Source organism: Halorhabdus rudnickae (genome assembly GCF_900880625.1).
In the GTDB taxonomy this organism is placed as follows: Archaea; Halobacteriota; Halobacteria; order Halobacteriales; family Haloarculaceae; genus Halorhabdus; species Halorhabdus rudnickae.
This window is the reverse complement of sequence record NZ_CAAHFB010000001.1, coordinates 1685152-1910942: the sequence shown is the minus strand read 5'-3', so window position 1 is coordinate 1910942 and position 225791 is coordinate 1685152. Positions and strand designations below refer to the sequence as shown.

Here is a 225791-nt window from a genome sequence, read left to right as displayed (position 1 = left end):
ACCTGGACCGCGATTTCCGCGGGAAGCCCCGCTCGCGCCATCGCCACCGTCCGGCGCATCGTTTCGAGACTCGGCGGGTCCCGGTTCCAGCGTTCGTTCGGCGAGACCGGCTGGACGATCACTTCCTGGACGTGACCGTATCGGTCGTGAAGGTCACGGATCGCGAGAATGCTCTCAGCGCGGTCCTCGAAGTCCTCGCCGATGCCGACGAGGATCCCCGTCGTGAAAGGAACGCCGAGTTCGCCGGCCGTCCGGATCGTCGCCAGTCGCTGGCCCGGTTCTTTCCGGCGTGATCCCGAGTGAGCGACCACGTCGGCGGTCGTTTCGAGCATCACGCCCATGCTGGCGTTGACGTCTGCCACCGCGGCCATCTGCTCGCGGGTCTGATCGCCCGGGTTCGCGTGCGGGAGCAGCCCCTCCTCTAAGGCGATCTCACAGACTTCACGGAGGTAGGTGTGAATCGAATCGTGGCCCCACGCGGCGAGTTGGGCGTCGATCCCGTCGTAGCGATCGTCCGGATCGTCGCCGAAGGTGAACAGCGCCTCGGTACACCCGGCCGCCGCACCGTCCTGGCAGATCTCACGGACGGATTCGGGCGAGAGTAACGAGGCCTCTCCCGGCGGATCGTAGTAGGTGCAGTACGTACAGGTATACCGGCAGGCGGTCGTCAGCGGCACGAAGACGTTACGGGAAAATGACAGATCCGTCGGCTCGGGAACGTCGGCCGGCGTGACCGAGAGCAGTCGCTCGCGCTCGACGGGATCGATTTCGATCTCGACGTCATACGCCTCCGCGCCGGGAATCACGCTCGGCACTCGGCCCAGCCGGAACAAAAGCGTTCTGACGACGGCAGTGACCCGAGTGGGGCGGACTCGTCTACTGCCGCTCAGCGTTCGACGCCGACCCGGCCGTCCCCGACCGCGAGTTCGAACCCATGCTCGCGGAGCCACGCGAGTGCCCGCCCCTCACCGTGTAACAGTACTTCGGCGAGGTCCGCCGGCTCGTCGACGTCGGTCCCCAACCGATAGGAGTCCATCTCGACCAGGTCCACACCGATCTCCGCTGCAATCGCCCGGTGGTCCCGGATCGAGGCGTCGTGGTAGTCGACACGGAAGTCGGGATGGCGGGTCACGAGCGCGTTCGTCCCACCACCCCGTCCCGGGGCGAGGACGACATCGCTCTCGACACTGAACAGTCGATCTATCGTTTCGGGCGTGACCAGCGGCAGGTCGGACATGACGACGGCTGTCGGGACGGTTGTGTCCGCGATGCGATCGTTCACGGCGTCTTCGAGCGGACGCTCGTCGATAGTTACCGGCACCTGCACGTCGATCGGTCCGGTCGCCACGACCGTCGGGTCGCCGCCGCCGCGTTCGATCGCCGTGAGAACGTCCGTCAGCATCGACCGGGCGAACGCCGCCCGCTCGTCCGTCGTGAGAATGGGATCGAGTCGCGTCTTGGGCTCGCTCGCGTCGAACGGGACGAAAACCCGCATCCTGGAGAGTCAGCCCAGTTTGTCGTAGTCGTCTTGCTGGGAGCGGTAGTAGTAGAACCCGCCACCGATCAGCGCCAGCACGACGATGGCACCGACGCCGTAGAGGACGTACTGTATCGTCTGGGCGGATGACTCGGCGGATTCAGCCGTGTTCTTGGCGTCCTTGGCACCCGTCTGGGCCGCGTCGAAACTCCCGTCCTCGAACGCCGAGATCGCGGTGTCCAGTCGGTTCTGCGCCTCGTCGCTGTCGGCGTTTTCGACCGCCGTCCGGGCGTCGTCGAGCGTGCTTCGGGCGTCGGCGCTATCGGACGTGTAGTGGTGGATCGAGGCGGTCTCGATCTCCGCGACGTCGCCCCCTCCCTCGCGGGTGAGCGTCACTGCATCGAAGGTCTGTGGCGGATCGTAGGAGAACGACTCGACTTCCGGGACCGTCCCGGTGATGGTCACGCTGATGCGATCGAGGTTCTCCCCGGATTCGATCGGGACCTCGAAGGTTTTACCGTCGAACGTGCTCGTCTCTGCTTCCCCGCTGGGCGTGACCTTCGTCACTTCCCAGCCCTGAACGTCGACGAGACCCGTTGAGCCGGTCAGCGTCCACTGATCGGCATCCTCGTAGACGTCCGAGACAGTGACCGTGACCGACGTCACGTCGCCAGCCTGTGCTTCCGATGGCGCATCCGTGTCGATCGTGACCGCTGCACCGGTCCCGACCGCCACGACCGTCAGCGCCAGTACCGCCAGCAGGGTGATGCCCTTAGAAAAGCGGATCCAACTCATCTTCCTCATCTTCCACTAATTCCGCTAAGTTCTCTTCGCTTTCGCTTCGGAGATCGTCGATGTTGTCCTGGGCCTCGATGGCGACCTGTTGTAGTTCTTTGACACGTGGGACGTTGTGGACGCCTGATACGAGGATCGAGGCGGCGACGTATTTGGAGTCGCTGGCGGGGTAGTCCCCGCCCCGAACCTCCATACTTCCTGTCTGCTCTTCGAGCCACTTGCGGCCGCGTTCGATGCCTTTCCGGTTGAGTTCCCGTGGCGGTCCACTGATCACCAGCAGGACGCGTTCGGCCCCTTCGATTTCACACGGCAACGTCAGTCGGCCCAGCGCTGCTTTCCGGACCAGCGACGTGATACGGTTGGTCGTATTGGCCGTCTCGAGGCCGTCGTCGTCCCGGTCGTTGCCGCGGAACCGCGAGAGGAGACCACCACTCGATCCCTCGAGATTCACCTCCTCGGCGGCGTATCCGACCGTCGAGACGCCGCCGCCGTCCAGGGTGTTGATGATCTCGCTGGAGTCGACGACGCTTTCTGCGACTTCGCCGTGCTGTTCGACCTCGCCCGCACCGAACAGAATCCCGAAGCGCTTGACGATCTCGTCGTTGATCTCGGCGTAGCCTGCTTCCATCGACTCGCCCGTCTTGCGCCAGGCGTCGTTGTCGAAGACCAGGAGATTGTCCACCTCGCGGACGAACGTCTGGAACGACCGGGCGGCGTTGAGCGTATAGATGCCGCCCTCGTCGCTCCCGGGCAGGATGCCGAGGCCGTAGACAGGTTCCGTGTAGATTCGCTTGAGATGTTTCGCCACGACCGGCGAACCGCCGGACCCGGTCCCGCCGCCGAGACCGGCGACGATGAGGAACGCGTCGACCTCGTGGACGGGGATGTTGTCGATCGCACCCTGGATCTCGTCGATGTCCTCCTCGGCAATCTCTGCGCCGAGTTCGTTGTCGGCACCGACGCCGTGGCCTTTCACTCGGGCCTGGCCGATCAGTACTCGATTTCCTTTCGGGATCCGGTCTAGCCCCAGCAGGTCTGCCTTGGCAGTGTTGACCGCGACCGCCGAACGGACGATCCCGCTGTCGGTCCGTTCGTCGTACTCCAAGAACTTATCGACGATCTTCCCGCCGGCCTGCCCGAAGCCGATCATGGCGAGTTTCATGTTTGGGTTTCTCTCGACGTGAAAACACTCGGAATGCGGGTATAAGCTTTTTGCCAGCGATATTCGCCCGCGTGACTGTCTCCCGTCCGTCACTCTCTTCGATCAGATCGGATAGTGGTGATCTGTCGGCTGCATGTCCGAACTGGCTGTTTACTCATCTCTCCCTGCAGGACGGGGAGGTCTTTTGGGGCGCGTTACTGCCCGAGTCGGTCACGGACCGACCCAAGAGCGGGCAGCGTCGCGTGTTCGGCGACGCGATACCCGGCCAGGCCTACGAGGAGGAACGTCCCCCACATGCCTGGCTGGAGATACGGTCCGAAGTCGTACAAAAGCGCCGCCCCGGGGAAGTTCCCCTCCGGCTTGGTGAGGAACTCCAGGGCGTACCGATGGACGTGTACGAGCAACACCGAGAGCACCGGGATCCAGGCGTATCCGTCCGGGCGATCGAGTTCGTGTGCGAGGAGGATCACGGCGGGCACCACGAGCACGACGAGGTCGTGGCTGTCGGCTTTCGGGGCGAACAGCGGGACGGCGGCGATACCCAGCGCGAACGTCGTGTGCCGTGCCGCCCGGGAGTCACTGGTCCGTGCCGCCAGCGTCAGTCCGATCACCGTGAGGATGCCGAATATCTTAAGATAGAGTCCGAGTCCGCCGAAGGCATACAGCGGCCGGTAGGCCGCGGCGGTGTCCCAGGCGTACATCGCCTTCGCCTCGCCCCAGCCTTTCCCCCACGTGAGCACGTCGAGGTACTGTAGATTCGTTTCGAGGCCGAAGATCGCCAGCGACGCCACAGCCAGGCCGGCTGCGGCCGCCATCGCGCCCGCGAAGCGTTTGCGATCCCGAAGCAAGTGTGCGCCCGAAGTGGCGTAGAACAGCTTGAAGCTACTGCCGAGGGTCGTACAGGCTCCACTCGCGTACCGGTACAGCGAGCGGGTGCGATCGCTCACCGCGCCGTTGCTGTACGGTGACGTTTCGCTCTCGGCACGTTCCTGGAAGTAGAACGCAAAGGCGAGTGAGGCGGTGAGCAGGGTCGCGGTCTGGGCCCACCGGAAGTTCCGGATGACTGGCTGGAAACTGAACAGCATCACCAACAGCCCGAGGCGCTCCCAGATGCGAAGCCGGTAGCCCAGCGTCCGCGCCATGGCTTCGAGCCCGAGCCACAGCAGGACGATCGCAGTAAACCCGAACAGCACCGCACCGGTATGGAACCCCGTCGTCTCGAAGGGGTAGAAGGCGAGCACCGTCACTGGCGGGTAGAGGTATTCGCCGAAGTACCCGCCGTTCTCCTGGGGGACGTACATCTGTGTCCCCTCGAGCCAACGGTTCAACGCCTCGGTGTATGCACTGAAGTCGTTGAACGTGTAGGGCAATCCCATCCCCATCTCCCGGAGATGGTGTTCGACGGGGAGCCACCCCAGTAGCGTGACGATCGTCACCACCGAGACGATCACGAGAACGGGCCGTTCGCGACGGGATGCCCACAGCTGGCGCGGGATCGACGGCATATTCCCCGGTGCGTTCATCCCACGGATAGCTCTGACGGATTCCGACGGTTCGAGACGTTCCACCGGCAAGTGCGCCCCCCCCGTATCCGCCCGGGGTGTTATTCTGGGCTGAGGTACGCCCCGAGCGTGAGCAATTCGTCCGGATCGACCCCGAAGGCTTCGACGTCGTTATCCCCGGTCGTGTTGTCGAAACGCAGCGACTGGTACTGGTCTTTCCCCATCGGGAACCCCGGAATCGCGCCGCCAATCGAGAGGCCGACACCGGCCAGGACCATCGGAACGGGGACGACCGCGACGCGGCCCCGGACGAGTTTGGCGATCTGCTTGAGCGTCAGCTTCTCCGGGCCGCCGAGTTCGTAGGTCTCGCTGGCCCGGTCGTCGTCCACGGCGCAGTCGGCCAGCATGGGTGCGAGGTCCGTCACCCAGATCGGCTGGAAGCGGGTCTTCCCCCCGCCCGGCAACGGTGCGAGGAGTGGGGGGGTCAGTTTCTTCGTGAAGCCGACGAACTCCCCGCCCTCGCCAAAGACCACCGACGGGCGGACGATTACCCACTCTACGTCCGACTCGCGGACGACCGTCTCGGCTCGCCCCTTCGCACGGATGTAATGGGTCGCGCCCTCTGGATCGGCCCCGAGGGCACTCATCTGGACGATCCGGTCGACGCCGGCATCCTCGGCCGCTTCGACCACGTTCTCGGTCCCCTGTAGATGGATCCGTTCGTGCATCTCGTTGCCACCCTTGGGAATGAACAGCGGCGAGAGCGCCACCAGGTTGACGACCACGTCCACGCCGTCGAAAGCCCCCTCCAGTGTGGCGGGATCTGTGACGTCTCCGGAGACGATCTCGGCGCTCGCGGGCAGGACGTTCGGATCGGGATCCCGTGAGAGGGCCGTCACGTCGTGGCCCCGCTCGTCGAGCTCCGTACAGAGGTACCGTCCAATGAAGCCGTCGCCGCCGGTGACGAGCACATGCATGAATGTGACATGGTATCGAACACTCCTAAAGGTACGGTGCCCGGCAATGGAGGAACAGGGAGGGCGGTGCCGATCCGGACAGTGATCGAGACGGCGCGTTTACGTGCCCCCGCCGCGTGCGGCCGGTATGCTCGTCACGCTCGAAGGGATCGACGGGAGCGGGAAGACCTCCGCTCGGGAACACCTCCAGAAACACACCCGGGAGGTCGACGCCACGTTCACCTTCACGCGGGAGCCGACCGAATCCTGGTACGGCGAGGCTGTCCAGCGCTCGATTAGCGACGACGACGCCGACTCGATGGCGGAGCTGTTTCTCTACACTGCCGACCACGCCGCCCACCTCGCGGACACTGTCCGTCCTGCTCTCGAACGCGGCGACATCGTCGTCTCAGATCGCTATTCGGACTCGCGATACGCCTACCAGGGTGCGACACTCGCCGACCGGCTGGACGACCCTCTGGCATTCGTTCGGGAGATTCACGAACCCTGGACGCGCCCGCCGGATGCGACGATCTATCTCGACGTGGACGCCGAAACCGGGGCCGAGCGCAGCGGCGCTACCAACAAGTTCGAGCGTGTCGAGCAGTTGCGAGCAGTGCGAGAGAACTACGAGCGACTGATCGACGACGAACCCGATCGGTTCGTCCGGATCGACGCGTCGCGTCCGGCCGAGGCGGTGCGGACGGACGTGCTGGAGACGGTAGAGCGATTGCTCTCAGAGCAGTAAGGTAGAGCGATTGCTCGGGAAGTAATAATTCTCGGGGCAGAGCGAACGTGCCGTAGCGGTCACTCCCAGGGGTGGCCCTCGTCTTCGGGCCACAGTGGATACCAGTAGGCTTCGTCGTCTTCGAGGTCGAGTTCGCCGTCCAGTACGCTCTGGAGTTTGAACTCCGCAGTGGCGTCGCGTTCGCGTTCGCCTGGCTCCGGCGCGAAGGGATAGTACGATCCTCGACGGAACGAGTACACCCAGTAGACGTACCGCTCACTGTCGTCCCATCCGGTCGCATCGTCGGGATCGCTGAAGGCGAAGACGGCCGCGAGCAGCCGCGAGCCGTAGCCGTTCTCGACGAGGGTATCGGCGGCGAAGTGGACGCTCGTGATCAGGTCCTCGACGTCGTCGTCTTCGAGGACGACCCAGGTGTAGCCGTGGGCGTCCTCGACGAACTCCGCGGTCGTCCCCGTCTCGACCTCGCCCGCAGCCAAAATCTGGTGTACCTCTTCGATGGCGTCCTGGAAGTCGGTACTGTCGACGTCAGAGAAACACAGCGCCGCCTCGCCCCCGGGCTCGTAGCCCAAATCCGCCTCCATCGTCACGTAGGCAGTGCTCATCCCGAAGAGGTCCTCGGGATCGGCATCGCGGGTTGCATCGGCTTCGGCTTTCAGCCCCAGGGCGGACTTGATGCCGTCGAGCAGTCCCATACGGTCTGTTCCCCCGGTACGCACTTATGCATCGCGGGATCACGCACGCAGATCGCGTGCATGCGACGGTTAGTCGTCGGCAGATCCACGCTCGAAGTCGGCTTGCAACTCCCGAAGCTGTCGAATCCGCTTTGCCACGGGCGGATGCGTCCAGGGCAGCGCCAGCAGTCCTGTTCCGCTTGGGACGATACAGAAGGCGTTGAGCCCCGCGATCGACCGGAGGTCTTCATCCGGTCGCTGTTCGCGGCGGTGCAGCGTCGCAAGCGCCTCCGCGAGCGCGACGGGCTTGCCCGTGATCGCGACTGCACCGCGATCAGCCGCGTACTCCCGGTAGCGCGCTAATACGAGTGTCCCGGGGAGGCTCACCACCAGCAAGGCCAGCGAGACGATCGCGAGGACGATCACGAGCCCGATATATCCCAGGATGAGCGCGAATCCGTTCATTCGTTCGAGACTCCCCGACAGTGTGAGCAGCGCCACCGTCGTCGGGAAACCCGCCACTGTCAGCACCGTTGAATCGCCGTTCTTGCAGTGGGCCAATTCGTGGGCCAGCACCGCCTCGAGTTCGTCGTCATCGAGGGTCTTCAAGAGCCCGAGCGTGACACAGATGACTGTTCGATCGCCTGTGCCAGCCGAGAGGGCGTTCGGCTCGTCGCTCGGGATTACGGCAACCGGCGGCCGCGGCATGTCCGCCTGCTGAGCCAGGCGATCGACGGTGTCAAACAACGCCGGATGATCCTCCCGGTCGATGGCGATCGCCTTCGTCATGTAGTAGGTCAGCCGGTCCGCTTCCTGGACCAAAATCATGAGAACGATCACGACGAGGACAAAGACGACCGCGGCGACACGCCACGGCAACAGCAGTCCGATCAGGCCACAGAACGCACCGTAACCGGCCGTCGCGAGCACGAGCGCCAGGACCATCCGACGCGTCAGTCGCCGGTCGCGTCGCCACGCCATAACTCTATGTTAGAATGACACGAAAAAGAACCCTGCGCTAGGGGCGAGCCGAGTCTCGTCAGCTCAATCCGACTTCTCGAACGTGGTCGATCCGGTTTCGGGGTTCGTCGATCCCACCCTATCGCGAACCCGGCGCCAGGAGGGCAGCAGCGACCGGTGTTTCACCAGCAGGAATCCGGCGAAGATGGCGAGAAAGCCGGCGACCGTCGTCGAGTCGATCACCTCGCCGAGTACCAGCCAGCTCAGCAGCGTCGCGACGACCGGTTCGAGGTAGACGATCAAATTGCTCTCGGTCGGGCCGATCCGATCGAGGAGACTGAAGTAAAGCGAGAAGGCGACGATCCCGGGGCCGACGACGAGAAAGGCCAGTGAGGCGGCCGACAGCGGCGTCCAGACGATCGTCTCGACGGACTCGCCGGTCGCGTAGCTGGTCAGGCCGAGCAGTCCGGACCCGAGAAGCATCGCCCAGCCCTGGAGTGCGACGGCAGAGAGATCCGTCCGGAGTGGTCGCGTCGCGACCGACCCCAGCGCGAAGCTCAGCGTGGCGAGCACGACGAGCCCGATTCCGACCAGATTCGCACTCGCGACCGTGTTCACGCCCACGTCGGAGATGACGACGACGCCGGCGAGACCGACGAGCAGTCCCGCGACCTGCACCGCGGTGAGGTCGCTGTCCGGTAGCAACGCGCTCGCGAAGACGGCCGTCAACGCTGGCGAGAGACTAACGACGATCGCCGCGACTGCGCCCGGGACGTGCTCCATGCCCAGATAAAGAAAGGCGTGATGGCCAGCGATCATGAACCCACCGGCGACGAGGACACAGCCGACATCGGCGAGCGACCGCGGATACCACCGACGCACCAGCACAGCGGCAAATGCAAGCACGACCGCGCCGACCAGCGCGTAGCGCAACCCGGCGAACAACAACGGCGGGAAGTACGACAGTCCCACCTCGATCGCGAGGAACGAACTTCCCCAGAGGATGCCGACCACCAGCGAGAGTATGAGAGATTTCGATCGCATCATCTAGTATTGCTGTAGGTAGATATAAGAATCTAACGTATTCTGAAATTGAGTTCAACAATATGCTTGGAGATAATCTATCGTTCGATATATTCCTATCCGGTGGGTGTCCTGTGGCTTGGTCCGGTGGAGCGGAGCATACTTACCGATCACCGCCGACCGTGCCACGCATGGACGAACGCGACGTGCGGATACTGAAAGCGATCGCTGATCTCGGGACCGACAGCCCGGAACGCCTCCACGAGGAGACGGACATTCCCGTCTCGACGATCCACTATCGTCTCAACAACCTCCGGGAGGACGGCGTGATCGAGAACGACTTGAACGATATCGACCTGGACGCGCTCGGGCTGGGGGTGACTGTCATCGTCGAAGTTTTGGCCGAGTACAGTGGGACCTACGACGCCGTCGCCGAGAAGTTCCGTGCGATCGAGGGCGTCACCCAGGTCTACCTGACGATGGGCGAGACGGACTTCATCGTGATCGCCCACCTCACCGATTCGGACATGGTCGAACGGCTCATCAGCGACTTCGAGGCCTTAGAAGAGGTCGAACGGACGAACTCGACGTTCGTCATCTCGACGCTGCAGGACAGCCAGCGGGCCTTAGAGGCCTACGAACTCGACACGCTACTCGAGGAACTCGTCGAGGAGTGACGCCGAAGAACTTCTCGAGGAGACCGACGACGGGGGAGAGAGGCGGAATCAGTGTTTTTGATCTGAAATGAGTCGACTCGGATATTGACTCACCGCCAATCTCTACTGTACTCGGACGACCTCGATAGATGCCGGTACAAGCTCTATCAACCGCTTGCGGGCAGGTCCGTAATTTCGAACCGTGCCCCGCTGTCGTGGCTGTTTGTGGCCATCCTGTTCGTGCGCGTAGATGATCTATTTCATGTCTGAGGCAATGTCAGTATCTTCCTCCCGCTCCCAAATCTTCATGACGCGGGTACTGTTCCGTTGCATATGGTCAGTGAGGGAATGGCTAAGGTCTTTGCGACGTTCGGGTACGTCGTCACCTACAAACAACCATTTCGGTGGGCTGTGAGACGGTTTGGTGGCCTGGCAGAAACCATCCGCCAAAAGGTCTCACGATGGGCCGGTTCGGTCGCGAGTCGTGCCGCGCCACGTTCCATTGACGACGACGAGTTCGCAGGCACAATTCACCAGCCGCCAGATGAGGTCGAAGATCTTCTCGAAGATGAAGGATTTATTCGAAACCTTTTGTCGCGATTGAAAACACGCAATGGAGAACCCGAAATCGGATCGTGGGTCTATCGGGAAGATCCTCGAGTGGAGTACCAACTTCACGTGATGATTTTCTCCGGAGATGACGACAGCGTTGACGTGTACGCTCACCATGAATATTCAAGTGTGAACCCTGATGTCGCATACCAGCACTTCACCGGGGACAAACTTGATCCAGAGGGTGGCGTTGTCAGGGTTCGAGAGAAACTCCCAATCGACGCGAGCGACGGATAAGGTCTGCCAGCGGCTAGAGGCCTACAACCTCAACCCACTGCTCGAGGCACTCGTTGAGGAGTGATTGGGTAGTCACCAGACGGGCGATCGAGCCATATACGAAAATATAAATTGAACGACTGCTCCCGAGCGTCGGGATGCGGAGCGTTCTCGTATTTGACCATCTTCTCGGGCTTGTCCGTGATCGTCTCGTAGATTTGCCGAAGTCTCTCTTCGGCTGGGTGTGAGCTGTGCCTCTCGATGAACGCCCATCCATCGTCGGTGAGGCCGTAGAATTCCCAGGGATGGTCCTGTCGGCGTTCGTCGTCTACGCGGGCGACTTCTTCGACGATCCCGGCGTCAATCAGCTTCTGGACGTGTTTGTAGACCGTGGCCTCGCTGACGGTCGAGTTGCTCGAGTTCGCACGCCGAGAGAAGTCTCTCGGGATGTTGCAGGGTGTTGCTGATGATCGCAAATCGCGTCTTCTGTGTGGCGAAATGGACGAGTTATCGCGCGTTCGCGTCTTCTGTGTGGCGAAATGGACGAGTTATCGCGCGTTCGCGTCGTCAACAGTCCCCAGATTCACACTCCTGTGCTTTCCTTTGTGACGATACGGGAAGTAGTTCGCTCTGGGATAAACCATCTCAGAGTAAATCATAAGAGCAAACTCTTCGGAAGAACGTAATGTGTCTGAATTGTGTCATCGAAATAATGGGAAGTATACCTTACTCCCGGAATCGCTTCGATATGGCCGACAGGGAATCGCCCGTCCCTGACGAGCTTCTCACGAGTGCGAGGGAGCGACTAGAGCAGGTGTCAATCACACTGGTTGACAACGAGGAGATACTGCACGCACTGAGCGAACCCACACCAGTATACGAGACCGATTGGTCGTATTTCGTGCTCGGGAACTACGACCGGGAGCCGATCCGGCGGTTAAATCTCGTCGTGGACAGGCTGAACCGAACGCTCCGATGCTTACGCCTTCCGGTGATCGATATTCGTGGGGTGAGGGACAACAGCATCTAGTAGTTCTGCCTGATCGCCGATGTCGTCACCTATCTCGTAGGCGTCGCCGAGATGGAGCCAAGGGACTTTCTCGTCGACCAAGGTCTCCTCGTGGGGACAGTCGAATACTTTTCGAAGAGTCACGTCCTCAAACGGGAGTATGACGACGAGGGCCACCCATTCGGATGGATGCAAAACGGTGTCCTCGAGTTGTTCGACCGGGAGAGACGACTCCCCCGCTGGCGGAGCGAATCGGCACTTGTTGAGGTGACCAGCGAACTCCCGTGATCGGACTCAGAACCCTCAAAACGACGTTTCCATCTCGCGCTCGAGTTCCTGTAGCCGATCGATGCGTTTCTCCGTCGAGGGATGGGTCCGGAATAGTTGGCCGATCATCCCCTTCGAGATGGGGATGATGAAGAAGGCGTTCATCTCCGACTGGCTGCGCAGGTCCTCCTGTGGGACGCGATCCATCCGGTTGTCGATTTTCGCCAGCGCGGAAGCCAGTGCCGAAGGTTGTCCGGAAATGATCGCGCCGCCGCGGTCGGCCGCATACTCCCGATAGCGCGAGAGCGCCCGGATCAACACGTAGGAGACGATCCACACCAGGACCGAGGCGAGAATGGCGACGACGATTCCCCCACCGCCCTGGCGACGGTTGCGTCCGCCGGCGAACAGCCAGCCCCAGCGGACGATCATGAACGCGATCGTCGAGAGGAACGAGGCGATCGTCATCACCACGACATCGCGGTTCTTGATGTGGGCGAGTTCGTGAGCGAGGACGCCCTCCAGTTCGTCCTGGTCGAGCGTCTGCATGATCCCCGTCGTCACGCAGACGGTGGCGTTGCTCTTCGAGCGTCCGGTGGCGAAGGCGTTGGGGACCGAGGCATCGGCGACCGCCACGTCGGGTTTGGGCAGGTCGGCTTGCTGGGACAGTCGGGAGACGCTGCGGTGGAGTTCGGGGTACTCGTTCTCGTCAACATGCTTTGCACCCATGCTCCGCAGAGCGAGTTTGTCGCTGAAGAACAGTTGTCCGAACGAGAACAGCCCCATCACCACGACGATTCCCAGCAGACCAACGCCGGCGCTCGCAAGGATCCCGACGAACACGATGTAGAGGACGAACAACAGGAACATTGTCACGAACATGCGCCCGCGCAACCCCCAGTCTGGTTGCCACTGCATACAGTGGGCGTAGGGTGTCGGCGAAGAAAATCTCTCCGGGTGGTACCCCAACCGTGTTACTTGGATGTCTTCTTTCCCCCCAATATTGGGGGTCCAGGTAAGAACACTCTTTAGGGCGACGCCGGATGGACGTATATGACCGAGCGTTACGACGTGGCGATCGCGGGTGCTGGGCCCGCCGGCGCGCAGGCTGCCCGCGATCTCGGGCGGCGCGGCTACGACGTGGTGGTCCTCGAGACGGAAGCCGAAGCCGAGTTCCCGCGTGCGAGCAACAAGTCCACTGGCGGGACTTTCCCGTCGATGTTGTCCTCCTTTGGCATCCCGGACGACGTGGTGATGCAGTTCACCGACAGTGTCGTGATCGAGTCACCCAACGAGTTCCTTCGGCAGGAACAGACTGGTGCCGTCCTCGATTTCGGTGCGTTCAAGCAGTACCTCGTCGAGGACGGTCGCCAACAGGGTGCCGAGTACCGATTCGACGCGCGCGTCTCGGGACCGATCATGGAGGGTGGAGACGTCGATGGCGTCCGGTACAATGGCTCGGAGGACATTCGTGCTGACATCGTCGTCGACGCGACCGGGCCGGCGGCCCCTATCGCCTCGGAGCTGGGCATCTCGGACCTTGAGCGGGACCGACACGCCATCGGCGTCGAGTTCGAGATGGACGGCGTCGACCTCGATGCCCCGGGCTATGCCGACCTCCACGACGCGATAATGCTCCGGCTAGACCACGAGTACGCCCCCGGTGGGTACGCCTGGGTCTTTCACACCGGCGAGGACACTGCCAAGGTCGGGATCTGTTACATCAACAACGGGAGTTACCAGCGCTACGCTACGGCCGATCGAACCATCGACGGCTACCTCGAGCACTGGATCGATACCGATCCACGCTTCGCCGACGCGACGAAAATCGAGGGGCGCCAGCACCGCGGGTCGGCTCACATTCAGCCGCCCGGCGGAATGAGTACGGACAGCTTCATGGCGATCGGGGACACGGTCCCGTCGATCGATCCACTGTGGGGCGAGGGAATACACAACGGGATGAAGTCCGGTCGCGCCGCCGCGGTCACCGCCGATCAGTCGCTGACGCCCGACGAGCCGGACACGTCTGCCGAGGCGATGGCATTCTACGGGAAACTCTGGCATCGCGAGGTCGCCCCTCGCATGGACTCGCGGCTGCGGATGACTGACATGCTCTATCTGGCTCCAAACGGGCGATACGATCGGCTGCTTTCCGATCTCAACGGTCTCGACGACGCGACACTCGCCCGGGCAAACAAGGGGAGCTGGCGGGCTATCGCGAAGCTACTGCACGTTGGCGACATCCCGATCCTCGCTCGGTTCGCAAAGGACCGACTCACGTAATCACACTGCAGCACTGCCGGGCACTCAGCCTGCAGCGATCGACCAAAGGGGATCGGCACGGACCATCTCTCTATTCCGGGCGAAGCGTCGAAACGCGTGCATTTGCTTTCAAGCGCAGTCCACCCTCGCCGACCGTGAGTGGAACGCGAGGCAGCTGGGCGATCCGGACCGTCGGATGAGTCGCCCCACGCTCGAGGATCTCCGTCCGTGGCTGCAGCAGTGCCGTGTCGGATAGCGATTCGTTGTACTCAATCAGGTACGTCCCGGCTTCGAGGTGCCACCACTGGTAGTCGTCGTCCTCGTTGCGCCAGACTCGCGGATGGGGGTCGAGTGCTGCCGGTTCGAGTTCGCCACCGCCGAAATCGACGCGTCCCGGGGCCTCGATGGTATAGATTTCCGTTACGGTGAGGTCGATCCCGCCGTCGTCGCACACCTGCGTCGGTTCGTGAACGATGCCCTTGACCGACTCGCGGAGGTCGCTCATGTGTCCGACCAGCCGCCTTGACGACAAAAAACATCGACCTCCTGATACTCGCCCGGTTTGCGAAGGATGGGCTGACTGTGTAGGGGTAGCAGACCGGTTACCGTGTTTCGCGATGAAATCCCACGGCTTCAGCCGTCGGTGGAAGTCAGACTGTGGCTTCCTCGGAGTCTCCCGTCGGTGTCGCCAGCGGGAGATCGATGTCGATCGCGTCGTACCACACGACCGGTCGTTTCGCGTGCCCTTCTTCGATGAGTTCAATCAGTTGTAACTCATCGAGTCCAGTCAGGTTTCGGTGGGCCTATCTCACTCTCGATCGACGAGTCGGACCATCTCGCGGATGCTCCCGGATACGTCAGGACGATCGCCCTGAGTGAACAGTCACTCCCTGATCTCCGGGGACGATATGCTGTATGGGGGAGATCTTCAATGTGTGCCGTTCGTCTCTCGTTGAGCATGACACGGAAATCCAGTGCTTCGTCTTTTCGAATGAACATCGCTTCGCCGTTCACCGCGGGAACTGGGGCTTAATGATGACTACGGTCTTCGCAGGCGTCAATTGACGTTCCGACACCGATGTTTCCGAGTGGTATGCTAAGCGACACGGTGGTACCAAGCCATTCAGTTTCAGTGAGAACACCCAGGATTTTCCACAGGTATCGATACAGCAATCGCATATCAGGGTTCCTCCACCGACGGAAGCGCTTTTACTCCGGATGCTTGTCAACAGTGACCCAGTCGTGGCCGGGTATCGTCCCAGAAACGGTGTAGGTGGCATCCGAGTCGTAGTCAACGAACTTGAACGTCCCTTTGATGCCATTTTTACTCTTGGGAATCGCAGTCATCTTCTGTTTCTTCTTACCGAGGAGTTCTCCTTCACGTTCAAGTTTTATCGTCCCCATAGGATATCCGACACCGTCGCCCTCGTTGCTTACTAGCAACGTTACGTGTATTGTCGGAATGTCCGTAATCTCTGCCGAAAGGTCCTTGATGTCCAGATCCGGTTGGTCGTCCGAGCCGGAGCACCCTGCCGTCGCCCCGGCGAGTGAAACGACCCCAGCCTTCAATAGCGTTCGTCGGTTCATTACAAGTCCTTTTCAGATATGTGCATCAAATGTTAATATTGTGTCGATCACACTCATCTCTCGACACTAGTGTACGTGAGGGAGTTGCTCACAACGGAGGTCTTTGTTGTCTTCAGGGCTGTCGAGAAACTTGGGCAAGGACAGCCACCCAGATAATCGATATACGCGAACTCGAATTGTGATCGTGTTTCTAACTCTGCCGTGTAACCGGGTGGCAGACCGTTTTCCACGTGGAAGCTTGCGCCTGCAACGTTTTCCGTGTGATCGGGGAAATACCGGTTACCCTCGGTATCATCTTCGGGGCCACCGTCTAGAGGCAACATCCAATGATACTCCTCTTGGTCGCCAAGACGATTATGATCTACCTCTATCCCGCTACCTGAACTGTCGTTCAGCGCATATTTGATAACCGTACTCGCGACGGAGCCGTACACCCCGCTAACACTGTTGACGATGTCGAGTCCAAGATCAAGGATTCCGTCGCCGGGGTTCGGGGAGTTATCCTTCTCGTCCGGCTGGGGCTCCGAGAGTGCTGCCTCGTTTTGTTCCGTCGAACCTTTTTGTCGAGCCCAGAATTCAACGTTCGTCTGGTAAGGCATTCCCTCTTCCATGTCTTGATCACAGGGGAGAAGCATACGGTCGGGTACTTCGCTAAAATGTGCCTGCATCTGATATCGTTTGAAACCACCGAGGGCCGCGATCTCATCGTAATCGGTTGCGATCGTCCCGTCCGTATTGTATCGAACATCTGCCGAAGTGCCAAATTCGTACGTCCAGCTCATACTAGTTGAGTCCTCTCCACAACGATCTTCGAACGTATGTGTCCTTTCACCCCCCCAGGTGGGGGTGTTGTCAGCGTCAAGGAACCCAACATCGTCGTCGTTATCTCCGCCGCCCCCTGGGGGAGTGATGTAGTCTGAGGTCCCGACACTGTTCTCTGCTGTGGATGTATTCTCAGCGGCTGGAGCATTTCGAATACTGTTGTCGGTCGGAACTCCTTCAGATGGGATCGATATTTCGTCCGGCCTGACGGACTGTGTGCTAACGCGTTCAGGATGAAGCACACCTCTGAGGTCGCTATGTGAGAACCCTTCGTCTGTTGGGTTCAGAGAGAACGCCACTGACCCGTATTTGGGACTCGGTCGCGTGATCGTACCGGTAACACGACTGCCCAGCATATCGATTCGAACTCTGAGCGGGATTTTTTCATCTTCTTCCGTGACAGCAAACCGATCATCGTCTGTAACGAACGAGAACGTCTCTACTTCCGGGTGATCTGTCTCGTCACTTAGCCGGTCAGATTTACCCAACGGAATGTTGAATCCGGCGACATGGAGTTTTCCTTTCAGTCCCACAGGCGTGTGGTTAAGTATCGCCGTTGCGTCTCCCTGTTCCTTGTCTGTCATGGGCCCGTACGATTTTCCGACGAACTGTCTGTCGATACCGCTTTTCGCTGTCGACAGACCGGTGGAGATAGTCATGCCTCCGACCATACTGCCGATACTTCCCAACACAGTTCGACGTCGCACTCTGCTGCTATCGTTGGAGGTCACGACTAGCTCAAAAAACTCATTCAATAAGTATTTCTGATGGTATTATAGGTTAAATATAATGTATTTTTATTTTATATATTCGGGTCAGAACCGTAGAACGGCTGATCGGCTTGTTCGTTCGCACTTTCATTCCTTATCGACACCGTCTCGGCTCGGGTACGGAATCAGGAGTTCGCGTCCGCTCACCCATTCTCGGGACTATAGGGCTCACCTTCAGGTCCTCCTCGTTGGCTGGTCTCCGATCGCCTTCTCGGCATAGACGGACGCACCGGTAGTGACTGCTCTCGGCGGTGTGGCTTCTCTATCCATAATTCGAGATGACCTCCGAGCGGTGTATCTCTCCGGGTTCGTCTTCGCTCACGAAGGCAGGAATATCATCGTCCGTGGCGTTCTCCCGACGGACCCGAGTCAGCGGAGGACGATCTAGAGGCGCGTTCCCGCATCGGGAGCCTGGTGCGGTGGATGTTCCTCCTCGGTATGGCTGGCCACTGGGAATCGGTAGCGCTCGTCGTGGCCGTCAAGTCGATCGATCGTTTCGAAGAACTGAAGAAGCGCGCGTTCGCCGAGTGCTTCTTCGTCGGAACTCTGGCCAGTGTTCTGGTAGCAATTGCACTGATAATCTCCGTATCTGTCTTGGTTTGAGGAGCAAGATCGGTACCTGCTTGTCGACCACAGTAGCGTAGAAATGAATACCTCGGGCAATCGTGAATGACGGCCCGACAGGCGAAGAACTCTCGAGGGATGATTAACGATCCGCTCCGATCGAAACCCGCGCCGCTTTTAGGAACCTGCCCCCTACGGAATCGCAATGACGCGTTCGGGTGCGTTCTGTCCGCGCTGTGGCGATCCTATCGAGAGCGATCCCGGAGAGCGGCCGGCCCATCCGGAGGCTCGCGATCCGGATAGCGTGCTCTGTGACGCCTGTTACTTCGAGGAGTTCGCCCTCGTGGACGCGCCCGACCGGATCGAGGTGCGGGTCTGTTCGCAGTGTGGAGCCGTCCACCGAGGCAACCGCTGGGTCGACGTGGGTGCCGAGGACTACACCGACGTCGCTGTCGACGTGACCAGCGAGGCGCTGGGCGTCCACGTCGACGCCACGGACGTCGCCTGGCAGGTCGCGCCCGAACAGGTCGACCGCAACACGATCCGGATGCACGCGACGTTTTCGGGCGTCGTTCGCGGGACGCCTCTCACCGAGGAGGTCGTCGTCCCCGTGAAAATCGCCAGGGAGACCTGCCAGCGGTGTGGCCGCATCGCCGGGGGCTCCTTCGCCAGTACGGTCCAGATCCGGGCCGTCGACCGAACGCCCACTGACGAAGAGGAGGAGCGCGCCGAGGCGATCGCCCGTGAGATTGTCGCCGAGATGGAGGCGACAGGCGATCGTGATGCGTTCGTCACCGACGTCGGGTCGGTCGACGGTGGACTGAACATCAAGGTATCGACGACGAAAATCGGCCAGAAGATCGCCCAGCGTCTGGTCGCTGAGTTCGGCGGTTCCTTCTCGGATTCCGAACGGCTCATCACCGAGGACGAGGACGGCGAGAAAGTCTACCGGGTGACGTACGCGGTCCGGTTGCCACCCTTCTCTCCGGGCGAGGTCATCGATCCAGAGGACGATGAGGGACCAGTGTTGGTCCGGAGCGTCCAGGGGAATCTCAAGGGCACACGACTTTCGACTGGCGCGGCCTACGAAGCGAGTTTCGAGGACGGCGATGCACCCGAGGCCCGGCGGCTGGGCGACCGCGAGGACGGCGTCGAGACGACGCTGGTGGCGATCGAGGACGACCACGCCGTCCAGGTGCTTGACCCCGAGACCTACGAGACGAAGTCGATCCCGCGGCCGGACTATCTGGACACCGAGGCCGAGGTTGTCCCGGTGTTGAAATCGCGGGCTGGATTGCACGTACTGCCGGGTGACGACGGTGACGAGGGCGACGATGCGTGACGACAGCTTGATTTCGGACGAGGAGAGTGACGGCTCCGCGGTTCTCACTGGCGACGCCGAGGGAGAACTCGCCGTCGTCGTCGAACAGTCCCGCGCCCAGCAAGCCATCGACGCATTACAGGACGAAGGCGTCTACGATGCCGACCGCAGCGTCCGGGCCTACGGCGAGGGTGGCGTCTCGCTCCCCGTGACGGCTGTCCCCGAGACTGTCGAGATCCGGGAAATTGTCCGACAGATCGGCGAGCCGCGATTGCGAACGCTGGCTGATCACCTCCGCGAGCGCGGCTGGAGTGACAACGAGATCGACCGCGCGCCGTCGTCGTGGGCCGTTATCGGCACCGTCGTGCTCGTCGAGATCGGTGACGCGCCGCGCCCGGACGACGTTGGCCAGGCACTACTCGATCTCCACGGCGAGGCCGACACTGTGCTCGAACGTCACGGTATCGCCGGGGAACATCGCGAACCCGACGTGTCAGTACTGGCGGGCGAGGGCGACACGGAGACGATCCACACCGAGCACGGGACCCGCTACGCGATGGATCTCGCCGAGGTCATGTTCTCGCCCGGGAACAAGGAGGAGCGAGCGCACATGGGGCGCGTCGTCGAGCGAAGCAAGACGACGGACAGTGCGAGCGGGAAGGAACGACCCGCGAGCAGCGAGGGCGAAACGGTCCTCGATATGTTCGCCGGAATCGGCTACTTTACGCTGCCGATGGCCCGGGCCGGCGCGGACGTGACGGCCGTCGAACGCAACCCGACGGCGTTTCAGTATCTCTTAGAGAACGCCCGACTCAACGACGTGACCGACTGCATCCAGCCCTATCGAGCCGATTGTCGGGACGTGGTCGCGGGCGTTGATGCCGACCGGGTCGTGATGGGGTATTACGACGCCCACGAATACCTCGACAGCGCGCTGGAAGCGCTCGAAGAGGGGGGTATCGTGCATCTGCACGAGGCGACACCTGCCGATCTGGTCTTCGAGCGACCGATCGACCGGCTGGAGACCGCAGCCGGCGAACGCGGTCGGTCGGTCGAGGTTCTCGACACTCGTCGCGTGAAAACCTATAGCGAGGGGGTCGTCCACGTCGTCGTGGACGCGCGGGTGGACTGAACAGAGAGGGCAACACCTATTCGTTCGGCCCGTCAAGCGCCGACATGAACCGACAGCAGATCCTCGCCATCATCCTCGTCGTCCTGATGGTCGGATCGTCGTTCGCCTACGCGGCTTCGAGCCTGTTCTGACGCTTCCCAGGACCGTGACGGTCGTCAATCGAGTTCAGGGAACCGCTGCAACAGCGTCGAGACGTACGTCCGGAGGTCGTCCTCGATCGTCTCGATCGTCTCGACGACCTCCTCGTGGGAGAGCGGGTCGCCGACCACGCCGGCAGCGTAGTTCGTGATCGTCGACATCCCGACGACGTCCATCCCCAGCTGATTGGCGACGATCGTCTCGGGGACGGTCGACATCCCGACGGCGTCCGCACCGAGGGTGTCGAGCATCTCGATCTCGGCCGGCGTCTCGTAACTGGGACCCATCATGCCCGCGTAGACGCCGCCGTCGTGGATCGTGAGTTCGGAATCACCGGCAAGGTCCCGGGCCTCCGCGAGCAGGTCCGGGCTGTAGGCGTCGGTCAAGTCCGGGAACATCGGACCGTCGCCCAGTCCCGCCTTGCCCAGCAGCGGATTCGTTCCCATCAGGTTGAGGTGGTCATCGATGAGCATCACGTCGCCGGGATCGAACGCCGGGTTGACACCGCCCGCGGCGTTGGTGATGAGGAGCCGCTCACACCCAAGCTCTCCGAGTGTTCGGATCGGGGCCACGATCGGATCCATGTCGCCGCTTTCGTAGTAGTGAACGCGGCCGTCCATCCCCAGGACGTTCACGTCGCCCACCGTCCCGACGACGAAGCGACCTGCGTGACCCTCGACGGTCGAGGCTGCAAGCCCCGGGACGTCTTCGTAAGAGACTGACAGCGCGATGTCCATCTCGTCGGTCATCCCGCCCAGCCCGGAGCCAAGTACCACCGCGGTCTCGGGGGCCGAGAGGTTTTTCGCCTGCAGCTGTTCTTCGAGATAATCGACCGGTTCCGTCATACCTCCTTTTATACCCGTTCCGTATAAAAAGGGTGTGGTCACGGGTTCGACGACGAAGTCATTCGGTATCCCAAACGTCCGCGACGGGGTTCGATCCCGATCGTGAGCGCCGGGAACTGCGGGAACTCGATCGTCGGGAGCCGCTCGCATCGGACCGTCCCGAACTGCGACGCGATCGTTTGTCCGACAGTCCAGCCAATGCCGGGTCGGGCTCCGGGGTCGACAGAGTGGGACGTGCCATCCGGTCGACCTGCGCTTCGAACCACGCGGGCATGTCCACTCGGGCGCGATCGAAGAGGTCCAGTAGGCTCGAATCGGCGAGATAGGTCACGCCGTGGTCTTCGGGCGAGCGGACGATCCGGCCACAGGCCTGGATCACCGTCCGGAGCGCGCTCCGGTAGTACCACGCCCAGTCGCCGTTCTCCAGGCGGCGCGCCACGCGGGAGTCTCGCGTGTTGGGGTAGGGGGCCTTACAGAGCAGTTGCCACCGACAGAGGTCGCCCTCCAGATCCAGGGCTTCCTCCATCTTCACCGAGAGAAAGACCGTCGGCTCGTCACTACGTTTCCAGGCTGCCAGTTGCCCGTCGCGGTCTTCGCTGTCGTGGGTTCGGACGCGCTCGCCGACGCCCCACGCCCGTAGTTCGTCGGCCAGAGCATCCTGGATCGCGTAGGAGTGACAGTGCACCAGCCCGGATTCGCCGGGATGGCGGGCCATCAGAGAGACGAGCGTCTCGGCGATCTTCGGGATCGTCGTCTCGCGCTCCTCGTAGGTCATCTTTCCCTGCGTGACGTCCACCAGGGGACGGTTCTCGACGGGGAACGTGTGTTCGAGGTCGACCAGCGCCACTCGGTCGGGATCGAGGCCGGCGCTCGCACAGAAGGCATCCTTGTTGAGGATCGTCGCCGAGAGGAGCGCGAACTTGTTCCCGCGGTCCCAGACGGTATGCGAAAGAAAGCGTTCGGGGTTCAATGGCTTGATCGTCGTCCGGCTTCCCTCGCCGTCTGGCTGATCGACGACCCACGTCGTCGGGCTGTCCGGATCGCGGACGGCCTCTTGAAACCACTGGAGATCGGATCGGAGTTCCTCCAGTCGGTCGCGCTCGGCGGCCTCTTCGGGTTCGAGTTCGACCTGCGCTCGGAGGTCAGTCAGTCGCCGATCGCAGACCCGGGATAGCCCGGCGGCGTACTCGGCGGCCGTCTCGACGCCGTCGATTTCCGGCGGCGGGCGTTCGTCCCAGACCGGGACGGTGTCGGGGGCGAGATCGATCGCAGCGTACATCTCGGCCCACTCGCCCAGGCCGTGGGCCTCGTCGATGACGACCACGTCACGCTTGCCGAAGACGTCAGAGCCGGCCGTTTGCATGAAATACGCAAGCGTCATCGCGGCGATCGACTGGTTGGCGGCGATCGACCGATCGGAAAAGTACGGACACCGATGTTTCACCTGGCAGTCGAACTCCCGCTCGCGGGCGCAGGGGGCCTGCGTGACGGGCGTGTCGGTCTCCCCCGAGAGGATGCACTTGTAATTGGACTTCCCGCGGATGATCGAGAGGTCCGAGAGCAGCGGGTCGCTCGCCACGTCGTCGAGCTGAGAGACCTGCGGGGTGGTGTAATAGGCCCCGATCGCGTCGGTGGCGCTGGCCTGACTCCCCTGGCGGGCACAGCCGGCGATCGCCCGGGCGAGGAGGGATTTACCGCTACCCGTCGGCGCACGAACGAGCACGACATCGTTGCCGTCCTCGAAGGCAGCCCGGATCCGGCCGAGAGCGTCCTCCTGGTTGCCACGATAGGAGGGCGCGGGGAATGCCGACTCGATGCGGGAGGGATCCACGCTCGCGGAGAACGGATGCCGGCAGTTAACCGTACCGATCGACTGGACCATCCCGACCGGTCGACGGCGGTTCAGATCGTTCGACGCCCAGCCCAGACTCGCCGGGTGCCGGTGGCAAGGAACCGACGTTTCCACAACGTTCAATTCCGTCCGGTGAGAGTCGACAGTTATGGGCTACCGTCGCCGGACGGTACTCCGAAGGCTGGGTCTCGCCAGCGTCGGGGGAGCGACGCTGACCACGGGCTGTCTCGGCGGGGACCTTTCCGGGGTCATGGGAGACGGCTATGCGGCGTGGATTCCCTCCCCGGCGGAACTGGCGACCGTCGAGCGGTTCAACCTACTGCGGGTCGATCCCCGGGCCGTGTGCGGATCCGATGTCGTGTCCCGGCCGGTCGAGACGCGCTTCGCTTCGGCGGTCGACCGGGCACTCGAGTTGCTCAGGCTGTCTTTCGACGACTTCACGGGAGTTTCCTGGGTCGGTCACTTCGCGGTCGTCTTTGAGGGGTCGTTCCGGCCCGATCGGGTTGTCGATCGGCTCGGCAACGCTGACTTCCGCTCGATCGGCTCTCACGGAGCCTACACCCTACACGTTGACGGGGAGACGCTCGTGGCCGTCTCGACGGACGCGATCGTGGTCGGGCCGTGGGCCGGCGACGGGACGGTCGAAGTGGTCGAGGCTGTCCTCGACGCACGGGACGGGGATCGGGAACGATACACGTCCACTGATGCCACGTTCGCCGACCTGGTGGAGGTCCTCGGCAGTGGTGACCTCGTCGTGGCCCGGACGGGCGCTGACGTGGCGCCGATCGAGCGCGTCGAGGCGACGGGCGCCACCTGGCGGTTCGCCGAGGGGGCAGCGAAGGTCGCGTTCGCGTTCGTCTTCCGGGCGGGAGCAACCGTCGAGACGGACCCGATCGCGGAACTGACTCGCGGTGCGGCGTGGACTGTCTTCGAGGACATCGATGTCGGGCGCCGGGGTCGGGTCGGGATCGTGACTGCCACAGTGCCGAGACTCTCCAATGAGACCGTCGCCCCGCTCGATACGCTCGCGGAAGCGGTCGAGACGCGGCCCACGGCGACCTTCGAGGCGACCTACGGAAGCGAACGACGGACCGCGACGATCATCCACGCCGGTGGGGACGCGATCCCGCGGAGTCGTCTCGTCCTGCGGGGTGAGGGGTTCCGTTCGGATCCGGACGTCGAGCAGGACGAACCGGGCCGGTGGGCCGGGGACTCCTCCGGGCCGTCGGCGGCTGTCGAACCGGGGGACAGCATCACCGTCGGGATCTACCCTGGGGCGACCATCGAGTTGCGCTACCATCCGATCGGCCGGGGTGCGGTCGAGACGCTCCGGACCTTCGAGGCCGGGTAGCCCCACTGTTTTTGCCCCGTGTGACTGTCAACCATGTATGGACGTCCAGTGCGAGGGATGTGCGGGCTGTTGTCTCGATTGGCGTCCGCTGGCGGCGGAGGTGCTGGATCACGAACGCCGGGGTCCCAGGGAACCGCTTGATGACACGTACAACCTCGCCCCGCTCCGACGTGACGAGATCCGGGCGTTCGTCGAGGCCGGCCTGGCCGACGCCCTCGTCCCCCGACTGTGGGCAGGCGCTGGCGACGGTATCACTGTCGGCGGGATCGACCTCGCGCCGATTCGTGGGTCGGCGAGGCAATCGAGGCATTGGATACTCTGGGCTGCAGCGACGAGGCTGAGCCGTCGCTGGCTGCGTCCATGGAGAGAGCGCGATACACCGCCGACTCCTGGCAGGGAGTAAGGCAGGTACGCTTGCGAAGCTGATCGTCGGTGTGACTATCGGGGCTTGGGCGCTCGGTAAAGCAGTCTCTGGGACTCAGTCGGACTGTATCTCTTTGAACGTCTCCAGAAGGTCCTCGGCAGAGTCGTCGCTCTCGTAATCGACGCTGCCATCATAAGTCGACCGGTCGTCGTCGAAACTCGCGTCGACCGAACTGTTCTTTCGCTCACGGCGTTCGTGCTCCGCTTCGTCATAGGCGCCCATCGACATGGTATAACACACCCAATGTTCACTATATAACCCTATTAATGTAACGGATACTCACGACACGCAATGACACCCACGGTGCTGGTCGGGAAGTCCGCCGGCCAGCTAGCCACAAACGCTTTCCTCGCGCCGGCCCGATCCAGAGCAAATGACGGACGTCCATCCGGACCAGCGAATTGCCGTGCTGGCTGATTCCCAGAATCTCTATCACACCGCACAGAGCATCTATCAGCGCAATATCGACTACGAGGCGTTACTCACGTCCGCGGTCGACGGCCGGCAGTTGACGCGAGCGATCGCCTACGTCGTACGGGCCGATGCTGACGACGAGGAGCGCTTTTTCGAGGCACTGGTCGATATCGGCTTCGAGACCAAACTCAAGGACATCAAGACCTTCGCCGACGGGTCCAAGAAAGCTGACTGGGACGTCGGGATGAGCCTCGACGCCGTTTCGCTGGCTCCCCACGTCGATACGATCGCCCTCTGTACGGGCGATGGCGACTTCTCCCGGCTGGTCTCACACGTCAGACACGAGGGTGTCAAAGTAGAGGTCTACGCCTTCGGCGAATCGACATCCGAAGAACTGATCGATCGCGCCGAGTCGTTCACTGATCTGAGCGAGGATACAGATCGCTTCCTGCTGTGACTATACGGGTCGGCCTTCGCCGGACGTTCCCACGAGGAGTGCGCCGGCGGCCAGTCCCAGGGCGGCGACACTCCCCGTGACGAGAGGGAGGAGGTCAGTCATGCCCCCAGCGAGGATGACGACGCTCGAGACGAGCAGCAACGCAAACCCCGCGAGTTGCTTCGTCGAATCTGTTGACATACGTCTCGCTACCGTCGGCGCAGTCATAAATCGTCCAGTACCCCCTCCCGATTGCCGTCGTCGGCCGTCCTCGTGGACCGGTGTTGGCCTGCTGAATGGCAGCGGTTATGCCTCTCGGCCGGCAAACGGGAAGCGATGGACGAGTGGCCTCGCCTCGAACGGATCGCATCCTACCAGTTCGGTGCCGGTGCCGGGCCGGCGCTGTTCGCCGACCGTACAGCCCTGTCGATCACGCGCTCGAAGTCGGGTCGTCCCCGACAGATCCACGGCCCGGCGGGGCGACTGGTCACGTTGGGTGGAGACGGACGGTTCACGCTTGGCCTCGCCGGCGGTCGGCGCCTCCGGGATGAACTCGTCGCCCCGGCCTCTCGGGTGGTCGTCGGCGAGGAGAGCGATCCGTTCGTCCGCGAGGGACGCAACGCATTCGCAAAGTTCGTCCGAGAGGCTGACCCGTCAATCCGGGAGGGCGACGAGGTACTGATCGTCCGGAAGGACGACACGCTGGTTGGCGTCGGGCGGGCGGAACTCCCGGCGACGGCGATGGACGACTTCGAGACGGGGATGGCCGTCGCTGTGCGCGAGGGCGCAGAGGAATAGTCCAGCGGGCAGGTCCAGCCGGGACACGTCGCCAGGCTTTTGATTACGCGTTGCTCAGGGAGAGATATGTTTGGAGGAGGCGGCGGGGGTCTCGATCCCCGCAAAATGAAGCAGATGATGGAACAGATGGGGATCGACTTAGAGGATATCGACGCCGAGGAGGTCATTATCAAGACCCCCGACGAGGAACTCGTCTTTACTGACGCGGAGGTCCAGCGCATGGACGCCCAGGGGCAACAGACCTACCAGATCGTCGGTCAGCCTGAAACCCGCGAGCGTAGTGCAGGCGCTGGATCAGCGAGCGACGACGTATCGAGCGACACCGACGACGGGATTGCCCAGGCGGACGTCGACGTGGTCGTCCAGCGGGCGGGTGTCGACGAGGAGACGGCCCGCGAGGCACTCCAAGACGCCGACGGCGACCTCGCGGCAGCGGTCGCCAACCTCGAGTGAGCGTCCTCCTCGTCGGTGAGGGACGGGAGTACCTCCGCGAACGCGGTGAGACCTTAGAGACGGATCTGGGTGTTCTGGAAATTCCCAAGGACGCCGCGCCGGGGGACACGCTGGAGACCCATCTTGGGACCGCCTTCGAGGTGCGCGCGCTGCGTGGCCCGGATCTCTTCGAGCACTTCGAACGGACCGGCGCGCCGATGATGCCTCGGGACATCGGCCTGATCGTCGGTCACACCGGAATCGCTGGCGGCGACCGTGTTCTCGATGTCGGTACCGGGACGGGCGTGCTCGCCGGATACATGGGCCGCATGGGCGCGGCAGTCGTCACCTACGAACAGGACGACGGCTTCGCCGACGTGGCTCGGGAAAACATGGCACTTGCCGGCGTCACCGACACTGTCGACGTACGGACCGGCGACGCGACCGCGCATGTTGAGGACCTCCGGGACGAGGATCCCTTCGACGTGCTGACACTCGATACTGCCGACGCACCTGATCTGGTCGAGCATGCACCCGACCTGCTGGCCGACGGAGGGTTCGTCGCCGTCTACTCGCCGTTCGTCGAAAGTTCCAAAGATGTCGTCGAGACAGCCCGAGAAGTCGGTCTTTCCCAAATCGAGACGCTGGAGACGATCCAGCGGGAGATGGACTTCGACGACCGTGGCTCGCGCCCCTCGACCGCTGGCGTGGGTCACACGGGGTATCTGACGTTCGCACGGCTGGCGTAGACTTACGATTTCGGTTGGCGATTCGAAACCCTCAGTCGCCGATATGGTTGATCTCGAACCGTCTCGGCCCTCGAAACAGTAATTTTAGACCGAGTAGTGGGAACAGAAACACCAGCAAGCCGTTCCCGGCAAGTCTGATCAAGTGGTAGTCAACTGAATCAGAGATCGTGCCTGCGTAATACACCCGATAATAGTCCCCATTATCGAGTCGGATCGGCGTCTCGGGCACGTCGACCCGTTCGTGCGTGGTGGCGTTACCGGTCCGGGCCGCCTCGGCGACGACTGATTGGGTCTTCGACGTTATCGGCATCGAAACGTCCTGCAGTGCTTCTTCCGGCTGGACCTCTTCAAGTGCCAACTCGATTGGATAGTCCCCGTCGTCCCGCTGGGCCGACTCGTTCGCCCGGGCCGTCGCTCGATAGACCGCCTCGTCCGAAAGCACGTATTCATATGGTGTCCCTCGCAGAGAGACAGTTCCGGAACTCGACGTATCCATATCAGTTGGGACGGTCCGATTCTCGATCAAAAACTGTTCGAACGCGCAAACTCGCCCAATAAAATGCTTCGAACAGGCCATCTCGTCGCTGATCGGAATATCCTTCCACATTTCCGGTTGCTCGCTGTATTCAATCGTGGAGTCGTCTACGTGTACTTCGACTCGCTCGTAGCGGTGGACCGGTTCGTTCAACTGCAGACCGTACACCCAGAGCGGACCTGAAAGCAACAGAACGGTGACCACGAGGAGCAGTACGTCACGACGAAACGGTGTGAAGAAATTTCGGGGGGGCACGCAGTTCCGTTCTAGTGAAAATAAAATACGAATTTCGATTCGTACTGGGTAATCTGATCACACGCGATTTCCTCTCCCACTATCCGCTCGATCGGCGTCGGGTCATCGCCCCTTTCAATCACGTCGGTGAACGCTCCACCCCGTTCACGGCGTTGCCGGTCTGTGTTCTCCTCTCTCTTTCGTGGCGATGCAAGCGGCTCTCGGTACCTTCTGCTATTCGAACCGGGATCGATTTTTGGGTCCTTCGGTCGATAACGGTCACGCCTGAAGGCGATTCTTCGTCGATTCGCGCCGCATGACCTCGTTCGAGGACGCAACGATCGCAGACAGTCCCCGCAAGGCAGGTCTCGCCGTCGAAACCGTCGCGGGGTATGGGCCCGACGACGATCGGACCGTATTTGTCGCCTGTCGTTCTGTCCGAGGCGGAACCGCTGGCCCGGAGTAGCCAGCTATTAACCTTCCCGGCGCGTGGCTCCGGCAACGATGCAGCAGTATCTCGATCTCGTCGAAGGCGTCCTCAGGGACGGCACGTACAAGCCAAACCGAACCGGCGTCGATACGCTCGCCGCATTCGGCTATAGCTACGAGGTCGATCTCCAGGCGGGCTATCCATTGCTCACAACCAAGCAGATGGATGGCTTCCGCTGGAATTCGATGATCCACGAAATGCTGTGGTACCTCTCCGGCGAGGAACACATCCGAACCCTCCGGGAAGAGACGGGAATCTGGGACGACTGGGCAGACGAGGAGGGACATCTCGACACTGCCTACGGACGATTCTGGCGGCGCTACCCCATCCCGGAGGACGACGACCGACTGCCCGGCGAATCCTGGCCCGAAGAGGATCATCGGTGGGTCAACGACGAGGGGACCTTCGACCAGTTGCAGTACGTCATGGACCAACTGCAGGAGAACCCGCAGTCCCGACGGCTCGTCGTCAACGCCTGGCACCCCGCGAACGCGGCCGTGAGTACCCTCCCGCCGTGTCACTACACCTTCGTGTTCAACGTCCAGGGCGATCAGTTGAACGTCCACCTCACCCAGCGATCGGGCGACGTAGCGCTGGGTATTCCCTTCAACATCGCCGCTTACTCGCTTTTGGCCCACATCGTCGCCGACCGGACGGGCTTCGAGGTCGGTCGCTTCTCCCACACGGTCGTCGACGCCCACGTCTACTGTGGCGAGGGCGAGCGCGGCGAGTGGTATCGCGACAACCGGGCGCAACTGCGCGAGCGGGTCGCCGCGGTCGAGAATCGCAGCGAGTACGCCGACGTGAGGAACTGGATCGAGGCGGAAGCCCCGCCCGAACCCGGCGTGGAGAACGCCGACCACGTACCAAACCTCCTGGAGCAACTGACTCGCGATCCCTGCGACCGGCCGACGATCGACGTGGCCGAGAAACCGCTCGACGACCTCGAATTCGCGGATATTCAGCTCCGGAACTACGAGTCCGCACCGGGACTTGACTTTTCGGTCGCGGAGTGACGATGACGGAGAATCCGCCTGGCGACCTCGCGCCGGGACGGGCACGGACCGCCGGCGACGAGAGTCGCGTCCAGGTCGTCCTCCTGGCCGCCGTCGCCGAGAACGGCATCATCGGTAGCGACGGTGAGATTCCGTGGTACTACCCCGAGGATCTGGCCCATTTCAAGGAGACGACGATGGGCCACCCTGTGATCATGGGGCGGCGCACCTACGAGTCCATCGCCGAGCGTCTGGGCGGACCCCTCCCCGGCCGAACGACCGTCGTCCTCTCGCAGTCGGGCTTTACCCCTGCGGAAGACGGCACTGGTGACCAAACGACTGTCCGGGTCGCGGACGGCATCGACGCGGCGATCGAGACCGCGACAGAAACCGGGTCGGACGTGGTCTATGTCGCCGGCGGAGCGACAGTGTACGAGCAGTTCCTCCCGGTGGCCGATCGGATGATCCTCACCGAGGTTCCAGAGACGCCCGAAGGCGACACGCACTTCCCCGAGTGGGATCCGGATGCCTGGACTGTCACCGACCGACGGGAGACCGAGGAACTGGCGTTCGTGACTTACGAACGGACGGACGCGACGAGTACGGCTCAGGGGACGTCGTAGGTTGCGAGGACTGCCGACGTGTCACTGTCCGACGACTCCCAGACGACTTGGATCGTATCGCCGCTCTCGAGCCCCGAGACGGTGATCGAATCCCCAGCAGAGATCTTGCCATCAGATTCCAGGGTGTTCCACTCGCCGGTGGTGCCGGGACTTCGGATCTCGATCGCGGATCGGTGAACCGTGTCTCCGCCCTCGTGAGTGACCGTCACCGTCCCCGATCCGTCCGTCTCGAACCCGACCGCTACCTGTGGTACTGGCTCGGCGTGCTGTTGTGACGCTTCGCCCATACCCAGCACGAACGAGCCGAAGACGGCCCCGAAAAGCATCAGGAGGATGCTAAGTATCGAGATCACACCACGCGTGCTCGGCGACCAAACTGACGGTTTCATGTGTCGACAGTACTGACAGACGGGATATTAGTACTGGCGGTCCGGAACAACACCTACTCAGTATTCGACGCCTCGGATTAGCGACTGTAGCTCCTCACGACTCGCTTCTGGATCGTACCCGAGATCCGGAACGTCCAGCGCATCGGCCAGCGCCACCGTCGGATACAGGCCGCCGGCGAGCAACATCGCCTCGTCGTGCCAGCTCGCGATCCACCCCTCCATGGGAACCACGCCCTCTCCGTCGCCCGTTTCCACCGGGAGCGTCGCGTCGTAGCGTGTGAGCTTCGCCCGCGTTCCGGACGCGACTTCGAGACGCTCGTCTCCGCTTTCTTCGATGTCGACGAGGCCCTCATCACGGAGCTGCTCGGCGAACTCTTCGCGGGCGGCACTACGGACTTTCGGGAGTGCCATCGCCGGCCCGAACCCGGGCGGCAGCGGTGGCGTGAACGAGAGCCGCGTCGCGTAGAAGAGTCGCCAGAGGTGATCCGGTCCGCCTGCGTCCCGGACATCGGCCCGCAGACTGTCGTCTTCGTAGCGGCGTTCGAACGCGCGGACGGTGAACCCGGCCACCTCGGCACGGACCTCTTCCCGACAGTCGCGGAGTGACCAGCCATCGGCTTTCAGGCGGTCGAGAGGGACGGTCGGGTACTCCTCGTCGGCCCTGCTTTCGCCAGTCACGGGTCAGTGATCGTCCTCGCGCCACTTGTGGTCGCACTCGGTGCAGGTGAAAAATCGGGTTTCGGACTCGTCGGCGGCGCGGATCTGTTTCATCTCCCAGAATGCGCGGTCGTTGCCACACTCCGGACAGTGGGCCTCCGTGGAGGGGCGGGCGTCTTCCTCGCTCTCGCTCAAGTCGACGATCTCGCCTTCCTCCTGGCCCTGGGTGGTGACCATCCCCCCCTCGGTGGCCTCTTCGCGCGGTTTCTCGGCGCCGCAACTCCCACAGACCCACAGATCGCCCTCGGTCTTCATCATCGAACCGCACTCGTCACAGAATTCCATGTCGGGCGTATGCCAAGGGGTGAACTTAAGCGTCCGGGTTTGGACCATCGGGGACGCGAGCGCCAGAGGCCTCACTGCGTCCCACTGTCGCCAGTGGCCGACCAGTCCGAACAGGCGTCCATATCGTCCATGTACTGCCCATGAAAGTCACAGTAGGGCTCGATAGCGTCCTCGTCGACGCGGACGTAGTGGAAGTGTTCACAGTTGCCGCAATATCGGTCTGGACTGGTTCGTGTCCGTGCCGCTTCGAGTATCTCGGCCCCCTCATCGGTCGAATCGACCGCTGTCGATCCCCCGTCGCTGACCGTCCGTGCGGTCGAGGTGTCGTCGCCGTTCGTCCCCTCACTGCCAGTCTGGGTCGGCACTCCCCCGTCGGGATCGGACCCGAACAGGCCGACACCGCCGGTACTTCCGAGGCCGCCGCTTCCCGTCCCGCCCAGACCATCGGCGTCCTGGACAAGTTTGATCCGCCCTTCCTCGGTGATCCGCATCTCTGCGGTCCCACCCGGCGCCTTCCGGGTCTTGAACGTGGCGACGGCGACGAACAGACACCAGCCAGTCGTGACCGCGCCACCAAAGTACGCGCCCAGCGTGAGCAATGCGAGCAACGGGTCGGCAGCCGGCGCACCCGGCCACTGTGTCGGATAGGCGTACGTGAACAGGGCGACGGCAAAGACGCACAGGCTGGCGCCGATGGCGGCGGCCGCACGGGTCACCCGACTGGTCGGGAGCACGGCGAAGACGCTCACGAAAACCGCGGGCAGCCCGAGCCCGGCGAGGATGCCCGCCCACTCCCTGGCGCCGTAGGTCTCCAGGCCGAACCGGGAGCCGACGTGGGTCGTCGCCAGAACGACCCCCGCCGCGGTCAGACCGGCACCGAGCGCGAACAGGGTCGCCCCCACGAACACCCGCCGCCGGCTCGCCACGGCCCCCACCCGGCGCCGATAGACGTCCGTCAGGCTCGTCATGCGGGTTACTACCGCGGGCACACACAAAACTGTGCGTCAGACGGTCGTCTTGCGCCCTCGCAAGCCCGTTTTGCGACCAGCCCGTCCGCGGGACCGGTCCTGCCAGGACCGTCTCCGGGTCCGAAAACACTAATCGCCGAGGCGGTCAAACGACGGGTATGGCAGACGAAGACGCGGACGAGGCGGACGAGCCGGCCGTCGAACTCGGCGAGGGGGAGTCGGTCGAAGGCGTCCCGCTGGCGCAGGTATCCTCGCGACTCACCTACGGCATCGAGAAGAGTACCGTCCGACGTCGCGAGGGTGACACGGAGATCCGGACGCCGGACGGTCCGACGCCACTTTCCGACGTCCTCGATTCGGTCGAGGAGACGTATTTCGACCGTCGCCAGGCTTTCGAGGAGGCGGTCCGGGCGGTCGTGGACACCGGGCCGGTCCCCACTGAGTGACTATCGGTCCTGGGACTGTGGGGACGTATCCGATCGCTGGGGGCACTCGTTCGCGTTGGTCACAGACACGAACGTCACGTCGGCTCGGCACCGTTTCGTATCGGCACTTTCGTCAACTCGGCGGCTTTCGCGGAGGTTGGCGCTCGCCCGTGAGGACTATTGTCTGTTCTTTGGTCTGTGAAACAATACTTTTTGCACCATCAGCGCAGCCGCCGCTGTAATCTGCGGCCGGGACCGAATTCGCGGAGCGCGACCCAGAGGGCCGCAGCGACTACGAGCGTGAGTGGCCAGTGTTCGACCGCCGAGTCGACTGCGACCGTGAGATCGAAAGCGAACGCCATACGATGGGATCTGACGGGTAGCAGGTCAGTCTTTCGCCGATCCGGTAGCGCTCCCGGCTACACGTACTCTTTTCTCGCGTTCGCCCGTGGACGAACACATGACGCTCCCGATCGATCCGACCGCACTCGACGCCGAAGACCTCGGCGAGAAGCGTGCAACCCTCGAGATGGACCACGAAGCGGCCGTCGAACACGTCCGCGAGACGTTCGTCGACGCCGGGTTCGGTATCGCGACCGAGTTCTCACCCTCGGAACTGCTCAATGAGAAAATAAATGCCGATCGCGAGCCCTATCACGTCCTCGGTGCGTGCAACCCCGCCGTCGCCGACCGAGCGCTCGACGCCACGGACGGCCGGCTCGGCGGCCTGTTCCCCTGCAACGTCGTCATCCGTCAGGTCGAACCGGGTCGACAGGAAGTCTATCACGTCTCGATCATGCGGATCGCCCGGCTCGTGGGGATGGCGCCCGACGACGAGACGATGGCCGAGATCATCGCCGACACCGGCGAGTTCGTCGAAGAGGCTTACGGGAACCTGTAGGCATCGGTCGCCCCTCGTCGACAGTGATCGATCCGATGGATCAAGCCGAGAACCCGTCGGATTCGTCCTCGGCGTTCATCAGGGATTGATCCCATCGTTCGAACACGGCGCCACGCTAGCAACCCAGTCCGGGATATCACACCTGCAGCTGTGGTGGGCCCTTCGAGACGACGAAGGCCCTCATCGAACACGCACAGGACGCCCACGGGATCAGCGTATTCTGAGCGGCTGGCGAGCCGATTTCTGCGGTGTCGGCGAAGCCGTCGAGGTGATCGTCCGGCGTGTGCTCGATGTGATCCACGACGGAGTCGTCCAGAAAACGTTTGGGCGTGGTGATCGAATCGGGATCGATGCCCGATCTGACCCGCCGCCGTGCCCTCCTCGCGGTCGCGTCGGGAGCCGCCGCCCTCGCCGGCTGTGGCGGTTCCGGGGACGAGCGCGCGACGATCGACGACCGCTCGGATCGCGACCCGATCGACGACTACGAGGTCACGTCCGTCAGAAACGAAGACGGTGCCGTGTTGTTCACCGAAGGTGACCCGCCGACAGCCACGGACACCGACGTTCCGATCCGGTATCGCCGACGCGGTCGCTCGGTGATCGTCTCCTCGGACGCCCTCGATGGGATCACGTTCGCTGACGTGCCCGAGGCCGAGCGGCTCCGGACGTTCGCGAGTGCGACCGACTTCGAGACGGCCTCGCTGTACCTGTCTTCACAGACGGTCGATGCGTGCCACGAGATCCGGCTCCGATCGGTGACTGTCGAGTGGGACGGATCCACGGACATCCATCCACATACGCAGTTCTGCCAGGGGACCCGTCCGGCCGACGTCGCCTGCAGTACCGACACTGTTCACACGGTGGGGTTCGCCATCCGTCTCCCGGTCGCGGCCGACAGTTCCTCCGGAAGCGGCAGCGGCATGTCCTCTCAGTGCCGTCCGGGACCGTCCTCCCGCCAGGGATCTTTCGACGCTGACGTGACGCCCGCTGGTGGGGGTGAGGACGCGTGAAGCGCCGTCGCCAGGTACTCGCCGGTCTCGGGACGGCCGGGCTCGTCTCCCTGGCCGGCTGTTCGGGACTCCCGTTCGTCGGTGACGAGGGAAGGACCCACCCCGACTTCGAGGTCCCGCTCGACGCCTTCCCGGCCCTCGAGTGGCCGTCCTCGCCGTTCCCAGTCGCCGTCCCCGACGCGCTGGCCGAGACGCACCGCGAGCGCGCACAAGAGCTCCTCGACACCGTGCCGACGGACCCGCAGATCCCGAACGGGGCGATCGCCGAGGAACTCCGGTCCGATCGCGAGCGAGTCGCGAGCGACCTCGCGGACGGTCCGACCGACCCCTGGCCCCTCGATACGCTCTCGAGTTGGCGTGGCCGTCGCGGTTCGGCTGCGAACGTCGCCGCCACCTACCGGGCGGCGACCGGCGATGACGACGACTCGGCGCTCGGAGAACGCCGACGGCTCGTCCGGGAGGATCTCGGCTCCTTTAGCGCCGACCACGACTATCGGGCCGACTCGGTCCGGGAGGGGGTCCTCGTTCACGCGCCGATCGAGAACATGCTCTCGTCGGCTCGCCGCCGGGTCAGGCCCGATCCCCTCTATCCTGACGACCCGGTCGCGACGCCGTTTCGGGCCGGCGATGCGTTCGAAGGCGTCGAGCGGGCCGGCGCGCTCTGCTCCGACATGCGTCGCCTCCGGGAGACGTATCTCGACGCCCGGTCGGGCGTGCGTTCACAGTGGAACCGCCTGATCGCCGCGTCCGACCGGCTCCGGTTCGCCGTCGCCGAAACCCGCGAACCCGTGGATGCGTTCCTCGATGCCGGTCGGGAGGCTTTCGATCGAGACCTCGACGGGACGGCGGCGTACACCCTGTTCGAGACCGCTAGTCAGGAGGCCCGGTGGGCCGACGACACCTTCGCCCAACAACGGGACGACGGTGCCTACGCCACAAGCGTGGTCGACGCCGGGGAGGCCCTCGCCGCCATTGAGACGCTTCGGACGGCGATCGAGGGAATCCGGGACGGCGACTATCAGGACGACGTGACGCTTGCCTCGCTCGAACGCGGGGCCCGACGGGCCCGGGACGCCCTCGACGGGATCCGGACGGCCGAGTACGGATCGCTCGCGGCGAGGATCGGACGGCCGGCACTGTCGGCCTATGACGGCTTCTCCTATCAGATCGAGGAGGATTACGCCGATCCGCTCCGTCTCCAGGGCGAACTCGCCTGGGTCGAACTGTACGCCCGCGCCGTCCCGGCCGCGACGGCCTTCGTCGTCGAGCGTCTCGACGCCGCGGCCAACGATTAGCCCAGGTACGGTTTGTGCACGTCGGTCACGTCGAAAAGCCGTACTCTTCGTCCGGGTCGTCTTCCTCGTTCTCGAGTCCTTTCCCGAGTATGTACGGCGTCACGATCGCGTCGAGGAGTGCAACACCCAGGACGACCCAGCGGATCGTTCCTTCGAGGAAGAATATCGCGACGAACGCCACGACGGCGGCGCCCGAGAGGCCGATCAGTCCACGCACGCGACGATCACGGAGGGGGTTCTCGTCGGTCATGACCGAGTGAACGAGCGCCCTGTATTGTAAAACCAGGTATTCCGGCGAACTCCGGTTCGAGGCCTCCGCCTTCACTTCGTTTACTCGGCCTCGCCCTGTTCGGCGGGTCACTGCGTTCTCCACTCGCATTTTCCGAGGCCTCGTGCGCTCCGCTTGCTCGGCCTCGCCCTTATCCACGACTCCCTACTGGTCGCCGTTCCGATTCGATGTCCTCGAAACTCGGAGAGTTCGGGATCACGAGACGGCGTGGCCGTCCCGAACGAGCCTGGCGCTTACTCGCCTTTCTCGATCGGGGCACCGACAAGATTGCCCCACTCGGTCCAGGACCCATCGTAGTTGATGGCGTCGTCGTAACCCAGCAGTTCGTGCAGGGCGAACCAGGCGACCGAGGAGCGCTCGCCAATCCGGCAGTAGGCGACGGTCGTGCTGTCGCCGTCGATGCCGTAGTCGCTGTACAGCTCCTGCAGTTCGTCGAAGTCCTTGAACGTCCCGTCGTCGTTGGTCACGGCTGCCCAGGAGATGTTCTCCGCACCCGGGATATGGCCGCCACGCTGGGCCGTCTCCTGAAGGCCCGGCGGCGCGAGGATCTCGCCGCTGTACTCTTCGGGGCTCCGAACGTCCACGAGCGGCAGGCCGCGCTCGATGGCGTTCTCGACATCTTCGCGATAGGCACGGATGGACTCGCGCGGGCCGCTGGCGTCGTAATCGACCGCGGAGAAGTCCGGCTCCTCGCTCGTCGTCGGATAGTCGTTTTCGACCCAGTACTCGCGGCCGCCGTCGAGCAGGCGCACGTCGTCGTGGCCGTAATACTTGAACTGCCAGTAGGTGTAGGCCGCGAACCAGTTGGAGTTGTCACCGTACAGCACGACCGTCGAATCCTCGCTGATGCCGTGGGAACCCAGCAGGTCCTCGAACTCGTCCTTGCTGAGGATGTCCCGCGTCGTCTGGTCCTGCAGTTGGGTCTCCCAGTTGAACCCGATCGCGCCGGGGGCGTGGGTCTCCTCGTAGGCCTCCGTGTCCACGTCCACTTCCACGAGTCGGTGCTCGGGATCGTCACTCTCGAATGCGTCTAGATTGTCCTCGACCCAATCCGCCGAGACGAGAACGTCGTTTGCGTACTCAGTCATGTTGCATTCTTCCCTACAGGCGGGACCCATAAAGACGCTGACGTAACGGCAGGTACGGCCACTCGTTTCCCCTAGGGGCAGGTGTTGCCGTTGGGGTGACCCAAGCCAGGCGGTCGGACCCTCGACATCGCGTGCTATCTTGCCGGTCCGGCGGCGCTGGCCCGAGAGGAGCGGACGACCCAGAAAAAGTTACCGCTATCTCGGAGCACTGGCAGCCAGGGGTGACGCCCACACGTTGAAATCACGGGCCAGCCAAGTTTCGGCAATGACCGACATCGTCGCTGCGGAGTGGCTCGCAGACAGACTGCCGAACGTCCACGTTGTCGACGTTCGGGATGCCTGGGAGTACGAGGGTATCGGGCACCTCCCCGGTGCCGTCTCGATTCCGTTCGATGCATTCCGGGCCAGCGAGGGCGACGAAGGGATGTTACCCGGCGCGGACGTCTTCGCTGGGTTGCTCTCGGAAGCAGGGATTGCCCCGGACGAGGAGATCGTCGCCTACGACGACACCCACGGCGTCTTCGCTGCTCGCTTTCTCGTGACTGCCGAGTTGTATGGACACGATCCGGACTGCCTCCACCTGCTCGATGGGGATTTCAGCGCCTGGCAGCGCGAACATCCGACGACCGACAATGTCCCGGACGTGACGGCCTCCGACTACGAGATCGAACGTCCGGGCAAGTCCCCGCTGGTCGACTTAGAGAGCGTCCGGGCGGCAATCGATGGCGACGCGGTTATCGTCGACACCCGCGAGCGATGGGAGTACGAGGAGGGACACATCCCTGGGGCGGTCCAGTTGGACTGGCGGGACCTCGTCGAGGACGACACCAGAGGCATCAAACCCGACGACGAGATCGGGGCGATCCTCGAATCGCGGGGGATCACGCCCGAAAAGCGGATCGTCCTCTACTGTAACACCGCCCGACGGATCAGTCATACCTACGTCGTTCTCCGGGACCTCGGCTACGATGACCTGGCCTTCTACGAGGGGAGCCTCACGGAGTGGGAGGCAGCGGGCGAGCCGGTCGAGACAGTCGAGTAATCCGGCGGTCCGGGACTCGCTACTCGCGACTCCTTGGGACGGACTTTCACTCGGACGGACTTTCTCCGTTGGCGGGGAGCCGTTCGTTCGCCAACAGCTCCACACTCTCTGACAGTAGCGCCACTACGATCGGCCCGGCGATGATACCGATCGCCCCCATTGTGAGGACCCCGCCAGTGAACCCGATGAAATAGAGGCTCCCGGGCAGATCGGCGGCGATCTCCGAGAGTCGCGGCCGGACGAGTATGTCGGGCAGCCCGGCGACAAAGACCAGTCCAACAACGGCCACGAGAACGGCCTGTGTGACGTTCTCTGCAAGGACTTCTATGACGACGAGGACGCCGATCAGCACGCTCGGGCCGATGATGGGAATGAACTGCAAAATGCCACTCAGCACCGCGAGCGTGATCGCGGCGTCGTATCCCAGCGCGAAAAACACCGGCAGCGCGAGGACGAACGTCCCCAGGCCCGTTGCGCCCTGGAGGACGTACAACCCATAGAGTGTGTCTCGTAGCCGTTCGTGGAGTGCCTCGACGACATCGTAATAGTTCGGCGGAACTGTCCGTCTGAGCGCGCGAGCGGGCATCTTCGGCTTCAACAGGAGTGCGTACACCAGCAGGACGAACAGGAAGAACTTCAGGGCGAGGACCGGCGCGGCACTGGCTGCATCGATCGCCACGTCGGCGGCGAGATTTCGGGCTGTCGTCACTACCGTCGAGAGATCAATCGAGTACGTCGTCTCCAGGAACGTCACGGAGAACTCCTGTGGAAGGCTGGCCACCATTTCGAAGAACGCCGACCGACGAGCGTACAGCGAGTACGCGATGGGAGTGACCACGACGGCAGCGAAGCCGAACGCGATCGCTGTACTTGCCGCCGCCGCGATCCGCGGTCCAATCCCTCGGCGCACCAGTCGTTGCCGAACCGGATAGAGGACGTACGCGACCGTGACGGCGAAGAATATGGTTCCGAAGACTCGCCACAGTGTGAACACAGCCAAGACGCTCAACAACCCCAGCAATCCGACGAGCGCGAGCGTCCGGCGAGGGAGTGTCACATCGCCCTGTTCCGCGGGTATCTCCATAACGTTTTCCTGGGCTGCCTTCGCTCTCCCATCCAGACGCCGACGTCGGCCGATCGAACCGCTTTCGTGAAGCCGATAATTGATTGTAATTCTTCTTCAAACCATTAGAAGGAATCAGAACCCTCTCTTTTCGGGCGTGTCGTGTCCGATGAACTCCGCATTATTCGATATAGATCTCGATTCTTCCCCAATCCCTCACATTCTAACATAGATGTTTTCAACCGATGAGAATACGGTACATTCCTTTACAGGATGTCGAGGTAATATTCACCTAGAATGGCAACCCTAGAGCGAGTGAAACAGTCACTGGGGTCGGATGCATCCGACGTCGGATCGGATTCGGGCATCATTCCGGCCGACGCAGAGGTGGCGGACGTCTGTGACGAGGAGATCGAGACGGTCCAGGAGATCCTCGTAGACGTCCCTACCGCCCAGGAGGGTGTTATCCCGGCCTTGCAGGACGTCCAGGAGGAGTACGGTTACTTACCGAAATTCACGATGGAACTGATAGCCGAACACACCGGGACGTCGATGGCGCACGTCTACGGGACGGCCTCTTTTTACTCGCAGTTCCATATGGAGCCCCGTGGCGAGCACACCATCAAGGTCTGTACGGGAACGGCCTGTCACGTGAAAGGTGCCGACGAGGTCTCGGAAGCCTTCTGTGACGAACTCGACGTCGAGCTCGACGAGGTCACTGACGACGGGACGTTCACCGTCGATCACGTCCGCTGTATCGGTGCCTGTAGCCTGGCTGTGGCCGTGATGGTCGGTGACGAAGTCTACGGTGACGTCCAGCCCGACGACGTGGACGAAGTCATCGAGGAGTACCGCTAGGAGGGATTCAATATGGCAACTGTACTCACCGAAGCACGTCGTGTCCGGACGGAAGAGGATCTGGCCGACCTGCAAGCCGAGGGCGAACAGTCGCTGTACCCCGATCGAGTCAAGGTCTTGGTCGGTATGTCGTCCTGTGGCAAGGCCGCAGGGGCCGACGAGGTCTACGGCCGGTTGTCGGCCGAACTTGGCCCGAGAGACGACGCTACCGTCGGCCAGACCGGCTGCATGGGGTTCTGTGATCGGGAACCGCTCGTCGAAGTCATTCGGCCCGATGGCGTCTCGATCATCTACGAGAACGTTACCGAGGCCGAGGCGGGTCGGCTGGCAGACGCGATCGAGGATGGCGAGCTACCCGAAGACGGCACGCTCGCTGCTCGGAGCCACGTTGAGGACTGCGAGCACGATCACGATGTTCCGCACATCGACGATGTCCCGTTCTACGAGTCCCAACAGCGCGTCGTCCTGGGCAACAGTGGGCTCGTCGATCCCGATAGCCTCGAAGAGTACGTCGCTCGGGACGGCTACTTCGCACTCTGGGAAGCCCTCTCGGAACACTCGCCCGAGGACGTCATCGAGGAGATCAAGGAATCGAAGCTCCGCGGTCGCGGTGGTGGTGGGTTCCCGACGGGCATGAAGTGGGAGTTCCTCGCCGGCAACGACGCCGATCTGAAGTATCTCATCTGCAATGCCGACGAGGGCGACCCCGGCGCGTACATGGACCGGACGCTGCTGGAGAGCGATCCCTACGCAGTGTTGGAGGGGATGACCATCGCCGGCTATGGTGTGGGCGCTGAGAAGGGCTATATCTACGTTCGCGCTGAGTACCCCCTGGCGATCGATCGCCTCCAGAACGCCATCGAACAGGCCCGAGAAGCCGGATTGCTTGGTCAGGATATCTTCGGCGAGGGCTTCAGCTTCGATCTGGAGATCAAGAAAGGCGCCGGCGCCTTCGTCTGTGGCGAGGAGACCGCGATGATCAACTCCCTGGAGGGTGGCCGCGGAATGCCTAAACCGCGCCCACCGTACCCTGCTGACGAGGGGCTGTGGGCCGAGCCGACCAACGTCAACAACGTCGAGACGTGGGCGAACGTCCCGGCGATCATCCGCAACGGTGCCGAGTGGTTCGCCGACATCGGCACCGAGGAGTCCGGCGGAACGAAGGTGTTCTCGGTCACCGGTGACGTCGAGAATACCGGTCTCGTCGAGGTGCCTCTCGGGACTCGCCTTGAAGAGGTCGTCTTCGAGATCGGTGGTGGCACCACTGGCGGCGAGTTCAAGGCCGTCCAGACTGGCGGTCCCTCCGGCGGTGTAATTCCCCGTAAACATGCAGAGACGCCCATCGACTACGAGACGCTGATGGAACTGGGCTCGATGATGGGCTCCGGGGGGATGATCGTCATGGACGAGTCGACGTGCATGGTCGATCAGTCGCGGTTCTTCCTGGAATTCAGCGTCGACGAGTCATGTGGGAAGTGCCCGCCCTGCCGGTACGGCACCAAACAGATGCTCGAGATGCTCGAGGCGATGACCACCGGGGAGGCCGATCCCGACGTCATCTCGGAGCTACGCTCGCTGGGCGATTCCATGGAAGAAATGTCGCTCTGTGGACTCGGCCAGACGGCAGCTAATCCGGTGATGAGTACGCTGGATTACTTCGAAGAGGAATATCGCAATCACGTCGAAGACGAAGAGTGCCCAGCGGGAGACTGCGAACTCGGCAGCGGCGAACACGCGGGCACGTACAAGATCATCCCGGACGAGTGTATCGGGTGCCAGCAGTGTAAGGACGCCTGTCCGGTCGGCGCCATCTCCGGGGAGGCTGGCGAGGTCCACGAGATCGATCCTGCGGCCTGTATCGGTTGTGGCCAATGTGTCGATCCGTGTCCGGTTGACACCATCGAGTTGAGGGGCTGATAGTATGAGCAAGGCATCTAACCCCGAGGAAACGGTCGAACGCGACGTCACGCTGACGATCGACGGCCAGGAGGTACAGGCAGCAGAAGGCGAGACGATTCTGGAGGCAGCCGACCGTGCGGGCATCGACATCCCGACGCTGTGTGCCCACGCGAACCTGTCGAACGTCGGCGCCTGCCGGATGTGTCTGGTCGATATCGACGGTGAGCGCCGCGAGACGGCCTGTACGACGGCCGTCGGCGAAGATATGGACGTCGAATTCGACACCGAAGCCCTCTGGGACCAGCGCCGGTCGATCCTCGAGTTGCAGTTCACCGAGGAAAACCACTACTGCATGTATTGCGAGATGGAGGGCGATTGCGAACTCGAGGACATGTTCAACCGCGCGGGGCTGGATCAGGATCGGTTCCCACTCGAGTACAAGGACGTCGAGCCGGACACCTCAAACGAGTACATTACGATGGATCTCGACCGCTGTATCAGCTGTGGTCGGTGTATCCGTTCCTGCGAAGAGGTCGTCGGCAACGAGACGCTGAACTTCGGCAACCGCGGAAAGAACACGACGATCATTGCCGATTCGGGCGTCCCGCTGGGCGAATCGTCGTGTACCTCCTGTGGGAGTTGTGTTCAGGCGTGTCCAACCGGATCGCTATACAGCCCGCTGTCGGCGTACAAAGGCCGCGAGCGGGACTGCGAAGTCGAGACGACGACCTGCAGCGAGTGCTCGGTCGGCTGTGAACTCGAGGTCTTCACCAACTCCGGCCGGATCGTCAAGATCGAGGGTAGCGAAGACGGCGAAGACGGCGGCCAGCTCTGTGAAATGGGCCGCTTCGAGTTGCTCGCCGACGATCGCGAACGCATCATGGAGCCCCGAGTCGACGGCGACGTCGTCGATCTCGACGCGGCGATCGATCGGGCCGGTGCGGAACTGACCGCGGCCAATGCGGTCAACGCTGTCGCCTCCGACCGGCTCCCCACCGAGACCCTGGAGTCGTTCGCCGATGCGATGGACGCCATCGACGCCGACTTGGAGATCCCCGGCGCACAGCGCCGGGCAACCGAGGCGTCGATCCACGAGGAACTGGCCGCCGAGGGCCACGAGGATCTGCAGGCCGAGTCGATCGAGGACATCCTCGACGCCGAGGGCATCGTCGTCTACGACACCTCGATCGTCGACAGTCATCCCGTCGCAGCTTCCTACGTTCGTCGGGCGGCAAGCGACGGTGCTGAACTGGTCACTGTCGACGGTGAGGAAGATCAGTTAGAACGGTTCAGTGACGATAGCCTGACGGTGGGATCGCCGCTCGCACAGGCCACCGCGGAAGCGGCCGGCGCACTCGCCGACGGCGGCAGCGCCTCGCCGGTTGCGGGCGTCGCGGAGGCAGCGACGCGCGCGCTCGATACCGAACACGGCATCGTCGTCCTCGGTCCCGAGATCGAGGACACCGAGGCGCTGATCGATGCCTACGGCCTGGCAGCGATGACCGACAGCCAGGTCGTGAGCCTCGATCGGAGTGCCAACCGCGCCGACGTCGCGGCCGACGGCGTCGAGGAACCGGCCGAGGTCGCGTACCTCCTGGCTGGCGACGACCGTGGTGACGATCTCGACCGCGCGATCGAGGTCGCCCGCGAGGCCGACACCGTGATCACCCAGGCCACTCGCGAGTCGGCGCTGACGGACATCGCCGACGTCGTGATCCCCGCCCTCGACTGGTTCGAGCGCGAGGGCACGATCGTCGACGCCGACGGCAAGCAGCGTGCAGTCGATCGCGTGCTCGACCCGCGGGTGGAGATCGATGCCGACCGTGAGATCATCGCGGAGCTACAGGAGGTGGGAGCATGAGCGCACAGGCCGAAGCCGACACGGCCGACGACCGGACGACCGTCGCGACGGTGTGTCTGGGCGGCTGTTCGGGCTGTCACATGGAGTTCCTGAACGTCGATCACGGACTGGTCGATCTGGTCGAGGAGGTCGACATCGTCGCCAGTCACATGATCGTCGACGAGAAGGGCGTCCCCGAAGCCGACGTCGGCATCGCCGAGGGCGTCGTCACCAACGAGGAGAACATCGAGGTCGCTGAGGAATTGCGAGAGAACTGCGACACTGTCGTCGCCTGGGGCGACTGCGCCGCGTTGCGCGGAATCATGTCGCTTCGCAACTACCAGGATCGCGACGAGATGTTAGAGGAGACCTACATGGGCGAAGCCGACGAGGAGAGCGAAGTGCCCTTTGGCGACGACGAGGGCGTCCCGGCACTGCTCGAGGAGGCCCGACCGCTGGACGAGTTCATCGACGTCGATGTCTACGTTCCCGGGTGTCCACCCGACGCCGACGTGATGAAAGAGAGTCTCGAAGCGCTGGCTCGCGGGGAGACCCCCGAGATCGAAGGCGACAAACTGCAGTACGACTAAGGAGGATCAACATGAGCAAGAAGGAAGTCATCGATCCGGTCACGCGCGTCGAGGGGCACGGCAAGATCACGATCCACCTCGACGACGAGGGGAGCGTCGAGGACGCACAGTTCCACGTCACGGAGTTCCGTGGCTTCGAGGAGTTCGTCGAGGGTCGCCCCATCTGGGAGATGCCCGAGATCACGGCTCGCATCTGTGGCATCTGTCCCGTCAGCCACCAGCTGGCGGCGGCAAAGGCTGCCGACGACGTCATGGACGCTAACGTGCCCGACGGCGCCCACAAACTCCGGGAACTACTCCATATGGGCCAGGTGCTCCAGAGTCACGCCCTGAGTTTCTTTTACCTCTCCAGTCCCGATCTGGTGCTGGGCTACGACGCCGACCCAGCCGATCGGAACATCGAGGGCGTCTTAGAGGAGAACCCACAGCTGGCCGAGCGCGGGATCGACCTGCGGAGTTTCGGGCAGAACGTCATCGCCGCGCTGGGCGAGAAGAAAGTCCACCCCGACTTCGCGGTCGCAGGCGGCGTCTCGAACACGCTCGATCGCGAGGACGGCGAGGCTTTGCTCGAAGAGAGCGAGCCGTTGCCGACCTATCTCCGGGAGACTATCGACCTCCTCAAGGACATCTTCGCGGACATGGACGACGACACGTTGGATTACGCCACCTACCCGACGGGCTACATGGGGTTGGTCACCGAGGAGGGTGGTCTCGAACACTACGACGGTGACATCCGGCTGGTCGACGAGGCCGGCGATTCTCTCGAAGAGATCGACGACGGTGACTACCGAGACATCATCGCCGAGCGATCCAAGGAGTGGAGCTACCTCAAGTTCCCCTACTACAAGGAGGAGGGCTTTGAGGACGGCCAGTACCGCGTCGGGCCGCTGGCTCGCCTGAACGCCGTCGACGACATTTCGACGCCCCAGGCCCGCGAGGAATGGGTCGAGTTCATGGACGCGGCCGACGGGGCAGTCCACGAACGCTCGACGTACTACCACTGGGCGCGCCTCATCGAGATGCTGTACTGCGTCGAGCGCATCCAGGAACTGCTCGAAGACGACGACGTCTACGACGGCATCACGAACGTCCCGACCACGCCGAAGGCGGGCACGGGCGTCGGCGTCATCGAGGCCCCGCGCGGAACGCTCATCCACGAGTACACCATCGACGACGGTGGCACAGTCGAGAACGCCAACTTCATCGTCGCCACCACGCACAACAACGGCGCGATGAACCGCGGGGTCACCTCCGCCGCCGAGACGTTCATCGACGGCCCGGAGATTCCCGAGGGTATCCTCAACAAGATGGAGAGCGTCATCCGGTGTTATGACCCCTGCCTGTCGTGTTCGACCCACTCCATCGGCGAGATGCCACTGGAACTCACCCTCGAACAGAACGGCGAGACGCTCGACGAAATCAGCCGCTGAAGACGGCCCGACAATCACACCCTATTCCACTATGGACGCACTGCTACTCGGTCTGGGCAACGACATCAAGCGTGACGACGTGGTCGGTCTGGAGGTCACGGACGCGCTCGCCGAGCGCTTTGGCGACCGCCTGGACGTCGAGACCTACACCTCTGGTCGGCTCATGCTCATCCAGGAGCTCAGTGGCTACGACCACGTGTTTTTGATCGACGCGATAAAAACTGACGGCGGAACACCCGGTGACTACTACGAGTTCTCCCCGAGCGAGGTCGAACCCAGCGAAGACTCGGGCGGACTGGCGACTCACAACGTCGGGCTCGGCACGCTACAGACTCTCGGCGAGGCGATGGGACAATCGATGCCGTCGATTACGATTTTCGCCATCGAGGTCGCGAACCCCTTCGAGTACGGTGAGGGGATGACCGACGCCGTCGAGGCGGCCGTGCCGGATCTGATCGCGGAGATCGGCGACGACATCGAGGCGTCGCTCGCACGGAGCGTACCGACGTCGGTGTGACCCTCGCCTGGACGTACTTCCCACTGCCGATGAACTGTCGCCTGTAGCCAGAGAAGCGACATCCCGAGACTCCTTGCGAACTGGGGCGTATCGGTCTGTGTTCGTCAGATAGCTCGCTAACCGATCACCCGTCTCACTCCTCGAAAGGTGCCTGCATCTCACCGACATCGACCATGAGCTCGTCGCCGGTACCCAGTATGTCGGTGACCTCTCCCAAGACGACGAGGTCGTACTCTGGTGTCGGTCCGACGACGATCGGATCGCCGATTTCGACGTCTGCGAGTAGTTGCTGGAAGTGGATCCGCGCACGACATTCCGTGGGATGGTGGACGTTTGTCAGCGTGATCCCGTCGACAGTGACGTCCAGCCGCTGGAAGTTCTGGGCGAGGACGACGTTCTCTTGGTCGTCGCCGGGTTTGCGATCGAGAACCCGAAAGGCCAACTCAGTCGGCTCGTATCCGCCTTGCGGGCCGGGAACACTTTCGACCAGTCCGAGCGACCCCAGTTTCCGCATCTGGTTTTTCACCGACCCCTCCGTCCGGTCGACCCGCTCGGCGAGGCGCGTGCTCTTTACCGGCCCCTCGACCTCGTCGTACTCGTTGACGAGGACGGTCAGGGCGTTCCGATCCGGTGGCGAGAGGTCGACAGGAGCGTCGTCCATGTACTATTCAGCGAGTTACGTGCTCAGCCACTTAGCGGTTGCCCCCACACACCGACCATCGGAAGCTAGCTCTCCCACTCGAAGCGCTCGCGGAAATCGTCGGTACTCTCTCGCCAGGCGTCGATCAGCGCGTCCTCGAAGGTGTCACCCTCGCCCACGTCGATCCGGTCGTGGTTTTCGAGCCACGCAACCGTCCGCTCGACGCCCGTCTCGAAGTCGATCGTGTACTCGAAGTCTAGATCGCGCTTGGCTTTGCTGTTGTCGAACACCGTACTGAACTGGAAGTGATCCAGTAGACTCTCGGTCCGATCAGGTGCCACTGACTGCAGGACGTCCGTTGGGATGTGAACGAGCTCCGGTTTGGGCGCGTCGAGCGCCGCCGCCACCCGGCGGTGATACTGGTTCCAGCTGATGTTCTCCTCGCTGGTGACGTGATACGTTTCGCCGTAGGCACTCTCGTTGCCGACGGCGTTGACGTACGCCGCCGCGACGTCGTCGCGGTGGCACGGCCCCCATAGCGACGTGCCGTCGCCGTGAACGACGATCGGTTTCCCCTGTCGGATTCGCTCGACGTAGTAGGGATCGCTGCCGAAGGTGTGCCAGATGTGGCCGCCCTCGCCGTAGGTCGCCCAGGGACGGATGATCGTCACGTCGAAGGCTCCGTTGCCTTCGGCTTCTCGAAACCGGTCCTCTGTGGCGGCCTTTTGCTCGCCGTACTCGCTGACTGCTGGCTCTCGCGCGAACGCTTCGGTGACTGGGTTTCGCTCTGGTGGGCGCGCGTAAACGTCGATCGTGCTCGTGAAGAGCAACTGTTCGATCTCGCCCCCGAAAGCCCGGATGTCGCTCGCCGCGTCCTCGGGCGTGAAACACATCATGTCGATAACAGCGCCGACATCGACGTCATCGAGTGCCGCCTCGAAGGCGTCGTAGTCGAACCGATCGCCGTGAATCCGCGTGACTTCGTCGGGAATCTCGATCTCCGTTTCACCGCGGTTGAAGATCGTCACGTCGTGGCCCGCCTCGACGAGTTGGCGGGTGATGCCGGTCGAGATGATCCCGGTTCCGCCGATGATGAGTGTGTCCATCCCGTCGGCCATTGACTCCCGAACACATCATAGTTCGCCCGCGTCGTGGGGCCGTTGCTCGCGTGGCTCCGCGATTGAAAACGGCTGCGGGGAGTGAGCCCCCTTCTGTTCGGTCCGGTATTCGGCTCAGCGTCCGCGCCATGTCCGGGCTACCTGTCGCGCGGACTTGCACCGGCGGGGATTCGCCGTTCCATCCGTTCTCGCCCGTCGACCCGCCGGCGAGGCCGGCGGACCCAACTCGTCGCGTAGCGTGAGGCCCCGAAGGGATTTCACGTCCCGCGACGCGCCCTCGGCGGGTTAGCTCCCCGTCGCTTGTTTGTCCGGTCGCACGGTCACCTTGCGGCGATCGCACGGTCGGACTTTCTCGCTCGGGGTTCGCGCGCCTCATCGGTCGGGGCGAGGGGTCTCGTTGCTGTTCCAGAGCCGACGGTCTCCCGTCCCGGGTTTGCACCCGGCCGCCTGCCCGGACGGTGGGGGGACTTTCCTCATACCCGTTGCCAGCGTTCCGATCCAATCGAAACGTCGAGGGTCCCGGGTACGGGAACCGGACTCCCGCTGCCGAGTGAGGCTATTCGGTGGGTAGGATTAAGGGATTCGGTCGCTTTGACCGCGCCACTGAGCGCCCTCAGAGGGCCTGTTTGACTTGCTGGAGGAACTGAGCCGGCGGTAGCGCACCCGTGAACTCGCCGTCGGTCCCGTTGACGTTGATCTGGGGGACGCCACGGACGCCGAACTCTTCGGAGAGATCCATGAACTCCTGGGACTCGATAGAGTTTGCCTCGACGTGCTCGTTCTCGATGGCGAGGCTGTGGGCCGTCTGGACCGCCCGCGGGCAGTGCGGACAGGTCGGCGTGACGAACACGGTGATCTCGACGGGTTCGTCGATCTCGTCCAGATCCGTCCGGACGCTCTCGTCTAGTCCCGTCTCGCCGGTCGAGACGGCAAGGATGTCCTGCAGGAACGAACTGAACTCCTGGCCAGAGGGGATTCCGAAGTACCGGACACCCGAGACAGCCTCGCGCGTGATGATTGTCACCGGTCCGCCGTCGTAGCGGTCGGCCCCCATCTCGGCGGCCAGCGGATCGCCCATGTCGTGGACGTACAGATCACTCAACTCGGTCAACGCGTCTACGTCTTCGAGCAGTTCGACTGTCTCCTCACAATACTGGCAGTCTTCCTCCGTGAAGACGTGCACGTCGATCGGTTCGTCCATCTCGTCGAGCATCTCCGACACTTCGGATTTATCGTCCTCGTCCAGTATCGACATCTGTAGGTCACCGTAGTAGCCACTGCCCAATTATATTTTGCGATATGCACAATATCGTGCACTATATTGGGCCAATCGATTCTCTTTGCGCGTGGCGCGACCACCATTCGTGACAGCCCTGTTTTGGTATGCCTAAAAACCGTAACCGACTTATTTGTTTAGGCTGCCCTAAAATCTATGGGTCGCAAGTCAGACACTGCTGGAACGTCGACGCGTCGTGAGTACCTCCGATACGGCGGGGCAGTGATCGGCGGTGGATTGCTCGCCGGCTGTCTCGGCGGTGAAGGCGACACGCCCGCGGGGACGGAGACCGACACCACCACAACGATGGAGACGACGGCGGAGTCCGACCCCACGACTATGGCGGAGACGACCGGGACTGAAACGCCGGCAGCGTCGTCGTACTCGGTGTCGATGGTCCCGGTCGGCGACGTCACCTTCGAGGGAGTACCCGAGACCTGGGTCACGAACAACGGCAGCTGGGCGGACATGGGGATTGCGCTCGGGCAGGACCCACCGGCGGGCGTGTGGCTTCCGAGCCGGTATCACACCCACTACTACGACGAGATTCCGGGCGTCTCCGTGGACAAATCGAGTATCGAACGCCTTTCTCAGGACGGCGTCAGCAAGGAGCGCTTTTTCGCGATCGACGCCGACGTCCACGTGATCGACCCGAACTTCATCACAAACCGGTTTAAGTGGACTGACGATGACGTCGCTGAGGTCGAGCGGGACGTCGGTCCCTTCTTTGGCAACAGCATCTTCTCACGGAATTACTCCTGGCACGACGATTACCGCTACTACACGCTCCTTGCGGCCTTCGAGAAGCTCGCGGCAGTCTTCGACGAACGCGAGCGCTTCGAGGCATTCGCCTCGATTCATGACGACTTCCAGACTGCGCTCGCACCCGCCGTTCCCGGACTCGGCGAGCGACCCGCGGCGGCGGTCCTCTGGGCCGGTGGCGACGAACCCGAGCAGTTCTACCCGTACGTCATCGACGAGGGAACGAGTTTCAAGCACCTGCGCGACCTCGGCGTCAGGGACGCACTGGCAAATACGGACGTCAAGGATTTCCACAGTTCCCGTGGGGTCATCGACTTCGAAACGCTGCTGTCGATCGATCCGACGGTCATTCTGTTGCGTGGCCAGGAGGCCAAATCCCGCGATGAGTTCCGTGACACCGTCGTGACGTTCCTCGAAGATCACCCGGTCGCGAGTCAGTTGACAGCCGTCGAGAACGGTGACGTCTACCGCGCGGGTCCGCTGTATCAAGGCCCCATCACAAATCTCGTCGTCACTGAGCGCCTGGCCCGGAACCTGTACGGTTTCGAGGGACAGCTCTTCGACCGCGAGCGCGTCGCCGCGGTCGTCGCCGGGGAGTTCTGAGATGACTGACGTGCGAGCTCCGACGGACGGGGATGCTGTGGTAACCCGCCGGAAGTGTCTCGCAAGCACGACGGCACTCCTCGGTAGTGGTCTACTCGCTGGCTGTCTGGGCGGGGGAGACGGGACTGACACGCCGACAGGAGCGGCCCAGACTGACGGCGAACCGACGGCGACCACTACGCCGACACCGACCGGGGGCACCTCGACACAGACCGCACAGCAGAACGGCGATGACGCAACCGGCGCGTATTCTGTCTCGATGGCTCCGATGGGCGAGGTCACCTTCGAGGATACGCCCGACGACATCTTCACGATCCTGAATCCCTACGCCGAGATGGCCCTCATGCTCGGCCGTGGCGAAGACGTCAACGCCGTCTACGCCGTCGAGTACGTGGACTCGCTGATGACTGCGTTCACCGCTCCACTCGAGGGTGTCTCCGTCGACTGGAGCGACTGTTATGGCTCCTGGAACCCGAGCAAGGAGAAGCTCTACGACCTGGACAGCGATGTCCACTTCGCCGATCCTGCTCACGTGGTCACGATGGGCAAATGGGAACGTCAAGACGTCGAGGAGGTCGCCGAGAACGCCGCGCCGTGGTTCGGAAACACGTTTAGCGCCGGTCACGGTCAGCCGCCCGAATCCTACGCCGACAGCTACGAATATTACACGCTCTGGGAAACCTTCGGCCGCGCCGCTTCGGTCCTCCGGGAACGGCAGCGTTACGAGGCGTTGCGTGCCGAACACGATTCGCTGATCTCGACGATCAGCGAGGGGTTGCCCCCGGAATCGGAGCGCCCGACAGTCACGATGATACTCCCCTCGACGAACGACGACACGATGTGGGTCTACGACGTGAACGGTCCAGGGTATCACGCCGCCCACACCCGGCCGCTCGGCGCGGTCGACGCCTTCGCCGCCGACGGTGGCGTCGAGAGTGGCACCCAGATCGACTACGAGGAACTCCTCGCGGCTGATCCGGACGTTCTTTTGATCCTCGGTGGCGTGGTCGACGCCCACGACATGCCCGCGATCCGGGAGACGCTTGCGGACGATCCCGTCGCGAGTTCGGTCGCTGCTGTCGAGAACGACCGGATCTACGCCCAGGGCGGGAGGCATCAGGGTCCCCTGCTGAATCTCTTCCAGCTTGAGATGGGTGCCAAACAGCTCTATCCCGAGCAGTTCGGCGCGTGGCCGCACTACGAGTCCGGGCCGTATCCGGACCTCGCGGCCGACGAACAGCTGTTCGAGCATGACCAGGTCGCCCAGACGATACGAGGTGACTAGCGATGATCGACCACGATGGTCTCCCAGGTAGGGGACGGAACTCATCGGAGGTGTACATCTGACTATGGCGGGCGAACCGACGACGGACGACCGGATCGCTTCCCGGTTGGGCTGGCTCAGTGACGTCGACACCTCGCTGGTTGCCCTCTGTCTCGCCAGCGTCGTCGTGGTACTGATCGCTGGATTCGTCCAGATCCGTTTCGGCGACTATCCGATGACGTTCGGCGAGGCGTGGGCGGCTGTCTCCGATCCGAATATCCTGTTCAGCGCCCAGGCCTGGAAGGGGTTTTTGCTTGGCGGCGAGTTGCCCGAACTGTCCAACCGGAGCCTGATCGTCTGGAACATGCGTATCCCGCGGGTGATCGTCGCCGTCTTTGTCGGAATGAACCTCGCCGCCTCGGGGGCGATATTCCAGGCCGTGACGCGAAACGAACTTGCGAGTCCGTTTATTCTCGGCGTCTCTTCGGGGGCTGGGCTCGCAATCTTGCTCACGCTCGTCGCGATCCCGGGGGTGACGATCGTCGTGCCCCTGCTCGTCGCCGAATTGCACGTCAGCACGTCGATGTTGTTGCCGGTGTTCGCCGCAGGCGGTGGCATCGCCGCGTTTGTGATCGTCTATGCGATCGCCTGGAAAAACGGCACCTCGCCGGTCCGACTGGTGTTGGCGGGCGTCATCGTCAGTACGGTCTTTGGCAGCCTCCAGCGGGCCATGTTCTTCTTCGCTGACGATCTCGGGGTCGTTCAATCGGCCATTTCCTGGATCACTGGCTCGCTGGCCGGCACCGACTGGGAGCAAGTCAGGATGGTCTTGCCGTGGTCGGTGATCGCGCTTGCACTCGCCGTGATCAGCGCCCGCCAGTTGAACGTCCTCCTGCTCGGGGAACGCACGGCGAGTTCGTTGGGCATGCGCGTCGAACGCGTCCGCTTTGCGCTCTCGGGGGTGGCCGTCCTCGCGGCGGCCGCGAGCATCGCCGTCGCGGGCATCGTCGGGTTCGTCGGATTGATCGTCCCGCATATGGTCCGCAACATCGTCGGCAGCGACTATCGAAAGCTCGTCGTCGGCTGTCTGTTCGTCGGCCCGGCGCTGATGGTCGCCGCAGACGTGGGTGCCCGCCTCGCGCTGCCGGTTCAGATCCCGGTCGGCATCGTGACCGGGCTCGTCGGCGGCCCGTATTTCCTCTATCTGATGCGCAGACAGGAAACCATGGGTGAGATCTGATGAGCGAGGACACACCACAGACCGACGGCGGCAGTCAGGCAGTACAGCCCCCCTCGGAAACGACCGGCGAGCTACCCAGAGATGCCATCGGCGACACGGACGACACTCACAGCGAGTCGTCGTCCAACGCCAGCGAGTTCGTCGGCGAGGATATCGTCGCCGGCTACCCATCGAGCGAGCAGCCGGTGATCGACGGTGCGACGATTCGACTCCCGCCGGGGGAAGTGACCGCCTTGATCGGTCCGAACGGCAGCGGCAAGAGCACGCTGTTGAAGAGTCTCGCCGACCAGCTCTCCATCGACGCGGGCACCGTCCTCCTCGATGGGGCAGACGTTCACAACTTGGAGGCGAAAGAACTCGCCCAGAAGCTCGGCTTGCTTTCCCAGGAGAACGTCGCGCCCAATAGCCTCGCCGTCGAGGAGCTGGTTGCCCACGGCCGGTATCCACACCGTGGCTTTTTCGACTCGCTTTCGGCTGCCGACCGGGACGCCATCGACGAGGCGATCGAACTGGCCGGAATTGACCACTTGCGGGACCGTGAGATCGGCAGTCTCAGTGGCGGCCAGCAGCAACTCGTCTGGATTGCGATGGTTCTCGCCCAGGACACCGACGTGCTCCTGCTGGACGAACCGACGACGTTCCTCGATATGCACCACCAGTTGGAGGTCATGGAGATCGTCGAACGGCTCCGGGACGAGAGCGACGTGACCGTCGGCCTCGTCCTGCACGATATCGAGCAGGCCGCCCGGTACGCCGACCACGTGGTCGCGCTGAACGACGGCGCTGTCCAGGCCAGAGGCGACCCCGAAACGGTACTGACCGAGGCGTTGCTCACCGACGTCTTTGCCGTCGAGGCGACCGTCGAGACGACTGATCAAGGACTGCAGATAACGCCACTGCGTCCCCACCACGACAGCGAGTGACTCCGGTTGCTTTCGATCGAGTCTACACTCGACCGTCCGCAGTCGGTTCGTCGACCGTCCGTTCCGCCCAGTGGACTCGATCTTTTTCGCGTCCATTCTACCCGGACAGACCCGCTGCTGTTCGCGTCCGTTTTTCGCGTCCAGGTGACGGTTCGATTCCGGAAAGTACTGGACGGTCGGGCCAGCAGTGTGGGACACCCGTGCGGATCAGCCACTACTTCGAGTGGGAGGAGTACATCACCGGAGGCCACGCCCAGTCCGTCGAGAACCAGCGAACGATGCTCGACCGGCGGGGGATCGAGTACACGACCGAACCGGATCTCGACGCCGACCTGTTGCACCTCAACAACATGGGTCCCAAATCGGTCTACTACGCCCGGCAAGCCCGCGACGTGGGCGTCCCCGTCGTGATCCACACCCACCAGACTGCCGAGGACTTCCGGGAGAGTTTTGCTTTCTCGAACGCGCTGGCGAGACCCATGGCCCCGTACCTGCGGTGGGCCTACTCCTTTGGGGATCACCTGATCTGCCCCTCCGAACACAACCGCGAGGTGATCGCCGGGTACAGCGACGCCCCGAAGACGGTCATCTCCAACGGGTTCGATCCCGGCCGCCTGGCGGGGTTCGAGTCCCTCCGCGAGGAGTATCTCGACCGCTACGACCTCGACCCGCCGGTCGTCTTCAACGTCGGCCACGTCATCGAGCGCAAGGGCCTGCGATCGTTCGTGGAGACGGCCCGCGCGATGCCCGAGCTGGACTTCGTGTGGTTTGGCTACCTCAACCCGACCGGCGGCGGGTGGGTAGATGGCCTGTTACGATCGAGAACAACGACGAAACTCGTCGAGAACGCCCCCGAGAACTGTACGTTCACGGGCTACGTCGAGGACATCCGCGGCGGGTTCGCTGCAGGCGACATCTTCTTTTTCCCGACGAAAAACGAGAACGAAGGCATGGCCTTACTGGAAGCGATGGCCTGTGGCCGCCCGCCACTGGTCCGGTCGATCCCCACTTTCGAGTGGCTCAACGACGACGAGGACTGTCTGAAAGCCAGCCAGGACTTCACGGAACCGCTGGAGCGTCTCCGTGACCCGGTGCTGCGCGAGCGGATCGGCCGGCGGGCTGCAGAGCGTAGCGAGGCGTTCACCCTCGAGGCGATCGGCGACGATCTCGTTTCCCTCTACCGCGACGTGTTGGCCGAACACGGCGATCGGTGACGCGCCAGTCAGTGTCGTGGTTCGATGTATCACGGCTCACGCAGTGGCCTTACGTCCGGGTCCCGTCCAGATCGTATGGACTACGATCAAGCTCTCGAGCGCGCACACGACGCGCTCCCCGATCGACCTGCGGCCGACGAACGACGGCTCTCGATCCCCGACCCCGAGGCCCAGGCAGACGGTGCGTTCACACGACTCACGAATCTCGGAGAGGTCGCCGATGCCCTCTCGCGGGAGTCCGAACACCTCCATCGGGCGATCCAGCGCGAACTTGGCACGAGCGGCCAGTTCGAGGACGACCGCGCCCGCTACAACGGTGACTTCTCTGCAGGCGACTTCTCGGCGGCGATCGACAGTTACGTCGCCGAGTACGTCACCTGCTCGGAGTGTGGACTGCCAGACACTGTTCTCACGACCGAAGACGGGATCGACATGCTTCGCTGTCAGGCCTGTGGGGCCTTCCGCCCCGTCGAGACCCAGGCCGCAAAATCCAGTACGGCGACCGATCGACCGACCCTCGAAGAGGGTAAATCCTACGAGGTAAAGATCGTCGGCACCGGCCGCAAGGGCGACGGGGTCGCCGAGAAGGGCAACTACACTATTTTCGTCCCCGGTGCCCAGGAGGGTGACGTCGTCACCGCCTACATCGAGTCGATCAACGGCAACCTGGCGTTCGCCCGTCAGGCCTGACCGGACCACGTTGGCCAGCGTCACGGTCGAGAAGGCGGGCACGGGACCACTCCGCCAGGCCTGACGGCGAGCCGATACGCTCAACACGGCGACGGCACAACCCGGAGCCAGATGGTCTCGGACTCGTCCACAGGTATCACGGCCGGCGATCGCGTCGCGCTCGTCTTGGACATTGACGGGACCGTTCACCGCCACGGTTCGATCTTTGTGGAGTCGCTGGCGTTGCTTCCCTACGTCGGCGACATCTCTCTCGATGAAGCCGACCGTGACACGCTCCGTGACGTGCTTGGATCGGTCGCAGCTTATGCCGGTGGCGACCGTTCCCGTCGGCGCTGGCTCGGGATGATCCGTGTCTGTGACGTCCTCGCAGCGGCGGGATTGGGTCGCCCGGTCGCCCGTCTTCTCGCCGGACTCGTCCGCTATCGAGCCAGGCGCGCCTCGGCGTCCGCCACAGCCGGTGACGCCGGCGACTATCGCGAGATGCAACGCCGGATTCTCGACCGCTACGGGACCTTTCTGGACGGTCGACACCGGGAGCGGGTCCAAGGCGCCTTCGAACGCGTTGTGGAACGTCACGTCCGCGTAGATCCCGAGATCCGACGAGTGATCGCCGACCTCGCCAGTGTCGTCGATCTCGACGTGGTCCTCGTCACGGACGTTCCGACCCATATCGCACGACCCTACGCGGCGTCGCTCGGCGACGAGATCGACGTCATCGGTACCGACTTCGCCACAAGCGACGGTCGTTTCACTGGCGAGTATACGTTCGTCGACAAAGGTGCAGCAGTCGATCGACTGCACACCGAACGCGAGTGGGAGTACGTGCTGGCAGCCGGTGATTCGGCGAACGACCTTCCGATGGCCGCGGCTGCGGACCTGTTGATGGCTGTCGCCGGGCGGGGGAACCTGCTGGCGGAACTCCCGGCCGAGTATCGGTCCATCGAGCTGTCAGCGCTTCGAACGACCCAACTAGCTGCCGATACTGACGCCATTATCGTCCCCCGCGAGACGAGTGTCACGGACGCCCTCCGGCAGACGTTCACGGCGCTTGGCGTCTCCACGAGAGAACCGCGAGCGCAAAGATCATCCGACGGTGTGGACTGAGACGTGCATCCGATCGCTCGAAAAGTCGGCGATACTCTCGCCGTCGAGCCGACGGCCTGCCGGGAACTCGACGGTGGGATGATTGGGCAAGTCCACCGCGTCGATCTCGCTGATGGTACGTCGGTCGTCGCCAAGACCGGCGAGACGCCGCTCTCAGTCGAAGCATCGATGCTCCGCTATCTCGGGACCCACACCGATCTGGCGGTTCCAGCCGTGTTGTCGGCGAGTGACGACCTGCTCGTCATCGAGTACGTCGATGGCGACTCCACGATCACGCCGGCAGTCGAACGTGACGCTGCCGACCAGCTGGCGGCACTTCACGATCATTCGGCCGAGGCCTTTGGCTTCCCCTTCCAGACGCTCTGTGGCCCGCTCGCACAGCCCAACCCCTGGACGGACGACTGGATCGATTTCTTCCGCGAACACCGGCTGTGCCGGCAGGCCCGCGGCGCACGCGAGGAGGGACCGCTCGATCGCGAGCGTTTCGAGCGCATCCAGAAGGTCGCAGACGACCTGTCAGATTTGCTCGTCGAGCCCGACGAGCCGGCACTGATCCACGGCGACGTCTGGCGGACGAACGTCCTGGCGGCCAACGGTGACGTGCGGGCGTTCCTCGATCCGGCGATCTACTACGCCCATCCCGAGGTGGAACTGGCGTACGTCGACTGGACGGACACGTTCGGTGATCCGTTCTTCGAACGCTACCGCTCACGGCACTCTATCGAACCAGGGTTCTTCGAGCACCGGCGCTTCGTCTATCGCCTGTATCCGTTACTCATCCACGTACGGCTGTTTGGATCGGAGTATCTCCCCGGGATCGACGCGACACTCACGGAACTGGGCTACTGAAGGCTGACACGCGACGATGGAATCCGTCCCGACGACCAGAGTACCCTTCATTGTCACGTGGACTATTGCCTTTCAGACGAAGATCAATCGTCTTCAGTTCCGATTCCCCGCCTCTTGTCCGAAATCAATCAACAAACTATGGTCGTTTTCAATACTAAATCACTTTTATGCTATCAACAGAGGCGACTTGATTATCGTGAATTTCTGTGGTGTACTGCGAACGTGGATATGATAGAAATGTTTAAATAGTCTCTTGTATAGTCATACAAACGTTGATTTCATCATGACTCTGGAAACTATTCTTTTGGCCATCGGGCCGAAAGATAACGATCGCATCGATGAACTCGCGGAAACAGTCCTCGAGATAGCTACGCCGTCTGAGGCAACGGTCGTCATCACGCACGTATTCACACCGGAAGAATATGAAAACACAGTGGATCGACTGGACTTCGATACGCAATCGGATGCGGACCCCGACGACGTCGCTCACCGACACGGGGCTGTCCGGACACTCACCGACGCATTCGACGACGCCGGCGTCAAATACGACATCCACGGCCGGGTCGGCGACCACGCCACGGAGATCGTTGATCTGGCCACCGAGATCGACGCCGACCGGGTCGTCGTCGGCGGACGTAAGCGGTCTCCGAGTGGCAAGGCGGTCTTCGGGAGCGTCGCTCAGGACATCATGCTTGATGCACCGTCTCCAGTGACGTTCGTCAAAAACAAGTAGAATACCTAATTTACCCGCCTTTTGGCTGGTGCTACCGGATTCACGAGGGTATCGCCGATACGCGTATTCGACTGTGCTTTGTCGTTTCATCTCCGGGACATTATGAACTCTTGACCACCAGTCCGATATAAGTTCTATGAGTTAGGATACATGACACGCATATATTACAGTGACCAGATCCCTCAACTGAGGGATACGGCAGCCATAGAGTTCTTGCCGACTGATCACGCGGCGATCCCGGAGCGAATCCCCACCGAGCCAGCGGTCAATGTCGACTTCTCGACAATAGACGAGCGTGAACAGATTGGAGCGGGGGGACGGCCAAAGGGGACTCTCACCGCAGTACTCGGCGCCGGAGCAACTTGACCCCGAAACGTTCGGCCCACTGGTCGACCACACCGGCATCTATCAACTCGGGACAGTCGGTGTACGAACTCCTGGTCGGGAGGACACTCTCCAGGGGAACCGCCAAGGATGTGATGGATCGATATCTCTTCGACGCGCCCGAACCGCCGACCGAGGTTGAATCGAATCTCCCGACAGCAATCGATGACACGGAACTGGCTGTCGATCGGATCGAACGTATCATTCACATTGCGTCTCGGGTACAACGACCATACGTGTGAAATAATCAAATAAAATATCATACTTCTTTTTTGACTAAGTAGTTATATGAGTTCTCGGTTTCGATTCCCGGGGCGGTCACCTGTATTCGGCGCTTTGCGTCGTCGTAGCGCAAGGGGCGATGGCCCGTCCTGTCGACGAGAGTCATGGCGGCTTCGACAACCTGGTTCTCACAGAGTTCTTACCGGAACTGCTCGGTCAATACGTTCGCTGTCGACGTAGATAGTCGAATCGGCGCTACTCAGCTTGTTTCGGTATTCGTCGCGGCCTATAGCCAGTACTGGCGATCAGTGATTTAAATCACTATTTCAGCGGACAAGACGTATGTAGTGCGTTCCACAGACGGGCCGTAGATCGGTTTCTGGGCCCAGTCGTGGATAGCTTCCTCCGAGTTATTCTCGCCAAAGTAACAACTAACGTAACAATATATAAATATGGTAGGAATGGTTGCTGTACTCGATCATTAGGATACTGTAACCAGTACGGTGTCTGCTCACGCTCTGCACAATCATACGGTCGGGTATCGACCGTTCTATTGTACATCTTACGACACTTCCGGCACTCGAGACGTTATTGTGAATCGTCGATCTCGATCGTCGGTGCCGCTGCGTCTGTGACCGCGATGTCGTAGGCCTCGATGGTCGCTCCTCCGGGATAGAAGTCACTGTCCTCGGGAACGTCGACTGTCACCGATTCGCCGGTGAAGTTCCCAACCCAGGTCATGTCGTCCCGCTCCATGACGCGAACCCCCGTCGGGAGCCTTTCGGTCGTCTCGACGCCGGCCCGTTCGAGGAGATCGGAGACGACCGCGCTGGTCAACTCTTCGCTGGGATAGGTCCCGACGTAGGCCACCGAGCCGTCACCGACCGTGTTGTGGACGATCGCGGATTTCCCCTCGGAGCGTTCGCCCTCGTAGTGGCCGATCGTTTCGGCCTCGTCGGTGGTCAGCCACTCGTTCCAGACGCGCGCGTCGTAGGTCTCACCGTCGTAGACGACCGAACTGGTGATCGACTCGGGGACGCTCTCGTGCTGTCGGACCGTCGCTCCGAGGAGCGACGCCAGTGGTCCCGGCTGGGCGCTGTCGTGAAGCCTGTTGTAGCGGTCTTTGAATCCCGTCCGCATCGTCACGACGAGTTCGCCACCGTCCTCGACGTACGCTTCGAGCGTCCCTGCGATGCCCTCGTCGACGAGATACAGCGTGGGGGCGACGACGGCGTCGTACTTGCCCAGATCCCGCGAGGGTGGGACAAAGACGACATCCGCGCCATGTGCGATCGCGTAGTGGGCCCACAGCCCCATCGCACCGTCGGCGGGTTGGGGCGAGTACGGCGGCCAGTTGATGTCGCCCGGTTGCTGTTCCATGATCCACACCGGCGACTCGGTCGCGCTCCGGTAGAGGTCGTGGTCGAGTCCCAGGTTGTCCGGATTCCCGACTCGATACTCGTCTTCGGTAACCGACTCGCGCTGGACCTGTATGTGACCGGTCGGGTAGGAGTCCCAGGACGCGAAGCCCAACGCTTCGGCCACGCCGTAGGCGTTCAGCGCGTCGTGGGACATGAAGTTGTGCGTGACGAACCACTCATCGTTGTGCTCCCGCAGGATGTCGACCTGAAACTGGTTGTACTCCCCGACACCGTCGTTCGTGAATCGATGATAGTCCAGTAGCTTCGATGGGTGGTGGCTCCCGGGCGTATGTCGAGGTGGGTCGATCTCGCTGAACGAGGTGAGTTCCTGACTCCTGAACTCGGTTCCCCAGCGTTCGTTGAGCGACTCAATGTCGCCGTACTTCTCACGGAGCCAGTTCCGGAAGCCACTCCCACAGACCTCACACTAACAGTGCAGTGTCCCTGCCCAGCCGTACTCGTTGTCGACCTGCCACCCGACGACGGTCTCCTCATTCGCGAAGCGATCGGCCAACTCCTCAACGATGCGGCGAGATTCTCGGCGGTAGATCTCCGAATTGTAACAGTAATGGCGGCGACTGCCGAACTCCCGGGTCGTTCTATCCGCTTCCTCCTGAAGCACACTGGGATACTCGTCGATGAGCCACTTCGGCGGTGCTGCTGTCGGCGTACACAGGACGGCTTTCATCCCGTGATCCTCAATCAGTGACACTGCTCTCTCTAACCACTCGAAATCGTATTCGCCTGGTTTGGGTTCGAACTCTGACCACGCGAACTCGGCCATGCGGACGTATTCGATGCCCGTTGCGGCCATCTGCTTGATGTCGTCTTCCATGTTCTCCGACGGCCAGTGCTCCGGAAAGTAACAGACGCCAACGTCGATGTCCGATCCACTATCCAGCCATATAACTGATTAATTACCAAATTCTACAGATAATATCACTGTCCGCCACTCGCTTCGACCGGGTAACGCAGGCGCGAAACCACCGATCATCATTTTTAAGAGGTGGCTAATCGAATGATTGACGGTAAACAATGCGCGACCAACACGAGTACCAGATCGTCTCTCCGGGTCGGGTGAACCTGATCGGCGAGCACACGGACTACACGTACGGATACGTGATGCCACTTGCGACGGACCTCCATACGCGTCTGGACGCCACGCCGACCGACCAGGCCGAGGAGGTACAGATCCGCTCCGAGGCGATCGGCGAGACACGGACGGTCTCGATCGACGATCCCCAGGCCAACGGGGACTGGACCGACTACGTCGCGGGTTGTTACGCGGTTTTGCAAGCGGAAGGCTACGATCCGGCGGGCTTCGTCGGTGAACTCAGCGGGGATCTCCCGCTCGGCTCGGGGATGAGTTCCTCGGCGAGTCTCGAACTAGCGATCATCGGCTTCCTCGACAGTGTCCACGAGTTCGGTCTGTCGCGCGAGGAGATGGCGACGCTGGCCCAGCGCGTCGAGAACGACTTCGTCGGCGTCTCGTGTGGTATCATGGATCAGTTCGCCGTCGCACTCGGGCAAGCCGACCACGCGCTCAAGATCGACACGGAGTCGCTCGGGTACGAACCGGTCCGTTTTCCGGAAGACCTCGAGGTCGTCGTCTTCCACACCGGCGTCGAGCGAGAGCTGGTCGATTCCGAGTACAACCAGCGCCGGGAGACCGTCGAAGCGGCACTGGACACCCTCGGCGAGTCCAGTTCGAAGGATGTCTCCGCGGACGATCTCGATGCGCTCCCCCCGCTCCAGAAACAGCGTCTCGGCTACGTCATCCGGGAGAACGAGCGCGTCCAGCGCGCTGTCGAGGCACTCGAAAGCGGCGATAACGCCGGCTTTGGCGACGTGCTCGTGACTGCCCATCGGGATATTGCGGAGAACTACGAGGCCAGTTGCGCGGAACTGGACTTCTTCGTGGATGCGGCCCTCGAGGAAGGCGCGTACGGTGCTCGGCTCACGGGCGCTGGATGGGGCGGCACAGCGATCGCGATCGTGGACACCGCGGGCGCGGATGCGTTCGCCGAATCCGTCTACGAGACTTACACCGATCAGTTCCCGGATCGAGACCCACACTATCACCTCGTGACGGCAAGCGAGGGCGTCTCCGTCTCCGCCGAAAACTGACCCGGTAGCGATCGCGGCGACGGTTACGATTTCTCGAAGGTCTCGACCAGTTCTTTCCGGGCCGAATCGACATCCGGCTCCGAAGCGAACTCCGTGAACGTCGACAACAGTTCGATCCGCTGGTCCGGGGTGGCTGCCAGCCCGTGAGCGATCGATGGTGGTTGCGAGCGGGACCGCTGGAACGAACGGATCTGGTCTTGCTGGAACGCAGAGAACTCGTTTTCGGGCACATCCGTACGTGGTGGGATCGATCCCTTCTCCTTGTTGAACGCTACCTGCCCCTCCACGGAGGCAGCCGTTTCCAGGAACCCTTCCACGCCGTCGTCGAGACCGTCTGTCTTCGCGGCGATGGCCGCGTCCATGTTCATCACGTAGCGGTCTTCTGTCCCGGGGAATGGAAGATAGTCCCACTCCGCTTGGTAGTCAAAGTCCGCCTGAGTGTTGAACCCCTTGACAGACCAGTCCCCTTGGGTGAAAAACGCCGATTCTTCGTCAGTGAACCGGCTCTGGACGTCGGTCAAATTGAGGAACAGCGAATTGTCGGGCGTAAAGTCCATGTACCGCTCGAGAAGCGTGAGCGACGTTTCGATCGCCGAACTGTTTCGTTGGGCGTCACCTTCCGTGATCTGGTTGTATACGTCGGGACCTGCCTGCCCGAGGAGAATCGTCGCCCACAGTTGTACGATCGGCCAGGGGTTTTTCATCGGCTGAATGAGCGGTACTGTGCCGGTGTCCGAGACCTGCTCGAGGATCTCGATGAACTCGCGCGGCGATCCCGCAGTAGTCGGATCGACACCGGCTTTCTCGACGAGTTCGACGTTGTAAAACAGGTTGTTTAAGCGGTGGATGTTGACTGGAATGGCGTAGTACTGCCCGTCGAACCGGGACAGCGAAGCCGGTCCGTCCAGATACTTCGATGCCAGGTTGTTCCGATCCCAGAGATGTGTGACGTCTGCTAACACGCCAGCATTGATGTATGGCGGGAGATTTGCGCCGGGCCAGTCGAACCAGATATCCGGCGGATTCTGTCTGAGAAGGTCCGTTTTCACCGTAAAGCGGACGTTATCTGTCGGCTGATCCGATACCGATTGCTCACGGTATTGACGGCGAAACACGTCGAACAACGCCTCGATAGCGCTTTCTCCGTCACCACTCCGCCAGTCGTGTACGACGCTGACACCCTCCGAGATTGTCCGTGGCATGGTGTTTCTCTATCTTACAGGAAGCGTGTCTTGGGGTATTAAAGGTGTCGAGTATTTCTATCGAGCCGCGACGCTACGGGCGCGGTGACGGCCGTGCACGCCGGTACAACGCCGACGCCGGACCGAATTACAACACAACGACAGTCCGTCTTGAGCCTAGCTCAGGTGGGGTTCGTTCTCGGCGTTCTCGAGGATCGCTTGGGCACCTTCTCGGACGGCTTGATCGCTCGGGACTGTCGGTTCCCAACCGAGCGCGGCGAGCTTCTCGATCGAGAGGCGCATCTTGGGGACGTCGCCGCTCCACCCGCGGTCTCCACCGGTGTATTCGTACTCGGGGTCGACACCCATGACGTCGCTGACGATATCGGCGATCCGATTGACGGAGGTGGTCGTTCGCGTGCCAAGATTGTACGTGTTGACCGGCTTGTCGGTGTTCTCGACGACATAACACATCGCGTCGATGCAGTCCTCGAGGGTCATGTAGGATTTCTCCTGGAGTCCGTTCCCCCGGATCGTCAGCGATTCCGGGTCCTGCTGGAGTTTGTAGATGAAGTCCGGGACGACGCCAGCACCGTAGCGCGGCCCGACGATATTCGCAAACCGGAAGTTCCAGGTCCTAAAGCCGTAGTTGTGTCCGTACACCGACAGTAGCGCTTCCTCTGAGAGTTTCGCCGCACCGTACTCGCTGATCGGTTCGAGGGGCGCGTAGTCCTCCGGCGTTGGCCGCGGTGCTTCGCCGTACACCGTCGAGGAAGAGGTAAAGGCGATGTGTTCGACGCCGACCTCGTTCATCCGTTCGAGGATGTTGTAGGTCATTTCGCCGTTCGTTTCGAACTGTTCTCGCGGTTGATCGGCGTTGACGTACTTGTCGGCCGCCAGGTGGAAGACGACATCCGTCTCGGCGTCGATCGCCTCGGCGACGACAGCCTCGTCGGTCAGGTCACCTTCGACAAACGTCGCAGCCTCCGGGACGGACTCCGCGATCCCGTTCGAGAGGTCATCAACGATGACGACGTCGTTGTCGTCGAGAAGTCGCTCCGCCAGCGCCGATCCGATCAACCCTGCACCACCGGTCACGAGGATCTTTTTATCAGTCAGCCTCATATGTCTATTCCCCACAGACGACATTAAATAGCTGTCGGATTGTGCTCCGGCCGAGAGACCTGAACTGCTCGCGATCGGGTACTCACATCTGATGCTTAATCATATATTCGGATAATCGCAATCAAATAGATCGCCGGTTAGAAACGCGAGCGGGCGACAGCCACTGTGGTCAGGAAAGCCACGAGCGCCGTGACGACGCATTCACTCGCGCAACGAGCGAACTGATACCGGGCTGAGCTGGCGTCGGCTGCAAGAGACACTGTCCCGACCGTTCGTGGTGATCGAAAGCGCCATAGAGTGTTCGTGATACTGTGGAAAACACGCGGACAGTCAGTAAAGCAGATCCGAGAGAACAGGCGAATCCCAATCGTATGGGCCGGCGCGCTCGGCTGCACGGTCGATGAACAATTATATTGCGTCTCGAAGTTCTGCAGCGGCTTCCTTGGCAAGTTTGTTGTTGATGTACGTCCCGGCGCCACGCTCGCTGCCGGCGGGATACTTCAGTTTGTCTTCGGTCCGGTAGGGCGGGTAAAACTCCATGTGGAAGTGCGCGTAGTCTTCGGCCTTCCCGTTGGTCGGCTGCTGGTGGGTCGCCATGATGTAGGGCATCTCGAAGCCAAACAGCGCGTCGTACCGCTGGAGGACTGCCTTGAGGAGTGTACCGAGATCGCGTTCAGTCTTGGCAGTGAACTCGGCCATCGACGGCACGTGATCGTTCGCGTAGACGTGCACCTCGTAGGTCCAGCGGGCATGGAACGGGACGACCGCGGTAAACGAGTCGTTCTGCGCGACGATCCGTCGACCGTCTTCGATTTCGGAATCGATGAGGTCACAGAACAAGCACCGACCTTCTTCCTTGAGGTGTTGTTCGCTCGACTCCAGCTCTCGCTCGATCTTTGGCGGCACGAACGGGTAGGCGTATATCTGCCCGTGTGGGTGCTCGAGTGTGACACCGACCTCTTCGCCTTTGTTCTCGAAAATGTAGACGTACTCGTGGTCGTCGACCGCACCCAACTCTTCGTAGCGGTCGCGCCACATCTTCACCAGCTTCACGAAGCGACTGACGGGTTCTTCGGACATCTGTCCGTCGTGTTTCTCCGTGAAGAGGACGACCTCACATTGCCCGTTGGCTTCCTCGACCGGGGAGAGGGCGGTCGAGTCGACCGCGGGGGCCGGCGGATCGGGCTGCAGCGACGGAAATCCATTCTCGACGACAGCCATGTCGTACTCCGGATCGGGAATCGCCGTGGGATACTCAGCGTCTTCCTCGGTCGGACAAAACGGGCAGTAATCTTCCGGGGGTTTGAAGGTACGCTCTTGGCGATGGGTTGCAGTGATGACCCATTCTTGCAACGTTGGATCCCAGCGTCGTTCGGTCATTTCAGGACTCCGTTGATTGTCGCGTCGGCTTTGACAGCGGTTCCTCGATCTCGTCGAGCTCGTCCTGTTCGTCGTCGAATTCGAAGAACACGACATACTTGTCGTTATGATTGCGGACCCTTCTCTTTTGCATTGTTCTCGTAGTAACTAAGTAGATTCCAGTTGTTAATTCTATCGGAGGTCTCCTGCCACCGACATCAGTACCGCCAGAGCAGTATTGAAACCGCCGATGGGTGGTGTTTTATCCGAGTGACCGACAATTGGCGGGCCGTTCGGACCGATCATACCCGCGCGGTCACCACGCAACCGTGTCTGTCACACCGATATGAGTGTGACACTACTACTGTGTATGAACAGTCTACCATTCATCTATTATATTCGACTATTTCATATGTGGGTTGAAAATTCCCGTTTGAGAATTGCACCCGCGCCAACGAAAATGAAGATGAGGCCACTGATAACCAGGAGAAACAACCCCGGTTGGACTGCATACCTTTCAACTGACCAATAGTCGAGGAAGGTATTTCCGAACAGCAAGAATGTCACGGCACCAACACCGATGAGCGCAATATCCGGACTCCAAGTGCGGTATCGTGCCAATATGACCACCACGACAACGGCTACAACGAGTAAGATGATGAAGGGGTCACCCCCATCAAAGCCAGCTTCCAAGCCTGCCACAAATTCAGCCGTGTAGTAGGGTTGTCCATCAGTATAACCAACTGGCTGTTTCTGAACCCACGGGAGATACACCCCAACAACGCTCAAAACCGCTGCGAAGATCGTCCCAGTAATATATGCAGGTGTCGGTCTCTTTCCCATATCGCATCCGTAACGCGGCACTGCCAAATACTTTGTCTGTGTGAACTGTAATTTTTGATTGAAAGAATTCTACCATGTTACGAGAGCGTGTCATAGAAAGATTCTCACGGAGTTCGTGAGTCGATCAGTACAGTTGAACAGACTACCGGCTCATCTTTCGTGAAGGCCTTCCAAAAAGAGCGAGAGTATCCAGTAGGCTATCCCAAGTGTAACGATCGCACCGATAGTACCGATCAGGTAGTCCCCTACCAGAAGTCTCCCTGCTAACTCGATAGCAAATAGACCAACTAGTCCGAGAAACAGCCCTAAGAGCCCACGGTGAAGTGCTGACGCTAATTGTTCAGTCCCGGATTTTGTGGAAGGCATGTCAGTGCAAAATAACACACACACGACTTGTTAAGAATTTCGGTGCTTGATCAAAGTTTCAATGAGCAATACGCTCATACAGTGACCATCTCTACTCTAGCTGTGACTGATTCTATGACTGGTTATGTTACGAAGCTTTGAAACCAATTTTCGGCTGCTTGCGGCCCGACGTTGACTGAAATAGTTTGAGAACAAAAACGTTCGGCGTCTTATCTCGCGAAGATACGTTCGACGCTGTTCCGGTTTCCGCGACGTTCAACTTACAATCGGCGTTCGGCTCGTTACAGCTCAGTTTGGGGATGGTAGCAGTATCAACGAGAAACACGGCGTTTTCGACATCGTGTATCTCACAGAGTTCCTGAGAGAATATCTCGGTCAACGCAGTCATGGTCGTCGAATACAGCCGAACACACGCAATTTACTCATTTCAGGGTTTGTTGTGGCGTGTAGCCAGTACTTTCGATCATTGATTCAAATCACGGTTTCGTCGAGCGCGATCTGAGTCGGGTTTTTCCCGCCAACTGGCTGTAGATCAGCTTTCTGCACCCAATCGTGGCCTGCTTTGTGCGACCGTTGGGAACCGAAACAGTCAATTTTAGATACTGTATTCGAAAGTGATAGTCAGCAAAACGACATCGAATACTCTCCCGCCTACTGTCGCTGAGGGAGGTGATTTCGGTCATAGACCATCCGAAAATTCTCCCGCCTCACTTTTCAGGCGTAACTAAACACCGCCGAGCCAGCAGTAGTGGCGTTTATGTACTGATGTACCGTGTATTCGGATATGCCAACGGTACAGAGTCCCGAAGCGGACATCACCGTTGACCTTTCTCTTGGCGGGACGGTACAGACAATGGCTATCTCGAACGAGGGTCGACAGCTAATCAAACCGTCCCCTCTCCGACTCACTGATCCCGTATCCGACGGGTCTGAGGGGAATGAAGAGGTCTCTATCATATCGATCAGTCGGACGGAGCGTCAGATCCACCGGGAGTTTTCGACAGTCACTGGCAAGCAACGGGAACACACGTATCGAGCGACAGAGAGCGTTTTCTCCTGTGATCTATCGAACGGTCAACGCCTCGAGTTTTATATCCGCGTCTCCGCCAACGGGGTCGCGTTCCGGCTTCGATTTCCCGACACGAGCGTCTTGCTTACGTTCCAGCAAGAGGCAGGTATCCGGTTTCCCCGCCGGACGATTTCGTGGCTCTCGCCGTACGCGACCGGCCACGAGACGGACATCCATCAGACGTCAGTGTTCGACGCCGCGGGGACCTTTTCCATGCCGGGGCTGTTCAAGATCTACGACGATCAGTGGGTTCTCCTCACCGAAGCCGATGTCGACGGTTCGTTTATGCCCTCCCAGCTCGGGGCCGATCCGCAAGACGATCGGATGTACTTCCAACATCCTGAGTTTCCCGTTCGGACCACGAGTGGTTTCGAGATTCCCTGGAGAGTGATCGTTCTCGGCAGTCTCGAAACCGTCGTCGAATCCGATCTCGTCCCGGCACTGGTCGAGGGTTCACAGATCGATGATACCGACTGGATCGAACCCGGTCGAGTTGCCTGGTCGTGGTGGTCTGAGTGGGACAGCGCCGCGAACCCTGACCGACAGAAGGATTATATCGACTACGCAAGTGCACGCGACTGGGAATACGTCCTCATTGACGAAGGGTGGGAGGCAGAGTGGATGCCGGACGTCGTCGAGTACGCGGCGGCCAAAGACGTTGGCGTGTTCATCTGGACACACTGGACGGACCTCTATGATCCCGAGGAGCGTGAAGTGAAGCTCTCACGCTGGAAGCGTTGGGGTGTCGACGGCATCAAGATCGACGTCATGGACGCCAACGAACAGGGTCGAATGCAGTTTTACGACCAATTGCTACAGGCAACTGCCGAATACGAACTGATGGTCAACTTCCACAGTTCCTTGCTCCCGACCGGGATGAAGGCTCGCTGGCCACACGTCCTCACCTACGAGGCCGTCAAAGGAGCCGAACACTACGAGTGGGCGACGCTGACTCCGACACACAACACCGTCCTGCCGTACATGCGCAACGTCGTCGGACCGATGGATTACACGCCCGTGACGCTCTCGGCAGAGAACAGACACACGACCGTCGGCCACGAACTCGCCCTCTCGGTCGTCTATGAATCCGGTCTCCAACACTTCGCCGACAGCATCGACGAGTATGCCGCTCGCCCGCACGCGGAGTGGTTTCTCGAACGGGTCCCCGCAGTCTGGGACGAAACGCGGTTCATCGCCGGACAACCGGGGACAGGAGCGACGATCGCCCGTCGGTCCGGTGGCGAGTGGTTCGTCGGCTCGATCACTGCTGGTGGTGAGCAAACAATCGACGTTCCGCTGTCGTTTCTGTCTGAATCCAGGACCGGCACGATACTCCAGGACGACGACACTGGTGAGGTGCTCCGCCGCGATTCACTGTCGGTCGACCCAGCCGACGAACTCTCCATTAGCGTGCGTCCGAACGGCGGTTTCTGTATCTACCTCCCACAATAACGGCTATCCGATCCGAACAAGCCTCTCGACGCGGCCACTAGGGAGTCAACTCGGACGCATCCCCAGTAACTTCAATCACATCTACTGCCCCGAGTTCGTCTAGTACAGGATCTAGTTCCTCGAAGAGGACCACAGCGATTAGATACGCGTGATATTGTGCAAAGTACTCGAGGAGCCGCGCTTTTCGTGTCGCATCGATCATCTCCATGGAGTCAAGCAGCATGAACGGCATCTTTTCGTGTACCTCGTGAGCCAGATTGCCTGCGAGAGCGAACACCAGTGCGACGACCTGCCGTTCGCTCTCGCTCAGGTGCTGGACACTGTCTTCGAACACCGTGCCATCGTCGTGACTTCGAACCACGTGGAGGTCGAAGACGGTCTCGGTGTCACCACGTCCGGCGCTCGACTGTTCTTTGCGTTCGAGCCAGACACGTTCGATATTCGCAAAATCGAGCCGTTCCAGCAGCGCCTCCATGTGTTCGTTGAAGGTCTCGATCGTCCGCTGTTCGAGGCGCTCGATCCGGGTTCGGCGTTCCTGTAACTCCTCTCGTATCTCCGACCGTGTCGCTTCGAGATCGGACAGTTCGGACAGCTCCGCCTCCACCGTCTCGATTTCGTCTTCGAGGTCTGTGAGTCGTTCCTGGAGGGCGTCCCGCTCAACTTCTAGTTCGTTGACCTCCTTGTGGCGGTCGATCACCCGCTGATAGCCCTCGTCGGTCTCGAGGGACGCCAGTTTCTCCTCTAGATCGTCGATATTCTCGCTCAGACCGGTTTTGCGATCGACGAGGCTCTCGATCGTCCGTTCGGTTCGGTCGATTTCCTGTTGGGTTCGTTCGCGCCGTTCGACCAGTCGATCGCGCGTGGCTCTCTGCTCGTCCAGGCGCTCGATCTTGGTTTCGATCGCTTCGATCCGCTCGTCGACGTCGGTATACTCCTCGTAGAGCGACGCTCGATACTGATCGAGGGCGTCGACCGTCTCCTCGATCTCTGCTCGACTGGTCGTTTGGCCGCACGTCCAACATACCAGCGCCTCTTCGTCCGGACTGTGCAGTTGTTTGGTGAGCTGCTCTCCACGACTCACCGCCGATCCGGCCTCGACGTCGATCGCGGATTCGATCGCGTCGAACAGCGATGCATCGTCCGTCCGGAATTCCTCGTTGAAGTCGATCAGCGTCTGCAGTTGCTCGATCTGGTCTTCGAGTTGCTCCTTGCGGTCCCACAGCTCCGATCGCTCCCGCTGTAATTCGTCACGATCGGCGTCCAGTGGGTCCAATTCGCGCAGTTCAGCCTTGATGTCCGCAAGTCGCTCTTTCGCTGCTTGGACAGCTTTTCGTTCGGCAGTCAGTTCCTGTTCCGTTTCCTGTCGTTCGTTCCGGGCTTGCTTGAGTTCAGAGAGTGTCTCGTCGACAGCCTCACGCTGTGACCGCGACTCGGCGACATCTCTGTCGGCAGCTGCGAGCTCTCTTTGCCTAGTTTCGAGTTCCGCCTCGACTTCCTCGTACTCCGTCTGTGCGTGGTCTCGTCTCGATCGAAGGTCCGGTAGTCGCTCGTTTTGGAGATGTTCTCGACGCTCTATCTGCTCGTCGACACCATCTAGCTCATCGCGAAGCTCGGTGATCTCTCGCTCGATCGCTGTGAGATCAATCGGTTCCATCACGATGTCCCGGAGGTTACCTTCGGTGACGACGGTCTGTCTCGTCTCGTTGTTTGCGAGGAGGAACGCAAAGAGATCCGGGGCGGTCGCGTCGTCGAGATACGGGTCGCCCTCGAAGCGAACTGTCCCGGACTCCGTCCGGCGCAACCGGCGGGTATACGACTCCCCGTCTAGAGAGAGCCGGACGAACCCGTCATCTGCACTCGCGTTCAACGTTGCGAGGTCGCTCCCGAACACGCCAGCAATCGCTCGAAGAATGGACGTCCGGTTTGTCGCGTTTTCCCCAGACAAAAGCGTTGTTCCTTCGTCGAATTCGATACGAAGACGTTCAATTCCGCCGATATTTTTGATTTCAACCGTTGCAGTCCGCCCTTTCCCCGTTTCGGTCATGAATTGTCGAACTAGACCAGATTGTGGCCCTCTTCAGCCGGCTCCTCCGTGCTAGTCTCGTCCCGGTCGGTCGATCGATCACACTCACAGCCGTGTTTGACAGCAGCTGTGAACGATTTCCGTTCGTTGCACTCGGGGCAGACGACAGTTACCGATGCAGAAACCTCCGGATCCTCGAAGCCCAGTGACGTCTGCTTGTTCAGTTCCGAGAGCGTATTGGCCGCGACTTTCTCTACGCGACGATTCATCGCACGGATACGGTCGATTGCATCCGTCGTATCGATCGGATCGGCGGTCTCTCGCTTCCGACTCGTACAGTTCTTGAAATGCCGATCGATCGTTTTGTACGAAATGAAGTCCTCTCTGAGACGCGTCGGATCGATCCCGTTCTTCTCGAGTCTCCGTTCGACACGATTCGATCGATCGTCCGAATCGGCGGTCAACTGATCGTAGATGAGATCTTCTTCGCCGTCGAGTGGGGGTTCTCCCTGTTCGATGAGCGTGACCTGGATGACCTGTTTATTGAACCGATTTGCGATCGTTCGGAGTCCTGGCCCATCCATCGCTGCCCACTCTTCTGCGAGGGTTTCGTCAAGGAACTCGTCTATCCCGTATTTCGCGGCTATCCGCCCCGCTTTACAACAGGCGGCTTGATCGTCTACGGCCTCCTCTCCAATCGATCCTCGGTCAGCCATTTTGTCTGAATACTAATTAGCGTCGGCCTGTATTTGTAATATTCGGTTAGCGGGGTTCAACTGGAACTCTTCGATTCCCGACACGAGCGCAGTCGCGTATATCTCTCGTGACATTCACGCCTGTGCGGGATTCACTACCCTCCAGAAGTGTCGCGGGATGCACTACCGCTGGCAAGGAGGTCGGCGGCAGTCGTTTTTCACGATGGCGCCAAGGGGTGCGTTCAGAGACGATGGTGCTATCCGAATGAGACGGTCATGGGCCAGTCGTTGGCCACTTCTGTACGCCTCGTCTAGAATTATTTGAAAACAAATAGCTTCTATTCTTTAACTCATGAATTATATGTTCGACACTGATTCGTCTTCCGGACTGTTCGCGACCGAAATCGTGACCATTCCGGTTGCAAGCGTCTTTCAATGAGTGTGGATCAAGGATCTGACCATCACGTCGCCACCATCGTGCTTTCCGTGCAGTTTGTGAGACAACGATCGAACAAGAGCCGATATTCTGGCGTTTTACGCACTGTGTGGCATGATTCGTTTGCCCCCGGATCGACGGCCGGGTACAGCTACTCCTGCTCGACGACGAGCAGGATTTCGATTTCGTCGTTCGTACTGTGATTTGGACGCTGTCCAGTTTCGGACTGTCTATCTTTTTTGTGCACCCAGCCACCAATCGGTGAACGAGCGCGTTTGATACGATAAATCTAAAAAATAGATATAGTATTTTAAAGTGATGTATTGGCCAGCTTCGAGTGACTTCTTTTGCTCTTCGTCAGCGATCGCGGTGTCGTTTTCGCTGTAGCAACTCTCCATCGATTTGGACGATACTCCCACTCGCGTACTCGGATATCGATCACCGTGCAACCGCCACGGCCTGCTCTTCCGTCCGTCTCTACACGTCCTCGGGCCATCGCGGGAAGCACGACAAGACACTGATCAACGAATCGATAGAGGGCCGTGCCCGGTAACGGCGCTGTCCGTCGGTTCGACGGTTACCGCACACGCCTACCGAACCGTGTTTCGATGCGGTAGGCGGCCTGGACGGTCCGGAGGGATGGCCCATCGGCTCAGCCGACCAACAACAGCCGTCCCGTGAGTTCAAATCCCGGGGCGTCCAAACACCCCCTGTCTGCATGACAGATCCTCCCGCCTTCGAGATCCCAACTCGCCCCCGCCGGACCTACGATCGGGCGGGCCGTCTCTCGTATGCGGGGTCAGTACTCTTCGGACTCGAACCCTCGACTGCGGACGAGCCGGATCTTCGGGGACTGCTCGAAGCCGTCTTGGATCGAGGTCCCTATCGCTACGGTGACTTTCACGACCTCCCGATGGTCGTCTATCTGGTCCGTGACGAGGGGACCGGCGACGTTTTCCGGGCCTCGATCCGGGACGGGGCGCTTCAGTTACACGTTCTTCCTGAAACGGGATCTGCGGGTTTGCGACGGTTTTACGGGCGTCTCACCGAAGCAAGCGGTTTCGAGTGGGATGTCGAACGGCAGATCGAGGAGGCCGGCGATTCGGCGTGAGCGATACCAGTCGTCCGTTTGGGGTTTCTCTTTGACAGCGAGAGTCCTGCCGTCGACGGCGGGGAGGCTGTCATACGCCGTCGACCGTCGCTCGGTAGTCTCTGATCTCTCTTCGGGCGTCCTCGATGGTCGCCGCCGTTTCGTCGTCGACCGCCTGCTGGACCTCGTCGAGGGCGGTCTGGATTCGGGCCAGTCGGCCGTGGTCGGGGCCACGGTCGGCCTCGGCGAGTCGGTCGAGTTGGGCCGCCAGGTCCGCGAGTCGATCGGCGTTGGTTTCCGTACTGTCGGCTGCCGTCCTGAGCGAGTCTCTTGCTGCCGTGAGTTTTGTTCGCGTCATGGTTCGTGGTGACGGGCCGGTTGCAAAGACGTGACGACTGTGGCAAGGATCGGTCGGTATCTCCGACGACGGACGACCTCGTGTCCGCACGCAGATCCGGACTCACCGCCACGCATCGGCTAGCGGCACCGTTTCTCGGACAGAGAAGTCGAAGCGGTCGGTCCCGAGCAACCCGGCACCGAACAGTCCCGCGACGCCGACCGCCAGCCAGTTGCCGAACCAGGCGTTGATCGCGCCCCAGAGGATCACGAAGCTCACCAGATCGTCGAGCATGAACCCCGTCCGCTCCAGACGGCCGAGCAACCCGGCCCGATTGAAGCCCAGATCGAGCGCGAGAACGGCGACGGTCGCGCTCAAAACCCATCCGAGGTAGTTCGATAGCGGGACGCCGTAGAACTGGATGGCCGTCGCGCTCGCCCAGGGTCCATTACCACCCAACGGGGGTGCGTACTCCCAGAAACCCAGCGCCACGGCCCCCGGATCCAGTACGAGATCCATCGCGAGGACGGTCGCGATGACTGCCGGCAGGCGCACTCGGGTCAGCACTGCCCGGTCCCCGAGCAAGAGTAGACAAAGTAGGTACGCGTTCAGGACCAGCGGGAAGAAAAAGATTGGCAGGGCTGCCGGGACCGTATCCAGCACCATCGGCCCGAGATCGATGACGTACTCGAAGTCACCGTAGGGCAGGCCAGTAAGGACCCCGAGGAACTCGATCCCGTAAGTATACAGTGTGAGTCCGACGATTGCGAAGGCGGCCCGGCGATCGACCAGCGGCGCGACGCCGGCGATCAGCGGCAGGCGCATCACGGCCGTCCCGAACAGCACCAGCGCGGGGTTGAACGCGAGCGGCCCCGGTAGCCAGCCCTCGGCGCTGGCGACGAGCATCACGGCACCCACCGCGGGGAAGACCACCGCGATGGTGAAGCGGTTCTCCGCGACGAGGGCGTCGAATCGTCGCTCCAGCGCGCGGCGATCGAACTCACCCACCGTACATCACCCTCCAGAGATAGCCCATCGTCAGGGCCATCCCGACGACCGTGTTGATCGCCGGGAACCACCAGTACGCCCGATCGACGGCCACACCCGAGACGGCAATGGCAACCTGCAAGAGCGGATAGACCGCGAGGGCGACGCCGAGCAGCGGATGGACCAGCGCGAACGCAGCGGCGGCGAGTACCCAGACCACGCCGCAGTAGGCGTAGGTCCCGCGCTGGCCGAGGGCGGTCGCTGTCGTCCGGATGCCGGCCCGGCGGTCGGGTTCGATGTCGGGGATCGCCGAGAAGGTGTGCATCGCCATCGTCCAGAGCCACCCGCCGACGATCGCCGGGGTCGGCGGGAGGTCGCCCGCGACCGCGGTGAACGCGAGTACGCCCGGCAGGACGTACAGCCCGTTGGACAGCGAGTCGAGGCCGGGCGTGGTCTTGAATCGAAACGGCGGGGCGCTGTACTCGATAGCGAGGACGAGGAATGCCCCGAGCGTGACTTTGCCCGCGGGTCCGACGACGAGGGCGAACGGGAGCGCGAGGAGTCCCGAGAGTATCACCGCGAACACGACCCAGCGGTCGCCGGTAAAGCGGACTTCCGGCCCCTCGTCTTTCTTTGGGTTCTCGGCGTCGACGTCGGCGTCGAAGATGTCGTTGACGCCGTAGAGGAAGACGTTCGCGGGGATGAGGAAGTACACAAACAGCGCCGCCGACAGCGGCGTGATCAACTCGGCTGTCGAATCGGCAGCGTAGACGACGCCCACGACGACAGGCCCGGCGAGATAGAGCCAGAACCGGGGACGAGAGAGGACCAACAAGTGCGTGAGTGACCCGACCAGACCCAGGCGCCGTGAATCCGCGGCCGTCATCGACTGTTTTCGAGGACCGCTTTGGCCGCGTGTTCGCCGCTGATCAGCGTCATCGGGACGCCGACGCCGGGCGTGGTGTCGCCGCCAGTGAAGTACAGGTCCTCGACTGTGTCGGATTCGATGGGGGGCCGGAACATCGACGTCTGGCGGAGGGTGTGGGCCAGTCCCATCGCCGTGCCGTTGCGGGCGTTGTACCGTTCGGCGAAGTCCGAGACGCAGAAACTCTCCTCGACGACGATCCGGTCTTCGAGGTCGACACCCGTCTGCTCGGCGATGTCTTCGATCACCTTCTCGCGGTAGCGTTCGCGGGTCGACTCGTCGTCGGGCAGACCGGGTGCGATCGGCACCAGCGCAAAGAGGTTGCTGTGCCCGTCGGGCGCGACGTCGTCGTCGCTCTTCGAGGGGACACAGAGGTAATAGGAGGGATCGTCGGGCCAGGCCGGGTCGTCGAAGATCGCCTCGAAGTGCTCGTCCCAGTCGGTCGGGAGAACGAGCGTGTGGTGAGCCAGTTCGGGGAGGTCACCTTCGACACCCAGGTACAGCAGGAACGCCGACGGGGCGTCAGTCCGGCCCTCCCAGTACGTTTCGTCGTACTGGCGTTCGTGCTCGGGCATGAGGTCCTGTTCCGCGTGGGCGTAGTCGGTGTTTGCGACCACGACATCGGGGCGGCGCTGCTGGCCGTCTTCGGTCTCGACGAGGAACCCGTTCTTGCGGCGCGTGATCTCCGTGACTGCAGCGTCGGTCTCGATCGTCACGCCCAGTTCCTCGGCGAGATCGACGAGCGCGTTCACGACCGCTCCGATCCCGCCAGGGCCGCCATCGACCGGCTGGGGATAGTAGACGCCGAGATTGAAGTCGACGTGGCTCATCATGTTGTAGATCGCGGGCGTGTTCTTCGGCGAGCCCCCGAGGAACACGAGGGTATACTGGACGATCTGCTGGAGTTTCGGGTGCTCGAAGTAGTCCTCGACGTGACTCTGCATCGACCCGAGCAGTTTCAACCCGACGGGCGCCGCACGGAGGAGTGCGGGGTCGATCCAGTCGCGCCAGGTGGGACGATACTCGTAGACGAAGTTCTCCATCGCGGTCTCGTAGTGACGCTCGCTCGTCGCGAGATACTCTTCGAAGGCCTCGCCGGCCCCGGCCTCGTAGGACTCGAAGCGTTCGCGGTTGGCGTTCCGATCGGCTTCGATGTCCACCTCGTCCCCGTCTTTGAAGAAGATCCGATAGTGTGGATCCAGCCGTTCGAGTTCGTAGTACTCCGAGGGCTCACGGTCGAAGTGCGAGAAGAAGCGCTCGAACACTTCTGGCATCAGATACCACGACGGCCCCATATCGAAGACGAACCCCTCGCGTTCGCGGCGGCTGGCCCGACCGCCGACCTGTTCGTTCTTCTCGAGGATCGTCACTTTCCCACCAGCATCGGCGAGGTGGCAGGCGGCCGAGAGCCCGCCAAAGCCCCCGCCGACGATCGTCACGTCGGCGTTCGTTTCGGGTGTCATCGCGTGAAACCGACGACCGGCACCTGCTTAAATGTCGGCACGGGATGGGTCGGTGATATTATCGCTCCCCGGCCGGATCGAACCGCCGATACTGAACGTCAGGACGTCGTTCAGGGTGCTTGTCGGGGGACTTCCTGACTGTCGGCGATCCGACGGCCACCGACATATTCATGTTCGTCGATACGGTACGGCTATCCGATGGATATTAAATCAAAGCCATATATTAATAACACTGGTGACGGTCTCCTCCTCGGTGGTCTCTCGACAGTCCTTCTCGTCGTTTTCACGGCCGTCGGGTTGTTCGGGCCCGCGCCGCCGGAGATCGGGAAACTCGTCGTGATCTCCTGGGTCGCCTTCGCCGCGATGGCCGGCGGCGCGCTCGTCGGGGCCCGTACGAGTGGTCGCCATCCCCGTGGGCTGGTGTGGGGCTATGGACTCGCCAGCGGTGCGATGATCGCGAGTGCCGCGGCGTTTCTCGTGCCCCAAGCCATCGGTCAGGACCCGCGGCTGGGCGGATTCGGCATCGCCGCGGGGATCCTCGTCGGCTACAACGCTCATACCATCGGCCATCGACTTTCCCATCTCGATCTCCCGATGACAACGACGGCGACAGAACTGGCTGCCCACGCTCTTTCGGCGGGGCTGATCATCGGCGTCATCTACGGCCAGATGCCCGAACTCGGACTCCTCCTCGGCGTAGCGATCGTCTCCCACAAGGGCCCGGCAGGGTACGCCGCCGCTCGTCGACTCGCACTCGACGGGAAGTCCGCGGTGCCGCTGTTGTTGCCTTCGGCCGGTGTCGGGCTGACCGCGCTCCCGGTCGCGATGGTGGCGTTGCCGAGTGCGCCGGCTATCAACGCCGTCGTCTTCGGGTTTGCGGCCGGCGTGTTCCTCCACGTCGCGATGGACTTCCTGCCCTCGTGTGAGGTCGGTGGCGAGATCGATCAGGCGGCTGGGATGACCGAAACGTCTCACGAATTGCTCGATCGCCTGCGCGTCCAGTCGCTGCTCTCGACAACTCTCGGAGGAGTCGTGGTGGTTGTGGCCTGGCTTCTCGTCACCTGAACCGCAAATCTTTGGCGTATCTCCGTATCGGACACCCCCATAGGAGTGGGGTCCCTCGCCCTGGACCTTCGTCGCCGTGTTCCAATCGGCGTGTGCGGTCTGTTTCAGGAAGACAGGTTCCTAGAGCACCACGCCGTGATGACAGCACCAGATCGTCTTTTCGACGCACTCGAATGAGTCTGGATTCGAACTCGACGGCGACCACCGTGCCCGGATAGACCTCGATGAGACGGGTCTTCACTGCAGGTATCCGATCGGCGTATTAAGTTTTTGGCTTGCCTAAAAAACGACGGACTTATGCCTGTTTAGGGAAGCCTAAAAACTGATGCCACCGAGTAGACGAGCGATATTGACGAGTGGAGCGGCGTTGTTTGCCACGGCTGGGTTGGCCGGGTGCACCGAGACCGGGGGAACGGCCACCGACACAGGTGAGAGTTCGGCCGCGGAGCCCGATACCTCCCTGGCCGTTGGGGCGGAGTGGAACGCGATGGCCGCCCGGACCCGCGACGCCGTGGCTCTCGGACGGGCCGGAGCGGCGGACGCAGCTTCGAACCTCGTCCGGAACGTTTTCGCGCGCTTCGAGGGAGCGACCGGCGAGTACGGTGCCCACGAGATGCTCGAAGAGACCGACGAGGCGGCCTACGAGGAGTTCGAGGCGGCGCTGGGGAACCTTCGCTCGGCGCTGAACGACGACGATATTGAGCGTGCCCACGAGGCAGCCGAGACGGCCACGTCGCAATTGATCACTGCCCAGAAGTCACTCGTCAGCGACTCGACGGCGGACGCGTTTGCCCTCCAGCGGCTCGCCCTCTCGATCGAGGACGTGTCTTATCTTCTGGAGATGGGCGCGTTCGAGGCCGCTCAATCTATCGCCGAGGGGACCCGTGATCGCTTTACCGATAGTTCCGCCCGTAGCGCGCTCGAGTCGGCGGATGGTCCCGTCTTCGATACCGTCGAAAGTGCTCTCGATGGCCTGGTGTCGGCTGCTGGGTCCGGCGACAACGAGCGATCGGGAACCAACGTCGATCTGGGCGTCCAGGCGGCGATCGAGGGGAGCTACGCGGTCGCCGACGACGAAGTCGCTGCGGGTGTCGGAGAGATCGCGATCGCACAGGCACGCGGGTGGGACGCGGCCGGGCTCGCGTCGACGGGCGGCCCCTCGACGGGCGTCGCCCACGCCGCGACCCTCACCGGCTATCGCGCCCGGATCGCGGACGCTGCCTGGCTCGCCGCGGGCGGCGAGGCCGGGCGAGCTGGGACGATCGCCCAGGACATCTTTGCCCACTTCGAGGGTGCGATGGCCCACGACGCCCTCGAATCAGCCGACGCCGAAGCCTACGAGGGATTCGAATCGGGATTAGAAAGCCTCCAGAGTGCAATCGAGAACGGCGACGCCGGCGCGATCGAAGACGCCACTTCGACGGTCGATGCGAACCTCGTCGCCGGTATCGACGCCCTCGCCGGTTCGAACGCTCCGCTGGTCGAGGCTGCGTTCTTCCGCGCTCGGCTCGCCGACGCACGCGAACGATACCGCCTGGGAGAGGCCGCCGAGGCCGCATCGATCGCCCAGGGGCTGTTCGAGCGCTTCGAGGAGAACGAACTCGACTTCCACGAGACGGTCGAGTCCGTCAGCGAGGACCTCTACGAGCGCTTCGAGGAGGAACACCTCGCCGGATTGATCGAGGCGTTCGAAGCCGAGGACGACGAGGCCGTCGGGACCCACTACGAGGGTGCCCAGGCGACGCTGTTGGAGTTCGCAACGACCGCCGGAACGACGGCGGCGACGAGTGCAGCCGAGTCCGCCTTCGTCAGTGCTCGCGCGTTCGACGCCGCCGTTCTGGACACGCTCGGTGAGGCCGAGCGCGCGGCGACGATCGCACAGGGTGTCTTCGAGCACTTCGAGGGCGATCCCGGTGGCTACCACGAGACCCTGGAGCACGCCGACGAGAAGACCTACGAAGCCTTCGAGGAGACCATCGGTACAGTGGTTTCGGCGGCCGAGGAGGGCGAAGACGTCTATGCGCCAGCGAAATCTTTCAACGCTGAGGCGGTCGCCTCGGCCTACGCCGTCGTCGAGAGTGCGGGTGGACCCCAGCGCGAGATAGCCCTGGACGTCGCTGAGTCCGCTTTCGCGAGCTTCGAGGAGGCCCGCGTGCACGATCTGCTCGAGGAGGCCGACCACAACGCCTACGAGACCTTCGAAAGCCACCTGGAAGGGCTCATCGAAACGCTGGATACTGGCGGCGACGTTCAGGGGGCCGCCGCGTCGTTCGCAGACGCGACGCTGTACGCCCAGTTCGCGCTGGTCGACGCCGTCGAGGATCTCCCGCTGTCGCTGTCGCTCGTGGGTTCGAACGTCCAGCCGGCCGAGAGTGGCGAGGAGAGTGAGGAAGGCGGTCAGGCGGGCCTCGAAGGCGGTCCGAACGTCGTCGAGGGGGTACCCGAGGACGCCGATCACGTCGTCGACATGACGGCCGCAGCATTCGAGCCGGCGGAGTTGACCGTCGAGAGCGGCGAGAAAGTCGCCTGGAAATTTGCCGGTGGTGAGCCCCACACGGTAACGGCCGTTGGCGACGGTATTCCCGAGGATGCTGACTACTGGGCGTCCGGAGACTTCGACAGCGAGGAGGCCGCTCGGGAGGGCTGGGAGAACGGAGCGGGTGCCGTCCAGCCCGGCCAGTCGTACGTCCACACCTTCGAAACCACAGGTGAGCACGGCTACGTCTGCATCCCCCACGAGGTTGTCGGCATGGAGGGCACCGTCATCGTCGAATAGGGTGATTTAGGGTCTGTTCGCACGCTTTCGGTGTCGGCCGCTGTCGATAGCGCCCTGGAAATAGAGTCCGTGTGGAATGGTACTGTTCCGACACAAGGTTCTTTGGTCCGCCAGGAGTGATAACAGTGGATGTCTTCTCGGAAATCAATCTGTCTTGAGGAGATGGTATGGCCGGAAGTCGAGTCCGCCCTCGAAAACGGAACTCGGACGGCAATCGTGGCTGTCGGGTCGATTGAACAACATGGCCCCCATCTGCCATTGAATATGGATACGCTCGATGGGGACGAACTTGCACGACGCATTGCGACCGAACTGGGCGATGCTCTCGCTGCCCCCACGATTCGCCCCGGCTGCTCGGGCCATCACATGGAATTCCCCGGCACGATCACCGTCCCACCCGAGACGCTGATGGACGTGATCCGGTCGTACTGTCGATCTCTCGACGAGCATGGCTTCGAACACATCGTTCTCATCCCGACCCACGGTGGGAACTTCGGCCCAGTCACGACTGTGGCCCCAGACATCGCCCGCGAACTCGATGCTTCGGTGATTCCACTCGCCGATCTCGATGAACACATGCAATTGCTGAACGAGGGGCTCAGCGACGCAGCTGTCGAATATACGCAGGACGTCATTCACGCTGGAGCCGCCGAGACAGCGATCGTTCTGGCCATCGACGACGGTCTCGTCAGGACGGACGATATCGAGCCCGGGCCCGAGGGCGAAATCTCGACAGCCCGGCTGTTGAGTGAAGGGTTCGAGACGATCACCGAAACCGGCGTCCTCGGTGATCCGACGGAGGCAACTGCCGAGGCAGGCGAAGTGATCATCCAGAACGTCGTCGAGAGCTATGTCGAGCATATCAAAACCGAACGCGATGCAATTTGACTGGGCGACCGAGTGGAGGCGGGGGCTACAATAGCAGATTCTCGCGGTGCTAGCCCACAAAGCCGTCATCGTCGAATAGCACGATTTCGCGTCCGGTCGCACTCCCTTCGCTTTGCCCCCCAATACCCACAGGAACTAAGTGGCAGTGTTATATAAATCTAACATGAGATGTTAAATCGATCTAACGCCGGATTCGGGGAGTCCAGAACAGTGTATCGAGCCGTTCGGGGCCTGTACCTGCTGGTGGTGATTGCGCTCCTGAACGTCGGAATCACCTTCGAGTTGGCCCCGTTGATCGCGCTCGGCGGCGTGCTGTTCGTGGGGTTCGTCCCGACGAGTCGGTGGCTGGGCGCTCGCCTCGGTATCGAGGAGAACGACGAACGGGTCCGAACGTTGATCCAGACGGCCGCCAGCCGGGCGCTGTACGGCCTCTTTGCAGTCGGGTTCCTCGCATATGTTCTCGGTTTGATGATTGACGCACAGGGTGGTGATCTGACCGACCCTCTCGCGACGGTCGTCCAGCAGGGCCAGATCGTGTTCGTCTGGGTCGGCATGGCTGCGATCGTCTCCTCGGTCGTCCACAAAGGCTGGAACGTGCTCCGCGCCAGGCGTCTGGAGGGGTAGCATGGACTTCGAGACGGAGATCAAGGAGCGCCGCGAAGCCGCGGGGCTTACCCAGGCCGAACTCGCCGACCGCGTCGGCGTCACCCGCCAGACGATCCTCTACGTCGAGAAGGGCGAGTACAACCCCTCGCTGGAGCTGGCCTGGCGGATCGCTCGGGAGTTCGACGCCCGAATCGAGGACGTGTTTGACCTACCCGAGGACGTGGACGACTCTTGAACCACTCGCCGCTCGACTTCGTGTCATCACGCTCTCTTCCAGCGTGCGTATCGACTCCGGGGGCAGATCACTGCCGTCCTCGTGGTTCGAATTGTCGAGACTGCCTCCCCGTGAACCCGGTGTCAAGAGCCAGGGAAAATGCTTTCAGTCCGTACATACAACGTACACACAAGAATGGGGACACGACGGGTCAATTTCCGTTTGCCGGAGGAACTTGTCGAGAAGGCCGACGTGGCTGCCGAAGTGAGCCACGCCGACCGGACGGCGATCGTCAGAGAGGCCCTCCGGGAGTACCTGGCTGACGTCGAGGACGACGAACGGTTCAAAGAGGCAGTGGTCGAACTCTATCTGGACGACGAGATCGGGTTCGACGTGTTGAAGACGTTCGTCGGCCGCCAGGACGCAGAATCGGTCCGCGCCTCGAAAGCCATGCTCGACGATGGGGCGGAACTGGCTGCTGATCTCGCCGCACTCGACGACGAGGCATGATCGCCGCGGACACGAGCGCGCTACTCTCGCTCGCGTCGATCGACCGGCTGGAGCTTCTGCTTGCGGAATTCGACATGTACACGACCGAGACAGTCGCGACGGAACTGCAGGAGACGGCCGAGTACGAGGACACCCACGGGAGGGCCGCACGATTGGTCCTGGATCACCGGGGCGACTTCACCGTCCAGCGCGTCGATGGGGCGATCGAATCCGCACGGATCGACGCAGGTGAAGGGAGCGTAGCCGTGCTCGCACGCGAGCAGGCTGCAGAGTTTCTCATCACGGACGACCTACGGGCACTGCCCGAACTCCAAGCCGCCACTGACGCGCGGGTCGCCATTTCGCCGATCGTGTTGCGGGCACTGGTCGATCGCAGGATGTTGGATCACAAAGACGCGCTGGCAGACGTCGAGGTACTTGCCGAGGAGTGTGATTGGCTCGGCGCACCGATCTATCGGCGGGCCGGGAGATTGTTCGAGGCGTGAACGACCGCAGCTGTTCGGTCAGCTATACCCACGCCAGCGGTGCCCACATTCCTTGCACTTGAAAAAACGTGTTGGCGGTTCGTCGGCCGAGCCGGTCTGTTTGATAGTATACCAGGCTTCGCCGTGGCCACACTCCTCACAGATCACGTCGTCAGCGGTGGGTTTCCCCTCGAAATTCGCGTCCTCCTCGGTTTCAATCACGTCATCGTCGCTCTGAGCTTCCGTCGAGACGAAATCGTCGGCCAGCTCTTGGTCTTTGGCTTTGCGATAGCCACAGCTCTGACAGACCATCTCCTCGCCGTCGGCATGCATCATCGACCCGCACTCGTCGCAGAATTGCATCGTTGCCGATGACACGTTCCAGAGTGGGAAAAGCCTGCCCGTCCGCGTTTATCGCTCGCGGTCCATGTCGGCCAGCTGTTCGCGTTCGGCGACGACCGGGCAGTCGGCGACTCGGACCGTCTCGAAGTCGACGAACTCGATGATGTCGGTTCCTTCGTGAGCGCAGGCGATCTCCGGGGGGTCCGAGAAGTACTCACAGCGCTCGCAGTAGGTGTGTTTCGACACTTCAGCGAACCGACGCTGTCCGTGGCGCTCCGTTTCGGGTTCGACCTCACTACGGGAGAGGTCTTCCCACAGCTCGGCATCGGGCCGTGTCGCGTCTTCGCCATCGACGCGTTCCCCAGCCAGTCCATCGAACGGATCACCCGTCCGCTCGTCGCGGCCGAGGTTCGAGAAGGGATCGTCCTCGTCGCCGGGCGGCGTCCCCTGGGTCGCCGTCTCGCCGGGCATCGCCGCCGGATCTGACTCCGCTCCCGGCTCAGTATCGGCACCGCTCGCGTCGAAGTGCTCCGCATCAGCGTCCATATCAGCGTCGGCTTCCGGCGACGTGCCGTGATCGTCCAATCGCTCGAAGGGGTCGGCGTCCCGGTCCTCGACGTCGATTCGGTCGAAGGGATCGCCCGTCTCCGGCTCTTTGATCACCTCGAAGGGGTCCGTCTCGTCGTCTTCACCGGTCAACTCCGCCGTGTCGTCTTCGCCGGTCGTCTCTACCCTGTCGTCTTCACTGTCCGTCTCCGTCGCCTCGTTGTCACCACTCGTGTCTGCCGCGTCGTCGTCCCAGAGTTCGTCTACGCCCTCAGGGCCGGTCTTGCGATCCGGATCATCGTCGCTCATCGCCGGTCACTCCTTGACGCCGAGACATCCCGATTGGGATCTGCCCCATCGTCCATCCCGCTCTCGATTTGCGAGGCGGTGACCAGCGCCGGCTTGCCGAAGAAGCCGCTGGCCGGCTCGACGTTGGTCACTGCCGCTTCACAGTGCGGACAGGCGGGCCGTGTCATGAGAGCAATCTCGACGGCTTCACCGCAGTTCTCACAGACCGCGCGGCTGACGTCGTGACCGGCGGCGGCCGTTTTGATCCGGTCGAGGGTATCAGTTCCACGGGCGGCCTGTTCCTCTCGGAGGTCGCTGACCGCCCACCCCACTGTCCGCAACTTGTCTTCGAGGTCGGCGAGGCGCTCCTCGCGAGCCGAAAGCGTCTCCGCGTGCTCCTCGACGGTATCTTCGAGGGCCTCGAGTGCTGGCTGGCCGGCACGCGCCTCGACTTCGGCTTCGAGTGCAGCCACGTCGCCGGCCAACTGATCCAGACGCTCGTCGATTGCGTCCAACCGATCGAGAGCGTCGTGGTGATGGTCGGCGGGCGCTTTGGCATCCGTCTCCCGTTTGACCTGGATGACCCGCTCGCGGACGTCCTCGAGTTTGCCCTGAAAGTCGGCCTCGAGATCCCCAATGCGTTCGGCGAGGCTATCGGTCTCCGTGTCGGATTCGACTTCCGCGGCGACGGTAGCGACGAGTTCCTCCCGCTGCTGGGCGAGTATCTCTTCGACGACGTGTTCTATCGTCTCGCGATCGACACCCGCCGCCGCGGGATCGGGGGTATCGCCGTCGGCAGTCCGGCGATAGGTTTCGAGGAGTTGCGTGAGGAGGGCGTCACGGTCGACGTCGCGTTCGGCGGTGTGGGTATCGAGCCACTCGAGTAGCTCGGCGGGGATGTTCACCGTCACGTCCCCCGGGTCCGTCGACTCGCTCGCCATCACCGGGATTTCATCGACCGGATAGTTAAGGGTTTGCCGCCGGTTCCCAGCTTCGATACTGTCACTGTCGAGGCTGTATTCCCTTCTCAGCGGATCTTGCGCACGTCCGAGATGTCGAAGCCGTCGTCGTCGATTTCGGTCTCGAAGCGGACGATGTTCTCGTCTTCGAGTGCCGAGAGCACGCCGCGAAACTGCTTGACGACGAGCGTCCGGGCGCGCGTGCTGCCGCCGGACTCCCACTCGAATCGCATCGTCCCGTTGACGGCGTCGACCAGTTGGCCGTGACGCTCCGGCGACAGCGTCTCGTGGTTGACGTGTGCGAGGACCAGTCCGTTCCAGCGGTGAGCAGCCTTCTGGAGGCCCTTGAGAATGTACGTGACGTCCGACCAGGACACCTCGTCCTCGGTCGCACTGATGAGGTCCGTAAGGGAGTCGATGACGACGAGGTTATCGGCGGCGTGGTCGGACATGAGATCGCCAAAGGCCGAGAGCAGGCCCTCGCGGTCGGTCCGCGAACGCAGGTCTTTCACGCTGGGTGTTCGATCAGCGTACCAGTCCCGGGGGAGGGGACTGTCGTGGAAGAAGTCCGTCGAGAGATCGTGGAACGTGATCGCCTCCAGTCCGCCCTCGACGATGTCGTCTTCCATCGTCTGGGCGAGTTCCCAGCGGAACTGTGACTCACCGGCCGTAAAGGAGACGTAGTGGATCTCATCGGGGAGTGTCGCGTCCCCGGCGAGGTCGCCGTAGTAGAGGTCGTGGCGCTCGGGATCGACGGATGCGAGGCCGTTGATGGCCGCACTGGTGTACATGAACTCCCGCGCCCCCGCGCCGGACTCCCCCGACAGCAGGACGACGGTGCCCCGCGGGGCGCCGCCGTCGATGAGGGAGTCCATCCGCTGAATGCCGAAGGGGATGCGCTCCATACCGTACGGTCCGTCCGCCAGTGCTTGGGTGTTTCGCCGCCACTCGCGTACGATCACGCTGATCTGCTCACGAACGGCGTCGCCCGCCAGGATCTGTCCCTGTATTTTTGCACCCATCGGTGACTTCTAACCGTCGGCGGGCCAATTCGAGAACATGAACGCCGAGCAATTCCTCGATCGGATCCGATCGGACAACGACACGGCCCTCTCACGGCTGGGTTCCTCGAAAGCACTGTACGCCGATACTGGGGGCGAAATGGACGACGAGACGGTACTGTCGGCCGCTGCCGATGCCGAACACCACGCCGCTGTCACCTACCAGGAGTGGGCCGACACCGAGAGCGACGACGCGGTCGCCGATGCGTTCGCCGAGACGGCCGCCGAGGAACGCGATCACTACGAGCGCGTCGCAGGTGAACTCGACGACTACGCTCCTGGCGAGGCGGTCCCGGCCATCCAGCAGTATCTCCGGGATCTGGACGGTACGATCGAGCGACTCGGCGGGTTCGTCGGGCGGACGATCGCCGCCGAGAAGTCCAAAGAACAGTTCACCGGCTATTTCGTCGGCGAGGCCGACCCACAGACTGCTCAGTTGTTCCGGGACGTGGGCGGCGATCTGGACCCGCAACTGGAGCGGGCCGGCGAGTTACTGGAGGCGAGCTGTGAGACCGACGACGACTGGGAGCGAGCTGCTGAGGCAGCCTCGGGGGCGATCCAGACTGCCTACGACGCCTACACCACATCTTTAGAGTCGATGGGTGTCAACCCGAAACCGGTCTGTTGATTGCCCCTCGTTTTATCCACTTCCCTCTCCTCGCTGGCGTATGGCGACGAACGGCGGGGACGATGTCTCCTCGGCCGAGGGCGCGCTCTACAAGTCGAAGATGGCCCTGGGATCGATGGTCCGCCAGCGCCCCCTCGATCCGGGGGCTGCTGGCAAACCGACACCAGGAATTCACTGCGGCCCACGCGATCGTTTCCTCGGACGCCGCTGTGGACGACCCGTCACGCTCCAGGCCTGGGACCAGTGTGAGCGCCTGATCGACGATTTCCGGAGATCGTTTCGGATCGAGTCGAACGACGGTGACGCGCCCCGTCCCGATCGGATCACGTTTCGCGCGCAACGGCGGTCGCACGATGGTTAACGGCGTTGCGTTCGGAACGCCTGGGGATCCAGTATCTCACGCTCACCCACGAAGCGACCGGGGAGCGTTTCGTCTCTAATCCGGTTCGGCTCACCGATAGCGAACCCGAGTGACGACACGGTACGACGACGAGGTGGCTTCGATCGCGGAAATCTACTTTCGGTGGGGCAACAGCGAACGCCCGGCCTGGGAGGGTAACGACCAACCCATCGAGATGGGTCACGGCGAGGCCGAGCGACCGGGCCATCACATCCAGGATGCCCTGGCGATGGGCAATCGCGTCGGCCTGTTTGCTTCTGCCGACTACTTCGATGCCCGGCCTGGCCATCCGCTACTGCATACCGACGCGCATCTTCCCTCTCTCGCTGAGTGACGCGCGCGCGAAGGTCTTTCGACGAGCGCGGGGTCGCGCTGACACCTATCACGTCCACCTCGCACAGGCCGGTGGCGGCCTCGCCTGGGCCGGCCCGCTGTGGGTCGAACTCGCGTGACGGCCGACTGTCACTCACGCGGAGAGGTCGAAGGCGCAAGCGAGAAGCGACCGCGTGGGATGCCCGCCGACGATGGCGATGTCCTGACCTGTGGCGGCGTCAGCGCCGTACTCGGTCTCGTGTTGCCCGTCTTCGAGACCGAGTACGGGGACCCAACGCTGTTCTTGCATCCCGGTTAGTCACCGGCATCGACGAAGATTGCATTGCGTATCGGCACAATAATTTGGCGGAGGGCTTCGACCGAGTCGTTTTTCACCCGGTAGTGCGGACGAACCCTCACCATGGCCGATCGCCCGGACAGGTCATTGTCGTTCCCCGGACAACTTCGGGATCTCCCTGCCGATTTGGCTGGTGTCTGTCTCTGGACCGTGCTAACTTTGGTCGTCGTGTCCGTTCCGTGGATCAGCGAGACGCCATTGCGAGTGGTGCTTGGCTTCGTGTTCGTCCTGTTCGTGCCCGGCTACGCGTTCGTCGCGGCACTGTTCCCTGAGGCCGCCGGAACCGATCGTGACGGAACGGCCGAGGAACGCGGTCGCGGGCGATCGGTCGTCGCTGGACGCGGCATCGACGGCATCGAGCGTACCGCTCTCTCGTTCGCGCTCTCGATCGCCATCGTCTCTCTCGTGGGGCTGGCACTGAATTTCTCGCCCTGGGGGATCCGTCCTGTGCCGATCGTCGTGTCGCTGACGACGTTGACTCTCGGGTTCGTCGTGCTGGCCGCGTATCGGCGTCGACAGCTCCCCTCCGGGGAGCGACTGCAAGTCCCCTATCAGGAGTGGATTGTCGCTGGGCGTTCGGAACTGTTCGCACCGGACTCTCGAACTGACACTGCACTGAATGTATTGTTGCTACTCAGCGTCTTACTGGCGACCGCGAGCGTGGCCTACGCAGTGATGGGTACGAGACAGGGAGACGCGTTCACGGAACTTTATCTGCTCAACGAGGATGCTGACGGCCAACTCGTCGCCGAGAACTACTCAACGACCCTCGCGGTCGGCCAGTCTAAGCCCCTAGTCGTCGGAATCGGCAATCACGAACACGAGCCGATGGACTACACGGTGGTGATCGCGTTACAGCGGGTCGAACGCGATGGGGACGCCACGACGGTACTCGAAGAGCAGGAACTCGATCGACTGGCGACGAGTGTCGAGGCGAATGGGACGTGGCACCAACGGTACGAGGCCAAGCCAACGATGACCGGCGAGGAGTTACGGCTGGTCTTTCTGCTGTACCGTGGGGAGCCACCGGCTGATCCATCGGTCGAGAACGCCTACCGATGGAATCACGTGTTTGTGAACGTGACAAGCAGTACTGACTGACGGATCGCGGTCCTTCCGGAAAACCAGTCTCCCTCCATTCGACTCACACCATGTGGGTCTCGGACTGTGTCCGAGATGTTCGATTTCCGGATACTTGATGGCATCCACACGCATTGTTCTTCCATGAATGTTTAAGCAGGACTATCCCCATATTGTTGTGTTTTGGTGGGTCGAGAATTCGTGAATAGTTCTCAAGTGAGTGTTGTCGGTGTTTCGTGCCGTCTCGCGTGATGATGGGATACTCTTTTCACTGACGGAGTTGTCCTCCATATATATGAGCGCCTCCCCGCAACGAGCCCGGGCATCCCGGATGAAATGTTTGTCGCGCAATGCGCCGGTCATCGGGACAGTAGGGGGCCGGTACGTCTGCGTCGAATGCGGGACGGAACCGATCTACTCGCCTGACGGGTCGATGTCTCTTACCTCCAATTGATATACGATGGTCGCCGAAGTTCACGTTCCGACTGTGGCTTCAGACGCTGACGGGGTTGGGGCGGACTCGCACTTCGTCACCGCCGGAGACGAACGCGACCCCGTGATCAGTGTCGTCATGCCGACACTGAATGAAGAGGAAGGGATCGCAGAGTGTATCCGGCGTGCTACGTCAGCCTTCGAGCAGATCGGACTACCCGGCGAGATCATTCTAAGTGATAGTTCGAGCGATCAGACGCCCGATATCGGTCGGGCAATGGGCGCTCACGTCGTCGAACCGGACGGAACGGGATACGGGTACGCGTATCGCTACGGCTTCGACCAGGCCCGCGGGGAATATATCGTGATGGGCGATGCCGACACGACCTACGACTTCGAGGAGTTGCCCAATCTGCTCGATCCGATCCGAAACGGCGACGCGGACATCTGCATGGGGAGTCGCTTCGAGGGCGAAATCAAGGACGGCGCGATGCCAACGCTTCACCAGTTCGTTGGTAACCCGCTGCTGACAGCGTTTTTGAATCTGTTCTACGATACCGATATCAGCGATGCACACAGCGGCTTTCGGGTTTTTCATCGCGACGTGCTTGACGTTCTGGACTTGCACTCCGACGGGATGGAGTTTGCCAGCGAGATGGTCATGGATGCCGGCGCACGCGGCCTGACGATCGAAGAGGTACCGATCACCTACCACGAACGCGAGGGGGAGGCGACGCTGAATAGCTTTCAGGACGGGTGGCGCCACATCAAGTTCATGCTTGTGAACGCGCCCGGATACCTGTTTACTGTCCCGGGAGTGGTTCTAATGATAGCCGGGTTGGTCATGGTCGGTGGTTCGGTTTCCGGTGTCGAATTTTCCATCGACGGTATCATCTGGCCGTTTGGTGTCCGAACCATGTTCGCTGGCAGTCTCTTGATGATCGCTGGCTACCAGATTGCCGGCCTCGGTGCGTTTGCGACGATGGCGTCAAATCCGATTCGGCGACCGGACGATCGCGTGACCAACTGGATCATCGATCATATGACGATGGAACTCGGTGGCACAATCGGTCTCGCCGTGTTTTTCCCCGGTGTCGTGTACGCTGGCTGGATCCTCTGGGTCTGGTATACAGCCGGGTACGGGGCGTTGCCCGGCATGCGACACGACATTCTCGCGTTTACTGCCATCGTCGTGGGGCTACAGACGATCTTCAAATCGTTCTTCCTGAGCGTGCTAGCAGACCGGTGATGGTAGTCGGCTGCGATGGTTTTATGCTCGATGTCGGCAAGGAACGGATTGTATGAGCGGTCCCCGCGAGGAGGTCACCGAGTTGCTCGACGAGAAGCCAGCAGTTGCGTCCGCCCTCGAAGAAATTCTCGATGTCGACGAAGATGGGCCGTGGGAGTTCGACGACCTCTCTATCGACTCCGGGACATTCGGTGAAATCGTCTCGCGTGATATCGTCGAGAAGAATGTGGCGGGCTATCGAGTTGTCGACCGGACAGCCGTAGAGAAGGCACTTGGCACGGATACCGATCTCGAAACGTCCGATAACGGGATTTCGCTCTCATCGGTGGCAGTCTCGGTTCCGAAGCCGTCACAACCTATCGTGCTTGCAGGAGTAGCTTCGCTCGTCTTCGTGGTTTTCCTTCGGGTCGCCCTCCCGTTTCCGGCCGTCTTTCGAGGCAGTGACGTCGTGCTCGTAGGGAACGATCCGTGGGGGTATCGATACTGGCTCGAGTCTCTGCTCCACGGCGATATCAGCGCGTTCTCGTTCAGTTCTCTCGGCGAGATCCCTGCAGGTGGATACGCTCAGGACAAACTCTTGATCGTTGTCCTATGGTGGGTCGCCGCCGCACTCGGCGGGTCGCCGGAAGTAGCCGGGGTCGTATTGGCCTGGTATCCGGTGATCGCAGGCGTCGCCAGCGCAGCCGTTCTCTATCTGATCGCAAAGCGGCTGAGTGAGGATCGGCGAATCGCCCTCGCGACCGTACTGCTGTTGGCAGTGACGCCGGTTCACGGGTATCGGACGATGCTCGGATTCGCCGATCACCACGCCTTCGACTACGTCTGGGTAGCCGTGACCGTATTCGCCCTCGTGTTGCTAGCTACACCGACGACATACCGCTCTTCGGACCGGTGGTTCTCATTGATCCGCGACGCCTGGCAGGGAAGTGTACTTCTCGCGGTCGGAATCGGGGCTCAGATCGCAGCGTGGCGCGGGGGTCCCATTTTGCTTGCCCCGATCGCATTCTACGTGGTCTATCGCGCAGTGTCCGACGTCAGAGCCGGCACCTCTCCGATCGGGACAAACGTAGGTTTGTTACTCGGGATCGCGGGTGGGGCTATTTTGAGTGTGCTTGCGCACGTCTTGTGGGGGTGGTTTCCACTGTATCGAGTCGCTGCGCCCTGGTTGCTACTTGGTGGTGCGGTCACCGTTCTGACAGCCGCACAAGGAGTACGGCACTCGGGTATCTCGCTCCGTGTCGGGATCGGGGCGATCGTCGGCTCCGGGTTCGTCGTCAGTTTTCTCGCGTGGTTGTTCGTTCCAGAGGTCGGCAGGGCGATGTCGAAGTTCCTGCGCTACATGGGCTGGGCCGGGTCGAGCAACATTGTCGAAACCGCTTCGATCGTCGGGGGTGAGATGGGTTCTATCTTCGGACCGATCCTGTTTTTCGGACTGCTAGTTGTGTTAGCACTCCCGTACCTGGCGTGGGCCAGTTGGCACTGTTACCGGACGCATGCGCCCAAGTGGGCGGTCGCGGTCGTGTACGCCTGGGTGTTTTTCGGCCTGGCGATCGCGCAGGTCCGGTTCGCAGGTCAGCTTTCGCTGTTCGTCGCCCTTTTCGGAGCTGTCGGCTTCGTTCATATCGGGGCCCACCTGGAGCTGTTTCGCTCTCCGTCACTGTTCGGCGACTCCTCCTCAGAAGCTCCGATCGACGTGGATTTCGACCCCCGTTCGATTTCGCCACGGATGGTCGCACTCATTGCTGTATTTTTTCTGGTGGTGGCGAGCATTGGCCTCGTTCAGCTGCCGGTCAAGCAGTCCCAACTCACGATCGACGGTGATACCTACGAGACGGCCACGTGGGTCGAGTCCTTCGACAGTCAAGAGAACATTACTGACGCAAACTACGTACTCAGCGGTTGGGGACGCAACCGAGTCTACAATTACTTCCTCAGTGGTAATTCGGGATCATATTCGTATGCAAAATCTCACTTCGCCAATGTAAGTCTGTCCGAGACGCCCGTTGCAACCTACTGGAAATACGCGGATCGAGTGGAGTACGTCGTCGCCGATGGAATTGCGGACGAGGGGGGCGGTGGCACGCTGGTTGATCACCTCAAATCGGATGTCGGTTCTGAAACGACGTTCGGCTGGGGCCACTTTCGGCCGGTCTACACGGCTCCGGACGGACGACCGCACGTCGGCCAGGCTGTTCCCGGGGCGCTGGTGACCGGGCGTGCTGCTGGTGACGCTGTGACGATCGAAGGGGAACCGTCGATCGGCCGGGAACAGATCGAGTATCGGCGAACCGTGACAACGGCTACGGACGGCTGGTACGCTGCGATTGTACCGTACGCTGGCGAGTATGCTGTGGATTCAGCGTCGTTCTCAGTGACGGAAACCGCTGTTCGGGATGGATCGGTGATCCGCGTCGACGGCGTCGGGTCCCAACCGAATGCCTCCTGGGCGTTCGAGACCGGTTCGGGCCGCGTCGCTTACGATACTGTCGGCGGCCACCACGGCGAGATCGCGACAGTTGACAGGTTCTCGAATGGGAATTCGACAGGACTCGCCTTCGATGGCGAAGGGTACGCTCGAATCCGGGATTCTAGAACGTTCACGAACACCGATGAATTCTCGGTAAGAGTTCGGTTTCGGACACACGAGCAGGTCGATTACAGGAACGATACTGTCGCCCCGCGTTTGGTATCGACATCGAATTCGTCGTATTTCGGAAACGTAGACGGATATCAGCTCGGATTACACAAAGGGCGAATTTTCGCCGCGATGGGTAACGGATCAAGCACAACGGTTCTTGGCGGCCCGGGAGTGGCCGACGGACAGTGGCACGTGGCGACACTATCTTGGGACGGAGACATGGTGCGTCTATTTGTTGACGGACGTCTCGTGAGGACGAATGTATATTCGGGCGATATTCGGTCGCGGCACCCGCTTGTGCTCGGAGCGAACGCCGACACGCATAGTTCGTTTCAGGGGTTGATCGACGAAGTCAAGTTCTCCGCAACCGGGCTCGATCAAAATTCGATTCCGCGGTCGTTCACCAACATCACATCTCCCTGATAGCCCTTCTGTTGAAAGGAAAGAACCAACACTGTATGGCAGAAAGACCCTGTCGAAATGAACGTCCAATCGGAACTTGATGGTCGGCCCGTTCTCGTAACTGGCGCGGATGGGTTTGTCGGCTCCCATCTTGTAGATCGACTCGTCGATAGTGGTGCCGATGTCCACGCGTTCGTGCGTGCGACGTCGAGCGGTGAGCTGAAGAATGTCCGTCACCAAGGCGAGGAGATCACTGTCCATCGGGGAGACTTACGCGACAAACATTCGGTTGAACGTGTCTTATCGACTTTCATCGATTTCAGTGACACGCTTATTTTTCACCTGGCTGCGCAGGCACACGTCGGTGAATCGTGGGAACGCCCATACGAGACGGTCGATTCCAACGTCACGGGGACGCTCAATCTCTTGCAAAGCATTGTCGATCTCGACCTGGATATAGCGAAGTTCGACACGGCTGGAACGAGCGAAGAGTACGGGAACGTCGACGACGAGATGCGGGACAGCCACGAATTCCACGACGACGGCCAGGTCATTCTGAGCGAGCGCTCACCCGTCAATCCCACCAGCGTCTACGCAACCTCGAAACTCGCGGCCGACTTCCTGACGATGAACTATCACGATGCCTACGGATTGCCGGCGGTCACGACCCGGATGTTCAACAACTACGGGCCGCGACAGAACCCACGGTACATTACGGGGACAATCATCACGCAGGCACTGGAACGAGAGATCGTCGAGCTGGGGAACCTCGCGCCCAAGCGCGACATGTGTTACGTTGCCGACGGCGTCCGTGGGCACCTCCACGTAGCACTCTCGGGCAACCCCGGCGAACAGTACGTCTACGGCTACGGCGAGAATGTCTCGATGCGCGAGTGGACGAACATGATCCTCGACATCGGTGCCGAGGAAGGATACTGGGAACGTCCCGAAATCGTCCAGGACGAGGACCGGTATCGACCGGGCGATAGCGACGTCGAGGAACTCCGCGTCGGGTACGAAAAGCTTCACGAGGAGACCGGGTGGGAACCACAGGTCGAGTGGGAAGAAGGGATCCGTCGAACGATCGACTGGTACGCGAACAACACTCAGCGCTGGTACGGGAGAGTCGATTGGCGATGAGCGGGTCGTTCTGGGACGATCGAACGGTGATGGTCACCGGCGGGTCGGGATTCCTCGGGGGCCACCTCGTCGAGGAACTGACCGCACGATCGGACACAGTCGAGGTGTTCATCCCCCGGAGTGACGAGTACGACCTTCGTGAACGTGCGGACATCAGGCGGGCGTTCGTCGACTCCGGCGCGGACACCGTCCTGCACCTCGCGGCCACTGTCGGCGGCATCGGTGCCAACCGGAAGAACCCGGGACGGTACTTCTACGACAACGCGATCATGGGTATCGAGTTGCTGGAGTTGGCTCGGCAGTTCGATGTCGAGACGTTCACCATCCTGGGGACGATCTGTTCGTACCCCGAACACACCCCAGTCCCGTTCGATGAGGACGACCTCTTCGACGGGTACCCCGAGGAGACAAATGCCCCGTACGGCATTGCCAAGAAGGCGCTGTTGACCCAGTCGAAGGCCTACCGCAAACAGTACGATTTCGACAGCATCTACCTGATGCCGGTCAACCTCTACGGGCCGCGCGACGACTTCGATCTGGAGACCTCTCACGTCATTCCGGCGATCATCCGCAAGTGCGTCGAGGCACGCGAGCGGGGCGAGGACGCGATTACCGCCTGGGGGACCGGCGAACCGACCCGGGAGTTCCTCTACGTCGAGGACGCCGCGCGTGGCATCCTCGACGCAACGGAACGCTACGACCGAAGCGAGCCGGTCAACCTCGGCAGCGGGATGGAAATCTCGATTCGTGACCTCGTAGAGACGATTGCTGACCTGACCGGCTTCGAAGGCGACATCGAGTGGGACACCTCAAAGCCAGACGGCCAACCCCGGCGGCGCCTCGATACGAGCCGTGCGAAGGCGTACTTCGACTGGGAAGCTCGGACTGACTTCGAGGACGGTTTACGGGAGACAATCGAGTGGTACGAGACTCACCGTGACGAGATCGCAGATGACTGAGCACGTGGACAACGCGATCCGTTCCGAGGCGGTGACTGGTCCCGGCTGGATCGACGCTGACGACTGGGCGACTATCGTCGCCTCGGTCCCGATCGTCTCCATCGACCTGGTCGTCAAAACCGGTGCCGGGGTCGTCCTCGCACGCCGGACGAACGAACCAGCGAGCGGCGAGTGGTTCGTCCCCGGCGGTCGCGTCCGGAAAGGTGAGCGCCTCCAGGAGGCGGTCCACCGGGTCGCCGAGGAAGAACTCGACGCCGACGTCACTATCGAGGCGTCTCTGGGCGCGTACCAGCACTTCTATCGAACCGCCGATGTCGAGGACGCTGGGGGGAAACACTACCTCGCCAACGGCTTCGTCGTCCGAACAGACAGTGAGACGTTCGCGCTTGACGACCAGCACGACGCCGTCGACATCTTTGAGACGCCACCCGACGATCTCCACCCCTATACGGCCCAGTATCTCGCCGACACGGGCGTCCTATAGATACCCGAGGTCTTCGAGCCGGTCCTCGACGTCGTTGTCAGGATCCGTACTCCTATCTGTCGGTCCGTGTGATAATTCGTCTCGGATCGCATCGGGGGCGACCGTCTTTCCAGAGACGTCGATTCCGCGGAGCATCGACGTCAGTGGCGCCCCGTCCATTCCTTCGACCAGTGGCAGATCGTGTAGTGCCAGTACGGTCGGTGCAACATCATATACGGACGCATCACAGGTTCCCGCGGCGATGTCGGGGCCTGCGGCGAGGAAAATCCCCGCTGGCGCGTGATCGGCGTATCGTTTCTCGGGAGGATGTAGCCACTCGTCGCCGAACCCGCCGTATATCATGTATCGCCAGTCCGTCGGTGTCAACAGGAGATCTGGGGCCGCGTCGGTGGATCCGCCGGTATAGACCTCTTCGCCTGGCGTCGCGGCTTCGAACACCTGATCGCCGGTCTCGGGGTGTATGACACCCTCTAAATCGGCGGCTAGCGACGCGCGGACCGACTCGTAGTCTGCCTCTTCGATCGTCCCGTCCCGGTACCGAGACGCACGATTGAGGAACACGCGCCCCATCGATCCGTAACTGAACGCCCGCGTGGCCGACCACTCGACGCGCTCGTGGAGATAGCGCTGGCCCGTCAGACCGGCCGCCTGCTCGCTGCGCCGGAGTAGCGACGCCGGAGCCGCTCGCTTGACAGCCGCCTTGATCGAGTGCTCGACACTATCGGGAAAGCGTTCGATAGCTGCGAGCGCGGCGGTCGCAAACGTGGCGAAGGCCCCTGTGTCGTCGTCTGCATCGTACCGTCGGAGTTCGCCGAGCGATTCGAGCACGGAGTTGAGATGGATCTCGCCGTCGATCTCACGAAAGCCGTGATCGGAGACGACCAGGACGTTCACGTCGTCATCGATGGCCTCCAGAAGGCGACCGAGTTGCGCATCGACGTGGCGGTAAGCCCGATGAACCGCGCGCTCCCCGTCGATCTGATCGTTCCAGAGGTAGTGTTGCACCCAGTCGACTCCCATGAAGACAGTCCAACACAGCTCCGGATCGTAGGCGTCCAGCAGCGAGAGCGTGAGGTCCGTTCGGACGCTCATCAATGCCTCGACTGCCTCCAGATACGCCGCCGGATCGTCGTCCGGATCGACTGTGGGTTCGATTCGATAGTCGTCGGGGAGATGATTGGCGGCCGCCTGTGGCGCGACGATGTCGTCGTCGACGGAGGCCGGAAACCCGGCGACAAAAAACGAAGTGTTACTCGGTGCAGGATGGGAGACGGGGAGATTGACTACCCCACTCGATCGGTCGGCGTGGTCGAAGACGTCCCACAGCGTGGGAAACCTGCGGTCGGTCGCGTCGACCGGCCGAACCTCGTAGGTCTCGGGATCCTGTGTCCTGAAATCGAATATGCCGTGTTTCCCGGGATTGACGCCGGTCACCATCGAGGTCCAGGCTTGGGGGGTCATCGGCGGACGTGTCGAGGTGAGGGTCCCGTGTGTGCCGTCTGACCGAAGTGACGCGAGATGTGGAAGGTCTCCAGCATCGAGCAGTCCCTCGAGGATGTCCCAGGTGGCCGCGTCGATGCCCACGACGAGCGTCGAAACCATTGATCAACACTCTCGATAGGAGATACAAACCTTTGTTTGTTCGAAAATCGTCCGATAGATTGTATGGCCGACGACGTGGATGAAACTGTCGCTACCGACGCCAGCGGTGACGCCTCTGGTGAAACTGTTCCTGAGGATGAGGACCCCGCCGGCAGTTCAACGTTTTTCTTGCAGGGGGGAACGACGCTTTTCGGAAACGTATTCGGCAAGGCAATCAAATTCGGGTTCTTTCTCGCCGCGACGCGGCTTACGACCCAATCTACCTTTGGCGTTTATACACTTGCCATCTCGATTGTGATGTTCTCACAGTCGTTCTCGAATATCAACCTCAACCGTGCCGTAGATTATTTTATCCCCCAACATCTCGCGGACAACGATCACGACGGGGCAAATCAGGTTTTCTGGAACGTGATCGGCATCACAGTGCCATCGACTGTGGTCGTTCTCGGGGTCGTGTTGTTGTTCTCTGATCGGATTTCAGCCCTCTTCGGTGAGTCAGCACTGTCAGCGATCATGCCGTATGTAGCACTGCTTGTTCTCCTCGTCGCGCTCAATCGGATTCTGTTTGCTACCTTCAACAGCATCAAAAAGATGCATTACCGGGTGCTCACGAAGAACCTCACCCAACCCATCTTGATGCTGGGTAGTGTCGTGGTGTTCCTCTCTCTCGGCTTCTCGCTCCACGGCCTCATGCTCGCACATCTGTTAGGCGTGTTGGGGTCGGTTCTTCTCGGGTTGTGGTTGCTCTACCGGAAGGTCAACTGGATTTCGTGGCCAACATACAACAGGGACTCGATCTCTTCACTCGTGTCGTATTCGCTGCCGCTGGCGTTCGCAGGTGTCATCTATGCGACCGTCGCACAGATCGACTACTTCGTCATTGGCTACTTTCATCCTGCCGCCGACGTGGCGTCATATCGCGTCGCATACTTGCTCGCGACGAATATCTTGATCGTTCACACGGCGATCAAACCGATTTTCAAGCCGATGATCGCGGAAAAACAGCACGACGGGAACGCTCGCCGTGAGCGTTATCAGCTAATCGTTCGGTGGGTGACGATGCTTACGTTCCCCGCGGTCGTGACGTTGCTAGTGTTGCCTGGGCAGTACTTGTCACTGTTCTTCTCTGCGAAGTACGCTGTCGCCGCACCAGCACTAGTTTTGCTCGTCGTCGGCCAATTCCTAAATATATCTGTGGGTCCGTCGGGACGATTCATCGAAAGTATCGGTCGCACTCGGATAACATTCCTCAACACGGTCGTCCTCGTCAGCCTGAATTCCATACTCGACTTCGCTCTGGTCCCAACGTTCGGTATTGTGGGGGCTGCCACGGCAACTGCCACCTCACTCACATTCCTTGCTGTGCTGACCGCTACCGAGATCCGTGTCTTCGAGGGGTTTGTTCCTGTGGACCGATCGCTCGTGAAACTTTGGCTATCTGGGCTCCTTACGTTGATAAGTGGATATTTCATCGTCCAAATAGTCGGACGACGCATCGAGACAGCCCTTATCGCTCCGGTGGCGGTTTTAGCCCTGTACTTCATACTTCTAGTAGTGTTTGATTCCTTCACAGCCGAGGATAGAAGAGCCGTCAACCAGATTGACGATCGGCTTGGTTACAAAGTATTCTCCCGAATCATCTGATCACGTTTGTCCGAACTCCTCGTCGAGGTCGAGTATCGCGTCTCGTCCTCGGCGACGCAGCGGGCGTTCTCGACGTCGGACAGAACGCCAAGATCGTCCAGTGCCGACTCGCCGATGTAAGGGTTGGTTGTTTGAAGTAGGCAATATGTGGATTCGAGCAGATATAGTCCGTATCGAGGTTGTATTCGCCCGCGTGCTTTCAGAACTTTCACCTCGTCGTCCTCTATGACCGTGTCTCGACATCTGTGAATGGGGGAAACAGATTCGAATATTATATCATACCGATAATTCGGAATTTACTGGAATGAAAATATTGTTATAATCATGGCTTTCGGTAAACAGGAAATTTATAATTCTCGTTTGAGGTGTACTTGGCATACCAACAAATATAAGTCCAACTGATAGCATGAGCGGATTATGGATCAGTTTTCGGAGAATCTCCCATATAAGGAGTACTACCCATATCTCATAGCTATTGTCTCTCCGATAACTATTGTCGCAGCATACAACTTGTTCTCCAATCCGAAAATACCTGGACTGTATCTCGCAATGGCGCGAGAAATATCAAATAATGGGTATTTGTTGCCAGAAACTATACCCCATTTCACTGAAGGCGGTATTCCATTCGCATATCCTCCCTTAGGATTCTATTTTATCGCCCTCGTCCACGATATTACAGGGATGGAGTACCTGTCAGCGACTATCTTCTTATCCTTTGTCTGGAATGGTGTTTTGGGTCTTCTCATTTACAAAATTGCCCAAGAGCTATTTGACGACAAAATCGAATCGATCGTCGCTACGGTCCTTGCGACGACGGCACCAGCGATATTTTGGTATATGGCGATTCCTGGTGGAGCAGTCCGCGGCCTCGGCTATTGCTTCTTTTTAGCGACTGTCTTCTTCGGCCTGTGTCTTTATTCCGACTTCGATCGACGCTGGCTTATCGGCGCAACAGTTTCGTTTGGACTCGCAGTATTGTCTCATCCCCTGTGTGGTTACGCAGCTGGATTGTGGTTTTTAACCATCTACTTGACAAAAGATCGGTCGATTAGTGGCCTTGTACATGGGACCATCGTCGCCGTCGGAGGTGTGAGTATCGCATCAGTCTGGTGGGGTACCGTTCTTCTTCATACAGGTATCGATCCGTTTCTCGCGGGACTCACGTCAGGGAGTCGAGTATCCCTTTCGCTCGATTCCGTGATCAAATTCATTAGGTTCGCAATCAAAGTCCCGACGCTGGAACAGACACAATACGCCTCAACGGTAGCGTTCTATAGTGGATCACTCGGAGGGCTGTATCTCCTTGCACGACGGAAGATGTTTTTACCCGTGGTGTTCGTTGTCTCGTGGTTCACTACCGGTGCGGAACGGTTCGTTTATCTTGCGGAAATCCTAATGGCGGTATCATTTCTGTATGAGGGTGTCCTGCCAATGTTGCAATCGAAAGCGACGTCACAAGAGTGGGGCCAAATTGTCAAACGTGGCGCGCTTGTAGCAATCATTCTACTTAGCGTACTCTCCGGGGTCATGTACGCAAGCAATCAGTATACGCGAGTTTATGATGGTGACACAACACTCATGACCAGTGGATGGAACGCTGACGACCAACAAGCAGCAAACTGGATACACGAAAATACACCAGAACAGTCAACATTTATTGCAATCGGAGCAGCTTCCGAGAAGCTTCCCTTCTACGCTGAAAGGACTGTTCTCAATGTTCCGTGGGGAGCCGAATTCGACCCTAATCAGGATTTCCAAGCACTCCGTCTGTTTAGCCATGATTTAAGTAAATCAAGTAACTTTGACGATATCGTTAAAAAATCCATCCAGCATGGATTTGATGCAGACTATTATTATATTCCAAAGATAATGGTTAACCAGTCAACAGTTAACAAGATGGATGGCTATGAAGTAGTTTTCCGTAATAATGGTATATTTCTGATAAAGTCAATAGAATAGACGCCTACCGAAACCAAAGAAGCCTATCAAGTGGCTCACCACGATACGATAGGACGCTATAGATACCCGAGTTCCTCCAACTGATCAGTGACCGACTTGTGGACAGCGTCCGTTTCGGGCGGTTTCGGCTCGTATCCTCCCGAATCGGACGCAGTCGTTTCGGCCCAGGGAACACGCCGAACCACGGGATGGGGGAATCCAAAGGGATGGGAGTAGACGAACCCCCATTCTCCGAATCCGTCGCCGTGGTCGGCAGTGATCACCACGTTTTCGGCATCGACGTTTGAAATGAGATGTTCGACATCGCGCAGCCCCATCCGAAGATCGTCAAGATAGCTCTCCCAAACCGTCTCGAAGTCACCTCCTTCGCGGAGATACGTGAACGGATCGCGCTCGTGGTCGTGCAGTTCCTCGTCGGTTCGATCCTCCTCGATGGCGTTCGCCCGGTAGGGATGGTGGGGGCGGTTGTAGTGGACGAGCAGGCGCTCTGGATCGTTGCGCCGGGCGTAGTGAACCGCGGCATCGGTCGTCGCTCGAATCGACTCCATCGTCACGATGTCGTCAGTGGTACGACGCCAGACGTGATCGAGATGCTCGAAGGCATTCGGTGAGACCGTCTGCCAGTTTGTCCACGCACCCACCGTCGGACGCTCGTCTTCGGGCATCCGTCGCTCTTCGAGAACGGTATAATAGTGGGAATTCTGGGCGAACACAGCCGTATTCGCGAAGTCGCCTTCGAAATCCGAGACGAACGTGTTTGCGACGAACTCCGCAGTCATACTTCCCACCGACCAGAGTGATCCGATCTCGTCAGCGGGCGGCAAGAAATCGAATTCGGGAGCGACGGCACGGAGCGCGTCAATCCGACACGTGTCGAGAATCACGAGCATGTCCCACTCCCGGGAGAACACGTTTGTTCCGGGGCGCAACCGTGAGGAGACCGTCGTAGCCAAACCGTTCCATGCCGGATAAAGAGACTCCGCGATGCGATAGAGCATTCGTACGGCCGCCTTTCGCACCTCGAATCAAATAGCTTCGGTTGTTTGGATTGGTCCTTATCCAACTCCGCCTCAAACTGGATCAATGCGCACAAGCTGCATGCCGCTTTCCGCTGGATAGACCACCCCTGAATACGTGAGCGACGGTCATGCATTCACCGACTTGAAGCCCGCGAATGTGTCGATTTTGGTTACATTCTGGTAGCCAGATTGACTAACTTTCCCGAATCAACTAGTATTTGGTCGGATTCGTTGTTCTGAAACTGTAACCCAAATCGTAGTGCTTTTTATTACACTTCAACTGGACTCGGTTGTGAACCGCCGCTCAAAAGTATTACTCATCATCTCTTTCACTATCATAACGTACTTGATGACGATAGTGGGAGCCTTACCGCTCCGCGTGTCTACTGACGAGGGTGCGCCGTTGCGGGATATCTATGAATTAGTCCAACATGGGCAAATCACAGATACTTTTAATTACCACAATGGGAATACCTATCAGACAGGAATTGCGACTCTTCTTCAGGCGACTGGTCTCGATCCGACTTCACTCAATCATGTGAGTCCTCTTATCGGCGCGTTCGTCCTTACTGCGATCGTAATTCTTTGTTACAGCGTGTTCGTTCGGAGTACTCCAACCAGTTCGTGGTGGCACCCGTTTGTGTTCGTGCCTGCCATATTCGTCTTCGGTGGCTTCATCTTTCGGATCCGAGAAACCAGTCACAAGACATTTACTTTCACGTTTGTCTTTCTGGGCCTCTACGCGATCTATCGACTCCTTGAAGACGACTCGGATCCAAGATTTGCCGTCGTCGCCGGAGTCGCGTTGTTCGCAGTGTCGTTCACTAACTTCATTTGGGGAGTTATCTACGGCGGTGCGATCGTTGCTGCGCTGTTTCTCTCCCGGCGGACCGGACTGCGATACGGGAGTCTCAGTCTCATCCCGCTAATCGGGGCGGTCGTCGCTACTAGACTATCGACAACACGAATCACGATCCCATATTTCGAAAATACCATCCTCGGCCCGCTGCAGTCGTTGTTCAGTGGTGCCGACGACGGTGGTCACAAAGATTCAGCCCCAGAACAGACGCCAACACCGACCGAACAGCAGCCGACGCCGACCGAACAGACACCGGGGGGTGGACAATCTGCCGACGGTCCGACTGTTGAAATGCTCGATCGTCCGGGGCTCTTTCAGAGCGGAAGCAGGTCCGCACTGAATAACATCAACGATTGGCCCTCCGTTGCCGGAGTGTCGAGTTGGTTCATCGCCGTGGCAGGCATTTTTGTCGTCGCAGGTCTGTCCGCAGCGTCGCTGGCACTTGCCGCAGTATCGTTTTTTCGACGCCGAAGCACGCCGCTCGGGAAACTCTTTCTCGCCGTGAGTATCGCTCTCGGCAGTGCCACAGTTGTCCTGTATGTTGTGGGGGACTTCGCGACGCTAAAGCGTACTATCGTCGTGCCGGGGATTCTTGGCACACTTTACTGGACGTGGATGCTGAGCCAGGATCGACTCCCTGAGGAGCTCGGTGTGCTCTCGCATCGACGCGATACGGTCCTGAAGGTCACGTTCGTAGTACTCTTACTCGGGTCAATTCTGGCGGTACCACGAGCGACGCTGGACGAGCAACTCACCCCATATGACATGTACGCCGACCGTGCCGATCAATCGAAGATAGAGTGGGCCGGCGAGTTCGGAAGTGACTGCGTGCAGACACACCAGCAACTAGACGACGTGATCGCTGCGAAGCTCGACACCAGCCCTATCCATCCCGTTCCGTACCGGGCGTCTGATCATCTCGTCTACGACGCGGGTGGTCCGGCCATACTTACCTGTGGGAGACATCCGCCGGATCACGCGAACTGAAACTGATGAGAAACACTGTTTATTCCTGGGAGTGGAATTGGTCGTGAATGCACGTTCTCCTCTTCGATATGCATACCGGTGGGCATCATCTTGAATACGCTAGCCTGCTCCGCCAAGAGCTAACAGAACTGTGGTCAGATATCGAGATCACGATCCTGAGTACTGTCCGCGAGGGCCATCACGAAGAGTTCCTCGACCCAGAGACCGTTAAATATCTCTACGACGACGACGTATTGGACCGTCTCCATCCGAAGAGTGCTACCGGCCACGCCATTCGTGCAATTCGGAATCCACGTGGTTCGATCGTCGCAGACGCCCTCGAATACGTCGAGGAGCGGTCCTACGATCTCGTCCACTTTCTGCACGCTGACGACATCCTCAAAGAGATTTATCGCCACGGTCAGTCGATCGAGACACCGATCGTCGCGACGATCAATGGTTCGTACTTTCGCGTTCAGACGCGCCGCCGTACTGCGATTGCGAAGCGTCTAATCGAGCATGGGCTGACGGACATCGCCTCGACAGCTGTGCCCGATGTCTTTTCGCGGCGTGGCCCCTGGAATCACGTAAACCTTCATCGACTAGCCCGAGACAACGTGGTCAAGGAGTTCTTCGTCGCATCCGAAATCGGAAGAGAGCTGATTCTGTCGGCGACCGACATTGAGCAGTACGCCCCGCTGACAAAGATACCGGACCCGGTCGAAACCTGGTCGAACGAGGCGTTCGATCGTCAGAGCGCTCGTGACCGTCTCGATCTCACCGAGGAAGAATACGTGTTCACGTTTTTCGGCGAGATGCGCGCAGAGAAGGGTGTCGACCTGCTGGTTGACGCACTGGAGGAGTACGATGGCTCTCCGATTACGGTCATACTAGCCGGCAAACCGGTCGCTGTTGACGCACGCAAAATCGAACGTGGCGTTGCGAACCCGGACGTGACGGTCGTCCCTGAACTGGGGTTCGTTCCACAAGAGGCAGTTCCCGATTACTTCTTTGCGGCGGACGCCGTGATCCTCCCCTACCGACGGTCGTTTGGTACCTACCGGACCAGTGGTGTCTTCCAGAAGGCCTGTAGCGCGGGTCGTCCAGTCATCGCTCCGAACTTCGGTGCGTTTGCTGCCCGAGTGTCCAAGTGGAATCTCGGAACGACATTCGAGCCGGGATCGGCCGAGTCACTCTCTGCTGTGCTCGCGTCAGTCGCGAGTAATCCGGAGGGGATACTTGACGAGCAGTCAATGTCCGAGTATGTGGAAAGCCAGACATACGGACGACTCGCCGAGCGTTCCTCGAAGACGTATCGCCGCGTGCTCGGTGCTGACGCTGGTGTCGCACATGAGCAGAAAGCCTGATACGGAACGCCGTATACCCATCACAAGAGGTAAACTGGACAATGCGAGTCGGAGTCAATGGACGAACGTTTTCCGTCGAGCAACCCCGCGGCTCTGTCCAGTCGAGCGTCGAATCTGTTCGTGCCCTTGCTCACCAACCTGGCGTTGACGTCGTGGTTTTCGGCAGCCGGTCCGTCCGCGATCATTTCACAGACACACCAGTTATTACCCGGGGGATGTACAGCGACTCACAAGTGTACGGCCTCGGCTGGGAACAGCTGATACTACCCCGTCTGGTCTCGGAATCCGATATTGACGTCCTCTTTTGCCCAAACAGCGACGGTCCGGTGCGATCGCTCGACGTTCCGGTCGTCGTGCGCCTCCACGACATCTTTGGATTCGTCGGCTACGGGCCGCGGCTCTATACGCTTCTCCAGCAGTTCAGAGTTCCTCGAATGCTTTCAGCGGCTGATCGAATCGTCGCCCCGTCAAGACATACCCGCTCGACGGTTACATCGCGGATTGATCCCGATACACCGATCGATGTTGTGCCGAATGGGCTTCAAGAAGTCTTTCTCGATGATCACGCCGGATCGGCCGTTTCACTCCCAGACGAATACCTCTTGTACGTCGGTGGGACGGGTAAACGAAAAAACACTGAGGTCCTCGTCGACAGTTACATAGCGTTGCGCGAGGAGTACGATGTTCCCCACGAACTGGTTCTGGTAGGTCCTCAAGAGCGATTCATCGACGGGCACGTCGGTGACAGTGCTGGGTCGGACCGCGAACAGATCCGATCGCTCGGCTTTCTCACAGCCAGGGAATTGAAGTACGTATACACCCAAGCGTCGGCGTTTTTGTTCCCATCGCTGGAGGAAGGGTTCGGATTGCCGCCGCTAGAAGCCATCGCGTGCGGGACGCCGGTAATTGCCGGGAACCGACCGGCGATGACGGAGATATTACCTGAAGATACCGCTTTGGCCGACCCAACAGATCCCGACGAATTCGCCTCGAGGACCGCGGCTCTGCTAGAAGCGGGCGATCCCGGGCCGACCAATGAGGAGATAGATCACGCGCGTTCGTTCACGTGGGACCGGGCGGTAGACGAGATCTCGACCACGCTCCGACGGGCGATCGATCAATACTGAATTACCGTCTGAATGTTCAGCAACCCTATCGGAATGTCGTTCGATCTTCGAACCTGCGAGTGTCGCCTCGAAAGTGCTACAATGGCGAACGGTCCCAGTACGGAATCATGACCGGGCAAGAACGCGAGTATGTGTTAGTCACCGAGTATTTCCATCCGGACACGGCCTCCACCGGTCAACTTATGACCGAGTTGGCGGTCGGTCTCGAAGACCGTGGATTGGACATGACCGTCTACACTGGTCAGCCTAACTACCACAGTGGAGAAAACGAACGGCAGCCACTCGAGACCACTCACGAGGGCGTCCTCGTAAAACGCATCCGTGCACCGCAACTCCGCCAGTCGTCGTTGCCGCGTCGATTGTTCAACTGGACGGTGTTCACGCTCTGGATGGCAGTCGCCTTGCTGTTCAGTCGATCGACCAAGGACCGGGAAATCGTCTTCGTTTCGAACCCCCCGTTTCTGCCGATCGTCCTGTGGCCGGTGTGTAAACTTCGCGGATGGGAGTACACGTATATTGTCCACGACCTGTATCCCGCACAGCCTGTCGAGCTCGGATATTTGCGAGAAAACGGCGTCATCGCTCGAATTTGGCGATTCCTTCATCAGTTCGTCTTTCGGGATGCTACGACCGTCGTCGCACTCGGTCCAGCGATGCGCGATCGGATCACTCAGGTAGCTGGCGCAGGGTTTGATGCAGACACAATCGAGATCATCCATAACTGGGCGGATGGCGAATTCATCCAGCCCAAAGAGAAAGAATCGAACTGGTTCAGTCAGGAACATAACCTTGTCGAACCGTTCACGCTCCTCTATTCCGGTAATATCGCTGAATTCCACGACCTCGAAACAGTCGTCAAAGCGGTGGCCCGCCTCTCGGCGGACGGTGTCGACGTGCGGTTTTGCATCATTGGTGAGGGTGATAATAAAGAACGTCTGGTATCTCTCGCTGAAGATCTCGATGTCGCTGGCGAGGATGTGATCTTCCTCCCCTATCAGCCAAAGAGTGATCTCCCGTACAGCTTGACCAGCGGAGACGTGTCTGTCGTCGCCGTCGAGGAAGGATTCAAGGGCGTTTGCGTCTCGAGCAAGCTCTATACTTCGTTGGCGGCCGGGATGCCGATCCTCTGCATCGCCAAGCCCGATGACGATGAAGGCCAGATCGTCGATAGCGGAGGGGCTGGAGAAGTCGTACGGCAACGGGATGTCGAAGGCGTCGTGTCAGCGTTGCAAAGCTGGATCGAACAGCCGGAACTCCTCGAGAAACAGGGAACCAATGCCCGGGAGACGTTTGAATCAGCCTTTACGAAAGCGCAGTCAATCGAGGCCTATTATCAGACACTCCGTCGTGAGGAACCCACAGCCAAGTGATCGTTGCCATCACTATTTGTAGCCGAGTGCTTCCAATTGGTCGGACGTCAACGACGAAATGTCCCATGCCGATGCGTTGGGTTGACTTTCGGGAAGTGCTGAGCGTAGATAATCCGGTGGGTCCTCAGTTCTCTCTGAGTGTTCGATATCGGTCTCGGTATCGACGGTGCCCGAGAGAAATACGTCGTCGTCGGGACCGTAAACGAGCGCCGGGAATCATATCACTCTGAATCTGGCCGCAACGCATCTACGACGGCGATGACGATATGTTGTGGCGCATTGGTCGGGCAATCCATTACCGACGACACTGAACTGTGATTTCGCGTCGTCGTGTAGCTCAAATTGCGATGATTCGGCTGTAGACGATATTTGACTTCAATGAGTAGACAATTTTCAACATCCACTTGAGTACACAAAATGTCGAATCTTCGATGATGGAACTTCGAAGAGAAGAGATTACGATGTCTGGAAGGTTTGTTCTTGGCCGGTCGGCACCCAGTCGCCGTCATCTTCCTGGCCGATCGCTTTGAACACGTAGGGCGTTCCACTCTGTAGACTACTCGCATCTGCACTGAACGAGCCAGTCGAAGTGCGTGTTCCGCCATCAGCGTACTGCTGGGTCGAGCTTTTCTGCCCTTCGATCCAGTAGGTGAGATAGACGTCCACAGAGGCGGCACTTCCCAGATCCGTGAGATCGCCACTTAACCTCGCCGAGGAACTGTCGACGTTTGACGCTGATCCTGTTGCAACTGACGCATGTGTTGTCTGCGATCCGACCCCGAAATCCGCTGTATAGGACGCTCCGCCACTCGAGCCAATATTTGCGACGAACACGTCGCTTGCAGTCCCGTTATCGAAGTCAGAACTGGGCGTTGACGAGCCATCGAAGGTCCCGGACGGCCAGAGATCTGCGGCATTTCCGGTGTTCGTGTCGTTGTCTAAGTCTGCTGCTCCATCGCCAGCTTCGAGATCGACGAGCTTGTCGTTTTCATCGTCGTTACAGTCGTTATAGTAGAGGCAGTTGTTGTCGATATTCGAGCGGTCGATGTGCCAAATCGCAACGCCACTTCCGGGAAGTCCTTTGTCGAACCCTGTTCGTTGGCGGTTTCCGACCAGGAAGTATTCACGCTGCTGGCTCGTCGGTTGGCGGAGCTGATAGAAGTCCGTCGTGGTCGTTGCTGGATCGATCTGCTTGTCTGCTAAGGACTCGCCGTTCTGCAGTGTCGTCGGTGAGATCCAGCTGAGATACTGCTTGCTCCAGGCTGATAGATGTGCCGGAGAGTCACCCGCGCGATTTACCCCGTTCCAGCTTCCACTACTCATCAGTCCCCAATCCCCGATTCCAGCGGAACTATAATCGGTATCGTAGAGGTCCGGGAGACCGAACGCGTGACCCATCTCGTGGGCGAATACCCCGGTGGTCGAGATCTGCCCGTTTTGGGTTTCGGGCTGTATCGTGTACGACTGGATCGTTACACCGTCGTTTGTCTGATAATCGATCGAGTAGTGATGGGACCAGATATCCGTTGATTGGCCCGAAAATTCTTCGCCGGCACCCTGATGGATGACCACGAACTGATCGACGACGTCGTCACCGTCGTTATCATATTGGCTGAAATCAACCTGAGAATCGACTTTCTGTGCTGATTCTCTGATCAATTCGCTTACGTTCGCGTCCATTCTGCCCGAATTCCTACCGTAATAATCGTGGGTTTTGTCGGCCGTCACCCAGCCAACGACGTTCCCTGTGACCGATAACTGGCCGTAAGAGACTTCCGAATAGTAGTCCGAAAGGCTCCCCGGCCCGGACGCGATCGACGGATCGGTCCCGAACAGCAAGTTTTGAAAGTTCGTTTGCGAATACGTCGGGCTCGTATCGGTAAAATCCACCATCACAACAGGAAACGAGACGGTCCCGGTGGCTGGGGCCGCTCGTTCCGGGCTGAGTGTCGGCCCTTCGGAAGTTGTCCCAGTAGACGAACCACTTGTTTGCTCTTTCGATGAGCTAGGACGGAGGTGTTTTTGGACCGTCGCTGGAGGGGCGTCGATACCGACGCGGGCGTGGGATGGCGCAAGTGATCCACTTTGGCCCTTGTCTGCGTACCGCCAGTACCCGTTATCGCCTTGTACAATAGTATACCCACGAGTCGTTTCCCAACCGTGATTAAACGCGTCTCCCCACTGGCGTGCTTCGAACCCTGTCCCGTCTGGTTGTGTTTTGTTGTGCGTGCTGTCCGGTGCCGGCACAGCTCCCGCTCCCGCGGAGAGTGTGGCGATCAGGACGATTAAGACACAGATACTGCCGAATCCGACAATAGTTCTCTCCTAATTCGACTCATGAATATGTCTCTTGGTTTGATATACAAAATAATTCTCCTCGATATATTTGATATATTTTTAACATTTTTTATATTATTTGGATAGGTATCGGGCCTGTTCGGCTGTACACGCCGATTAGATGAATATCATTGGCGTTCGTCCGGCTGACGTCGGTCTCGCCTGGGCGGGGCCGGTGTAGGGGAGACACCCGATTGCTGAGACAGTCGTCCTGCTGACGTTGCGAGCGACAACGCGACCACACGGTCGAAGCGAGCGAGGCGGTCAAGTAGCCCAAGCGGTTACCACTGACACAATGAGCGACACCAGTGGCCCCCTCTCGCCCGACCGACCGGACGCCGAAAGCGAGTTCCGCGTCGACGCGCCCTTCGAGCCCGCAGGCGACCAGCCCGACGCCATCGAGCAACTCGCCGAAGGCTATCGCTCGGGCCAGGACAAACAGACCCTCCTCGGAGTCACTGGCTCCGGCAAGACGAATACCGTCTCGTGGGTCATCGAGGAGATCCAACAGCCGACGCTGGTCATCGCCCACAACAAGACGCTGGCGGCACAGCTCTACGAGGAGTTCCGCGAACTGTTCCCGAACAATGCCGTCGAATATTTCGTCTCCTACTACGATTATTACCAGCCCGAAGCATACGTCGAGCAGACCGACAAGTACATCGAGAAGGACGCCTCGATCAACGACGAGATCGACCGGCTACGCCACTCGGCGACCCGTTCTCTTCTGACACGCGAGGACGTCATCGTCGTCGCCAGCGTCTCGGCGATCTACGGCCTCGGGGACCCGGCCAACTACGTCGACATGTCGCTGCGCCTGGAGCGGGGCCAGGCGATCGACCGCGACGAGTTGCTCGGCCGCCTCGTCGATCTGAACTACGAGCGCAACGACGTCGACTTCACCCACGGCACGTTCCGCGTGCGCGGGGACACCGTCGAGATCTACCCGATGTACGGTCGCTACGCCCTCCGGGTGGAGTTCTGGGGCGACGAGATCGACCGCATCTCGAAGCTCGATCCCCTGGAAGGCGACCTCAAGAGCGAAGAACCCGCCGCCTTGATCCACCCTGCCGAGCACTATTCGATCCCCGAACGGCGACTCGAAGATGCGATCGAGGAGATCGAGGAGTTGATGGAACAGCGAGTCTCGTACTTCGAACGGCAGGGTGACCTCGTGGCCGCCCAGCGCATCGAGGAGCGGACGACCTTCGATCTGGAGATGCTCGAAGAGACCGGCTACTGCTCGGGCATCGAGAACTACTCCGTCCACCTCTCTGATCGGGAGTCCGGGGAAGCGCCCTACACACTGCTGGATTACTTCCCCGATGACTTCCTGACGGTCGTCGACGAGTCCCATCAGACGATCCCCCAGATCCGCGGCCAGTACGCGGGTGATAAGTCCCGGAAGGATTCGCTGGTCGAAAACGGATTTCGCCTTCCGACGGCCTACGACAATCGCCCCCTTACCTTCGAGGAGTTCGAGGAAAAGACCGATCAGACACTGCACGTGTCCGCGACGCCGGGTGACTACGAGCGCGAGGAAAGCGACCAGGTGGTCGAACAGATCGTCCGGCCGACCTACCTGGTCGACCCGGAAATAGAAGTGAGTCCCGCCGAGTCGCAGGTCGACGATCTGATGGATCGACTGGACGCGCTGCCCGACGACGAGCGGGCGCTGGTCACGACACTGACCAAGCGCATGGCCGAAGATCTCACCGAGTACCTCGAGGAGGCGGGCGTCGCCGTCGAGTACATGCACGACGAGACCGATACACTGGAACGGCACGAACTCGTCCGCGGGCTTCGAGCCGGCGAGTTCGACGTGCTGGTGGGAATCAACCTCCTTCGTGAGGGCTTGGACATCCCCGAGGTCAGTCTCGTGGCCATTCTCGACGCCGATCAGGAAGGGTTTCTCCGGAGTGAGACGACGCTGGTCCAGACCATGGGACGGGCCGCCCGCAACGTCAATGGCAAAGTCGTGCTCTATGCCGACGATCCAAGCGACGCTATGGAGGCAGCTATCGAGGAGACGAAGCGTCGCCGGCGAATTCAACGAGAGTACAACGAGGAACACGGCCACGAGCCGACGACCATCGAGAAGGCTATCGGCGAGACGAATTTGCCGGGCAGCAAGACCGACACCGGCGGCTCGGCGACGGCCGATCCCGAGGACGAAGAGACCGCGGCACGCCTTATCGAGGACTTACAGGAGCGGATGCAGGAAGCGGCGGACAACCTCGAGTTCGAACTCGCGGCGGACATCCGGGACCGTATCCGGGAGTTGCGCGAGGAGTACAACCTGGACGGGCCCGACGGGCCGGAGGAGGAAGGCGTGCCTGCGCCCGGCCCCGACGAGTTCTGAGACCGTTTCGGGACTTTCGACGTCGGTCGTCTCACACAACTCCGAGTCTGGGCCTACATTTGCTGCAAACAGGTTTATCCATCCACGGGACGAACTGTTCACATGGTCTTCAAGAAGGTCATCCTCCGTGGGGCATCCACCGACAGTTTCGACGACGCGGCCGACAACGCGATCGACCGCGCAGAGGAAACCCTCGAGAACGTGAAGTGGGCGGACGTCACCGAGCAGGGCGTCGAACTCGCGGGTGACCAACGAGAGTACCAGGTCGAACTGGAGGTCGCCTTCGAACTCGAATCTCCCGAGTAGCGACCAGTCACCGCCGTGGGGTGGGGCTCACGCTTCGAGAGTAAACCCGCGATTGTCCGGCCCGACCGCACGGATGTCGCCTTCGACACCGACTGTTTCGAGGGCCTCCTGGGCCGTCTCCCGAACGCGATCGACCCACTCGACCCCGGTGATCGCATAGACCGTTGGCCCCCACGATGACTGGCCGACGCCGTCGACGCCGTCGACGGCTGAGAGTGCCTCGACGAGCCGGCCGGCCGGCGGGCGATAGACACCGCCCTGTTCGTCCGCGTACCAGGCGCCATTGAGCCGACCGAGCCGGGTGATCGCCGCACCGAAGGTCCGGCGATCCCCCTCGGCGATCGCGGGCAGGAGTCGCTGGGTCACCAGCGGGGCGATCTCGTCGGCGATCCCCGGGTCGGCCTGCTCGACGATCGAGCGCATGCTCGCGTCCTCGTTGCTCCCGTGCTGGCCGGCGTCGATCGTCGGCGTGACCAGGACGAACTGCCAGGACTCGGGGATCGGGTGGCGGGCGACGACCGGCGGCGTGGTCCAAGTGCCGGTCTCCGGGGGGCTGTGGGTGAACCGTTCGGTCGGGTGACCGCCGTCGACGACGAATCCCCCCTCGAGAAAGGTGGCGATCCCGACGCCGCTTCGTCCGCCCCGGCCGAGGTCGGGAGCCCGTTCGCGCACCGCGACATCGAGATCGTAGGCGTCGGCAACTCCCACCAATGCGGCCACTGCGAGGCGGGTTCCGCTGCCCAGCCCGGCGTGGCGGTCGTAGCGGCGCTCGACACTGATCTCGGCCCCGGGGACGCTTAGTGCGTCGATCGCTCGGCGGGCATACGGCTCGACTGCGTCGTCCGGACAGACGAGACTGTCGGCTCGATCCGCGTTCACTACCAGCTGTGGCTCGTCGATGGCCCAGCCGATGCCGCCATAGAGGCGATCGCGCGCCAGCGAGAGGTTCTGAAAGCCCGCGTGCAGTCGAGCCCCGATTGACACCCGACTCATGGTATACCGATTGCGCCAGCAGGGTCTTGAAGGCACCTCTCCTGGGCAGGTAGTGTTCAGATACGCTGGTTCCATGCGAATGCGACGGACCTGACCGACTCGTCTGCTGTTTCTGCAGCGGCCTGGCTGAAACCGTGTGAGAATGAAGCGGTTCTGTGTTTTACCCCACGAAGTGGATGTTCGGGGCTGTTTCGATTTCGACGACGTTCGTCTCTGAAATCGAGGCCATGTTGGTTGCAAGATCCTCTCGGAAATACCCGAACCCCCCTGATTCTTATAGTGTAGATACACGCTTTCTCCTCAGCGAATCAAGCATGCCGAGTCCAGAATCATCTAGCTCGGTTAACTCAAAACTTATATCTTATATTTGCTTAGCGTTTGCACCCATATTCCATATGGCGATAATGTCCAGGGGCTTTCCGTCAATGCTCTACATTGGGTGGTGTTACTTGATCGAGGAACTGCTGTACTTCTGTTTCAGAGTCGAATTCGTGTGGTTTGATGCCCGCTACGCCAGGACCGACAATGTCCACTGTCGCTCCAATATGTGTCGACTCGACGTTAGAGAACGAGTCTGTAACCCAATCATCGTTGTCGGACAGTTTACTTTCGACGGTAAACACAGCAGGAGCGGTATCCCATTTCGATTGAATTAATTTCCGGCTCGTACCAGCCCATTCCATGGGTTCTTCGTCTCCCTTGTCGCTTTCCTCGATACCAGGAACTTCGTAGCTAGACTCGTGGACGACGGTCCCGTTGCGCTTGATTCGTGCATCGACTTCAACCGTTCCTTCCCATGCGCGATTGAGGCGAACGAACCAGAGTCTATGGGTGTTCTGTAGGAAGTTCAGATGCACACATCCAGAAGTACCGATCGTGATTGCTCCTCCGAGCGATGCGATAACCGAACGGCGATTCATCTTGTGGATTGTGTTCTTGCGATGTCTGAATCAGATTTTTCCTTCTTTATATCTACATTCATCGACTGTGTCTTTATATATGTATGTCCGTCGGGTTCGAAATCAAGTCTTTGTTTCGCTTGCTTCACAGAGTATATCTCTCTATCAATTTTCTCAGCATCTTCCTGAATCTTACTTGGGTGTTGTTTGTTACGCCGACGCTCCTTTTTGAGTTTCTTTAGTAGCTTTTCAAGATCTGATTTGTATACTCTCATAACACCAATTTCGTCCAATTCATCTTGGCTCATTTGATCAAATCGGGAGCGCAAACTAGATTGTATGTTGGTTGACGAACCTTCTGATTTCGTGAGAGGTGTGACGGTATCATCAGTAATATCAACTTTGAATTCTACACTAGCTTCATCTGAGCCCCCTCCATATGAAATACCACTCTCAATCTTGGCAGTATTATACCCACCAGGAACCGTGTGTATCGAGAAATGAACACTGTGTGATGATTCGTTTCTCTTCACAGCGTTATAGTCTTTCTTCAACTTGATTGAATCCGGGCCTTCAGAATTGAAGGATTTTTCTTGATATGCGTTATAGATTGTGCTTGCTGTGTGGGCCAGATTAACAATCTGATTTGCTTCTGTAGCTGCTTTTTCTACTATTTCTTTAATGACTTCACTCCAGTTACCACCTGGAGGATTTGGCCACGCACAGGCACCAGCCACCGGAACATCATAAAACTTGATCGGATCTTCTGGATCATAGTCCGGATAGGCAGGCCCACACTTGAACCATTGTTCACCTATGTTATAGGTTTTGTCGCTACCTAAGGGGGCCGAGTGACCGATGTTCGAAAGATCAAACCGATGTTTCCAATATTCCACCCACTCGTTATTATCATCATCGTACACCGTATCTAATTCGCTACCCATGTACCCCACTGTTACACTGGTATTATTACCTACGTTTTGTTCCACCTTTTCATTTTCAGTCCATTTTGGATCGTTTATTCCTGCAAGTAGCGAACGATCCGTAACACCGTCACCAATTTGTGATTGTGTCGACCCTACTGCAGGGCGGCTGATACTAACCCCAGTTAATCCCAATAACCCACTGATGCCCATGTTTTTTAGCAATGTTCTTCTACCAATACTGCTTCCATAATCTCTATTTTTTGCCATACATGTCGGCCAATCAGTCCAATTCATATATATTATTTGGTTTTATTTCGAGATGGTGTTTAGATACCTGGTTCTATGCGAGTGCGAAAGGATCTGAGTCAATCGCCTGCTGTTTCTGGACTGACGTAGCTAACACAGTTTGAGAACGAAGGGCTTCTATTCTTTCTCTCACGAAATACGTGTTTGAATCCGTTTCGATTTCCGCCGCGTTCACATCTGAAATCGGGGCCTTGAGTGTTACAGGTGTCTTTCAACGAGTGCGATCCGTCGATGTGAACCATTGCGTCGTCAACATCGTGTGTCTCACGCAGCTCGTGAAAGAACGCGTGTGCAAGAGCCGAATTTCGGGCCGGTTCACCGTTGTATAAAGCAATTCGTTTGTTTCTGGATCGATGGCGGCGTACAGCCAATACTGCTCACTGCCGATCGGTCACGGTTTCGTCAACCGCAACGTGATCTGGGTTCTGTCCATCCCCGGACTGTAGATCTGCTTTGTGGACCCGATTATGAACAGTCGACCGCGCACGTTCGACACCGAATGCCTCAAGAATAGGCATCGTATTTGAAAGCTCTAATCCAGCAAGATGCAACTGAATACTGAGCTACACCAGAAATCGCGGTGTCGCTTCTCGCTCCACAAATCTACGTCAACCTGGTCGATACTATGGCTGAGGCGTACGTTTTTGGGCAAATATCTCTTTGAGAAATAGCACGTCTCACTCTTCAATCTGTATCTGAACACCGCCTCCGGTCAGGGCCGTACTTATATGCCGGTCTGCCACATACCCGTTTCATAATGACACTCACACAGATTCTCGAAGCGATCAATGACCACGAGAAAGAACTCATCGTATTCAATTGCAGTTCCGACGAGCAAATCGTCGCGGAACTCAGAGAGTACTTTCAGTCCCAAAACGTCCATATCGACGCTGTTACCACTGCGTCCGGACGGCCTGAAGACCTCGCCGTCCTCAGCAATCGAGACACAGTCCTCTCGATGGTCCATCTCTGGACGTTGCGGGAACTCCTCGATGGGGTAGCAACCGATCAGGACACGACGGGCGTCGCGGATATGAACTACGAACCCATCCTCGGTCATCTCAAGGAGACGACGTTCACTGCCTACGACACTGAACAGATGCTCTACACGTCTCGAGAGATTGAGGACCGCGCTCGGCGGGTCGGTGAGGGGACCATTCATGCTGGCTTCCAGCAGCTGTCGATGCTGGCCGGGGAGGCGTCGATCTACACTGATATCGCGGCCCGTGGCCTTGACGTGCACACCTATGGCACGCCTGACCAGCCACCGCCCGATCTCGACGGTGTCACTGTCCACTCTGTCGACAACGCAGAGATCGCTGAAACCTGGTTCGTCGTCTTCGACGGCGGCGGGACGGATTCCCAGAAGAGCGCCATACTCGCTGAGGAACGCGAATCGCGATCGTTCTACGGGGCTTGGACGTATGACCCGACCATTGTCGACAGCATCCTCGACCATCTGGAAACGGCCTATCTCTCGGCCGATCGGACACATCCCCGATCCGGATAGCCGCTTCCCGCACTCGCGTTGCCGACGCGGGGCGACCGCCGACAGCGTGAGCCCGTCGATGGAACACGCAATCGCCCGGTTGCCCGGCACATTCGACCGCGGATCGGCGATCTGGGTACTCCGTTTTCGCCGTTGACTGCCGGGCCAGTAAGTATATTCTTCTTGCCGCGGGTGGTATACAACCAATGACCGACCGGATTCTCTGTGTCGATGGCGACGTGGCCGTCCGTGAGGCCACCGCCGAAACCTTCCGCTCGGAGCTTACCGACCTTGATCTCGGCGTCGAGACCGCAGGTACCGTGCCTGACGCCGAGGTCAAATCCGTCTCGATCCAGAGCGATCTCACCGGCGTCGGGATGTAGTTCTCGGCGCTGTACGAGCTGCTGTACGCTGCGGCCGCCGAGGATCGTGTCCGGACTGGCCTGATAAGCCTCTCCTCGCTGGCGTTGTCCGTCGATCTGCGCAAACTCTTCCGATTCGCCCAGGCGATCTCGGGACGTATCGACAGCTCCGGGGCGATCGGCGTCTTCGTGATCGATCGCTCTCATGACGAGCGCACCGTCAACACGCTCGGGCAGGTCGCCGACGGCCGGATCGAAGTGCGAATACGATAGCGACGACGCCGACGGGGGATTGCGTGTTCGTTGACTACCGGATCAGCCCAGCGGCTGGCAACCGTTCTCGCTGTCCTGATACGGTACCGGAGTGCGATATCGGCGACAATCCGATCCACCGGGCCCTTTTTACTCGCTGCGGGACTCCCCTAGAGCATGTCTAACGACGATAGGTTCTCTCGCAACAAAGACGAGGACCTTCCGAGCACAGACGTCACGGAAGGGGCCGACAAGGCGCCCCATCGGGCGATGTTCCGCGCGATGGGCTACGACGATGCCGACTTCGACTCGCCGCTGGTGGGGATCGCAAACCCCGCGGCGGACATCACGCCCTGTAACGTCCATTTAGACGATGTCGCCGAGACGGCCTGGAATGGGACTGACGAGGCCGGCGGCATGCCCGTCGAGTTCGGGACCATCACCATCAGCGACGCCATCTCGATGGGTACCGAGGGGATGAAGGCCTCGCTCATCTCCCGGGAAGTTATCGCCGATTCCGTCGAACTGGTCGCTTTCGGTGAGCGCGTCGACGGTCTCGTGACGATCGGCGGCTGCGACAAGAACATGCCCGGGATGATGATGGCGATGATCCGAACGGACCTGCCGAGCGTCTTCCTCTATGGCGGGTCGATCATGCCCGGCGAACACGAGGGTCGGGACGTGACCATCGTCCAGGTCTTCGAGGGCGTGGGTGCCCACGCCACCGGCGACATGGACGACGAAGAACTCGACGACCTCGAACGCAACGCCTGTCCCGGTGCGGGAGCCTGCGGCGGGATGTTCACCGCCAACACGATGGCCTCCATCTCTGAGGTTCTCGGACTTGCCCCGCTCGGGAGTGCCTCCCCGCCTGCCGAGGATGAGAGTCGCTATGATGTCGCCCGCGAGACCGGCGAGTTAGTCGTCGAGGTCATCGAGGAGCGTCGCCGCCCCTCCGAGATCCTCTCTCGGGAGTCCTTCGAGAACGCCATTGCCCTCCAGACGGCGATCGGCGGGTCGACCAATGCCGTGCTCCACCTGCTTGCGATGGCCGCCGAGGCCGGTATCGAGTTGGACATCGAAGACTTCGACGAGATTTCCCGGCGGACGCCCAAAATCGCCGACCTCCAGCCCGGCGGCGAGAAGGTGATGAACGACCTCCACGAGATCGGCGGCGTGCCGGTCGTCCTCCGCCGATTGCTCGAAGCCGACCTGCTTCACGGCGACGCGATGACGATCACCGGCCGCACACTGGCCGAGGAGATCGAGTACTTAGAGGAGCAGGGTCGACTGCCACCTGAGAGTGAGATCGACGCCGACTTCCTCTATCCCATCGACGCGCCCAAGGAGCCAGAAGGTGCGATCAAGATCCTCACCGGGAATCTCGCGCCCGACGGCGCGGTCCTGAAAGCGACCGGCAACGACGAGTTCCACCACCAGGGCCCGGCTCGTATCTTCGAGAACGAGGAGGAAGCCATGGAATACGTCCAGGAGGACCACATCGAATCGGGTGACGTGATCGTCATCCGGGGTGAGGGGCCGAAGGGTGGTCCCGGCATGCGGGAGATGCTCGGCGTCACCGCCGCCGTGGTTGGCCAGGGCCACGAGGACGACGTTGCGCTGCTCACTGACGGCCGTTTCTCGGGTGGGACGCGGGGGCCGATGATCGGCCATGTCGCCCCCGAGAGTTTCGTCGGCGGGCCGATCGGCGCACTCGAAGACGGCGACACCGTGACCGTGGACATCCCCGACCGGACGCTAGATGTCGACCTGAGCGACGCCGAGATCGAACAGCGACTCGACGAGCGAGACGATCCCGAGCCGACCTACGAAAGTGGTGTGCTGGCGAAGTACCACCGGGATTTCGACTCGGCGGCCAACGGTGCGGTGAGCAATCCTGGCGTCAACCGAGAGTGACGAACCACGTGGCCGGAGACAGCGATTGCTCGGCCCGGTCTGGCTCAGATCAGCCGCCTCTGCTACGATACAACACGGTGATCAGAAAAACAGCGACGTACGCGAGTGCGAGCAGTTCAGTGACGATCGACCGTCCGAGCGTCGCGATCAGTACGACGAGCACTGGCCCAACCAACAGCAACGAATCGAAGACACTGTCCTGGGCCCCATACTCACAGACAATGTTGACGATCGGTAAATCCCGGACGTTCATGGGTACATCCCTCCACGCTTGAACAGCGTCCGCAGCGCGACGAGGATCGGGATGATCTCCAGCCGCCCGATCCACATGTGGCCGAGGAAGGCGGCTTTCCCGACCGCGGGAAGCGACTCTGGCCCGGTGATACCGGCCGAGAGACCGACGTTGCCCTGGGCACTTGCGACCTCGAAGAATGCATTAGCCAGTGAGAATTTCTCGGCGGGCAGGATGACGAGCAACAGGACGGTCCCGACCACGAGAAACGTCGTCCAGAGTGCGGTAATGATCGTTGCCTCGACGAACTCCCGGTTGGCTTCTGTCTCGGTCAGGCGTCGATCGTTGATTTTGAGCCGACGGACGGCGCTGTCCGGATAGAAAACATCGGCAACGTGATACTGAATCCCCTTGATCAGGGTCAGCCCGCGAATTATTTTGATCCCGCCGACGGTCGACCCGGCCGCCCCGCCGACGAACATGCCAAAGGCGACCAGCAACTGCGCTTGGGCCGGCCAGGCCCCGAGTGCAACGTTTGTCGCGTCGACGGCCGTCTGAAAGCCTGTACAGGTCGCAGCGGAGACGAACTGAAAGGCACCATACCGTATCGCCGATAGTGGGGAGTCGTAGGGACCGACGTACAGGAACGCCCACAGCAACGCCGACCCGGCACTCATGTAGATGAACACCCAGCGAGTCTGGAGGTCGGCATAGAAGTTCCGCAGGTCGCCCTGTAGAATGAGGTAGTGGACGGGGAAGGCGATCGATCCCAACAGCATAATCGGGATCAGGGCCGTATCGATGATGGCGCTGTCGTACGTCGCAATCGAGTTATCCGTGATTGAGAACCCACCGGTCGCGAGACCGGTCATAGCGTGGTTGATGGCATCCCAGATCGGCATTCCGGCCGCGAACAGGGTCAGGATCGAGACGAACGTAAACAGGAGGAAGATCCACCAGATCGTCCGGACCGTCGAGACGATGCTCGGATGGATCTTCTCCGATCGGGCCTCGCTCTCGTAGAGCGTCAGCGACCCGCTGCCGGGACGAGCGAGGATCGCCGTGGTGAGGACGATCACACCGACCCCGCCGATCCACTCGATGAACGTCCGCCACCACTGCAGCGTCCGCGGGAGTACTTCCTCGTTGTCGGTCATCGTCAGGCCGGTTCCGGTGAAGCCGCTCATGCTCTCGAAGATCGAATTGAGCGGATTCTGGAAGGCCGCAAGCGTTGACGTTCCGTCGAAGGCCGTCGGCAGATCGAGGTGGACGCCCCACGCGATCAGTAGGAACGGGAGCGAGCCGAACACGCCGACCAGTAGCCAGCCCGTGGCCGCGACGACCATCCCGTGTAGACGCGAGGGCGAGTCGGCGTCGGCGAAGCGATGGTGCAGCAGGTAGCCGGCAGCCACCGGGACGAATGCCGAGGCCCCGAAGGCGACGGCACCGAACCATTCACCCCAGGCGATCGGCACGACGATCGAGACGGCCATCATCCCGCCGAGTGCTTCGAGGATCCGACCCAGATCGCGTGCGACTGTCGCCGTCGTTCCGTTCATAGCTGTGTGGTGTCTATTGAGGTGTGACCCATCCGGTCACTCGACCGTCCGATCCTCGTAGTGCCCGAAGATGTCCGTGATCTCCGGCTCGGCACCGACGGCCGAGTAGACCGTCAGGAGGTCACCCGGGTGGATTGTCGTGGTCCCGCGTGGGGTGATCGGTTCGCTGGCGCCGTCTCGTTCGATGGCGACGACGAGGACGTCCTGGGAGAGCAGTCCCTCTTCGGCGGTTTCCTGAAGCGTTTTGCCGGCGATCGAGGCGCTTTCGGTGACGGTGATCTCGAAAACCTCAGCCTCCTCGCCGATGCGCATGTAATCGACGATCGCGGGCCGAGCGACGGCCCGGTAGAGATACTCGGCGATGAGTTCCTGGGGGTTTTCCATCGTGTTGACGCCGATCTGCTCGAAGAGGTTCATGTGTTCGGGTGTATGAACCACCGAGAGGATCGCCGGAATGTCGTACTCCTGGGCGAGCAGACAGACCATGATGTTCGTCGCGTCACGGTCGGTCGTCGAGATGATGGCGTCGGCCCGGTCGGCCCCGGCATCCTCCAGTGTCGCGCTTGTCGTCGCGTCCGCGTTGAGGACGAGACAATCGAACTGATCGGCCGCTCGGTTGGCTCGTTCTTCGTTGCGTTCGATGACGACGACTTCGTTGCCCGATCGCGTCGCGATGTTGATCAGTGGTGTACCGATGTCGCCTGCGCCGACGATGATGATGTACATGCTGGCTTACCCTCCAGTCGTTTGATGAAAGCGTCTCTGATCGACATTGGTGAGCGTTCCGATCCGCGCGCGACGACGACTGTCCGATCGAGTTCGGTCCCGAGGTGCCACGGCAACGAGCCGAACAGCGCCTGGGTCAGCGCGCTTTCCCGCATCGCGCCCACACAGACCGTATCGTATTCGGTTGCTGTCTCGAGGATCGCCGCTTCGGTGTCCTCCTCGACGACGACGCGAGTCTCGTAGGTCGTCTCGGTCAATTCGGTGCGCTCGATGAGTTGCTCGATCAGTGCCTCTCCCTGTTCGACCGGCGACGCAGCGTCTTCTTCCTCGGCCGGCAGCTGGACGTTCACCAGCGTCAGGGACGCTCCGTCGGTGGCGGCGACGATCTCGGCGTCCCCACCGTGAGCGTGAGCGCTCGCTGCCGTGACACGGGCGTCTTCCTCGCCGGCGACCGGAGCGACGAGATGGGCTGTCATCGAGTCTGTCATGACTCACCCCACCTGCCTCGAAGACGTTCCGACTCTCGGTATCCGTATCGTCACGTCGGATCGGGCGGTCATATCTGAACCCAACAGACTGGACCGGCTAATAAATGCCGGAGTCTAAGACGGCCCCGGCCTCTTTCTGTCGTCGATATCACACCGTCTGATCTTCATAGTGGCCAAAGACGTTCGTCAGTTCCGGGTCGGCTCCGCGTGCCGAGTACACCGTCAAAAGATCGTGCGGCTCGATCCGGACATTCCCGTGGGGCGTCAGTGGCTTGTCCTCCTCGTTGCGCTCGATGACGACGACTTCGTTACCCGATCGCGTCGCGATGTTGATCAGTGGTGTACCGATGTCGCCTGCGCCGACGATGATGATGTACATATGTCTGGTTAAATCGTTAGGCTCCTAGACCGGTCGACAACGTCGTTCCCAAGCCAGTGGTTCCGCTCACGAGTCGCTCACCGCTCGATCGGGAAGAACGACGACTGGAACGTCACTGCTGTGAACGAGGTTGTGAGTCACATCGCCCGAGAGTAGCTGTTTCCACCGGCTGCCGCCACGGGGCGTGAACACGATCGCACTCGCGTCGACGTCGTGGGCCGTCTCGACGATCGTCGTCGCGACGTCGGTCCCGTACCTGATCCCGGTCTCGAATCACCGACGTGCTCGAAAGCACCTCAGAAACGGTCGTGAACATCGATTTGGCGTCCGTCTCGCGTTGTTCGACAGAGGCCTTATCGAGCGCCCCATCTGCCTTCTCGACGACATGGATAGCAATCACCGTCTGATTTGGCGCACCGAGGTACGACGCGAGTGCCGCCCCCGTCGCCGCCGCATCGTCTCGATTGGCGACCGGGACCACCACACGCTCAAATAGCGACTCTCTCACGCCAGGACTCCTCCTCGTCGAGGACGCGGCCGAGATAGTGCCACTTGTACTTCCCGTTGCTGTTGACGTGTGGCTCTCACTGGACCATGTAGGCGAAGGGGCCACGTGCCCCGCCCACCTCCGCTGGCCGTTCGACGACGACGGTCGAGTACGATCCGTGGTCGTCGATCCGAACGAGTTCTTCGTTCTCTCGCGCTTCGACGACGTCCGTCAGCGGTGGCCGTGCCTCGAGGCGATGGCGGGCATAGTCGATGAGTTCACCCAGTTCGCTGTCGGCGCTCGTTTCGAGTGCCTGCTGGATCGTTTCGTCGAGTTCACCCTCGTCTCGGACGAACGATTCGCCCTCCTGTAATTGTACCTCCTCGGTCAGTGGGTGGTGGGCTTCCAGACGCGCCTGGGCGTCGTGAATGATTTCTCTGAGCTGTTGGTCGCTGCTGTCGTCGAGTGCATCCTGGACATCCGTGGGGATATCCGGTGACACGTCGTCTGGTTGGGTCATGGGGTCAGGTGGGTCGTCTTCGCCGACGGATGAGTCAGCCGACAGCGGAGTGTACCGACCCGGTCGGTTTCTTCGGTTGTCTGCGACCGATTGCTATCTATTGATAGCTTATCGGGACGGTATAAATCTGCGGACTAAATTTTCGATACGAAAATAAATTAGGCGATATCATTCGTCTAACCGGGCAAGAACGCACTATCTGTGGTGGCTTTGCTTAGTCTGTCAGTCGGCCACATAGCGAGAGGTAATTATGCGAGACGTTCGTAGCGCGCGCATGGACCATCGCCTCGACGAGATCGACAAGCGCATTCTCTACCATTTGGCGGCGGACGCACGGAACACGGCGGCACCGGAGATTGCCGAGGAGATGGAGGTGACGCCGGCGACGATCCGCAACCGGATCAGCCAACTCGAAGCGGATGGGATCCTTCGTGGGTATCTCGCGGATATCGATTACAAGGCCATCGACGGATACGTTGCTTACGAATTCCGATGTACCGCGTCGATCCCGGATCGCGATCACCTCGCGCAGGCGGCCCTGGATATTTCGGGGGTCATCGCCGCCCGTGAGTTGATGGCCGGGTCGGCGAACCTGACGATCACCGCCATCGGCACTGATACGGACGACATCGGACGGATCGCCGCCGCGCTGTCGGACATCGGGTTGACGATCGAAGATGAGAGTGTAATCGAAGAGCAGTATCACCGTCCGTACGATCCCTTCGGCCCCGAGGACGCACCGAAAGGGCCCTCGCTGACGGACTTCATGGGCCTTGCCGGTGAGGCGGCGGTCGTCGAGTTCACCGTCTCCCAGGGGGCCGAGATCGCCGGTCGGACTATCGAAGACGCCGTCGCAGACGGACTGCTGGCCGACGAGATGCTCGTCGTCGGTATCGAACGCGAGGGAGACGTCCTCACACCGAAAGGCGAGACGGTCATCCAGGCGGGCGACGTCGTTTCGCTGTTCTCCCAAACCGGGTTGGAAAACGACGCCCTGACTGTATTTGGGACGCCCTGACTGTATTCGGAACGTCGGCAAACGGGACTGTGTGGGGATGATTACCCGAACAGACCACTCATCACGGCGCGTTCGGCTTTTCGGAGATGGTCCGAGACGGTACTGGCTGCACATTCCAGGCGTGCAGCGACGTCACCGACCGATGCGTTCCGCGGCACGTCGTAGTATCCCATCTCGACGGCGATCTGGGCGACTTCTCGCTGGCGATCCGTGAGATCGAGCGCTCCCCGTGACGGGCCGCGATACTCGCCGATGGACTCGACGGTGACGTCAATCGCTTCGGGGACCGCCGCGATCACCGATTCGAGAGCAGTGGATCGGCCCACGATTCGGAGTCGCGTCGTTCCATCGGCGTGATAGATGACCGGCGGGACGAGCACAACGTATTTGCCCTCGAAGGAATCGCGTAGTTGACGATCCAGATCACGCGTCTCGTGCTCGACGTAGGCGTAGAAGGAATCGTTGTCGATGGTCGTCAGATCGTGGTCGGTGACGAACTGCGCTTGCTCGATCGCCTGGCGGTAGGGGTCGATCGGACCGATGACGCGAAACAGCAGGACATCCGTCGCCTCCCGGGAGAAGTTCCAGATCAGCAACTCCGTCCGCTCGAAGCCCGCTGTCTCCGCGATGAAGGTATGCATCGGGTTTCGCCAGTCGGGCGGTTCGTGCAGCGTCGCCGCGAGAGATTTCACGTCGGGACTTGCCACCTGCACTTCAAGGAGCTAGTGAATTCGGCAAAATCGGCTTTCCTGCATCTGTCCTTTCCGGGGATATGGACGCCGTTCAGCAGAGCCGCCGGGAGCGACGGGCGGAGTGGGAGCGCGTCGTGACCGATCTCGATGCCGTGCTCGCCCGTGAGGCCCACCGGAACGCACCAGGGATCGTCGTCCGGGCTGACCGCGTGGCCGCTGTCCTCGAAGCGCTCAGTGACCGCGCCGGCTTCGATCATTGCGCCTGCGTCACGGCCCAGGAGTACGCCGATCGTTTCGAGACGATCTATCACCTCCGGAGCTACGACGATCCGACCCGGAAACTCAGCGTCGTCGTGCCGACGAGCAAGGCCGAACCGACCAGTCAGTCCGCCGCGTCGGTCTATGACACTGCCGACTGGCACGAGCGGGAAGCCTACGATCTCCTTGGCATCGAGTACGACGACCACCCGGACCTGCGGCGCATTCTCTTGCCCGAATCCTGGCAGGGGCATCCGCTCCGGGAAGAGTACGACCAGTCCCAGCCACAGATCGTCACGTACCGGGAGAACGTCAATCCACTCGAAGACGATCACGAGCGGGCGAGTGACACGATGTTGCTCAACATCGGCCCCCACCATCCCGCCACCCACGGCGTCCTCCACGTCCAGTTGACCCTGGACGGCGAGCAGGTCGTCGACGCCGAGCCGGACATCGGCTATATCCACCGCTGTGAGGAACAGGTGTGTCAACAGGGTACCTACCGCCACCAGATCATGCCCTACCCCGACCGCTGGGACTGGGGCGGTGGCGGGTTACTCAACGAGTGGGCCTACGCGCGGGCCGCCGAGGACTTGGCGGACATCGACGTCCCCGAGTACGCCCAGGTTCTGCGGACGATGAGTGCCGAACTCTCCCGGATCCTCAGTCACTTTCTCGCCGTCGGAGCCTACGCGCTTGACGTCGCCGGTGACTTCACCGCGACCTTCATGTACGCGATCCAGGACCGCGAACGTGTCCAGAGTCTCCTCGAAGACCTAACGGGCCAGCGGCTCATGTTCAACTACTTCCGGCTGGGTGGGGTCGCCTGGGACCTGCCGGAACCGCGTGAGGAGTTCCTCGCAGAGATCCGTGACTTTCTGGACTTCCTTCCCGACCGACTGGCCGAGTACCACGACCTGCTCAGTCAAAACGAGATCATCCAGTTGCGGACGCTGGATACTGGCCACCTCGATCCGGACATTGCGAAGTCATACGGTGTGACCGGCCCCGTCGCCCGCGGATCCGGGATCGACTACGACCTCCGGCGGGACGACCCCTACGGTTATTACGACGAACTCGACTGGGAGGTGATCACGGAGGACGGCTGTGACAACTACGCCCGACTGCTCGTCCGGATGCGCGAGATCGAGGAGTCGGCGGCGATCGTCGAGCAGTGTGCCGACCTGCTGGAAGACTGGCCAGAGGACGACCGGACGATCCAGTCGAACGTCCCACGCACGCTGCGGCCCGAACCCGACACCGAGGTATATCGGGCTGTCGAGGCAGCCAAAGGCGAACTCGGGATCTACATTCGCAGCGACGGCACGGACAAACCCGCGCGGTTCAAGATCCGTGGGCCATCGTTCTCGAACCTCCAGGCCCTCCCCGAGATGGCCAACGGCGAATACGTCGCCGACTTTATCGCCACGCTCGGCAGCCTCGATACGATCATGGGCGAAGTCGATCGGTGAGTCGCAGCTTCACTCTGCATTCCGGGCCGCCGCTACTGCGACTTGCCCGTAGGCGATCCCGCCGTCACCTGGCGGGACGCGATCGTGACCGAGGAAATCCAGCCCGGCCGCCTCGACACGATTGCGGATCGTCCGGGTGATCGCGTCGTTGTATGCGACCCCGCCGGTGAAACCCACAGCGTCGATTCCGGCGTCCTCGGCCACTCCGATAGCAAGATCAGCCAACCCGCGGGCCAGCGCCCACTGGGCGGTCGCGGCGACATCCGCAGTCGAGTGATCGCTAGCAAGGGTAGCTAGATCTCGGACGAGTTGTCCGGAATCGACCACACGCGACCCGTTTTGACTGTCGTACGGGACCTCGAAGTCGAGTACGTCACCACCGACCGCCGCACTTTCGAGTTTCATCGCCGGTTCGCCTTCGTAGGATCGTTCGGTACAGACGCCAAGCAGGGCGCTCACCGCGTCGAGCAACCGGCCGGCACTGGTCGTCGAAGGCGTGTTGACGCCACGTTCGATCTGCTGGCGGACGGTCGCCGCCTCGCTCTGTGTTCCGACCGCATCGCGCTCGACCAGCAGTTCCTCAATCCGTGCAGCGTCGTCGAGCAGACTCGCGAGGATGCGAGCCGGTTGTTCGATGGCAGCCGTCCCGCCAGGGAGGGAAAACGTCGAGAGGCCGCCGATGCGCTCGAAATCCGCGAGGCTGGCGTCGAGGACCTCTCCGCCCCAGATCGAGCCGTCCGGTCCATACCCCGTCCCGTCGGCGGTGATTACGACCGCCCGTTCGCGCTCGTGTTCGGCCAGCAGGCTGGCGGCGTGGGCGTGGTGATGTTGCACCTGGGCCGGGCCGGCTATTTCCCCGTTTTCGGCGTACTCCCGCGCTTCCCTGGTCGTCAGGAAGTCGGGGTGCATGTCACAGGCCACCACGTCGGGGTCGGTGCCGAGCAGGTCTCGGAGATGGGATACGGTCTCGCGCAGATACGCGACCGTTTCGGGATTGTCGACGTCGCCGACGTACTGGGAGGGGACGACCTCGCCGGCCTGCGTGAGAGCAACGGTCGCATCGAACTCCGCGCCGAGGGCCAACACGTCGCGGCCGGCGTCCACGGGCAGCGGTAGTGACTCTGGCACCCATCCGCGTGAGCGACGGACGAACCGCCGCTCCCCGCCGGCAAAGCGGGCGACGCTGTCGTCACACCGCATCACGATCTCCCGGTCGTGAACCAGCGCGGCGTCGATCACCCCGTCAAGATCGTCGAGGATCGACGTCCGGTCGGTCGCCATCGGCACACCGGGCATGTTGGCGCTGGTCATCACCAGCGGCCCGTCGACGTGATCGAACAGTAGGTGATGCAGGCCCGAGTACGGGAGCATGACGCCGACGGTGTGCAAGCCCGGCGAGACGGTGTCGAACCAATCCGGCCGGTCGTCGCGCTGTCCGTCGAGCAAGAGGATCGGTCGACGAGTGTCTTCGAGTGCGTCGCATTCGTCGCCCGAAACCTTTGCGAACGATTCGACCGCCTCCATATCGGGGGCCATCAGCGCGAAGGGTTTTTCCGGGCGCCCCGTCCGCTCGCGTAGCCTCTCGACGACTTCGGAATCGGTCGCGTCGCAGGCCAGATGGGTCCCGCCGATGCCCTTGATCGCCACGAGGTCGCCGTCGGCGAGGCGGTCGCCGGCCTGTTCGATCGCGTCGTCGTCGCCGGCGAGTTCGTTCCCATCGCTATCGAGTATGGAGAGCGTCGGGCCGCACGACGGACAGGCGATCGTCTGGGCGTGATACCGGCGGTCGGCCGGGTTCTCGTAGTCGTCTCGACAGTCCTCACACATCGGAAAGGCGTCCATCGACGTGGTTGGGCGGTCGTAGGGCAACGCCCGAATGACCGTGTATCGTGGGCCACAGTCGACACAAGCGGTCGCCCAGTATGCCTGAAAGCGTGAGTCTGGATCCCGGAGGTCTTCGAGACAGGCGTCGCACATCGCCGTGTCGGGCGGGATCGTTCCCGACCCACCGCCAGAGTCGATCGAGGCCACGATCTCGAAGGTCGAAAGCCCGCACGGTTCGCTGTCTTCGACCGTCACGTCCTCGATGCGGGCCAGCGGTGGTGGGTCCGTCCGGAGCGTCGAGAGGAACGACTCGATCCCTGTCTCCCGACCCTCCAGAACGATCTCGACCCGTCCATCGCCGGTATTTTTCACTCGCCCAGCGAGGTCCTCGTCAGTTGCCGTCCGATAGACGAACGGTCGAAACCCTACGCCTTGGACGACGCCCGTGACCGAGACTGTCGCGCGCCTCCGTTCGCTCATCACGTTGAATGGGGCCGCCCGCGGTGTTGAATCTGCCGACGTCCGTTTCCTCAGCACGTGACCACTGCGACGTGGCTCACGGAGACAGAGTTCAATACGTTTAACTCCGCGAGCGGAAAATCCGATAGCGTGGATGAAAAAGATAATCGCAAATCTTGGCTGATAGTTATCTTCCTGTTCGTGGGCCTCACCGGTGCCATGCTGCAGGTCCGTGGCGCGCTCGTCCCGACCTTCGAGACGCACTTTCAGGTCAACAAGAGCCTGCTGGGGTTGATTACCCCGGTCGGGACCGTCGGTTATCTGGTGGCGCTGCTGGGGCTCGGCTCGGCGAGCGGTCGGGTGAACATCCGGCGTTTTCTCCTGATCGGCGTGGCGCTGACAGGACTGTCGCTTTTACTGCTCGGGGCAGCTCCGAGTTTCCTCGTCTTGCTCGCTCTCATCGGGATGCGGAGCCTGTCGACGGGTATCTTCCGGGCGCTGGATCGCCCCACGCTGAGCCATCTCTATCCGGAGTCCCGCGCCCGAATTTTCAATCTCGAAGAGATGACGTGGGCTGTCGGTGCGACGTCGGGGCCGATCCTGGTGACGGCGCTTCTGAGCCAGTATTCCTGGCGAGCGACCTATCTGGTTCTCGCCGCGCTCACCGTGCCCATGCTCGTCCTTTTGTGGCGGCTTGATACACCGACGGGGACCACCAACGAACGATCGTTTGCACGTAGCGACATCCGTCCGCTGTTGTCTGAGCCGGCTGTTTACGGGATGCTCGTGGCGCTGATCTTCGTCGGGAGCATCGAGAGCATCTATTTCACCTGGCTTACAAGTTACGCCAACGTGACCTTCTCCGGATGGATTACCGGGATCGTCCTCTCGATTTACCTGGCGGCGTACGTTCCCGGCCGGCTGGTGTTCAGCCGTCTCAGCCATCGGTACAGCTTCACGCGACTTCTCCTCGTAACGAGTATCCTCCTGACAGCGCTGACCTATATCGCTTTCACGGGTGCGAACGGGTACCTGCTGCTCGGCTCGATCTTCGGCGTCGGCCTCCTGGTCTCCGGGATGTTCCCGACCCTGATATCGATGGGTATCGAAGCCGTGCCGTCGTTCTCGGGGCCGGTCAACGTTGTCGGCAATGTCGCCACCCAGATCGGGTTTTTTACCGCCCCGGCAATCGTCGGTGTGCTCGCCGATGCGACGTCGATCGGGACCGCGATACTCGTACAGATCGGACTGGCAGGCCTGCTCACACTCGTTATGCTACTCCTCGAACTCGGACCGACCGGGACTGCCTCTGCTGTCTGATGATGTCCACTCGTCGTCTTCCCATTCACATCTTCCACGGACAACTGTCAGCAAATTATGGGGTAGGAGCGTATTTCAATGGATTTACTCGCGCGCCGCCGGGAGGGACCAACAGTGAGTGAGCGCACGTCCAGGCGTGCCTGGACCGTGGTACTGTTCGCGTTCGTCGCCTTCGACGGCGCACTTATCCAGGCCCGCGGTGCCCTGGTACCGGTATTCGAGGACGTTTTCACGGTGAGCGAGAGCTATCTCGGCCTGGTGACGCCGGTCGGGACCGTTGGGTTCGTCCTCGCAATGCTCATCTTCGGGACGGCGAGCGGCCGAATCGACATCAAGCGCTTTCTCCTGATCAGCGTCGCCGCGACCATCGGTAGCGTCCTCGTCCTCGGTCTCTCGCCGACGTACCTGCTCTTGCTGGCCTTCATCGGCGTCCGGAGTTTCTCGACGGGTATCTTCCGGTCGCTCGATCGGTCGGTGTTGAGTCACCTCTACCCCAACTCGCGAGCTCGCGTTTTGAGTTTACACACGATGGCCTGGGCCGTCGGCGCGACGCTCGGGCCACTTTTGGTGACCGTCGTGATGTGGGAGTACTCTTGGCAAGTCACCTATCTCGTCCTCGCGATCGCGCTGGTCCCGGTCCTGGTGGCTCTCTGGCGACTCGACCGACCTGAGTCACTCGACAACGAGCGGTCGCTCGAACTGGACGACGTGGCAGTGCTGCTCCGGGAACCCGCGATATACGGTATGGCGATTGCGCTGATCTTCGTCGGAAGCATGGAGAGCGTCTTCTTCAACTGGCTGCCGTACTACGCGGGAGAACTGTTCACGGAAACCGTCGCCAACCTCACGCTGTCTATCTACCTGGCGGCGTACGTTCCCGGCCGGCTCGCGTTCAGCTACCTGGCCGAGCGATACCGGTTTACGGACCTGCTCGTCGGTGTCGGTTTCGTCCTCGTGGTCGCGATGTACGCGGCACTCGTCCTTGCCTCCGGGACCGCACTGCTGGCGCTCATCTTCGTGATCGGCTTTTTCATCTCGGGGCTGTTTCCCACACTTATCTCGATGGGCATTGAGTCCCGGCCCTCTTTCACCGGTCCCGTCAACGTCATCGCCAACGTCGCAGCCCAGACCGGCTTCTTCCTCGCGCCGGCCACCGTCGGCGTGATCGCTGAGGCGACGACTATCGAAACCGCGATGACGCTCCAGATCGGGCTGGCGCTCGCTCTGGTCGTGATCGCTGTCTCGCTCAAACTCGGTCCGCTGGCCGGTCAAGCCGCGTCGGATCGTGCCTGACTTTTCCGCTCGACGAGTGGGCATCCGCTGTCCCCATCCGGCTTATCTCGTATCACTGGCGGTACTCTGCTCCTGAAATACAAATGAGATTGTACTAGAACAATCCGGTTGGCAAAGCTTTATCGGGGTCACCAACACAGCACATGTTGCAGCTAGTTCGCGTTGACCCCAAAATATAGGGCCTCAACGGGGGTTCGATAGTGACAACCATGGACTGTCCCGATTGCGGGAACGATCGCACGCACGTCCTCGACACGGAGCCGAGCGCCGACGGGACATCGATCCGTCGACGTCGGGAGTGTCGAGACTGTGGGTTCCGATTCACCACCTACGAACGCCCCGAGTGGGAGTCCCTGCAAGTGCGCAAACGCGACGGGGTCATCGAGCCGTTCGATCGAGAGAAACTCAGGGTGGGTATCGAACGCGCCGTCGAGAAGCGTCCCGTCGACGAGGAGGCAGTGACCGAGATCGTCGAGGCTATCCACGACGACCTCGCCGACCGCGAGGGCCGCATCGTCGCCTCGACGCAGATCGGCGACCTCGTCTCCGAGCACCTGCGCGACCGCGACACGGTCGCGTATCTCCGATTTGTCTCGGTGTACGAGGCGTTCTCGGACCCGGCGGAGTTTCGCCGGGAACTGGACGCCGTTCTCGACGCGGAGGCCGACCCGCCCGACGACACAGACACATGAGCCAGCAGACAGCGAGTTCCACTGACCGAATCGTATCGATACTCGACCGCGCCATCGCGGCGGACGCTCCGGCGGTCTCCAGCGAGGAGCGTGCTGACCTCCGACGGGCGATCGACGAGAACCTCTATGCCGGTGCCGACCGCGCCGAGGTGTACGAAGGGATCCTCCAGGCGCTGACCGCCCGAATCGAACGAAATCCCGAGTACAAGCGCATCGCCGCACGAGTCTTTCGCCAACGGTATTATCACGAAGTCATCGGTGAGGATCTAACTGGCGACGATCTCGACCGCGCCTACCGCGAAACGTTCGTCGAGAACCTCCGGCGCGGCGTTGAGGTCGGCCTGCTCGACGACCGGTTGCTCGAACGGTTCGACCTCGGAGCGCTCGCCGACTATCTCGTCCCCGGCCGCGACGAGCACTTCGAGTACCTGGCGATGGAGACACTGTATCAACGGTATTTCCTTCGAACGAACGACGGCGAACACCTGGAACTCCCCCAGGCGTTCTGGATGCGCGTCGCGATGGGGCTGGCGATCGAGGAAGACGATCCCGACGCCCGCGCCAAGGAGTTCTACGACGTTCTCTCGAAACTCGAATTTACCCCCTCGACGCCGACGCTGTTCCACAGCGGGACGGCCCACCCCCAGCTATCCTCGTGCTATCTCACCACCGTCCCTGACGACCTGGAGGGGATCTTTGAGGCCTACAAGCACCACGCGAAACTCTCGAAGTGGTCCGGCGGGCTGGGCAACGACTGGACGCCGCTGCGCGCCGAGGGTGCCATGATCGAGTCCACGGGTGTCGAATCGACCGGTGTCGTGCCTTTCCTCCGGATCTCGAACGACGTGACGGCGGCGATCAACCGCTCGGGCAAGCGCCGCGGAGCCGCCTGCGGGTATCTGGCGGCCTGGCACCTGGACTTCCCGGCATTCCTCGATCTGAAGCGCAACACGGGCGACGAACGCCGCCGGACGCCGGACATGAACACCGCCGCCTGGATCCCTGACCTGTTCATGGAGCGCGTCCAGGCCGGCGAGTCCTGGACGTTGTTCAGCCCCGACGAGGTGCCCGACCTCCACGAAGCCACCGGAAGCGATTTCGCCGAAACGTATCGGGAGTACGAACAGGCCGCCGAGAACGGAAAGATCGAGAACTTCGAGCGCGTCGAAGCCGACGAACTGTGGCGACAGCTCCTGACGCGGCTGTTCGAGACCGGCCATCCCTGGGTGACGTTCAAAGACCCCTGTAACATCGGCTCGCCACAGGACCACGAGGGCACGGTCCGCTCGTCGAACCTCTGTACGGAGATCACGCTCAACACGAGCGAGGACGAGCACGCCGTCTGTAACCTGGGCAGTGTGAACTTCTCGACGCACGTGCGGGACGGCGACAGCGCGGAAGGCAGTTCCGCGGAGACCGAGCGGGCGTCCGCGCCCGCGAGGCTTGACCGGGATCATCTCGAATCGACCGTCGAGACGGCGATGCGGATGCTCGACAACGTCGTCGACCTGTGTTTCTACCCGACCGAGGAAGCCGAAGACTCGAACATGCGCCACCGTCCCGTCGGTCTCGGGACGATGGGCTTTCACGAGGCGCTGATGGAGATCGGCGTCCCGATGGCCTCGGAGGCGGCCGTCGAGAAGGCCAACCGCTGGCAGGAGTTCGTCGCCTACCACGCGATTCGAACGTCCGCGGAACTCGCCGGAGAGCGGGGTCCCTACCCGTCGTTCGAGGGTTCGAAATGGGACCGTGGAATCCTCCCGCAGGACACCGTCGACCTGCTGGAGGCGGAACGCGGCCAGGAGATCCCCACCGATCGCGAGGAGACCCTCGACTGGGATGGGGTCCGCGAGACCATCGCCGAGCACGGCATGCGCAACTCCAATACGATGGCCATCGCGCCGACAGCGACCGTCTCAACGATCAACGGAACGACGGCCTCCATCGAGCCCCAGTACTCCAATCTCTACGTCAAGTCGAACATGTCCGGGGACTTCACGATCGTCAACGACCACCTCGTCGCCGACCTCCGGGACCGGGATCTCTGGGACGCGGAGATGCTCGATCGCATCAAGTATCACGACGGTTCGATCCAGGAGATCGGCGAGATTCCGGACGATCTACAGGAACTCTACCGAGGTGCCTTCGAGATCGATCCCCGCCACCAGTTGCGGTTGACGGCCCACCGCCAGACGTGGATCGACCAGTCGGTCTCACACAACGTCTTTTTCCCCTCGACGGACGGGACCCTGCTCGATGACATCTACACGACTGCCTGGGAACTCGGCCTGAAGACGACCTACTACCTCCGGACGCTCGGGGCCTCCCAGATCGAGAAGTCAACGCTCGACCTCTCGGAGTACGGCAAGACCCAGCATCGCGGGGACTCGGGGAGTGTCGATGGCACCGAATCAGACGAGCGAACCACCGCGACCAGCGACGGGGATACTGACCTCGCAAGCGTCGAAGACCCGACTTGCGACGCCTGCCAGTAATCGCCAGCGAACTACGAACCTCACAACCACCGCTATCCATGCCAATACTCGATACCGACGCCGAACACGATCCGAACAAGATCCTGCCGATCGACTACGACTGGGCCCGCGAGTACTACGAGGCGGGCGTCAACAACAACTGGGTCCCCGAGGAGATCCCCATGCAGGACGACGTCGCCCAGTGGAACGGCGAGGAACTCACCGACGCCGAGCGCCAGCTGGTCGAGTGGAACCTCGGGTTCTTCTCGACGGCCGAATCGCTGACCGCGAACAACCTCGTGTTGGCCCTCTATGAGTACGTCACCGCACCGGAGTGTCGTCAGTACCTCCTCCGGCAGGCTTACGAGGAGGCCATCCACACGGACACGTTCATCTACTGCTGTGACTCGTTGGGTTTCGAACCTGACTATCTCTACGGCATGTACGACCGTGTCCCCTCGATCGCCGAAAAAGACCAGTTCGTCGTCAACCTGACGCGCTCGATCGACGATCCCGACTTCACGATCGACGGCGAGGACGACGTCCGGGACCTCCTCCGTGATCTCGTGGGCTTTTACGTCATCATGGAAGGGATCTTCTTCTATGCGGGCTTTGCGATGATGCTCGGGCTCAAGCGACAGTCGAAGTTGGTCGGGATCGGCCAGCAGTTCGAATACATCATGCGCGATGAGTCTCTGCACGTGGGATTCGGCGTCGATCTCATCAACCAGATTCGCTCCGAGCACGAGGACATCTGGACTGATGAGTTCGACGCCGAGGTGATCGATCTCATCGAAGAAGCCGTCGAGTTAGAGCAGATCTACGCCCGCGAGGCCTGCCCCGAGGAGATTCTGGGGATGGGTCCCGAACAGTTCGCCGATTACGTCGAGTACATCGCCGACCGCCGGTTGGACCAATTGGACCTGCCCGAACAGTACGGGACGGACAACCCCTTCCCGTGGATGTCCGAACAGGTCGATCTCAACAAGGAAAAGAACTTCTTCGAGACCCAGGTCACGGAGTACCAGAGCGGCGGCTCCCTGGAGTGGTAGGCGAATACGGGAGTGCTACCCCCACTGTCAATCGCCATCTATCGGCATGACGATCGAAATGAGCCGATACCGACCTGATTATTCCGAGTCAGAATCGGTTTCTTCCTTCGAAGCATCCCCACCAAGGGCTTCTTGGGTCTCGATGTCTGGACGATCGCGTCCCTCGTCTTTCGTCGGCCTGTCGTCGGCTTCCTCACTCGTCATCGTCGTCTTCGTCGAAGTCGCCTTTAAATACTACTTGTGACTCGATGGTAGGCCGCTCGCGCTCGTCTTCGTCCTCATTTTCGGCGGCACTCATACGAACGTATTGGAGCGAATCACTCAAGAACCTTTGGCACACTTCCGACCGGGAGTTTCTCTATCCAGTCAGCTATCCACGTTTGCAGCCGTTCGTCGGGATCAGTGAGTTTCCACCATCGGGCGGTCGTCCCGTAGAGTCCACTGAGTTTTCCGAATACGGCGAAAAAGAGGAAAATAACGACATTGAGTGCGGGAGAAACGCCTGAAGTACTGTAGATGTCTACCAGACCGATGGCGAGATAACAGACTGCTCCGACGGTTGTAATCAGCGTCAGCGTGAACAGAAGCACGTTCGAAGCGTTCTTCTCGTAGTTTTTCTGTATCATCTTGCCGTATTCCAACGCGATTTGTTCCTCAACCAGATCGTAGTCATATTGCTGATTCAGGATGCTTTCTCCGATCGTTGCGGCATTGATACCGATCCGCTCGGCAGTGGCTGTATACGTTATTGCCGCGAGAAGGATAGACGTGAACAAGAATAGCGCGCTAGCGGTCGTATACCCACTAATCAGGTCCGTGTAAGTTGCCGAGTCGCTACTGACGACTATCGAGACGCCAGTCACGAGGATGCTCGCGATGACCGTGTTGATCCGGAAAATCTGGATTGCTTTTTCATCGATATCCGAGAGTGTCGAGGTTTGCTCTGTAATGGTCGCTCTGGCTTCTTCCCGAGCGAGACGCGCTCGTTCGACGCGTTCTTCATATTCGCTATCGGGCAGATCGATCATCGTCGCGTCCGCCCATATTCTGATACTGAATAAATAGATCTGTCGGAACGGCTGGGAGAAGTCTCCTGCAATCACGACAGATGGATTTACCACTCACGTACGGTACTTCTTCTCCAGGGCCACCGAAGCTCAGTCGTGCGAGTGAGCGTGTTCGTGACCGTCTTCGTGCGTGTGGTCGTGAGACTGCTCCTCACCATGTGAGTGACTGTGTCCGTCCCCGGCCACGTACGCCTCGTGATCGCTCGCGTGGGTGTGCCCCCGCTCGTCTAAGAACGCTGCCAGCTCCTCCAGCCCCTCGCCGTGTTCGGCACTGGTCTGGAACGTCGGCATCTCCGGGGCGATCTCGCTCACGTCCGATTCCATCAAGTCGAGGTCGGCGTTGACCGCCTCGGCGATGTCGACCTTGTTGATAACTGCGCCGTCACAGGCCTGGAACAGGAGGGGATGCTTACGCACCACGTCGTCGCCTTCCGTCGCCGAGACGACGAGCACACGGGCCTGTGCCCCGAGCGGGAAGTCCGCCGGACAGACCATGTTGCCGACGTTCTCGATGTACAGCGTATCGAGCGCGTCGAGATCGAGATCCTCTAGTGCGCCCTCGACCAGCGAGGGGTCGAGGTGACACTCCTTGCCCGTATTGACGTTGGCGACGGAGACGCCCAACTCCCGAAAGCGGGTGGCGTCGTCCTCCCCGGCCACGTCGCCGACGATCACGCCGATCTCTTCGTCGTCGGGCGCCCGCTCGATCAGGCGCTCGATGAGCCGGGTCTTGCCGCTCCCTGTCGCGCCGAGGAACTCGGCGACGAAGATGCCGTGATCGTGGACCACGTGCTCGTGGAGGTCGTCGGCCTGCTCGGCGAACTGTGCGAGAATGTCGGCCTCGGCGTCGCCCTCGCCGTGGTCGTGATCGTCGTCGCCGTGGCCCATCCGATGGGCCTGCAACGGTCCGAGCGGATCGGAATCGGATAGCAGGCGGTCGAGCAGTCGGTCGATTGGTATCGCGTCCGCGAACGGCTGTCGTATCGTGTAATTCATTGTCTGATTTTGTGTACGCGATCAGTTGCTCGGATCGGATTCTACTGCGTCGGGGTTCAGTCCGTCGCTTTCGCCTTCTCCCTCGCTGTCGTTCGTATTCGCGCGGTCGGCGTCTCCGTTCTCGTCCGGGATCGTGACGCTCATGAGTCGACACTCGTTGCCGCGAGCAAGCTCCAGGCGAGCGTCACACTCCGGACAGGTCAGGTCCGGGGCGTAGGCCAGCGCACGATCGATCGTCTCGGGTTCGCCGCTCCAGCCACACGAACACTCGGCGTAGGGAACGACGGTTTCGAGTTCGATGTCGAGTTCGCCGTCACTGATCGTCGAGTCGGCCGCCGCTTCGAGGCACGTCTCCAGCTGGTCGGGATTGACGTGGCTGGCCTCGCCGACCGAGACGGTGATACCTTCGAAAGTATCCACTCCGTGATCGGCCGCCGCTTCCCGGGCGGCTTCGAGCACCTGCGTGGCGATGGAGAACTCGTGCATGTCAACAGATCCGGGGGAGTTGTTCACCCTCCGGCGGGGTGAGATACCGCCGTCCGAAGCCGGTATCGAGGACAACCTGCCCGGCGTGGTCCTCGACCACTTCGCCGACGACTGCGGCGTCCTCGCCCTTGGGATTGTCCCTGAGTGCTGTAAGCACTGCGTCGGCGTCATCGCTCGCGACGCCCATCACGACGACCCCCTCACAGGCGACGTCGAACGGTTCGATGCCCAGCACTTCGCCGGCCGAGGAGACTGCCCCCGAGATGGGGATGGACCGCTCCTCAAGGTCGATACCAACGTCCGCCTTGCCGGCCATTTCGTTGAGAACGGTGGCGAGTCCCCCTCTCGTGGGGTCTTTCATCGCTGTCACGTCGCCAGCGTCCATCGCCGCGGCGACGAGGTCGTTGACCGGCTGGACATCGCTCGCGAGGTCCCCGCCGAAGTCGAAGCCCTCGCGTTCGGAGAGCAGCGAGATCCCGTGATCGCCGATCGTCCCGGAGACGATGATCTTATCGCCGACCGAGAGACCGGCGTCGGGGACGTGGCCGCCCTTCGGGACGACGGCGATTCCCGTCGTATTGATCGCCAGCGTGTCGATCTCGTCGCTACCCATCACCTTCGTATCGCCGGTCGTCACGGTCGCGCCGGCCTCCTCGCAAGTCTCGCGCATCGACTCAGTGACGCGTTCGACGGTCGACTGTGGGGTGCCGGCCTCGATGATCAGCGAACTCGTCAACGCCAGGGGTTCGGTCGCGCCCATCATCGCCAGGTCGTTGACCGTCCCCGAGACGGCGAGTCGGCCGATGTCCCCGCCGCGGAAAAACAGGGGCGTGACGACGTGGCTGTCGGTCGTGACGACAACCGAGTGCTCGTCGTCGATCGGCTGGACGCTCCCGTCATCGAGGGCTGCCAGGCCGACGTCCGCCTCGCTCTCGGCGAATCGGGAGACTGCCAACTCCTCGATCAGATCGGTCATCTGGCCGCCGCCCGCGCCGTGGGCGTGGGTGATGACCTCGTCGTCAGTGTACCCGTCCGTCGGGGTGTCGCTATCCTCGAGCACGTCGCCGTTGTCTGTATCCGTCATTCGATCACCTCACAGATCCGGCTGGCCGCCGTATTCGAGCCAGATCTTGCAGGTCCCCTCGCTAGAGACCATACAGGCCCCGACGGGGTCCTGGGGCGTACATTCCTCGCCGAAGAGTTCACACTCGTCGGGGTCGGCCTGCCCGGCCATGATGTCCCCGCAGATGCAGTCTTCGGTCAGGGGATCGGCTGCGCCCGGGTCGACATCGATGTCGAAACGTTCGCGGGCGTCGAAGTGAGCGTACTCCTCACTGAGGACGAGGTTCGCGTCGGGAATTTCGGCGATCCCGCGCCACTCCCCGCTGGTGGTGTCGAAAACGTCCCACATGATCTCCTTGGCCGGGACGTTGCCCTCCTCGGACACACAGCGGGGGTAGGCGTTCTCCAGGCCAGCCTCGTCGTCCCGGATAAACTCCAACAGCCTGGCCAGGGCGAACAGCACGTCGATCGGTTCGAACCCACCGACGACGGCTGGGGTATCGTACTCGGATACGAAGTCCTCGAAGAGACCATAGCCCGTGATCGTCGCAGCGTGACCTGCTGCGAGGAAGCCATCGACGTCGGTGTCGGGCATTTCCGCGACGACCTCCATCGCCGGCGGCACGTACTTGTGGGCCGAGAGGACCGAGAAGTTCTCTGGCGGGTCAGACGTGAGGACCGCGGCGGTCGGCGCGGCAGTCGTCTCAAAGCCCGTCGCGAAGAAGACGACATCCTCTTCGGGCTCTTCCTCGGCGATCTCGGCGGCTTCGCTGGCACTGTAGACCACCCGGACGTCCGCGCCCTCGTCTCTGGCGTCCGCGAGGCTCTTCTCGGTGCCGGGGACCCGGAACATGTCCCCATAGGTCGTGACCACCTTCCCGTCTTCGGCCAGCGCCACGGCCTCGTCGACCTCGGGCATGTTGGTCACACAGACCGGACAGCCTGGACCCATCCGGACTGTCAGGTCGTCGGGAAGGATCGAGCGCAGACCGAACTTCGCGATGGCCTGCTCGTGGGAGCCACAGACGTGCATCACGTTGACCGGCTCGCCGATGTCGTCCATCAGCGACTGGAGTTCGTCGGTCAACTGCTCGGCCTTCTCGGGGTCACGAAACTGGAGTTCGTCGTCCCCGCGATCGGCGTTTGTCGCCATCTATCGGCCCTCGATCCCGAGCTGTTCGCCCTCCGCCGCCCCGATCTCCTCGCGGGCCTCATCCTCGTCGCCCTTGAGGAACGACTCGTAGATTTCCATCGTCTCTTCGACCTCCTCGTCGGGGATCTTCCGGATGGCGAAGCCGGCGTGATTGAGGATGTGATCTCCCACCTCGACATCCTCGTCAACGACGTCGATCCGGACCGTCTTCTCGACGTCCCAGAACTCGGCGCGTGCTTCCTGCCCGTTTATCTCGACGATTTCTCCCGGAATGCCTAGACACATGTACTATCACCTGGATCTGTGTTGTCGTTCGCGCGGCATGGTTCCGTCGGAACCGGTCGATCCGGCTGCCGGCCGGTGTCTGTCTGCGACTTGGAATTGCTCCGTTGGGGACCGCCGGGGCACCCGGATCTCATACGAGAAGACAGGGCATCACGACACTTGACTATGAGCCCTCTTCTCGCCCGCTGATAACAAGGATGATCATCGATGCGGAAAACGGTCGGGCCGAACGTCTTCGCCGAGGCAAGGTATTATGCGCGACGTTGCCATTCTCTGTAGAAATGGACCGATCGTCCCTGGTTGGCGCACTTATCCGTCGGGTTTCGGTCGGCGGGTTGGTGATTTCGCTCGTGGGGTTCGCGCTGACCCGTTTCACTGTCACGTTCACTGTCGACGGTGATCTCCTGCAGTTCGTGGTCGCAGGGCTGCTCCCGTTGACGCTGGGGCTTGGCCTGTCAGCGTTCGGCGTCGCGTTGGCGGTCGGCTCCTTCGAGCGGGTGTACGTTCGGACGACCGCCGTCTGGACGATGATCGGTACGGGTACGATGTTCGTCCTCGTCGTCCTGACACTCGTCGGGTCGGGCATCGACACCATGACACGCATGGGCACCATCAACGACAGCACGTACCTCTCGAACTTTCTGATCGGCGGGGCGATCGGTGGCGCGTTGACGGGGCTGTATGCGGCCGAAAACCGCAAACAGCGCGTTACACTCCGGCGACAGGCCGACCGGCTGGAAGTCCTCAACCGGAGCCTGCGCGATCGCGTTCTCAACGCCGTCCTGGTAATCGACGGTCAGATCGGCGTGCTCGCCGATCGCGACGACCCCGAACTCCGCAAGCAGGTGGTTGGGACGGTCCGCGACCAAGCCGACACCATCCAGCGCACCGTCGACGACGTGAAGTATCTCGCGCGGTCGAGTGCCGCCGCTCAGAAGGGACTCGATGCGACCCGGATCGGGAATACTCTCGATGAGGCGATCGCCTCCGTCGACGCGGACCATCCCGACGTTTCCATTGAGGTGGTCGATCGCCTCCGGGACGACGTTTCGGTGTGGGGCAACGTCATGCTCGAACGTGGGCTCGAACACGTCCTCGTCAGGGCGGCCGAGAGTGGCGCCGAGCACGTCGAAGTCGCCGTTGACGCCACCGACCAGGAGGTTCGTGTCCGTATCAAGGACGACGGGGCCGGCCTGACCCCGGCCCAGCGCGAGATCTTGGAGGAGGGAGCTAGCGGGGACTACGACGACCCCTTGGTCGGGTTCGGGCTCAACGTTGTCCGGCTGGTGATCGATACGCTCAACGGGGAGATCGGCTGTGCCGAGGCTGAGGGGTCGACGACAGTCGAACTCAGCCTCCCGATCGCTGACGCCGAAGTCCACCCCGGCCAGTCGACGGCCACTGACGTTCGGGCCTACGGTGTCCCGACTACGACGCTTGGCCTGACAGTCGTGGTCTCGCTACTGGCCGGGGTGACGATGGGGCTGGTCGGGCAGGCGACCTCCGGGGTGGTGCCGATCATCGGTGCGCTGTACGGCAACATGAACGCGGTCGTCGGTTGGATTACCCACGAGTTCCACAGCGTCGTCTTCGGACTCGTCTACGCCGGCGTCCTCGCATCAGTCCCCGATCGCTATGCGGAGGACTGGCGGTGGTGTCTGGCGGTCGCCATCGGCTGGGCGGTCGTCCTCTGGGCGCTGGCCGCCGGGGTGATCATGCCGCTGTGGCTGGGACTCGTCGGGGTCCCGTCGCCAATCCCGATGCTTGATCTTGCCGGACTGCTCGGGCACTTGGTCTGGGGGCTGACTCTCGGCGCTCTCATCGTCGGCGGACAGGCACTGAAAGAGCGGACCGCGATCGATAATGACTCCTGATCCGATTTTTCCGGTCGAAGCGCTTTCGCCGGGTTAGCTCGGGTCAATGCAGCCTTCGAAAGCGACTGTCTCGTTGCGATGACGAGACTGGTCAACAGAGGCGTCGATCGATCGTCCCGTCAGATCGGATTTCGGGCCGCTCCGGAACGTGACTTATAGAGGAGTTATGCAACAAGAGTGGAATGAATTACTGAGTTTCTGCGAGTGAAGCTGTGACTGAGACGGAAGATACTGTCAGTACTGCCGAGGCTCTTACCGAACCCAGTGCAAACAACCACCGAATAAGGAATATTGTCACTAGTTATTGTACAGGATAGAGAGCGTGTAGTCAGCAAAGAACTGCTGGTCAGATACTGAACTCCACCGTAGGCATGAGCCTGTGTAAGACTCCAATCAATCAGTATGATATTCGAATGCTCAAAATGTAGGTTACTGATGTCACTGAACTCGGATGGAGTGACGAATTCAAGAAATCAAAAATGAGATGTGGCGACTGTGACCACGAATGTAAGTAACTGAGATGAACGCTACAACCCCCGGAGGATTATTGCTGTCTCTCTAACGCGGTAATTTAGACAACGTGATCACACAACTTGCAAGTACTTCCGTTGTCCAGTTGAGTTCACTCACTCACGACCAAGACGTGCCTTCTATTCAACATTCACCACTGTGACAGATTCCAGATGAAGGATTTGAGCAACTACGAGACTTAGAGCGTCTATCCAGCACGGGAGGGCGTCGCACTGGCGAATACGACCGGCCCGAGGGAAACAAATATGCGACGCTGTTCTGTAGTAAATTCAATGATAGCTCTGAACTGCCCCTTCGATCTCTCGACCGGGCGGTCAGTGATTACATCACTTCGACGACATAATCATGAGTGGTGGAGAGGTGAGCAAGATGTCTGACCGGGATACGACACTGGCCGACGAGCCGCCTCGGCGGCGACTGCCTCCCGCGTTTACCCGCCGGGGCCTCCTGAAAATTACTGGGAGCGTCTTCGCCGGCGCGGCGGGCCTCACACAGGGGGTCGGCGGGGTGACCGCTACGGACGGCGGCGAACTCTGGTCTTTCGAAACCGGAGGGGAAGTCCATTCGTCGCCGACTGTAGTAGACGATACCGTCTTCATTGGGAGCGACGACAACCACGTGTACGCGCTTGATGCGGCGGACGGTACCGAAGAGTGGTCCTTCAAAACCGGGAACGTAGTCCGGTCGTCGCCGCAGGTAATCGACGGTACCGTCTTTATTGGGAGTGAACTCGGAGACGAGCGCGTGTACGCGCTCAATGCGACGGACGGGGCCAGACTATGGCGCTTTGATACCGGTCAGCCGATTTACTCGTCGCCAACAGTGGTCGACGGCACTCTTTTTGTGGGTGATCTCTACAATGGACTGTACGCGATCGATGCCGAGACCGGCACCGAAGACTGGTTCTTCAAAACGGACTACCCGGTTGAGTCATCACCGACGGTGGTTGACGGCACTGTCTTCGTGGCGAGTGGCGGTACACCGGTCGGAAGTAACGGCTACGTGTATGCGCTTGACGCCGAAAGCGGCACGGAACAATGGCGCTTCGAAACCGGAGATAAACTGCGGTCATCACCGACGGTGGTTGACGGTACTGTTGTCGTCGGGAACGACCTTGGGGGCAACCGTGAGGGCGGTGGGGTACACGCGCTGGACGCCGATGACGGTACTGAACTGTGGCACTTCGACACCGGCCAAGTCCGGTCATCGCCGACGGTGATCGACGGCACCGCCTTCGTGGCGAGTGACGACGGCTACGTGTACGCGCTCAGCATCGAGGACGGCACCGAAAACTGGTCTTTCAAAACAGGAGCGACATTTTGGTCGTCGTCGGCGACAGTAGTCGACGACACTGTCGTCGTGGGGAGCGGCGACGACAACCACGTATACGCGATCGACGCCGAAGATGGAACCGAGAACTGGTCCTTTGAAACCGGGGACTCGGTTTGGTCGTCGCCGACGGTAGTCGCCGGCACTGTCTTCGTCGGGAGCGACGACGGCCACGTGTACGCGCTCGACTGCGGAGTCGAGGGATCGAGTGAGGGATCGCGGACACGGCTGGGAACGCTTGGGCACCATCACACCTGGGCAGACCAAGACCTTACTGTTGAGACAACTGATTTGTTCCCAGATCCGGGCTACGCCCTGCCGGCGGGCATCGCTGGACTCGGCGCGGCATACCTCTACCGGCGCCGGGCAGCCGACGACGAGCTACCCAACGAGTAGTCACACCCTCGACATCTTGGGACAAGTCCTCGACAGCTTCGAAATCGCGCGGTTGTGGAGCGAGCAACCCACTTAGCATGTCCCAGAAGGCATACGCACCAAGATAGTCAATCAGACGCCGATACGAGGTTTCTTCGGGCAACGTTGACCGCACGCCGAGCCGCTCGACTTCGGTGATCGGTTTTGAGTATGACAAGAAGCGGAAGTTTGTCGCCCAGTACGGCACAAGCTTCCATGTCGCGGCTTTGTCCGCGACCAGCTCTCGCCTGCCGTTATCGGACTTATCGAATCATTGCCCCATTCCGGCAGTACGCATACGCCGAACGTAGTGAGGCGTTTCCCTGCGAGCGAACCGTCGGCTCGCGAGCAGATGTTTTTGGTCCAGCTTTTTGCAAGAAGGGGTGCCGATAGGCACCCCTCCGCAGTAAAAAGGTGGTGTAGTGGGGCCGCCGAGATTCGAACTCGGGTCCGACGCACCCCATGCGCCGAGGATACCGCTACCCTACGGTCCCGTGATTTGGACAACGATGGAGCCAGAGTTAAGGCCTTCGTTTCGCCGAAAGGGTCGAACCTTGCTGACACTGGCCGGCAGTGGTGTATTCCATCGTTGGCAGTGCTATGGAGCTTCGACTGGAGGGCAGCGAAGTGCGGGACGGCAGACGATAGTTATTCCCCGTCCCAGTCGATGAGCCTTCGTCTATACTAACACGCGCTCGAGGTCCACGACAGTCCCCGATTCGGCGTCGGGATCACCGATCAGGTGACCGAGACATACCACGGCACCGTTCGGCGTGTAGCAGGCCACCAGCGGTTCGGCGTCGGGACCGAGGCACGCGTCGGCATCGATGACGCCGGGGGCGTACACCGGTGCACCGTCTGCCACCGCTTTGGCTGCACTCTCAGCGATCGTCACCGACGGCAGGTCGACCAGCGCACGCTCGGCGGGTTGGACGACTGCTTCGAGTGCTACGGGGTCGTCGTCCTCGCGGTACCACGCCAGTGCGTCGGCGAAGTCGTGGAGCGTTGCCAAGTCCCGGTCGTCGAAGGGCCCGGTCCCGACGCGTCGGAGGTCGCCCATGTGTGCGCCGGTCCCGAGCGCCATCCCGATGTCGTGACAGAGCTTGCGGATGTATGTCCCGCTCTCACAGCGTACCCTGAGCAGGGCTTGGCGCTGTTCGCTCTCCAGCACCGCTAGATCGATGATCTCTCGGACGCGCAGCCGGCGCACGACGGCGCTCTTTTTGGGCGGCTTCTGGTAGATTTCGTCCTCGAAGTCCGCTGCGACCCGTTCCAGATCGGGCTGGTTCACGCGGTCGTGTACCTCCAGCACTGCGACATATTCCTTCTCGCTGTCGTCGAAGACCTGCGCCATTCGCGTCGCGTCGCCGAGCAGCATCGGCAGACACCCAGTCACTTTCGGGTCGAGCGTCCCGGCGTGGGCCGCCCGGTCGACGCCGGCCAAGTCACGCACCCAGGCCGCGACCTGGTGGGCGGAGGGGCCAGGTGGCTTATCGAGGTTGAGCACTCCAAACGAAAGGAGTTCGGCGGGCGAGCGTTCGGCGGGCGGACCACGCAGGGCCATTAGAAATCGTAGGAGACGCCCTCGACGGGGGCTTTGCCTTCGTCACCGTTCTGCTCGTAGGACTCGACGGCGTGCAGGACGACGCTCAACACGCCCTGGGGGGCCCAGCGGGCAGTGTTGATCGCCAGGTCGTAGATCGAGAGGTCCTCGATGTCGATGCCGTAGTACGCCTCATAGCGCTGGGCCTCGCTTTCGCCGCGCTCTCTGGTTTCGGTTTTGGCTTGCTCGATCTGTTTGTTCTCCCGCTGGGCGATCCGGTCGGCCCGGACGTCCAACGGCGCGTCCAGCCAGAGCTTGAGATCCGCATAGTTCCCGGCCATCCACCCGGCCAGTCGTGATTCGAGAACGAGATCGTCGCGGTCGCGCGCGATCGTCCGCAGGCGACGGTCGAGGTCGAGGTCGATCGCCTCGTCTTCCTCGGCTTGCTTGTTCAGTTCGAGGGGCGTCATGTCCTGTTCCTGGGCGAGCGACCGGAAGATGTCGCCGCCGCTGACGTGCTCGTAGTCCAAGGCGTCGGCGAGACTCTCCGCCAGCGTACTCTTGCCGCTGCCGGCAGGGCCGGAGACGGTGATCAACATACTCGGTATGCGAACGGCGCGGTAAAAAGGCGTGTGTCTCGCGGCAGAACGCCGCCATGTACGGCCGATTAGCCGAGTCTCGCCGATCAGGTCGGCGAAGTCTGGACGTTCAATGCCTTGCGGACGATCTGGCTGAACGATAGCGAGCAGATGAAGTACCAGAACAGCCAGGCCGGCCAGGGACCGAGCGTCCCGGCAGTCCAGCTGCTGATCTCGCCGAACAGCGGCATGACGATCGCGACTCCCGTGACACCGAGATCGCCGCTTCCGGTCCGCCAGTACAGCCACAGGAACACCGGGATGGTCAACAGCATGATCCAGACCATCGGACGGAACTGCTGTTTGAACATGCCCATCTGGTTGCTCATCATCTCCATTTGCTCTTGCTGGATGCGGTCGAGTTCCTCCTCGTTGCCCTCTTCTTTGGCGCGTTCGCGGCGCTCCTGGAGTTCCTGCATCTTCTCTTGGTGTTCACCCATCCCGCTCATGTCCATGAGATTGTCCTGTAGCAACGCCGACCAGAGGCCAGTCAGTGTCGCCAGTACCAGGATCACCATGTAGAAGGGCAACATCGCTTCCATCGGCCCGAGGACAGTGTCCAGAACGGTGCCGACGGTGGTCTTGATCGAGGGGATCGAGTAGCCGGCGATCAACGAGACGGCGCCGACGCCGGCGAGCTTGTCCCAGGTCGACCAGCCGCCACCGTCGTCCTCGTCGGGGTCGGCGTCCTCTAGGGCATCGTGGACGCCGTCGGGATCGTTGATGACGAACCCGTCGCCGTCGGCGTCGGTCAGCAGCCCTGTTTCGATCAGTCGTCCCCACTGGCCGCTCGAGAGGTCGTCGCTGACGTCGCCCCACGAGACAGTCCCCTGCTCTTCGGCCGCAGCCAGCACTGTCTCGATGGCCTCCTCCATGCTTGCGTCCTCGGCCACGAGACGATCTATTTTCTCGCCTGTCCGTGCCATCGTAAACCCTCTAACGGGCGCAGGTAAATCAACTTTGTATTTTCCAACGACGCGACCCCGGTTGGTCCGTCGTTCAGATAGCGCTCTCGACGGCCGCCTGCAGGTCATTCCAGACGTCATCGAGGGACTGTTCGCCATCGATTTCGACGAACGCGTCCCGATCGCTGTAGTAGTCGATGACGGGTTCGGTGTTCTCCGCGAATACCTCGAGGCGATTGCGGACCGCTTTCTCTTGGTCGTCCTCGCGCTGGATCAACTCGCCGCCACACTCGTCACAGACGCCCGCTTTCTCGGGCTGATCGAATTCGACGTGGTAGTTCTCCCCACAGTCCGAACAGACTCGACGACCGGTGAGACGATCGACGAGTTCGGCTTCGGAGACCGACAGCGAGACGATCACGTCCAGTTCCGTCATCGATTCGAGTTCTTCGGCCTGGTCGAGATTTCGTGGATACCCGTCGAGGACGAAGCCGTCCGCGCTCGTCAGGGCTTTCTCGACGATGGCGTTGACCACTTCGTCGGGGACGAGTTCGCCTCGATCCATGTACTCACCGGGTGTGTCGTATTCCAGGCCGAGATCCGAGATATCCATTTCCTTGTTCGAGCGGAGTGCATCGCCCGTCGTGACGTGCTCGACGCCGAACTCGGAGACGAGGTTCGAACTCTGTGTCCCTTTACCCGCGCCTGGCGGCCCTAACAGCAGAATTTTCGGCTGACTCATGAGCGGAGGTTCGCCACCGAGAATTAACTATGTGACGTTTGCCGATTGGCCTCGACAGTGTCTCAAGGCGACGGCGAATTGGAGACAGCTTCTCGGCTGTGTTGATTATCTCAAAGTCCGTTGTGGATCTCTGTGGAGCCAAGGCGGCCAGGTCACTGACGTTCGTCGAGCATCGCCGTGGCGTCTTCGACTGATTCGGTCACGAAGACATCGTATCCCTCCTCGGACGACGCTTCTTCACCGATCCGTTCCCACTGAAATTCGGCCGTGACCGACTCGCCGGTGACGCGGACGACAGTATCCATACCGAGTCGGCCTGCCTGTACCGCTCCTTCTTTCAGGTCCGCTTCGTCGTCGTCTGCCGCCGGCTTGAATTCGGAAATATCATTGATGAGGCCCCAGCCTTCATCGAGTTGCTTCGCTCCTTCAGCCATCTCGTCGATGATGGCTTCGATTTGGCTCTTGTCCAGTTGCCCCTCCAGCGTGAGTGTCATTCGATTCCGTGCTGTGTCCACTTCGACATCGTAGCGACCCATGTTCTAATATACACCACGAACTGTGATATGTTTTGTCATCCCATGCCATTTGCGTTTTTCAGGTAGAGATCGGCCCCCGTCGGCGATCTATATGGGAATTCCTTAACCACGTTCGAGTACAATCCCCGGCGATGAGCGATCTACTCGCACGGGCCGCCCGCGGTGAGCGTACCGAACGGCCGCCGGTGTGGCTGATGCGCCAGGCGGGACGGCATCTCCCGGAGTATCGGCGCCTTCGGGAGGAGTACGACTTTCTCGAAGCCGTCACGACTCCCGAGGTGGCCGCCGAAATCACGCTCCTCCCCTGGGATCGCTATCGTCCCGACGGGCTGGTGATGTTCTCGGACATCCTGACGATCCTCGAACCGCTCGGCTTTGCGTACCACATCGAGTCCGGGAAGGGCCCAGTCATCGACGAGCCTGTTTCCGACCCGGCGGACGTCCCGGACACCTACGACGACATCGAGGAGTCACTCGATTACGTCGGCGACCTGCTCGATCGACTCGACGCCCGGGTCGGCGATGAGACCGGCCTCATCGGCTTTGCCGGTGGCCCGTTCACGCTTGCCTCCTATGCTATCGCCGGCCATCCCACCCGGAACCACTACCCCGCCCGCCAGTTCAAGGCTCGCCACCCCGAAGCGTTCCGTGATTTGCTCGGAACGTTCGCCGACGCTGTTCGCGAGTTCCTCCAGTACCAGGTCGATCACGGTGCGGACGTCGTCCAACTGTTCGATACCTACGCCGGAGTCTTGCCCCCAGCGGACTACCGGGAGTTCATCCAGCCACTCCACCGAGAGATTCTGGCCGACGTCGACGCGCCGACGATCGTTTTCGTCCGGAACATGGGCGGTCGACTCGATCAACTTGCGGCGACGGGGGCGGACGTGGTCAGCTTAGACTGGACTGTCGAGATGGGCGCGGCTCGCGACCAACTGGGTGACCGACCCGTCCAGGGGAACCTCGATCCCTCGGTCCTCTTTGCCGATCCAGAAATAGTCCGCGAACGCACGCGTGAAGTGATCGAACAGGCCGGACCCCGGGGACATATTCTTAACTTGGGCCACGGTGTCAACAAAGATACGCCCGTCGCAGCCGTTGAGGCATTCGTCGAGACGGCGAAGTCCATCGAGCGCTGAGCAGTTTCATCAACCGCTCAGGCTTTGTCGTCATCGTCGTTTTCGGGAAGCTGGTTGACCGCTTTCAGCCACCGTTCTTTGGCCATCCATCCGGGCGAGAGCGGTCGGTGGTGGACGTTGCCGGGCGGGGGAAACTCAACTGTGTCCCGGCCGGTCTTTATCCGCCAGAGATGGACTACCATCGCAACGGCGACCCCGACAAACAGCACTGCCAGCCCGAGGTTCGCAGGACCGTCGAACGGGTATAGTATGGCCCCGACGAACACAAGGAACCCGAGAATCGTGACCGCATAGAGGGAGAGTACAATCAGCCGCCCCGTAATTTCGACTGTGCGGGCCATCGGTCACGTAGATCGTTCGTCTCCATTGGTATAACCGCTGTCACTCAATCGGCGCGTTCAGACACATCGTTCCCGGCTCGTCCCGACACTGACACTGCCGGAACTGGTAGACTGCGGGGTCGAAGTCAGCGAGGAAGGGTTCGACAAGATCCTCGAGCACGCCGACGAAACGATCATCGTCGTGGGGTATCGGCACACGGTGGAACTCTAAGCCTGCCGCGTTGGCTTCCTCCGCGAGTTCGACATCGAGTTCCGAGAGGGTCTCGCTCTGTTCGTGCATGAAGCTGATCGGCTCGACGACGACGCGTTCGGCGTCGACGGTCTCGATGACGTCCTCGATCTCGGGTTCCGTCCAGGGGATATCCCGGTTCTCGTGGTTCTGGTAGCCCAGTTCGTACGAATCGACATCGAGCAATCCAGCCACCGTCTCGACGTACTCGGTGACGTAGGTGTCATAGCGGCTCCCTTCCTCCGTGAGGTAGTACTGGGGTGTGCCGTGGGCTGAAAACACGAGGGTCGTCTCGGGGTCTGTCAGATCGACACCACGCTCCTCGGCGTAGGCTTCGATCGCGTCAGCCCGCAGGCGGGGGTAATCGGGGTGGCGGTGCCAGCCCGAGATTTCCTGGAGTGCGTCGAACTCACGTTCGTCGGCGGCCTTGCGGAGTTCTTCCAGTGCGTCGACGGTCGTCGAGGGGCCACAGAGTGGGTAGATCGGCAGGCCGATGATCTGCTCGTGGCCGTCCTCGATCGCAGCGTCCAGTGCGTCCTCGATAAACGGCTCGGTGAACTGCATCCCGATGTACGTCTCGACGTCGCGACCGCGCTCTTGGAGTCGTTCTTGCAGTGCGTCGGCCTGCTCACGAGCCTGGCCGTTCAGGGGCGAGCCGCCGATCTCTTCGTACTCCTCGATCAGCGGCCCGGCCCGGCGCTCGGCGAGTTCGCGCGACCGTTCGCGGGCCTCGGCTTCCGTCGTATCGCCCTCGATCTCGCGGTTGTTGAAGAAGATGCGCTCGAGATACGAGACGACGGCCTCGCGTTCGGGGGTGGCCGGTTCGCCGAAATTCAACAGCAGGATGGCACTCGACATGACTCACAGTTACGGCCAGATCGGAATAGATGTTTGCTTGCCGGCGGAGCGATCCGGACGAACTCTGGACTCGGTGACCGCTCAGGCCGCCCCGTCGCGAAACCGCTCGATCGACCGTCGGTGACGTCGTCGTAATCGTCGTCCCCACTAACCGAGCGTGCCCTCGACTACTCTCGCAGTCGCGAGTGCGAAGGTTTCCCCCAGCCGGGGTTGTACTGGGGGATGATCATCAAGCCGTACTCTATATTTTCATATATCGATTAAACAAGTGTTGTGTCGTCATCAGGATCGTATTTGAAGTCATGTGGTCGTCCATGCTCGTCATCAATATCTGGTGGATTCTTAATAGTGTCTTCTCGACTATTATATGAGGGGGATATCTACATCCCATGTTCCCTTCCCTCCCTATTCTTCCGTCCATTCACCCACGTCGGCATCACCCACTTTGCCTCCGGCACCATTGATATCTCTCCACATTTTGAATTGGCCGGTCTGTCCCTTCTGAATAGGAATAGCGAATCGCCAGTCATGAGCCCACATCGATATCTCTTGGGTGGTGATGTATGCCGTTTCTTCGAATTCGTACGAATATTCGTCGGTTGAACTAGATTCTGAGTCATGGTTCTCTGACATACCGTCAAGTACGCTTGCTATGCCGAGAACAGAACTGGTGCCGACTAATGCAGCAGCTACACCCCCTGACAATGCACTTGCGGTGATTCCTAATACAACGCCCGCACCACCCAAGATTGCACTTGCATCGCAACCTGCATTTGGATCTGCCTCCTCCAGAGCTTCTTTTCCCTTCGTGTATTCTGTCAATTCTCCTTCCGGAACACTATGGTTTTCAGCCGTCGAAATATGTGGTCCTCCAAATTTCCCACTAGCATCTGAAAGATCGAAATTACTGTGCCCTCGATTTTAGACGAGATTCATACACGCACAGGGAGACGTTATGCCTGATTGTTGTTGTATAATTCCGAGGATAACGCGAATACAAGAGCGGCAATTATGAAAATGATCGTTACTAGATGTTTCGGACCAAGTAGCAGAGCAACTCCGTATGAAGCAATCAGTACGATAGCGATGATTTCTTTCCGTTCTAGTTCCCATGACATGCATTGTTCTTGTATGATGATTTATTGGTTCTCATAGTAAATATTCCTTTTGTGTTCTTATTTTGGATATGGCTGGAAGAGCCTGATAACATCGGAATATCGGCCAGTTTGAGCGGTCGTTCCACACTCAGTCCACAGTGGTATCGCCCTCAACCATGCGGTAGATGCGTTTGAGATACGAGACGACAGCCTCACGTTCGGGGAGGGCCGGTTCGCCGAAATTCAACGGCAGGATGGGTGGGGGCGACATGCGACGTCGTAGGGGGCGGATCGGAAAGGGGGTTGCTTGCCAGCAGTGAGCGCTGTCCGGTCGAGCAGTTCAGTCCGGGCGGACAGTCAGTGATGGGAAATACGACCCATAGAATCCTTCGTCGAATGTAATCAGGGCATCAGCCTCGGTCATCGCGTGGCCGCCGATGAGGAAGTCAGCGGCGACGTGCTGGCGCGGGGACAGTGACGTCCCGCAATGCTCACACTCGACTGTCTGTTCCGTCCCGCAGGACGGACACTGTAGGCCGTCCGGTCGCCGATCGACGTACTCGCGGAAGCGATCGCCGGCCGCGAACAGCGCTCGACGTGACGGTTCGACGAGCCGAATGCTCATGTCTTCGAGGAACCGGTCGAGCGCCGATGCGTCGTCGAACGTTCCGTCGGCCGCCAGCTCTGCGTAGACGATCGGCGTGATGACGACCGCACCTTGCTCGTAGGCGTCCCTGAGCGCAGCCTCGCTTTCGTCTGCGTGTTCGTCGTCGTATAACAACGCGATCAAGGCGTTCGTATCGACAGCGGTCCTCACGTCTCATCCTCCGACATTGCGCCCGATCCGCCGTCGTCGGTTTCCGGTGTCTCCTCTCGCGGGTATTCTCCGCGGAGGCGCCGCATTCGCTCCGGCATCGTCTCGTCGCTCTCGGCCCGTCCCCGATACGTCTCGAAGGGATCCCCTCCTGTTTCGGTGGTCGGCGCTTCCTTCCGGATCTCACAGCCCTCGTCAGTCCGCTCGAAAGAGATTTCATCACCCGGTTCGATCCCGAGCGCCTCCCGAATCTCCTTCGGGATCGTGACCTGTCCCTTGCTGGTGATGCGCGGCATTGTGGTAATAACTTAGTCGTAATACTGTAAAAGTATTACTCCGGACCATTCCTCACGACCGCCAGTAGGCCCGCGTGAGGAGGACGAGCACGGGAAAGATCTTCAGGTGGCCGATCCACAGCAGGAAGATAGCAGCAGCTTCGAGGTGTCGGGGAACTAAAGGACCTAAAATCGCTGAATTTCGGCCAGATGGGAGAGTGCTTGTTTGGGCATGGTGAAATACGGCCCGTTCCCGAACCCAAAATTTATATTCATATAGAAAACATTATTATCTAACAATGGATGATACCCGGTTGATGGCTTACTGCTTGGTATCTGCAATTGGAGGGTACATTGTATATCGCGTGTTCCACCCCTTCTCAAATGGAATGTCGATATATCTTTTTACAGTGTTATTTTTTCTTGTCTTGCTTGGATTTCAAGAATATCGCGAGACGACTATTGATAACAATTGATTATGTGCCCACATTCTATAAAGATCGATTCTTCATTCTAGAATCAGATTAAGTAAGACAAATACAAGTGCTGTTATCAGCTAGATTTTAGTCTTTTCTCATCTTAAATTCATTAAGTACGAACCGATGTCTCGGCCCTATCTCCGGAGGGAGGCTTTTGGAATTATATAAGTCTGCATACGTTTCATTCATAAATGCACCCGCGTTGGTGAATATCTCAATCCCGATATCATATTCTGTTCCAGCGTCTAATTCAATACCATTAACTGATCTTTTCTCATCATCCGATCCTCCTGATATATCACATACTTTGTGCTTAGACAGTCCAAAGCTGTCCCGAACAATCACTGATAATTCTGCATTTGCCAGGAGGAGATCTGCGTTTTTAAAATAGTCGACACTGACTTCGTAGTCTCCATCTTCGTCTGGTGTATATTGCGTGAAAAGCCTAGCTGTAGCATTTGCATTACCCGCAATAAGTGCCTTAGACCAAAGATGGATTTTATTTTCAATAGTGTCAATGGACACATTATTCTTAGAGTTTAATGAGCTATTCTTCTCTGATTCTTTCTCATCTAATGATAGAGTAACCATATTATTCTTCCTCCTTATTGGCTTTCTTTTTATTATGTTCCTTTATCTTTTGTCTACAATCTAATATATCGGCAGATATTTCTGATGGGACTGGGTGATCAATCAATCTATCCTCAAGATTTTTCCGTGCCTGTTTTTCAGTTTTCTTTCCTTTTTCTACTTTTTTCTCTTCCTTCTTATAAATATTACAAGCAACAGATACCTCATTTCGTGGATACCTTTCCAATAGTTGATCCCTTAGTTTATCCACTTTGTCACTCTTCTTTTTTGCTGATGCTACAGAAGCGGTAGCACCTAACAACGCTGACGAGCCAAGTAGATTCAGTACTTGGCGCCTTGTAGTTAGCTTCATGCTCCATGATCAGAAATACAGTCAAACAATGGTAATTTTACTATATCATTTCTATATTGGATGATAGAAATATGTTTTATAGTTGCTATTTCTATATAACTTTCCTAACCGCCGGACTAGTAACTGATCAGTATCTCGTTTCGTAGTCGTGAGAATGCTCGTTTCCAACGTCTCACGACCGCCAGTAGACCCGCGTCAGGAGGACGAACACGGGGAAAATCTCCAGGCGGCCGATCCACATCAGAAAGACCATCCATAGTTTCGATGTCCAGGGGAACGGCAGGTAGCTTTTCATCGGACCGACGATGCCAAAGCCTGGCCCGACGTTGCCGATCGTCGCCGCGACGGCGCTCAATCCGTCTAAGACTGCCAGTTCCATGCCGACCCGGCCCGCATCGAGCATGATCACCACGACTCCGAGGAAGAACAGCGCGAGATACAGCAGCGTGAAGGCGTGAATTCCGCGGACGGTCGACTCGTCTAGCGCTCGGCCGCCCAGTCAGACGGGACTGACCGCCTCGGGATGGACTGGCCGTGGAAAACGCTGTCTTCGTTTATTTCGATCTCCAACACTTCCGCGCGATCACTCTCGATGATCGCGACGTTCTCGGCGTGTTCCTCGCGCGTGACCCGAGTTATCTCCTCGGCGGCCACCTCACGGGGCTGGATGGCAATATCGATCCCAACGGTTTCGAACAGCTGAACGTAGCCGCCGTTTTCGACGACTGCGATAGCGCGGCCGGCACCGAGTCGCTTGGCGAACAGTCCCGCGAGCAAGTTGGCTTCGTCAGTTTCCAGCGTCGTGACGACGACATCGACCGCCTCGATGTTCTCGCTCTCGAGGAAGCCCCGGTCGGTGGCATCAGCTTGTAACACCGTCGTCTTTGGTAGCGACTCGGCGAGAAACTGCGCGCGTTCGGGGTCCCGCTCGATCAGCTTGGGTCGAATCCCGCGTTCCTCGAACAGTCTCGCAGTCTGGTAGCCGACCGAACTCCCGCCGACGAGCAAGACGTCGTGGTAGTCGTCATCCGGGGCCACAGCGTGGCTGAAAGCCGTCACCGCCTCGTCGGTCCCGATGACGATCACCTCGTCGCAGGCTTCCAGTACCGTGTCACCGCGCGGGATGACGATCTCTTCGCAGGCCCCATCCTCCCCGGAACACAGGATCGCAGCGAACGTGAGATCGTCGAACCGATCGGCTTTCGCGACGGTCTGTCCGGCGAGTGGACTCCCCGCGGCGAGTTCGAACTCGGCCATCTGGATCGTCCCGTCGGCGAAGCTGTCGACGTCCCCGGGCGGTCTTCCCCGAGGCCGTCGATCACACGGCCTCCCGAGACGTGGTGGAGTCCATCTCCATTGCCGTCGTCGATCCAGGGGATAGAATACGTGGTAGCCCCCGCCCCGACGGTTTGATATACACTGATCATCACGCCCGCCTGGCGGGTAAGAAATATCGACCTGCTTGTCCGTCGTTTCAATCTGGAAACGTTGGTGGCCCCATTCCGGTAGCCAGTCAGGTGTCGGCTTAGCCGAACATCTGGCGCATCATGGGATGCATCTCCATGAGTTGCTCCTCGGCGATTTCCTCGTAGAGCTTGTAGGTAATGCTCACGGTCAGCAGCAGTCCGGTTCCGGTGACGCCGCCGATCGTGCCGAGCATGTTCGCCAGGACGGCCAGCAGGCCAACGAGGGCGCCGCCGATGACCGTCACTTGCGGAATGTACCGTCCAAGCACCTTCTCGAGTACGCCGGGGCTCTGTCGGAAGCCGGGGATCTGCATGCCGGAATTCTGGATCTGCTGGGCCGTCGCCTCCGGACCCATGTCAGTCGTCTCGACCCAGAAGACGGCGAATATGGCGCCGCCGACGATCATGACGGTGAGATCGATACCGACACGCAGCAGGACCTTCCAGACCGGCTGGGAGACTCCACCGAGGAACCACGCCCACTGACTCGGCGACTGGACCGGTGCCAGGTAGTAGAACAGTCCGCCCGTTGGATTACCGTTCGATCCGTAGGTGCCCAGGATAGCGGGCATACTGCCCCCGAGTTGCTGGTTGAGTATCCGCCCGAGGAACTGGGCGTTCTGCTGCAACGCCCGGACGAGGATCATCGGCAGGACGCTCGCGTAGATGAGTTTCACGGGGAATCGTCCGCGGGCACCCTTCACGCGAGCGTGACTGAGCGGGATTTCCACCCGGACCGACTCCGCGTAGACGACGATCACGAAGATCGAGAGAGTCGTGAGCAGGGCGATGATCTGGCCTTGTCCAAAGAGGAAGTCCAGCAACCCTTCCGTGGTCAGCACCGAAGGGATGTCCCGGTAGCCAAGCCCCATCGCAATCCAGGAAGGAATGAGGCCCCAGTCGTTGGTCGGCGATAGCTGCGGGATCGCGATCAACCCGCCCACCAGACTCTGGCTGACGCCAGCGATGATGAACAGGCCGATCCCGCTCCCGACGCCCCACTTGCTGATCACCTCGTCCATGTAGAGGATGAGGACACCGCCGACGGCGATCTGGAGGAACATGAGCCACTTCGTTCCCGTTGTACCCAGTCCAAAGACCGGGTCTGCCGGCAGGAAGTTGGCGGCGAACACCATCGGGAGCCCGGTCAGGGCGATCATCACGAGTACCAGCACTTTCTGGAGGCCCTGATAGAGCACCTGATCGCGTGGATTGTTCTGGGTGTCAAGGCCCAGCAGATCCGCACCGCCCAGCAACTGCAGGACGATGCTTGCCGTAACGATTGGCCCGATGCCGAGTTGCAAAATCGTCCCCTGTCCACCGGCCAGGATCGACCGGAAGCGACCGAACGCGTCGCCGCCACCGGTCCCCAGTCCGAACAGGTAGACGTTGGTCAGGAAGAAATACAGCACTAGCACGCCGGCTGTCCAGCCCAGCTTGCGCTTGAACGGCACGTGGCCCTCCGGGCGGGCGACCGACGGCATCCGCGTCAGCAGTGGTTCAGCGGTGTCCTTCCAGCTCATCCTTACTCGCTGTCGGCGTCGGCGTGCTCTTTATCCTGTCGTTGTTCGCCGCGCTCGCTCAGCTCCGCACTCCCACCGGCGGCCTCGAGCTTCTCGCGGGCACCGGCCGAGAACGCGTCGGCGACGACGGTCAGTTCGTTGCGGACCTGCCCGCTACCGAGTACTTTTACGACGTCGGCCTCGTGACCGTCCTCGACGACTTCGCGGGCATCGATCCGGTAGCCGCCGTCGGTCTCCTCGGCGAGGCCCTCGGCGGCCAACAGGGCCGCGTCCTCGTCGAGTTTCCGGACGTCGATCTCGCGGACGTCCTCCTGGGTCTTCTCGGGGCGCGTGAACCCGCTCTTGCCGATCGGCGGGTAGTTGTGCATTTCGTGTTTGTCGCGGCCGGCGTCGCCGCGACCGCCGCGGTGACCGGCACCGCGACGGTTCTTGTGCGTGCCACCGCCGTGTGTGCGCGAACCGCGCTGGCGCTTTTTCTTACTAGTCATTATCGCATCGCCTCCAGCAGGTCGTCGATCGCCTCGGTCGAGTGATTACCGAGTTGTCCGCCCTCGGTGGTCGGATGCTTGATCCCGTCGTGGCCCTTCCGTGGTGGGTGCAGACGGAGTGTCGGCGACAGGCCGACTTCCTGCAGGGTTGTCTCCTCTTCGAGGAGGGCTTCGGCCAGACTTTCGAGGTCGTCGTAGTTTGTGTTCCAGCCGACCCACTCGTCGTCGATGTCTCCTTCGCCTTCGGCAGGCTCAGCCCGCTTTTCGAGGAGCAACTCGACTGTCTCGACAGAGGGTTCGCCGTGGGCGACCACGTCGTGAACCTTCGTGATCATGCCCCGGTAGGCCTCGGTCTCGGGGACGAACGTGGCGTGATTGACGCGGCCCAGGTTGAGCATCTCCAGGGTGTCGACGACGTCCTGACTGACGTCAACCTCGCCTCGCAACTGAACGAGTACTTCCATTACTCGATCACCTCGCGCTCCTCGAAGGCTCGCTCGGGGACCCGTGCTTCGGCCGTGTTCCGCAGGGCGTTGAACGTCGCCTTTGCGAAGTTGACCGTCGTGCGGGTGTTCCCCGACGAGCGCGTCCAGATGTCTTCGATGCCGGCGAGTTCGAGGACGTGCCGGACGGTTTCTCCGCCGGCCAGGCCCAGTCCGCGCGGGGCGGGCTGGAGTTCGACCTCGACGCTGCCGGCCTTGCCCGTGGTCCGCAGCGCGACCGTGTGCGCTCGGCCACAGCCACACTCCCAGGAGCCACAGCCACGCGAGACGTCGATCAGGTTCAGCTTGGCGACCTCGATTGCCTTCTGGATCGCGCCGCCGACCTGGTCGTCACGCCCCTCGGCGTAGCCGACCAGACCGTCGCGGTTGCCCACGACGACGACACACCGGAACTTCACCCGGCGGCCAGAGTCGGTCATCCGCTGGACCATGTTGATGTCCAGTACTTCGTCTTCCAGCCCGGGGACGAGCTGGTCGACGATCTCCGGTTCCTTCAGCGGCAGCCCGGCGTTCAGGGCGTCGCGCATCGAGTCGATCTCGCCGTCGGCGACCTGGCGGCCGAGCCGCGTTCGTGGTTCCCATCCGTCGCTCATAGTTCGATGTCACCTTCGAGTAACGTCTCCCGCAACTCCGCGAAGTGTGCGGGTAGCTCTGTCGCGTCGAAATCCCCGCTATACAGCGGTTCCTCACGCATCTCGGCGTACTCGGCGATGTGTTCACCGCTGGTCCGCTCCCAGTCGGCAAGCACGTCGTCGTTGTGGGGGATTTCCAGGCCGGCGTCGATCGCACCCTCCTGGATCGCGAATACTTTGCTCCCTGGCGTCGGCGTGTTGAGTCCGATGTCCAGCACGGCTTCCTCGTAGCCGGCGTCGATCGCTCGCAGCCCGGCGAGCAGGCCGGTGAGATACGCGGCGGGCAGGTTGCCCGTCGGTGCCTCCCAGCCGTACTCGGCGAGGTCGTTCGACTCGGCGGCTGCAACTGTCTCGTCTCCATCGGGCCCGGTAGTCACCAGCTGCGCCCTGGCCTGGCTGTTCGAGAGCCGCGCCACGAGGCGGGGCTTGCCGGATTTCAGCAGGCGCAACCGCTGATGGTAGTCCGTCCGGGATTCGCGGCGCCGACGCATCGGCACCTTGTATCGTGGTCCTGTCGCCATTCACTGATCACCGTATTGGTCGTCAATATATCGCGTCAGGTCACCGACGTCGTCGAATTCGCCGCCGCTGGCCTGATCGTACAGTTCGCGGTACTCCGTCGGCGACAGCTCGCCGTCGTCGCGGAGTTCGCGAAGGTGTTCCCGCTGGGCACGGATCCGCGAGACCCAGTCTTCTTTCTCGTTCTGTCGCGCTCCCGCAGACCCCTTCCGGGACCCGTGTCCCTTCTGGTGGCCGTACGCACGCTTCTGCTGGCGCTCTTTGGCCCGTCCGCGGGAGTTGCCGTCCGGTTCCTCGGCGCGGATGACGCCTCGATCGACGAGATCACGCAGATCCGCCCGCGTGATCGCCTCGGCGATCTCGTCTTGGGCCTCGGGATCGAACCAGACGCGGTTCTTCCCGACGTCCAGTACGTCGGCGGCCATCCGTTTCTGTGCACTCAGATCAGTCATCGTTCACCTCGACTTCGACGTAGGTGGGATTGAGGACGCGGATCCCTTCGTTTTCCGCGACCTCCTCGATGCGCTCGCGCTTGCGGCCACCGACTTTCGAGGCGATCCGCACTGCCTGGCTGTCACCGTCGACACCCTCGAGGTCCGCAACGTTGTGGACGCGGACTTCCTCGAAGCCAGAGGGGTGGAGTCCCCGAACCGCTTCGGGCGTCCGGAATCCGGCTTCGACAGTATCGCCCTTGCCCTTGACGCCGCGGCGCTGCTTCGAGAGGCCGCCCCGCGGGCGTCGCCAGGACGTCGGGACGCGCTTTTTCTTGTGGTAGTCCTGCCGGTTGAACTGCGGCTTGCCCTCGCGTCGTCGCTGGACGAGCAGACGTGCCTCCTCGTCGCTCAACTCGGGCGTCTTCTCTGCGTGGCCGCGCGCCTGCAGTTCCGTCTCGACATCTTCGGCCTCTTTGGCTTCCGCACCAGCCTCCTCGACCTCGGCGGTCTCGGCGGCCGAGACGTCGAGTTCGCCGATGTCGGCCTGGATTCGGGCGGCCAGGGCGTTGCCGATGCCCTCGACCGCGGTCAGGTCCGATTGCTCGGCGCGGGCGACGTCTTCGACCGTCTCGAAGCCCGCCTCCCGCAGCGTCTCGGCTTTGTCCTCGCTGACGCCGCTGATGTCTGTCAGTTCCTCGTAGGACTCGGCGCTCTCGGTCTCGGCGTCCGTTTCGGACTCCTCGTCGACATCGGCGTCAACGTCCTCGTCGGGTTCGACACTGCCGATGTCGGCCTTGATCCGGGCAGCCAGCGCGTTGCCGATGCCCGAGACTTCGATAAGTTCGTCTTCCGTCGCCTCGCGCAGATCGGAAATAGTCTCGAAGCCGGCCTCGCGAAGCGATTCGGCCGTTCCGTCGCCGATCCCGCTGACGTCCGTCAACTCCGTGAATTCCTCGTCTTCGGCCATCAGGCCTCACCTCGGTTCGGTTTCTGGGTGATGTAGACGCCGTCCTGGAAGACGCGGACATCCTTGTCCGTGACGCGGGTTAGCTGCTCGATGTCCGCGGCCGTCTGGCCGACATCCTCGATGCTGGGCCCGCGCAGCGTGATCTGCTCTTCGTCGATCTCGACCTCGGTGTCCCCGTGGATCGGGGTCGTCCGCGGCGCGCGCTCTCCGAGGAAATTCTCGATGACGATCTCGCTATCCTCGGCGCGCACCTGCATCGGGAAGTGAGAGTAGAAGACTTCCATCTCGTACTCCCAGCCCTCGGTGACGCCGTGGAACATGTTCTGCACGTGGCTCTCGAAGGTCCCGATCGTCGACATCGTCTTTGCGTCGTCTTCCGCAGACTCGATGACGACCGTCTCGTCGGCCACCTCGACCGACACGTCCGGATACCACAGCCGGCGCGTGACGCTGCCTTCGGGCCCTTCGACGGTGAGTTCAAGATGGTCCATCTCGGCACTCACGTCCTCCGGTAGCTGTAGTTCTGTGCGTGGCATTGTCAGTATACGTAGGCGATCACCTGGCCACCGACGCCCGCTTGCCGGGCCTCGTAGTGGCTCATGATCCCGTGGCTGGTGGTCACGACGAGCGTCCCGTAGTCCCGAGCAGGGAGGAATCGCTTCTCCCATTGCTCGAACTCGTCGGATCCCGCCGAATAGCGGGGTTTGACCGGGCCACATTCGTTGATCGCACCTTTCAATTCGACCTCGAATTTGCCGGCCTTGCCGTCTTCGATGTGTTCGAAACCGTCGATGTAGCCACGGTCGTAGAACACTTCGAGGACGTTGCCGATCTCGTTCGAGGCGGGCTCGACTATGTGTGACAGCTGGCCGACGCTCTCGGCGTTATCGATCTCCGCGAGCGCCGCGCTGAGTGGATCGTTTCCTGTCATCGTTAGCTGTACTTCTCGAATCCCATGTCGGGGGCGATCTCCCGGAAACACTGCCGGCACAGGAAGATGTCGTACTTGCCGACAAGGCCCTGTTCGCGCCCGCAGCGCTGGCAGGCCTCTAGCTGGCCGGTCCGCTTTGCGGCCTGCTCGCCGGTTGCTTCTGCGCCCGTGTCGCTGTCTGTCTCGCTCTCGCTCATTCGCTCACCTCCACGTCGAAGGTCGACTCGACGAACGCGATCGCGTCCTCCGGATCGAGCCGATGGTTCGCGGGGATCGCCCGGGACGCCTTATCGCGCTTGGTGACGCGATAGCCCGGCCGCGTCAGGTTCACCGTCACGTCCAGCCCGTAGATCCCGATGGTCGGGTCGTACTCCTGGCTGGGGAAGTCAGTATGTTCCTCGACACCGAAGCTGAAGTTGCCGGTCTCGTCGAACTGCGACGCTTCGATGTCGACCAGTTCCAGTGCCGTCTCGAGGAACTCCTCGGCGTCCTCATCCCGCAGCGTGACCTTTGTCCCGACGGGGTCACCCTGCCGGATTTCGAACTCGCCGACGGTCGCCTTGGCGTTGGTCCGGACGGGCTGCTGGCCGGCGATCTCTGCCAAGATCTCCTCTGCGTCAGCCAGCTGCTGACCGCCCTGACCGATGCCCATGTGGACGACGACCTTCTCGACGGACGGCTCGCGCATCGGGTGGAACCCGGCCTCGGTCTCGGAGCTCATTCCTCAGCACCTCCGTCTTCGGACGCGTCCTCGGCGTCGGCCTCGTCGGCTTCTGCGTCGGATTCGTCCTCCTTGACGTCCTCGTCGGCGTCGTCGCTAGTAAAGTTCTCGTCGATGACGACGACGTACTCCTCGACGGTCTCGACTGTCGAGCCGTCCTCGCGTTCGACGATGACGTTGTTGTCGGCACTGCCGGGCGTGACCTGGATCTCTTCGATCGTCCCGATCTCGCCGGCGTGCTGGCCATCGACGGCCGTAACGAGAGCGCCCTCCTCGTACTCGAAGTGGGCAACGATCTCCTCGCTGTCGTTGGCAACGACGATCGAGTCGTTGCCCTCGTAGGGGGCGTCCTCGCCGACCAGCAGCGTCTCGCCGTCGTGCAGCGTCAGCTGGAGGTCGCCGCCGGGGACGTTACCCTTCTCGACGATCTTGCCGAGCTTTGACTGGGCTGCGTCCTCGTCGATGGGCGTCAGCGCGAGCCGACCGCCCTCGCCGGGGAACACGCGGTAGAACTCCTCGCGCTCCATGAACGCAAGGATGTCGAACATCCCCACGGGACGGGTTTCGTCGCTTTCGGGGTCGCCGTTGATCAGCACCTGGTCCTGATCGAGCGCGAAGCGAGCCTCCTTGCGGCTGTCGACGTACCCCAGGACGTCCCGGAGGACGATCAGCAGGGGCACGCCGGCCTCGCCGTGTGGGCCGGCGTCGGCCTTGACGGTGAAGGTCTCGGTCTTGCGCTCGACCGGCCAGCGTTCCGGTACCGAGAGTCGTTTCTGGTGGTTGCTCATTGTTCGTCCTCCTCGAGTCGCTGCCGTCGCACGTCGTCAGCGAGGTCCAGATCAGTCACGCGGACGTTACTGGCCTCTAGACGGCGGGGAGTTTCCTCGCCATCGGCGGTCTCGACGGTGACGTCCTCGACGCTGATCGTCGCGTCCCGGAGGTCGACGTCGAGCACTTCGCCCTCTTCGCCGGCGAAGTCGCCGCGCATGACCTCGACCGTGTCGCCCGCGTTGACGCGGACGCGTCGGGTGTCGTACTCCTCGCGGAGGTCGTCGGTCAGCGTCGCGTGGACCTGCTTGTGTCGCTCGTGCAACGGCGCGCGCTCGGTCTCGTTGCGCTGTTTGGTTGGTTGTTCACTCATAGCTATACGATCATCGTGGCTGCCGAGGCGATGGAGCCAAAGCGTTCGGCCACCTCGCGGGCGATCGGCCCGCGAAGTTCGGTCCCTCGGGGATCCTCGTTCTCGTCGACGATGACGGCCGCGTTATCCTCGAACTTCACGCGCTGGCCGTCGGGTCGCCGGATCGGCTTGCGCTGGCGGACGACGACTGCCTCCAGCACCTGCCGTCGCATCTCTGGGGTACCCTTGGTCACCGAGACGGTAATCTTGTCGCCCAGGCCCGCCTTCGGGTGGCGGTTCTTCGTCCCGGAGTAGCCCGCGACGCTAATGACCTTGAGTTCGCGTGCGCCCGTGTTGTCCGCACACGTGACGAGCGAACCCTTCTCTAGGCCCTGGGTGACGTCGGCGTTGAGGGCCTCCATCAGGCCTCACCTCCGTGTTTCTCGACCACTACGTGTGATTTCGTCTTCGAGAGTGGTCGGGTCTCTGCGATCGTGACCGTGTCGCCCTCATCCAGGTCCACGCACGGGGGTGCGTGAGCCGGGATGCGACTCCGCCGTTTCATCAGGCGGTCGTATTTCGGCACCGGGACGTCGTACTCGCGCTCGACGACGACGGTCTTCTCCATGTCTGTGGACGCGACCGTGCCTTCGACCGTCTGCCCGCGCACCGAGAGGGTGCCGTGGAACGGGCAGTTGGGGTCGTCACAGGTCTCGTCCGGCTGTCGTACGTTCAATCCTAACGCCATGTGGAATCACCTCTCCGCTCGGTCCGTCTGGCTGGCCGTGCAACGAGCCGCACTCCCTCGACGGTGACGACGGTGGACGCACCCGAATCGGGATCGTCCCCCGCACCGTCGGGCAGTTCGAACTCGAAGGTCACGGCGGCCTTCGGGACCTGCCACGTCCGCCCGCCAGCCCCGATCACGAGGGTGTTGGTCGTCTCGTTGACGACCGTTCCCTCGATGCCCACGAGACCGGGATCGGTCGCGTCGCTGACGCGAACGGCGAGCCCGATCAGTTCGTGGCGTGGCAGGGTGACGGCGGTACGTGACATTACGCTGTCTCCTCTGTTTCTTCAGCTTCGATCGTCTTGATCCGCGCGATCGCCTTGCGGATCTCCTTGATGCGCCCGGGGTTCTCCGGAGCGCCACCCGTCGCCTGGACGGCGCGGGCGTTCAGCAGTTCCGTCTGGAGGTCCTCGAGTTCGGCCTCGCGCTCGGCGGGCGTCATGTCGCGGATCTCCGTGGGATGGAGGATCGTCATTCCTCGTCACCCTCCTCGTCAGCTTCGTCGTCGGCAGCGTCTGCATCCGCGTCGTCTCGCGGCTCGTCGCCGCTCGAAGTGTCCGCGGAGTCCTGCTCTGCGCTGTCCATCTCTTCGAGGAGTTCCTCGGCCTCTTCTTCTGTCTCCTCGTCGAGTTCCTCGTCGACGGCCGACTCGAGTTCGTCGAGGTCTTCCTCGACACCCGAATCGTCCGGGACATCGACGTCGTCGAACTCTTCGGCCTCGGCAGCCTCCTCGACGACTTCCTCCTCGGGGGCGTCCTCGTCGGCCGCCTCCTCGGATTCCTCGGGCGGCGCGCCCGTCGCGGCTTCCGCGTCATCCTCGCCCTCTTCGGGCTCGCCGGTGAGTAGCTCCTCGACCGAGTCGCCTTCGACTTCTTCGACGTACTCCGAGACGTCGACGTCCTCGTAGATCTCGAAGTCGTCGGGCAGCTCGGCCTCCGGCGGGATGATCTTGACGTCCACGCCGATCGTGCCGAGCTTCATGACGGCGACGCCCTGACCGTGGTCGACGATGTCCTCGGCGGGTTCGCCGTTGTGCTTGATGTAGCCGCGGTTGAACTTCTCGACGCGGGAGCGGGCGCCTGTGACCTTCCCCGAGAGGACGATCTCGGCACCCTTCGCGCCGGCTTCCATGATCCGGTCGATCGTCGTGTGACCGGCCTTCCGGAAGTACCAGCCGCGCTCTAAGGCGTTGGCCAGGCGATCGGCGACGATCCGGGCGTTCAGATCCGGCTCCTCGACCTCCTGGACGTCGACCTGGGGGTCCTCGAGGTCGAACTCCTCTTCGAGGGTGGTGGTGATCTTGCGGATGTTCTTCCCACCCTTCCCGATCACCATGCCGGGCTTTTCGGCCTTGAGGACGATCTGGGTCCCCATCGGCGTCTTAGCGACTTCCATGCCGCCGTAGCCCGCCCGACCGAGTTCGTCCTCGAAGAACTCGTCGATCTGGGTGCGCTGGAGGCCGTCCTCGATGAACTGCAGTTCGTCGGCCATCAGGCATCACCCTCCTCGGCGTCGGGTTCTACCAGGATGAGTTCGACGTCGACCTCCGGCGTGTTCCACTCGTTGGCTCGACCCATTGCACGGGGCTGGCGACCACGCTGCTCGCCGACCTTGTGAGCGGCGACGTGCATGATCTCCATGGACTCGCCGTCTTGGCCCGCGTACTCGGCGTTGCCGATGGCGTTCTCGAGCAGGTCGAGGAAGGCCTCGCTGGCCTTCTCGGGGTATCGGCCGGCGTCCCAGCCCTCGACGTCTGATCGGTGGCCGACGCCCGAATTGTGGGACTTGAAGGGCACCGACTGGGCGCCCTCGATGACGTCCTCGAGATAGGCGACCGCCGCCTCGGCGGTCATGCCCTTGATCTCCCGGGCGATGGCCTTGCTGTGCTTGTGGCTCATCTGACGCTCCCGGAGCATCGCTTTCGCCGTCGTCTCCGGATCTGCGTCGACTGAGTAGCTGATTCCCATGGATTACTTGAGGGGCACGAACTTCGAGGAGCGGGTCGCCCCGATCCCGGCCTGTCCGTGCTCGACGCTCGTGCGCGTGAGCTGGAACTCGCCCAGGTAATGGCCGATCATCTCCGGTTCGACCTTCACGCGCTCGAAGCTCTGGCCGTTGTGGACCGCAAAGGTGATCCCGACGAACTCGGGGAGGATCGGCATGTCCCGCAGGTGGGTCCTGATCGGGTCGTTCGCCGTCTCCTCCTCGCCGGCCTCGCGGGCCTTCTCGAGCAGTTGTTCCTTTTCGTAGGACAGGCCGCGTTTGATGCTTCGCCGCTTGCGTGCGGGTAACAGTTCCGCGACTTCCTCGATCGACATCTCCTGCAACTCCTCTAGCGTGTGACCACGGTAGGTGAACTCACCCTCGTGGCCGATCTGATAGTCACTCGAACTCATTGGTCCTCACCTCGGCCGGTGCGTCGCGAGGAGATGTCGCCCACTTTCCGGCCCGGCGGGGCGTTGCGTGAGATGGACTTGGGCTTGCCGGGATGCTGGCGGCCGCCACCACCGAAGGGGTGATCGACGGCGTTCATCGCGACACCGCGGACCCGCGGCCACTTCGTCCCGCGGGAGGCCATCTTGTGGTACTTGTTGCCTGCCTTCACGAAGGGCTTCTCCGTCCGGCCGCCGCCCGCGACGACGCCGATCGTCGCCCGGCAGTCCGGATCCAGTCGCTTGACCTCGTCGCTGGGCAACTGAACGACCGTTACGTTGCGGTCGTGGGCCATCAACTGGGCCGAGACGCCCGACGCGCGGGCGAACTGCCCACCGTCGCCGGGATTAGCCTCGACGTTACAGATCTGGACGCCCTCGGGGATCTCCGCCAGTGGCAACGTGTTGCCCGGCTTGATATCCGCGCTGACCCCGACCTGGATCTCGTCGCCGACGCCGACGCCTTCCGGCGCCAGTACCAGTCGTTGGTCACCATCTTCGAACTCGACGGCGGCGACGGGCGCGCTCCGGGCCGGATCGTGTTCGATATCCACGACCGTACCCGCAATGAGATCGCCGTCACGCGCTTCGGTGCTCCGGTGTGAGAGATCGGACTTGTAGCGATGGGAGGGCGCCCGGAACGTGGGCGTCCCGCGACCGCGTCGTTGTCCCTGAATACGTCGTCCCATGTTCAGAACACCCCGATTCGGGAGGCGATCTCCTCGGCGTCGTCGTCAGCCGAGAGGGTAACCTCCGCCTTTTTGTTGCCATTCATCGTGACCTGCGTGTTCACGTTCTCGACCGTCACGTCGAACTGCTGCTCGACGGCCTCGCGTACGTCGGCCTTGGCCGCGTCCGTCTTGACGATGAACTGCAGCTTGTTCTGGAAGTCCATCTTGTCCATGGCCTTTTCGGTGACGTGAGGGTGCTCGATGACGTCGATCGGATCGGTCATCGGTCGGCCACCTCCGCGAGTGCGCTTTCCGTCCAGACGGTGAGTCGCCCGCCCGTCGCGCCCGGCGCGAGGTCTTCCGTGTTGACTTCGCGTGCGGTCGTGACGTCCGCGCCCGCGAGGTTGCGGGCCGCTTTCGAGGGCTCCTCGCTCGTGACGAACAGGATCGACGTCGGCGTGCGGTACTTCCGGCCGCGGGTCGTCCCCTGGCCGGCTCGCACGGTCCGGTCGTCGGCCCGCTCGATGTCCGCGTGGACGCCGAGGCTCTCGAGCACGTCGACGACTGCCTGGGTCTTCTGGAGATCCTCGAAGGAATCAGAGACGACCAGCGGCAGGTCGACACCTTCGTCGAACTCGTGACCGCGCTCTGCGACCAGATCCGCGTCGGCGGTCGCCGCGATCGCCGATCGGGTCGCAAGTTTGCGTTCCTTGTCGTTGAGGTCGGGCGCAGGGTCTTTCTCGGCCTTCGGCGGGTGGGCCGGCCGGCCCCCCACCGTCTGGGGGACGCGTCGTGCCTGGCCGTCCTGCTGGGGGACGTGGGCCTGACCGCGGCCACTCCCCATCGACTCGGCGGGCGTCCGCAGGCCCGCGTACTCGTCGGCTCCGTACTTCTGCTTGCGGTTGGCCTGGGCGGCGAGCACTGCCGACTTGATGAGGTCGGGCCGGTAGGGCGTCTCGAAGACGTCCGGCAGCTCGACCTCGCCGTCGGCGCTGCCGTCCAGGTCGTGTAGTGTTGCCTGCATTCATCTCACCCCTGGTTTGACTCCGTAGAGACGTACCGCACCTCGGGGTCGAGACGCGGCTGGTCGGTCGGCCGGACGGCCGGGCGCAGGCGAACCAGGCGCTCCTCGGGCCCGGGAACCGAGCCCTTGACGAGCGCGTACTCCCCGTCGACCTCGCCGTAGTTGACGAAGCCACCGTCGGGGGTGACGTCGTCGTCGCCGAGGTCGATGAGGCGCTTGTTGAGTTCGGTGCGCTGGTGGTAGCCGGTCTGGCCCTGCTGGGGCACCGTCGAGCGAACCCGCGAGGGGTTCCACGGACCCAGGTTGCCGATCCGGCGGCGCCAGCCCTGGCGGGCGTGTTTGCCCTTCCGTTTCTGGACGCCCCAGCGCTTGACGGGGCCCTGGGTGCCCTTGCCCTTGGTGACGCCCGCCACGTCGGCGTACTCGCCGGCGCGGAAGACGTCGGTCATGGCGTACTCGCCGTCGTTGAGCAGTTCGAGGCCGTGCTCGAGGCGATCGGTCAGCGAACCGCCGCCGACGCGGGTCTCCATGACGTCCGGTTCGTTCTTGGGAACGCCTGCGAGCTCGCCCGGGACCGTGTGCGTGATGAGACGCACGTCCCCGAGACGACCGTCGTCCAAGGCGCTCCTGATCTGTTCCTCTGTGGCGTCGCGGTCCTGGCCCTCCGGGAGGTCGATGGCCCGATCGAGATCCGGATGGAACTCGTCGGTCCAGACCTCCGTGAGGGGGCGCAGGCCGTACGGCGTGTCTTCGTAGGCTCGCAGAGCCACCGCCCGCATCGGCGGCGTCTCGACGACAGTGACGGGCACGGTCTCCTCCATGCCCTCTCGCGGCGAGTCGGGCTCGTCGTTGATGACAACGACGTGGCTCATGCCGGCCTTGTAGCCGGCAAAGCCCTGTACGCCCGGCTGGCCCGCGTCATCGGGCCAGGTGTTGAACCGCGGCGTCTCACTGGTCGCGCGCTTGCGCGGACTGTAGGCCAGCGAGCCTTTGCGTGGTCTGCTTGGTTGTGGCATCGGATTCTCACTCCGTGAGTGTCAGGGGCGCGAGGGTGGCGAACATCGCTTCTTCGGTTCGCACGACCTCGCTTCCCTGGTTGGGAACCGTGTTCAGCCAGAGGTCGAACCGGGTTCCGTCCGGTCGCCTTCCGGTGACCGCGTCTTCTGCGTCGACGGTGTCGACGCCGTCCTCCGTGTCGTCGGCAGCCGAAAGCTCCGCCACGGTGGCCGAGCCGACGGCATCCGTATCGACGCCGAGGATAGCCGGCAAACCGCGCTCGGGTGCCCCGAAGACGACTGTCATGTCGCCGCCGGCGCCATCGATCGTCCCGATCAACTGCCCCAGTCGCCCGGATGTGAGCGACTGGCCGTGACGGGACGCGGCGATGGTAACGCCGGCATTGGAGCGTTCGAGCGCCGTATCGAGGTCCGTGCGATCGACTCCGAATCCCGGTGGGGACTCGTCGGTGAGTTTCGCGCGGACCGGTCGTCTCGAAGAGACCCTGACGGTGACACGCTCCCCCTCAGCCACGTTCCGGTCGTCCGGAACGGGGAGAGAGATCGGGTGTTGCAGGCCGCAATTGACCCGGACGCGCCCATCAGGTCCGACCTCGGTCACGATTCCCTGTCTCAACGACCCCGAATCGTCCGATCCGGAGCCGGTCCGTGTCGCAACGCGGAGCGGCGGCAGGACGCCGACACACTCCAGTTCGTCCCGCCTGTCCCATACCGCCTTTCGGAGGTAGGGGGGTGTGGCGGCGTACCGCAGCACGGTTTCGACGAACCCGTCGCCCCATCTCCCCGCCCCGTCAGGGTCGGGGAAGACGGTCAAACGGTCGACCCCGAAGACGGTGGCCGCACGGGCCACGTAGCCAATCTTCCGGGTCGCTTCGCGTTTGTCCTCCGCCTCGCGGCAGAGCGACGACGGCACGAGTGCGCATAGCGTCATGCCGTGACGCTTCCAGGTCACGCCACTAGACTGTGCCGATTACTCCCGGCCCAAGTCCTAAAAGGATGCCGCTTTGACCCGGTCGTGAGACGCTCTCTCAGGGGATTGCGGTGCATGCGTGTGGCTGTCGTGGACCACCCGCTTTCGGGCACTCGATTCGGAAGCCTTATGTTTCTCTCACGCCCGACTTTGGAATGCACCGTGCGACGGTGGTGTAGTGGTATCACAGGACCCTGCCACGGTCCTAACCCGAGTTCAAATCTCGGCCGTCGCACTTCTCCAAACTCCAACTGCGCGGAGTTTCATCTCCGCGCTATCACGGAGTTTGTTGTGTGCGCAACCGAGATTTGAGCACGCCAGTCGCAGCGGCCGAACGGAGTGAGGCCGACCGTCTGGCACCTGTTCAAATCTCGGCCGTCGCACTTCTACCGAGCGCAAAACCAGCGAGCGACCGCTCTGCGTGTCGCTCGCTTCAGCGCGAGGATGAATGCGTCAATAGAGATTTGAACACGCCAGTTGCAGCCCGCGCAGCGACCAGCGGGAGCGAGCAGGATCGTCTCGCCATCGAGTTCAAATTCCGATCGACGCCGTCGATCGGCGTTCACCTCGCTTCGCTTGGTGAACTCTCGGCCGTCGCATCTTCTCCAAATCCATACGGTGCGGAGTTTCGTCTCCGCGCAATCACCGCGGCAGCTGTTCGAATCCGAGCGTCCGGAAGTCACCGTCGTAGGCGAAGACGTGTCCAACGTCGCGCTCTCGCATCTGGACGCCGCTGAGTTGGTCGGTGAACGAGATCTCGTGGTCGTCGTACCGTTCGAACGCCTGCCGGGCAGCGGCGAACTCGTCCTCGTCTTCGGCGATCACGGAGACGTGTTCGGAATCAAGCGTCCGATCGAGTGCCACCGTCGCGAGTTCGTGTGTCCCTTTCGAGAGCAGCAACGTGGCCAGTTCGTCGACGACGTACGTACTGGTGTACAACGGTCGATAGGGAACCTCGTTCGATCCGACTGCCTGGAGAAACGCAGTCGCTTCTTCGTGTTCGGCAGCCTGCGGGTGAAAGTAGGCAAACAACCCACTCGTATCGAGAAACAGCGCGGTCGGACCACCCGACGACGGTCGAAAGCGCTCCAGATCGGTCATTCGTAGAGATACTCGTCGGTTTTCGTTGCGGTGAGCGACGACTCCTCGTCGGCCACCTCCGGCACTTGCTCGGCAAAGAACGGATCTTCAGGGTCGTGTTTCTCCTGTCGCTTCGAGAACTCGATCGCCGCTCGCCGGAGTACCTCTTTCAGCGGGAGCCCCTCCTGGTCGGCCACCCGGCGAAGCTGTTCGTACTCTTGTTCCGTGAGTCGCGTCTGGACGACTTTCGCATCGGCATCCGTAGACATGAATATTTTCATGAGTATGTACATGCGGAATGCATTTAATCCCCTCGGCCACGGCTGGGCCAGACGAACGGGCGCTGTGAGATTCCGAATAGTGGGGGGCGGACTTCGATACTCGATCGATACTGTCGATTGGGACACCCACAAGCGAGGAAATCGCGAACAGACGCACACTCACTCCCCGTACATCTCACGCAAGTCCCATTCCTCGCACATGAGTTCGCGCACGCCGTGCGTGAGGACCCCCTCGCCGAGAGAGGTCGCCCGGTAGTACGAGTACAGGCCATCGGATCGGAACCGAGCTCGGCCGGACTGTCTCAGTGAGCCCCGCCCGAGACGAGTTACCGCTCGAAAGCCTGGTAGTAGAGCACGGCCAGTGCACTCCGGCCGTCGCGGAGGTCGTCTTCACGGACTGCTTCCAGCAGGTCGTCCATCGTCGTCGTTTCGACGCGGATCGACTCGTTGTCGTCGAGATCTTGCCCAGCGGTCGGTTCGCAGTCCTCGGCGACGAAGTAGTGAAAGACAGAGTCCGAGTAGCCGTTGGCCGGTTCGACCGTCGTGAGGTGTTCGACGCTGCCAGCCTCGTAGCCGGTCTCCTCGGCGAGTTCGCGTCGAGCAGCGGTCTCGCGATCCGCGTCAGCGTCTTCGATCGACCCGGCGGGAAGACTACGGTTGACGCGCTTGACGGCCTGTCGCCATTCGTCGATGACGACCACCTTACCGTTCGGGGTGAACGGGAGCACGACGACTGCCTCGTTCTCCGAGAGGTAATCGAACTCCCCTACGTCACCGTTCGGGAAGCGTACGTCCTCGTTGTAGATGTCGAAGCCTGCACAACTGTAGACGACGCGATCGTCCAGTGTCTCCCACGCGAGGTCGTCCTCGACCATGCACCACCGTCACACGAGCAGTACCAAAACAGGTCCGGTACTGATCTGATCGCCGGCGAGTCGCGGCCGTCCCCCTGTTCGATATCTCCCTGATCACGCACCACTGTCAGTAATCGGGATCGTTATGTCACTGCGCTGAGCGCTACCGGATACCATGGGTCTTCGCGAGGATATCGGGCCGTCGCTGCGTGCGATCCGTCCCGCACTGGTCGTCGTTACCGCTGCAGTCGTACTGGTCGCCACTGCCGTGACAAGTGCCGTGGGGCTCGGTCTGGTGGCGATCACGGACAACGTCACCGTAGCGGAGATCGTTGGGGTCCCGTTGATGCTGGTCGTGACGCTGCCGTTGCTGGTCGCGTTGTATGCGCCGCTGGCCGGCGATCGGACGGGATTGACAGCGACGCTTCGACAATCCTGGAACGCCGTCCGGACGCAGTACCGCTCGCTGCTCGTCGCTAATTCAGTCGCCCTGGGGGTCGCGGTCGTCGCCGGGATCGCCGCGGTTCTCTCTTGGTACGTCCTCGCGACCGGACTCCGGCTGGGAATGTACGTCCTCGTCGGCTCGCGGTTCTCCTCGTCGTTACAGATCCTTTCCGAACTGGCGCTTGCCTTCTGGATGGGGTTCGGCGTCGGACTGCTCGTGACCCGCTTCACCGATCTCTTCGTCGTTTTCGAGGACGCCAACCCGTGGATGGCCTGGCGTTCGAGTGCCGGGTTCGCTCGCCGTCACCCGAGCACGTTTTTCGGCTACGCGCTCGCTACGATCGTCCTGTTCAGAACCGCGACCATACTACTGGAATACGTGACCGAATTATGGCCGGATTCGGAGCTGGTCGCCGTGACGACGATCACCGTGATCGGCGGCGCCAGCACGTTGCTGTGGGTGGCGGTTCACGTCGGATATGTCCGGGGCACGGTATCGGCGAGTGTCCCCGATCGGGGTTCGGTCACCCCGCTGCCCTGGAAGCGAGTCGCCATCGGTATCGCGGTCCTGTCGGTCGCGGTGGCGGGTGCGGGTGTTGTCCGGGTTGCGGACGTTGGGGCTGGACAGGCTCCGATCGAACCACTCTCAAATGATCCCGAAGCGGCCTACAGTACCGCGATAGAGAACACGGCCGAAGCAAATCACCGCGTCGTCATGACCTCGCGAAACCGGAGCGCGAACGAGTCCTTCACGCTCTCGCTCCGGACAGGGGTCGACGCCGATGATCGACGGATGTACCTCTACATGTACGACGAGAACGGGACCAGCACCGTTGGTGGGTTCATGGGTGAGGGGACCTACGCAACACGGTTCAGGGGCGACGCGGCGACGGACGGATCCCTCGAAGCCACGATTGCCACCGGGAACTGGCAGGTCAGACAGCTCCCCGCGTACGTCCCCGCCAGCGAGATCCCGGAGATTGCTCTTCTGGCACCTGATGCCGATCCACAGGTGAGTTCCAGCACCGACTCGACGCTCGTCTATCGGTTCAATCACCCCGAGGCCATCGGCGACGCATTCCAAGGAGACACCACCTATCAGGGCTCAAGCGGAGGGTTCGACGATGAGAGCACGGTCAAGGTCGTCGTCGACCGGGAGCGCGGAACCGTCGGGGTGGTTGAGGCGACGTTCCGCTCCCGGGAAACTGGCCACGCGTTCGACTATCGGTGGCAGTTCCAGGAGGTCGGCACTGCTGACATCCGACGCCCGGAGCCGGTCGGCTCACGGAAGCCGATGGCATGGGTCTGGGAAGCCATCTTGTACTGACCGGGTCCGTTACTCGCCCGCAAAACGAGGCAACCCGAACGACAAAGCGGCTGGCAGCCGTAGGAAACGTATGCCCTCGAGCGGGACCCAGCGCGACGTGCTCACGATGGCGTGGCGAGACGTGTTCTTCGCCCACTGGCCCGTCGACCCAACAGTCCTCGAAGCGACGCTTCCCGACGGCCTGACGGTCGACACGTTCGACGGCCAGGCGTGGCTGGGGATCGTCGGCTTCCGGATGGACGACATTCGGCCGCGGTTCGTCCCGATCGGTCGCTCGTTTCAGGAACTCAACCTCCGGACGTACGTCCGCCACGACGACGTGCCGGGCGTGTACTTCTACAATCTCGACGCCGACGACCGCCTGGGCGTCGCAATCGCGCGTCGTCTGTTCGGCCTGCCGTACTACCGCGCCGAGATGACTGTCAGTGAACGTGACGGGGAGACTCGGTTCCGCAGCCAACGCCACCACTCGGGAGCGCCGGACGCTGCGTTCGATGCCACGATCCGCCCGCGGGGCGAGCCCGAATCAGTCGAATCTGGGACGCTCGAGGCGTTCCTGGTCGAGCGCTACCGGTTTTTCACCGAGCGGCGAGGCTCGATCGCCGTCGGCGAGATCGAGCACGAGCCCTGGCCCCTGCAGGACGTCGACGTGACGATCGAACACAACACGCTGTTCGAAGCGTCGGGCTTTGATTCCCCAGACGGGGACCCGCATCTGCTGTACAGCCCCGGGATCGACGTGACGGCGGGGTGGGTCCGAAACGCCTGAGCGGCGATGTCGGTAGGTTCGGAAACCCCACATTCAAGGCCGAACGTGTCCGAACTACGGTACAATATGCAACGGGATCCGTTCCGGCAGATCGTCGACCACCTGACGGAGGTGATCTGGATGCTCGACGCCGATCTAGAGGGTATCGTCTACGTCAATCCAGCCTACGAGTCGGTGGTTGGCGTCTCGCCGGACTGTGATCCCGCGGCCGTCATTCATCCCGAGAACACGACGGCGGCACGGGAGTGGCTGACGGCGATCAGGAACGATGTCGCCGCGGGTGACCCCGACCGGGAGTACGTCCTCGAGGTAACTGTCGGCGAGGGCGACGACGAGCGCCACCTGGAGACGGTCGGCGTCCCGGTGTTCGACGACGGGGGCGTCGTTGGACTGGCAGGGATCTCCTCGGACGTGACCGAGTTCGTCGAGCGCGAACGTCAGCTCGAGGAGCAAGTCGAGCGACTCGACCAGTTCGCCAGCATGGTCTCTCATGACCTCCGGAACCCGCTTTCGGTGGCGCTGAGTCACCTGGAACTGATGCGGGCCGGCAACGAGTCGGCGTCCGTTGAGACAGCCATCGACGCTCTCGAACGCATCGAGACGATCACCGACGAGTTGCTCGACCTCGCACAGGGCAACGGCGAGACCGGCGAGAGCGAACGCGTCTCGCTGGCCGAGGCGAGCCGCCACGTCTGGGAGAACGTCGACACCCGCTCGGCGACGCTGGATGTCGACCCCGCAGCCACCGTCGACGCCGACCCGGCCAAACTCCGGACCCTCTTCGAGAACCTCTTCCGCAACGCCGTGGGACACGGCGGCGACCATGTGACGGTCACGGTCGGCCCCCTCGCGGAAGGTGGATTCTTCGTGGCCGACGACGGCCCCGGCATCGACCCTGACGACCACGAGCGAGTCTTCGAACACGGATTTTCGACCGGCTACAGCGGTACCGGGGTCGGCCTCACGATCGTCGACCGGATCGCAACTGCCCACGGGTGGGACGTCTCGGTGACCGAAAGCGATGGGGGCGGGGCACGCTTCGAATTCCACGACAGAGACCTGTCGGCCGATCGAGCCGATCCCTGAGCGGGGCCATTTCACTCCTCGGTCAGACGCTGGTTGTGACCATACGACGACGGCGACGCTCAGCTGTCGAGTATGGATCAGGTCGCCAGCGAGAGGACAGAACCGCTGGACATTTACTGGCTGGCCCCAAAGCGTGACACATGACAGCGTTCGGCTTCCTGACGGTCGCACCGGTCATCGAGGAGAGCATGTCCGGCGAGGTTGCTAAAGCGGTCGCAGCCATCGAGGAGCACGATGTTGGCTACGAGACGACGCCGATGGGGACGATCATCGAGGCCGAGGATCCGGCGGATATCTTCGCCGCGGCGGCCGACGCCCACGATGCGGTCGACGCCGACCGCGTCGAGACGCTGCTAAAGATCGACGATAAGCGGGCGGTCGAGCATGCCGCCCAGGACAAAGTTGAATCCGTCGCCAACGAACTCGGGCACGATCCCGAACGCGATCTCGAGGAGTAACCGACGGCGACCGGGCGGTCGGCCCGGCGGCCGCCTGTAGCATGAGTTTTCAAGCCCCCGTTCGAAGCGGGGGCATGGATCAACTCAACCGGATGGCGACCGAACTCGTCGACGAGGCGATCGACTTCGCCGACGAGCTCGGAGTCGCCGAGTTTCGACTCGACAACGAGGCGACTGTGCTTGACTTCGGCGTCGACCATCCCGGCGGCGTCGAGGCGGGTCTGATGCTCACCGAGATCCAGACTGCGGGACTCGCCTCCGTCACGTCGCACCTGGAGTCGATCGCTGACGCCTCGATCCCGCACGTCGAACTGACGACTGACCATCCCGTGTTGGCGCTGCTGGGCTCACAGAAGGCTGGCTGGGAACTCGCAACCGAGGACTTCGAGGGACTCGGTAGCGGACCCGCACGAGCACTGGTCGCCGACGAGGATGTTTTTGACCGGCTGGGCTATGCCGAGGCGTTCGACTTCGCAGTCCTCGCTATCGAGGCCGACGAGCTACCGACCGACGCGGCAGCCACACAAGTCGCCGACCTGGCTGGCGTCGACGAGAGCGCAGTCTTCTTGCCGACCTACGCGACGGCCTCGATCACGGGCAGTGTCTCGGCCGCGGCGCGGGCTAGTGAACTCGCCGTCTACCGGCTGTTCGAGTTGGGTTACGATCCGGCTGACGTCCATTCCGTGTCGGGAACGGCCCCGGTCGCGCCCGTCGCGAGCGACGAGACAGCAGCGATGGCCCGGACGAACGATGCGCTGGCCTATGGCGGCGAGGTTCATCTTATCGTCGAGTCGGCGTTCGATCGCTTCGACGAACTCCCCTCGACGGCCAGCGATGAGTATGGTCAGCCCTTCGCCGACATCTTCGCGGAAACAGATTGGGACTTCGAGGAACTCCCGGCGGACGTCTTTGGCCCCGCCCAGGTTACTGTCGACGTGATCGGCGGTGAGACGACGACCTACGGCGAGACGAGCGAGGCGTTGCTGGTCGAGAGTTTCGGGCTGTAAGCTGCGAGACGGGACCGAAACACGTCGACTGCGAACGTAGACGGTCGATCGCTGGCAGCTAGGGTTATTGCAATCGGGGGTCCCTACCCTTGTCCGGTCGCTTCACCGCGTGATCGAACCGATTTCGGCCGGAACGCGAACTGTTCGGAACCGATGTAGTTGATGATCGAACCGGCGAGGATCGCGACTGCGTTCGCTCCGAGTGCTGGCAGTCCTATCAGCTCCACCGACCCGGACAGTACGGCGGTATAGACGACAAACCCGCCGATACTGACCGCGTGAAACCGGAGGTACTGTGCCCGCAATCGACCGGGAGGACGGTCGAACGTGAGCAACCAGTTCCCAACGAAATTACCGTGCAAAGCCACCAGAAAGGCCACGATACCGGCCGCGACGTAATGAACGCCCGTGACGTCGTGGGCCAGTGCGAACACTGCCATGTTCAACAGCGCACCGATCGCGCCGATCGCGCCGAATTCCACCATTTGAACAGCCCGTTCCGCGTCAACGGTGTCACCCATCCCTCGCGAGGTGAACCCGAGCGCAAGGACGTGTTCGAGGAACGCGACGTACTCCCCTGCAGAAAGCTTCGAATCACCGCGTTCGCGTTCCCGGAACACGTACGGGACTTCCACGACCGAGTCGTAGTCGCCCTTGACGAGCACTTCGAGCAGCATTTTGTACCCTGTGGGATCCAGTTCGACGCTCTCGACGACAGACTGACGGATCGCGAAGAATCCGCTCATCGGATCCGCGAGCGACCTGGCTTCGGGCACACAGACGCTCGCGACGGCCGAAGCCCCGCCACTGACCGCCCGACGATACCACGACCAGTTCTCGATCCCTCCGCTGTCGGTGTAGCGACTGCCGATGGCGACGTCCGCCCCCGCTTCTAAGGCCTCGAGTAACGCCGCTATCTTCGCTGGCGGATGCTGCAGGTCGGCGTCGATGACCGTACAGTATTCCGCGGATGCCGCCCGGAATCCCCGGGCAATTGCCGTCGCCAGCCCCGACTGTTCGCGTCGCCGTATCACTCTCACCCGGTCGTCCGTCGTGAAACACTCCCTGGCGAACTTCCAGGTGCCGTCGGGACTGTCGTCGTCGACGACGATCACTTCGATGTCGTACGTCGCGAGAGCGTCGAGACAGTGCCTGACAACCTGCTGGACGTTCTCCCGTTCGTTGTAGGTCGGAATGACGACGGAGACGCTGGTCTGCCGATTCGCCTGAGGGTCGGGCGACGCTGCTGTCCCCCGGGGTGATTGCACAGACATGCCACCCCTCACTGGAAATACGTTGTCGACGCCCGGTCTCCGCCAGATGCGGCCGCGACAGTGTCCGTACCGTTCGCCCACTTGGACCGCGCCCACCTGGACCGCGCCGGCCCGGACCGCTCGCCGGGGCCGTCTGGCCTCCCGAAGCCAGGATGGTGCCGTCTCCCCTGTTGGACTGATGGCTCTGCTGTCCTGCGATCATTTCGTTCGAAACGCTCTACGACCCCCCAGCCGCACGGTGCTGTCATCCGTCTCATGGTTACCTTGCCAGCGGGTCGCTGCGGAGGGACCACTCCCTCTCCCCCGGACAGAACCCGCAATCGACACGGTGAAAATTTCGTTCACCTTGTTAAAAACTTACTATTCTAAATCCTTTTCAATAGTGTAGTCTATACGACTGTAGAGTGGCGTCTGGTGGCGTTTCGGGTTCGGAACACTGTGTCCGGATGGCCTCGGAAACACGATAGATCACCGTTTGCAAGCGGTAACCGTGGCGGTTTGCTTCTCACGACGATCGTGGATGAGTTCCAGACCGTCAGTAGAGACACCTGGGCTGTCCGTATCCCGGAGTCGTTTTCAATCGGGATCCCCTCCAAATACACATGACTGTCGACGCCGTGTTGTTCGATCTTGATGATACTCTCTGTGAGTACCGACGGCCCGCCGGTGACGTACTCGAGATTGCCTTCGAGCAGGTGGGGGCCGATCCGTTCTTCGCGGTCGAAGACTACTATCGCCGCTTCGGGGAGTTCGTCGAGTCGGGCGACGACATTCGGGACGTTCGTCGGCGCTGTTTCAGCACGATCGCCGACGAAAACGGGATGGATGGCGACGTGGGACGGGCCATTGCCGAGGCGTTCACAGCCGAGCGCGACCAGACGAACGTCCGCTTTCTCCCGGGTGCAGAGACCGCTTTCGAGCGGATGCTCGACCGCTATCGCGTCGGGATCGTCACCAACGGCGATCCCTGGATGCAGTCCCAAAAGCTCGCTGGGTTGGGGCTTGAAGGCCGGGTAGAGACGGTCGTCCACGGCGGCCACGACGCGCCGTACAAACCCGATCCGGAGCCGTTCTACGAGGCCCTCGACGCGCTTGGCGTGGATCGCGATCGGGCCGTCCACATCGGCAATTCACTGGAGAGCGACGTAGCGGGCGCGCACAACGCTGGCGTCACGTCAGTCTGGCTCGACGGCGACACCGATATCGATCCGGATCCAGTCCCCGAGTACCGCGTCACGTCGATGCACGACGTCGCCGACGAACCCTGGGCCTGATCACGAGAGGAGTCCCTCGTTCGCCACTCTCTATTCGATCGGAACTGTTCGCTGACAATCTCGTTGATTTAACTATCCAAGACCCGCTGGATCGCCGTCTGCGTAGACGACGCAACCGGAAAACCAGTTGTGTCTCGGCTCAGCTGAACAGACCGCTGATCAGGAGCATCAAACCGACGAACAAACGACGACACCCCTCATCTTGAATTGCGTAACTCTCCACGCCGCGGCCTCTGTCCCGTCGAACGAGTTCGTACTGCCGATGGCATCGATCGTTTCGCTCATATCAGCGACCGAACGGCCACGAACAACCAGTATGGCGCCGACTACCAGGAGCAGGACTCCGACGACTACGTCTTCGATGAGGACCATATCGTCCTCTATGAAATATATTGCAAAGATATTTTCGCCAGGATCGTTCCGCTGTCGTTCGCTTCCCCCACGCTCTCGGCGGTATCATTCCACGCCCGTCACGTCTGTCACGGTCCCGACGCCCTTCGATCGCCCCTCACGGAAGACGAAGCGCTGGCCTTCCTCGATTAGGTAGGGCCGGAACTTGAAGCGAACACGTGCCCGTCCGGTATCGCCAGGCAGGAGTTGCCCACCCTCGGGGTAGAACGCGGCGGCCTCGCTGACTGTTTCTAGGTGGACGACGGGTTCGTAGCCCTCGCCGATCCGCGTCGGGTGGTTGAGCACCATCACTTCGGCCTCGAACTCCCGGACGGGGTCGGGGTCGGCGTCGCGGGGAAGCAGGACCATCCCGCGTTCGACATCCTGCTCTGGGACACCCTTCAGCGCAATGCCGACGATCCGACCCGCCCGGGCTTCATCAACGCGATGGTAGTGCATCTCGATCGAGCGGGCCTCGACCTCCCGGAAGCGACCATCGTCCATCGGCCCGAGCAGGAGTTCGTCGCCGGCCTCGACCCGGCCGGCGTTAATCGTTCCCGAGGCGACTGCACCGACACCGGTGACGTTGTAGCTCCGGTCGACGTACATCCGGAACTGGGCGGTTTCGTCGCCGCCAGTCTTGGGCAGGCGTTCGAACAGTTCATCGAGGGTGTCCAACCCCTCCCCAGAGACGGCGCTGGTTGTCACCACCGGGACGACCGTCTCGCTTATCTCCTCGATCGCGGCGTCGACACCGTGGCGGTCGACGTTCAGGGGCGTTCGGTCGACATCCCGCAGGAGTCGTTCGACCTCGCGTTCTACTTCCAGGACGCGCTCGTCGTCGACCAGATCGGCCTTCGTGATAGCGACCATCGTCGGGAGGTCCGTCGCCAGCAGGATACCCAGATGCTCGCGGGTGGTCTTGGTCGGTCCATCGTCGGCAGCAACTGTTAGTAGCCCGTAGTCGAGTTTCTGGCCGACGAGCCCCCGGATCGTCGTCCGGAGCCAGGGTTCGTGGCCGACGGTATCGACGAAGCTTACGAGGCGATCGGCCTCCTCGACGATCCGGGCCCGGTCGGTCTTCCGGTCGGGATTGTCCATCCGGACCGGGCCGTCGTCGTCGAAGCCGTAGACGCCATAGGAAAGATCGGCCGACAGGCCGCGTTCGACTTCGTGAGGCCGGACGTCCAGGAACGACCGCGTCCCGCCTTGCCCGTCGTCAGCTTGCCCAGTGACGAGCGACCCAACGAGCGTACTCTTGCCGTGGTCGACGTGGCCTGCCGTCCCGACGACGATGTGCTCGTCGTCCTCCATGACGGCCCCCTCCTGGATCGTCGCGACGCCGACGAGTCCACACTCGCCCGACTGGCCACGGACGGCGTTGCCCGCCTCGTCAACGCCCCACGTTTCGACGTCTTCGATGTGGGCGCCCGCCTCGTCGGCCAGCAACGAGAGGACGTCCATCGACTCCGAGAAAGCCTCGGGTTCGAGGCCGGCAATCCCTCCGTCGTCCGTGACGCCGACGACGTACGTCGCCTCGCTGTCACCCGAGAGGACGCGGTGACGCAACTGGGCGGCCAGACTTTCCAGTCGTCCGTCGGTGAGGTGGGTCTCGCGGGTGAGCCGTTCTTTGAACTCGACGCTGCCGCCCTCGCGCTCGCCGCGCTCGATCGCATGCTCGAGGACGGCCCGGTCGGCGTTCATGGGAATCGCTAACGGGGGTGTCACCAAAAACCTTCGCCGGTGTTGGGTCCGTAACGGCCGGTATCGGTCGGTTGAGGGACGTTGACAAACAATACTGAACCGCGATAGAACGGCCAAGCGTTTTCCCGGCTGCTCTCTCAAAGCCGATATGGCACCGACCGACGCCCAGCAGGTGTGTTTCGAACTCGGGATCAAATTCGGCTCGCTGTACCACCAGTTCGCCGGGACGCCGATCAGTCCCGCGAGCGCTGCCAATCTCGCGGCCGCGATCGAGAGCGCGATCGAGAACCAGCCCCACTGTCGGGACGTAACTGTCGAGATGAAGACCGCGGCGATCCGGGAGGCGGTCGATCCCGGCGTGGGGTATACCGAGTTCACCGGCGAGTTCGCCGATGTGGAAATCGTCGTCGCCTACGAGGGGATCGAGGCGACCGCCGTCATGGAGATGGACGACGGCTACCCGCGGATGCGGCTGGTTTCGGTCGCGTGAACGACTCATTCTTCCGCTTCAGGGTGTGAAGCCGGGCAAAACGCTAAGACGACTCCGGGTGGAACAGACGGTATGGCCCTCTACGCGGTCGAACGGATCGACGACGCGGTTGACATGACCCGCTCGTTTCTCAGCCCCGTCGAGGCGGGGCGGTGGGGACGGCTGGCGGTGGTCGTCGCGTTCTTGCTGGGTGGTACCGGCGGCGGGGGTGGTGCCGCTTCGACTGTGACGAACACTCCCACGACTGCCGGGTCGATACCGGAGAACGGGCTTCCCGAACTCTCCGCCGAGTTCCCCGAACTCACGGGAACGGCCGTCGCGGTCGTCATCGGCGTGATCGCCCTGCTGGTACTGGGCGGGCTGGTCGTCGCTGCGATCGGTGCCGTCATGGAGTTCGTCTTCGTCCAATCGCTCTCGGCGGACGAGGTCCACGTCCGGCAGTACGTCCGTCGGTACGCTGGCAAGGGAGTACGGCTGTTCGGCTTCCGGATCGTCCTCGGACTCGGGACACTGGCCGTCCTTGGCGGAGCCACCGTGTTGCTGTTCGGAGACGTCTTTGCGGGGCTACTTGCTGGCGAAGTCGGCGTCCCGTCGGCGAGTCGTCTCGTCGTCGGTGCGATCCTCTTGGTGCCGCTGGGAATCGCTGTCGGGGTCCTCGTGGCGCTGGCAAACGGGTTCACGACGGAGTTCGTCGTCCCGATCATGCTCCGTGAGGACCGCGGCGTCCTCGCGGGGTGGCGACGCTTCTGGCCGACGTTGGTAGACCAGTGGAAACAGTACGGCACGTACGTCCTGGTCGCGTTCGGCCTCCACATCGTCACCGAGATTGCCGGAACCATCGTCCTCGGGATCGCCGCCGTCGCCCTGGCGATTCCGTTCCTGATCGTCGCGGTCCCCGTCGGCTTCGGGATGATCGGCAGCGGGACGATCACGGCCGGGGCGGTCGTCCTGCTGGTCGCGCTACTGGCGGCGTATCTGCTCGTCCTGTTCGTGGCGGCGGCCGTGATCTACGTCCCGATCAAGGTTTTCCACCGTCAGTACGCCCTGCTCGTCCTGGGGGACACGAACACCAACTTCGACGTGCTGGGTGATCGCCGTCCGTCACAGTCGCTCTGAGAGCCCTCGCTCCGCTCTCAGGTAGCCGAACGCTGTGGTTGGGTGTCGTTCACTTTCAGTTTCGGGCAATCTTTTAACCGGAGTGCGATTGAATCCCTACACATGAGCCAGGCAACACTTGACGACGAGGACCTCTTCGGGGAAGCAGCCAGCGAGATGCGCTCGGACGTCGAAGCGCACCTCGAAGCGACCCGGGCAGCATTGCCCGACGTGGACGCCATTTGGGCGGTCGAGGCCGACAACACGCTGGGCGTGCTCAATGCGCTACGGTCTGGGCTGGACCCGGGGGACGCCGAGGACCACCTCCGGGACGCCAAGAAGTGGTACACGATGGGTGAGCGCGCCGACGCCTTCGAGGACGCCGGGGACCTGGAGGACGAAATCGAGGAACTCGAAGGGATCGTCACCGATCTATCCGAGGCCCGCGAGCAGGTTGGCGAGTTGACGAGCACGATCCCGGAACTCAAAAGCGCCCTCGAAGACGCCGACGTAGACGACGTAGACGACGAGGACAACGAGGAGTAGCTATAGCTCCCCCGGACGATCACGCTCGGCGACGCGGGAAAGCAGCGCCGCCAGCGCGTCGGCGGCCTCGGCGAGCAACCGTTCGCCCAACTCGCCGTCGCCGTCGGCTGGATCGCCGACGACCCCGTTGTCCGCGAACCCGTCGGTGTCGCAGGCGAGATTGACGCTTCCCTCCCACTCGCCCCAGCGGTCGGCCGCGTCTTCGCCCGCGGTCTCCTTTCTCTCGCTGTCGATCAACTCGGGTGCAACGTGTTCGAGCAGTGCCGTCTCGACGGGTCCCGCATGCCCCATCTCGATCCCGTCGGGATCGACGGCTTCGAACCAGGTGAACGGGACGGCGTAGGCGTCGCCGTCTCTGGTGATTCGGGCGCAGACTTCCCTGAGCGCAGCGGTGTTGCCGCCGTGGCCATTGACGACGACGATCCGGCCGAAGCCGTGGTGGGCCAGCGCCTCGATGGTCTCGCGGATGTACGCCCGGAAGGTGTCTTCGCTGACCCACAGCGAGCCAGCGAACGCGCGGTGTTCTTCTGACACGCCGACCGAGATCGACGGGGCGACGACCACTTCCCACTCGGCTGCGTCGGCACCCGCTTTGGCGACTGTCTCCGCGGCGATCGCGTCGGTTCCCAGGGGGGCGTGTGGACCGTGCTGTTCGGTGGATCCGACGGGAAGGACTGCGAGATCCGTCCCGGTCGATTCGACATCCGTCCAGGTGGCTTCAGTAAGCTTCATGTCTCACTGGGGAATCCGCTGGCGCAAAACGCTTCCGCGAGTCACGCATCACTCACCGATCGCGTCAGTCGTCGTCGGCCTCGGTCTGTGCGCGTCGCCGGGCCGCCCGTTCGATGAACTCCTCGGGGAGTTCGTCGATCTCGCCGGCCTGGACTGCCCAGAGTTTGGCGTAGAGACCATCGGCGACGAGCAACTCCTCGTGGGTGCCGCGTTCGACGATCCGACCGTCCTCGACGACGACAATCTGTTCGGCGTCCTTGATAGTCGAGAGCCGATGGGCGATCGCGAAGGTGGTCCGATCGGCGGTGAGTTCGTCCAGGGAACGCTGTATCAGCATTTCCGTCTCCGTGTCCACGTCGGACGTCGCCTCGTCCAGCACGAGGACCTCCGGGTCTTTGAGGATCGCACGCGCAAGCGCGATCCGCTGGCGTTGGCCGCCCGAGAGTTTCACTCCGCGTTCGCCGACTTTCGTATCGTAGCCCTCTGGGAGATTCTGGATGAATCGGTGGGCTTCGGCCATCTTCGCGGCCTCGACCACTTCGTCTTTGTCGGCGTCGAAAGTGCCGTACTCGATGTTCTCCCGGACGGTGCCGTAGAACAGAAACGTCTCCTGGCTAACGTAACCCATCGCCTGCCGGAGGCTGGGAATCGTCGCGTCTCGGAGGTCCGTCCCGTCGATACGAATCGCGCCCTCGTCGACATCGTACATCCGCAGGAGAAGTTTCATGATGGTGGACTTGCCGGCGCCCGTCGGGCCAACCAGTGCGACGGTGTCCCCACCCGCGACGTCGAAGGAGATGTCCTCGACGATGGGATCCTTCTCGTCGTAGCCGAAGGTGACGTCGTCGAACGCCACGTGGCCCTCAGTTACCTCGAGGGGTTTGGCGTCGGGATCCTCGACGATCCGGCTCGGTGTATCCATTAACCCGAAGATTCGCTCGCTGGAGGCGTGGGCGCGCTGGTACATGTTGATGATCTGCCCGAACTGCGCCATCGGCCAAATGAACCGCTGGGAGAGCAGGATAAACCCGACGAACTGTCCCTCACTCAGGGTGCCGGTGAAAAACCACGGAGCGGCCCCGGTCGTCTGGTAGGTCACCACCCAGATCCCGCCGAGCAGGAACGTGGCGACGAACCCGACCCCAGAGAGCAGTCGCAGGCTGGGGAAGAACTTGATGCGGGTGTTGATGGCCGCCCAGTTGGCGTCGAAGTAGTCCTCGGAGACGTCGTCAACCCGGTCCGATTCGAAAGTCTCGGTGTTCGCGGTCTTGATCACCTGGATGCCGCCGAGGTTGTTCTCCAGCCGCGAGTTCAGCTGGCCGACCGACGAGCGGACCTCGGCGTACTGGGGCTGGATGATCTGGACGAACTTGTAGGTGAAAAAGCCGATCAGCGGCACGACCCCGAGCGTCACCAGCGCGAGTTGCCAGTTCCAGTAGAAGAGGATGGCGGCGATGCCGAGCACCATGATCGACAGCCGGAAAAACGAGTTCATCCCGTCGTTGAGGAACCGCTCCAGCCGGTTGACGTCGTTCGACAGGATGGACATCAGTTCGCCGGTCTGCTTGTCGGCGAAGAAGTCCATGTTCAGCCGCTGCATCTTGTCGTAGGTGTCCGTCCGGACGTCGTGCTGGATGTTCTGGGAGAAGATGTTCCAGCCCCAGTTGCGCATCCAGTGGAAGGCGGCGCCGATCAGGAAGGCCGTGGCGATGATCGCCACCGTGAGCCATAGTTGGCCGGCCCGAGTCCCGGGGAGCCAGGCGTCGGGGACCAGCCAGAGACTGAAGGCCTGGTCGCCGAAGATCCCGTCGATCGCGACAGTCAACAGCAGTGGCGGCAGGAGGTCGAGGATCCGGGCGGCGACGCTACTGACGAACCCGACGGCAAAGGGGACCCGGTAGTCCCAGCCGTACGAGCGAAAGAGCCGGGCCATCGGGCGATCGACGCGCTCGCGAACGTCTTCAAACACGTCGTCATCATCGAGTTCAGAAACGCCCATCGAAACGCATGACGGGTCTGCCGGTGAAAAGCTCATCGCCCCTTCTCATAGTGATCACTGTAGACCTGTTTCACTCCACCACGCATTCGTGCGGTCGTAGCGGTACATACCGACAGTACTCACTATCAGTCGTGAACTCTCTCCGGAATCGAGACGCGATCGCCCACGGAGATACCGGTTTGATTCGTCCAGCCGTACGGCACTTCGAGGACGTACCGGCCCTCCCCCCGGTATCGCCGGTCGGGATTCTCGGGATCGTCGGCGACTGGTGCGTGGTGAATCTCCGTGATCTGCCCGTCGGCGTCGATGAAGACGATGTCGATCGGGAAGGACATGTTCCGCATCACGTAGGTGTAGGTACCCGTTTGCTCGTGGACGAACAACATCCCATGGCCGTCTTTGAGGTCGGTGGTCTCGCTGAGTCCGACCCAGCGTTCGTGTTCGGAATTCGCGATCCGGATATCGACGCTGGCGAGGGTGGTGTTGGTGACGTCGTGGACCGTCACCGTGGCGTTCCCGTAGTCGAGGGGATACAGCACCGACGCGAGGGGGCCGGACGGGCTGACCAGGACGAGGACAAGGGCAATGGCCAACAGGATCAAGACGATTGCGTTGATGAGGCGGCTACGCTTCACAGGGGACATACGGACAGGGGGCGTGAAAGTGTTCGGGCGAGACAGTAAGGGTTATTCCCTCTGGTGGGAAATTGGTGGTGTCGGGTCCGTGGTCTAGGTTGGTTATGACGTGGCCTTTACAAGGCCGAGGTCGGTGGTTCAAATCCGCCCGGACCCACTTCTGACGGCGACTGCGACGAGTGAAACGAGGAGCCAGCGCCGTCTGTGTGGGTGACGAGGATTTGAAGCAGACGTGACGCGCGCAGCGAAGCGAGCACGTCAGGGCGTGGTTCAAATCCGCCCGGACCCACTGAGTTTTCGCGGCGCTCACTTGCGAGCGCCGCGTATGCGGAGCGGCCGGCGGATTGGAAGCAGGGAGCGGAAGGTGAGTGAGCGATAGCGAACGAACGGGAGCGACCGAGGTTCAAATCCGCCCGGACCCACTCACCTTCTGCACGATTCGTAATTATGCCGTTTTCGTATTTTTCAGTGCTTATAGCCGGTGATCGGGTCGTTCCTTCGCCGGTCAAATAGGGGGTCTTGACGGTCGAATCCGTTCAGTCCGTGAACGGGTTCGGCTTCCAGAGGGGGTTCCAGCCGGATAATGTGGAGAACTGCCAATCAAAGCATTAAAAAACTAGTCAAATATATGATCTCAATGGTAGATCGACTCCAGTCTGGATTTTCTGGCTCCGATGATCGCTTTCCCAGCTGGTAGAGTCTGTATCAGCCTAGCCTTCCCGTAGAAGACCAATCAGAGCGTCTCCCGGAGAGCTTGCTCGCAACTGTTCGGCTCCCGGTTTCGATAGGGGGCTGTGATACCGATCAAGAGTAACAGTCACGGTCTCGGGACCAACTGAATGTCTTCAGGCAGTGCGCGGATCCGTACCAGGTTCCGGAAGTCGTCGGTCACCAATGCATCCACGTCGGGCGCGTTCGCCGGCATGATCACGGCAGTCCCATCCTTGTCGAGACCGTGATCCGGTAGTTCGTCGGGGTATCGTTCCGATCCAGTGGATCGACGCGCGTGTAGTGCTTGCTGGTGGAGAGGACGTTGGGGCATGTTTCAGATGGCCCCTTGTGGGCTTTACTTTCACCTTGGTAGGATGAACCTTATTAGAGAGCCGTATGATTTCGATGGCGCAATGCGAACAACTGAACGGCGAGAGGTGAGGTGACGCTGGATGCGTGTACTCGTCCGCTTGCGGGCACGAACCGGCGCAGCATACGACAACGCGTATCACCACAAGCTCCGCGGGCGGCTCTGGGGAGCCCTCGACGGGACGGACTACGAGGCCAGCCACGACGAGAACCGCCCGAAGGCGTTCACGTACTCGAACCCCTTCCCGCCGGGCGACATGGAGGAGGGCGACGAGCGAACGCTCCTCGTCGCCTCGCCGTACGAGGATCTGCTGGCCCACGTCGCCGCCGATCTGAAGGACGACCGCGAGTTGAACATCGGTGAGATGCCGTTCACCGTCGAGCAGATCACGCCGGTCTCGCCGGATGTCGGCGAACCCGGAACGAGCGGGACCATTTCGACTGGAACCGGCGTGTTGGTTCGGATCCCGCCCTGGCGTTTCGACGAGTACGGGATCGAGACGGACCACGACGAGGCTGAGTTCTGGCGCCCGGAACACTCGATGGAACCGTTCCGCAACCAGATCGAGGCGAACCTGGACAGGAAACACGACCTGTTCTGTCCGGACTATTTGCCCGGTCCGAGCGAGGTCGACGGCGAGCTGTTCGACGGCTACGAACTCATCAAGACCTTTGCGATTCCGGTCACGCCGACGACCGGCGAGACCGAGACGTGGGTGTTGAGCAAGTGGCGTTTCGAGTACACCGTTCGGGACGACGACCATCGACGCCACCTGAATCTACTGCTTGATGTGGGTATCGGCGAGCGCAATTCGCTCGGGTTCGGGTTCTGCAACATCGTCGACAAGACGGAACCCGGTGACACGGCACTGGAGGGTGAGAATGCTTTCGCTCGCTGAGTTCGAGATGACATGCCCGCTTGCCTACGTTCTCAAGGAGATCGCCTTGGACGGTGGTATCGGCCACCGGACGCCGGTCGGTCTCGGGCCACTCAATCATCGACGGGAGAACGATGAGTGACATAGCTCTCGACGCCAATGAGGACGCGGACGATATTGAGAATCTTCTCCTCGATCGTCCGATCGCATCGCTGTACGATGTGGCGTACCTCTACGGGAAGCTCCACGCGCTGAATACAGCAAAGGAGTACGATGTACCGATCGACGACCAGTACATCGAGCGGATGACCCACGAGTCCCGCACGGACTACTACGAGCAGGAAGTCGGGCTCCTCAGTATTCTCGTCGACCTCACTGGAGACGAGCCGACCTTCGGCAAAGCCGGCGAGTTGGACGGGCGACCGGACGACGACGAGTCACCGTTTGTCGCCGAGTCGCTTGACCGCGAGAAAATGCTCCGTGTCGGATTTAGTCGACAAGACAGTCGTGCAGCCGGCCACAATATGTCTTTAGCGCACGACGTATCGGGTCTATCTCTGACGACCGATGAGAAGAAAGAGAAATGTAAGAAATACGCTAAACAGTCATTCGAGCGATGGGCTGCGTCTGATGCTGTTGCGGACGTGGCCGATGACCACGGTGACGGGTGGATTCTTGAAGAACTCAAAAAGGTCGGGGAAGACGGCCACTTGATGGACATCATCGAAGACGAAGTCGTAGACGCCGTTCGCGAAACGTTCGGTGATGAGATCAACGGCGTCCTCTCCGCTCGCCTGAAGCTCCCGGACACCGACGGATACGTCTATCCAGGCGAAGTGGAGGTGCTGAACGAGGCGATGCTCCACAGGTGGGTCGAGAAGCGGATGCGGGCGTATTCGGCGGCCAAAGACGCGTCTGGCAATGGTCGGGGATACATCACCGGAGATACCGGTGAAGTGTTCGGATTGAGTGATTCCCCGCTTGAGCGGTACAAGGGGAAAATGGCTGAGAAGTTCCCGAATCTTGTGGTCGACGAGAGTTGGCAGCAACGCCCGCTCACTGCTGAGGCCGCGTTTGCCGTGTCCTCAGCCGTGCCACTGCTGGGGAACTTCGTACAGGTCCTCGGTGGTGATACGCAGGCGTATTACGTCCCATACGTCCCCGAACCGACGGTTGAGCAAGCACTCGCACTGTACGGGTTGGCCATGGACGCCGCGGACAACAACGGGACGATCGTCGACGTACTCGACGACGTCGCAAATAACCCCATCAGTCCGCTAAAAGGCGATCTCCAATTCCACTACGTGGCCACGTACACACCGGGGAATAAGCGGAAGTTCATCCAAGAGGAGCCATGCGTCGATCCGGAACGGATTCGTGCCATTCAGGATGCACACACTACCGTACTGAGAGGCGATCTCGTCGCTCCCGATGGCGACAGTCAGCCTCTGTTCCCTTCGCCATCGTACGGTCGGCTGGACGACGATGGAGAAGACGAGCAGGGGAGCAAGTACCTGCGGCCGAACGCACCGGTCGTCTCTGGGATCCTCACCGGTGGGTACTTCCAGAGTACCTTCCGGCACCAGAGTACGGATGAGGACAGAGACGATCACGGAACGACAGATCTCCGAGCGGAGGCGACGAGCACTGCCATTGCCTCCAACGGCCAATTTGACCCAGACTGGCTTCTCGCACAGTACGTCCCACGTTTGATCAGCGATCAGCGGAGTGCGTTTGAAGACGGCGACGAGCTCCCCGAGTCGCTTCTCACCCGCCAGTACGTCCAGATGCAGGCGCTTGCCCGCGCGGACGTCCTCGGTGATCCGTCCTCAGACGACCCACGAACCATCCCAGCAAGCACTGAAGCCATGAGTGACAAGACTGAATTTAGTGACAGAGACGATCGACTTGAACAGTTCATCGACAGCCATCCTGCCCTCGACGAGGATGAGGAGCGCCGTGCAGCATTCCTCCTTGGCGCGCTGGTCGGTCGCGTGGCAGCGTATCAGAGTCAAAGCGGTATCTCGCGCACCGTAATTCGCCAACATCCTATCGACGCGATGACGCGGCGGCGAATCAGCACCACGCTCGCCAAGGTGCTGGAGAAGAACGCTCACTACTCTGACGACGACGAAAAGGCGGGGATGCTGATGAACGATCGATATATCTCACGACTAAACGACATCGTGAACCGCCGTCCACCGCAGGAGTGGTCGCTCTCGACCGACGACCTCCGGATGCACTACGGCCTCGGCCTCACCTACGGCAAGAACGACACCACGCTCGACGACGCAGACGAAGAGGAGTCCGAAGCACCAGCAGCCGAGGCACAGACTGACGACTGACCACGCCGATCAACCAGAATACAAAAATGGCCGAAACCAACGATGACACCATCCAGAACCGCTCCGAAATCGCCTTCGTAATCGACGCTAAGGACACCAATCCTAACGGCGACCCACTCACCGCGGACAACGAACCGCGCATCGATCCCGTCACCGGACAGTGTGTCGTCACCGATGTCCGGCTTAAGCGGTATATTCGGGACCAGCTCGTGGAAGACGGCCACGTCGTGTTGATCGCCAACCCGAACGATGATGTTCTGACCCGCGAGGAGATGTACGACGCTGTTGAAGCAGAGATGGGCATCAGCACCGAAGAGGCAGAGCCCGAGGAACTGCTTGAGGCGTTCGTAAAAACCGCTGCCGACGTGCGATACTTTGGTGCAACAATCTCGCTCGACACGGATTTAGCCGAAGACCTCCCCGACCAGTTCGAGGGTCCCGTACAGTTCAACCACGGCCGCAGCTACCACCAGGTCGCGCGCAACACCGAGTCCAAGCAGCTTGCGACTGTCATTGCTAACGAGGACGAAAGCCAGGAAGACGGGAAGAAAGATCAGGGCACGTTCGCCACGGACAATCGCATCAGCTACGGTGTCATCGGCTTCGGCGGCCGCATCAACGACAATGCCGCCGCGGACACGAACCTGTCCGAAGTCGATGTGGAGCGACTCGACACGCTCTGCTGGCGAGCGCTGAAGAACCAGACTGTTACCCGCTCGAAGGCTGGTCAACAGCCCCGTCTCTACGTCCGCGTCGAATACGAGCAAGACGGCTTCGAGATCGGGCGGCTTAACGACCGCATCGGCGTGGCCAGTGACCTGCCCGAGGACGAGATTCGCGGGATGGGCGACTTCCACCTCGACGTCTCGGAACTCGTGGCCGCGCTTGCCGAACATAAGGCCCGGATCGACACCGTCCACGTCACCGCCGACAGTGCCGTTGACTTCGCGCTCCCCAGCGGCGAGACGGGCGACCGCGAGGCTTTCTTCACCGCCCTCGAAGATTCTCTCGGTACCGAGGCGGTCGACGCCTACGACGTGTACGAGCGGTACACGAACTGAAACCGCCCCTCATTTCTCTGCATATGACGCAACAAGACCCCACCGACTACGCGTCCGATGGCGGCGACTCGTCGACCGCTCGGTACGTTCCTGATACTTGCATCGGGTTCGACATAACCGCTGACTTCGCCCACTTCCGGAAGGTCGGTAACAATAGCGCCAAGCCCAGCTACCGCGTCCCGCCACGGACGACCATCGCCGGATTGCTCGCGGGGATTATGGGAATGGCGCGAAACAGTTACTACGACCTGTTTTCCCCGTCGTCGTCCGCGATCGCGGTTGTCCCGAAGGAGATGCCCCACACCTACACGATGGGGATCACCACGGTCAACACGAACGAACAAGCCATCCAGTACCTCCCAGAGGAAAAGCACTACACGAAGTCGGCAGAGATGCTGACCCCCAAGTCCTACGTGGAGTACGACCGCCAGCGCGACACCTACGAGATGCTCGTCGACCCGGTGTATCGGATCTATGTCGCACTCGCCGACGAGGATACCCACAACGAACTGTGGGAACGCCTCGAAAACTCGCGGTACCACTACTCGCCGGCACTCGGCCTTTCCGAGTGCATCGCTGACATCCGAAACGTGGACACGCATACGGTCGAATCCGCCACCACAGACGCCGTCGACTCGGCTGCGTACGACGACTCCGCGGTCATTCCTAAACCCGGTGTCAGCATCAAGCGCGAGCGGGCCCCACTGTACATGGAAGCGACCGACGACGGCCGGCGGACGACCACGTATGGAAACATTACGTACGCGGCTGGCGACGATCGGCTTCCGATGGACGCCACGCGGACGTACGCGGTTGGCGACCACGAAGTAATCCTTTACTAACACGCGTACCATGATCTTCAAGCAGTACATCTCGCACCCGGCCAAAAGCGACGACTGCGAGGCGACGCTCCTCATTGGCGACAATGGCCAGTTCGACGACGATGGGCATCTCCAGACGGTAGCCGACAGAATGGTGGAGGCCTGCCGCGGGCAGACACTAGCCGACGGGACGCCAGCGGAGTCGGTTGCGGAAGTAGTCGGTCTGACTCACGACTTCGCCAAGTTGACTAGTTGGGCGCAGAAGCATCTCCGCGGTGAGCCCTCCCAGCACTCGGACGAGTATCGATATCATGCCTTCCCGAGCGCCCTCGTCACCTTGTACTGCCTGCTGGAATGTCGCGACGAGGTCGGCGATTACGCGGCCGAAGTGGCCACACTCGTTGTCACGGGCCACCACAACACGCGATCGCCACCGGAACCCTCCATGCTGGCGGAGAACTACGGTCGAGATAATGATGTAGTACAGGGGACATACGAGCGCGTCAACGAGCAGTTCGGCGATATTGGCAACAAGGTGCCGGAGCGGGCAGACCGAATCATCCACGCGGCGACCGACGGTGATGGGTCGTGGGAGGACTTCATGGAGTGGCACAAGACCCGCACTAAGCCAGTCGATGACGCCCACGATCATCTGCTGTACTTCGCCCGAATGGGCGCCGGAGACGCCGGAGTTGGCTACTACGGGGACGTGGTTGGACTCTGGGCGGGACTCAAGTTCGCCGATCAGACCGCTGCGAGCGGTCTCGAAGACGCCGACATTGGTGGAACGCTTCCCAACCGAGAAGCCCTCAACCAGCACGTCGACGACCTTGACGAGGGAGAGGGTATACTGGCGGACCTCAACGATCTCCGAGATCAGGCACGACAGACCTCGACGGAAAACGTTGAGGCGCTCCTGGCATCCGACGACGTGGGACTGATCACGCTCCCAACCGGGTTCGGTAAGACGTACGCCGGCCTCTCCGCAGGTCTTCGGGCGGCCAACATCAACGACAGCAGGCTGGTGTACGTCCTCCCGTATACGAGTATCCTCGACCAGACCGCGAGCGAGATCCAATCCGTCTTCGGCGTCAGTCCCTACAGCAAGGCGTTCACCCTCCACCACCACCTTTCGAACACCTACACCGGACTCGGTGACCATTACACGGACGGCGACATCGGCCGCTCGCCGGGTGCCCTGCACGCGGAGTCGTGGCTGAGTGGAGTCACCCTTACCACTACCGTCCAGCTCTTCGAGTCGCTCACGGCTCCGACGGCACGGCAAGCAACCCGTGTACCGTCCCTCCGCGGGTCCGTTGTCGTGATCGACGAGCCACAGGCCATCCCCGAAGACTGGTGGCAGATCGTCCCCGTGCTCGTCGAGTTACTCGTCGACACCTACGACGCTACCGTTATCCTGATGACGGCGACACAGCCCGGCCTCGTCAAGTACGGATCGGACGAGCTGACCACGCGTGAACTCACCGACGATACCGACCAGTACACGGACTTTCTCGCTGAGCACCCCCGGGTCACCTACCGACTGCACGACACCGTCCGAACGGACCAGGGTGACGAGTTCGCGACGCTTGACTATCCCACCGCTGGCAATCGAATATCCGAGGCAGCAGGAGACGGACAAGACGTGCTCGCCATTTGTAACACACGGGCAAGTGCCGAAGAACTCTACCAATCCGTCACGCCGATGGAGGATATGAAAGCGAGCGAGCCGGTCGAACTCGGTCGCCTCATCCATGACCATATCGACGAAACCGGCGAGTTGCCGAGCCCCATCGCACACCGGCGACTTGCACTCGACGCCGTGGGCAGGCAAGATGCCGAGACCGTCTACGCGTTCCTATCCGGCGATATCCGTCCTGACGACCGCAAGCTGCTTATCGACACCCTCTACGACGACGAGGTGGGCGACGAGGACGATCCCGCGCCGCTCCTCGACGGCGATGTGTCGGTCGTCCTCATCTCAACGAGCGTTGTCGAGGCCGGCGTCGACGTGAGTTTCGACACCGTGTTCCGAGACTATGCTCCCATTCCGAATATCGTCCAGTCAGGAGGGCGATGCAACCGCTCGTTCGGCGGTGAGACCGGCGACGTGGTCGTCTGGCGCCTCGCCAGACCCGAGGACGGAAGCGCCATTCCTTCGCTGGTGATTCACGGTGGCGACGGCGGCGATGCTCTTCCACTCCTCCACGAAACCGGACACGTCTTGCGGCGACACGTCGAGGACGGGTGTATCGGCGAGTCGACGATGGTCTCTGCCACTGTGAGTGAGTTCTACGAGTCACTGTTCGACGGGGAACTGGACCCCGGCGACGAGCGACTGGCGGATGCCATCTCCTCGGCGTCGATGTCCGAACTGGAGGGCGAACACATGATTGAGGAGATCGAGGACTATGAGGATATTGTCGCCTGCCTCACTGACGAGGAGCGGACCGAGCTGCTCGACGGCGATCTGGACGCTGGCGACATCGGGAGACATCCGGGGGCACAAGTTAGCACTGACCCGGACACGTGGACGGGCGAGGTCACGGTCGGTAATTCGCGGTACCTGCTGGTGGACGCCCGCGGTGAGTCCTATCATCCAGTGTTCGGCGTTCAATGAGCGAGTTGTCCCAAAGTGTCACCAGTAGCGGCACGTGATCGCTCGCGTCGTCCAGTCGTCGTACCGACCGGCAGTAACCGCACTCTCTGATGCAATCCACCGTTCGGGTGCGAAAACGTGGTTGATGTGGTAGGGTCGATCCGCTTTCAAGTGCATATAGAACGTGGCCTTCGTTTACTCGCCGAATTCGTCATCACACACCGCGTGGTGCGCGCTACCTCTGGTATCTCGATCGCGTCGTCGGTGTCGAAAAAGAGGGGGTGCTGGCCCATCCAACCGAACGGAACCGTGAATCAGTCGAGTTGACGGATGAAACTGTACAGCAGGTCGAAGACGCTATCCGCGGGATCTACGAGGTCATCCGAAGCGATACGCCACCGCCCGCGAAAGAAAAACCGTACTGCGAGTCGTGTGCGTACCACGACTTCTGCTGGAGCTGTTGACCCATGAACGACAACTACCACATCTTCTCGGACGGACGGGTCGAGCGACACAACGATACTGTACGGCTCGTCACCGAGGGCGACGAGAAAAAGTATCTCCCGATCGAGAACGCCGAAGCGCTGTTCCTTCACGGACAGATCGACTTCAACACCCGAGTGATCTCGTTTCTCGACGATCACGGCGTGGCGATGCACGTCTTTGGCTGGAACGACTACTATGCGGGGTCGATCATGCCCGAGCGTGGTCAAACGTCGGGCCAGACGGTCGTCAAACAGGTCCGGGCCTACGACGACGAAGTCCACCGGGGGAAGATCGCCCGCGAAATCGTCGCTGGGAGCATTCATAATATGCGGGCGAACGTGACCTATTACGACAATCGGGACTACGACCTCGGCCCGACACTCGATGCACTCGATCGGCGTCGTGAGGAGATCCAGTCCGCCGAGTCCGTCGAGGAAGCCATGGGCGTTGAAGCGAGTGCTCGACGGGCCTACTACGCGATCTTTGATCAGATCCTACCGGATGGCTTCGTTTTCGGGGGCCGCAAATACAATCCACCGAACAACAAGGTGAACAGTCTGATCTCGTTCGGGAACAGTCTAGTCTACGCGAACATCGTCTCAGCGATCCGGGCCACGGCACTCGACCCGACGATCAGTTATCTCCACGAACCCGGCGAGCGACGGTATTCGCTGGCGTTGGACCTCGCGGACCTGTTCAAGCCAGTGTTGACCGATCGCGTGGTGTTTCGTCTCGTGAATCGGGGACAACTGTCCGAAGACGACTTTGATTCGGAAATGAATGCATGCCTACTTACCGAAAGTGGACGAGAGACGTTCTCGAAGGAGTTCGAACAGACACTCGATCGGACGATCGAACATCCCAGACTTAACCGAAAGGTAAGCTACCAGTACCTCCTCCGGGTGGAGGCATACAAACTCAAGAAGCACCTGCTGACCGGCGAATCATACGAGTCATTCGAACGGTGGTGGTAACGTGGTGTACGTCGTCGCCGTCTACGACGTTGAGGCCGATCGAACTCGACTCTTCTTGAATTTCCTGCGCCGATATTTGACTCACGTTCAGAATTCGGTTTTCGAGGGTGAAATCACAGAGGGCGATCTCGAAGAGATCAAGCAAGAACTTGATTCGATGCTAGAAGCAGGGGAATCCGTGATCGTTTATCGAATGAGTTCTGAGCAGTATGTCTCGCGTACCGTCTATGGTGAAGATCCGACGGACGACAGTCAATTTTTGTAGCCCTTCATCGACCTCCCGGGTATTGCGGGCTATTGGCGGTCGACGAAAACACTAACACCTCCTGCCACTTAGCAGGCCATATATGGCCCGATTTGGCCATGGTTTCAGACGGACCCTTGTGGGGTTGAAGCCACCAACGAGGACCGCGGTTCTGGTCGGGAGGTCCGGTTTCAGACGGACCCTTGTGGGGTTGAAGCACTCAGTTTGGTACTATTGTACCAAACCCCCATACGAGTTTCAGACGGACCCTTGTGGGGTTGAAGCGGTTTTCACGCGTGAATAAACGGGATCGGCCCGTTGTTTCAGACGGACCCTTGTGGGGTTGAAGCCACCAACGAGGACCGCGGTTCTGGTCGGGAGGTCCGGTTTCAGACGGACCCTTGTGGGGTTGAAGCACTCAGTTTGGTACTATTGTACCAAACCCCCATACGAGTTTCAGACGGACCCTTGTGGGGTTGAAGCGGTTTTCACGCGTGAATAAACGGGATCGGCCCGTTGTTTCAGACGGACCCTTGTGGGGTTGAAGCGTCGTCGGGCCGCATCTCTTCGGGATTCTCCAGCGGTTTCAGACGGACCCTTGTGGGGTTGAAGCTTGTTAACGCCCTAATCAGGACGCCGTAAGAGATAGGTTTCAGACGGACCCTTGTGGGGTTGAAGCATGTCCACACGCCTCCATCAAGTCGCGTCCTAATTTCAGTCCGAGTTTCAGACGGACCCTTGTGGGGTTGAAGCGCCCAGCATCAGACGGTATCTTTAGTTTAACGACGTGTTTCAGACGGACCCTTGTGGGGTTGAAGCAATCGGCCCGTCGAGTAGCGAGTCGTAGTGATTGGTTTCAGACGGACCCTTGTGGGGTTGAAGCATTTGCGTCTGACAGGTCGATCTCCTTCAAATGCTCGTTTCAGACGGACCCTTGTGGGGTTGAAGCCCTGGATGTTACGCCTATGAGACTCCAACTCACTGGTTTCAGACGGACCCTTGTGGGGTTGAAGCTAATGGTAGGATTTGCGAAAGAATAGCATTAGTGTGTTTCAGACGGATCCTTGTGGGGTTGAAGCGAAACCCCAGCGGTGAGAACAAACAGGTAGTCGTCGTTTCAGACGGACCCTTGTGGGGTTGAAGCGAGAGACGCACAGTAAACCGATACCTCAAAGAGCTAGTTTCAGACGGACCCTTGTGGGGTTGAAGCGTGCTCGACTGGGGCGGCATCTTGTCCGGGATCGTTGGTTTCAGACGGACCCTTGTGGGGTTGAAGCACCGACCCGGACGGTCACGGCAATACGCCGACGAACGGTTTCAGACGGACCCTTGTGGGGTTGAAGCCACTGTCAATGAAGGCAGCCACATATGCTACTTATGGTTTCAGACGGACCCTTGTGGGGTTGAAGCACCAGACGTTGGTGTATCAAACCATGACCATGAATCAGTTTCAGACGGACCCTTGTGGGGTTGAAGCCACGGACGTGAACGACAAGCCGACGACGGCCCGCAGTTTCAGACGGACCCTTGTGGGGTTGAAGCTCCTGTGGCTCTGTCGTTTCAAATTCCCATCCGCATAGTTTCAGACGGACCCTTGTGGGGTTGAAGCGCATGAGCCTCGCTCGTACACACGACGCCGTAAGTCGTTTCAGACGGACCCTTGTGGGGTTGAAGCCTGACGGCCGTAGTAGAGGACGCCACCGATCACGAGTTTCAGACGGACCCTTGTGGGGTTGAAGCTTGGACAAACTGACGGGGTCCGATGACGGGGCAGACGGTTTCAGACGGACCCTTGTGGGGTTAAAGCTGGATCTCCTCGATCGAGCGCACGCCACGCTAGCGCCGTTTCAGACGGACTCTTGTGGGGTTGAAGCTCGAAAACGATGTACTCGTCGTTGCGATTGTCGCGGTTTCAGACGGACCTGCGCGGTGCGTGCGTCAATCGGTTCGAGATCGGACGCAGTCCGTGTCATGGCTTGCGTCCCAATCCCGTCGGAAGCTGCATAGCCCCACTTGACGAGAACGAAGGAGTCGCCCTCGGGCGGATCTAGTTCCACCCGGATCCACTCGCGGCACAAACGGCCAGAAGCGACGGAAACGAACCCTTCTGGTCGGTCACATCCCGTCTAGTTCGCCCTGCAGTACTGTCCACTCGCCGCGATCGAGCAATTCCTTGAGCATAGGTCGGAGATCGACGCCGGCGACGCCGAAGAACTTCTCGCGGCCGACGGGCGTCCGGAACCGCACGATGTAGGTGTAGTCGGTCGCTCCGAAGACCGTCAGAGAGGTGTTTGTCGCTCGATTTGTCAGCTCCAGGCGCGGTGTCGCGTCGACGTTGCCGGTGACGCGTGATCCGAGTCCCCAGCTGAGTGATTCGATCGCCGTCCGGTCGATCGGCAATACGTCGGCCAGGTGACCACCCTGCCCCGATCCGCGTTCGCCCGGCCCCGACTCGCGGGATGACATACCCCACCGTACGGGAAGGTCCCCCAAAAAAGCGATCCCTTTCCCGCCGAGCAGCCCCGGCCTGTGGGTCCAGCCACGATCGCCTCACACGCTGTCGAAGTGATGAAGTATATTGTCACTTGGTAACACGTATGCGAACCAACAAACCTATATAGTGGTGTGCTATATCATGTCATGTATGGCCACCGCACCGAGCACGGACGAGGTCATTGACGAATTCCTCTCCCAGCGTGGGCACGAAACCGAAGCGGTCGGCTGGGACGAAAACTATAACAAGAAGCAGTGTCCGGATTGCGGAGGGCTCCACGAGCCGACAGCGAACGAATGCTCGGTATGCGGCTGGATACCGGCCGGATCGAGATGACAGGGACCGCCCGATGGCGGTGTCTTTTACCCGGTAATTGACAGCATCCACCTCACAACATTTTTGAGTACTGGTTTAGTACCCCAGAGCAGTGGCTGACGATCGACCAATCGAGGAAGTCCTCGACACGATCGGGGACGAGCACGCGCGACACGTCCTGGCGGGAGTCAGCAAGCAGGCCAAATCGGCCAAGGAACTCAGCGAGCAACTCGATCTCTCGTTGCCGACTGTCTACCGTCGTCTGGAGATCCTCCAGGAACACGATCTGGTGTCCGATCAGACGGCCGTTGCCGACGACGGCAACCACTACAAGGTCTACGAATCGAACTTCGAGAGTACAGTCATCCGGCTGGAGGACGACGAGTATCAGGTGCGGATCTATCGTTCGGAGAACCTTCCAGACCGGTTCGGCCAGCTCTGGGACGATCTCAACGTGGACTGACGTCGGGGCTGAGGTCTCGTTGGAGTCGACGACTATCGACCAGCAGCCTGTGTTCGGGCTTTCGGGACTGTTCAGTTGGATGGCATGCACTGTCGCCTGGCACCTGTCAATGATCACATTGATATGTCGGGCAAATCAACTGGCGAGCCAACGATGGCTTCTAGCGTCGTACAGTACGGCCAGGCGGTTCTCGTGTTGTTGCGACTCATTCTGTTCGGCCTGACGCTGGGGATCACGCTCATCAGTTTCCAGGCCTACCAGCAGCGTCAGTCCGAACGCCTCCAGTACGCGTTCATCGGGTTTGCGTTCATCAGCATGGGCGTTGCGGTGAGCAACATCGTTTCGCAGATGTTCACGACCGATCCGACGGCTACCGCGCGGTTGTTCTTCGATATGACCGAGACGATTCCGTTCATCATCGGGTTCGCCATGTTGTATCTCTCGCTGTATCGGTAACTCCACAGCGCAAAGCGAGGCGTTTTGCGGTTACCGGCAAAAGTCACGGCCCTTATGAGGGTGTAGCCCCACTAGTTGTGCAATGACCGATTCGACGCAGGTGACGCGCCTGTTCGGCGGACCCGGCAGCGGGAAGACGACGGCCCTGCTCGACCGTGTAGAGGCACTGCTCGAGGACGATGACGTTGATGTCCGTGACGTGCTGGTCGTCTCTTATACGCGAGCGGCGGCGGCGGAGGTCCGCGAACGGCTGGCCGAGCGGCTGGACGTTTCCCCGCGATCGTTGAAGGGCAACGTCTGTACGATGCACGCTAAGGCCTACGAATTGCTTAACCTCTCGCGAGGAGACGTAGTGGGCGAGTCCGACAAACAGGAGTTCTGTGAGGAGTACGGCGTCGAGTACGAAGACCAGTACGAGAGCGGCGGTCGGCGGACCGCCCGTTCGACTACCATCGGCAACAAGATCATCGCCACCAGTCAGTGGCTCCAGCGGACCCGTCGTGACGTCGCCGACTGGTACGACGTCCCCTTCAAGTGGAACGACGAGACGGTCCGGCTCCCGCCAGACATCGACGAGAACGCCCAGACCGGCAACAAGTACACGCCGACATGGCCCTCCGACGACGATCGGGTCGACGTCCCCGAAGTGATCCGTGCCTGGCGGACGTACAAGGGTGAACACGATATCGTCGGCTTCGCGGACATGCTCGAACGCGTCGCCCAGCGGTCGCTGTTGCCGAACGTCGAATACCTCGCCATCGACGAGTTCCAGGACATCACCACGCTGCAGTACGATGTCTACGGGGAATGGAAGTCTCACATGGAGAATGTCCTGATCGCGGGCGACGACGATCAGGTCGTCTACGCCTGGCAGGGGGCTGATCCGCGCCTCCTCTTAGAGGTGGAAGGCGAGGACGTCATCCTCGACACCTCACACCGCTTGCCCTCGACGATCCTGGACGTTGTCCAGCGGGAGGTCAGCCACATCGACGAGCGCCAGGAGAAGAATCTCTCGCCACGCAAGCAGGGTGGGGCAGTCGAAGCTGTCCAGACTCCCTCGATGCTGGATCTGGTCCGGAACGTCCGTTCGACCGTCGAGGAGGACGACGGCTCGCTGATGATCCTCTTCCGGGCGCGCTATCAGATGTTCCAGTTCATCGATGAGTTCATCGACGAGGGCATCCCCTTCGACGTGATGACTGACCAGCGCATGTGGACTGACCGTCTGGAGGATTACGTCCACGGCATCGAGGCACTCGCTGCCGACGAGGATCTGACGGCCCTGGAGGTCCGCCGGCTGGCAGACATGCTCGAAGACACGGCCTTCGGGACCGGCGAGCGCGACGACCTCTTCGACGCCGTCGACGACCGCCAGGAGGCCGCCGAGACCGACGACTTAGAGGAGATCATGGTCGAACCCGACCTGGTTCGCGATCACGCTCCCTTCCTGCCAGAGCCGCCGGCTGCCGCGGATATGGTCCGGAAGGTAACCAGCTTCCAGGAGCGGGCCATCGAGGCGTACTTCCGCGGTGACTATCAGGACATGCCGACCGACCGGGTGCGTGTCGGCACGATCCACAGTGCGAAGGGTCGTGAGGCCGATCACGTCTTCGTCGCGACAGACCTCACCGAGAAAGTTGTCGAGCAGATGGCCGCGACCGTCGAACAGGACGACATCGAGATCCCGGGTGTCGAGGAGTTCACCAAACACACCAGCCCCGTCCCGACCCTGACCGACAACGAACGGCGGGTCTTCTACGTCGGGATGTCACGGGCCAGGGAACGGCTGGTGATCCTCGAGAACCTCGTCGATGGTGCCCCCACGCTCCCGATCGACGTCCTCTTGAACAACGAGCCGACCGAGATCGATCCCGAGGAAAGCCTGGCAGATATCCTCGGAGAGGAAGCCGCAGCCGTCCACTGAGCGGCTGTTCGCCGCCGTCCCGGCGATCATTCGTCGATCAACTTGCCTTCGAGGTAGTCCCGGGCGTTATCGCGGGTTGCCTGCGCGACTTTGACGAACGTAACCACCCGTTGGTCCGCCTCGCGTTCGTCGCGCTCGATTTCGATGGTGATGCCCTGATTCCGAAGGTGAGACAGTAGCGCCTCGATCACGTCGGGATCGGCCCGGACAGTGTGTTCCTCACCGACGGTTTCGCTGCGTTCGACCGCCCGGATCGTCTCGATCGCGGGCAGGAGGATCGATTCCCCGAGTTCCCGCGCGCGCTGCCGGGACTCGCCCTTCGAATGGTCCAGTTCGACTGCCTGGAACGCTTCCCGGACGATCCGCGGGAAGACGAAATCGCGACCGTAGTCGAACGGCAGCGAGAAGGCGTGTTCGAGGTCGGCCCGGTGGGTGGCCGAGGTGGTGTACTTCAGCTGTCGCGTCCCGTCGATCGACTGCATGACGACACCCTCCTTTCGCTCGCGGTCAAGGTCGGCGATGACCGACCGGACGGCTTCGGGTGCCGTCGCTGGATCGTACTCGCCGAAGTCGGGGACCTGCGGAAGATCGTACGTCTCGCACAGTTTTCGTCGGCGCGGGACCGATAGCGCTGTCCCCGTCTCTCGATGACGCACGTCGAAAACCTCGATCCGTGCCGACTCTACGTCCGGGTACTCGTGGGGCGTGTAGGGGTTCTCGGGACCGATCAACTCGCCACAGAGCATCAGATCGGGGTGCTCCTCGAAGAAAGCGCCGGAATCGAGCAATTCTCGGACTGTCGCGGTGGTATACGGACAGAGATACCCACTGCGGGTGAACCCCAGAATGTCGCCGTCGATCCGGGCGATCCGGACGTTGTAGCCGTTGCGCTTCTCTTCGATGGTGAGCCGGCCGTCGAAGTGTCCGGGTACGCCTGGATCGAGTACGAGCGTTCGTGGGATGGAGGGGAACCCGCGGACGACCCCGCCTGCGACGATAGCGGTCCCGCGTTCGATCCCGTGGCGGGCGTCAGCGAGATGGCGATACCGCTGCCCCTCGAACGTTTCGTGTTGAAACTGTTCGAGGAGGGACTCGAGATCGTCCGGCGGCACGCCGAGGGCGTCGGCCAGGGCGGGATCGGCGTCCATGTGTAGACTGACGCACGCTGGCAATATAGTCGTGGTGGCACACCACACGGACGATGCGCCGGAGCATCTTTGTCAGCGGACACGGTATCATCAACCATGGCCGAGCATCCGCTGAAACAGCGGTTCGTCCTCGACACGTCGGTGTTCATCACTCCCGAGATCCGCACCGAGGACGAAGACGTAGAGGCGGCTGTCGAACGCTTGCTCGATCTCGTCGCGGAGGCAAAGCTCGCACACAACATCTCCTGTTACATGCCGCCGTCTATCAACGACGAGTTGACGACGATGCTCGAGGAGCGCGACGTAAGCGAGGAAACCATCGAGAAGTTGAACACCTGGGTCATCACCAAGAGTCCCGCCCAGTACGAGGTGATGATCCCTGCCGAGATCGTCTATGGATTCATCGACGAGATGAGCGACCGGGTAAACAGAGGATTGCGCGTCTCCGAGAAGGCCGTCCGGAAGGCCGAACAATCCCGCGAGGAGGAGGCCGACCACGAACACATGAGCGAAGTGGACAAGGTGATCTCGGATCTGCGTGACGAGTACCGACGGGCGCTTCGGCAGGGCGTGTTGGACTCTCGAGAGGATTTCGACCTGCTGATCCTCGCGCGGGAACTGGACGCCGGGGTCGTCACCGAGGATACGGGGATCATCAACTGGGCGGAGGACTTCGGGTTGCGATACCTCCGCGGGCGGTCGTTCCCGCCGCTGATCGAGGAGTATTTGGCAGCCGGCGAGCGCGTCGAGTGAACGGACGTATCGATGAGTGGTCCGGGCCGACGGAGAGTCAATCGATGAGTAGCCCGAGCGAACGGAGAGTCAATCGGTGTGAGGACCGGGCGAACGGAGAGTCGGTGATCGACACCGCGAGCGGATGGATGGGTCGGGGGCTTTCGTCTCCGGAAAGATTTGGAGAGTTCGTTTCGAATGGCGCATTATTTGCGAAAGTCATAATACCGCCAGGCTAGTGACTCCGCTACCTGCCTGTCTATGTTAAACTACGTCATTACACGTCAGATCGGACGACTGGAGCGGGATGTATCGCCTCGTCGTCGGCCGAGGGAGGGGACATGATCGTCGGCGTTCCTGCCGCAGGTGGCGAGGAGACGCGCGTCGCGATGACGCCGGCTGTTGCCACGGATCTCGTCGACGCCGGCCACGAAGTACACGTCGAATCCGGCGCTGGCGAGAGGGCTGGCTGGGACGACACGGCCTACCGCGAGGCGGGCTGTGAGGTCCACGACGACCGCGAGGGTGTACTCGTCGACGCCGACGTGGTCTTCGAGGTCGCGGCGCTGGGAGCCGTGGACGATCCCGACCCCGAGCAGTACCGCCAGGGGCAGGCCGTCCTCGGCATGCTCGGTCCCTACGGGATCGACGACGCGACTCTGGAGATCCTCGCCGACCGCGAGGTCTCCGCGTTCGCGCTCGAACTCGTCCCGCGGATCTCCCGGGCTCAGAGCATGGACGCAAACTCCTCGCAGGCCAACGTCGCTGGCTATAAGGCTGCCGTCCGGGCCGCCGAGAACCTCGATCGGATGGTCCCGATGCAGATGACCGCCGCCGGGACGGTCCAGCCCGCCGAGGTGTTCGTCATCGGTGCGGGCGTCGCCGGCCTCCAAGCCATCTCGACGGCCGATCGACTGGGCGCGTCGGTGAGGGCCTACGACATTCGGCCGGAGGCCGCCGAGGAGATCACGAGCGTCGGCGCGGAGTTCGTCGAACTCGATGTCCACGCCGACGACGCATCGGACGAGGAAGGCCACGCCGTCGAGCAGGACGAGACGTTCTACCGCAAACAGCGCGAACAACTCGGCGAGGTCGTCGCCGACTCGGATGCCCTGATCACAACCGCAGCCGTCGCAAGCGGTGAGGCACCCCGTCTCGTCACCGACGAGGCGATCGCCGCGATGGACGACGGTTCCGTCGTCGTCGATCTGGCGGCCGACGGTGGCGGGAACTGTGATCCGACCGTGCCCGACGAGCGGGTCAACCACGAGGGCGCGACCGTCCTCGGGCCGACGAACCTGCCGGCGACGGTCCCGCGAACGGCGAGTCAACTCTACGCCAACAACCTGGTGAACTTCCTCGAAAACATGCTCGAAGATGGCAATCTTACCATCGACACCGACGACGATATCGTCGACGCGACGCTGCTCACTCACGACGGAACGGTACGGAACCCTCACGAGGACGAACAAGCGAAAGAGGAGGCGACGAACGACGGGAGCGAAGACAGCGAGGCGGCCGACGCCGAGCAACCGGCCGACGCAGACGACGGAGGTGTAGAGACATGAGTCTCGTCACCAACCTCACGCTGTTCGTCTTGGCGGCGTTCCTGGGCTATGAGATCATCACCAAGATCCCGACGAACCTCCACACGCCGCTGATGTCCGGCGCGAACGCCATCTCCGGCATCACGCTGATCGGCTCGGTCCTCGTCGCTGGATCGGGCGAGACGACGCTGGCGACGGTTCTCGGGGTACTTGCGGTCGTGATGGCGACGATCAACGTCGTCGGTGGATATCTCGTGAGTCACTTCATGCTCTCGCAGTTCAACCGGGGTGGGCGCTGAATGGCCGACGGACTCCTCGGGCACCTGCCGCCGTCGGCGCTCGAACTCGCCTATCTCGTGGCGGCGATCTTCTTCATCCAGGGCCTACGGGACATGACTCATCCCCGGACGGCCACGCGCGGCAACGGGCTGTCCTCGGGCGGCATGTTCCTGGCCGTCATCGCGACGGTCCTCTACTTCGAGATCCTCTCGCCGGTACTGTTGGCGGCCTCGCTGTTGGTCGGCGGGGCGATCGGCGCCTGGCTCGCCGTCAGCGTCGAGACCACCGAGATGCCCCAGCTCGTCGGGCTGTTCAACGGCTTTGGTGGCGGAGCATCCACGCTCGTCGCCGGTGCGGAACTGGTCGACGCGGTTGATCCCACCACGACGGCGGGTCTCGGACTGGAGTTGACAACCACGGCCGCGATCGCCGGGATCGTCGGCACGGTCACCTTCTTCGGGAGCCTCGTCGCCGCCGGGAAACTCCACGGGCTGGTCGGCGACTCCCCGGTCGATGGACGAGCGAATCAGGTGCTTCAGGCCGTCTTCTTCGCTGGCGCGGTCCTGGCCGGCGTCGGCTTGATCGTCCAGACGGGCCTGCTCGGTGGAGCGCCGCTGGCCGAGTGGCTCCCCGCCTACTGGATACTGGTCGCCGCTGCGGCGGTCTTTGGCATCTTGCTGGTGTACCCGATCGGCGGCGCGGACATGCCGGTCGTGATCGCGCTGTTGAACTCGATGTCAGGACTGGCGGCGGCCACGACCGGGTTCGTGCTGGACAACACGGCGCTGATCGTCGCCGGGACGCTCGTCGGCGCGGCCGGGTTGATCCTCACGTTCATCATGTGTGAGTCGATGAATCGCTCGTTGACGAACGTCCTCTTCGGCAGCATGGCCGAGGGTGACAGCGAGGACATGGAGGACATCTACGAGGGCAACATCACGGAAACGTCACCCGAGGAGGTCGAGATGATGCTCGACGCCGCCGAGCGCGTCGTCATCGTCCCCGGCTACGGGATGGCCGTCGCCCAGGCCCAACACGCCGTCGCGGAACTGGCCGATCTGCTCGAGGAAACCGGCGTCGACGTCGAGTTCGGTATCCACCCTGTCGCCGGGCGGATGCCCGGACACATGAACGCCTTGCTCGCCGAAGCGGACGTCGACTACGAGAAGATGCGCGAACTGGAGTCAGTCAACCCCACGTTCTCCCAGACGGACGTGGTGATCATTACTGGCGCCAACGACGTGGTCAATCCCTCGGCCAACGAGGACGAGGGGAGTCCGATCGCCGGGATGCCCGTCCTGGAGGTCTGGGACGCTCGGTCGGTCATCGTCAACAAACGCAGCCTCTCGCCCGGGTTCTCGGGTATCCCCAATCCGCTGTTTGCCAAGGACAACACGAGCATGCTCTTTGGCGATGCAAAGCAGTCGATGCAGGACCTGGTCGACGCCTACAACGAGAACCACTGACGGCAACTCATTCGTCTTTTGGCGGCTTAACCACCGCCGAAACGGCTCCGCCGAGGCCCCGTTCCAGCAGGTCGCCGGGCGTGACGACGTAGCGTTCGACGGCGAGGATCAACGCGATGATCCCGAGAAACGCCAGTCCGCCCAGAACGCGCCCGCTGGCGAGAAAGTCAAGCGCCAGCACGAGGATCGGAGCGACGACGACCACGGTTCCGGCCTGCCCGATCAACTCGAGGATCCCCGATGCCATGCGGGGAGCGTACTGCGCGTTAACGGAAAAGTCTCTCGTCGGGACGTCAGGGATCGAACTCGGTTAGCTCCGGTTCCAGAGACTGGCCGGCGTCCGGTCGGGTCGCGAGGTAGGCCCGCCGGTAGGCACGCAACTTGCCGAGCAGGACGGAGAGCAGGATGCCGTCATAGACGAGCACGAACCCGACGAGGGCGATCAAGGGAGCGATCCCGACGGCCTCGGCCACGCCGAAGGGGACGACCGAGACCAGTACGTTGTACCCGGCGTGGACGAACGCTGCGATCAACAGGCCCTTGACGACGATCGGTCCCGCATCGTCGGGGTTGAACTTCGCGAGCCCGAGATAGTAGCCTGCGATCGCCGAGTAGATGACGTGACCCGGCCCGGCCAGAGCCCGTACGGTCGCGATGCCGCTGACCGCCGCCAGCGTCTGTAAACCGCCGTTAGCCGTCGTCTGTGTGGTGATATAGATCGTGTTCTCGATGGTGGCGAAACCGAGACCGGCGACCGCGCCGTAGACCGCCCCGTCGATCACCGCGTCGAAGCGATCGTCACGGAACGCGTGCAGGCGGACTGCAAGCAGTTTCACGCCCTCCTCGACGGGGCCGACGACGACAAGAAACATCGCCACCATCCCGAGGGCGGGGACACCGATCAGTGCAGCCGACCCGACGACCACGGGCTGTAGCAGGGAGTTAACGATCCCGGCGAACCCGGCAAACAGCACGCCCAGCAGGAACGTCGCGACGAGCAAGCTCAGCGGTTCGCCCGTCGTGACGTCCGCCCACCAGACGTACGCCGCCAGGGCGAGAGCCGGGATGGCCGACAGCAGCGTCAACGTCCCAACCACTGGATCGGCTACGGTCCCTAGGCCTCCGAGGAGTACCTGTGCGGCGAGGATCAACAGCGCCAGCACCACCACGGCCGAACGCGCGAGTGTAACCAACAGGTGGTAGACGAAGACGGCCATCCGATCGAGCCGACTCCGGGCGCGCCATTCGGTGACATCCTGCAGATCCAGCGAGCCGTCGGTGGCGACCTGTATCGGGTCGCGTCGGTCCATAGGGGCTCCTGGGACCGGCGACGACAAGTGTCTGCCGGCGAGCTGTGGATCGAGTCGGCCGAGTGGTGGATCGCGGGGACTGGAGACTGTGATCGCGAGGACCGCCACTCGCCTTTAACTGTTGGCGGTCCAAGACACATTCATGCCACGGTCGATCTGTGTCGTCGGTGGCGGGATCGCCGGTGCCGGTGCCGCATTTGCCCTCCCCGATGCGGTCGACGTGACGGTCCTCGAATCCGAGGCCATCGGCGGCCGCCTCGCCAGTCGACACCGCGAGGGCTGCATCTACGATCACGGGGCAGATCACCTTCGGCTGGCGGCCGACGATCGTACGGACCTCGTGAGACGTGTCGCGGGTGAGGCACTGGTCGAGATCACCGCACCGATCCATCAGTTCGACGCCGAGGGGACGATCACCGACCGACCGGACGAGTTCACGCGTTGGAGCGGCGCGAACGGCATCGACGAAATCGTCTGGGCCTTCCTCGAGGCGGCTGACCCGGCGATCGAGGAAGGCACGACCGTCACCGGACTCGCCCGCCGAGACGACGAGTGGGTGGTGTCCGTCGCGGGCGATCGCCGCCGGTTCGACGCGGTCGTGCTGGCGACGCCGGCCGCCGCGACGGCGGTCTTACTCGAGGCCGCCGACTGGGAGGCGTCCGGCCGTCGGCGACTGGCCGAGGTCGCTGGTGACGTCCCGCATCGGACCGTCGATGTCGTGGCGTTGCACTATCCCTTCGCAGTTGAGGTCCCCTACTACGGACTGGTCAGCGTCGAGCGAGCCAGCGACGTGGTCTGGGTGGGTCGCCAGGAGTGTAAACCGGGCCACGTTCCTGCCGGTGAGTCGCTTTTGATGGTCCAACTCGGTGCGCTGTGGTCGGCCGCCAACGCCGGTGCGCGCGCTCAGGAGACGGCCCTGGAGGTCGCCCACCGCATCGCTCCCCTGGTTGGCGACGACCGGCTACGGGAACCCGACTGGTGGGATCACCATCGGTGGGGCCGGGGGCTGCCGGCCGGTAGACCGGAGGACTCGCTGTGCGATCGCACGCTCGAAGACGCCCTCGCGGTCGCCGGCGACTGGGTCGCTGGCGTCGGTCAGGCACACGCTGCCCTCGACAGCGGACTGACAGCCGGCCGGAAACTGGCCGAGCACTTCGGTCTCGAGTCGACGGTCTGACGGACGCTGTTTCCGATCGTTTTAGACTGCTCCGTCGACCCGAAAGGAGAGGTTTTTCGCGTTCGATCGGCAAGCGGGCGTATGGCCATTACCGCCGGCGTCGTCGCCGTCCAGGGCGACGTGAACGAACACGCCGAGGCCGTCGTCGAGGCCGCCGCCGACCACGGCGAAGCTGCCACAGTCATCGAGATCCGCGAGTCCGGTCTCGTCGAGGACTGTGACGTGTTACTCATGCCCGGCGGCGAGTCGACGACCATCTCCCGGCTGATCCACCGCGAGGGAATCGCCGCCGAAATCCGCGAGCACGTCGCCAGTGGCAAGCCCGTACTGGCGACCTGTGCGGGCCTGATCGTCGCCGCGAGCGACGCCGGCGACGACCGGGTCGAGACACTCGATCTGCTGGACGTTCACGTCCAGCGCAACGCCTTCGGCCGACAGAAGGACAGTTTCGAGGCCCCGCTCGACGTCGACGGGCTGGACGAGTCGTTCCACGCGGTGTTCATCCGCGCGCCGGTCATCAGCGAAGTCGGTGATGTCGACGTCCTCGCCACCTGGGACGGTCGACCCGTCGCGGTCCGCGACGGGCCAGTGGTCGGGACCTCTTTTCACCCGGAATTGACCGGCGACCACCGGATTCACGAACTCGCATTCTTCGAGTGAGAGACGCGTCACTGCGCGGGAACCGGGCCGAAATTTCGTCAAAATTTGCTGCTTACTCAAAGAGTCTTCGTGCACACGTAAAATTCATTCGCCTATTTCCAGTCGCCGGGAGGGAACCGCCGACTTATCCTTTCAGGAGACAGAGCGCTCGATAACGAATGTACGCACAGATAGTCGAAAGCGCACTCGGGGCCGGAGCGGTGCTGGACGGATGGGCACTGTTCTTGCCGGTCGAGTTCGCGAGTCGGGCCCAGTTCGGGTGGACGATCAGCGTGCACATCCTCTTTGCGGCCCTTTCGATCGGGCTCGCGCCCTTTATCGTCTACTTCACGTGGAAAGACGTCAGGACAGACGACGAGCGCTACACGCGGTTGCGCTCGTTCTGGTTGAAGGTCTTCGCCGTCGGGTTCGTCATGGGAACTGTGACAGGAATCCCGATGAGCTTCCAGTTCGGGACGAACTTCCCGCAGTTCTCGGCGGTCGCGGGTGAGTTGATCGGCGGCCCGCTGGCCTTCGAGGCGAAGATGGCCTTCTTCCTCGAAGCCGTCTTCCTCGGTGTGTTACTGTTCGGCCGCGAGAAAGTCAGCGATCGGACCTATTTCCTCTCGTCGGTGCTGACTGGCTTTGGGGCCTGGCTCTCTGGCTTTTGGATCCTGGTCGTCAATGCCTGGATGCAGACGCCCCGGGGTTTCGAGATGATCTCCCGCAACGGGATGGAAGTCGCCAAACTGACCGATCCCATCGCCGCGTTCTTCACGCCCCGGATGACCTGGATGTACGTTCACATGATCAACGCGTCAGTGATCTCCGTGGCGCTGCTGGTGGCCGGCGTCGCCGCCTACATCCTCTGGAAGAAACGCGATGCGGGGTCCTGGAACACGGCGCTGAAGATCGCGGTCCTGATCTTGATCGTCGCCGCGCCATTGCAGGCGGTCCACGGTGACGCCTACGGCCGCCACGTCGAGGACACCCAGCCCCAGAAGTTCGCCGCCATGGAGGCCCACTACGAGACCGGGACGGCCGATCTGCACCTCTTTGCCGTCCCGACCGATCCAAGCGCGTTGACCGACCCGCGGGCGGAGAACCTCTTTGCGATAAGCCTCCCCAGAGTCGGGTCGTTCCTCGCCAGCGGGGGTGATTTCGACGCCGTCGTACAAGGACTCGACGAGTACGAGGAGAACCCACCGGTCGCGCTCGTGTTCTGGTCGTTCCGGTTCATGGTCGGACTCGGGTTCCTGTTCATTGCGTTGGCATTCTGGGGCGGGTACCTCATCTATCGGGATCGTCTCTCTGAGAGCAGCCGCTATCTGAAAGTGATGATCGCCGCGTCACCGCTGGGTTATGCCGCATTACTCACCGGGTGGTACGTCACGGAGATCGGCCGCCAGCCGTGGGTGATCCAGGACGTACTCACGACGAGCGACGCCGTCTCCCCGACGCTGACTTCGGCGGAGGCGACTGCGAGCCTGATCGCGTTCGTGGTCATCTATGTCGGCCTGGTGCTGGCCGCGCTGTACGTCCTCCGGTGGCTGATCGAGGACGAACTTCGCGAGCTCGGGGTCGAGGAATCCGCAAACGATCACTGGTACGGCCCGATCCCGGGGGTGACCAGCGATGATTAAACCGCTGATCATCCCGGTTGATAGCTACCTCCATCCGGCGCTGCCGGAGGTCTGGTTCGGCGTCGTCATGTTCGCGCTGACGATGTACGTCGTCCTGGACGGTTTTGACTTCGGGATCGGGATGCTGTATGCGACTCGCGATAACGAGGCCGATCGAGAGACGCTGCTTTCGGCGTTCGGACCGATTTGGGACGCCAACGAGGTGTGGCTGATCGCCTTCGGGACGATGACACTTGCCGCCTTCCCGGATGTATACTCGCGCCTGCTTGCGGATAACTACCTGATCGCACTCGGATTCGTCCTCGCCCTGTTGTTCCGCGGCATCGGCCCGGAACTGCGCGAGCAACGCGAGGACGAACAATGGCAGCGAGCCTGTGACTGGTCGTTTATCGGCGGGAGTACGCTCGCGCCCTTTTTGTTCGGCGTGCTCGCTGGCTCGTGGGTGTTCAGCGTCGGCGCGATCTCGCTGCCCGCCATCCTGACCGGCGTCGGTCTGGTCGCCGTCTCGGCGGTCACCGGCGCGGCGTTCATCGCGGCCAAGACCAGGCCGGCGCTTGCCGGAGAGATGCGTGATCTCGGCATTCTCGCCACGCTTGCGTACCTTGGCGGCGTGGTCGTCCTGCTGGCGGTCGTGATCTGGACCGACGCCGGCGGGGCTGCCGGGACGATCCTTTCGATTCCCGGTATCGCCATCGTCGGCCTCTCGGTCGTGGCGGGGCTCGGCGGGATCGTCCTCGCACTCCGGGATCGCTACCGTGCGTGGCTCTCCGCGGCGCTCGCGCTTCCGACGCTGTTGAGCCTGCTGGTCGCGCTCCTGCTGTACCCGACGATCTACCCGGCGACTGGACTGACCGTCAGCGACGCCGTGGTCTCACCGCTGGCACTCAATCTCACTACGATCCTCGGGCTCCCGGTCCTCCTCGTCGTCTTGTGGTACTTCAAGTTCCTCTATGGCGTCTTCAGCGGCCCAATCGAGAGTGAGGGGTACGGCGTATAGCCGGATCGGTCGTCGTGATTCCGTCACCTGCTTCGACGCGCTTAGGGACCGGCAGTGTATCTGTACCCACATGACCGACGACGCAATCCTCGATGAGTTGTTCGCGGTGATCGAGGACCGTAAGGAAACGCTACCCGAGGACTCCTATACGGCCGACCTGTTCACCCACGAGAAAGGCGAGAACGCCGTCCTGGAGAAACTCGGTGAGGAGTCGACGGAATTGCTGCTCGCCGCGAAGGACGACGACCGCGAGGAAATCGCCCACGAGAGCGCCGACATCGTTTATCACCTGCTGGTTCTGCTGGCGATGAAAGACATGGATCTGGCGGATCTGCGGGCGGAGTTGCGGGAACGGCGGTAATCGTACGGCGCGAAGCGCCGTTTCACTCGAGCGAGCGATAGCGAGGCTCGAATGAAGTGAGAGCCTCGGAATTGCGAACGGCGACCAACGGAAGCCGTGAGTAGCGAGGTCGAGGACTTTTGGCCCAGCTTTTGTGACGAGTGGGTCGCTTTGCGACCCCGAGGAATAAAAGGTGGAAACGATATGGATCTGGCGGATCTGCGGGCGGAGTTGCGGGAACGGCGGTAATAGCGAGGTCGACCGTAGGGAGACCTCGTTATAGGCGAGCGGGGAACGCCGTGACCCGCGAGCAGCGAGACCTCGAAGAAGGCGAACGGTAGCGGATTCGGGAGAGAATACCAAATAGAGAGGTCTCAGACTTGCTCGAAGCGGTGGCGGACAACCTCACTGTCGTCGTCCCACTCGAAGTTGTCATGAGCGTGTTGGAGTCGCTGCCGGTAGTGGTCCAGATCTGGGGACCCTTCGCGCTGTGCGTCTTCGTCCGTCAGATCGCCGAGCATTCGGTGGGTCACGTCGGTCACTTCGAACGTGGTGTCCTCGATTTCAAAGGTGTCGCCCTCCTCGGCGTAGGCCTGACCGCGATGAATCTGTGTCACATCGCCGGAAAGCGCTTGTTCAGTCAGATGGCCGCCGGGAAGGATGTCTTCGACATCTTTGTGTGCCATACCTCCGTTTCGAATCGAACCGATAAAAACGACCGCTCCGCGACATCGACCCTTCGGCGGGAGCTATCAGATTTCGACTTACCCAGCACAGCGGGCTTGCGGCCCGGACGAGCCGGATTCGCGGTCCTTTTCCCGCCGCGCGGGTTACGAACGCCCAATGAGCCATCCATTCGAGAACCTCCCGACGACCCCGACGTCGGAGGAACTCATCGACAAGGCCTTCTCGCGGGCCGCCCGGTCCGGCCGAGCCAAGCAGGGCCACGAGGCCCAGGAGTCGATGCTCCAGACTGCGTCGAACATCCTCTCGGACAACTTAGAGAACGTCGTCACGGCTTGGCCGGACTTCGACGACCTTGACCCGTTCTACCGGGAACTGGCCGACGCAGAGCGTAGCGTCGACGAGTTGCGACAGCACCTCTCGGAAGTCACGTGGGCCAGTCGAAAGACCGACGACATCCGCGACGAGTACCAGTCGCGGCTGCGTAACGCCGATGTCGACGGCGCGCGCAAGCTCCGCAAGCAAGCGTTCGCCCGGCTGGCGGACGTTACCCGCGAGGTGAGCGACGACCTCGCGGCACTGGGCGAGGCCAGAAACGCACTCCGAGCGTTCCCCGACATCCGGCCCGACGAACCAGCAATCGTCGTCGCGGGCTACCCCAACGTCGGGAAGTCCTCGTTCGTCAACCGCGTGACGCGGGCCGACAACGAGATCGCCGCGTACCCGTTCACGACCACGCAGATCCACGTCGGTCACGTCGAACGGGATCACATCCGCTACCAGTTGGTGGACACGCCGGGCTTGCTCGATCGGCCACCGGCGGAGCGCAACGATATCGAAAACCAGGCGATCAGTGCCTTGGAGCACCTCGCAGATGCCGTACTCGTCATGGTCGATGCCAGTGGCGAGTGTGGCTTCCCGATCGACGTGCAACTCGATCTCCGGGACGATGTCGTCGAACGCTTCGAGGACGCCCCCGTCCTGACGGTCGCCAACAAAGCCGACCGATCACGGAGCGTGGAGGCTGACCACTACATGAGCGTCACCGAGGACGACAACGTCGAGGGCGTTCTCGACGCAGCGATCGAAGCCGTCGGGTACGAGCCCGAACTACCATTCGAGGAGTGAGCGGACTGATCGGTTTGTTTCCGGTGGCTAATAGGCCACAACGAGCTGTCCCGACTTTCGTGATGTGAGGACGGCCAGCGTATGCCATCCCGATGCAGCTGATCACCTGACGGACGATCGATATTTCCTTGCGTTTGTTGTCGGTTGCAGCCACAACCTCGCGCTATCCATCGCCAGCCTGGCCACCCAGTCTCAAATGACTCAGGTAGGGTCCAGGCCAGTATTACTGGGGAGAAGATTCGTAATACTTATTCCCATTCTGTTACAGCAATCTCATATGAGCCAGTCCCTGGTCCCTGATTCGGGAGCTCGCCCGCTGACTGTCCGGCGTTTCAAGCCCACGGATGCCGATCGTGTCTGGGAGGTCCACAAAACGGCTATCGAAGACTCACCGCTGCCGTTCGTTTCCAAGCCCTCCTTCGATGCGGACCTGCGAAACATTCCGGAACACTACTTCGAGGCTGGCGGGACGTTCCTCGTTGGCTGTCTCGACGGAACCGTGATCGCGACCGGCGGAATGGCACCCACACAGGAGCATGCGATCGAACTGCGACGCTTGCGCGTCATGCCGAAACACCAGCAGAAGGGGTACGGAACGGCGCTGCTCGAGAAGCTGGAGGGGTTCGCACGCCGGCAAGCGTTCGATCGCATCACCCTGCACACAGACGATGTGTTGACCGTCGCCCAATCGCTGTACGAGGACAACGGCTACGAGGAGACCCATCGGGAACCACACCCGATACTCGATGGAGAAGTCATTTTCTACGAAAAGCCGTTGTGACCGTTCCGATGATGAATCGCATGCCTGGCAGGCGGGATCTCTCATGGGCAGTCCGTGGTGGTCTTTCCCGGCTATGTTCGGTCAGCGTCGTCGCGTTGGGAGCGTCGCTGATCACCTACGGGCTAATCTATCTGACGCCCGGCGACCCCGCCCATACGATCCTTGCCCAGCAGCTACGGCGTGAGCCGACGGCCGCCGAAATGGCCGCCTTTCGAGCCGAGCACGGACTGGACGAACCGTTCGTCCAGCAGTATCTATCCTGGCTCGTCGACGCGATTCACGGGGACTTTGGCTCGTCGTATTACGGTAGCCAATCCGTCCGGGAACTGCTGGCGTTGCATTTGCCAAACACTGCCGAGTTAGCCATCGCGGCGATCGTCGTTGCGGTCGTGATCGCGATCCCGCTTGGCATTCTCAGTGCTGTCCAGTACGATACGTGGATCGATCATACCGCTCAGATCGGGGCGCTGCTGGGTGTCTCGATCCCGAACTTCTGGCTGGGATATCTTCTCATTCTCGTCTTCTCGTTGGGACTGGGACTGACACCGGTCTCGGGATCGGGCACAGTTGGGCATCTCGTCTTACCTGCGATCACGCTCGGTACCGCGATGGCCGGGATCATCACCCGGATCGTCCGCACGTCGGTCCTCGATGAACTGGGCAAAGATTACGTCGTCGTTGCGCGCTCGAAGGGCGTCCGCGAGCGTCTCGTGGTCTATAAACACGCGCTTCGCAACGCGCTCATCCCGGTCGTGACAGTCATCGGGCTACAATTTGGCTTCGTGTTGAACGGGGCCGTCGTCGTCGAAGTCGTCTTTCAGCGGCCGGGTCTGGGGACGCTCCTGGTCGATGCGGTCTTTGCCCGGAATTATCCCGTCGTCCAGGGCGTCGTCCTCGTCACGGCGATCGTGTTCGTCTTGATCAACCAGCTGGTCGATCTGGCATACGTCGCGATCGATCCACAGGTCGAGTCGGGTGTTCGGTCGTGATCGACCAGCTACTCGCCCGGTGGCCGACGCTCCGGTCAGTCCGGACCGCGATCGATTCAGGGCGACGTCGGGTCCGGTCGGCCCCGCCGAAAGTCACACTCGGGGGCGCGATCGTCGCCCTGCTGGGCGTGGTTGCGATCGTGGGGCCGCTGGTGACACCGTACGATCCGGCGACCCAGGCTCTTCGTACCCGACTGGCAGCGCCCTCGCTGGCACACCCACTTGGGACAGACGAACTCGGGCGCGACGTCGCCACACGGCTGGTCTACGGGGCTCGTCTCTCGCTTGGACTTGCCCTCCTCGTGACGGCGATCCGACTGGTCGTCGGGACGGTCCTTGGACTGGTCGCAGGCCTTGCCGGCGGCATCGTCGACGCTTCCTTGATGCGTCTCGTCGATGTCCAACTGGCCTTCCCGGGACTCATTCTGGCGCTTGTCGTCGCCGGCATTCTCGGTCCCGGGTTGGGGAGTATCGTCCTTGCAATCTCGGTCGTCGGCTGGGCCTCGTATGCGCGGGTCGTCCGGGGTAGCGTCCTCTCGGTGAAGAACAACTCCTTTGTTCAGTCCTCGAAACTGTATGGAACCCCCCGCTGGCGCATTGCCGGTCGACACCTGCTACCGAACGTGATGAATCCGGTCATCGTGTTGGCGACGCTGGATCTCGGAACGGTCGTCATCTCGGTCGCCAGCCTGTCTTTTCTCGGCGTCGGCGCACAGCCACCGACCGCCGAGTGGGGCATGATGGTCAATGCCGGCCGTGATCACCTTCGGTCGGCGTGGTGGCTCATCACGGTCCCCGGTGTCGCAATCATGCTGACCGTCATTGGGTTCAATCTCCTTGGCGATGGCCTGCGGGATCTTCTGGACCCGGATCAACAGGCCCTCGAACAACGGAGGAGAGCATGAGCAACTCCCTCACTGTCGAGAACTTATCAGTTCGATTTCGGACAGCCGGCCGTCCCGTCCGTGCAGTCGATGGCGTCTCTTTCGAACTCGAGGCGGGTGAGGTCCTCGGGCTGGTCGGCGAGAGTGGCTGTGGGAAATCGGCAACAGCCAACTCGCTCGTCCGCCTCGAAGCGCCCGGCGAGATCACCCGCGGGACGATCACGTTCGACGGGACTGATCTCACCGAAACCGACGAACGGACGCTTGGGCGACTACGCGGTCAGGAACTGGCGACGATCTTCCAGGATCCCGCGTCCTCGCTCAATCCCGGATTTCCCGTCGGCGAACAGATCGAC

The 225791-nt window shown here is 61.4% G+C and carries 233 protein-coding genes, 3 tRNA genes, 1 other RNA gene, 10 pseudogenes and 1 CRISPR repeat array (2 of these 248 only partly in view); of the genes and pseudogenes, 117 read left to right on the top strand and 130 right to left on the bottom strand.

The features are described 5' to 3' along the window. From cofG to BN2694_RS09615, 6 genes are all read right to left on the bottom strand, one after another. Positions 1 to 806 carry the 5' portion of a 7,8-didemethyl-8-hydroxy-5-deazariboflavin synthase subunit CofG gene (gene cofG, locus BN2694_RS09640; RefSeq protein WP_135664488.1) on the bottom strand. 280 nt of this gene lie to the left of the window's left edge, so 806 of the gene's 1086 nt are visible here — the first part of the coding sequence; the start codon lies at positions 804 to 806; its stop codon lies off the left edge, out of view. Positions 807 to 886: 80 nt separating this feature from the next. Next, positions 887 to 1495: a 2-phospho-L-lactate guanylyltransferase gene (cofC, locus tag BN2694_RS09635; RefSeq protein ID WP_135664485.1), complete on the bottom strand. Its 609-nt coding sequence runs from the start codon at positions 1493 to 1495 to the stop codon at positions 887 to 889. Between the two features lie 9 nt (positions 1496 to 1504). Further along, positions 1505 to 2272, bottom strand: coding sequence for a DUF4398 domain-containing protein (locus BN2694_RS09630; protein ID WP_135664482.1), 768 nt, complete (start codon positions 2270 to 2272; stop codon positions 1505 to 1507). Beyond that, positions 2250 to 3434, bottom strand: coding sequence for a tubulin/FtsZ family protein (locus BN2694_RS09625; RefSeq protein WP_135664479.1), 1185 nt, complete (start codon positions 3432 to 3434; stop codon positions 2250 to 2252). Before BN2694_RS09625 ends, BN2694_RS09630 begins: the two co-directional genes overlap by 23 nt. A gap of 194 nt (positions 3435 to 3628) precedes the next feature. After that, complete coding sequence (locus BN2694_RS09620) at positions 3629 to 4939, bottom strand: glycosyltransferase family 87 protein (RefSeq protein WP_167880001.1); 1311 nt, start codon at positions 4937 to 4939, stop codon at positions 3629 to 3631. Between the two features lie 98 nt (positions 4940 to 5037). Continuing rightward, on the bottom strand, positions 5038 to 5913 hold the full coding sequence (locus BN2694_RS09615) for a complex I NDUFA9 subunit family protein (RefSeq protein WP_135664472.1): 876 nt from the start codon (positions 5911 to 5913) through the stop codon (positions 5038 to 5040). A gap of 127 nt (positions 5914 to 6040) precedes the next feature. Between BN2694_RS09615 and tmk the strand changes: the two genes are divergently transcribed. Beyond that, positions 6041 to 6640, top strand: coding sequence for a dTMP kinase (tmk, locus tag BN2694_RS09610; RefSeq protein WP_135664469.1), 600 nt, complete (start codon positions 6041 to 6043; stop codon positions 6638 to 6640). 59 nt (positions 6641 to 6699) lie between these two features. Here tmk and pspAB read toward each other — a convergent pair whose 3' ends face one another. From pspAB to BN2694_RS09595, 3 genes are all read right to left on the bottom strand, one after another. Further along, positions 6700 to 7332 carry a PspA-associated protein PspAB gene (pspAB, locus tag BN2694_RS09605; protein WP_135664466.1) on the bottom strand — a complete coding sequence of 211 codons (633 nt, stop codon included), beginning with the start codon at positions 7330 to 7332 and terminating at the stop codon, positions 6700 to 6702. 69 nt (positions 7333 to 7401) lie between these two features. Next, positions 7402 to 8292, bottom strand: a complete 891-nt coding sequence (locus BN2694_RS09600) for a M48 family metalloprotease (RefSeq protein WP_135664463.1) — start codon at positions 8290 to 8292, stop codon at positions 7402 to 7404. 63 nt (positions 8293 to 8355) lie between these two features. Further along, positions 8356 to 9315 carry a DMT family transporter gene (locus tag BN2694_RS09595; RefSeq protein WP_135664461.1) on the bottom strand — a complete coding sequence of 320 codons (960 nt, stop codon included), beginning with the start codon at positions 9313 to 9315 and terminating at the stop codon, positions 8356 to 8358. Positions 9316 to 9485: 170 nt separating this feature from the next. On the opposite strand from BN2694_RS09595, the gene BN2694_RS09590 reads away from it, so the two are divergent. Both BN2694_RS09590 and BN2694_RS09585 read left to right on the top strand, forming a co-directional pair. Beyond that, a complete protein-coding gene (locus BN2694_RS09590; RefSeq protein WP_135664458.1) occupies positions 9486 to 9971 on the top strand; it encodes an Lrp/AsnC family transcriptional regulator in 486 nt (161 codons plus the stop codon). 312 nt (positions 9972 to 10283) lie between these two features. Then, the gene (locus BN2694_RS09585) at positions 10284 to 10799 is read left to right on the top strand and encodes a hypothetical protein (protein WP_135664455.1); all 516 of its coding nucleotides are present in this window, start codon (positions 10284 to 10286) and stop codon (positions 10797 to 10799) included. 131 nt (positions 10800 to 10930) lie between these two features. Here the strand turns inward: BN2694_RS09585 and BN2694_RS09580 are convergent. Further along, positions 10931 to 11249 (bottom strand): annotated as a pseudogene (locus BN2694_RS09580) (winged helix-turn-helix domain-containing protein); the annotation flags it as partial. Positions 11250 to 11526: 277 nt separating this feature from the next. On the opposite strand from BN2694_RS09580, the pseudogene BN2694_RS17705 reads away from it, so the two are divergent. Next, positions 11527 to 12075: pseudogene (locus tag BN2694_RS17705) on the top strand (hypothetical protein). A 15-nt stretch (positions 12076 to 12090) separates the two neighbouring features. Here BN2694_RS17705 and htpX read toward each other — a convergent pair. Then, the gene (gene htpX / locus BN2694_RS09570) at positions 12091 to 12972 is read right to left on the bottom strand and encodes a zinc metalloprotease HtpX (RefSeq protein WP_135664452.1); all 882 of its coding nucleotides are present in this window, start codon (positions 12970 to 12972) and stop codon (positions 12091 to 12093) included. 135 nt (positions 12973 to 13107) lie between these two features. Here htpX and BN2694_RS09565 point away from each other — a divergent pair, with 135 nt between their 5' ends. Further along, positions 13108 to 14337 carry a digeranylgeranylglycerophospholipid reductase gene (locus BN2694_RS09565; RefSeq protein ID WP_135664449.1) on the top strand — a complete coding sequence of 410 codons (1230 nt, stop codon included), beginning with the start codon at positions 13108 to 13110 and terminating at the stop codon, positions 14335 to 14337. 70 nt (positions 14338 to 14407) lie between these two features. Here BN2694_RS09565 and BN2694_RS09560 read toward each other — a convergent pair whose 3' ends face one another. From BN2694_RS09560 to BN2694_RS09545, 4 genes are all read right to left on the bottom strand, one after another. After that, positions 14408 to 14821, bottom strand: coding sequence for a dCTP deaminase (locus BN2694_RS09560; RefSeq protein WP_135664445.1), 414 nt, complete (start codon positions 14819 to 14821; stop codon positions 14408 to 14410). A 145-nt stretch (positions 14822 to 14966) separates the two neighbouring features. Continuing rightward, positions 14967 to 15080 carry a hypothetical protein gene (locus tag BN2694_RS18235; protein WP_449272217.1) on the bottom strand — a complete coding sequence of 38 codons (114 nt, stop codon included), beginning with the start codon at positions 15078 to 15080 and terminating at the stop codon, positions 14967 to 14969. A gap of 445 nt (positions 15081 to 15525) precedes the next feature. After that, complete coding sequence (locus BN2694_RS09550) at positions 15526 to 15903, bottom strand: twin-arginine translocation signal domain-containing protein (protein ID WP_135664442.1); 378 nt, start codon at positions 15901 to 15903, stop codon at positions 15526 to 15528. A gap of 53 nt (positions 15904 to 15956) precedes the next feature. Next, on the bottom strand, positions 15957 to 17384 hold the full coding sequence (locus BN2694_RS09545) for a hypothetical protein (protein ID WP_135664439.1): 1428 nt from the start codon (positions 17382 to 17384) through the stop codon (positions 15957 to 15959). A 549-nt stretch (positions 17385 to 17933) separates the two neighbouring features. On the opposite strand from BN2694_RS09545, the gene BN2694_RS09540 reads away from it, so the two are divergent. The 3 genes from BN2694_RS09540 (at position 17934) to BN2694_RS09530 (ending at position 20512) form a co-directional block, all read left to right on the top strand. Beyond that, positions 17934 to 18098: a hypothetical protein gene (locus BN2694_RS09540; RefSeq protein ID WP_167880000.1), complete on the top strand. Its 165-nt coding sequence runs from the start codon at positions 17934 to 17936 to the stop codon at positions 18096 to 18098. 166 nt (positions 18099 to 18264) lie between these two features. Further along, positions 18265 to 19401, top strand: a complete 1137-nt coding sequence (locus tag BN2694_RS09535) for a 60S ribosomal export protein NMD3 (protein WP_135664433.1) — start codon at positions 18265 to 18267, stop codon at positions 19399 to 19401. Next, positions 19394 to 20512, top strand: a complete 1119-nt coding sequence (locus BN2694_RS09530) for a class I SAM-dependent methyltransferase (protein WP_135664429.1) — start codon at positions 19394 to 19396, stop codon at positions 20510 to 20512. The genes BN2694_RS09535 and BN2694_RS09530 overlap by 8 nt, the downstream gene beginning before the upstream one ends. A gap of 155 nt (positions 20513 to 20667) precedes the next feature. Here the strand turns inward: BN2694_RS09530 and BN2694_RS09525 are convergent, their stop codons facing one another. Together BN2694_RS09525 and BN2694_RS09520 are read right to left on the bottom strand one after the other, a co-directional pair. Beyond that, positions 20668 to 21495: a purine-nucleoside phosphorylase gene (locus BN2694_RS09525; RefSeq protein ID WP_135664426.1), complete on the bottom strand. Its 828-nt coding sequence runs from the start codon at positions 21493 to 21495 to the stop codon at positions 20668 to 20670. A gap of 58 nt (positions 21496 to 21553) precedes the next feature. After that, on the bottom strand, positions 21554 to 23326 hold the full coding sequence (locus tag BN2694_RS09520; protein ID WP_135664423.1) for a helicase C-terminal domain-containing protein: 1773 nt from the start codon (positions 23324 to 23326) through the stop codon (positions 21554 to 21556). A 169-nt stretch (positions 23327 to 23495) separates the two neighbouring features. Here BN2694_RS09520 and BN2694_RS09515 point away from each other — a divergent pair, with 169 nt between their 5' ends. Further along, positions 23496 to 24698: a hypothetical protein gene (locus tag BN2694_RS09515; RefSeq protein WP_135664421.1), complete on the top strand. Its 1203-nt coding sequence runs from the start codon at positions 23496 to 23498 to the stop codon at positions 24696 to 24698. 37 nt (positions 24699 to 24735) lie between these two features. Continuing rightward, a pseudogene (locus BN2694_RS09510) lies at positions 24736 to 24987 on the top strand (YkgJ family cysteine cluster protein); the annotation flags it as partial. Positions 24988 to 25176: 189 nt separating this feature from the next. On the opposite strand, the gene BN2694_RS17090 reads toward BN2694_RS09510, so the two are convergent. Continuing rightward, the gene (locus BN2694_RS17090; RefSeq protein ID WP_167879999.1) at positions 25177 to 25350 is read right to left on the bottom strand and encodes a DUF5786 family protein; all 174 of its coding nucleotides are present in this window, start codon (positions 25348 to 25350) and stop codon (positions 25177 to 25179) included. Positions 25351 to 25495: 145 nt separating this feature from the next. On the opposite strand from BN2694_RS17090, the gene BN2694_RS09505 reads away from it, so the two are divergent. Next, on the top strand, positions 25496 to 25993 hold the full coding sequence (locus BN2694_RS09505; protein WP_135664418.1) for a LabA-like NYN domain-containing protein: 498 nt from the start codon (positions 25496 to 25498) through the stop codon (positions 25991 to 25993). On the opposite strand, the gene BN2694_RS09500 is transcribed toward BN2694_RS09505, so the two are convergent. Next, positions 25994 to 26173 carry a hypothetical protein gene (locus BN2694_RS09500; RefSeq protein WP_135664415.1) on the bottom strand — a complete coding sequence of 60 codons (180 nt, stop codon included), beginning with the start codon at positions 26171 to 26173 and terminating at the stop codon, positions 25994 to 25996. It lies immediately after the preceding gene. A 135-nt stretch (positions 26174 to 26308) separates the two neighbouring features. Between BN2694_RS09500 and BN2694_RS09495 the strand changes: the two genes are divergently transcribed. The 3 genes from BN2694_RS09495 (at position 26309) to BN2694_RS09485 (ending at position 27951) form a co-directional block, all read left to right on the top strand. Then, complete coding sequence (locus BN2694_RS09495; protein WP_135664412.1) at positions 26309 to 26770, top strand: PUA domain-containing protein; 462 nt, start codon at positions 26309 to 26311, stop codon at positions 26768 to 26770. A 66-nt stretch (positions 26771 to 26836) separates the two neighbouring features. Then, positions 26837 to 27223 carry a nascent polypeptide-associated complex protein gene (locus BN2694_RS09490; protein WP_135664409.1) on the top strand — a complete coding sequence of 129 codons (387 nt, stop codon included), beginning with the start codon at positions 26837 to 26839 and terminating at the stop codon, positions 27221 to 27223. Further along, the gene (locus BN2694_RS09485; protein WP_135664406.1) at positions 27220 to 27951 is read left to right on the top strand and encodes a 50S ribosomal protein L11 methyltransferase; all 732 of its coding nucleotides are present in this window, start codon (positions 27220 to 27222) and stop codon (positions 27949 to 27951) included. Before BN2694_RS09490 ends, BN2694_RS09485 begins: the two co-directional genes overlap by 4 nt. A gap of 31 nt (positions 27952 to 27982) precedes the next feature. Here the strand turns inward: BN2694_RS09485 and BN2694_RS09480 are convergent, their stop codons facing one another. Next, positions 27983 to 28447 (bottom strand): hypothetical protein, encoded by a 465-nt coding sequence (locus tag BN2694_RS09480; protein WP_135664403.1) that lies wholly within the window; start codon positions 28445 to 28447, stop codon positions 27983 to 27985. Between the two features lie 777 nt (positions 28448 to 29224). On the opposite strand from BN2694_RS09480, the gene thyA reads away from it, so the two are divergent. Together thyA and BN2694_RS09470 are read left to right on the top strand one after the other, a co-directional pair. Further along, on the top strand, positions 29225 to 30226 hold the full coding sequence (thyA, locus tag BN2694_RS09475) for a thymidylate synthase (protein ID WP_135664400.1): 1002 nt from the start codon (positions 29225 to 29227) through the stop codon (positions 30224 to 30226). Positions 30227 to 30228: 2 nt separating this feature from the next. After that, the gene (locus BN2694_RS09470) at positions 30229 to 30828 is read left to right on the top strand and encodes a dihydrofolate reductase (protein WP_135664397.1); all 600 of its coding nucleotides are present in this window, start codon (positions 30229 to 30231) and stop codon (positions 30826 to 30828) included. On the opposite strand, the gene BN2694_RS09465 is transcribed toward BN2694_RS09470, so the two are convergent. From BN2694_RS09465 to BN2694_RS09450, 4 genes are all read right to left on the bottom strand, one after another. Then, positions 30813 to 31217, bottom strand: a complete 405-nt coding sequence (locus tag BN2694_RS09465; RefSeq protein ID WP_135664394.1) for a type IV pilin N-terminal domain-containing protein — start codon at positions 31215 to 31217, stop codon at positions 30813 to 30815. The two genes, BN2694_RS09470 and BN2694_RS09465, sit on opposite strands and share 16 nt — an antisense overlap. A 57-nt stretch (positions 31218 to 31274) precedes the next feature. After that, positions 31275 to 31895 (bottom strand): hypothetical protein, encoded by a 621-nt coding sequence (locus BN2694_RS09460; RefSeq protein WP_135664391.1) that lies wholly within the window; start codon positions 31893 to 31895, stop codon positions 31275 to 31277. 3 nt (positions 31896 to 31898) lie between these two features. Continuing rightward, positions 31899 to 32219, bottom strand: a complete 321-nt coding sequence (locus tag BN2694_RS09455) for a transcription factor S (protein ID WP_135664388.1) — start codon at positions 32217 to 32219, stop codon at positions 31899 to 31901. 71 nt (positions 32220 to 32290) lie between these two features. Continuing rightward, entirely contained in the window at positions 32291 to 33187 is an 897-nt protein-coding gene (locus BN2694_RS09450) for a DUF7139 domain-containing protein (protein WP_135664385.1), read from the bottom strand. A gap of 158 nt (positions 33188 to 33345) precedes the next feature. Between BN2694_RS09450 and BN2694_RS09445 the strand changes: the two genes are divergently transcribed. Further along, on the top strand, positions 33346 to 33633 hold the full coding sequence (locus BN2694_RS09445) for a DUF5789 family protein (RefSeq protein ID WP_135664382.1): 288 nt from the start codon (positions 33346 to 33348) through the stop codon (positions 33631 to 33633). Positions 33634 to 33833: 200 nt separating this feature from the next. On the opposite strand, the gene BN2694_RS17085 is transcribed toward BN2694_RS09445, so the two are convergent. Beyond that, positions 33834 to 33974: a hypothetical protein gene (locus BN2694_RS17085; RefSeq protein ID WP_167879998.1), complete on the bottom strand. Its 141-nt coding sequence runs from the start codon at positions 33972 to 33974 to the stop codon at positions 33834 to 33836. A 98-nt stretch (positions 33975 to 34072) separates the two neighbouring features. Between BN2694_RS17085 and BN2694_RS09440 the strand changes: the two genes are divergently transcribed. Further along, positions 34073 to 34513 (top strand): DUF302 domain-containing protein, encoded by a 441-nt coding sequence (locus BN2694_RS09440; RefSeq protein ID WP_135664379.1) that lies wholly within the window; start codon positions 34073 to 34075, stop codon positions 34511 to 34513. A gap of 136 nt (positions 34514 to 34649) precedes the next feature. On the opposite strand, the gene BN2694_RS17080 is transcribed toward BN2694_RS09440, so the two are convergent. Continuing rightward, a complete protein-coding gene (locus BN2694_RS17080; protein ID WP_167879997.1) occupies positions 34650 to 34814 on the bottom strand; it encodes a hypothetical protein in 165 nt (54 codons plus the stop codon). A gap of 49 nt (positions 34815 to 34863) precedes the next feature. Here BN2694_RS17080 and BN2694_RS09435 point away from each other — a divergent pair, with 49 nt between their 5' ends. Continuing rightward, positions 34864 to 35523 (top strand): hypothetical protein, encoded by a 660-nt coding sequence (locus tag BN2694_RS09435; protein ID WP_135664376.1) that lies wholly within the window; start codon positions 34864 to 34866, stop codon positions 35521 to 35523. Further along, a complete protein-coding gene (locus BN2694_RS09430) occupies positions 35520 to 36818 on the top strand; it encodes a hypothetical protein (protein ID WP_135664372.1) in 1299 nt (432 codons plus the stop codon). Before BN2694_RS09435 ends, BN2694_RS09430 begins: the two co-directional genes overlap by 4 nt. 25 nt (positions 36819 to 36843) lie before the next feature. Here the strand turns inward: BN2694_RS09430 and BN2694_RS09425 are convergent, their stop codons facing one another. Together BN2694_RS09425 and BN2694_RS09420 are read right to left on the bottom strand one after the other, a co-directional pair. Continuing rightward, positions 36844 to 37068, bottom strand: a complete 225-nt coding sequence (locus BN2694_RS09425; protein ID WP_135664369.1) for a hypothetical protein — start codon at positions 37066 to 37068, stop codon at positions 36844 to 36846. A gap of 272 nt (positions 37069 to 37340) precedes the next feature. Further along, the gene (locus BN2694_RS09420) at positions 37341 to 38195 is read right to left on the bottom strand and encodes a sulfurtransferase (protein WP_135664366.1); all 855 of its coding nucleotides are present in this window, start codon (positions 38193 to 38195) and stop codon (positions 37341 to 37343) included. Between the two features lie 265 nt (positions 38196 to 38460). On the opposite strand from BN2694_RS09420, the gene BN2694_RS09415 reads away from it, so the two are divergent. Continuing rightward, entirely contained in the window at positions 38461 to 39237 is a 777-nt protein-coding gene (locus BN2694_RS09415) for a sulfurtransferase (protein WP_135664363.1), read from the top strand. A 46-nt stretch (positions 39238 to 39283) separates the two neighbouring features. Here the strand turns inward: BN2694_RS09415 and BN2694_RS09410 are convergent, their stop codons facing one another. Beyond that, positions 39284 to 40294: an AI-2E family transporter gene (locus BN2694_RS09410; RefSeq protein WP_135664360.1), complete on the bottom strand. Its 1011-nt coding sequence runs from the start codon at positions 40292 to 40294 to the stop codon at positions 39284 to 39286. 303 nt (positions 40295 to 40597) lie between these two features. Between BN2694_RS09410 and BN2694_RS09405 the strand changes: the two genes are divergently transcribed. From BN2694_RS09405 to BN2694_RS09380, 6 genes are read left to right on the top strand one after another with little or no spacing between them, the layout of a single operon-like run. Next, positions 40598 to 41158 (top strand): NADH-quinone oxidoreductase subunit NuoE family protein, encoded by a 561-nt coding sequence (locus tag BN2694_RS09405; RefSeq protein ID WP_135664357.1) that lies wholly within the window; start codon positions 40598 to 40600, stop codon positions 41156 to 41158. A 12-nt stretch (positions 41159 to 41170) separates the two neighbouring features. Beyond that, the gene (locus BN2694_RS09400; RefSeq protein WP_135664354.1) at positions 41171 to 43075 is read left to right on the top strand and encodes an NADH-quinone oxidoreductase subunit NuoF; all 1905 of its coding nucleotides are present in this window, start codon (positions 41171 to 41173) and stop codon (positions 43073 to 43075) included. Between the two features lie 4 nt (positions 43076 to 43079). Then, positions 43080 to 44918: a 2Fe-2S iron-sulfur cluster-binding protein gene (locus BN2694_RS09395; protein WP_135664351.1), complete on the top strand. Its 1839-nt coding sequence runs from the start codon at positions 43080 to 43082 to the stop codon at positions 44916 to 44918. Then, entirely contained in the window at positions 44915 to 45487 is a 573-nt protein-coding gene (locus tag BN2694_RS09390; protein WP_135664348.1) for an NADH-quinone oxidoreductase subunit B family protein, read from the top strand. Before BN2694_RS09395 ends, BN2694_RS09390 begins: the two co-directional genes overlap by 4 nt. Before the next feature lie 11 nt (positions 45488 to 45498). Beyond that, entirely contained in the window at positions 45499 to 46917 is a 1419-nt protein-coding gene (locus tag BN2694_RS09385) for a Ni/Fe hydrogenase subunit alpha (RefSeq protein ID WP_135664345.1), read from the top strand. A 31-nt stretch (positions 46918 to 46948) separates the two neighbouring features. Continuing rightward, the gene (locus tag BN2694_RS09380) at positions 46949 to 47434 is read left to right on the top strand and encodes a hydrogenase maturation protease (RefSeq protein ID WP_135664342.1); all 486 of its coding nucleotides are present in this window, start codon (positions 46949 to 46951) and stop codon (positions 47432 to 47434) included. Between the two features lie 133 nt (positions 47435 to 47567). Here the strand turns inward: BN2694_RS09380 and BN2694_RS09375 are convergent, their stop codons facing one another. The 4 genes from BN2694_RS09375 to pdo all read right to left on the bottom strand — a co-directional run bounded on the left by BN2694_RS09375 (position 47568) and on the right by pdo (position 50447). Continuing rightward, the gene (locus BN2694_RS09375) at positions 47568 to 48095 is read right to left on the bottom strand and encodes an Rrf2 family transcriptional regulator (RefSeq protein WP_135664339.1); all 528 of its coding nucleotides are present in this window, start codon (positions 48093 to 48095) and stop codon (positions 47568 to 47570) included. 65 nt (positions 48096 to 48160) lie between these two features. Then, positions 48161 to 49180: an NAD-dependent epimerase/dehydratase family protein gene (locus tag BN2694_RS09370; protein ID WP_135664334.1), complete on the bottom strand. Its 1020-nt coding sequence runs from the start codon at positions 49178 to 49180 to the stop codon at positions 48161 to 48163. A gap of 82 nt (positions 49181 to 49262) precedes the next feature. Continuing rightward, positions 49263 to 49740: RNase P RNA component (rnpB, locus tag BN2694_RS09365), an RNA gene on the bottom strand. A 65-nt stretch (positions 49741 to 49805) separates the two neighbouring features. Further along, positions 49806 to 50447, bottom strand: a complete 642-nt coding sequence (pdo, locus tag BN2694_RS09360; protein WP_135664330.1) for a protein disulfide oxidoreductase — start codon at positions 50445 to 50447, stop codon at positions 49806 to 49808. A 177-nt stretch (positions 50448 to 50624) separates the two neighbouring features. On the opposite strand from pdo, the gene BN2694_RS09355 reads away from it, so the two are divergent. The 10 genes from BN2694_RS09355 (at position 50625) to BN2694_RS17420 (ending at position 60476) form a co-directional block, all read left to right on the top strand. Continuing rightward, positions 50625 to 51833: an ABC transporter substrate-binding protein gene (locus tag BN2694_RS09355; RefSeq protein WP_135664328.1), complete on the top strand. Its 1209-nt coding sequence runs from the start codon at positions 50625 to 50627 to the stop codon at positions 51831 to 51833. Between the two features lies 1 nt (position 51834). Then, complete coding sequence (locus BN2694_RS09350) at positions 51835 to 53118, top strand: ABC transporter substrate-binding protein (RefSeq protein ID WP_135664325.1); 1284 nt, start codon at positions 51835 to 51837, stop codon at positions 53116 to 53118. A gap of 64 nt (positions 53119 to 53182) precedes the next feature. Then, positions 53183 to 54337 (top strand): FecCD family ABC transporter permease, encoded by a 1155-nt coding sequence (locus tag BN2694_RS09345; protein ID WP_135664321.1) that lies wholly within the window; start codon positions 53183 to 53185, stop codon positions 54335 to 54337. Beyond that, positions 54337 to 55260: an ABC transporter ATP-binding protein gene (locus tag BN2694_RS09340; RefSeq protein ID WP_135664318.1), complete on the top strand. Its 924-nt coding sequence runs from the start codon at positions 54337 to 54339 to the stop codon at positions 55258 to 55260. The genes BN2694_RS09345 and BN2694_RS09340 overlap by 1 nt, the downstream gene beginning before the upstream one ends. A gap of 200 nt (positions 55261 to 55460) precedes the next feature. Continuing rightward, positions 55461 to 56474, top strand: coding sequence for a glycosyltransferase family 4 protein (locus BN2694_RS09335; protein ID WP_135664316.1), 1014 nt, complete (start codon positions 55461 to 55463; stop codon positions 56472 to 56474). Positions 56475 to 56549: 75 nt separating this feature from the next. Next, positions 56550 to 57164, top strand: a complete 615-nt coding sequence (locus tag BN2694_RS09330) for a translation initiation factor IF-2 subunit beta (RefSeq protein ID WP_135664314.1) — start codon at positions 56550 to 56552, stop codon at positions 57162 to 57164. 111 nt (positions 57165 to 57275) lie between these two features. Continuing rightward, the gene (locus tag BN2694_RS09325) at positions 57276 to 58268 is read left to right on the top strand and encodes a haloacid dehalogenase-like hydrolase (protein WP_135664312.1); all 993 of its coding nucleotides are present in this window, start codon (positions 57276 to 57278) and stop codon (positions 58266 to 58268) included. Between the two features lie 3 nt (positions 58269 to 58271). Beyond that, entirely contained in the window at positions 58272 to 59117 is an 846-nt protein-coding gene (locus BN2694_RS09320; RefSeq protein ID WP_244605394.1) for a fructosamine kinase family protein, read from the top strand. A gap of 283 nt (positions 59118 to 59400) precedes the next feature. After that, positions 59401 to 59850 carry a universal stress protein gene (locus BN2694_RS09315; protein WP_135664310.1) on the top strand — a complete coding sequence of 150 codons (450 nt, stop codon included), beginning with the start codon at positions 59401 to 59403 and terminating at the stop codon, positions 59848 to 59850. Positions 59851 to 60275: 425 nt separating this feature from the next. Next, positions 60276 to 60476, top strand: coding sequence for a hypothetical protein (locus tag BN2694_RS17420; protein ID WP_135664308.1), 201 nt, complete (start codon positions 60276 to 60278; stop codon positions 60474 to 60476). 568 nt (positions 60477 to 61044) lie between these two features. Here BN2694_RS17420 and BN2694_RS18025 read toward each other — a convergent pair. Continuing rightward, positions 61045 to 61212: a Beta-galactosidase C-terminal domain gene (locus BN2694_RS18025; protein WP_342210810.1), complete on the bottom strand. Its 168-nt coding sequence runs from the start codon at positions 61210 to 61212 to the stop codon at positions 61045 to 61047. Positions 61213 to 61260: 48 nt separating this feature from the next. Then, positions 61261 to 62760 (bottom strand): annotated as a pseudogene (locus BN2694_RS17930) (beta-galactosidase); the annotation flags it as partial. 152 nt (positions 62761 to 62912) lie between these two features. On the opposite strand from BN2694_RS17930, the gene BN2694_RS09300 reads away from it, so the two are divergent. Further along, positions 62913 to 64004 (top strand): galactokinase, encoded by a 1092-nt coding sequence (locus BN2694_RS09300; RefSeq protein ID WP_135664306.1) that lies wholly within the window; start codon positions 62913 to 62915, stop codon positions 64002 to 64004. 23 nt (positions 64005 to 64027) lie between these two features. Here BN2694_RS09300 and BN2694_RS09295 read toward each other — a convergent pair whose 3' ends face one another. The 5 genes from BN2694_RS09295 to BN2694_RS09280 all read right to left on the bottom strand — a co-directional run bounded on the left by BN2694_RS09295 (position 64028) and on the right by BN2694_RS09280 (position 68512). After that, positions 64028 to 65206, bottom strand: coding sequence for an ABC transporter substrate-binding protein (locus BN2694_RS09295; RefSeq protein WP_135664304.1), 1179 nt, complete (start codon positions 65204 to 65206; stop codon positions 64028 to 64030). Between the two features lie 156 nt (positions 65207 to 65362). Then, positions 65363 to 66310, bottom strand: coding sequence for an NAD-dependent epimerase/dehydratase family protein (locus BN2694_RS09290; RefSeq protein WP_135664302.1), 948 nt, complete (start codon positions 66308 to 66310; stop codon positions 65363 to 65365). A gap of 408 nt (positions 66311 to 66718) precedes the next feature. Next, a complete protein-coding gene (galT, locus tag BN2694_RS09285) occupies positions 66719 to 67690 on the bottom strand; it encodes a galactose-1-phosphate uridylyltransferase (RefSeq protein WP_135664300.1) in 972 nt (323 codons plus the stop codon). A gap of 1 nt (position 67691) precedes the next feature. Next, positions 67692 to 67823, bottom strand: coding sequence for a hypothetical protein (locus BN2694_RS17925; protein ID WP_280176673.1), 132 nt, complete (start codon positions 67821 to 67823; stop codon positions 67692 to 67694). 254 nt (positions 67824 to 68077) lie between these two features. Continuing rightward, a complete protein-coding gene (locus BN2694_RS09280; protein WP_210408935.1) occupies positions 68078 to 68512 on the bottom strand; it encodes a hypothetical protein in 435 nt (144 codons plus the stop codon). A 1150-nt stretch (positions 68513 to 69662) separates the two neighbouring features. Between BN2694_RS09280 and BN2694_RS09275 the strand changes: the two genes are divergently transcribed. After that, positions 69663 to 71399: a glycoside hydrolase family 97 protein gene (locus tag BN2694_RS09275; protein ID WP_135664298.1), complete on the top strand. Its 1737-nt coding sequence runs from the start codon at positions 69663 to 69665 to the stop codon at positions 71397 to 71399. A 37-nt stretch (positions 71400 to 71436) separates the two neighbouring features. Here the strand turns inward: BN2694_RS09275 and BN2694_RS09270 are convergent, their stop codons facing one another. Together BN2694_RS09270 and rdfA are read right to left on the bottom strand one after the other, a co-directional pair. Then, positions 71437 to 73443, bottom strand: coding sequence for an archaea-specific SMC-related protein (locus tag BN2694_RS09270; protein ID WP_135664296.1), 2007 nt, complete (start codon positions 73441 to 73443; stop codon positions 71437 to 71439). 11 nt (positions 73444 to 73454) lie between these two features. Beyond that, positions 73455 to 74138 (bottom strand): rod-determining factor RdfA, encoded by a 684-nt coding sequence (gene rdfA / locus BN2694_RS09265; RefSeq protein WP_135664294.1) that lies wholly within the window; start codon positions 74136 to 74138, stop codon positions 73455 to 73457. Positions 74139 to 75271: 1133 nt separating this feature from the next. Here rdfA and BN2694_RS09260 point away from each other — a divergent pair. After that, positions 75272 to 75664, top strand: coding sequence for a hypothetical protein (locus BN2694_RS09260; RefSeq protein ID WP_135664292.1), 393 nt, complete (start codon positions 75272 to 75274; stop codon positions 75662 to 75664). A gap of 70 nt (positions 75665 to 75734) precedes the next feature. Here BN2694_RS09260 and BN2694_RS09255 read toward each other — a convergent pair whose 3' ends face one another. The 4 genes from BN2694_RS09255 to BN2694_RS09240 form a co-directional block, all read right to left on the bottom strand. Continuing rightward, complete coding sequence (locus BN2694_RS09255; protein ID WP_135664290.1) at positions 75735 to 76001, bottom strand: DUF7553 family protein; 267 nt, start codon at positions 75999 to 76001, stop codon at positions 75735 to 75737. A 102-nt stretch (positions 76002 to 76103) separates the two neighbouring features. After that, positions 76104 to 76988: a bisanhydrobacterioruberin hydratase gene (gene cruF, locus BN2694_RS09250; RefSeq protein WP_135664288.1), complete on the bottom strand. Its 885-nt coding sequence runs from the start codon at positions 76986 to 76988 to the stop codon at positions 76104 to 76106. Further along, positions 76981 to 77853 carry a prenyltransferase gene (locus BN2694_RS09245; protein WP_135664286.1) on the bottom strand — a complete coding sequence of 291 codons (873 nt, stop codon included), beginning with the start codon at positions 77851 to 77853 and terminating at the stop codon, positions 76981 to 76983. The genes cruF and BN2694_RS09245 overlap by 8 nt, the downstream gene beginning before the upstream one ends. Next, positions 77850 to 79355: a phytoene desaturase family protein gene (locus tag BN2694_RS09240; RefSeq protein ID WP_135664284.1), complete on the bottom strand. Its 1506-nt coding sequence runs from the start codon at positions 79353 to 79355 to the stop codon at positions 77850 to 77852. Before BN2694_RS09240 ends, BN2694_RS09245 begins: the two co-directional genes overlap by 4 nt. Positions 79356 to 79553: 198 nt before the next feature. On the opposite strand from BN2694_RS09240, the gene BN2694_RS09235 reads away from it, so the two are divergent. From BN2694_RS09235 to BN2694_RS09205, 7 genes are all read left to right on the top strand, one after another. After that, complete coding sequence (locus tag BN2694_RS09235; protein WP_135664282.1) at positions 79554 to 80420, top strand: ZIP family metal transporter; 867 nt, start codon at positions 79554 to 79556, stop codon at positions 80418 to 80420. Between the two features lie 325 nt (positions 80421 to 80745). Continuing rightward, positions 80746 to 83196 (top strand): DUF5059 domain-containing protein, encoded by a 2451-nt coding sequence (locus BN2694_RS09230; protein ID WP_135664280.1) that lies wholly within the window; start codon positions 80746 to 80748, stop codon positions 83194 to 83196. Between the two features lie 129 nt (positions 83197 to 83325). Further along, entirely contained in the window at positions 83326 to 84084 is a 759-nt protein-coding gene (locus BN2694_RS09225; protein ID WP_135664279.1) for a creatininase family protein, read from the top strand. 210 nt (positions 84085 to 84294) lie between these two features. Then, on the top strand, positions 84295 to 84708 hold the full coding sequence (locus BN2694_RS09220) for a hypothetical protein (RefSeq protein WP_135664277.1): 414 nt from the start codon (positions 84295 to 84297) through the stop codon (positions 84706 to 84708). Between the two features lies 1 nt (position 84709). Then, entirely contained in the window at positions 84710 to 84925 is a 216-nt protein-coding gene (locus tag BN2694_RS09215) for a helix-turn-helix transcriptional regulator (protein WP_135664275.1), read from the top strand. A 174-nt stretch (positions 84926 to 85099) separates the two neighbouring features. After that, positions 85100 to 85414 carry a ribbon-helix-helix domain-containing protein gene (locus BN2694_RS09210; RefSeq protein ID WP_135664273.1) on the top strand — a complete coding sequence of 105 codons (315 nt, stop codon included), beginning with the start codon at positions 85100 to 85102 and terminating at the stop codon, positions 85412 to 85414. Beyond that, positions 85411 to 85899 carry a hypothetical protein gene (locus BN2694_RS09205; RefSeq protein ID WP_135664271.1) on the top strand — a complete coding sequence of 163 codons (489 nt, stop codon included), beginning with the start codon at positions 85411 to 85413 and terminating at the stop codon, positions 85897 to 85899. Before BN2694_RS09210 ends, BN2694_RS09205 begins: the two co-directional genes overlap by 4 nt. 18 nt (positions 85900 to 85917) lie before the next feature. Here BN2694_RS09205 and BN2694_RS09200 read toward each other — a convergent pair whose 3' ends face one another. From BN2694_RS09200 to BN2694_RS09185, 4 genes are all read right to left on the bottom strand, one after another. Then, on the bottom strand, positions 85918 to 86241 hold the full coding sequence (locus BN2694_RS09200; RefSeq protein WP_135664269.1) for a transcription factor S: 324 nt from the start codon (positions 86239 to 86241) through the stop codon (positions 85918 to 85920). Positions 86242 to 86289: 48 nt separating this feature from the next. After that, positions 86290 to 87075 carry a hypothetical protein gene (locus BN2694_RS09195; protein WP_210408934.1) on the bottom strand — a complete coding sequence of 262 codons (786 nt, stop codon included), beginning with the start codon at positions 87073 to 87075 and terminating at the stop codon, positions 86290 to 86292. Then, on the bottom strand, positions 87072 to 87995 hold the full coding sequence (locus BN2694_RS09190; protein ID WP_135664267.1) for a hypothetical protein: 924 nt from the start codon (positions 87993 to 87995) through the stop codon (positions 87072 to 87074). The genes BN2694_RS09195 and BN2694_RS09190 overlap by 4 nt, the downstream gene beginning before the upstream one ends. A gap of 86 nt (positions 87996 to 88081) precedes the next feature. Beyond that, positions 88082 to 88918: an RAD55 family ATPase gene (locus BN2694_RS09185; protein ID WP_135665532.1), complete on the bottom strand. Its 837-nt coding sequence runs from the start codon at positions 88916 to 88918 to the stop codon at positions 88082 to 88084. A 154-nt stretch (positions 88919 to 89072) separates the two neighbouring features. Between BN2694_RS09185 and BN2694_RS09180 the strand changes: the two genes are divergently transcribed. The 10 genes from BN2694_RS09180 (at position 89073) to BN2694_RS09130 (ending at position 99156) form a co-directional block, all read left to right on the top strand. Then, the gene (locus BN2694_RS09180) at positions 89073 to 89702 is read left to right on the top strand and encodes a rubrerythrin family protein (protein ID WP_135664265.1); all 630 of its coding nucleotides are present in this window, start codon (positions 89073 to 89075) and stop codon (positions 89700 to 89702) included. Positions 89703 to 89742: 40 nt separating this feature from the next. Continuing rightward, positions 89743 to 90063: a hypothetical protein gene (locus BN2694_RS09175; protein WP_135664263.1), complete on the top strand. Its 321-nt coding sequence runs from the start codon at positions 89743 to 89745 to the stop codon at positions 90061 to 90063. 109 nt (positions 90064 to 90172) lie between these two features. Continuing rightward, complete coding sequence (locus BN2694_RS09170; RefSeq protein ID WP_135664261.1) at positions 90173 to 90436, top strand: hypothetical protein; 264 nt, start codon at positions 90173 to 90175, stop codon at positions 90434 to 90436. 114 nt (positions 90437 to 90550) lie between these two features. Beyond that, complete coding sequence (locus BN2694_RS09160; RefSeq protein ID WP_135664256.1) at positions 90551 to 90733, top strand: hypothetical protein; 183 nt, start codon at positions 90551 to 90553, stop codon at positions 90731 to 90733. Positions 90734 to 90835: 102 nt separating this feature from the next. Beyond that, positions 90836 to 91873 (top strand): DUF1616 domain-containing protein, encoded by a 1038-nt coding sequence (locus BN2694_RS09155; RefSeq protein WP_135664254.1) that lies wholly within the window; start codon positions 90836 to 90838, stop codon positions 91871 to 91873. Between the two features lie 439 nt (positions 91874 to 92312). Beyond that, the gene (locus tag BN2694_RS09150) at positions 92313 to 93533 is read left to right on the top strand and encodes a glycosyltransferase family 2 protein (RefSeq protein ID WP_135664252.1); all 1221 of its coding nucleotides are present in this window, start codon (positions 92313 to 92315) and stop codon (positions 93531 to 93533) included. A gap of 52 nt (positions 93534 to 93585) precedes the next feature. Beyond that, positions 93586 to 96594 carry a LamG-like jellyroll fold domain-containing protein gene (locus BN2694_RS09145; RefSeq protein WP_135664251.1) on the top strand — a complete coding sequence of 1003 codons (3009 nt, stop codon included), beginning with the start codon at positions 93586 to 93588 and terminating at the stop codon, positions 96592 to 96594. 57 nt (positions 96595 to 96651) lie between these two features. After that, positions 96652 to 97713: a GDP-mannose 4,6-dehydratase gene (locus BN2694_RS09140; protein WP_135664249.1), complete on the top strand. Its 1062-nt coding sequence runs from the start codon at positions 96652 to 96654 to the stop codon at positions 97711 to 97713. Next, positions 97710 to 98672: a GDP-L-fucose synthase family protein gene (locus BN2694_RS09135; protein ID WP_135664247.1), complete on the top strand. Its 963-nt coding sequence runs from the start codon at positions 97710 to 97712 to the stop codon at positions 98670 to 98672. Before BN2694_RS09140 ends, BN2694_RS09135 begins: the two co-directional genes overlap by 4 nt. Next, on the top strand, positions 98665 to 99156 hold the full coding sequence (locus BN2694_RS09130) for an NUDIX domain-containing protein (protein ID WP_135664245.1): 492 nt from the start codon (positions 98665 to 98667) through the stop codon (positions 99154 to 99156). Before BN2694_RS09135 ends, BN2694_RS09130 begins: the two co-directional genes overlap by 8 nt. Here BN2694_RS09130 and BN2694_RS09125 read toward each other — a convergent pair. After that, the gene (locus BN2694_RS09125; RefSeq protein ID WP_135664244.1) at positions 99151 to 100758 is read right to left on the bottom strand and encodes an alkaline phosphatase family protein; all 1608 of its coding nucleotides are present in this window, start codon (positions 100756 to 100758) and stop codon (positions 99151 to 99153) included. The two genes, BN2694_RS09130 and BN2694_RS09125, sit on opposite strands and share 6 nt — an antisense overlap. 63 nt (positions 100759 to 100821) lie before the next feature. On the opposite strand from BN2694_RS09125, the gene BN2694_RS09120 reads away from it, so the two are divergent. Both BN2694_RS09120 and BN2694_RS09115 read left to right on the top strand, forming a co-directional pair. Then, positions 100822 to 102402, top strand: coding sequence for an oligosaccharide flippase family protein (locus tag BN2694_RS09120; protein ID WP_135664242.1), 1581 nt, complete (start codon positions 100822 to 100824; stop codon positions 102400 to 102402). 417 nt (positions 102403 to 102819) lie between these two features. Then, positions 102820 to 104361, top strand: coding sequence for an ArnT family glycosyltransferase (locus BN2694_RS09115; protein ID WP_135664240.1), 1542 nt, complete (start codon positions 102820 to 102822; stop codon positions 104359 to 104361). 56 nt (positions 104362 to 104417) lie between these two features. Here the strand turns inward: BN2694_RS09115 and BN2694_RS09110 are convergent, their stop codons facing one another. Continuing rightward, positions 104418 to 105359 (bottom strand): hypothetical protein, encoded by a 942-nt coding sequence (locus BN2694_RS09110; RefSeq protein WP_135664238.1) that lies wholly within the window; start codon positions 105357 to 105359, stop codon positions 104418 to 104420. 667 nt (positions 105360 to 106026) lie between these two features. On the opposite strand from BN2694_RS09110, the gene BN2694_RS09105 reads away from it, so the two are divergent. The 4 genes from BN2694_RS09105 (at position 106027) to BN2694_RS09090 (ending at position 111069) form a co-directional block, all read left to right on the top strand. Beyond that, a complete protein-coding gene (locus BN2694_RS09105; protein WP_135664236.1) occupies positions 106027 to 107226 on the top strand; it encodes a hypothetical protein in 1200 nt (399 codons plus the stop codon). 47 nt (positions 107227 to 107273) lie between these two features. Continuing rightward, positions 107274 to 108572 (top strand): glycosyltransferase, encoded by a 1299-nt coding sequence (locus BN2694_RS09100; protein ID WP_135664234.1) that lies wholly within the window; start codon positions 107274 to 107276, stop codon positions 108570 to 108572. 41 nt (positions 108573 to 108613) lie between these two features. Further along, on the top strand, positions 108614 to 109699 hold the full coding sequence (locus BN2694_RS09095; protein WP_135664232.1) for a glycosyltransferase family 4 protein: 1086 nt from the start codon (positions 108614 to 108616) through the stop codon (positions 109697 to 109699). Between the two features lie 107 nt (positions 109700 to 109806). Beyond that, on the top strand, positions 109807 to 111069 hold the full coding sequence (locus BN2694_RS09090) for a glycosyltransferase family 4 protein (protein WP_135664230.1): 1263 nt from the start codon (positions 109807 to 109809) through the stop codon (positions 111067 to 111069). A 456-nt stretch (positions 111070 to 111525) separates the two neighbouring features. Here the strand turns inward: BN2694_RS09090 and BN2694_RS09085 are convergent, their stop codons facing one another. Continuing rightward, positions 111526 to 112962: a M6 family metalloprotease domain-containing protein gene (locus tag BN2694_RS09085; RefSeq protein WP_135664228.1), complete on the bottom strand. Its 1437-nt coding sequence runs from the start codon at positions 112960 to 112962 to the stop codon at positions 111526 to 111528. A gap of 739 nt (positions 112963 to 113701) precedes the next feature. On the opposite strand from BN2694_RS09085, the gene uvrB reads away from it, so the two are divergent. Both uvrB and BN2694_RS09075 read left to right on the top strand, forming a co-directional pair. Further along, positions 113702 to 115768 (top strand): excinuclease ABC subunit UvrB, encoded by a 2067-nt coding sequence (uvrB, locus tag BN2694_RS09080; protein WP_135664226.1) that lies wholly within the window; start codon positions 113702 to 113704, stop codon positions 115766 to 115768. Positions 115769 to 115870: 102 nt separating this feature from the next. Next, a complete protein-coding gene (locus tag BN2694_RS09075; protein ID WP_135664224.1) occupies positions 115871 to 116074 on the top strand; it encodes a dodecin in 204 nt (67 codons plus the stop codon). A 27-nt stretch (positions 116075 to 116101) separates the two neighbouring features. On the opposite strand, the gene BN2694_RS09070 is transcribed toward BN2694_RS09075, so the two are convergent. From BN2694_RS09070 to BN2694_RS09055, 5 genes and pseudogenes are all read right to left on the bottom strand, one after another. Further along, positions 116102 to 117067, bottom strand: coding sequence for a beta-ribofuranosylaminobenzene 5'-phosphate synthase family protein (locus BN2694_RS09070; RefSeq protein WP_135664222.1), 966 nt, complete (start codon positions 117065 to 117067; stop codon positions 116102 to 116104). A 56-nt stretch (positions 117068 to 117123) separates the two neighbouring features. After that, positions 117124 to 117309 (bottom strand): annotated as a pseudogene (locus BN2694_RS17685) (IS6 family transposase); the annotation flags it as partial. 180 nt (positions 117310 to 117489) lie between these two features. Continuing rightward, the gene (locus BN2694_RS09065; protein ID WP_135664220.1) at positions 117490 to 117987 is read right to left on the bottom strand and encodes a hypothetical protein; all 498 of its coding nucleotides are present in this window, start codon (positions 117985 to 117987) and stop codon (positions 117490 to 117492) included. Continuing rightward, positions 117984 to 119159: a hypothetical protein gene (locus BN2694_RS09060; RefSeq protein WP_135664218.1), complete on the bottom strand. Its 1176-nt coding sequence runs from the start codon at positions 119157 to 119159 to the stop codon at positions 117984 to 117986. The genes BN2694_RS09065 and BN2694_RS09060 overlap by 4 nt, the downstream gene beginning before the upstream one ends. 98 nt (positions 119160 to 119257) lie before the next feature. Further along, positions 119258 to 119850 (bottom strand): annotated as a pseudogene (locus BN2694_RS09055) (IS6 family transposase). A 105-nt stretch (positions 119851 to 119955) separates the two neighbouring features. Here BN2694_RS09055 and BN2694_RS09050 point away from each other — a divergent pair. From BN2694_RS09050 to ilvD, 4 genes are all read left to right on the top strand, one after another. Further along, positions 119956 to 120708, top strand: coding sequence for a DICT sensory domain-containing protein (locus tag BN2694_RS09050; protein ID WP_135664216.1), 753 nt, complete (start codon positions 119956 to 119958; stop codon positions 120706 to 120708). Positions 120709 to 120893: 185 nt separating this feature from the next. Continuing rightward, on the top strand, positions 120894 to 121070 hold the full coding sequence (locus tag BN2694_RS17415; RefSeq protein WP_210408933.1) for a hypothetical protein: 177 nt from the start codon (positions 120894 to 120896) through the stop codon (positions 121068 to 121070). An 84-nt stretch (positions 121071 to 121154) separates the two neighbouring features. Next, positions 121155 to 121322, top strand: a complete 168-nt coding sequence (locus BN2694_RS17410; RefSeq protein ID WP_210408932.1) for a DUF7504 family protein — start codon at positions 121155 to 121157, stop codon at positions 121320 to 121322. A 156-nt stretch (positions 121323 to 121478) separates the two neighbouring features. Next, on the top strand, positions 121479 to 123218 hold the full coding sequence (gene ilvD / locus BN2694_RS09040) for a dihydroxy-acid dehydratase (protein ID WP_135664214.1): 1740 nt from the start codon (positions 121479 to 121481) through the stop codon (positions 123216 to 123218). 49 nt (positions 123219 to 123267) lie between these two features. On the opposite strand, the gene BN2694_RS09035 is transcribed toward ilvD, so the two are convergent. The 7 genes and pseudogenes from BN2694_RS09035 to BN2694_RS17680 all read right to left on the bottom strand — a co-directional run bounded on the left by BN2694_RS09035 (position 123268) and on the right by BN2694_RS17680 (position 127609). After that, positions 123268 to 123471 (bottom strand): hypothetical protein, encoded by a 204-nt coding sequence (locus BN2694_RS09035; RefSeq protein ID WP_135664212.1) that lies wholly within the window; start codon positions 123469 to 123471, stop codon positions 123268 to 123270. Further along, positions 123468 to 125009, bottom strand: coding sequence for a TrkH family potassium uptake protein (locus tag BN2694_RS09030; protein WP_135664210.1), 1542 nt, complete (start codon positions 125007 to 125009; stop codon positions 123468 to 123470). The genes BN2694_RS09035 and BN2694_RS09030 overlap by 4 nt, the downstream gene beginning before the upstream one ends. 36 nt (positions 125010 to 125045) lie before the next feature. Continuing rightward, the gene (locus BN2694_RS09025) at positions 125046 to 125735 is read right to left on the bottom strand and encodes a potassium channel family protein (protein WP_135664208.1); all 690 of its coding nucleotides are present in this window, start codon (positions 125733 to 125735) and stop codon (positions 125046 to 125048) included. Next, the gene (locus BN2694_RS09020) at positions 125690 to 126223 is read right to left on the bottom strand and encodes a universal stress protein (RefSeq protein WP_135664206.1); all 534 of its coding nucleotides are present in this window, start codon (positions 126221 to 126223) and stop codon (positions 125690 to 125692) included. The genes BN2694_RS09025 and BN2694_RS09020 overlap by 46 nt, the downstream gene beginning before the upstream one ends. Positions 126224 to 126500: 277 nt before the next feature. Continuing rightward, positions 126501 to 126602, bottom strand: a pseudogene (locus BN2694_RS18230) (NAD-binding protein); the annotation flags it as partial. Between the two features lie 66 nt (positions 126603 to 126668). Further along, a complete protein-coding gene (locus BN2694_RS18020) occupies positions 126669 to 126833 on the bottom strand; it encodes a universal stress protein (RefSeq protein WP_342210809.1) in 165 nt (54 codons plus the stop codon). A 353-nt stretch (positions 126834 to 127186) separates the two neighbouring features. After that, the gene (locus BN2694_RS17680; RefSeq protein ID WP_244605393.1) at positions 127187 to 127609 is read right to left on the bottom strand and encodes a hypothetical protein; all 423 of its coding nucleotides are present in this window, start codon (positions 127607 to 127609) and stop codon (positions 127187 to 127189) included. Positions 127610 to 127883: 274 nt separating this feature from the next. On the opposite strand from BN2694_RS17680, the gene BN2694_RS09000 reads away from it, so the two are divergent. Then, positions 127884 to 128627 (top strand): Lrp/AsnC family transcriptional regulator, encoded by a 744-nt coding sequence (locus BN2694_RS09000; protein ID WP_135665530.1) that lies wholly within the window; start codon positions 127884 to 127886, stop codon positions 128625 to 128627. A 41-nt stretch (positions 128628 to 128668) separates the two neighbouring features. Here the strand turns inward: BN2694_RS09000 and BN2694_RS08995 are convergent, their stop codons facing one another. Further along, a complete protein-coding gene (locus BN2694_RS08995; RefSeq protein WP_135664202.1) occupies positions 128669 to 129334 on the bottom strand; it encodes a helix-turn-helix domain-containing protein in 666 nt (221 codons plus the stop codon). 65 nt (positions 129335 to 129399) lie between these two features. Between BN2694_RS08995 and BN2694_RS08990 the strand changes: the two genes are divergently transcribed. Continuing rightward, the gene (locus BN2694_RS08990) at positions 129400 to 131049 is read left to right on the top strand and encodes an NADH-quinone oxidoreductase subunit D (RefSeq protein WP_135664200.1); all 1650 of its coding nucleotides are present in this window, start codon (positions 129400 to 129402) and stop codon (positions 131047 to 131049) included. Positions 131050 to 131058: 9 nt separating this feature from the next. Here BN2694_RS08990 and hypF read toward each other — a convergent pair whose 3' ends face one another. Continuing rightward, positions 131059 to 133353 (bottom strand): carbamoyltransferase HypF, encoded by a 2295-nt coding sequence (gene hypF / locus BN2694_RS08985; RefSeq protein ID WP_135664194.1) that lies wholly within the window; start codon positions 133351 to 133353, stop codon positions 131059 to 131061. Positions 133354 to 133482: 129 nt separating this feature from the next. On the opposite strand from hypF, the gene BN2694_RS08980 reads away from it, so the two are divergent. The 5 genes from BN2694_RS08980 (at position 133483) to BN2694_RS08960 (ending at position 140163) form a co-directional block, all read left to right on the top strand. After that, positions 133483 to 134652 (top strand): MFS transporter, encoded by a 1170-nt coding sequence (locus BN2694_RS08980; RefSeq protein WP_244605391.1) that lies wholly within the window; start codon positions 133483 to 133485, stop codon positions 134650 to 134652. Positions 134653 to 134766: 114 nt separating this feature from the next. Next, a complete protein-coding gene (locus BN2694_RS08975; protein WP_135664188.1) occupies positions 134767 to 135945 on the top strand; it encodes an MFS transporter in 1179 nt (392 codons plus the stop codon). 209 nt (positions 135946 to 136154) lie between these two features. Continuing rightward, positions 136155 to 136637, top strand: a complete 483-nt coding sequence (nrdR, locus tag BN2694_RS08970; RefSeq protein ID WP_135665526.1) for a transcriptional regulator NrdR — start codon at positions 136155 to 136157, stop codon at positions 136635 to 136637. Then, positions 136634 to 139132 (top strand): ribonucleoside-diphosphate reductase subunit alpha, encoded by a 2499-nt coding sequence (locus BN2694_RS08965; RefSeq protein WP_135664181.1) that lies wholly within the window; start codon positions 136634 to 136636, stop codon positions 139130 to 139132. Before nrdR ends, BN2694_RS08965 begins: the two co-directional genes overlap by 4 nt. Positions 139133 to 139170: 38 nt before the next feature. Then, positions 139171 to 140163 (top strand): ribonucleotide-diphosphate reductase subunit beta, encoded by a 993-nt coding sequence (locus BN2694_RS08960; RefSeq protein WP_135664175.1) that lies wholly within the window; start codon positions 139171 to 139173, stop codon positions 140161 to 140163. Positions 140164 to 140241: 78 nt separating this feature from the next. Here BN2694_RS08960 and BN2694_RS17920 read toward each other — a convergent pair whose 3' ends face one another. The 7 genes from BN2694_RS17920 to BN2694_RS08930 form a co-directional block, all read right to left on the bottom strand. Then, positions 140242 to 140367, bottom strand: coding sequence for a hypothetical protein (locus BN2694_RS17920; RefSeq protein WP_280176672.1), 126 nt, complete (start codon positions 140365 to 140367; stop codon positions 140242 to 140244). A 113-nt stretch (positions 140368 to 140480) separates the two neighbouring features. After that, positions 140481 to 141191, bottom strand: a complete 711-nt coding sequence (locus tag BN2694_RS08955; protein WP_135664172.1) for a hypothetical protein — start codon at positions 141189 to 141191, stop codon at positions 140481 to 140483. Between the two features lie 129 nt (positions 141192 to 141320). Continuing rightward, positions 141321 to 142226: a hydrogenase nickel incorporation protein HypB gene (hypB, locus tag BN2694_RS08950; protein WP_135664167.1), complete on the bottom strand. Its 906-nt coding sequence runs from the start codon at positions 142224 to 142226 to the stop codon at positions 141321 to 141323. 21 nt (positions 142227 to 142247) lie between these two features. Further along, entirely contained in the window at positions 142248 to 142712 is a 465-nt protein-coding gene (locus BN2694_RS08945; protein WP_135664162.1) for a hydrogenase maturation nickel metallochaperone HypA/HybF, read from the bottom strand. A 1-nt stretch (position 142713) separates the two neighbouring features. After that, positions 142714 to 143796, bottom strand: coding sequence for a hydrogenase expression/formation protein HypE (gene hypE / locus BN2694_RS08940; protein ID WP_135664160.1), 1083 nt, complete (start codon positions 143794 to 143796; stop codon positions 142714 to 142716). A 9-nt stretch (positions 143797 to 143805) separates the two neighbouring features. Further along, positions 143806 to 144927: a hydrogenase formation protein HypD gene (gene hypD, locus BN2694_RS08935; protein WP_135664158.1), complete on the bottom strand. Its 1122-nt coding sequence runs from the start codon at positions 144925 to 144927 to the stop codon at positions 143806 to 143808. Continuing rightward, the gene (locus BN2694_RS08930; protein ID WP_135664156.1) at positions 144928 to 145212 is read right to left on the bottom strand and encodes a HypC/HybG/HupF family hydrogenase formation chaperone; all 285 of its coding nucleotides are present in this window, start codon (positions 145210 to 145212) and stop codon (positions 144928 to 144930) included. Between the two features lie 338 nt (positions 145213 to 145550). Here BN2694_RS08930 and BN2694_RS08925 point away from each other — a divergent pair, with 338 nt between their 5' ends. Then, the gene (locus BN2694_RS08925; protein ID WP_167879995.1) at positions 145551 to 147086 is read left to right on the top strand and encodes an ATP-binding protein; all 1536 of its coding nucleotides are present in this window, start codon (positions 145551 to 145553) and stop codon (positions 147084 to 147086) included. Positions 147087 to 147986: 900 nt separating this feature from the next. After that, positions 147987 to 149342: an outer membrane protein assembly factor BamB family protein gene (locus BN2694_RS08920; protein ID WP_167879994.1), complete on the top strand. Its 1356-nt coding sequence runs from the start codon at positions 147987 to 147989 to the stop codon at positions 149340 to 149342. Between the two features lie 441 nt (positions 149343 to 149783). On the opposite strand, the gene BN2694_RS08915 is transcribed toward BN2694_RS08920, so the two are convergent. The 6 genes from BN2694_RS08915 to BN2694_RS08890 form a co-directional block, all read right to left on the bottom strand. Beyond that, positions 149784 to 149854, bottom strand: a tRNA-Pro gene (locus BN2694_RS08915). A gap of 185 nt (positions 149855 to 150039) precedes the next feature. Continuing rightward, positions 150040 to 150924: an RNA-guided pseudouridylation complex pseudouridine synthase subunit Cbf5 gene (locus tag BN2694_RS08910; protein ID WP_135664149.1), complete on the bottom strand. Its 885-nt coding sequence runs from the start codon at positions 150922 to 150924 to the stop codon at positions 150040 to 150042. After that, the gene (gene cmk / locus BN2694_RS08905) at positions 150924 to 151502 is read right to left on the bottom strand and encodes a (d)CMP kinase (protein ID WP_135664147.1); all 579 of its coding nucleotides are present in this window, start codon (positions 151500 to 151502) and stop codon (positions 150924 to 150926) included. The genes BN2694_RS08910 and cmk overlap by 1 nt, the downstream gene beginning before the upstream one ends. A gap of 86 nt (positions 151503 to 151588) precedes the next feature. Further along, on the bottom strand, positions 151589 to 152467 hold the full coding sequence (locus tag BN2694_RS08900) for a DUF106 domain-containing protein (RefSeq protein ID WP_135664146.1): 879 nt from the start codon (positions 152465 to 152467) through the stop codon (positions 151589 to 151591). Positions 152468 to 152540: 73 nt separating this feature from the next. After that, the gene (locus BN2694_RS08895) at positions 152541 to 153188 is read right to left on the bottom strand and encodes an adenylate kinase (protein WP_135664144.1); all 648 of its coding nucleotides are present in this window, start codon (positions 153186 to 153188) and stop codon (positions 152541 to 152543) included. A gap of 152 nt (positions 153189 to 153340) precedes the next feature. Continuing rightward, complete coding sequence (locus BN2694_RS08890) at positions 153341 to 153724, bottom strand: hypothetical protein (RefSeq protein WP_135664142.1); 384 nt, start codon at positions 153722 to 153724, stop codon at positions 153341 to 153343. A gap of 131 nt (positions 153725 to 153855) precedes the next feature. Between BN2694_RS08890 and hemE the strand changes: the two genes are divergently transcribed. Next, positions 153856 to 154863 carry a uroporphyrinogen decarboxylase gene (gene hemE, locus BN2694_RS08885; RefSeq protein WP_135664140.1) on the top strand — a complete coding sequence of 336 codons (1008 nt, stop codon included), beginning with the start codon at positions 153856 to 153858 and terminating at the stop codon, positions 154861 to 154863. A 17-nt stretch (positions 154864 to 154880) separates the two neighbouring features. On the opposite strand, the gene BN2694_RS08880 is transcribed toward hemE, so the two are convergent. The 35 genes and pseudogenes from BN2694_RS08880 to BN2694_RS08715 all read right to left on the bottom strand — a co-directional run bounded on the left by BN2694_RS08880 (position 154881) and on the right by BN2694_RS08715 (position 176067). Then, on the bottom strand, positions 154881 to 155204 hold the full coding sequence (locus BN2694_RS08880) for a hypothetical protein (RefSeq protein ID WP_135664138.1): 324 nt from the start codon (positions 155202 to 155204) through the stop codon (positions 154881 to 154883). Positions 155205 to 155244: 40 nt separating this feature from the next. Further along, positions 155245 to 156291, bottom strand: coding sequence for a ferrochelatase (gene hemH / locus BN2694_RS08875; protein ID WP_135664136.1), 1047 nt, complete (start codon positions 156289 to 156291; stop codon positions 155245 to 155247). A 405-nt stretch (positions 156292 to 156696) separates the two neighbouring features. Continuing rightward, positions 156697 to 157113 carry a hypothetical protein gene (locus BN2694_RS08870; RefSeq protein WP_135664134.1) on the bottom strand — a complete coding sequence of 139 codons (417 nt, stop codon included), beginning with the start codon at positions 157111 to 157113 and terminating at the stop codon, positions 156697 to 156699. A 423-nt stretch (positions 157114 to 157536) separates the two neighbouring features. Further along, positions 157537 to 157659, bottom strand: coding sequence for a hypothetical protein (locus BN2694_RS17915; protein WP_280176671.1), 123 nt, complete (start codon positions 157657 to 157659; stop codon positions 157537 to 157539). 69 nt (positions 157660 to 157728) lie between these two features. Beyond that, positions 157729 to 158205: a type II toxin-antitoxin system VapC family toxin gene (locus tag BN2694_RS08865; protein ID WP_135664132.1), complete on the bottom strand. Its 477-nt coding sequence runs from the start codon at positions 158203 to 158205 to the stop codon at positions 157729 to 157731. Beyond that, complete coding sequence (locus BN2694_RS08860; protein ID WP_135664130.1) at positions 158202 to 158498, bottom strand: AbrB/MazE/SpoVT family DNA-binding domain-containing protein; 297 nt, start codon at positions 158496 to 158498, stop codon at positions 158202 to 158204. The genes BN2694_RS08865 and BN2694_RS08860 overlap by 4 nt, the downstream gene beginning before the upstream one ends. Positions 158499 to 159040: 542 nt before the next feature. Next, positions 159041 to 159547, bottom strand: coding sequence for a hypothetical protein (locus BN2694_RS08855; protein ID WP_135664128.1), 507 nt, complete (start codon positions 159545 to 159547; stop codon positions 159041 to 159043). 1 nt (position 159548) lies between these two features. Continuing rightward, positions 159549 to 159899 (bottom strand): hypothetical protein, encoded by a 351-nt coding sequence (locus BN2694_RS08850; RefSeq protein WP_135664126.1) that lies wholly within the window; start codon positions 159897 to 159899, stop codon positions 159549 to 159551. A 172-nt stretch (positions 159900 to 160071) separates the two neighbouring features. Further along, positions 160072 to 160428 (bottom strand): annotated as a pseudogene (locus BN2694_RS08845) (potassium transporter TrkG); the annotation flags it as partial. Between the two features lie 50 nt (positions 160429 to 160478). Continuing rightward, positions 160479 to 161156: pseudogene (locus BN2694_RS08840) on the bottom strand (NAD-binding protein); the annotation flags it as partial. Positions 161157 to 161424: 268 nt separating this feature from the next. Next, a complete protein-coding gene (gene secY / locus BN2694_RS08835; RefSeq protein WP_135664122.1) occupies positions 161425 to 162888 on the bottom strand; it encodes a preprotein translocase subunit SecY in 1464 nt (487 codons plus the stop codon). A gap of 2 nt (positions 162889 to 162890) precedes the next feature. Then, on the bottom strand, positions 162891 to 163376 hold the full coding sequence (locus BN2694_RS08830) for an uL15m family ribosomal protein (protein ID WP_135664120.1): 486 nt from the start codon (positions 163374 to 163376) through the stop codon (positions 162891 to 162893). After that, positions 163376 to 163840, bottom strand: coding sequence for a 50S ribosomal protein L30 (locus BN2694_RS08825; protein ID WP_135664118.1), 465 nt, complete (start codon positions 163838 to 163840; stop codon positions 163376 to 163378). The genes BN2694_RS08830 and BN2694_RS08825 overlap by 1 nt, the downstream gene beginning before the upstream one ends. Next, entirely contained in the window at positions 163840 to 164472 is a 633-nt protein-coding gene (locus BN2694_RS08820; protein ID WP_135664116.1) for a 30S ribosomal protein S5, read from the bottom strand. The genes BN2694_RS08825 and BN2694_RS08820 overlap by 1 nt, the downstream gene beginning before the upstream one ends. Next, the gene (locus BN2694_RS08815) at positions 164469 to 165032 is read right to left on the bottom strand and encodes a 50S ribosomal protein L18 (protein ID WP_135664114.1); all 564 of its coding nucleotides are present in this window, start codon (positions 165030 to 165032) and stop codon (positions 164469 to 164471) included. Before BN2694_RS08815 ends, BN2694_RS08820 begins: the two co-directional genes overlap by 4 nt. Then, positions 165033 to 165482 (bottom strand): 50S ribosomal protein L19e, encoded by a 450-nt coding sequence (locus BN2694_RS08810; protein ID WP_135664112.1) that lies wholly within the window; start codon positions 165480 to 165482, stop codon positions 165033 to 165035. It lies immediately after the preceding gene. Continuing rightward, a complete protein-coding gene (locus BN2694_RS08805) occupies positions 165475 to 166431 on the bottom strand; it encodes a 50S ribosomal protein L32e (RefSeq protein WP_135664110.1) in 957 nt (318 codons plus the stop codon). The genes BN2694_RS08810 and BN2694_RS08805 overlap by 8 nt, the downstream gene beginning before the upstream one ends. Next, positions 166431 to 166967, bottom strand: coding sequence for a 50S ribosomal protein L6 (locus BN2694_RS08800; protein ID WP_135664109.1), 537 nt, complete (start codon positions 166965 to 166967; stop codon positions 166431 to 166433). The genes BN2694_RS08805 and BN2694_RS08800 overlap by 1 nt, the downstream gene beginning before the upstream one ends. Positions 166968 to 166969: 2 nt before the next feature. After that, positions 166970 to 167362 (bottom strand): 30S ribosomal protein S8, encoded by a 393-nt coding sequence (locus BN2694_RS08795; protein WP_135664107.1) that lies wholly within the window; start codon positions 167360 to 167362, stop codon positions 166970 to 166972. A gap of 2 nt (positions 167363 to 167364) precedes the next feature. After that, positions 167365 to 167559, bottom strand: a complete 195-nt coding sequence (locus BN2694_RS08790; protein WP_135664105.1) for a 30S ribosomal protein S14 — start codon at positions 167557 to 167559, stop codon at positions 167365 to 167367. Beyond that, on the bottom strand, positions 167556 to 168083 hold the full coding sequence (locus BN2694_RS08785) for a 50S ribosomal protein L5 (protein ID WP_135664104.1): 528 nt from the start codon (positions 168081 to 168083) through the stop codon (positions 167556 to 167558). Before BN2694_RS08785 ends, BN2694_RS08790 begins: the two co-directional genes overlap by 4 nt. After that, on the bottom strand, positions 168080 to 168871 hold the full coding sequence (locus BN2694_RS08780; RefSeq protein ID WP_135664103.1) for a 30S ribosomal protein S4e: 792 nt from the start codon (positions 168869 to 168871) through the stop codon (positions 168080 to 168082). The genes BN2694_RS08785 and BN2694_RS08780 overlap by 4 nt, the downstream gene beginning before the upstream one ends. Then, positions 168868 to 169224, bottom strand: coding sequence for a 50S ribosomal protein L24 (rplX, locus tag BN2694_RS08775; RefSeq protein WP_135664102.1), 357 nt, complete (start codon positions 169222 to 169224; stop codon positions 168868 to 168870). The genes BN2694_RS08780 and rplX overlap by 4 nt, the downstream gene beginning before the upstream one ends. 2 nt (positions 169225 to 169226) lie before the next feature. After that, positions 169227 to 169625: a 50S ribosomal protein L14 gene (locus BN2694_RS08770; RefSeq protein ID WP_135664101.1), complete on the bottom strand. Its 399-nt coding sequence runs from the start codon at positions 169623 to 169625 to the stop codon at positions 169227 to 169229. Then, complete coding sequence (locus BN2694_RS08765; RefSeq protein ID WP_135664100.1) at positions 169625 to 169951, bottom strand: 30S ribosomal protein S17; 327 nt, start codon at positions 169949 to 169951, stop codon at positions 169625 to 169627. Before BN2694_RS08765 ends, BN2694_RS08770 begins: the two co-directional genes overlap by 1 nt. Then, entirely contained in the window at positions 169942 to 170259 is a 318-nt protein-coding gene (locus BN2694_RS08760; protein WP_135664099.1) for a ribonuclease P protein component 1, read from the bottom strand. The genes BN2694_RS08765 and BN2694_RS08760 overlap by 10 nt, the downstream gene beginning before the upstream one ends. Then, positions 170259 to 170468: a 50S ribosomal protein L29 gene (gene rpmC / locus BN2694_RS08755; RefSeq protein ID WP_135664098.1), complete on the bottom strand. Its 210-nt coding sequence runs from the start codon at positions 170466 to 170468 to the stop codon at positions 170259 to 170261. Before rpmC ends, BN2694_RS08760 begins: the two co-directional genes overlap by 1 nt. Next, positions 170465 to 171484 (bottom strand): 30S ribosomal protein S3, encoded by a 1020-nt coding sequence (locus BN2694_RS08750; RefSeq protein WP_135664096.1) that lies wholly within the window; start codon positions 171482 to 171484, stop codon positions 170465 to 170467. Before BN2694_RS08750 ends, rpmC begins: the two co-directional genes overlap by 4 nt. Continuing rightward, complete coding sequence (locus BN2694_RS08745; protein WP_135664083.1) at positions 171484 to 171960, bottom strand: 50S ribosomal protein L22; 477 nt, start codon at positions 171958 to 171960, stop codon at positions 171484 to 171486. Before BN2694_RS08745 ends, BN2694_RS08750 begins: the two co-directional genes overlap by 1 nt. A gap of 3 nt (positions 171961 to 171963) precedes the next feature. Then, positions 171964 to 172389 carry a 30S ribosomal protein S19 gene (locus tag BN2694_RS08740; RefSeq protein WP_135664081.1) on the bottom strand — a complete coding sequence of 142 codons (426 nt, stop codon included), beginning with the start codon at positions 172387 to 172389 and terminating at the stop codon, positions 171964 to 171966. Continuing rightward, positions 172386 to 173114, bottom strand: coding sequence for a 50S ribosomal protein L2 (locus tag BN2694_RS08735; protein WP_135664079.1), 729 nt, complete (start codon positions 173112 to 173114; stop codon positions 172386 to 172388). The genes BN2694_RS08740 and BN2694_RS08735 overlap by 4 nt, the downstream gene beginning before the upstream one ends. 2 nt (positions 173115 to 173116) lie before the next feature. Then, complete coding sequence (locus BN2694_RS08730; protein WP_135664077.1) at positions 173117 to 173380, bottom strand: 50S ribosomal protein L23; 264 nt, start codon at positions 173378 to 173380, stop codon at positions 173117 to 173119. Further along, positions 173377 to 174120: a 50S ribosomal protein L4 gene (gene rpl4p, locus BN2694_RS08725; protein WP_135664075.1), complete on the bottom strand. Its 744-nt coding sequence runs from the start codon at positions 174118 to 174120 to the stop codon at positions 173377 to 173379. Before rpl4p ends, BN2694_RS08730 begins: the two co-directional genes overlap by 4 nt. A gap of 5 nt (positions 174121 to 174125) precedes the next feature. Then, a complete protein-coding gene (locus tag BN2694_RS08720; RefSeq protein ID WP_135664073.1) occupies positions 174126 to 175136 on the bottom strand; it encodes a 50S ribosomal protein L3 in 1011 nt (336 codons plus the stop codon). A gap of 7 nt (positions 175137 to 175143) precedes the next feature. Continuing rightward, complete coding sequence (locus tag BN2694_RS08715; protein ID WP_135664071.1) at positions 175144 to 176067, bottom strand: putative RNA uridine N3 methyltransferase; 924 nt, start codon at positions 176065 to 176067, stop codon at positions 175144 to 175146. Positions 176068 to 176270: 203 nt separating this feature from the next. On the opposite strand from BN2694_RS08715, the gene BN2694_RS08710 reads away from it, so the two are divergent. After that, positions 176271 to 176341 (top strand) — tRNA-Gly (locus BN2694_RS08710). 407 nt (positions 176342 to 176748) lie between these two features. On the opposite strand, the gene BN2694_RS08705 is transcribed toward BN2694_RS08710, so the two are convergent. The 3 genes from BN2694_RS08705 to BN2694_RS08690 form a co-directional block, all read right to left on the bottom strand. Beyond that, a complete protein-coding gene (locus tag BN2694_RS08705) occupies positions 176749 to 177207 on the bottom strand; it encodes a type II toxin-antitoxin system VapC family toxin (protein ID WP_135664069.1) in 459 nt (152 codons plus the stop codon). Next, positions 177204 to 177455 carry a hypothetical protein gene (locus tag BN2694_RS08700; protein WP_135664067.1) on the bottom strand — a complete coding sequence of 84 codons (252 nt, stop codon included), beginning with the start codon at positions 177453 to 177455 and terminating at the stop codon, positions 177204 to 177206. Before BN2694_RS08700 ends, BN2694_RS08705 begins: the two co-directional genes overlap by 4 nt. 338 nt (positions 177456 to 177793) lie before the next feature. After that, on the bottom strand, positions 177794 to 178342 hold the full coding sequence (locus tag BN2694_RS08690) for an NUDIX hydrolase (protein WP_135664065.1): 549 nt from the start codon (positions 178340 to 178342) through the stop codon (positions 177794 to 177796). 154 nt (positions 178343 to 178496) lie between these two features. Here BN2694_RS08690 and BN2694_RS08685 point away from each other — a divergent pair, with 154 nt between their 5' ends. The 5 genes from BN2694_RS08685 (at position 178497) to mch (ending at position 183412) form a co-directional block, all read left to right on the top strand. Further along, positions 178497 to 180092 carry a hypothetical protein gene (locus BN2694_RS08685; protein WP_135664063.1) on the top strand — a complete coding sequence of 532 codons (1596 nt, stop codon included), beginning with the start codon at positions 178497 to 178499 and terminating at the stop codon, positions 180090 to 180092. Positions 180093 to 180162: 70 nt separating this feature from the next. Continuing rightward, the gene (locus tag BN2694_RS08680) at positions 180163 to 180861 is read left to right on the top strand and encodes a YqjF family protein (protein WP_135664061.1); all 699 of its coding nucleotides are present in this window, start codon (positions 180163 to 180165) and stop codon (positions 180859 to 180861) included. Positions 180862 to 180927: 66 nt separating this feature from the next. After that, the gene (locus tag BN2694_RS08675; protein ID WP_167879993.1) at positions 180928 to 181947 is read left to right on the top strand and encodes a PAS domain-containing sensor histidine kinase; all 1020 of its coding nucleotides are present in this window, start codon (positions 180928 to 180930) and stop codon (positions 181945 to 181947) included. 140 nt (positions 181948 to 182087) lie between these two features. Beyond that, complete coding sequence (locus BN2694_RS08670) at positions 182088 to 182405, top strand: thiamine-binding protein (RefSeq protein WP_135664057.1); 318 nt, start codon at positions 182088 to 182090, stop codon at positions 182403 to 182405. A 74-nt stretch (positions 182406 to 182479) separates the two neighbouring features. Beyond that, the gene (gene mch / locus BN2694_RS08665; RefSeq protein ID WP_135664055.1) at positions 182480 to 183412 is read left to right on the top strand and encodes a methenyltetrahydromethanopterin cyclohydrolase; all 933 of its coding nucleotides are present in this window, start codon (positions 182480 to 182482) and stop codon (positions 183410 to 183412) included. 83 nt (positions 183413 to 183495) lie between these two features. Here mch and BN2694_RS08660 read toward each other — a convergent pair whose 3' ends face one another. Further along, positions 183496 to 184686, bottom strand: a complete 1191-nt coding sequence (locus BN2694_RS08660) for a glycosyltransferase (RefSeq protein WP_135664053.1) — start codon at positions 184684 to 184686, stop codon at positions 183496 to 183498. 602 nt (positions 184687 to 185288) lie between these two features. Here BN2694_RS08660 and BN2694_RS08655 point away from each other — a divergent pair. Next, positions 185289 to 185960: an HAD family hydrolase gene (locus BN2694_RS08655; protein ID WP_135664051.1), complete on the top strand. Its 672-nt coding sequence runs from the start codon at positions 185289 to 185291 to the stop codon at positions 185958 to 185960. Between the two features lie 168 nt (positions 185961 to 186128). Here the strand turns inward: BN2694_RS08655 and BN2694_RS08650 are convergent, their stop codons facing one another. Next, positions 186129 to 186332, bottom strand: a complete 204-nt coding sequence (locus BN2694_RS08650; RefSeq protein ID WP_135664049.1) for a hypothetical protein — start codon at positions 186330 to 186332, stop codon at positions 186129 to 186131. Positions 186333 to 186416: 84 nt separating this feature from the next. After that, positions 186417 to 188054: a GTPBP1 family GTP-binding protein gene (locus BN2694_RS08645; protein WP_135664047.1), complete on the bottom strand. Its 1638-nt coding sequence runs from the start codon at positions 188052 to 188054 to the stop codon at positions 186417 to 186419. A gap of 148 nt (positions 188055 to 188202) precedes the next feature. Here BN2694_RS08645 and BN2694_RS08640 point away from each other — a divergent pair, with 148 nt between their 5' ends. The 3 genes from BN2694_RS08640 (at position 188203) to BN2694_RS08630 (ending at position 190185) form a co-directional block, all read left to right on the top strand. After that, the gene (locus BN2694_RS08640) at positions 188203 to 188544 is read left to right on the top strand and encodes a dihydroneopterin aldolase family protein (RefSeq protein WP_135664045.1); all 342 of its coding nucleotides are present in this window, start codon (positions 188203 to 188205) and stop codon (positions 188542 to 188544) included. Positions 188545 to 188616: 72 nt separating this feature from the next. Next, positions 188617 to 189660 carry a DUF7544 domain-containing protein gene (locus BN2694_RS08635; protein WP_135664043.1) on the top strand — a complete coding sequence of 348 codons (1044 nt, stop codon included), beginning with the start codon at positions 188617 to 188619 and terminating at the stop codon, positions 189658 to 189660. A gap of 102 nt (positions 189661 to 189762) precedes the next feature. Further along, positions 189763 to 190185 carry a DUF5790 family protein gene (locus BN2694_RS08630; protein ID WP_135664041.1) on the top strand — a complete coding sequence of 141 codons (423 nt, stop codon included), beginning with the start codon at positions 189763 to 189765 and terminating at the stop codon, positions 190183 to 190185. On the opposite strand, the gene BN2694_RS08625 is transcribed toward BN2694_RS08630, so the two are convergent. The 3 genes from BN2694_RS08625 to BN2694_RS08615 form a co-directional block, all read right to left on the bottom strand. Beyond that, positions 190186 to 190917 (bottom strand): creatininase family protein, encoded by a 732-nt coding sequence (locus tag BN2694_RS08625; protein WP_135664039.1) that lies wholly within the window; start codon positions 190915 to 190917, stop codon positions 190186 to 190188. Positions 190918 to 190981: 64 nt separating this feature from the next. Next, positions 190982 to 192916, bottom strand: coding sequence for an ABC transporter ATP-binding protein (locus BN2694_RS08620; RefSeq protein WP_135664037.1), 1935 nt, complete (start codon positions 192914 to 192916; stop codon positions 190982 to 190984). A 125-nt stretch (positions 192917 to 193041) separates the two neighbouring features. Then, on the bottom strand, positions 193042 to 193560 hold the full coding sequence (locus BN2694_RS08615; protein ID WP_135664035.1) for a DUF192 domain-containing protein: 519 nt from the start codon (positions 193558 to 193560) through the stop codon (positions 193042 to 193044). A 73-nt stretch (positions 193561 to 193633) separates the two neighbouring features. Between BN2694_RS08615 and BN2694_RS08610 the strand changes: the two genes are divergently transcribed. Further along, positions 193634 to 193708, top strand: a tRNA-Val gene (locus BN2694_RS08610). A 660-nt stretch (positions 193709 to 194368) separates the two neighbouring features. Here BN2694_RS08610 and BN2694_RS08605 read toward each other — a convergent pair. After that, complete coding sequence (locus tag BN2694_RS08605; RefSeq protein ID WP_135664033.1) at positions 194369 to 194593, bottom strand: hypothetical protein; 225 nt, start codon at positions 194591 to 194593, stop codon at positions 194369 to 194371. Positions 194594 to 194714: 121 nt separating this feature from the next. Between BN2694_RS08605 and cas6 the strand changes: the two genes are divergently transcribed. The 9 genes and pseudogenes from cas6 (at position 194715) to cas2 (ending at position 204060) form a co-directional block, all read left to right on the top strand. Further along, a complete protein-coding gene (cas6, locus tag BN2694_RS08600; protein WP_135664032.1) occupies positions 194715 to 195530 on the top strand; it encodes a CRISPR-associated endoribonuclease Cas6 in 816 nt (271 codons plus the stop codon). After that, positions 195514 to 195651 carry a hypothetical protein gene (locus BN2694_RS17075; protein ID WP_167879992.1) on the top strand — a complete coding sequence of 46 codons (138 nt, stop codon included), beginning with the start codon at positions 195514 to 195516 and terminating at the stop codon, positions 195649 to 195651. The genes cas6 and BN2694_RS17075 overlap by 17 nt, the downstream gene beginning before the upstream one ends. Continuing rightward, on the top strand, positions 195644 to 197854 hold the full coding sequence (locus tag BN2694_RS08595) for a TM1802 family CRISPR-associated protein (protein WP_135664030.1): 2211 nt from the start codon (positions 195644 to 195646) through the stop codon (positions 197852 to 197854). Before BN2694_RS17075 ends, BN2694_RS08595 begins: the two co-directional genes overlap by 8 nt. A gap of 26 nt (positions 197855 to 197880) precedes the next feature. Beyond that, positions 197881 to 198915: a type I-B CRISPR-associated protein Cas7/Csh2 gene (gene cas7b / locus BN2694_RS08590; protein ID WP_135664028.1), complete on the top strand. Its 1035-nt coding sequence runs from the start codon at positions 197881 to 197883 to the stop codon at positions 198913 to 198915. A 23-nt stretch (positions 198916 to 198938) separates the two neighbouring features. Then, complete coding sequence (gene cas5b / locus BN2694_RS08585) at positions 198939 to 199757, top strand: type I-B CRISPR-associated protein Cas5b (protein ID WP_135664026.1); 819 nt, start codon at positions 198939 to 198941, stop codon at positions 199755 to 199757. A 10-nt stretch (positions 199758 to 199767) separates the two neighbouring features. Further along, on the top strand, positions 199768 to 202356 hold the full coding sequence (locus tag BN2694_RS08580) for a DEAD/DEAH box helicase (RefSeq protein WP_135664021.1): 2589 nt from the start codon (positions 199768 to 199770) through the stop codon (positions 202354 to 202356). 215 nt (positions 202357 to 202571) lie between these two features. Next, positions 202572 to 202799 (top strand): annotated as a pseudogene (locus tag BN2694_RS08575) (Dna2/Cas4 domain-containing protein); the annotation flags it as partial. Between the two features lie 3 nt (positions 202800 to 202802). Beyond that, complete coding sequence (gene cas1b / locus BN2694_RS08570) at positions 202803 to 203795, top strand: type I-B CRISPR-associated endonuclease Cas1b (RefSeq protein ID WP_135664018.1); 993 nt, start codon at positions 202803 to 202805, stop codon at positions 203793 to 203795. 1 nt (position 203796) lies between these two features. Further along, positions 203797 to 204060: a CRISPR-associated endonuclease Cas2 gene (cas2, locus tag BN2694_RS08565; RefSeq protein WP_135664016.1), complete on the top strand. Its 264-nt coding sequence runs from the start codon at positions 203797 to 203799 to the stop codon at positions 204058 to 204060. Between the two features lie 101 nt (positions 204061 to 204161). After that, a CRISPR array of direct repeats spans positions 204162 to 205913; the repeat unit is 30 nt; unit sequence GTTTCAGACGGACCCTTGTGGGGTTGAAGC. A gap of 241 nt (positions 205914 to 206154) precedes the next feature. Here the strand turns inward: cas2 and BN2694_RS08560 are convergent. Next, on the bottom strand, positions 206155 to 206505 hold the full coding sequence (locus BN2694_RS08560; protein WP_210408930.1) for a hypothetical protein: 351 nt from the start codon (positions 206503 to 206505) through the stop codon (positions 206155 to 206157). Positions 206506 to 206683: 178 nt separating this feature from the next. Between BN2694_RS08560 and BN2694_RS17675 the strand changes: the two genes are divergently transcribed. The 4 genes from BN2694_RS17675 (at position 206684) to BN2694_RS08540 (ending at position 209691) form a co-directional block, all read left to right on the top strand. Then, complete coding sequence (locus BN2694_RS17675) at positions 206684 to 206869, top strand: HVO_0416 family zinc finger protein (RefSeq protein WP_135664014.1); 186 nt, start codon at positions 206684 to 206686, stop codon at positions 206867 to 206869. 91 nt (positions 206870 to 206960) lie between these two features. Further along, entirely contained in the window at positions 206961 to 207311 is a 351-nt protein-coding gene (locus tag BN2694_RS08550) for an ArsR/SmtB family transcription factor (protein WP_135664013.1), read from the top strand. A 153-nt stretch (positions 207312 to 207464) separates the two neighbouring features. Next, positions 207465 to 207767, top strand: a complete 303-nt coding sequence (locus tag BN2694_RS08545; RefSeq protein ID WP_135664010.1) for a DUF7521 family protein — start codon at positions 207465 to 207467, stop codon at positions 207765 to 207767. An 82-nt stretch (positions 207768 to 207849) separates the two neighbouring features. After that, on the top strand, positions 207850 to 209691 hold the full coding sequence (locus BN2694_RS08540) for a UvrD-helicase domain-containing protein (RefSeq protein WP_135664007.1): 1842 nt from the start codon (positions 207850 to 207852) through the stop codon (positions 209689 to 209691). A 26-nt stretch (positions 209692 to 209717) separates the two neighbouring features. On the opposite strand, the gene BN2694_RS08535 is transcribed toward BN2694_RS08540, so the two are convergent. Next, positions 209718 to 210839: an RNA ligase gene (locus tag BN2694_RS08535; protein WP_135664005.1), complete on the bottom strand. Its 1122-nt coding sequence runs from the start codon at positions 210837 to 210839 to the stop codon at positions 209718 to 209720. Between the two features lie 96 nt (positions 210840 to 210935). On the opposite strand from BN2694_RS08535, the gene BN2694_RS08530 reads away from it, so the two are divergent. From BN2694_RS08530 to BN2694_RS08515, 4 genes are all read left to right on the top strand, one after another. Beyond that, positions 210936 to 211592 carry an RNA ligase partner protein gene (locus tag BN2694_RS08530; protein ID WP_135664003.1) on the top strand — a complete coding sequence of 219 codons (657 nt, stop codon included), beginning with the start codon at positions 210936 to 210938 and terminating at the stop codon, positions 211590 to 211592. 320 nt (positions 211593 to 211912) lie between these two features. Continuing rightward, complete coding sequence (locus BN2694_RS08525) at positions 211913 to 213139, top strand: NAD(P) transhydrogenase subunit alpha (protein WP_135664001.1); 1227 nt, start codon at positions 211913 to 211915, stop codon at positions 213137 to 213139. Beyond that, positions 213136 to 213417: an NAD(P) transhydrogenase subunit alpha gene (locus BN2694_RS08520; RefSeq protein WP_135664000.1), complete on the top strand. Its 282-nt coding sequence runs from the start codon at positions 213136 to 213138 to the stop codon at positions 213415 to 213417. The genes BN2694_RS08525 and BN2694_RS08520 overlap by 4 nt, the downstream gene beginning before the upstream one ends. Next, entirely contained in the window at positions 213418 to 214863 is a 1446-nt protein-coding gene (locus BN2694_RS08515) for an NAD(P)(+) transhydrogenase (Re/Si-specific) subunit beta (protein WP_210408929.1), read from the top strand. A gap of 7 nt (positions 214864 to 214870) precedes the next feature. On the opposite strand, the gene BN2694_RS08510 is transcribed toward BN2694_RS08515, so the two are convergent. Together BN2694_RS08510 and BN2694_RS08505 are read right to left on the bottom strand one after the other, a co-directional pair. Further along, positions 214871 to 215110: a DUF7533 family protein gene (locus tag BN2694_RS08510; RefSeq protein ID WP_135663999.1), complete on the bottom strand. Its 240-nt coding sequence runs from the start codon at positions 215108 to 215110 to the stop codon at positions 214871 to 214873. 46 nt (positions 215111 to 215156) lie between these two features. Then, complete coding sequence (locus BN2694_RS08505; protein WP_135663998.1) at positions 215157 to 216173, bottom strand: PrsW family intramembrane metalloprotease; 1017 nt, start codon at positions 216171 to 216173, stop codon at positions 215157 to 215159. A gap of 142 nt (positions 216174 to 216315) precedes the next feature. Here BN2694_RS08505 and BN2694_RS08500 point away from each other — a divergent pair, with 142 nt between their 5' ends. From BN2694_RS08500 to hisE, 5 genes are all read left to right on the top strand, one after another. After that, positions 216316 to 217350, top strand: coding sequence for an NAD(P)/FAD-dependent oxidoreductase (locus BN2694_RS08500; protein WP_135663997.1), 1035 nt, complete (start codon positions 216316 to 216318; stop codon positions 217348 to 217350). An 81-nt stretch (positions 217351 to 217431) separates the two neighbouring features. Continuing rightward, positions 217432 to 218010: a pyridoxal 5'-phosphate synthase glutaminase subunit PdxT gene (gene pdxT / locus BN2694_RS08495; protein ID WP_135663996.1), complete on the top strand. Its 579-nt coding sequence runs from the start codon at positions 217432 to 217434 to the stop codon at positions 218008 to 218010. A gap of 158 nt (positions 218011 to 218168) precedes the next feature. After that, positions 218169 to 219632, top strand: coding sequence for a cytochrome ubiquinol oxidase subunit I (locus BN2694_RS08490; RefSeq protein ID WP_135663995.1), 1464 nt, complete (start codon positions 218169 to 218171; stop codon positions 219630 to 219632). After that, positions 219625 to 220629, top strand: coding sequence for a cytochrome d ubiquinol oxidase subunit II (locus tag BN2694_RS08485; protein WP_210408928.1), 1005 nt, complete (start codon positions 219625 to 219627; stop codon positions 220627 to 220629). The genes BN2694_RS08490 and BN2694_RS08485 overlap by 8 nt, the downstream gene beginning before the upstream one ends. 70 nt (positions 220630 to 220699) lie before the next feature. Then, a complete protein-coding gene (gene hisE, locus BN2694_RS08480) occupies positions 220700 to 220990 on the top strand; it encodes a phosphoribosyl-ATP diphosphatase (protein ID WP_135663994.1) in 291 nt (96 codons plus the stop codon). A gap of 353 nt (positions 220991 to 221343) precedes the next feature. Here the strand turns inward: hisE and BN2694_RS08475 are convergent, their stop codons facing one another. After that, the gene (locus tag BN2694_RS08475; protein ID WP_135663993.1) at positions 221344 to 221655 is read right to left on the bottom strand and encodes an ASCH domain-containing protein; all 312 of its coding nucleotides are present in this window, start codon (positions 221653 to 221655) and stop codon (positions 221344 to 221346) included. A 157-nt stretch (positions 221656 to 221812) separates the two neighbouring features. Between BN2694_RS08475 and BN2694_RS08470 the strand changes: the two genes are divergently transcribed. From BN2694_RS08470 to BN2694_RS08450, 5 genes are all read left to right on the top strand, one after another. Continuing rightward, a complete protein-coding gene (locus BN2694_RS08470; protein ID WP_135663992.1) occupies positions 221813 to 222781 on the top strand; it encodes an NOG1 family protein in 969 nt (322 codons plus the stop codon). 277 nt (positions 222782 to 223058) lie between these two features. Next, positions 223059 to 223562, top strand: coding sequence for a GNAT family N-acetyltransferase (locus BN2694_RS08465; RefSeq protein ID WP_167879991.1), 504 nt, complete (start codon positions 223059 to 223061; stop codon positions 223560 to 223562). Between the two features lie 20 nt (positions 223563 to 223582). Then, positions 223583 to 224551 carry a nickel ABC transporter permease gene (gene nikB, locus BN2694_RS08460; RefSeq protein WP_135663990.1) on the top strand — a complete coding sequence of 323 codons (969 nt, stop codon included), beginning with the start codon at positions 223583 to 223585 and terminating at the stop codon, positions 224549 to 224551. Further along, a complete protein-coding gene (gene nikC / locus BN2694_RS08455; protein WP_135663989.1) occupies positions 224548 to 225456 on the top strand; it encodes a nickel transporter permease in 909 nt (302 codons plus the stop codon). The genes nikB and nikC overlap by 4 nt, the downstream gene beginning before the upstream one ends. Continuing rightward, positions 225453 to 225791, top strand: partial view of a dipeptide ABC transporter ATP-binding protein gene (locus BN2694_RS08450; RefSeq protein ID WP_135663988.1) — the 5' end (the start) only. It continues 1971 nt past the right edge of the window; only the first 339 of its 2310 coding nucleotides appear in the window; its start codon is at positions 225453 to 225455; its stop codon lies beyond the right edge, outside the window. The genes nikC and BN2694_RS08450 overlap by 4 nt, the downstream gene beginning before the upstream one ends.

Coding starts and splice junctions, on each gene's coding strand:
- rpl4p (WP_135664075.1), bottom strand. CDS start 174,120: ATGCAGGCAACACTACACGACCTGGACGGCAGCGCCGACGGCGAGGTC.
- BN2694_RS09505 (WP_135664418.1), top strand. CDS start 25,496: ATGACGGACGTCCATCCGGACCAGCGAATTGCCGTGCTGGCTGATTCC.
- BN2694_RS09060 (WP_135664218.1), bottom strand. CDS start 119,159: ATGGCAAAAAATAGAGATTATGGAAGCAGTATTGGTAGAAGAACATTG.
- BN2694_RS09175 (WP_135664263.1), top strand. CDS start 89,743: ATGGCGACGAACGGCGGGGACGATGTCTCCTCGGCCGAGGGCGCGCTC.
- BN2694_RS08625 (WP_135664039.1), bottom strand. CDS start 190,917: ATGAAGCTTACTGAAGCCACCTGGACGGATGTCGAATCGACCGGGACG.
- BN2694_RS09195 (WP_210408934.1), bottom strand. CDS start 87,075: ATGAGCGACGATGATCCGGATCGCAAGACCGGCCCTGAGGGCGTAGAC.
- BN2694_RS09625 (WP_135664479.1), bottom strand. CDS start 3,434: ATGAAACTCGCCATGATCGGCTTCGGGCAGGCCGGCGGGAAGATCGTC.
- BN2694_RS09550 (WP_135664442.1), bottom strand. CDS start 15,903: ATGAACCGACGAACGCTATTGAAGGCTGGGGTCGTTTCACTCGCCGGG.
- BN2694_RS08690 (WP_135664065.1), bottom strand. CDS start 178,342: ATGGTCGAGGACGACCTCGCGTGGGAGACACTGGACGATCGCGTCGTC.
- BN2694_RS08605 (WP_135664033.1), bottom strand. CDS start 194,593: ATGCCCCAACGTCCTCTCCACCAGCAAGCACTACACGCGCGTCGATCC.
- BN2694_RS09495 (WP_135664412.1), top strand. CDS start 26,309: ATGGACGAGTGGCCTCGCCTCGAACGGATCGCATCCTACCAGTTCGGT.
- BN2694_RS09120 (WP_135664242.1), top strand. CDS start 100,822: ATGGCCGACGACGTGGATGAAACTGTCGCTACCGACGCCAGCGGTGAC.
- cas7b (WP_135664028.1), top strand. CDS start 197,881: ATGGCCGAAACCAACGATGACACCATCCAGAACCGCTCCGAAATCGCC.
- BN2694_RS09420 (WP_135664366.1), bottom strand. CDS start 38,195: ATGACTGAGTACGCAAACGACGTTCTCGTCTCGGCGGATTGGGTCGAG.
- BN2694_RS17675 (WP_135664014.1), top strand. CDS start 206,684: ATGGCCACCGCACCGAGCACGGACGAGGTCATTGACGAATTCCTCTCC.
- BN2694_RS08880 (WP_135664138.1), bottom strand. CDS start 155,204: ATGGCCCGCACAGTCGAAATTACGGGGCGGCTGATTGTACTCTCCCTC.
- BN2694_RS08890 (WP_135664142.1), bottom strand. CDS start 153,724: ATGGGTCGCTACGATGTCGAAGTGGACACAGCACGGAATCGAATGACA.
- secY (WP_135664122.1), bottom strand. CDS start 162,888: ATGAGCTGGAAGGACACCGCTGAACCACTGCTGACGCGGATGCCGTCG.
- BN2694_RS09030 (WP_135664210.1), bottom strand. CDS start 125,009: ATGAACGGAACGACGGCGACAGTCGCACGCGATCTGGGTCGGATCCTC.
- hypF (WP_135664194.1), bottom strand. CDS start 133,353: ATGAGCGAACGGAGGCGCGCGACAGTCTCGGTCACGGGCGTCGTCCAA.
- BN2694_RS09070 (WP_135664222.1), bottom strand. CDS start 117,067: ATGAGTCGGGTGTCAATCGGGGCTCGACTGCACGCGGGCTTTCAGAAC.
- BN2694_RS08535 (WP_135664005.1), bottom strand. CDS start 210,839: ATGGACGCCGATCCCGCCCTGGCCGACGCCCTCGGCGTGCCGCCGGAC.
- BN2694_RS09390 (WP_135664348.1), top strand. CDS start 44,915: ATGAGCGCACAGGCCGAAGCCGACACGGCCGACGACCGGACGACCGTC.
- BN2694_RS08765 (WP_135664100.1), bottom strand. CDS start 169,951: ATGGCGTTAGGATTGAACGTACGACAGCCGGACGAGACCTGTGACGAC.
- BN2694_RS17415 (WP_210408933.1), top strand. CDS start 120,894: ATGACCGACCGGATTCTCTGTGTCGATGGCGACGTGGCCGTCCGTGAG.
- BN2694_RS09115 (WP_135664240.1), top strand. CDS start 102,820: ATGGATCAGTTTTCGGAGAATCTCCCATATAAGGAGTACTACCCATAT.
- BN2694_RS09245 (WP_135664286.1), bottom strand. CDS start 77,853: ATGACGGCCGCGGATTCACGGCGCCTGGGTCTGGTCGGGTCACTCACG.
- BN2694_RS09300 (WP_135664306.1), top strand. CDS start 62,913: ATGCGCGACCAACACGAGTACCAGATCGTCTCTCCGGGTCGGGTGAAC.
- BN2694_RS08525 (WP_135664001.1), top strand. CDS start 211,913: ATGATCGTCGGCGTTCCTGCCGCAGGTGGCGAGGAGACGCGCGTCGCG.
- BN2694_RS09025 (WP_135664208.1), bottom strand. CDS start 125,735: ATGTACATCATCATCGTCGGCGCAGGCGACATCGGTACACCACTGATC.
- BN2694_RS08490 (WP_135663995.1), top strand. CDS start 218,169: ATGTACGCACAGATAGTCGAAAGCGCACTCGGGGCCGGAGCGGTGCTG.
- BN2694_RS08540 (WP_135664007.1), top strand. CDS start 207,850: ATGACCGATTCGACGCAGGTGACGCGCCTGTTCGGCGGACCCGGCAGC.
- BN2694_RS09035 (WP_135664212.1), bottom strand. CDS start 123,471: ATGAACGTCCGGGATTTACCGATCGTCAACATTGTCTGTGAGTATGGG.
- BN2694_RS09210 (WP_135664273.1), top strand. CDS start 85,100: ATGGGGACACGACGGGTCAATTTCCGTTTGCCGGAGGAACTTGTCGAG.
- BN2694_RS08530 (WP_135664003.1), top strand. CDS start 210,936: ATGGCCGAGCATCCGCTGAAACAGCGGTTCGTCCTCGACACGTCGGTG.
- BN2694_RS09450 (WP_135664385.1), bottom strand. CDS start 33,187: ATGACGAGCCTGACGGACGTCTATCGGCGCCGGGTGGGGGCCGTGGCG.
- BN2694_RS09235 (WP_135664282.1), top strand. CDS start 79,554: ATGGATATTAAATCAAAGCCATATATTAATAACACTGGTGACGGTCTC.
- BN2694_RS09435 (WP_135664376.1), top strand. CDS start 34,864: ATGCCCGATCTGACCCGCCGCCGTGCCCTCCTCGCGGTCGCGTCGGGA.
- BN2694_RS08790 (WP_135664105.1), bottom strand. CDS start 167,559: ATGAGCGAGAGCGAGACAGACAGCGACACGGGCGCAGAAGCAACCGGC.
- rpmC (WP_135664098.1), bottom strand. CDS start 170,468: ATGACGATCCTCCATCCCACGGAGATCCGCGACATGACGCCCGCCGAG.
- BN2694_RS09225 (WP_135664279.1), top strand. CDS start 83,326: ATGTCTTCTCGGAAATCAATCTGTCTTGAGGAGATGGTATGGCCGGAA.
- BN2694_RS08900 (WP_135664146.1), bottom strand. CDS start 152,467: ATGGCACGGACAGGCGAGAAAATAGATCGTCTCGTGGCCGAGGACGCA.
- BN2694_RS17085 (WP_167879998.1), bottom strand. CDS start 33,974: ATGGCGTTCGCTTTCGATCTCACGGTCGCAGTCGACTCGGCGGTCGAA.
- BN2694_RS08830 (WP_135664120.1), bottom strand. CDS start 163,376: ATGACTAGTAAGAAAAAGCGCCAGCGCGGTTCGCGCACACACGGCGGT.
- BN2694_RS08475 (WP_135663993.1), bottom strand. CDS start 221,655: ATGGCACACAAAGATGTCGAAGACATCCTTCCCGGCGGCCATCTGACT.
- hypE (WP_135664160.1), bottom strand. CDS start 143,796: ATGACGGATACAGACAACGGCGACGTGCTCGAGGATAGCGACACCCCG.
- BN2694_RS09380 (WP_135664342.1), top strand. CDS start 46,949: ATGGACGCACTGCTACTCGGTCTGGGCAACGACATCAAGCGTGACGAC.
- BN2694_RS08945 (WP_135664162.1), bottom strand. CDS start 142,712: ATGCACGAGTTCTCCATCGCCACGCAGGTGCTCGAAGCCGCCCGGGAA.
- BN2694_RS09455 (WP_135664388.1), bottom strand. CDS start 32,219: ATGGAATTCTGTGACGAGTGCGGTTCGATGATGAAGACCGAGGGCGAT.
- pspAB (WP_135664466.1), bottom strand. CDS start 7,332: ATGGGACTGCTCGACGGCATCAAGTCCGCCCTGGGGCTGAAAGCCGAA.
- BN2694_RS08670 (WP_135664057.1), top strand. CDS start 182,088: ATGACAGCGTTCGGCTTCCTGACGGTCGCACCGGTCATCGAGGAGAGC.
- BN2694_RS09155 (WP_135664254.1), top strand. CDS start 90,836: ATGGCCGATCGCCCGGACAGGTCATTGTCGTTCCCCGGACAACTTCGG.
- BN2694_RS17680 (WP_244605393.1), bottom strand. CDS start 127,609: ATGACCCAACCAGACGACGTGTCACCGGATATCCCCACGGATGTCCAG.
- BN2694_RS09255 (WP_135664290.1), bottom strand. CDS start 76,001: ATGACGCGAACAAAACTCACGGCAGCAAGAGACTCGCTCAGGACGGCA.
- tmk (WP_135664469.1), top strand. CDS start 6,041: ATGCTCGTCACGCTCGAAGGGATCGACGGGAGCGGGAAGACCTCCGCT.
- BN2694_RS08745 (WP_135664083.1), bottom strand. CDS start 171,960: ATGGGAATCAGCTACTCAGTCGACGCAGATCCGGAGACGACGGCGAAA.
- thyA (WP_135664400.1), top strand. CDS start 29,225: ATGCAGCAGTATCTCGATCTCGTCGAAGGCGTCCTCAGGGACGGCACG.
- BN2694_RS09095 (WP_135664232.1), top strand. CDS start 108,614: ATGCGAGTCGGAGTCAATGGACGAACGTTTTCCGTCGAGCAACCCCGC.
- BN2694_RS08955 (WP_135664172.1), bottom strand. CDS start 141,191: ATGATCGATCTGCCCGATAGCGAATATGAAGAACGCGTCGAACGAGCG.
- BN2694_RS09230 (WP_135664280.1), top strand. CDS start 80,746: ATGCCACCGAGTAGACGAGCGATATTGACGAGTGGAGCGGCGTTGTTT.
- BN2694_RS08720 (WP_135664073.1), bottom strand. CDS start 175,136: ATGCCACAACCAAGCAGACCACGCAAAGGCTCGCTGGCCTACAGTCCG.
- BN2694_RS09405 (WP_135664357.1), top strand. CDS start 40,598: ATGGCAACCCTAGAGCGAGTGAAACAGTCACTGGGGTCGGATGCATCC.
- BN2694_RS09600 (WP_135664463.1), bottom strand. CDS start 8,292: ATGGCGTGGCGACGCGACCGGCGACTGACGCGTCGGATGGTCCTGGCG.
- BN2694_RS09595 (WP_135664461.1), bottom strand. CDS start 9,315: ATGCGATCGAAATCTCTCATACTCTCGCTGGTGGTCGGCATCCTCTGG.
- BN2694_RS09400 (WP_135664354.1), top strand. CDS start 41,171: ATGGCAACTGTACTCACCGAAGCACGTCGTGTCCGGACGGAAGAGGAT.
- BN2694_RS08700 (WP_135664067.1), bottom strand. CDS start 177,455: ATGTCTACGGATGCCGATGCGAAAGTCGTCCAGACGCGACTCACGGAA.
- BN2694_RS17075 (WP_167879992.1), top strand. CDS start 195,514: ATGCTTTCGCTCGCTGAGTTCGAGATGACATGCCCGCTTGCCTACGTT.
- BN2694_RS09185 (WP_135665532.1), bottom strand. CDS start 88,918: ATGGAGCGCATCCCCTTCGGCATTCAGCGGATGGACTCCCTCATCGAC.
- BN2694_RS09200 (WP_135664269.1), bottom strand. CDS start 86,241: ATGCAATTCTGCGACGAGTGCGGGTCGATGATGCATGCCGACGGCGAG.
- BN2694_RS09535 (WP_135664433.1), top strand. CDS start 18,265: ATGACGCGTTCGGGTGCGTTCTGTCCGCGCTGTGGCGATCCTATCGAG.
- BN2694_RS08465 (WP_167879991.1), top strand. CDS start 223,059: ATGAGCCAGTCCCTGGTCCCTGATTCGGGAGCTCGCCCGCTGACTGTC.
- BN2694_RS09565 (WP_135664449.1), top strand. CDS start 13,108: ATGACCGAGCGTTACGACGTGGCGATCGCGGGTGCTGGGCCCGCCGGC.
- BN2694_RS09525 (WP_135664426.1), bottom strand. CDS start 21,495: ATGACGGAACCGGTCGATTATCTCGAAGAACAGCTGCAGGCGAAAAAC.
- BN2694_RS09615 (WP_135664472.1), bottom strand. CDS start 5,913: ATGCATGTGCTCGTCACCGGCGGCGACGGCTTCATTGGACGGTACCTC.
- BN2694_RS09270 (WP_135664296.1), bottom strand. CDS start 73,443: ATGACCGAAACGGGGAAAGGGCGGACTGCAACGGTTGAAATCAAAAAT.
- BN2694_RS09415 (WP_135664363.1), top strand. CDS start 38,461: ATGACCGACATCGTCGCTGCGGAGTGGCTCGCAGACAGACTGCCGAAC.
- BN2694_RS09560 (WP_135664445.1), bottom strand. CDS start 14,821: ATGAGCGACCTCCGCGAGTCGGTCAAGGGCATCGTTCACGAACCGACG.
- BN2694_RS09215 (WP_135664275.1), top strand. CDS start 84,710: ATGGACTTCGAGACGGAGATCAAGGAGCGCCGCGAAGCCGCGGGGCTT.
- BN2694_RS09545 (WP_135664439.1), bottom strand. CDS start 17,384: ATGACTATCTCCACCGGTCTGTCGACAGCGAAAAGCGGTATCGACAGA.
- BN2694_RS09490 (WP_135664409.1), top strand. CDS start 26,837: ATGTTTGGAGGAGGCGGCGGGGGTCTCGATCCCCGCAAAATGAAGCAG.
- BN2694_RS09125 (WP_135664244.1), bottom strand. CDS start 100,758: ATGGTTTCGACGCTCGTCGTGGGCATCGACGCGGCCACCTGGGACATC.
- BN2694_RS08685 (WP_135664063.1), top strand. CDS start 178,497: ATGGGTCTTCGCGAGGATATCGGGCCGTCGCTGCGTGCGATCCGTCCC.
- hemH (WP_135664136.1), bottom strand. CDS start 156,291: ATGTCGAGTGCCATCCTGCTGTTGAATTTCGGCGAACCGGCCACCCCC.
- BN2694_RS08965 (WP_135664181.1), top strand. CDS start 136,634: ATGAGCCAGCAGACAGCGAGTTCCACTGACCGAATCGTATCGATACTC.
- BN2694_RS08515 (WP_210408929.1), top strand. CDS start 213,418: ATGGCCGACGGACTCCTCGGGCACCTGCCGCCGTCGGCGCTCGAACTC.
- BN2694_RS09295 (WP_135664304.1), bottom strand. CDS start 65,206: ATGCCACGGACAATCTCGGAGGGTGTCAGCGTCGTACACGACTGGCGG.
- BN2694_RS08750 (WP_135664096.1), bottom strand. CDS start 171,484: ATGGCCGACGAACTGCAGTTCATCGAGGACGGCCTCCAGCGCACCCAG.
- BN2694_RS09480 (WP_135664403.1), bottom strand. CDS start 28,447: ATGGATACGTCGAGTTCCGGAACTGTCTCTCTGCGAGGGACACCATAT.
- BN2694_RS17920 (WP_280176672.1), bottom strand. CDS start 140,367: ATGACGAGTGAGGAAGCCGACGACAGGCCGACGAAAGACGAGGGACGC.
- BN2694_RS08770 (WP_135664101.1), bottom strand. CDS start 169,625: ATGGAGGCCCTCAACGCCGACGTCACCCAGGGCCTAGAGAAGGGTTCG.
- BN2694_RS09370 (WP_135664334.1), bottom strand. CDS start 49,180: ATGGACACACTCATCATCGGCGGAACCGGGATCATCTCGACCGGCATC.
- BN2694_RS08560 (WP_210408930.1), bottom strand. CDS start 206,505: ATGTCATCCCGCGAGTCGGGGCCGGGCGAACGCGGATCGGGGCAGGGT.
- BN2694_RS09350 (WP_135664325.1), top strand. CDS start 51,835: ATGACTGACGTGCGAGCTCCGACGGACGGGGATGCTGTGGTAACCCGC.
- BN2694_RS08805 (WP_135664110.1), bottom strand. CDS start 166,431: ATGGCCGAAGACGAGGAATTCACGGAGTTGACGGACGTCAGCGGGATC.
- hypB (WP_135664167.1), bottom strand. CDS start 142,226: ATGAATTACACGATACGACAGCCGTTCGCGGACGCGATACCAATCGAC.
- BN2694_RS08715 (WP_135664071.1), bottom strand. CDS start 176,067: ATGACGCTATGCGCACTCGTGCCGTCGTCGCTCTGCCGCGAGGCGGAG.
- BN2694_RS09375 (WP_135664339.1), bottom strand. CDS start 48,095: ATGGACGACGCTCCTGTCGACCTCTCGCCACCGGATCGGAACGCCCTG.
- BN2694_RS09260 (WP_135664292.1), top strand. CDS start 75,272: ATGACAGATCCTCCCGCCTTCGAGATCCCAACTCGCCCCCGCCGGACC.
- BN2694_RS09345 (WP_135664321.1), top strand. CDS start 53,183: ATGGCGGGCGAACCGACGACGGACGACCGGATCGCTTCCCGGTTGGGC.
- BN2694_RS09530 (WP_135664429.1), top strand. CDS start 19,394: ATGCGTGACGACAGCTTGATTTCGGACGAGGAGAGTGACGGCTCCGCG.
- BN2694_RS09330 (WP_135664314.1), top strand. CDS start 56,550: ATGGACTACGATCAAGCTCTCGAGCGCGCACACGACGCGCTCCCCGAT.
- BN2694_RS08675 (WP_167879993.1), top strand. CDS start 180,928: ATGCAACGGGATCCGTTCCGGCAGATCGTCGACCACCTGACGGAGGTG.
- htpX (WP_135664452.1), bottom strand. CDS start 12,972: ATGCAGTGGCAACCAGACTGGGGGTTGCGCGGGCGCATGTTCGTGACA.
- BN2694_RS09395 (WP_135664351.1), top strand. CDS start 43,080: ATGAGCAAGGCATCTAACCCCGAGGAAACGGTCGAACGCGACGTCACG.
- BN2694_RS08660 (WP_135664053.1), bottom strand. CDS start 184,686: ATGTCTGTGCAATCACCCCGGGGGACAGCAGCGTCGCCCGACCCTCAG.
- BN2694_RS08820 (WP_135664116.1), bottom strand. CDS start 164,472: ATGAGCGACGGATGGGAACCACGAACGCGGCTCGGCCGCCAGGTCGCC.
- BN2694_RS08680 (WP_135664061.1), top strand. CDS start 180,163: ATGCCCTCGAGCGGGACCCAGCGCGACGTGCTCACGATGGCGTGGCGA.
- BN2694_RS09465 (WP_135664394.1), bottom strand. CDS start 31,217: ATGAAACCGTCAGTTTGGTCGCCGAGCACGCGTGGTGTGATCTCGATA.
- BN2694_RS09205 (WP_135664271.1), top strand. CDS start 85,411: ATGATCGCCGCGGACACGAGCGCGCTACTCTCGCTCGCGTCGATCGAC.
- hypD (WP_135664158.1), bottom strand. CDS start 144,927: ATGGCGACAAACGCCGATCGCGGGGACGACGAACTCCAGTTTCGTGAC.
- BN2694_RS17090 (WP_167879999.1), bottom strand. CDS start 25,350: ATGTCGATGGGCGCCTATGACGAAGCGGAGCACGAACGCCGTGAGCGA.
- ilvD (WP_135664214.1), top strand. CDS start 121,479: ATGTCTAACGACGATAGGTTCTCTCGCAACAAAGACGAGGACCTTCCG.
- BN2694_RS09515 (WP_135664421.1), top strand. CDS start 23,496: ATGGGCTACCGTCGCCGGACGGTACTCCGAAGGCTGGGTCTCGCCAGC.
- hemE (WP_135664140.1), top strand. CDS start 153,856: ATGAGCGATCTACTCGCACGGGCCGCCCGCGGTGAGCGTACCGAACGG.
- BN2694_RS09130 (WP_135664245.1), top strand. CDS start 98,665: ATGACTGAGCACGTGGACAACGCGATCCGTTCCGAGGCGGTGACTGGT.
- pdo (WP_135664330.1), bottom strand. CDS start 50,447: ATGTCGATACTGGACGAGGACGATAAATCCGAAGTGTCGGAGATGCTC.
- nrdR (WP_135665526.1), top strand. CDS start 136,155: ATGGACTGTCCCGATTGCGGGAACGATCGCACGCACGTCCTCGACACG.
- BN2694_RS09630 (WP_135664482.1), bottom strand. CDS start 2,272: ATGAGTTGGATCCGCTTTTCTAAGGGCATCACCCTGCTGGCGGTACTG.
- BN2694_RS09050 (WP_135664216.1), top strand. CDS start 119,956: ATGACACTCACACAGATTCTCGAAGCGATCAATGACCACGAGAAAGAA.
- BN2694_RS08800 (WP_135664109.1), bottom strand. CDS start 166,967: ATGCCACGCACAGAACTACAGCTACCGGAGGACGTGAGTGCCGAGATG.
- BN2694_RS08470 (WP_135663992.1), top strand. CDS start 221,813: ATGAGCCATCCATTCGAGAACCTCCCGACGACCCCGACGTCGGAGGAA.
- BN2694_RS08910 (WP_135664149.1), bottom strand. CDS start 150,924: ATGGCCCTGCGTGGTCCGCCCGCCGAACGCTCGCCCGCCGAACTCCTT.
- BN2694_RS08545 (WP_135664010.1), top strand. CDS start 207,465: ATGGCTTCTAGCGTCGTACAGTACGGCCAGGCGGTTCTCGTGTTGTTG.
- BN2694_RS09075 (WP_135664224.1), top strand. CDS start 115,871: ATGGTCTTCAAGAAGGTCATCCTCCGTGGGGCATCCACCGACAGTTTC.
- mch (WP_135664055.1), top strand. CDS start 182,480: ATGGATCAACTCAACCGGATGGCGACCGAACTCGTCGACGAGGCGATC.
- BN2694_RS08630 (WP_135664041.1), top strand. CDS start 189,763: ATGAGCCAGGCAACACTTGACGACGAGGACCTCTTCGGGGAAGCAGCC.
- BN2694_RS09585 (WP_135664455.1), top strand. CDS start 10,284: ATGGTCAGTGAGGGAATGGCTAAGGTCTTTGCGACGTTCGGGTACGTC.
- galT (WP_135664300.1), bottom strand. CDS start 67,690: ATGACCGAACGACGCTGGGATCCAACGTTGCAAGAATGGGTCATCACT.
- BN2694_RS09150 (WP_135664252.1), top strand. CDS start 92,313: ATGGTCGCCGAAGTTCACGTTCCGACTGTGGCTTCAGACGCTGACGGG.
- BN2694_RS09340 (WP_135664318.1), top strand. CDS start 54,337: ATGAGCGAGGACACACCACAGACCGACGGCGGCAGTCAGGCAGTACAG.
- BN2694_RS08920 (WP_167879994.1), top strand. CDS start 147,987: ATGTCTGACCGGGATACGACACTGGCCGACGAGCCGCCTCGGCGGCGA.
- BN2694_RS09020 (WP_135664206.1), bottom strand. CDS start 126,223: ATGACAGACTCGATGACAGCCCATCTCGTCGCTCCGGTCGCCGGCGAG.
- BN2694_RS08825 (WP_135664118.1), bottom strand. CDS start 163,840: ATGGAAGTACTCGTTCAGTTGCGAGGCGAGGTTGACGTCAGTCAGGAC.
- cas5b (WP_135664026.1), top strand. CDS start 198,939: ATGACGCAACAAGACCCCACCGACTACGCGTCCGATGGCGGCGACTCG.
- BN2694_RS08645 (WP_135664047.1), bottom strand. CDS start 188,054: ATGAACGCCGACCGGGCCGTCCTCGAGCATGCGATCGAGCGCGGCGAG.
- BN2694_RS08895 (WP_135664144.1), bottom strand. CDS start 153,188: ATGAGTCAGCCGAAAATTCTGCTGTTAGGGCCGCCAGGCGCGGGTAAA.
- BN2694_RS09190 (WP_135664267.1), bottom strand. CDS start 87,995: ATGGCGAGCGAGTCGACGGACCCGGGGGACGTGACGGTGAACATCCCC.
- BN2694_RS17925 (WP_280176673.1), bottom strand. CDS start 67,823: ATGCAAAAGAGAAGGGTCCGCAATCATAACGACAAGTATGTCGTGTTC.
- BN2694_RS08740 (WP_135664081.1), bottom strand. CDS start 172,389: ATGAGTTCGAGTGACTATCAGATCGGCCACGAGGGTGAGTTCACCTAC.
- BN2694_RS08620 (WP_135664037.1), bottom strand. CDS start 192,916: ATGGGCGTTTCTGAACTCGATGATGACGACGTGTTTGAAGACGTTCGC.
- BN2694_RS08855 (WP_135664128.1), bottom strand. CDS start 159,547: ATGGTTACTCTATCATTAGATGAGAAAGAATCAGAGAAGAATAGCTCA.
- BN2694_RS08730 (WP_135664077.1), bottom strand. CDS start 173,380: ATGACCGATCCGATCGACGTCATCGAGCACCCTCACGTCACCGAAAAG.
- BN2694_RS09065 (WP_135664220.1), bottom strand. CDS start 117,987: ATGAATCGCCGTTCGGTTATCGCATCGCTCGGAGGAGCAATCACGATC.
- BN2694_RS09355 (WP_135664328.1), top strand. CDS start 50,625: ATGGGTCGCAAGTCAGACACTGCTGGAACGTCGACGCGTCGTGAGTAC.
- BN2694_RS08930 (WP_135664156.1), bottom strand. CDS start 145,212: ATGTGTCTAGGCATTCCGGGAGAAATCGTCGAGATAAACGGGCAGGAA.
- BN2694_RS08815 (WP_135664114.1), bottom strand. CDS start 165,032: ATGGCGACAGGACCACGATACAAGGTGCCGATGCGTCGGCGCCGCGAA.
- BN2694_RS09000 (WP_135665530.1), top strand. CDS start 127,884: ATGGACCATCGCCTCGACGAGATCGACAAGCGCATTCTCTACCATTTG.
- pdxT (WP_135663996.1), top strand. CDS start 217,432: ATGGCCATTACCGCCGGCGTCGTCGCCGTCCAGGGCGACGTGAACGAA.
- BN2694_RS09135 (WP_135664247.1), top strand. CDS start 97,710: ATGAGCGGGTCGTTCTGGGACGATCGAACGGTGATGGTCACCGGCGGG.
- BN2694_RS08735 (WP_135664079.1), bottom strand. CDS start 173,114: ATGGGACGACGTATTCAGGGACAACGACGCGGTCGCGGGACGCCCACG.
- BN2694_RS09290 (WP_135664302.1), bottom strand. CDS start 66,310: ATGAGGCTGACTGATAAAAAGATCCTCGTGACCGGTGGTGCAGGGTTG.
- BN2694_RS08860 (WP_135664130.1), bottom strand. CDS start 158,498: ATGCCGCGCATCACCAGCAAGGGACAGGTCACGATCCCGAAGGAGATT.
- BN2694_RS08640 (WP_135664045.1), top strand. CDS start 188,203: ATGGCACCGACCGACGCCCAGCAGGTGTGTTTCGAACTCGGGATCAAA.
- BN2694_RS08785 (WP_135664104.1), bottom strand. CDS start 168,083: ATGAGCTCCGAGACCGAGGCCGGGTTCCACCCGATGCGCGAGCCGTCC.
- BN2694_RS09110 (WP_135664238.1), bottom strand. CDS start 105,359: ATGCTCTATCGCATCGCGGAGTCTCTTTATCCGGCATGGAACGGTTTG.
- BN2694_RS09620 (WP_167880001.1), bottom strand. CDS start 4,939: ATGCCGTCGATCCCGCGCCAGCTGTGGGCATCCCGTCGCGAACGGCCC.
- rdfA (WP_135664294.1), bottom strand. CDS start 74,138: ATGGCTGACCGAGGATCGATTGGAGAGGAGGCCGTAGACGATCAAGCC.
- BN2694_RS09180 (WP_135664265.1), top strand. CDS start 89,073: ATGAACGCCGAGCAATTCCTCGATCGGATCCGATCGGACAACGACACG.
- BN2694_RS08760 (WP_135664099.1), bottom strand. CDS start 170,259: ATGTCACGTACCGCCGTCACCCTGCCACGCCACGAACTGATCGGGCTC.
- BN2694_RS08615 (WP_135664035.1), bottom strand. CDS start 193,560: ATGTCCCCTGTGAAGCGTAGCCGCCTCATCAACGCAATCGTCTTGATC.
- BN2694_RS08635 (WP_135664043.1), top strand. CDS start 188,617: ATGGCCCTCTACGCGGTCGAACGGATCGACGACGCGGTTGACATGACC.
- BN2694_RS18025 (WP_342210810.1), bottom strand. CDS start 61,212: ATGGAGCGGGACGACATGACCTGGGTTGGGAACTTCACCGGCGAATCG.
- hisE (WP_135663994.1), top strand. CDS start 220,700: ATGACCGACGACGCAATCCTCGATGAGTTGTTCGCGGTGATCGAGGAC.
- cmk (WP_135664147.1), bottom strand. CDS start 151,502: ATGTTGATCACCGTCTCCGGCCCTGCCGGCAGCGGCAAGAGTACGCTG.
- BN2694_RS08500 (WP_135663997.1), top strand. CDS start 216,316: ATGCCACGGTCGATCTGTGTCGTCGGTGGCGGGATCGCCGGTGCCGGT.
- BN2694_RS08510 (WP_135663999.1), bottom strand. CDS start 215,110: ATGGCATCGGGGATCCTCGAGTTGATCGGGCAGGCCGGAACCGTGGTC.
- BN2694_RS17915 (WP_280176671.1), bottom strand. CDS start 157,659: ATGTCGCCCCCACCCATCCTGCCGTTGAATTTCGGCGAACCGGCCCTC.
- rplX (WP_135664102.1), bottom strand. CDS start 169,224: ATGAGTGAACAACCAACCAAACAGCGCAACGAGACCGAGCGCGCGCCG.
- BN2694_RS09325 (WP_135664312.1), top strand. CDS start 57,276: ATGGTCTCGGACTCGTCCACAGGTATCACGGCCGGCGATCGCGTCGCG.
- BN2694_RS09470 (WP_135664397.1), top strand. CDS start 30,229: ATGACGGAGAATCCGCCTGGCGACCTCGCGCCGGGACGGGCACGGACC.
- BN2694_RS09540 (WP_167880000.1), top strand. CDS start 17,934: ATGGCTGGCCACTGGGAATCGGTAGCGCTCGTCGTGGCCGTCAAGTCG.
- BN2694_RS08485 (WP_210408928.1), top strand. CDS start 219,625: ATGATTAAACCGCTGATCATCCCGGTTGATAGCTACCTCCATCCGGCG.
- BN2694_RS09315 (WP_135664310.1), top strand. CDS start 59,401: ATGACTCTGGAAACTATTCTTTTGGCCATCGGGCCGAAAGATAACGAT.
- BN2694_RS09085 (WP_135664228.1), bottom strand. CDS start 112,962: ATGGTGGATTTTACCGATACGAGCCCGACGTATTCGCAAACGAACTTT.
- BN2694_RS08990 (WP_135664200.1), top strand. CDS start 129,400: ATGGACGCCGTTCAGCAGAGCCGCCGGGAGCGACGGGCGGAGTGGGAG.
- BN2694_RS09090 (WP_135664230.1), top strand. CDS start 109,807: ATGACCGGGCAAGAACGCGAGTATGTGTTAGTCACCGAGTATTTCCAT.
- BN2694_RS09500 (WP_135664415.1), bottom strand. CDS start 26,173: ATGTCAACAGATTCGACGAAGCAACTCGCGGGGTTTGCGTTGCTGCTC.
- BN2694_RS09240 (WP_135664284.1), bottom strand. CDS start 79,355: ATGACACCCGAAACGAACGCCGACGTGACGATCGTCGGCGGGGGCTTT.
- BN2694_RS08650 (WP_135664049.1), bottom strand. CDS start 186,332: ATGGTCCTCATCGAAGACGTAGTCGTCGGAGTCCTGCTCCTGGTAGTC.
- BN2694_RS08595 (WP_135664030.1), top strand. CDS start 195,644: ATGAGTGACATAGCTCTCGACGCCAATGAGGACGCGGACGATATTGAG.
- BN2694_RS09140 (WP_135664249.1), top strand. CDS start 96,652: ATGAACGTCCAATCGGAACTTGATGGTCGGCCCGTTCTCGTAACTGGC.
- BN2694_RS09425 (WP_135664369.1), bottom strand. CDS start 37,068: ATGACCGACGAGAACCCCCTCCGTGATCGTCGCGTGCGTGGACTGATC.
- cofC (WP_135664485.1), bottom strand. CDS start 1,495: ATGCGGGTTTTCGTCCCGTTCGACGCGAGCGAGCCCAAGACGCGACTC.
- BN2694_RS08810 (WP_135664112.1), bottom strand. CDS start 165,482: ATGACTGATCTGAGTGCACAGAAACGGATGGCCGCCGACGTACTGGAC.
- BN2694_RS08520 (WP_135664000.1), top strand. CDS start 213,136: ATGAGTCTCGTCACCAACCTCACGCTGTTCGTCTTGGCGGCGTTCCTG.
- BN2694_RS08505 (WP_135663998.1), bottom strand. CDS start 216,173: ATGGACCGACGCGACCCGATACAGGTCGCCACCGACGGCTCGCTGGAT.
- BN2694_RS08960 (WP_135664175.1), top strand. CDS start 139,171: ATGCCAATACTCGATACCGACGCCGAACACGATCCGAACAAGATCCTG.
- uvrB (WP_135664226.1), top strand. CDS start 113,702: ATGAGCGACACCAGTGGCCCCCTCTCGCCCGACCGACCGGACGCCGAA.
- BN2694_RS08705 (WP_135664069.1), bottom strand. CDS start 177,207: ATGACCGATCTGGAGCGCTTTCGACCGTCGTCGGGTGGTCCGACCGCG.
- BN2694_RS09440 (WP_135664379.1), top strand. CDS start 34,073: ATGACGCTCCCGATCGATCCGACCGCACTCGACGCCGAAGACCTCGGC.
- nikB (WP_135663990.1), top strand. CDS start 223,583: ATGCCTGGCAGGCGGGATCTCTCATGGGCAGTCCGTGGTGGTCTTTCC.
- BN2694_RS09275 (WP_135664298.1), top strand. CDS start 69,663: ATGCCAACGGTACAGAGTCCCGAAGCGGACATCACCGTTGACCTTTCT.
- BN2694_RS08780 (WP_135664103.1), bottom strand. CDS start 168,871: ATGAGCAACCACCAGAAACGACTCTCGGTACCGGAACGCTGGCCGGTC.
- BN2694_RS08655 (WP_135664051.1), top strand. CDS start 185,289: ATGACTGTCGACGCCGTGTTGTTCGATCTTGATGATACTCTCTGTGAG.
- BN2694_RS09385 (WP_135664345.1), top strand. CDS start 45,499: ATGAGCAAGAAGGAAGTCATCGATCCGGTCACGCGCGTCGAGGGGCAC.
- cas1b (WP_135664018.1), top strand. CDS start 202,803: ATGAACGACAACTACCACATCTTCTCGGACGGACGGGTCGAGCGACAC.
- BN2694_RS09145 (WP_135664251.1), top strand. CDS start 93,586: ATGAGCGGTCCCCGCGAGGAGGTCACCGAGTTGCTCGACGAGAAGCCA.
- BN2694_RS09100 (WP_135664234.1), top strand. CDS start 107,274: ATGCACGTTCTCCTCTTCGATATGCATACCGGTGGGCATCATCTTGAA.
- BN2694_RS09280 (WP_210408935.1), bottom strand. CDS start 68,512: ATGGGAAAGAGACCGACACCTGCATATATTACTGGGACGATCTTCGCA.
- BN2694_RS08850 (WP_135664126.1), bottom strand. CDS start 159,899: ATGAAGCTAACTACAAGGCGCCAAGTACTGAATCTACTTGGCTCGTCA.
- BN2694_RS08580 (WP_135664021.1), top strand. CDS start 199,768: ATGATCTTCAAGCAGTACATCTCGCACCCGGCCAAAAGCGACGACTGC.
- BN2694_RS08795 (WP_135664107.1), bottom strand. CDS start 167,362: ATGACAGGAAACGATCCACTCAGCGCGGCGCTCGCGGAGATCGATAAC.
- cas6 (WP_135664032.1), top strand. CDS start 194,715: ATGCGTGTACTCGTCCGCTTGCGGGCACGAACCGGCGCAGCATACGAC.
- BN2694_RS09590 (WP_135664458.1), top strand. CDS start 9,486: ATGGACGAACGCGACGTGCGGATACTGAAAGCGATCGCTGATCTCGGG.
- BN2694_RS09445 (WP_135664382.1), top strand. CDS start 33,346: ATGGCAGACGAAGACGCGGACGAGGCGGACGAGCCGGCCGTCGAACTC.